Source organism: Parasphingorhabdus sp. SCSIO 66989 (genome assembly GCF_032852305.1).
Taxonomy (GTDB): Bacteria; Pseudomonadota; Alphaproteobacteria; order Sphingomonadales; family Sphingomonadaceae; genus Alterisphingorhabdus; species Alterisphingorhabdus coralli.
Genome location: NZ_CP136594.1, coordinates 2,155,056 through 2,382,516 on the forward strand (window position 1 = coordinate 2,155,056; position 227,461 = coordinate 2,382,516).

At 56.5% G+C, this 227,461-nt stretch carries 224 protein-coding genes, 3 tRNA genes, 1 other RNA gene and 2 riboswitches (1 of these 230 running past the window's edge); of the genes, 81 read left to right on the top strand and 147 right to left on the bottom strand.

Going from position 1 to position 227,461, the window contains the following annotated elements:
* Positions 1–160: 160 nt before the first annotated feature.
* The gene (locus RB602_RS10025) at positions 161–820 is read right to left on the bottom strand and encodes a DUF938 domain-containing protein (RefSeq protein WP_317080424.1); all 660 of its coding nucleotides are present in this window, start codon (positions 818–820) and stop codon (positions 161–163) included.
* Between the two features lie 85 nt (positions 821–905).
* On the opposite strand from RB602_RS10025, the gene RB602_RS10030 reads away from it, so the two are divergent.
* On the top strand, positions 906–1,382 hold the full coding sequence (locus tag RB602_RS10030) for a methyltransferase family protein (RefSeq protein WP_317080425.1): 477 nt from the start codon (positions 906–908) through the stop codon (positions 1,380–1,382).
* Here the strand turns inward: RB602_RS10030 and RB602_RS10035 are convergent.
* The 15 genes from RB602_RS10035 to RB602_RS10105 all read right to left on the bottom strand — a co-directional run bounded on the left by RB602_RS10035 (position 1,379) and on the right by RB602_RS10105 (position 14,570).
* Entirely contained in the window at positions 1,379–2,386 is a 1,008-nt protein-coding gene (locus RB602_RS10035) for a bile acid:sodium symporter family protein (protein ID WP_317080426.1), read from the bottom strand. The two genes, RB602_RS10030 and RB602_RS10035, sit on opposite strands and share 4 nt — an antisense overlap.
* Complete coding sequence (gcvPB, locus tag RB602_RS10040) at positions 2,383–3,957, bottom strand: aminomethyl-transferring glycine dehydrogenase subunit GcvPB (RefSeq protein ID WP_317080427.1); 1,575 nt, start codon at positions 3,955–3,957, stop codon at positions 2,383–2,385. The genes RB602_RS10035 and gcvPB overlap by 4 nt, the downstream gene beginning before the upstream one ends.
* The gene (gene gcvPA, locus RB602_RS10045) at positions 3,954–5,324 is read right to left on the bottom strand and encodes an aminomethyl-transferring glycine dehydrogenase subunit GcvPA (protein WP_317080428.1); all 1,371 of its coding nucleotides are present in this window, start codon (positions 5,322–5,324) and stop codon (positions 3,954–3,956) included. The genes gcvPB and gcvPA overlap by 4 nt, the downstream gene beginning before the upstream one ends.
* A gap of 19 nt (positions 5,325–5,343) precedes the next feature.
* Complete coding sequence (locus RB602_RS10050) at positions 5,344–5,763, bottom strand: hypothetical protein (protein WP_317080430.1); 420 nt, start codon at positions 5,761–5,763, stop codon at positions 5,344–5,346.
* Positions 5,763–6,134 (bottom strand): glycine cleavage system protein GcvH, encoded by a 372-nt coding sequence (gcvH, locus tag RB602_RS10055; RefSeq protein WP_317080431.1) that lies wholly within the window; start codon positions 6,132–6,134, stop codon positions 5,763–5,765. Before gcvH ends, RB602_RS10050 begins: the two co-directional genes overlap by 1 nt.
* The gene (gene gcvT, locus RB602_RS10060; RefSeq protein ID WP_317080432.1) at positions 6,134–7,267 is read right to left on the bottom strand and encodes a glycine cleavage system aminomethyltransferase GcvT; all 1,134 of its coding nucleotides are present in this window, start codon (positions 7,265–7,267) and stop codon (positions 6,134–6,136) included. Before gcvT ends, gcvH begins: the two co-directional genes overlap by 1 nt.
* A gap of 56 nt (positions 7,268–7,323) precedes the next feature.
* Positions 7,324–7,448: riboswitch (glycine riboswitch) on the bottom strand.
* A gap of 7 nt (positions 7,449–7,455) precedes the next feature.
* A riboswitch (glycine riboswitch) is annotated at positions 7,456–7,558 on the bottom strand.
* 78 nt (positions 7,559–7,636) lie between these two features.
* Complete coding sequence (locus tag RB602_RS10065; protein ID WP_317080433.1) at positions 7,637–8,338, bottom strand: NAD(P)H-binding protein; 702 nt, start codon at positions 8,336–8,338, stop codon at positions 7,637–7,639.
* Positions 8,331–9,497, bottom strand: coding sequence for a deoxyguanosinetriphosphate triphosphohydrolase (locus RB602_RS10070; protein ID WP_317080434.1), 1,167 nt, complete (start codon positions 9,495–9,497; stop codon positions 8,331–8,333). The genes RB602_RS10065 and RB602_RS10070 overlap by 8 nt, the downstream gene beginning before the upstream one ends.
* Positions 9,498–9,551: 54 nt before the next feature.
* On the bottom strand, positions 9,552–10,247 hold the full coding sequence (locus RB602_RS10075; RefSeq protein ID WP_317080435.1) for an aspartate/glutamate racemase family protein: 696 nt from the start codon (positions 10,245–10,247) through the stop codon (positions 9,552–9,554).
* Positions 10,248–10,274: 27 nt separating this feature from the next.
* Entirely contained in the window at positions 10,275–11,729 is a 1,455-nt protein-coding gene (locus RB602_RS10080; RefSeq protein WP_317080436.1) for an NAD(P)(+) transhydrogenase (Re/Si-specific) subunit beta, read from the bottom strand.
* 3 nt (positions 11,730–11,732) lie between these two features.
* Complete coding sequence (locus tag RB602_RS10085) at positions 11,733–12,014, bottom strand: NAD(P) transhydrogenase subunit alpha part 2 (protein WP_317080437.1); 282 nt, start codon at positions 12,012–12,014, stop codon at positions 11,733–11,735.
* A gap of 171 nt (positions 12,015–12,185) precedes the next feature.
* Positions 12,186–12,770 carry a fasciclin domain-containing protein gene (locus RB602_RS10090; protein WP_317080438.1) on the bottom strand — a complete coding sequence of 195 codons (585 nt, stop codon included), beginning with the start codon at positions 12,768–12,770 and terminating at the stop codon, positions 12,186–12,188.
* A gap of 218 nt (positions 12,771–12,988) precedes the next feature.
* Complete coding sequence (locus RB602_RS10095) at positions 12,989–13,234, bottom strand: hypothetical protein (RefSeq protein WP_317080439.1); 246 nt, start codon at positions 13,232–13,234, stop codon at positions 12,989–12,991.
* Between the two features lie 47 nt (positions 13,235–13,281).
* Positions 13,282–14,430 (bottom strand): Re/Si-specific NAD(P)(+) transhydrogenase subunit alpha, encoded by a 1,149-nt coding sequence (locus tag RB602_RS10100; protein ID WP_317080440.1) that lies wholly within the window; start codon positions 14,428–14,430, stop codon positions 13,282–13,284.
* Positions 14,431–14,435: 5 nt separating this feature from the next.
* Entirely contained in the window at positions 14,436–14,570 is a 135-nt protein-coding gene (locus tag RB602_RS10105; RefSeq protein WP_317080441.1) for an aa3-type cytochrome c oxidase subunit IV, read from the bottom strand.
* 255 nt (positions 14,571–14,825) lie between these two features.
* Between RB602_RS10105 and RB602_RS10110 the strand changes: the two genes are divergently transcribed.
* A complete protein-coding gene (locus RB602_RS10110) occupies positions 14,826–16,244 on the top strand; it encodes a sigma-54-dependent transcriptional regulator (protein ID WP_317080442.1) in 1,419 nt (472 codons plus the stop codon).
* Here RB602_RS10110 and folP read toward each other — a convergent pair.
* The 3 genes from folP to rnhB all read right to left on the bottom strand — a co-directional run bounded on the left by folP (position 16,241) and on the right by rnhB (position 19,288).
* Positions 16,241–17,335: a dihydropteroate synthase gene (gene folP / locus RB602_RS10115; RefSeq protein ID WP_317080443.1), complete on the bottom strand. Its 1,095-nt coding sequence runs from the start codon at positions 17,333–17,335 to the stop codon at positions 16,241–16,243. The two genes, RB602_RS10110 and folP, sit on opposite strands and share 4 nt — an antisense overlap.
* Positions 17,336–17,347: 12 nt before the next feature.
* A complete protein-coding gene (locus RB602_RS10120) occupies positions 17,348–18,496 on the bottom strand; it encodes a site-specific DNA-methyltransferase (RefSeq protein WP_317080444.1) in 1,149 nt (382 codons plus the stop codon).
* A gap of 219 nt (positions 18,497–18,715) precedes the next feature.
* The gene (gene rnhB, locus RB602_RS10125; protein ID WP_317080445.1) at positions 18,716–19,288 is read right to left on the bottom strand and encodes a ribonuclease HII; all 573 of its coding nucleotides are present in this window, start codon (positions 19,286–19,288) and stop codon (positions 18,716–18,718) included.
* A 119-nt stretch (positions 19,289–19,407) separates the two neighbouring features.
* Here rnhB and RB602_RS10130 point away from each other — a divergent pair, with 119 nt between their 5' ends.
* Entirely contained in the window at positions 19,408–20,595 is a 1,188-nt protein-coding gene (locus RB602_RS10130) for a PQQ-dependent sugar dehydrogenase (RefSeq protein ID WP_317080447.1), read from the top strand.
* Here RB602_RS10130 and RB602_RS10135 read toward each other — a convergent pair.
* On the bottom strand, positions 20,592–21,299 hold the full coding sequence (locus tag RB602_RS10135; protein ID WP_317080448.1) for an extensin-like domain-containing protein: 708 nt from the start codon (positions 21,297–21,299) through the stop codon (positions 20,592–20,594). The genes RB602_RS10130 and RB602_RS10135 overlap by 4 nt on opposite strands.
* Positions 21,300–21,340: 41 nt before the next feature.
* Positions 21,341–22,150: a DUF1499 domain-containing protein gene (locus tag RB602_RS10140; RefSeq protein WP_317080449.1), complete on the bottom strand. Its 810-nt coding sequence runs from the start codon at positions 22,148–22,150 to the stop codon at positions 21,341–21,343.
* 140 nt (positions 22,151–22,290) lie between these two features.
* Here RB602_RS10140 and RB602_RS10145 point away from each other — a divergent pair, with 140 nt between their 5' ends.
* From RB602_RS10145 to RB602_RS10165, 5 genes are all read left to right on the top strand, one after another.
* Entirely contained in the window at positions 22,291–23,532 is a 1,242-nt protein-coding gene (locus tag RB602_RS10145) for an MFS transporter (RefSeq protein ID WP_317080450.1), read from the top strand.
* 48 nt (positions 23,533–23,580) lie between these two features.
* Entirely contained in the window at positions 23,581–24,102 is a 522-nt protein-coding gene (locus RB602_RS10150) for a GNAT family N-acetyltransferase (RefSeq protein WP_317080451.1), read from the top strand.
* A 201-nt stretch (positions 24,103–24,303) separates the two neighbouring features.
* Positions 24,304–24,891: a DUF1285 domain-containing protein gene (locus RB602_RS10155; protein WP_317080452.1), complete on the top strand. Its 588-nt coding sequence runs from the start codon at positions 24,304–24,306 to the stop codon at positions 24,889–24,891.
* Positions 24,891–25,535: a CoA pyrophosphatase gene (locus tag RB602_RS10160; RefSeq protein WP_317080453.1), complete on the top strand. Its 645-nt coding sequence runs from the start codon at positions 24,891–24,893 to the stop codon at positions 25,533–25,535. The genes RB602_RS10155 and RB602_RS10160 overlap by 1 nt, the downstream gene beginning before the upstream one ends.
* On the top strand, positions 25,528–26,748 hold the full coding sequence (locus RB602_RS10165; RefSeq protein ID WP_317080454.1) for a CCA tRNA nucleotidyltransferase: 1,221 nt from the start codon (positions 25,528–25,530) through the stop codon (positions 26,746–26,748). Before RB602_RS10160 ends, RB602_RS10165 begins: the two co-directional genes overlap by 8 nt.
* A 14-nt stretch (positions 26,749–26,762) precedes the next feature.
* Here the strand turns inward: RB602_RS10165 and RB602_RS10170 are convergent, their stop codons facing one another.
* On the bottom strand, positions 26,763–28,421 hold the full coding sequence (locus tag RB602_RS10170; RefSeq protein WP_317080455.1) for a putative bifunctional diguanylate cyclase/phosphodiesterase: 1,659 nt from the start codon (positions 28,419–28,421) through the stop codon (positions 26,763–26,765).
* A 143-nt stretch (positions 28,422–28,564) separates the two neighbouring features.
* Entirely contained in the window at positions 28,565–30,829 is a 2,265-nt protein-coding gene (parC, locus tag RB602_RS10175; protein WP_317080456.1) for a DNA topoisomerase IV subunit A, read from the bottom strand.
* Positions 30,830–31,012: 183 nt separating this feature from the next.
* Here parC and purC point away from each other — a divergent pair, with 183 nt between their 5' ends.
* Together purC and RB602_RS10185 are read left to right on the top strand one after the other, a co-directional pair.
* Positions 31,013–31,792, top strand: coding sequence for a phosphoribosylaminoimidazolesuccinocarboxamide synthase (purC, locus tag RB602_RS10180; protein WP_317080457.1), 780 nt, complete (start codon positions 31,013–31,015; stop codon positions 31,790–31,792).
* A 113-nt stretch (positions 31,793–31,905) separates the two neighbouring features.
* Positions 31,906–34,800: a M16 family metallopeptidase gene (locus RB602_RS10185; RefSeq protein ID WP_317080458.1), complete on the top strand. Its 2,895-nt coding sequence runs from the start codon at positions 31,906–31,908 to the stop codon at positions 34,798–34,800.
* Between the two features lie 19 nt (positions 34,801–34,819).
* On the opposite strand, the gene RB602_RS10190 is transcribed toward RB602_RS10185, so the two are convergent.
* Positions 34,820–34,972 carry a hypothetical protein gene (locus RB602_RS10190; protein WP_317080459.1) on the bottom strand — a complete coding sequence of 51 codons (153 nt, stop codon included), beginning with the start codon at positions 34,970–34,972 and terminating at the stop codon, positions 34,820–34,822.
* Between the two features lie 193 nt (positions 34,973–35,165).
* On the opposite strand from RB602_RS10190, the gene purS reads away from it, so the two are divergent.
* Positions 35,166–35,417: a phosphoribosylformylglycinamidine synthase subunit PurS gene (purS, locus tag RB602_RS10195; RefSeq protein ID WP_317080460.1), complete on the top strand. Its 252-nt coding sequence runs from the start codon at positions 35,166–35,168 to the stop codon at positions 35,415–35,417.
* Positions 35,414–36,088, top strand: coding sequence for a phosphoribosylformylglycinamidine synthase subunit PurQ (purQ, locus tag RB602_RS10200; protein ID WP_317080461.1), 675 nt, complete (start codon positions 35,414–35,416; stop codon positions 36,086–36,088). Before purS ends, purQ begins: the two co-directional genes overlap by 4 nt.
* 9 nt (positions 36,089–36,097) lie before the next feature.
* Here purQ and RB602_RS10205 read toward each other — a convergent pair whose 3' ends face one another.
* The 4 genes from RB602_RS10205 to glmU form a co-directional block, all read right to left on the bottom strand.
* Positions 36,098–38,455, bottom strand: coding sequence for a putative bifunctional diguanylate cyclase/phosphodiesterase (locus tag RB602_RS10205; protein ID WP_317080462.1), 2,358 nt, complete (start codon positions 38,453–38,455; stop codon positions 36,098–36,100).
* A 91-nt stretch (positions 38,456–38,546) separates the two neighbouring features.
* Complete coding sequence (locus RB602_RS10210; protein ID WP_317080463.1) at positions 38,547–38,942, bottom strand: GFA family protein; 396 nt, start codon at positions 38,940–38,942, stop codon at positions 38,547–38,549.
* The gene (gene glmS / locus RB602_RS10215; RefSeq protein ID WP_317080465.1) at positions 38,939–40,762 is read right to left on the bottom strand and encodes a glutamine--fructose-6-phosphate transaminase (isomerizing); all 1,824 of its coding nucleotides are present in this window, start codon (positions 40,760–40,762) and stop codon (positions 38,939–38,941) included. The genes RB602_RS10210 and glmS overlap by 4 nt, the downstream gene beginning before the upstream one ends.
* A 17-nt stretch (positions 40,763–40,779) precedes the next feature.
* Complete coding sequence (gene glmU / locus RB602_RS10220; protein ID WP_317080466.1) at positions 40,780–42,159, bottom strand: bifunctional UDP-N-acetylglucosamine diphosphorylase/glucosamine-1-phosphate N-acetyltransferase GlmU; 1,380 nt, start codon at positions 42,157–42,159, stop codon at positions 40,780–40,782.
* Between the two features lie 124 nt (positions 42,160–42,283).
* On the opposite strand from glmU, the gene RB602_RS10225 reads away from it, so the two are divergent.
* Entirely contained in the window at positions 42,284–42,958 is a 675-nt protein-coding gene (locus tag RB602_RS10225; protein WP_317080467.1) for an HAD-IA family hydrolase, read from the top strand.
* Here the strand turns inward: RB602_RS10225 and RB602_RS10230 are convergent.
* The 4 genes from RB602_RS10230 to RB602_RS10245 are packed head-to-tail and all read right to left on the bottom strand — an operon-like array spanning position 42,950 to position 45,619.
* Positions 42,950–43,987 carry a nucleotidyltransferase domain-containing protein gene (locus tag RB602_RS10230; protein ID WP_317080468.1) on the bottom strand — a complete coding sequence of 346 codons (1,038 nt, stop codon included), beginning with the start codon at positions 43,985–43,987 and terminating at the stop codon, positions 42,950–42,952. The two genes, RB602_RS10225 and RB602_RS10230, sit on opposite strands and share 9 nt — an antisense overlap.
* Positions 43,984–44,850 (bottom strand): HprK-related kinase A, encoded by an 867-nt coding sequence (locus tag RB602_RS10235; RefSeq protein ID WP_317080469.1) that lies wholly within the window; start codon positions 44,848–44,850, stop codon positions 43,984–43,986. The genes RB602_RS10230 and RB602_RS10235 overlap by 4 nt, the downstream gene beginning before the upstream one ends.
* Positions 44,840–45,205: an HPr-rel-A system PqqD family peptide chaperone gene (locus tag RB602_RS10240; protein WP_317080470.1), complete on the bottom strand. Its 366-nt coding sequence runs from the start codon at positions 45,203–45,205 to the stop codon at positions 44,840–44,842. The genes RB602_RS10235 and RB602_RS10240 overlap by 11 nt, the downstream gene beginning before the upstream one ends.
* A gap of 6 nt (positions 45,206–45,211) precedes the next feature.
* Complete coding sequence (locus tag RB602_RS10245; RefSeq protein WP_317080471.1) at positions 45,212–45,619, bottom strand: hypothetical protein; 408 nt, start codon at positions 45,617–45,619, stop codon at positions 45,212–45,214.
* A 162-nt stretch (positions 45,620–45,781) separates the two neighbouring features.
* Here RB602_RS10245 and RB602_RS10250 point away from each other — a divergent pair, with 162 nt between their 5' ends.
* The 8 genes from RB602_RS10250 (at position 45,782) to RB602_RS10285 (ending at position 54,519) form a co-directional block, all read left to right on the top strand.
* Positions 45,782–47,089, top strand: coding sequence for an ATP-binding protein (locus RB602_RS10250; protein WP_317080472.1), 1,308 nt, complete (start codon positions 45,782–45,784; stop codon positions 47,087–47,089).
* Between the two features lie 182 nt (positions 47,090–47,271).
* Complete coding sequence (locus tag RB602_RS10255; RefSeq protein ID WP_317080473.1) at positions 47,272–48,315, top strand: substrate-binding domain-containing protein; 1,044 nt, start codon at positions 47,272–47,274, stop codon at positions 48,313–48,315.
* 79 nt (positions 48,316–48,394) lie between these two features.
* On the top strand, positions 48,395–49,771 hold the full coding sequence (gene pstC, locus RB602_RS10260) for a phosphate ABC transporter permease subunit PstC (protein WP_317080474.1): 1,377 nt from the start codon (positions 48,395–48,397) through the stop codon (positions 49,769–49,771).
* Positions 49,764–51,053 carry a phosphate ABC transporter permease PstA gene (pstA, locus tag RB602_RS10265; protein WP_317080475.1) on the top strand — a complete coding sequence of 430 codons (1,290 nt, stop codon included), beginning with the start codon at positions 49,764–49,766 and terminating at the stop codon, positions 51,051–51,053. Before pstC ends, pstA begins: the two co-directional genes overlap by 8 nt.
* A gap of 9 nt (positions 51,054–51,062) precedes the next feature.
* Positions 51,063–51,857 carry a phosphate ABC transporter ATP-binding protein PstB gene (pstB, locus tag RB602_RS10270; RefSeq protein WP_317080476.1) on the top strand — a complete coding sequence of 265 codons (795 nt, stop codon included), beginning with the start codon at positions 51,063–51,065 and terminating at the stop codon, positions 51,855–51,857.
* A 15-nt stretch (positions 51,858–51,872) separates the two neighbouring features.
* Positions 51,873–52,580 (top strand): phosphate signaling complex protein PhoU, encoded by a 708-nt coding sequence (gene phoU / locus RB602_RS10275; RefSeq protein ID WP_317080477.1) that lies wholly within the window; start codon positions 51,873–51,875, stop codon positions 52,578–52,580.
* Positions 52,581–52,593: 13 nt separating this feature from the next.
* Positions 52,594–53,292 carry a phosphate regulon transcriptional regulator PhoB gene (gene phoB, locus RB602_RS10280; RefSeq protein ID WP_317080478.1) on the top strand — a complete coding sequence of 233 codons (699 nt, stop codon included), beginning with the start codon at positions 52,594–52,596 and terminating at the stop codon, positions 53,290–53,292.
* 327 nt (positions 53,293–53,619) lie between these two features.
* Positions 53,620–54,519: an SDR family NAD(P)-dependent oxidoreductase gene (locus RB602_RS10285; protein ID WP_317080479.1), complete on the top strand. Its 900-nt coding sequence runs from the start codon at positions 53,620–53,622 to the stop codon at positions 54,517–54,519.
* A 168-nt stretch (positions 54,520–54,687) separates the two neighbouring features.
* Here RB602_RS10285 and RB602_RS10290 read toward each other — a convergent pair whose 3' ends face one another.
* From RB602_RS10290 to RB602_RS10315, 6 genes are all read right to left on the bottom strand, one after another.
* Positions 54,688–55,056, bottom strand: a complete 369-nt coding sequence (locus RB602_RS10290; protein ID WP_317080480.1) for a DUF2794 domain-containing protein — start codon at positions 55,054–55,056, stop codon at positions 54,688–54,690.
* Positions 55,057–55,075: 19 nt separating this feature from the next.
* Positions 55,076–55,849 (bottom strand): serine O-acetyltransferase EpsC, encoded by a 774-nt coding sequence (gene epsC, locus RB602_RS10295; RefSeq protein WP_317080481.1) that lies wholly within the window; start codon positions 55,847–55,849, stop codon positions 55,076–55,078.
* Positions 55,850–55,947: 98 nt separating this feature from the next.
* Entirely contained in the window at positions 55,948–57,435 is a 1,488-nt protein-coding gene (locus RB602_RS10300) for a Ppx/GppA phosphatase family protein (protein WP_317080482.1), read from the bottom strand.
* A gap of 11 nt (positions 57,436–57,446) precedes the next feature.
* Entirely contained in the window at positions 57,447–59,597 is a 2,151-nt protein-coding gene (locus tag RB602_RS10305; protein ID WP_317084490.1) for an RNA degradosome polyphosphate kinase, read from the bottom strand.
* 5 nt (positions 59,598–59,602) lie between these two features.
* Positions 59,603–60,229, bottom strand: a complete 627-nt coding sequence (locus RB602_RS10310) for an HdaA/DnaA family protein (RefSeq protein WP_317080483.1) — start codon at positions 60,227–60,229, stop codon at positions 59,603–59,605.
* Positions 60,230–60,242: 13 nt separating this feature from the next.
* The gene (locus RB602_RS10315; RefSeq protein ID WP_317080484.1) at positions 60,243–61,460 is read right to left on the bottom strand and encodes a heavy-metal-associated domain-containing protein; all 1,218 of its coding nucleotides are present in this window, start codon (positions 61,458–61,460) and stop codon (positions 60,243–60,245) included.
* Between the two features lie 110 nt (positions 61,461–61,570).
* Here RB602_RS10315 and purM point away from each other — a divergent pair, with 110 nt between their 5' ends.
* Genes purM through RB602_RS10335 form a run of 4 tightly spaced genes read left to right on the top strand, consistent with a single transcriptional unit; the run spans position 61,571 to position 64,238 of the window.
* Complete coding sequence (purM, locus tag RB602_RS10320) at positions 61,571–62,719, top strand: phosphoribosylformylglycinamidine cyclo-ligase (protein WP_317080485.1); 1,149 nt, start codon at positions 61,571–61,573, stop codon at positions 62,717–62,719.
* A complete protein-coding gene (gene purN / locus RB602_RS10325; protein ID WP_317080486.1) occupies positions 62,712–63,674 on the top strand; it encodes a phosphoribosylglycinamide formyltransferase in 963 nt (320 codons plus the stop codon). Before purM ends, purN begins: the two co-directional genes overlap by 8 nt.
* A 25-nt stretch (positions 63,675–63,699) precedes the next feature.
* Positions 63,700–63,939, top strand: coding sequence for a type II toxin-antitoxin system CcdA family antitoxin (locus RB602_RS10330; RefSeq protein WP_317080487.1), 240 nt, complete (start codon positions 63,700–63,702; stop codon positions 63,937–63,939).
* Positions 63,939–64,238: a CcdB family protein gene (locus RB602_RS10335; protein ID WP_317080488.1), complete on the top strand. Its 300-nt coding sequence runs from the start codon at positions 63,939–63,941 to the stop codon at positions 64,236–64,238. The genes RB602_RS10330 and RB602_RS10335 overlap by 1 nt, the downstream gene beginning before the upstream one ends.
* Positions 64,239–64,302: 64 nt before the next feature.
* Here RB602_RS10335 and ndk read toward each other — a convergent pair whose 3' ends face one another.
* From ndk to RB602_RS10355, 4 genes are all read right to left on the bottom strand, one after another.
* Complete coding sequence (gene ndk, locus RB602_RS10340; RefSeq protein WP_317080490.1) at positions 64,303–64,725, bottom strand: nucleoside-diphosphate kinase; 423 nt, start codon at positions 64,723–64,725, stop codon at positions 64,303–64,305.
* Between the two features lie 104 nt (positions 64,726–64,829).
* The gene (locus tag RB602_RS10345; RefSeq protein WP_317080491.1) at positions 64,830–65,339 is read right to left on the bottom strand and encodes a hypothetical protein; all 510 of its coding nucleotides are present in this window, start codon (positions 65,337–65,339) and stop codon (positions 64,830–64,832) included.
* Between the two features lie 103 nt (positions 65,340–65,442).
* Entirely contained in the window at positions 65,443–65,892 is a 450-nt protein-coding gene (locus tag RB602_RS10350) for a DNA polymerase III subunit chi (RefSeq protein ID WP_317080492.1), read from the bottom strand.
* A gap of 218 nt (positions 65,893–66,110) precedes the next feature.
* Positions 66,111–67,580: a leucyl aminopeptidase gene (locus RB602_RS10355; RefSeq protein ID WP_317080493.1), complete on the bottom strand. Its 1,470-nt coding sequence runs from the start codon at positions 67,578–67,580 to the stop codon at positions 66,111–66,113.
* 285 nt (positions 67,581–67,865) lie between these two features.
* Here RB602_RS10355 and RB602_RS10360 point away from each other — a divergent pair, with 285 nt between their 5' ends.
* The 4 genes from RB602_RS10360 to rsmA all read left to right on the top strand — a co-directional run bounded on the left by RB602_RS10360 (position 67,866) and on the right by rsmA (position 73,450).
* The gene (locus tag RB602_RS10360; RefSeq protein WP_317080494.1) at positions 67,866–70,097 is read left to right on the top strand and encodes an LPS-assembly protein LptD; all 2,232 of its coding nucleotides are present in this window, start codon (positions 67,866–67,868) and stop codon (positions 70,095–70,097) included.
* Positions 70,098–70,255: 158 nt separating this feature from the next.
* A complete protein-coding gene (locus RB602_RS10365; protein ID WP_406568418.1) occupies positions 70,256–71,620 on the top strand; it encodes a peptidylprolyl isomerase in 1,365 nt (454 codons plus the stop codon).
* Between the two features lie 8 nt (positions 71,621–71,628).
* Positions 71,629–72,627, top strand: coding sequence for a 4-hydroxythreonine-4-phosphate dehydrogenase PdxA (gene pdxA / locus RB602_RS10370; protein WP_317080495.1), 999 nt, complete (start codon positions 71,629–71,631; stop codon positions 72,625–72,627).
* Positions 72,617–73,450 carry a 16S rRNA (adenine(1518)-N(6)/adenine(1519)-N(6))-dimethyltransferase RsmA gene (rsmA, locus tag RB602_RS10375; RefSeq protein WP_317080496.1) on the top strand — a complete coding sequence of 278 codons (834 nt, stop codon included), beginning with the start codon at positions 72,617–72,619 and terminating at the stop codon, positions 73,448–73,450. Before pdxA ends, rsmA begins: the two co-directional genes overlap by 11 nt.
* Before the next feature lie 220 nt (positions 73,451–73,670).
* Here rsmA and RB602_RS10380 read toward each other — a convergent pair whose 3' ends face one another.
* Entirely contained in the window at positions 73,671–75,770 is a 2,100-nt protein-coding gene (locus RB602_RS10380) for a malate synthase G (protein WP_317080497.1), read from the bottom strand.
* Positions 75,771–76,021: 251 nt separating this feature from the next.
* On the opposite strand from RB602_RS10380, the gene RB602_RS10385 reads away from it, so the two are divergent.
* The 3 genes from RB602_RS10385 (at position 76,022) to RB602_RS10395 (ending at position 78,817) form a co-directional block, all read left to right on the top strand.
* Positions 76,022–77,047 (top strand): arginine N-succinyltransferase, encoded by a 1,026-nt coding sequence (locus RB602_RS10385; RefSeq protein ID WP_317080498.1) that lies wholly within the window; start codon positions 76,022–76,024, stop codon positions 77,045–77,047.
* A 176-nt stretch (positions 77,048–77,223) separates the two neighbouring features.
* The gene (locus tag RB602_RS10390) at positions 77,224–78,495 is read left to right on the top strand and encodes an N-succinylarginine dihydrolase (RefSeq protein WP_317080499.1); all 1,272 of its coding nucleotides are present in this window, start codon (positions 77,224–77,226) and stop codon (positions 78,493–78,495) included.
* 67 nt (positions 78,496–78,562) lie between these two features.
* Positions 78,563–78,817 carry a hypothetical protein gene (locus tag RB602_RS10395; protein WP_317080500.1) on the top strand — a complete coding sequence of 85 codons (255 nt, stop codon included), beginning with the start codon at positions 78,563–78,565 and terminating at the stop codon, positions 78,815–78,817.
* A 58-nt stretch (positions 78,818–78,875) separates the two neighbouring features.
* On the opposite strand, the gene ssrA is transcribed toward RB602_RS10395, so the two are convergent.
* Positions 78,876–79,218: a transfer-messenger RNA gene (ssrA, locus tag RB602_RS10400) on the bottom strand.
* Between the two features lie 57 nt (positions 79,219–79,275).
* Positions 79,276–79,716: a large conductance mechanosensitive channel protein MscL gene (mscL, locus tag RB602_RS10405; RefSeq protein WP_317080501.1), complete on the bottom strand. Its 441-nt coding sequence runs from the start codon at positions 79,714–79,716 to the stop codon at positions 79,276–79,278.
* A gap of 164 nt (positions 79,717–79,880) precedes the next feature.
* Here mscL and RB602_RS10410 point away from each other — a divergent pair, with 164 nt between their 5' ends.
* The 4 genes from RB602_RS10410 to RB602_RS10425 all read left to right on the top strand — a co-directional run bounded on the left by RB602_RS10410 (position 79,881) and on the right by RB602_RS10425 (position 82,714).
* On the top strand, positions 79,881–80,462 hold the full coding sequence (locus RB602_RS10410; RefSeq protein ID WP_317080502.1) for a LemA family protein: 582 nt from the start codon (positions 79,881–79,883) through the stop codon (positions 80,460–80,462).
* Positions 80,463–80,525: 63 nt separating this feature from the next.
* Positions 80,526–81,293: a TPM domain-containing protein gene (locus RB602_RS10415; RefSeq protein ID WP_317080503.1), complete on the top strand. Its 768-nt coding sequence runs from the start codon at positions 80,526–80,528 to the stop codon at positions 81,291–81,293.
* Positions 81,293–81,976 (top strand): TPM domain-containing protein, encoded by a 684-nt coding sequence (locus RB602_RS10420; RefSeq protein ID WP_317080504.1) that lies wholly within the window; start codon positions 81,293–81,295, stop codon positions 81,974–81,976. The genes RB602_RS10415 and RB602_RS10420 overlap by 1 nt, the downstream gene beginning before the upstream one ends.
* A 204-nt stretch (positions 81,977–82,180) precedes the next feature.
* Positions 82,181–82,714 (top strand): NUDIX hydrolase, encoded by a 534-nt coding sequence (locus tag RB602_RS10425; protein ID WP_317080505.1) that lies wholly within the window; start codon positions 82,181–82,183, stop codon positions 82,712–82,714.
* Between the two features lie 241 nt (positions 82,715–82,955).
* Here RB602_RS10425 and RB602_RS10430 read toward each other — a convergent pair whose 3' ends face one another.
* Genes RB602_RS10430 through RB602_RS10440 form a run of 3 tightly spaced genes read right to left on the bottom strand, consistent with a single transcriptional unit; the run spans position 82,956 to position 86,780 of the window.
* A complete protein-coding gene (locus tag RB602_RS10430) occupies positions 82,956–83,234 on the bottom strand; it encodes an ETC complex I subunit (RefSeq protein ID WP_317080506.1) in 279 nt (92 codons plus the stop codon).
* A 57-nt stretch (positions 83,235–83,291) separates the two neighbouring features.
* A complete protein-coding gene (gene hrpB, locus RB602_RS10435; RefSeq protein WP_317080507.1) occupies positions 83,292–85,760 on the bottom strand; it encodes an ATP-dependent helicase HrpB in 2,469 nt (822 codons plus the stop codon).
* A 6-nt stretch (positions 85,761–85,766) separates the two neighbouring features.
* Positions 85,767–86,780 carry a polyprenyl synthetase family protein gene (locus RB602_RS10440; RefSeq protein WP_317080508.1) on the bottom strand — a complete coding sequence of 338 codons (1,014 nt, stop codon included), beginning with the start codon at positions 86,778–86,780 and terminating at the stop codon, positions 85,767–85,769.
* Between the two features lie 86 nt (positions 86,781–86,866).
* Here RB602_RS10440 and RB602_RS10445 point away from each other — a divergent pair, with 86 nt between their 5' ends.
* A complete protein-coding gene (locus RB602_RS10445) occupies positions 86,867–87,160 on the top strand; it encodes a chorismate mutase (RefSeq protein ID WP_317080509.1) in 294 nt (97 codons plus the stop codon).
* A gap of 2 nt (positions 87,161–87,162) precedes the next feature.
* Here the strand turns inward: RB602_RS10445 and RB602_RS10450 are convergent, their stop codons facing one another.
* The 4 genes from RB602_RS10450 to RB602_RS10465 all read right to left on the bottom strand — a co-directional run bounded on the left by RB602_RS10450 (position 87,163) and on the right by RB602_RS10465 (position 91,527).
* Complete coding sequence (locus tag RB602_RS10450; RefSeq protein WP_317080510.1) at positions 87,163–88,545, bottom strand: S41 family peptidase; 1,383 nt, start codon at positions 88,543–88,545, stop codon at positions 87,163–87,165.
* Positions 88,546–88,867: 322 nt separating this feature from the next.
* A complete protein-coding gene (locus RB602_RS10455) occupies positions 88,868–90,286 on the bottom strand; it encodes a sensor histidine kinase (RefSeq protein ID WP_406568419.1) in 1,419 nt (472 codons plus the stop codon).
* A gap of 151 nt (positions 90,287–90,437) precedes the next feature.
* On the bottom strand, positions 90,438–91,112 hold the full coding sequence (locus RB602_RS10460) for a response regulator transcription factor (RefSeq protein ID WP_317080512.1): 675 nt from the start codon (positions 91,110–91,112) through the stop codon (positions 90,438–90,440).
* Positions 91,113–91,218: 106 nt separating this feature from the next.
* Entirely contained in the window at positions 91,219–91,527 is a 309-nt protein-coding gene (locus tag RB602_RS10465; RefSeq protein ID WP_317080513.1) for a hypothetical protein, read from the bottom strand.
* A 138-nt stretch (positions 91,528–91,665) separates the two neighbouring features.
* On the opposite strand from RB602_RS10465, the gene RB602_RS10470 reads away from it, so the two are divergent.
* The gene (locus RB602_RS10470) at positions 91,666–93,480 is read left to right on the top strand and encodes an ABC-F family ATP-binding cassette domain-containing protein (protein ID WP_317080514.1); all 1,815 of its coding nucleotides are present in this window, start codon (positions 91,666–91,668) and stop codon (positions 93,478–93,480) included.
* A 209-nt stretch (positions 93,481–93,689) separates the two neighbouring features.
* On the opposite strand, the gene RB602_RS10475 is transcribed toward RB602_RS10470, so the two are convergent.
* Positions 93,690–94,157, bottom strand: a complete 468-nt coding sequence (locus RB602_RS10475; protein ID WP_317080515.1) for a DUF6456 domain-containing protein — start codon at positions 94,155–94,157, stop codon at positions 93,690–93,692.
* Between the two features lie 92 nt (positions 94,158–94,249).
* Here RB602_RS10475 and RB602_RS10480 point away from each other — a divergent pair, with 92 nt between their 5' ends.
* Both RB602_RS10480 and RB602_RS10485 read left to right on the top strand, forming a co-directional pair.
* Complete coding sequence (locus tag RB602_RS10480) at positions 94,250–94,813, top strand: helix-turn-helix domain-containing protein (RefSeq protein ID WP_317080516.1); 564 nt, start codon at positions 94,250–94,252, stop codon at positions 94,811–94,813.
* A gap of 14 nt (positions 94,814–94,827) precedes the next feature.
* Positions 94,828–96,000 (top strand): glycosyltransferase, encoded by a 1,173-nt coding sequence (locus RB602_RS10485; RefSeq protein WP_317080517.1) that lies wholly within the window; start codon positions 94,828–94,830, stop codon positions 95,998–96,000.
* Between the two features lie 214 nt (positions 96,001–96,214).
* Here the strand turns inward: RB602_RS10485 and RB602_RS10490 are convergent, their stop codons facing one another.
* The 4 genes from RB602_RS10490 to yajC form a co-directional block, all read right to left on the bottom strand.
* Positions 96,215–96,595, bottom strand: a complete 381-nt coding sequence (locus RB602_RS10490) for an Mth938-like domain-containing protein (RefSeq protein WP_317080518.1) — start codon at positions 96,593–96,595, stop codon at positions 96,215–96,217.
* A gap of 3 nt (positions 96,596–96,598) precedes the next feature.
* On the bottom strand, positions 96,599–97,597 hold the full coding sequence (gene secF / locus RB602_RS10495) for a protein translocase subunit SecF (RefSeq protein WP_317080519.1): 999 nt from the start codon (positions 97,595–97,597) through the stop codon (positions 96,599–96,601).
* A gap of 16 nt (positions 97,598–97,613) precedes the next feature.
* Positions 97,614–99,224, bottom strand: a complete 1,611-nt coding sequence (gene secD, locus RB602_RS10500) for a protein translocase subunit SecD (protein WP_317080520.1) — start codon at positions 99,222–99,224, stop codon at positions 97,614–97,616.
* A gap of 62 nt (positions 99,225–99,286) precedes the next feature.
* Positions 99,287–99,616 (bottom strand): preprotein translocase subunit YajC, encoded by a 330-nt coding sequence (gene yajC / locus RB602_RS10505; RefSeq protein WP_317080521.1) that lies wholly within the window; start codon positions 99,614–99,616, stop codon positions 99,287–99,289.
* A gap of 247 nt (positions 99,617–99,863) precedes the next feature.
* Between yajC and RB602_RS10510 the strand changes: the two genes are divergently transcribed.
* The 10 genes from RB602_RS10510 to RB602_RS10555 all read left to right on the top strand — a co-directional run bounded on the left by RB602_RS10510 (position 99,864) and on the right by RB602_RS10555 (position 110,359).
* A tRNA-Pro gene (locus RB602_RS10510) sits at positions 99,864–99,940 on the top strand.
* Between the two features lie 216 nt (positions 99,941–100,156).
* A complete protein-coding gene (locus RB602_RS10515) occupies positions 100,157–100,684 on the top strand; it encodes a glycoside hydrolase family 108 protein (protein WP_317084494.1) in 528 nt (175 codons plus the stop codon).
* Between the two features lie 57 nt (positions 100,685–100,741).
* The gene (locus RB602_RS10520) at positions 100,742–101,155 is read left to right on the top strand and encodes a holin family protein (RefSeq protein ID WP_317080522.1); all 414 of its coding nucleotides are present in this window, start codon (positions 100,742–100,744) and stop codon (positions 101,153–101,155) included.
* Between the two features lie 146 nt (positions 101,156–101,301).
* Positions 101,302–101,574 carry a hypothetical protein gene (locus RB602_RS10525; protein WP_317080523.1) on the top strand — a complete coding sequence of 91 codons (273 nt, stop codon included), beginning with the start codon at positions 101,302–101,304 and terminating at the stop codon, positions 101,572–101,574.
* Positions 101,575–101,709: 135 nt separating this feature from the next.
* On the top strand, positions 101,710–102,318 hold the full coding sequence (locus RB602_RS10530) for a DUF6969 family protein (RefSeq protein ID WP_317080524.1): 609 nt from the start codon (positions 101,710–101,712) through the stop codon (positions 102,316–102,318).
* A gap of 322 nt (positions 102,319–102,640) precedes the next feature.
* Positions 102,641–104,431, top strand: a complete 1,791-nt coding sequence (locus RB602_RS10535; protein WP_317080525.1) for a PHA/PHB synthase family protein — start codon at positions 102,641–102,643, stop codon at positions 104,429–104,431.
* Between the two features lie 46 nt (positions 104,432–104,477).
* Positions 104,478–107,195, top strand: a complete 2,718-nt coding sequence (locus RB602_RS10540) for a cation-transporting P-type ATPase (RefSeq protein ID WP_317080526.1) — start codon at positions 104,478–104,480, stop codon at positions 107,193–107,195.
* On the top strand, positions 107,176–107,940 hold the full coding sequence (fabI, locus tag RB602_RS10545; RefSeq protein WP_317080527.1) for an enoyl-ACP reductase FabI: 765 nt from the start codon (positions 107,176–107,178) through the stop codon (positions 107,938–107,940). The genes RB602_RS10540 and fabI overlap by 20 nt, the downstream gene beginning before the upstream one ends.
* 6 nt (positions 107,941–107,946) lie before the next feature.
* Positions 107,947–109,341 carry a bifunctional enoyl-CoA hydratase/phosphate acetyltransferase gene (locus RB602_RS10550; protein ID WP_317080528.1) on the top strand — a complete coding sequence of 465 codons (1,395 nt, stop codon included), beginning with the start codon at positions 107,947–107,949 and terminating at the stop codon, positions 109,339–109,341.
* Positions 109,334–110,359: an acetate/propionate family kinase gene (locus tag RB602_RS10555; RefSeq protein WP_317080529.1), complete on the top strand. Its 1,026-nt coding sequence runs from the start codon at positions 109,334–109,336 to the stop codon at positions 110,357–110,359. Before RB602_RS10550 ends, RB602_RS10555 begins: the two co-directional genes overlap by 8 nt.
* Positions 110,360–110,379: 20 nt before the next feature.
* Here RB602_RS10555 and RB602_RS10560 read toward each other — a convergent pair.
* Positions 110,380–110,456: transfer RNA gene (locus tag RB602_RS10560), tRNA-Arg, on the bottom strand.
* Positions 110,457–110,611: 155 nt separating this feature from the next.
* Here RB602_RS10560 and RB602_RS10565 point away from each other — a divergent pair.
* The gene (locus RB602_RS10565) at positions 110,612–112,459 is read left to right on the top strand and encodes a creatininase family protein (RefSeq protein WP_317080530.1); all 1,848 of its coding nucleotides are present in this window, start codon (positions 110,612–110,614) and stop codon (positions 112,457–112,459) included.
* Here RB602_RS10565 and RB602_RS10570 read toward each other — a convergent pair.
* The 5 genes from RB602_RS10570 to RB602_RS10590 form a co-directional block, all read right to left on the bottom strand.
* A protein-coding gene (locus RB602_RS10570; protein ID WP_317080531.1) for an IS630 family transposase occupies positions 112,431–113,373 on the bottom strand; the annotation gives its coding sequence in 2 pieces (ribosomal slippage) (positions 112,431–113,036 and positions 113,038–113,373; 942 coding nt in all). The genes RB602_RS10565 and RB602_RS10570 overlap by 29 nt on opposite strands.
* A gap of 158 nt (positions 113,374–113,531) precedes the next feature.
* Entirely contained in the window at positions 113,532–114,095 is a 564-nt protein-coding gene (locus tag RB602_RS10575; RefSeq protein WP_317080532.1) for a DUF1178 family protein, read from the bottom strand.
* Positions 114,092–114,916 (bottom strand): carbon-nitrogen hydrolase family protein, encoded by an 825-nt coding sequence (locus RB602_RS10580; RefSeq protein ID WP_317084496.1) that lies wholly within the window; start codon positions 114,914–114,916, stop codon positions 114,092–114,094. The genes RB602_RS10575 and RB602_RS10580 overlap by 4 nt, the downstream gene beginning before the upstream one ends.
* An 18-nt stretch (positions 114,917–114,934) precedes the next feature.
* Positions 114,935–115,192 (bottom strand): glutaredoxin 3, encoded by a 258-nt coding sequence (gene grxC, locus RB602_RS10585; protein ID WP_317080533.1) that lies wholly within the window; start codon positions 115,190–115,192, stop codon positions 114,935–114,937.
* Positions 115,193–115,267: 75 nt separating this feature from the next.
* Positions 115,268–115,999 carry a ComF family protein gene (locus RB602_RS10590; protein ID WP_317080534.1) on the bottom strand — a complete coding sequence of 244 codons (732 nt, stop codon included), beginning with the start codon at positions 115,997–115,999 and terminating at the stop codon, positions 115,268–115,270.
* A gap of 69 nt (positions 116,000–116,068) precedes the next feature.
* Here RB602_RS10590 and RB602_RS10595 point away from each other — a divergent pair, with 69 nt between their 5' ends.
* Positions 116,069–116,935: a class I SAM-dependent methyltransferase gene (locus RB602_RS10595; protein WP_317080535.1), complete on the top strand. Its 867-nt coding sequence runs from the start codon at positions 116,069–116,071 to the stop codon at positions 116,933–116,935.
* Between the two features lie 12 nt (positions 116,936–116,947).
* On the opposite strand, the gene RB602_RS10600 is transcribed toward RB602_RS10595, so the two are convergent.
* From RB602_RS10600 to RB602_RS10610, 3 genes are read right to left on the bottom strand one after another with little or no spacing between them, the layout of a single operon-like run.
* Positions 116,948–118,282, bottom strand: coding sequence for an SPOR domain-containing protein (locus tag RB602_RS10600; protein ID WP_317080536.1), 1,335 nt, complete (start codon positions 118,280–118,282; stop codon positions 116,948–116,950).
* 13 nt (positions 118,283–118,295) lie between these two features.
* Positions 118,296–118,961 (bottom strand): hypothetical protein, encoded by a 666-nt coding sequence (locus RB602_RS10605; RefSeq protein WP_317080537.1) that lies wholly within the window; start codon positions 118,959–118,961, stop codon positions 118,296–118,298.
* Positions 118,962–118,974: 13 nt separating this feature from the next.
* Positions 118,975–119,700: an AAA family ATPase gene (locus RB602_RS10610; RefSeq protein ID WP_317080538.1), complete on the bottom strand. Its 726-nt coding sequence runs from the start codon at positions 119,698–119,700 to the stop codon at positions 118,975–118,977.
* 301 nt (positions 119,701–120,001) lie between these two features.
* On the opposite strand from RB602_RS10610, the gene RB602_RS10615 reads away from it, so the two are divergent.
* Positions 120,002–121,063, top strand: coding sequence for an SPOR domain-containing protein (locus tag RB602_RS10615; protein ID WP_317080539.1), 1,062 nt, complete (start codon positions 120,002–120,004; stop codon positions 121,061–121,063).
* 6 nt (positions 121,064–121,069) lie between these two features.
* Here the strand turns inward: RB602_RS10615 and serB are convergent, their stop codons facing one another.
* Positions 121,070–121,975 carry a phosphoserine phosphatase SerB gene (gene serB, locus RB602_RS10620; RefSeq protein WP_317080540.1) on the bottom strand — a complete coding sequence of 302 codons (906 nt, stop codon included), beginning with the start codon at positions 121,973–121,975 and terminating at the stop codon, positions 121,070–121,072.
* Between serB and miaA the strand changes: the two genes are divergently transcribed.
* From miaA to RB602_RS10650, 6 genes are all read left to right on the top strand, one after another.
* A complete protein-coding gene (gene miaA / locus RB602_RS10625) occupies positions 121,968–122,939 on the top strand; it encodes a tRNA (adenosine(37)-N6)-dimethylallyltransferase MiaA (protein WP_317080542.1) in 972 nt (323 codons plus the stop codon). The genes serB and miaA overlap by 8 nt on opposite strands.
* Positions 122,940–123,037: 98 nt before the next feature.
* Positions 123,038–124,789: an acetolactate synthase 3 large subunit gene (locus RB602_RS10630; RefSeq protein WP_317080544.1), complete on the top strand. Its 1,752-nt coding sequence runs from the start codon at positions 123,038–123,040 to the stop codon at positions 124,787–124,789.
* A complete protein-coding gene (ilvN, locus tag RB602_RS10635; protein WP_317080546.1) occupies positions 124,789–125,304 on the top strand; it encodes an acetolactate synthase small subunit in 516 nt (171 codons plus the stop codon). Before RB602_RS10630 ends, ilvN begins: the two co-directional genes overlap by 1 nt.
* 32 nt (positions 125,305–125,336) lie before the next feature.
* Positions 125,337–125,672 (top strand): hypothetical protein, encoded by a 336-nt coding sequence (locus RB602_RS10640; protein WP_317080547.1) that lies wholly within the window; start codon positions 125,337–125,339, stop codon positions 125,670–125,672.
* A gap of 29 nt (positions 125,673–125,701) precedes the next feature.
* Complete coding sequence (ilvC, locus tag RB602_RS10645; protein WP_317080548.1) at positions 125,702–126,736, top strand: ketol-acid reductoisomerase; 1,035 nt, start codon at positions 125,702–125,704, stop codon at positions 126,734–126,736.
* A 272-nt stretch (positions 126,737–127,008) separates the two neighbouring features.
* Positions 127,009–127,635, top strand: a complete 627-nt coding sequence (locus tag RB602_RS10650; protein WP_317080549.1) for a YceI family protein — start codon at positions 127,009–127,011, stop codon at positions 127,633–127,635.
* 71 nt (positions 127,636–127,706) lie between these two features.
* Here RB602_RS10650 and RB602_RS10655 read toward each other — a convergent pair whose 3' ends face one another.
* Complete coding sequence (locus RB602_RS10655) at positions 127,707–128,255, bottom strand: YHS domain-containing (seleno)protein (protein ID WP_317080551.1); 549 nt, start codon at positions 128,253–128,255, stop codon at positions 127,707–127,709.
* Positions 128,256–128,560: 305 nt separating this feature from the next.
* Here RB602_RS10655 and leuA point away from each other — a divergent pair, with 305 nt between their 5' ends.
* Entirely contained in the window at positions 128,561–130,216 is a 1,656-nt protein-coding gene (leuA, locus tag RB602_RS10660; protein ID WP_317080552.1) for a 2-isopropylmalate synthase, read from the top strand.
* Positions 130,217–130,525: 309 nt separating this feature from the next.
* Positions 130,526–131,521, top strand: a complete 996-nt coding sequence (locus tag RB602_RS10665; RefSeq protein WP_317080554.1) for an NAD(P)H-dependent flavin oxidoreductase — start codon at positions 130,526–130,528, stop codon at positions 131,519–131,521.
* Between the two features lie 202 nt (positions 131,522–131,723).
* Here RB602_RS10665 and RB602_RS10670 read toward each other — a convergent pair whose 3' ends face one another.
* The 13 genes from RB602_RS10670 to gspI form a co-directional block, all read right to left on the bottom strand.
* Complete coding sequence (locus tag RB602_RS10670; protein WP_317084498.1) at positions 131,724–133,607, bottom strand: potassium transporter Kup; 1,884 nt, start codon at positions 133,605–133,607, stop codon at positions 131,724–131,726.
* A 358-nt stretch (positions 133,608–133,965) separates the two neighbouring features.
* The gene (locus RB602_RS10675; RefSeq protein ID WP_317080556.1) at positions 133,966–134,646 is read right to left on the bottom strand and encodes a tetratricopeptide repeat protein; all 681 of its coding nucleotides are present in this window, start codon (positions 134,644–134,646) and stop codon (positions 133,966–133,968) included.
* Positions 134,646–135,062: a cytochrome c-type biogenesis protein gene (locus tag RB602_RS10680; protein WP_406568420.1), complete on the bottom strand. Its 417-nt coding sequence runs from the start codon at positions 135,060–135,062 to the stop codon at positions 134,646–134,648. Before RB602_RS10680 ends, RB602_RS10675 begins: the two co-directional genes overlap by 1 nt.
* Entirely contained in the window at positions 135,062–135,628 is a 567-nt protein-coding gene (locus tag RB602_RS10685) for a DsbE family thiol:disulfide interchange protein (RefSeq protein WP_317080558.1), read from the bottom strand. Before RB602_RS10685 ends, RB602_RS10680 begins: the two co-directional genes overlap by 1 nt.
* The gene (locus RB602_RS10690) at positions 135,625–137,595 is read right to left on the bottom strand and encodes a heme lyase CcmF/NrfE family subunit (RefSeq protein ID WP_317080560.1); all 1,971 of its coding nucleotides are present in this window, start codon (positions 137,593–137,595) and stop codon (positions 135,625–135,627) included. Before RB602_RS10690 ends, RB602_RS10685 begins: the two co-directional genes overlap by 4 nt.
* On the bottom strand, positions 137,592–138,053 hold the full coding sequence (ccmE, locus tag RB602_RS10695; protein WP_317080562.1) for a cytochrome c maturation protein CcmE: 462 nt from the start codon (positions 138,051–138,053) through the stop codon (positions 137,592–137,594). The genes RB602_RS10690 and ccmE overlap by 4 nt, the downstream gene beginning before the upstream one ends.
* Positions 138,050–138,178: a hypothetical protein gene (locus tag RB602_RS10700; protein WP_317080563.1), complete on the bottom strand. Its 129-nt coding sequence runs from the start codon at positions 138,176–138,178 to the stop codon at positions 138,050–138,052. The genes ccmE and RB602_RS10700 overlap by 4 nt, the downstream gene beginning before the upstream one ends.
* Positions 138,175–138,906, bottom strand: coding sequence for a heme ABC transporter permease CcmC (gene ccmC, locus RB602_RS10705; RefSeq protein WP_317080564.1), 732 nt, complete (start codon positions 138,904–138,906; stop codon positions 138,175–138,177). The genes RB602_RS10700 and ccmC overlap by 4 nt, the downstream gene beginning before the upstream one ends.
* Positions 138,907–139,171: 265 nt before the next feature.
* On the bottom strand, positions 139,172–140,239 hold the full coding sequence (locus RB602_RS10710) for a Glu/Leu/Phe/Val family dehydrogenase (protein WP_317080565.1): 1,068 nt from the start codon (positions 140,237–140,239) through the stop codon (positions 139,172–139,174).
* Between the two features lie 100 nt (positions 140,240–140,339).
* Positions 140,340–140,416: transfer RNA gene (locus RB602_RS10715), tRNA-His, on the bottom strand.
* 159 nt (positions 140,417–140,575) lie between these two features.
* A complete protein-coding gene (gene gspK / locus RB602_RS10720; RefSeq protein ID WP_317080567.1) occupies positions 140,576–141,565 on the bottom strand; it encodes a type II secretion system minor pseudopilin GspK in 990 nt (329 codons plus the stop codon).
* A complete protein-coding gene (gene gspJ / locus RB602_RS10725) occupies positions 141,562–142,296 on the bottom strand; it encodes a type II secretion system minor pseudopilin GspJ (RefSeq protein ID WP_317080568.1) in 735 nt (244 codons plus the stop codon). The genes gspK and gspJ overlap by 4 nt, the downstream gene beginning before the upstream one ends.
* Positions 142,293–142,724 (bottom strand): type II secretion system minor pseudopilin GspI, encoded by a 432-nt coding sequence (gene gspI, locus RB602_RS10730; RefSeq protein ID WP_317080569.1) that lies wholly within the window; start codon positions 142,722–142,724, stop codon positions 142,293–142,295. Before gspI ends, gspJ begins: the two co-directional genes overlap by 4 nt.
* 121 nt (positions 142,725–142,845) lie before the next feature.
* On the opposite strand from gspI, the gene RB602_RS10735 reads away from it, so the two are divergent.
* The 5 genes from RB602_RS10735 to RB602_RS10755 are packed head-to-tail and all read left to right on the top strand — an operon-like array spanning position 142,846 to position 147,157.
* Positions 142,846–143,502, top strand: coding sequence for a prolyl hydroxylase family protein (locus tag RB602_RS10735; protein ID WP_317080570.1), 657 nt, complete (start codon positions 142,846–142,848; stop codon positions 143,500–143,502).
* Positions 143,503–143,521: 19 nt separating this feature from the next.
* Complete coding sequence (locus RB602_RS10740) at positions 143,522–144,751, top strand: NRAMP family divalent metal transporter (protein ID WP_317084502.1); 1,230 nt, start codon at positions 143,522–143,524, stop codon at positions 144,749–144,751.
* A gap of 15 nt (positions 144,752–144,766) precedes the next feature.
* Complete coding sequence (gene pxpA, locus RB602_RS10745; protein WP_317080571.1) at positions 144,767–145,528, top strand: 5-oxoprolinase subunit PxpA; 762 nt, start codon at positions 144,767–144,769, stop codon at positions 145,526–145,528.
* Positions 145,525–146,202 carry a carboxyltransferase domain-containing protein gene (locus tag RB602_RS10750; protein WP_317080573.1) on the top strand — a complete coding sequence of 226 codons (678 nt, stop codon included), beginning with the start codon at positions 145,525–145,527 and terminating at the stop codon, positions 146,200–146,202. The genes pxpA and RB602_RS10750 overlap by 4 nt, the downstream gene beginning before the upstream one ends.
* Positions 146,195–147,157, top strand: a complete 963-nt coding sequence (locus RB602_RS10755) for a 5-oxoprolinase subunit C family protein (protein ID WP_317080574.1) — start codon at positions 146,195–146,197, stop codon at positions 147,155–147,157. The genes RB602_RS10750 and RB602_RS10755 overlap by 8 nt, the downstream gene beginning before the upstream one ends.
* Before the next feature lie 36 nt (positions 147,158–147,193).
* On the opposite strand, the gene rpmE is transcribed toward RB602_RS10755, so the two are convergent.
* The 12 genes from rpmE to rpsB all read right to left on the bottom strand — a co-directional run bounded on the left by rpmE (position 147,194) and on the right by rpsB (position 158,938).
* On the bottom strand, positions 147,194–147,424 hold the full coding sequence (gene rpmE, locus RB602_RS10760) for a 50S ribosomal protein L31 (RefSeq protein WP_317080575.1): 231 nt from the start codon (positions 147,422–147,424) through the stop codon (positions 147,194–147,196).
* 110 nt (positions 147,425–147,534) lie between these two features.
* Positions 147,535–147,993 carry a 3-hydroxyacyl-ACP dehydratase FabZ gene (gene fabZ, locus RB602_RS10765; protein WP_317080576.1) on the bottom strand — a complete coding sequence of 153 codons (459 nt, stop codon included), beginning with the start codon at positions 147,991–147,993 and terminating at the stop codon, positions 147,535–147,537.
* 35 nt (positions 147,994–148,028) lie between these two features.
* Positions 148,029–148,721, bottom strand: coding sequence for an OmpH family outer membrane protein (locus RB602_RS10770; protein ID WP_317080577.1), 693 nt, complete (start codon positions 148,719–148,721; stop codon positions 148,029–148,031).
* Entirely contained in the window at positions 148,721–151,384 is a 2,664-nt protein-coding gene (bamA, locus tag RB602_RS10775) for an outer membrane protein assembly factor BamA (protein WP_317084504.1), read from the bottom strand. The genes RB602_RS10770 and bamA overlap by 1 nt, the downstream gene beginning before the upstream one ends.
* Before the next feature lie 156 nt (positions 151,385–151,540).
* Complete coding sequence (gene rseP / locus RB602_RS10780) at positions 151,541–152,650, bottom strand: RIP metalloprotease RseP (protein WP_317080578.1); 1,110 nt, start codon at positions 152,648–152,650, stop codon at positions 151,541–151,543.
* Positions 152,651–152,718: 68 nt separating this feature from the next.
* A complete protein-coding gene (locus RB602_RS10785; RefSeq protein WP_317080579.1) occupies positions 152,719–153,885 on the bottom strand; it encodes a 1-deoxy-D-xylulose-5-phosphate reductoisomerase in 1,167 nt (388 codons plus the stop codon).
* Positions 153,882–154,607 carry a phosphatidate cytidylyltransferase gene (locus tag RB602_RS10790; RefSeq protein WP_317080580.1) on the bottom strand — a complete coding sequence of 242 codons (726 nt, stop codon included), beginning with the start codon at positions 154,605–154,607 and terminating at the stop codon, positions 153,882–153,884. Before RB602_RS10790 ends, RB602_RS10785 begins: the two co-directional genes overlap by 4 nt.
* Positions 154,582–155,250: a polyprenyl diphosphate synthase gene (uppS, locus tag RB602_RS10795; protein WP_317084506.1), complete on the bottom strand. Its 669-nt coding sequence runs from the start codon at positions 155,248–155,250 to the stop codon at positions 154,582–154,584. Before uppS ends, RB602_RS10790 begins: the two co-directional genes overlap by 26 nt.
* 176 nt (positions 155,251–155,426) lie before the next feature.
* Positions 155,427–155,984, bottom strand: a complete 558-nt coding sequence (frr, locus tag RB602_RS10800; RefSeq protein WP_317080581.1) for a ribosome recycling factor — start codon at positions 155,982–155,984, stop codon at positions 155,427–155,429.
* A 55-nt stretch (positions 155,985–156,039) separates the two neighbouring features.
* Positions 156,040–156,753, bottom strand: coding sequence for a UMP kinase (pyrH, locus tag RB602_RS10805; RefSeq protein WP_317080582.1), 714 nt, complete (start codon positions 156,751–156,753; stop codon positions 156,040–156,042).
* Between the two features lie 253 nt (positions 156,754–157,006).
* Positions 157,007–157,933, bottom strand: coding sequence for a translation elongation factor Ts (gene tsf / locus RB602_RS10810; protein WP_317084508.1), 927 nt, complete (start codon positions 157,931–157,933; stop codon positions 157,007–157,009).
* A gap of 150 nt (positions 157,934–158,083) precedes the next feature.
* Positions 158,084–158,938, bottom strand: coding sequence for a 30S ribosomal protein S2 (gene rpsB / locus RB602_RS10815; protein ID WP_317080583.1), 855 nt, complete (start codon positions 158,936–158,938; stop codon positions 158,084–158,086).
* 469 nt (positions 158,939–159,407) lie between these two features.
* On the opposite strand from rpsB, the gene RB602_RS10820 reads away from it, so the two are divergent.
* Positions 159,408–159,698 (top strand): hypothetical protein, encoded by a 291-nt coding sequence (locus RB602_RS10820; RefSeq protein WP_317080584.1) that lies wholly within the window; start codon positions 159,408–159,410, stop codon positions 159,696–159,698.
* On the opposite strand, the gene RB602_RS10825 is transcribed toward RB602_RS10820, so the two are convergent.
* Complete coding sequence (locus RB602_RS10825) at positions 159,680–160,522, bottom strand: CDP-alcohol phosphatidyltransferase family protein (RefSeq protein WP_317080585.1); 843 nt, start codon at positions 160,520–160,522, stop codon at positions 159,680–159,682. The two genes, RB602_RS10820 and RB602_RS10825, sit on opposite strands and share 19 nt — an antisense overlap.
* Before the next feature lie 16 nt (positions 160,523–160,538).
* Positions 160,539–161,273: a phosphatidylserine decarboxylase gene (locus tag RB602_RS10830; protein WP_317080586.1), complete on the bottom strand. Its 735-nt coding sequence runs from the start codon at positions 161,271–161,273 to the stop codon at positions 160,539–160,541.
* 181 nt (positions 161,274–161,454) lie between these two features.
* Between RB602_RS10830 and RB602_RS10835 the strand changes: the two genes are divergently transcribed.
* Entirely contained in the window at positions 161,455–162,675 is a 1,221-nt protein-coding gene (locus RB602_RS10835) for an NADP-dependent isocitrate dehydrogenase (protein WP_317080587.1), read from the top strand.
* 200 nt (positions 162,676–162,875) lie between these two features.
* Positions 162,876–164,666 (top strand): cation:proton antiporter domain-containing protein, encoded by a 1,791-nt coding sequence (locus RB602_RS10840; protein ID WP_317080588.1) that lies wholly within the window; start codon positions 162,876–162,878, stop codon positions 164,664–164,666.
* Positions 164,667–165,110: 444 nt separating this feature from the next.
* On the opposite strand, the gene rimK is transcribed toward RB602_RS10840, so the two are convergent.
* From rimK to rpsL, 31 genes are all read right to left on the bottom strand, one after another.
* The gene (gene rimK, locus RB602_RS10845; protein WP_317080589.1) at positions 165,111–166,016 is read right to left on the bottom strand and encodes a 30S ribosomal protein S6--L-glutamate ligase; all 906 of its coding nucleotides are present in this window, start codon (positions 166,014–166,016) and stop codon (positions 165,111–165,113) included.
* Positions 166,013–166,480 (bottom strand): ATP-dependent zinc protease family protein, encoded by a 468-nt coding sequence (locus tag RB602_RS10850; RefSeq protein ID WP_317080590.1) that lies wholly within the window; start codon positions 166,478–166,480, stop codon positions 166,013–166,015. Before RB602_RS10850 ends, rimK begins: the two co-directional genes overlap by 4 nt.
* A 76-nt stretch (positions 166,481–166,556) precedes the next feature.
* Positions 166,557–167,912, bottom strand: a complete 1,356-nt coding sequence (gene gdhA, locus RB602_RS10855) for an NADP-specific glutamate dehydrogenase (protein WP_317080591.1) — start codon at positions 167,910–167,912, stop codon at positions 166,557–166,559.
* A 158-nt stretch (positions 167,913–168,070) separates the two neighbouring features.
* Positions 168,071–168,718, bottom strand: a complete 648-nt coding sequence (locus RB602_RS10860; protein WP_317080592.1) for a hypothetical protein — start codon at positions 168,716–168,718, stop codon at positions 168,071–168,073.
* 49 nt (positions 168,719–168,767) lie between these two features.
* Complete coding sequence (locus tag RB602_RS10865; RefSeq protein WP_317080593.1) at positions 168,768–169,415, bottom strand: adenylate kinase; 648 nt, start codon at positions 169,413–169,415, stop codon at positions 168,768–168,770.
* 57 nt (positions 169,416–169,472) lie between these two features.
* A complete protein-coding gene (gene secY, locus RB602_RS10870; RefSeq protein WP_317080594.1) occupies positions 169,473–170,840 on the bottom strand; it encodes a preprotein translocase subunit SecY in 1,368 nt (455 codons plus the stop codon).
* A 211-nt stretch (positions 170,841–171,051) separates the two neighbouring features.
* Positions 171,052–171,534 carry a 50S ribosomal protein L15 gene (gene rplO, locus RB602_RS10875; protein WP_317080595.1) on the bottom strand — a complete coding sequence of 161 codons (483 nt, stop codon included), beginning with the start codon at positions 171,532–171,534 and terminating at the stop codon, positions 171,052–171,054.
* A 208-nt stretch (positions 171,535–171,742) separates the two neighbouring features.
* Positions 171,743–171,928 (bottom strand): 50S ribosomal protein L30, encoded by a 186-nt coding sequence (gene rpmD, locus RB602_RS10880; protein WP_317080596.1) that lies wholly within the window; start codon positions 171,926–171,928, stop codon positions 171,743–171,745.
* A gap of 7 nt (positions 171,929–171,935) precedes the next feature.
* Positions 171,936–172,697: a 30S ribosomal protein S5 gene (gene rpsE, locus RB602_RS10885; protein WP_317080597.1), complete on the bottom strand. Its 762-nt coding sequence runs from the start codon at positions 172,695–172,697 to the stop codon at positions 171,936–171,938.
* A 3-nt stretch (positions 172,698–172,700) separates the two neighbouring features.
* Positions 172,701–173,051, bottom strand: a complete 351-nt coding sequence (rplR, locus tag RB602_RS10890) for a 50S ribosomal protein L18 (RefSeq protein ID WP_317080598.1) — start codon at positions 173,049–173,051, stop codon at positions 172,701–172,703.
* 3 nt (positions 173,052–173,054) lie between these two features.
* Positions 173,055–173,588, bottom strand: coding sequence for a 50S ribosomal protein L6 (gene rplF, locus RB602_RS10895; protein ID WP_317080599.1), 534 nt, complete (start codon positions 173,586–173,588; stop codon positions 173,055–173,057).
* A gap of 2 nt (positions 173,589–173,590) precedes the next feature.
* Complete coding sequence (gene rpsH, locus RB602_RS10900) at positions 173,591–173,986, bottom strand: 30S ribosomal protein S8 (protein ID WP_317080600.1); 396 nt, start codon at positions 173,984–173,986, stop codon at positions 173,591–173,593.
* An 11-nt stretch (positions 173,987–173,997) separates the two neighbouring features.
* Positions 173,998–174,303, bottom strand: coding sequence for a 30S ribosomal protein S14 (gene rpsN, locus RB602_RS10905; protein ID WP_317080601.1), 306 nt, complete (start codon positions 174,301–174,303; stop codon positions 173,998–174,000).
* A 53-nt stretch (positions 174,304–174,356) separates the two neighbouring features.
* The gene (gene rplE, locus RB602_RS10910; RefSeq protein WP_317080602.1) at positions 174,357–174,932 is read right to left on the bottom strand and encodes a 50S ribosomal protein L5; all 576 of its coding nucleotides are present in this window, start codon (positions 174,930–174,932) and stop codon (positions 174,357–174,359) included.
* Entirely contained in the window at positions 174,925–175,245 is a 321-nt protein-coding gene (gene rplX, locus RB602_RS10915) for a 50S ribosomal protein L24 (RefSeq protein WP_317080603.1), read from the bottom strand. Before rplX ends, rplE begins: the two co-directional genes overlap by 8 nt.
* Positions 175,246–175,247: 2 nt before the next feature.
* Complete coding sequence (rplN, locus tag RB602_RS10920) at positions 175,248–175,616, bottom strand: 50S ribosomal protein L14 (RefSeq protein WP_317080604.1); 369 nt, start codon at positions 175,614–175,616, stop codon at positions 175,248–175,250.
* A 61-nt stretch (positions 175,617–175,677) separates the two neighbouring features.
* Complete coding sequence (gene rpsQ, locus RB602_RS10925; RefSeq protein ID WP_317080605.1) at positions 175,678–175,947, bottom strand: 30S ribosomal protein S17; 270 nt, start codon at positions 175,945–175,947, stop codon at positions 175,678–175,680.
* Positions 175,948–175,959: 12 nt separating this feature from the next.
* A complete protein-coding gene (rpmC, locus tag RB602_RS10930) occupies positions 175,960–176,169 on the bottom strand; it encodes a 50S ribosomal protein L29 (protein WP_317080606.1) in 210 nt (69 codons plus the stop codon).
* A gap of 6 nt (positions 176,170–176,175) precedes the next feature.
* On the bottom strand, positions 176,176–176,607 hold the full coding sequence (gene rplP / locus RB602_RS10935; protein ID WP_317080607.1) for a 50S ribosomal protein L16: 432 nt from the start codon (positions 176,605–176,607) through the stop codon (positions 176,176–176,178).
* 33 nt (positions 176,608–176,640) lie between these two features.
* On the bottom strand, positions 176,641–177,336 hold the full coding sequence (gene rpsC / locus RB602_RS10940; protein ID WP_317080608.1) for a 30S ribosomal protein S3: 696 nt from the start codon (positions 177,334–177,336) through the stop codon (positions 176,641–176,643).
* Positions 177,337–177,339: 3 nt separating this feature from the next.
* Entirely contained in the window at positions 177,340–177,723 is a 384-nt protein-coding gene (rplV, locus tag RB602_RS10945) for a 50S ribosomal protein L22 (RefSeq protein WP_317080609.1), read from the bottom strand.
* Positions 177,723–177,998: a 30S ribosomal protein S19 gene (gene rpsS / locus RB602_RS10950; RefSeq protein WP_317080610.1), complete on the bottom strand. Its 276-nt coding sequence runs from the start codon at positions 177,996–177,998 to the stop codon at positions 177,723–177,725. Before rpsS ends, rplV begins: the two co-directional genes overlap by 1 nt.
* A 3-nt stretch (positions 177,999–178,001) precedes the next feature.
* Positions 178,002–178,838: a 50S ribosomal protein L2 gene (gene rplB / locus RB602_RS10955; RefSeq protein ID WP_317080611.1), complete on the bottom strand. Its 837-nt coding sequence runs from the start codon at positions 178,836–178,838 to the stop codon at positions 178,002–178,004.
* Positions 178,839–178,857: 19 nt separating this feature from the next.
* Positions 178,858–179,166, bottom strand: coding sequence for a 50S ribosomal protein L23 (locus RB602_RS10960; protein ID WP_317080612.1), 309 nt, complete (start codon positions 179,164–179,166; stop codon positions 178,858–178,860).
* Positions 179,159–179,797 (bottom strand): 50S ribosomal protein L4, encoded by a 639-nt coding sequence (gene rplD, locus RB602_RS10965; RefSeq protein WP_317080613.1) that lies wholly within the window; start codon positions 179,795–179,797, stop codon positions 179,159–179,161. Before rplD ends, RB602_RS10960 begins: the two co-directional genes overlap by 8 nt.
* A 6-nt stretch (positions 179,798–179,803) precedes the next feature.
* Positions 179,804–180,595, bottom strand: a complete 792-nt coding sequence (gene rplC / locus RB602_RS10970) for a 50S ribosomal protein L3 (RefSeq protein ID WP_317080614.1) — start codon at positions 180,593–180,595, stop codon at positions 179,804–179,806.
* Between the two features lie 247 nt (positions 180,596–180,842).
* Positions 180,843–181,154 (bottom strand): 30S ribosomal protein S10, encoded by a 312-nt coding sequence (rpsJ, locus tag RB602_RS10975; RefSeq protein WP_222989363.1) that lies wholly within the window; start codon positions 181,152–181,154, stop codon positions 180,843–180,845.
* Positions 181,155–181,384: 230 nt separating this feature from the next.
* Positions 181,385–182,575, bottom strand: coding sequence for an elongation factor Tu (gene tuf / locus RB602_RS10980; RefSeq protein WP_317080615.1), 1,191 nt, complete (start codon positions 182,573–182,575; stop codon positions 181,385–181,387).
* Between the two features lie 155 nt (positions 182,576–182,730).
* A complete protein-coding gene (gene fusA, locus RB602_RS10985) occupies positions 182,731–184,824 on the bottom strand; it encodes an elongation factor G (RefSeq protein ID WP_317080616.1) in 2,094 nt (697 codons plus the stop codon).
* A 124-nt stretch (positions 184,825–184,948) separates the two neighbouring features.
* A complete protein-coding gene (gene rpsG / locus RB602_RS10990) occupies positions 184,949–185,419 on the bottom strand; it encodes a 30S ribosomal protein S7 (RefSeq protein WP_317080617.1) in 471 nt (156 codons plus the stop codon).
* A 28-nt stretch (positions 185,420–185,447) separates the two neighbouring features.
* Positions 185,448–185,819, bottom strand: a complete 372-nt coding sequence (gene rpsL, locus RB602_RS10995) for a 30S ribosomal protein S12 (protein WP_317080618.1) — start codon at positions 185,817–185,819, stop codon at positions 185,448–185,450.
* 404 nt (positions 185,820–186,223) lie between these two features.
* Here rpsL and RB602_RS11000 point away from each other — a divergent pair, with 404 nt between their 5' ends.
* The 3 genes from RB602_RS11000 (at position 186,224) to RB602_RS11010 (ending at position 190,524) form a co-directional block, all read left to right on the top strand.
* Complete coding sequence (locus RB602_RS11000) at positions 186,224–188,611, top strand: TonB-dependent receptor (RefSeq protein WP_317080619.1); 2,388 nt, start codon at positions 186,224–186,226, stop codon at positions 188,609–188,611.
* A 139-nt stretch (positions 188,612–188,750) separates the two neighbouring features.
* Positions 188,751–189,905, top strand: a complete 1,155-nt coding sequence (locus tag RB602_RS11005; RefSeq protein ID WP_317080620.1) for an acyl-CoA dehydrogenase family protein — start codon at positions 188,751–188,753, stop codon at positions 189,903–189,905.
* 184 nt (positions 189,906–190,089) lie between these two features.
* Positions 190,090–190,524: an acyl-CoA thioesterase gene (locus RB602_RS11010; protein WP_317080621.1), complete on the top strand. Its 435-nt coding sequence runs from the start codon at positions 190,090–190,092 to the stop codon at positions 190,522–190,524.
* Between the two features lie 195 nt (positions 190,525–190,719).
* On the opposite strand, the gene RB602_RS11015 is transcribed toward RB602_RS11010, so the two are convergent.
* From RB602_RS11015 to lepA, 7 genes are all read right to left on the bottom strand, one after another.
* Positions 190,720–191,745 carry an adenosine deaminase gene (locus RB602_RS11015; protein WP_317080622.1) on the bottom strand — a complete coding sequence of 342 codons (1,026 nt, stop codon included), beginning with the start codon at positions 191,743–191,745 and terminating at the stop codon, positions 190,720–190,722.
* Positions 191,745–192,326, bottom strand: a complete 582-nt coding sequence (locus tag RB602_RS11020) for a phosphoribosyltransferase (RefSeq protein ID WP_317080623.1) — start codon at positions 192,324–192,326, stop codon at positions 191,745–191,747. Before RB602_RS11020 ends, RB602_RS11015 begins: the two co-directional genes overlap by 1 nt.
* Before the next feature lie 4 nt (positions 192,327–192,330).
* Positions 192,331–193,113: a crotonase/enoyl-CoA hydratase family protein gene (locus RB602_RS11025; protein WP_317080624.1), complete on the bottom strand. Its 783-nt coding sequence runs from the start codon at positions 193,111–193,113 to the stop codon at positions 192,331–192,333.
* A gap of 15 nt (positions 193,114–193,128) precedes the next feature.
* Positions 193,129–193,752: a 2-hydroxychromene-2-carboxylate isomerase gene (locus RB602_RS11030; protein ID WP_317080625.1), complete on the bottom strand. Its 624-nt coding sequence runs from the start codon at positions 193,750–193,752 to the stop codon at positions 193,129–193,131.
* A gap of 99 nt (positions 193,753–193,851) precedes the next feature.
* Positions 193,852–194,544, bottom strand: a complete 693-nt coding sequence (locus RB602_RS11035) for a glutathione binding-like protein (protein ID WP_317084510.1) — start codon at positions 194,542–194,544, stop codon at positions 193,852–193,854.
* Positions 194,537–195,253 (bottom strand): winged helix-turn-helix transcriptional regulator, encoded by a 717-nt coding sequence (locus RB602_RS11040; protein ID WP_317080626.1) that lies wholly within the window; start codon positions 195,251–195,253, stop codon positions 194,537–194,539. Before RB602_RS11040 ends, RB602_RS11035 begins: the two co-directional genes overlap by 8 nt.
* A gap of 112 nt (positions 195,254–195,365) precedes the next feature.
* Positions 195,366–197,171: a translation elongation factor 4 gene (lepA, locus tag RB602_RS11045; protein ID WP_317080627.1), complete on the bottom strand. Its 1,806-nt coding sequence runs from the start codon at positions 197,169–197,171 to the stop codon at positions 195,366–195,368.
* A gap of 193 nt (positions 197,172–197,364) precedes the next feature.
* Between lepA and RB602_RS11050 the strand changes: the two genes are divergently transcribed.
* The 4 genes from RB602_RS11050 to RB602_RS11065 all read left to right on the top strand — a co-directional run bounded on the left by RB602_RS11050 (position 197,365) and on the right by RB602_RS11065 (position 203,477).
* Positions 197,365–199,392, top strand: a complete 2,028-nt coding sequence (locus RB602_RS11050; protein WP_317080628.1) for a GMC family oxidoreductase N-terminal domain-containing protein — start codon at positions 197,365–197,367, stop codon at positions 199,390–199,392.
* A gap of 108 nt (positions 199,393–199,500) precedes the next feature.
* Entirely contained in the window at positions 199,501–200,592 is a 1,092-nt protein-coding gene (locus RB602_RS11055) for a beta-propeller fold lactonase family protein (RefSeq protein ID WP_317080629.1), read from the top strand.
* Positions 200,593–200,668: 76 nt separating this feature from the next.
* Positions 200,669–202,393, top strand: coding sequence for a PHA/PHB synthase family protein (locus RB602_RS11060; protein WP_317080630.1), 1,725 nt, complete (start codon positions 200,669–200,671; stop codon positions 202,391–202,393).
* 226 nt (positions 202,394–202,619) lie between these two features.
* On the top strand, positions 202,620–203,477 hold the full coding sequence (locus tag RB602_RS11065) for an alpha/beta fold hydrolase (RefSeq protein WP_317080631.1): 858 nt from the start codon (positions 202,620–202,622) through the stop codon (positions 203,475–203,477).
* 187 nt (positions 203,478–203,664) lie between these two features.
* On the opposite strand, the gene RB602_RS11070 is transcribed toward RB602_RS11065, so the two are convergent.
* Positions 203,665–204,618, bottom strand: coding sequence for a glycerophosphodiester phosphodiesterase family protein (locus RB602_RS11070; protein WP_317080632.1), 954 nt, complete (start codon positions 204,616–204,618; stop codon positions 203,665–203,667).
* Positions 204,619–205,134: 516 nt separating this feature from the next.
* Positions 205,135–206,037 carry an alpha/beta fold hydrolase gene (locus RB602_RS11075; RefSeq protein WP_317080633.1) on the bottom strand — a complete coding sequence of 301 codons (903 nt, stop codon included), beginning with the start codon at positions 206,035–206,037 and terminating at the stop codon, positions 205,135–205,137.
* A gap of 67 nt (positions 206,038–206,104) precedes the next feature.
* Here RB602_RS11075 and RB602_RS11080 point away from each other — a divergent pair, with 67 nt between their 5' ends.
* Both RB602_RS11080 and RB602_RS11085 read left to right on the top strand, forming a co-directional pair.
* Complete coding sequence (locus tag RB602_RS11080; RefSeq protein WP_317080634.1) at positions 206,105–207,850, top strand: N-acyl-D-amino-acid deacylase family protein; 1,746 nt, start codon at positions 206,105–206,107, stop codon at positions 207,848–207,850.
* Between the two features lie 5 nt (positions 207,851–207,855).
* Complete coding sequence (locus tag RB602_RS11085) at positions 207,856–208,848, top strand: glutathione S-transferase N-terminal domain-containing protein (protein WP_317080635.1); 993 nt, start codon at positions 207,856–207,858, stop codon at positions 208,846–208,848.
* Between the two features lie 23 nt (positions 208,849–208,871).
* Here RB602_RS11085 and RB602_RS11090 read toward each other — a convergent pair whose 3' ends face one another.
* From RB602_RS11090 to serS, 8 genes are all read right to left on the bottom strand, one after another.
* The gene (locus tag RB602_RS11090; protein WP_317080636.1) at positions 208,872–210,455 is read right to left on the bottom strand and encodes a PepSY domain-containing protein; all 1,584 of its coding nucleotides are present in this window, start codon (positions 210,453–210,455) and stop codon (positions 208,872–208,874) included.
* A 15-nt stretch (positions 210,456–210,470) separates the two neighbouring features.
* Positions 210,471–212,600, bottom strand: a complete 2,130-nt coding sequence (locus RB602_RS11095) for a TonB-dependent receptor family protein (protein ID WP_317080637.1) — start codon at positions 212,598–212,600, stop codon at positions 210,471–210,473.
* Positions 212,601–212,696: 96 nt separating this feature from the next.
* Positions 212,697–213,122 (bottom strand): hypothetical protein, encoded by a 426-nt coding sequence (locus tag RB602_RS11100; RefSeq protein ID WP_317080638.1) that lies wholly within the window; start codon positions 213,120–213,122, stop codon positions 212,697–212,699.
* A gap of 192 nt (positions 213,123–213,314) precedes the next feature.
* The gene (dnaN, locus tag RB602_RS11105; RefSeq protein WP_317084512.1) at positions 213,315–214,433 is read right to left on the bottom strand and encodes a DNA polymerase III subunit beta; all 1,119 of its coding nucleotides are present in this window, start codon (positions 214,431–214,433) and stop codon (positions 213,315–213,317) included.
* 451 nt (positions 214,434–214,884) lie between these two features.
* Positions 214,885–215,931, bottom strand: a complete 1,047-nt coding sequence (locus tag RB602_RS11110; RefSeq protein ID WP_317080639.1) for a potassium channel family protein — start codon at positions 215,929–215,931, stop codon at positions 214,885–214,887.
* Positions 215,931–217,025 (bottom strand): LysM peptidoglycan-binding domain-containing M23 family metallopeptidase, encoded by a 1,095-nt coding sequence (locus RB602_RS11115; RefSeq protein ID WP_317080641.1) that lies wholly within the window; start codon positions 217,023–217,025, stop codon positions 215,931–215,933. Before RB602_RS11115 ends, RB602_RS11110 begins: the two co-directional genes overlap by 1 nt.
* A gap of 98 nt (positions 217,026–217,123) precedes the next feature.
* Positions 217,124–217,924 (bottom strand): 5'/3'-nucleotidase SurE, encoded by an 801-nt coding sequence (surE, locus tag RB602_RS11120; RefSeq protein ID WP_317080642.1) that lies wholly within the window; start codon positions 217,922–217,924, stop codon positions 217,124–217,126.
* 13 nt (positions 217,925–217,937) lie between these two features.
* On the bottom strand, positions 217,938–219,218 hold the full coding sequence (gene serS, locus RB602_RS11125; protein ID WP_317080643.1) for a serine--tRNA ligase: 1,281 nt from the start codon (positions 219,216–219,218) through the stop codon (positions 217,938–217,940).
* Positions 219,219–219,490: 272 nt separating this feature from the next.
* On the opposite strand from serS, the gene RB602_RS11130 reads away from it, so the two are divergent.
* The 3 genes from RB602_RS11130 (at position 219,491) to RB602_RS11140 (ending at position 222,511) form a co-directional block, all read left to right on the top strand.
* Positions 219,491–221,056 carry a ribosomal eL19 family protein gene (locus RB602_RS11130; RefSeq protein ID WP_317080644.1) on the top strand — a complete coding sequence of 522 codons (1,566 nt, stop codon included), beginning with the start codon at positions 219,491–219,493 and terminating at the stop codon, positions 221,054–221,056.
* A 363-nt stretch (positions 221,057–221,419) separates the two neighbouring features.
* Complete coding sequence (gene dksA / locus RB602_RS11135) at positions 221,420–221,881, top strand: RNA polymerase-binding protein DksA (RefSeq protein ID WP_317080645.1); 462 nt, start codon at positions 221,420–221,422, stop codon at positions 221,879–221,881.
* A gap of 216 nt (positions 221,882–222,097) precedes the next feature.
* Complete coding sequence (locus RB602_RS11140) at positions 222,098–222,511, top strand: PilZ domain-containing protein (protein ID WP_317080646.1); 414 nt, start codon at positions 222,098–222,100, stop codon at positions 222,509–222,511.
* Positions 222,512–222,556: 45 nt separating this feature from the next.
* On the opposite strand, the gene RB602_RS11145 is transcribed toward RB602_RS11140, so the two are convergent.
* The 4 genes from RB602_RS11145 to RB602_RS11160 form a co-directional block, all read right to left on the bottom strand.
* On the bottom strand, positions 222,557–223,780 hold the full coding sequence (locus RB602_RS11145; RefSeq protein WP_317080647.1) for a CaiB/BaiF CoA transferase family protein: 1,224 nt from the start codon (positions 223,778–223,780) through the stop codon (positions 222,557–222,559).
* 594 nt (positions 223,781–224,374) lie between these two features.
* Positions 224,375–225,247, bottom strand: a complete 873-nt coding sequence (gene panB / locus RB602_RS11150) for a 3-methyl-2-oxobutanoate hydroxymethyltransferase (protein ID WP_317080648.1) — start codon at positions 225,245–225,247, stop codon at positions 224,375–224,377.
* 17 nt (positions 225,248–225,264) lie between these two features.
* Complete coding sequence (locus RB602_RS11155) at positions 225,265–226,266, bottom strand: glycerophosphodiester phosphodiesterase (protein ID WP_317084514.1); 1,002 nt, start codon at positions 226,264–226,266, stop codon at positions 225,265–225,267.
* A gap of 137 nt (positions 226,267–226,403) precedes the next feature.
* Positions 226,404–227,461, bottom strand: partial view of a sodium-dependent transporter gene (locus RB602_RS11160; protein WP_317080649.1) — the 3' portion only. The gene runs 412 nt beyond the window's last position; only the last 1,058 of its 1,470 coding nucleotides appear in the window; its start codon lies beyond the right edge, outside the window — the gene reads right to left on this strand; the stop codon is at positions 226,404–226,406.

A 227,461-nucleotide genomic window follows, 5' to 3' on the forward strand; every position in this document is an offset into this window, starting at 1 on the left:
GGTTGCACTTTGGTGCATTATCGTTTTTGCGGCACTATGCGCTGTTTACGCCTTGCCGGTAATTAATGCTGATAGTTGCCCGAAAGGGATGCAACACGCAATGATTGACCGGGCCAGATAGATTTTTTTAATGATTCTTGTGGCCGGAGAAGGCTCGCAACTATGCACTTACGCGACGGAACATCAAAGATAGGTTGTTCGCTGGCATTACTGTTACCATTGGTTCGGCAAAGCCTTGCTTCGTAGCGATGCATGACACATCTTCCAGCGCGCGAATGCCCCAGCTTTGGTCTCGACTGCGCAAATTCTGGTCGAAAGCGATATTGCTCGGTGCGGTTCCGACATTGGCTTGTAAGAATGGACCATATACAAACAGCAGCCCGTTCCGCCCGAGCCATTGCGCACTACATTTGAACAGCGCTTCTGTCGCTTCCCATGGGCTGATATGCAGCAGATTGGCGCACAGGATCGCATCAAAACTCGTCACGTCGAAGAGCCCTGCTGCATCACTATCCAGTAAATCCAAATGAACCGGCGGGCTGACATTCTCACCCTGTCCGCTTTCGGCTGTCCATGCCGCAATGGATCGCAACGCATCTGATGAAACATCACTGGGCTGCCAGGTGATATCGGGACGCCGGGCGGCAAAATGGGTGACATGTTGGCCACTGCCGCTGGCGATCTCCAGAACACGCGCGTTGTGCGGCAGTAATGGCAAAAGTATGTCGGCAATCACTTGCTTGTTGCGTTCCGCTGCAGCCGAGAATTTGCGATCTTCCGGGCCTGCCTCGCTCGCTATCCAGGGGGTCGAATCTGCCATTGTGGTTCCTATTCTAACACTATGGCTGGCCTTACCCAGCGATCATTCCTAGAGTAGCGCAATTGCAACCAAGAAAGACAGTCTGTTGGTAGAAAAAGCGAAAAAAGACGGGCCCAATGTGCGCTTTCCGCCGCCGCTGGTGTATCTTGGGTTTATCCTTTTGGGGCGTATCCTTGATACGCTGCTTCCCCTGCCTTCTATCGTGCCACAGGCCGAGTTTGAATGGATTGGCGTAGCCCTGATCGCCATCGGCATTGCAATTGTTATAGTGTCCATGGGTCTGTTCAGCAAGGCGGGGGAAAACCCGGAACCCTGGACTGCAACGGAGGTTATCATCGCACGCGGACCCTATCGCCACAGCCGCAACCCGATGTATCTCGCCATGGCTATGATCATGCTCGGCTTTGCCTTTTGGCAGGACAGCGCGGGAACGCTATTCTTTCTGCCCTTCGCGGTGCTGGCGATTGACCGTTTCGTCATCCGTGCCGAGGAGGAATATCTTGCACGGCGTTTTGGCAAGGGCTTTCTGGATTATCAGAAGAAAGTGCGGCGCTGGCTTTAGCGCTTAGTCCTCTTTGTTGTTGTACTCCGACGCCAAATAGCCGCCAGCAGACTACCCATAACTACATGATAGACCGATGATATCGCGCTTGGAACGGGAGCGAGAGCGGCCTGCATTGGTGCAGCAAATTGCGCAGCAAAAGCGGGGGTTGATGCCAGAGACGAACCAAGGCCGCTATTCTGCATCCCCACTTCAATACTGATGGTCCGTCGTTCCGCAAAACCCTGACCGAGCAGTGCGGTCAGAACATAGCCGAGGCCAAAGCCGAAGACGTGGAGCAACAGCACCGCAAGCATCAAAACCCCGAAATGCTCTTCTATGAGCGGTTTGGATGCGGCGATAATGCCGGCGACGATAATCACCACTACCAGCGCCGAAACCAGCGGCGACACTGTCGAGACCCGATCCGCCGCGCGGGGGAAAAGTTGCTTGAGCACGACACCGGCAACCACAGGGATCAACACGATTGAGACCATATTCACAAACAGGTTCCAGCGATCAATCGCGACAAACTTGTCCGCCAGCCAGCCTGTGAGCAGCGGCGTGGCGATGATCGCCACCAATGTTGAGGCCATGGTCATCGTCACCGACAGCGCAAGATTGGCACGGGCGAGATAAGCGACAACATTTGACGCCGTGCCGCCTGGGCAGCAGGAAACAAGGATCAACCCGACGGCCAGACCGGGTTCGAGTGCGAACACTGTGGCAAGAGTCACACCAGCAATCGGCATAATCGTGAATTGCAACACTACTCCCGTGGCGACGCAGCGCGGGATTTGCGCGACGCGCTGGAAATCCTGCAGCGTAAGCGTCAGCCCCATGCCCAGCATGATGATGCCGAGCAGAACGCTGATCAGCGGCTGACCAAAAGGCTGAAAACGGCCATCAACCACCCAGAGGAAATGTGCAGGGACAAACCACGCCCAAAGCGTACCGAGCACCGTCCACAATGCGAACAGATTGGTCGCGCCTTGTACCAGACGCGACACGATGCTTCCTGTCACTCCGCGGCTTCAGCTTGTGGTTCCGGATCGCTCCAGACCAGCACCGGTTTGCGCGCGGCCTGTGTCTCGTCGAGGCGCTTGAGTGGTGCATGATGTGGTGCGGATTTCAGGCTCTCATCGCCCGCAATCGCGCGCTCTGCGACGGCACGGAAGGCGAGAATAAACTGGTCGAGCGCCGCCTTGCTCTCGGTCTCGGTCGGCTCGACCAGCATAGCGCCATGCACCACCAGCGGGAAGAACACGGTCATCGGGTGGAAGCCCTCGTCGATCAGGCCTTTGGCGAGGTCGAGAGTGGAAAAGCCCTCGGCAAAATTATCATCCGAGAACAATGCCTCATGCATACATGGTCCAGCCCCGGCAAAAGGCGCGTCGATCAGATCTTCCATCGCGCGCAGCACATAATTGGCATTGAGCACGGCATCCTCAGCCACCTGACGCAGGCCATCAGCACCGTGGCTGAGCATATAGGTCAGCGCCCGGGTGAACATGCCCATCTGGCCATGAAACGCCACCATGCGGCCAAAGCTCTGGTCATGATGCTCCTGCGCGGTCTCTTCCTCGATAATATGCAGCAGGCCATCATCGCCTTCTTCCACAAAAGGCAGCGGCGCAAAAGGTGCCAATGCTTCGGAGAACACGACTGGGCCTGAGCCAGGACCGCCGCCGCCATGCGGGGTAGAGAAGGTTTTGTGCAGATTGATATGCATCGCATCAACACCGAGATCGCCCGGGCGCACCCGACCGACAATGGCATTGAAATTCGCGCCGTCGCAATAAACAAAGCCGCCTGCTTCATGAACTGCATCGGAGATCGCTTTCATATCGCGCTCAAACAGGCCGCAGGTATTGGGGTTAGTGATCATCACACCCGCGACATCCGGGCCGAGGCGTGCTTTCAGCGCTTCCAGATCGACCCTGCCCTCTTCGGTCGCGGGGATATCCTCGACCTTATAGCCAGCAAAGGCCGCTGTCGCAGGATTAGTGCCATGCGCGCTGGTAGGTACAAGGATCACCTCACGCGCATCGCCGCGCGCTTCGAGTGCAGAACGGATAGCGAGAACACCGCACAGCTCACCATGGGCGCCTGCTTTGGGGGACATGGAAACGGCTGGCATATTGGTCAGCTTTTTGAGCCACTCCCCCAGCTCATGGATAACCCGAAGCGCACCCTGCACACTATGGATCGGTTGCAGCGGGTGGATATCGGCAAAACCCGGCATCCGCGCGACTTTCTCGTTAAGCCGCGGATTATGCTTCATGGTGCAGGAGCCGAGCGGGAACAGTCCCAGATCAATAGCATAATTCTGCCGCGACAGCCGGGTATAGTGCCGCACTGTCTCGCCTTCAGCGAGGCCGGGCAATCCGATAACCGTATCGCGCTCCAGACCGCCAAGACGGCTTTTCACTTCCGGTGCATCGGGAATATCGACACCGGTGCGATCATAGGCGCCGCTTTCAAAGATCAGCGGCTCTTTCAGCATCAACGCGCGGTTGCCAGTGGCGGTTGACGGGGCGCTGTCTGTTGCGGAGCCTTGCGGGGTGGTCTGACGACCGACACTATTCATGCTCATGCCGCAATCTCCTTCAGCGCCTGCTCCAGCCCGGCGGCTAAAGCCTCGATATCTTCGTCGGTGGTGGTTTCGGTCACCGCGACCACCAGACCATCAGCAAGCTCTTCAGCATCGGGATATAGTCTGCCGAGCGACACCCCGCCCAATATGCCGCGATCTGCCAATGTGCGAATAATATCGCGGGCATCGCGGCCCAGATGCACCGTGAACTCATTGAAAAAGCGGTCATTGACCAGCGACACGCCGTCAATCTGCTCAAGCCGTTCAGCAGTCTTGACCGCCATCGCGTGATTGACAGCAGCCAGTCGACGCAATCCGGCCTCACCCAGCAACGTCATATGGACGCTGAACGCCAATGCGCACAGGCCGCTATTGGTGCAGATATTGGATGTCGCCTTTTCACGGCGGATATGCTGCTCGCGCGTCGAGAGCGTTAGCACATAGCCACGCTCGCCATCGGCATCGACGGTTTCGCCACACAGCCTTCCCGGCATCTGGCGCACATATTTCTGTTTGCAGCCGAACAGGCCAACATATGGACCGCCAAACTGCAGACCGACACCGATGGACTGCCCTTCGCCAACAACAATATCCGCGCCCATTTCGCCTGGGCTCTTGATCGCGCCCAGTGCCACCGGCTCGGTGACAACCGCGATCAACAGCGCTTTATGCTCTGCAGCGCGCTCGGCAAGGCGGGTCATATCGTCAATGCGGCCCAAAATATCGGGATATTGTACCACGATACAGCTGGTATCGCTGTCAATCTGGTCGATCAGCGCATCATAGTCAGTCGCGCCGGAGAAATCGGGATGGCTGACGCGCAGATCATCCTTGGTAAAGCGCGCCATGGTCTGACAGACCGAGACATAATGCGGGTGCAGCCCCGAAGAGAGCAGCGCCTTGCCGCGCCGGGTGATACGCCGCGCCATAACAATCGCCTCCCAGCAGGCGGTCGAGCCGTCATACATGCTGGCATTGGCAACATCGCAACCGAAAAGCCGCGCCACCTGAGTCTGGAACTCGAACAGCATCTGCAGCGTGCCCTGAGCGATTTCGGGTTGATAGGGGGTATAAGCGGTAAGAAACTCGCCGCGCTGAATGATATGATCAACACTCGCCGGAACATGATGGCGATAAGCCCCCGCCCCCAGGAAGAAAGGCGCATTGCCGGCGACGCTGTTTTCTGACGCCAGCTTGGCCATATGCCGTTCCACCGCCAATTCGCTAGCATGGTTCGGCAGATCATGGATCGGCCCGTCCAGCACCGCGGCATCGGGGACATCGACAAACAGATCATTGATGCTCGAAGCACCGACCCGTGCGAGCATTTTGGTTCGGTCATTTTCGGTAAGAGGTAGATAGCGCATTGCAAAAAATCCCGGATTATCAAATCTCAGCTATAGAATGGGGTACGATGTCAGGCACTCTATCTGTGCAAACATAAAACATACCACGACAGGTAGCGTCGATTTTCCCCTTGATGGCGACGCGTTGAAACTGGAACGGTGCTGCACGATGGTCAAAACTTTTGTTTGCTCCAATGCTTAAACGGCGGTCCATTGCCTCCAACCATTGGTCGGACTCCCAATCGCCATATGCCACGGTCTCAGCATCATCTTTTGAGATGTATAGCGCGCAATCATATCCCGCACAGTGACCAAGCCAACCGTGCACTTCGACCGTCTGGCCATCGAGTTGGTGTATCCTCTCAATGGCTTCCTGAACTGAAATGGGTCCATCAGGCGGCACCTGCGTGCAACCAAACAGCACCAGAGAAGCAACGCAAGAAGCCATTGCTCGTAGCATTACAAACTCTCGACAAACGCTTTGTATCCCGCCTCATCCATCAGGCCTTCGAGCTCGGACGGATCAGAAAGCGTCAGTTTGAAAAACCAGCCATCACCTTCCGGATCGCTGTTCACCAGCGCCGGGTCGTCAGCCAGAGCGGCATTGCCCTCGGTCACGGTTCCGGAAACGGGTGCATAGACATCGCTGGCGGCTTTGACGGACTCAACGACGGCCGCGTCATCGCCCTTGCCCACCTCCTTGTCGGCTTCAGGCACCTCGACAAAGACGACATCGCCCAGCTGCTCCTGGGCATAATCGGTGATGCCGACAGTGGCGGTGTCGCCATCGACTTCGATCCATTCATGCTCATCGGTGAAATAACGGCTCATCAGGATTTTCCTTTCCGGCGATATCCATTGGGAACAAAGGGCATTTTGCTAACGATAATCGGCACCCGCTTGCCGCGCACTTCGGCTTCGAGCTGGGTGCCGAGTGCGGCATAATCAGCGGCGACAAAGCCCATGGCAATCGGCGCGCCAATGGTAGGCGCGAAACCGCCCGAGGTGATGACGCCAATCTCAGCATCACCCGCAAAGATAGGCGCACCCTCGCGTACGGGCATGCGGCCTTCTACAGTAAAGCCAACACGTTTTTTGTCGGGGCCATTTTCCAGCGCCGCCAAGATTCTCTCCGCACCATGAAAACCGCCCTCTTCGCGGCGCGCTTTGGAGATGGCGAATGTCAGATTGCCCTGCACAGGGTCAATTGCGGAATCGAGATCATGGCCATAAAGCGGCAATCCCGCCTCAAGCCGTAGGGAGTCGCGTGCGCCCAGTCCTATCGGCTTGACCTCAGGCTGTTCACACAGAGCATCGGCAAGTGCGGTCACATGCTCGGCAGGCACGGAAATCTCAAAACCATCTTCACCGGTATAGCCCGACCGGCTGATACCCAGCGGTACCTCGCCCCAAAGACAGGGCGCGGCATCCATAAAATAAAGATCATCTGGGCCCGACCAGCCTATTTCCAGACCGGCAATATCAAGTCGCGCCAGCGCTTCTGCTGCCTTTGGTCCCTGTAAAGCCAGCAGCGCTTGGTCTTCCATATGCACCAGCTCAATACTCTCGGGCAGCTGCGCGCGCATATAGGCGATATCCTGATGCTTCACCGCGCCATTGACGACGATATAGAGATGCTGCCCGCTATTGGTGATCATCATATCGTCAAGAATGCCGCCATCCTCGGCCAACAACAGCGAATAGCGCATCTTGCCGGGCTTCAATGCCGAGATATCGCCGGGCACAATCCGCTCCAGCGCCTCGGCAGCGCTCTCACCTTTCAGCTGTAGCTGGCCCATATGCGATACATCGAACAGACCGGCATTTTCACGGGTCCATTGGTGCTCGGCCATAATGCCTTCATATTGAATCGGCATCGAATAGCCCGCAAAAGGCACCATGCGCGCGCCTTTATCGCGATGCCATGCATCAAGCGGCAATGTCTGTGTTGCTTCATCACTCATCAGGTCAGCCTTCCGCATTACAGGTGCATATCAGCCAGCGATAAACTCGCATGCCGATAGCCCCCTCTGTCACGGAACCTGAGAGTTTTCGAACGGCGTGCTTTATGTCACTGCCATTCCTTACCCCTTCGGTGGCCCACCTTCGCTAAAGCTTCGGCGCGCGCTTTCCAGAGTACTCATATTTTCACAGCGCCATAACGGTCCCACAGCCTGAGAGTTTCCGGGGCGGTTGCTCCTTCGGCGGCCGGGCTGGACTCTCCATCCATTCCGACACTCTCCCGTTGCGACGCATCGACCTTTTCGGAGCCGATTCGAGCGCAAAAACTGTGGCGGATGGTCAAGAGGCTGTCAATTGGCGAGCCGAACGTCTTACCCGGTTTTTGCTGTCATTTGAGCAGCCAGTGCCAATAGCGAGTCATTATGATGCACATGGCGGTCAGAATCGTGCGCATCATCCTCATTACCAAGGGCTAATTGAGCGATAGCACGGGCAACATCGGCGCTGTCTATCGAGCCATAACGAGACCAGCCTCGCGGCAGCAGGCTATCCGTGATCGGCGCTAGCGCAAGCATCAGACCTTCGACAATTCTCGGGTCATCGACACGCTCGCCACGCAAAAGACCCGGACGGACTATATCAAGCCGGTCAAAGCCCAAAGCAGTCACAGACTCTTCCACCTCGCCTTTGGTTTGTTGATAGAGATTAGGGGATCTGGCACTGGCCCCGACCGCTGTAACTATAATCGCATGACCTGCTCCAGCAGCATGGGCTGCGGCTGCGCAGTCGAGCACAAGTTGATAGTCCACCGCACGAAAAGCGGCCTTGTTGCCACCGGCCTTTTTCAGCGTAATACCCAAGGCAGAGACAAAAACATGTGGCTTCCACTCGGCAATGGCTTCGGGCCATGCAGATGGATCGGCGACTTGATAGTCTGAAGGCATATCATTATCGCCGCGACGCACCAGCGCATGCACCGCAATATCATCGCGATCCGCGAGTAATGGGGAAATCTGGCGACCGACCAGACCGGTCGCGCCGACAATCAGGACGCGTTTTTTGGAATCAGACATTGCGCAGCCCCTTAGGGACCGGGCCAATATTCTCGGCATAGCGGTTTATCGCATAGCGGTCGGTCATTCCGGCGATAAAGTCTATGATTCTGCGGCCGGTCTGGATATCATCCTCGCTTGCTTCAGGTCGCCAGTCCTCGGGCAATCGCATGGGATCAGCACGATAATAGAGCGCCAACTCAGCAATAATATCGTGCGCGCAATCTGCTGCCGCCTGCTGATCAGGGTGAAGGTAGAGATTGGCATACATAAAGCGCTTCAGCTCGCGCTCTTGTACGGTCATGGCATCGGAAAAGCCACCGATAGTCAGACCGGCTTTACGCACATTATCAGCGCTGGCGATATTGTGTTTTGCAATACGATCCTTGGTCGCCGCGATAACATCATTGACCATCAGGCCGATCTGGCTGCGCACCATCTCACGCAGCAATGCCGCGTCGCCAGCATCGGGATAGGTGCTGCGAATATCTGCCCACAGCTCGGCCAGAAACGGCAGTTCCATAAGCTGCTCACGACCAAGAAACCCAGCGCGGATACCATCATCGATGTCGTGATTGTCATAGGCGATGTCATCCGCAATTGCAGCAATTTGCGCCTCCAGCGAGGCATGGCTACCAAGTTCAAGCGACAGCGCAGCATCACATTCCACCATCGACCAACCCGGTTCTGTCAATGGCCCGTTATGCTTGGCTAGACCTTCCATCACTTCCCAACTGAGATTCAGCCCTGGCCTATCGGGATAGGGCGAGTCCAACTGCATCAATGTCCGCAATGTCTGCGCATTATGATCAAAGCCGCCGCAATCGGCCATGACATCATTGAGCGCCCGCTCCCCCGCATGGCCAAAGGGTGGGTGGCCGATATCATGCGCCAAACATAGGGCTTCAGTGAGGTCTTCATTCAACCCCAGAGCGCGAGCAATGGCGCGGCCAATCTGGGCAACCTCCAGACTGTGTGTCAGTCGAACCCGGTAATGGTCACCATCGGGCGCGATAAAGACCTGTGTTTTATGGCGCAGACGGCGGAAGGAAATCGAGTGGATGACTCGGTCACGATCGCGCTGAAACGCATCACGCGGCCCGCGAACCGCGCTGTCTTTTTCCGGATGTAGGCGGCCCCGGCTCTGCGCAGGATCGGAAGCATAGAAAGCGCGGGTCATGCAATCGGCCTGTTATCGGGAATCATCGGAAGACTGGTCCGATTATAACCGTAATCAGCCCTCACCCAATATCCATTCGACCGCCGCATCGGCATGGATTTTCGTGCCGTCATAGATCGGCAGCACATTGGCCTTGGTGTTGACGATCATCTCCAACTCGGTGCAGCCCAGTACAACTGCCTCGACATCTTCCTTCTCGATATTGGTCAGGAAGGTCTTGAGCGTGCGCTCGGCATCGCGCGTGGCCTGACCCAGCATCAGCTCTTCGTAAATGATCCGGTCCAGTTCCTCGACCCGCTCCATATTGGGCGGGATCAGCTTGATACCGTGGCGCACCAGTCGCTGACGGTAAAAGCCCTCTGTCATGACATTGCGTGTGCCGATCAGAGCCGCCCGCTTGATGCCATCGGCCTGCATCTTCTCACCGACACAATCGGCGATATGAATGATCGGCAAGGACACCGCATCGGCGACATCATCATAGACTTTGTGCATCGAATTGGCGCAGATCAATATGGCGGTCGCACCGACCTGCTCAAGCCGCTTGGCAGATTCTGACAGTATCTTGCTGGCATGTCGCCATTGTTCAGGCGTATCGAGCCGTGACAGATCGCAAAAATTATGGCTTTCCATAACAATCGGACCGCTGCACATGCCGCCAGCGCGTTTCTGCACCGCCATATTGATATGGCGATAGTAGATTTCGGTAGAAGCCCAGCTCATACCGCCAATCAGGCCAATTTTGCGCATTACGCGATCCCTTCTTGGGCCCTGACCCTAGTCCAGCGCCTTAACGATTTCCTCGACCATCTTCTTGGCATCGGAAAGCAGCATCATCGTCTGATCCATATAGAACACATCGTTATCGACACCGGCATAACCAACGCCGCCCATGGAGCGCTTGATGAAGAAGACCTGCTTGGCCTTGTCCACATCGAACACGGGCATGCCATAGATGGGCGAAGATTTGTCGGTCTTCGCCGCCGGGTTCACCACGTCATTCGCGCCGATGATGAAGGCAACATCGGCCTGGGCGAATTCGCTGTTGATATCCTCCAGCTCAAACACCTCATCATAAGGTACGTTCGCTTCTGCGAGGAGTACGTTCATATGACCCGGCATACGGCCCGCCACCGGGTGAATCGCATATTTGACCTCAACATCCTTTTCTTTGAGCGCGTCAGCCATTTCCCGCAATATGTGCTGCGCCTGTGCTACCGCCATGCCATAGCCTGGGATGATGATAACCTTTTCCGCCTGTTCGAGCATAAACGCCGCATCATCGGCACTACCCTGCTTATAAGGCCGCTGCTCGCGCGGTGCGCCATCGGCTCCCGCGCTGTCATCTGCGCCAAAGCCACCGGCAATTACCGAGATGAAGCTGCGGTTCATCGCGCGGCACATGATATAGGACAGAATTGCGCCTGACGAACCCACCAGCGCACCGGTAATAATCATTGCGGTATTGCCGAGCGTAAAGCCCATGGCAGCCGCAGCCCAGCCCGAATAGCTGTTGAGCATCGACACCACCACCGGCATATCTGCACCACCGATCGGGATGATCAGCAGGAAGCCGATAATGAAAGCGAGTACCGTGATCCAGACGATCAACATGCCTTCTCCAGCGCCACCAGCGCCAGACACGGCATAGGTACCGATCAATACGAGGATTGCCGCCAGCGTGCCAAGATTGATCACGTGCCTCGCAGGCAAAAGGATCGGCGAGCCGCTCATACGGCCTGAGAGCTTGAGGAAGGCGATTACAGAACCGGAGAAAGTGATTGCACCGATAGCGATACCGAGGCCGAGCTCAATGCGGCTGACCATCAGAATCTGACCTTCCGCATCGACAATGCCAAAGCTCGCCGGGTCCAGCCATGCGGCGAGCCCGACAACAACAGCGGCAAGACCCACCAGCGAGTGGAAGCCAGCAACAAGCTCGGGCATGGAAGTCATCGCAATGCGACGGGCAATGACAAAACCAATGGCGCCACCAATAGCAATGGCGATGGCAATCTCATACCATGTGGCGAGGTTATGGGTGATCAGCGTTGTGCCAACTGCAATCACCATGCCGATAATGCCATTGCGGTTGCCCGCGCGACTGGTCGCAGGACTGGATAGCCCGCGCAGTGCCAGAATGAAGAATACGCCCGAAACCAGATAGGCGAGTGCAACCCATGGATTGACCGAGCCGCCATCAGCACCGGCGGCGAGAATGGAGAAGGTCATCGCTTACTTCTCCTTCTTCTTGTACATGGCGAGCATACGCTCGGTAACGGCGAAGCCGCCGAAAATATTGATGCTGGCCAGAACCACCCCGAACAGGCCTAAATATTTGGCAATCTGGCTTCCCGCTTCAGCCGAAGCAATCAGCGCGCCGACGATAATCACCGAAGAAATCGCATTGGTCACAGCCATCAGCGGCGTATGCAGCGCCGGGGTGACTGACCAGACGACATAATAGCCGACGAAGCACGCCAGCACGAAAATCGACAAAACCGATATAAAATCCATGAGCTATCCCTGATTAGCGGTCATCTGAATGCCGAACGGCGCGATGTTTCTCTTTCTTTTGCAAATATCTTGATGCGTGTCGAGCATCAGTCGCATGATATAAAAAGAAACGCCGGGGAAACTGTGCCCGGCGTTTCAAGATCGAATGGTTTTCTGCAACAAATGATGCGTTTAAGGTACAACGACGCCGTTAATGGCGTGGATGATACCGTTTGACTGTTCCAGATCAGCCTTGGTCACAAAAGCGTTGCCGTTTGTACCGGTCAGCTTGACCTGATCGGCTTCGATGGTTGCCGTAAGTTCGGTTCCTTCCACAGTTTTGATCTTGACGCTACCGCCACCGGCTTCGATCATCGCAATCAGCTCTGCCGATGTGATCTTACCCGGGACCACATGATAGGTAAGGATGCGCGTAAGGATTGCCTTGTTTCCTGGCTGTTTCAAGCCATCAACCGCGCCTTCGGGGAAAACGCCAAAAGCATCATTGGTCGGCGCGAAGACGGTGAACGGACCGGTGCTGGACAGCGTCTCAACCAGTTCAGCCGCCTGAACCAGGCCGACAAGCGTACTGAAATCTTCAGAACCGACGGCCGCGTCAACAATATGCGGTGATGGCGCAGGAACGAGCGCGGGGGCTGGTGCTTCGGTGGGAGCCGCAGCTTGTGCAGCGGCTGGGGCTTCAGATTCTTGGGCAAAGGCAGCACCAGCAGTCATCAGCGCAGCAACAGTCAGTCCGGTCAAACTCGTCTTAAACATGTAACATAGTCTCCATAATGTTATGCAAATTGCGTCACAAAGACGCATGAATGAACCAAAAGGTTCATAATCGGCTCAAAAAAGCCGAATTTCTGGATTTTAGGGATGAATATCTTTCTCGATGAGCGCTTAAGCGCCTGTGCGACCTGCTTTACTATCGTTTACGCAGGTAAAGCGTATCTGTCATGAATATGCAATGAAGGATATCGGCGAAAAATTCAGAAGTCTAATCGATCGATCGACGACTGACTATCATCTACGACCAGATTGTCAGATTCAGGATCGACAAAGTTGCATTCAGCTATTTGCTGCACTTCATTTCCATCAATCCGGCTGGTGAACTGCAGAGAGACATCTGGTCCGCCGGACTGCCAGTTAGAGCTGCTCCAACTATATGTGCCTGGCGCTTCAATCCTGCTTTTGACCCATTCTTCGCAGACCTTGGGACCGTCAACGCCCAGCATCTCGCAAGCCGCCAAGAAAACACAGGCCAGAACTATGACTATAGATCTCACCCCAGCAACCGCTCATGCACCACTTTACCATCATGCGTCACGCGGATGCCCTGCACAATCTCATCATCATCCGGGAATATCGGCTTAGCGTCTTCCTTGTCCCAAAAGGCCGAGAAGAAATTAAAGATATTGCGGGCAAACAGCGCTGAAGCATCGGATGCCAGGGCAGAAGTGATATTGCGCGCACCGATAATGGTGACGCCATGTTTAACAACGGTCTCACCGGCAACGGCGCCATCAACATTGCCACCCTGCTCTGCGGCCAGATCGACTATGACGCTGCCTGGACGCATAGTCGCAAGCTGTTCGTCAGAGATCAGCTTTGGTGCGGGACGTCCTGGAATAAGGGCGGTGGTGATAACAATGTCCTGTTTGGCGATATGGCTGGAGACCAACTCTGCCTGCGCTTTCTTATACTCGTCGGACATTTCGGTGGCGTATCCGCCAGCGCCCTCACCCTCAATGCCTTCAACATCTTCAACAAAGATCGCTTTGGCGCCCAGGCTTTCAATCTGCTCTTTGGTGGCGCTGCGGACATCGGTGGCGCTGACCTGTGCACCTAGACGCCGCGCAGTGGCGATGGCTTGCAGCCCGGCCACGCCAACACCCATAACAAAGCACTTCGCCGCAGAAACGGTGCCAGCCGCGGTCATCATCATCGGGAAGGCACGACCATAATGGGTCGAAGCGAGAAGAACCGCGCGATAACCGGCCAGATTTGATTGCGAGGACAAAATGTCCATCGACTGTGCGCGGGTAATGCGCGGCATGAATTCCAGCGCAAGGCTATGAGCGCCAGTTTCTGCGTAGGCATCAATACGTTCACGCTTGCCAAAGGGATCAAGCGCCGCAGCCAGAGTCACGCCTTGCTTTGCACCCTTTAGTTCTTTGGGATCAATACCTTGGATGCCGATAATGATATCAGCTTTTGCAATGGCATCCTTGCGATCTGTGATGGTCGCACCGGCTTCGGCATAATCATCATCACCAAAAGCGGCGCTATCACCAGCGCCTTTTTCGACCAAACAGTGCGCCCCCAGTCCGGTAAACTTCTTCACCGTTTCAGGTGTCGCCGCGACGCGATTTTCATGCTCAGCCGTTTCTGCAAGAACGGCTATAATCTGCTGCGTTGTCTGGTCCGCCATGGTGATCAGCTGGCGATGAGCATAACGACAAATATGGTCACAATCGCCGAGACGATGGTGCCCCATTTCACAAAGCTGGTGAAACCTTCATAGGTTTTGTTGGCGAATTCCATATCGTTACCAGATGTCATATCGGGCATATCCTTGTTCTTATCTGAGCAATATTGCTGTTGGAAACACGCGGTCGCGCGTACCATTTGTACCTTGCTTAGCGCGAAGCGGCGGCGCGCTCAAGCACCAGCATGCTTTGTTTCCAAGAAAATCGCCATTCTACAGGCCCCTACAATGCAGCGTGCAAATGGACAGAAGATGGTGGCTCCTTTAACGTCCTGTTTACCAGTTTCTCTTATAGTCTGTGCCTAATTGGGACAGAAACGAGAAAGAGGCGGGCAATCATGGCAGAGGATGAAACACGTCTGCTGATGCTGATCGATGACGAACCGGCGCAATGTCGCTTGGTCGCCGCTTTGGCCAGCAAGGCCGGGTGGCGCACCATATTTGCCCGTGATTCGGAAACCGCGATTGCGATGCTCGGCACGCAACAGGGAATGATGCTGGATGCGATCATTCTCGACCAATGGGTGCCGGGGGACGAAGCAGCAGAACTGATCGCCGAGCTCAAATCACGTCGCCCGGCCCTTCCCATTCTTATGCTGACGACCAGCACATCGCCGCTGCTTGCTGTCGAGGCGATGCGCGCCGGCGCAACCGATTATCTCATCAAACCGCTGGCACCGGATCGGCTGATCGCCGCGCTCAATGCCGCCAGCGAGCGGCAGGATCGCGACGATGAACTTCAGCCCTTGACCGAAAAGATCAGCTCACCGCTCAACTTTGACGAAATGATCGGCAGCGCTCCGGCGTTTCGCGCGGCGCTGGCGGTTGCTGCCAAGGCGGCACGCGGACAGGGTCATGTGATGATCGAAGGCGAAACCGGCGTTGGCAAGGAGATGTTCGCCCGCGCTGTGCATGCAACGTCGCCGCGCGCCAAAATGCCTTTGCGCTTGATGAATATCGGTAGCACCCCGGCAAATCAGATGGAATCGCTGCTCTTCGGGCATGAACAAGGCGCCTTTCCCGGCGCATTCGATCGCCAGATCGGCCATATCCAGCGCGCCGAAAACGGCACATTGGTGATTGACGAGATCGACCGCATGCCAGCGGAGATACAGGATAAGCTGCTGCAAACGCTTACCACGGGTGAGATACAACCGGTTGGAAGCAATCACAGCCTGCGCATCGATACACGCTATATTTTTTGCAGCGACCGTCCAATTGCGGAGATGGTCAAAGCAGGCGACTTTAGTGCAGAATTGCACGAGCTGATAAGCCAACAACGTATCTGTATCCCGCCCTTGCGCGATCGCAATGGTGATATCGCGTCTCTGGCACGGCATTTTCTTTCACGGATTGCCGATCAGCCGGGCATGCGGCCATTGGGTATTACTCAGGATGCGCTGGCCTTGCTTGCCGCCTATCACTGGCCGGGCAATGTCCGGCAATTGCAAACAACATTGTTCCGCGCTGCCATATTTGCCGACGGGGATGCGCTAACTACAGCCGAGCTGCCGCATCTGGCACATATGATGCTGGACGTCGAAAGCCCGGCTTTGGCGACACATGAGGGCATTGGTGTTACGCTCTATGCCAATGATGGCAATTTGCGGCCATTGGAAGCCATTGAAGCTGACGTCATTCGCCTTGCCATCGGCCATTATCGAGGCAAGATGACCGAAGTGGCGCGTCGTCTCGGCATTGGCCGCTCAACGCTGTATCGCAAACTCTCGGAGCTGGGTATCGACAACGCGGCCTAAAAGCTGGTCAGCGCAGAATCGCGCAGTCCGCGCCACACACGCATCGCTTGCAAGGTTTCCGGTACATCATGCACCCGCAGGATATGCGTGCCACTGTTCATGGCGTGCAGTGCCAGCGCGAGTGACCCGGGGAGACGTTGATCGGTCGGCTCTTCATTGGACAGTGCGCCAATCATCCGTTTGCGACTGGCGCCAACGAGCAAAGGCTGACCCAAAGCGTGGAACAGCGGCAGCGCATTGAGCAGCGCCAGATTATCGCCAAGCGATTTGCCAAAACCCAAGCCCGGATCAATGATGATCTTCTCACGCTTAACGCCTGCGGCCGCAACCGCGTCAATGCGCTCTGCCAGCCAATCAAAGACATCGCGCACAACATCCGAATAGCCCTTATCATTTTCATGCGGATCATCGCCTTGTGATGGCGCATGCATCAGGACCACAGGACAGTCCGCCTTCAATATCACCTCTATCGAGCGATGGTCATAGAGCAGCGCGGAGATATCGTTCACCAAAGCGGCGCCTGCAGCAAGTGCAGCCTCCATTACTGCGGCGTTGCGTGTGTCTATGGAGATTATAGTGCCTGATGCGACGAGTTGCTGCACCACAGGTTCAATGCGCGCAATCTCATCCCCTTCCCATACAGTCTGCGCGTTGGGCCGGGTTGATTCACCGCCGATATCGACCATCGCGGCACCATGCGAAGTCATCGCAAAACCAGCATCGACCGCCTGATGCGGTGTATCGTGCTCTCCGCCATCGGAAAAACTGTCGGGAGTGACGTTGAGTATGCCCATAATCTGCGGCTGATCAAAGCGCAGAGTGCGCTGTTGTAGTGCAATCGGAGCATGGGCTTCTTGCAAATTGGCGTATTGCCGCTGCACCTGCTCGCGCGCGGCTTTGGGGACGTCTGCCAAAGTATCGTTGTTAAACGTATCCGCTACAATGACCGCGCGATACGCCAGCGTATCGCCATCCCAGCAATCCAATCGAAGCATATTCGCCCAGACCATCGAGCCGCCAAGGCGAATAGCACTGCCCTCAACCGCTTGTGGGCTTTGCGCCAGCGCTACTGGATGAAGATAGGCGCGCATCAAGGATTCCGATCAGGGTTCGGTCGCGAGAATATAGGTCTGGCGCTGGGTATCGATAGGCTGCATGCCCTTTTCCGGGTCATCAATATGCCAGAAAGTCCAGCCATTGCAGCTCGGCGCATCCTGCATAGTCGCGCCAATTTTGTGAATCGAACCCTGCTTGCCTTCACAGACCAGCGACCCATCGGCCTGCACCGTCGCCGCCCAGCGGCGCTTGCGATCATGCAGAACTGTACCCGGCGCGACATAGCCGGTGCTCACCAATGTTCCGAATGCGACACGTGGCGCGCTGCGCGGAGATTGCATCGTCTTGAGGGCGGATTCATCAAGCGGAAGTGCGTCGGATATACGCTGTTCGGCAACCTCGATATAGGTCTCATCGCGCTCACAGCCGATCCAATCACGCCCCAGACGCCGCGCAACGGCGCCGGTGGTGCCAGTACCAAAGAACGGGTCAAGCACAACATCACCTTTATTGGTCGAGGCCAGCAATACGCGATAGAGCAACGCTTCCGGTTTCTGTGTCGGATGCGCCTTTTTGCCATTGCGCTTCAGCCGCTCGGAACCGCCGCAAATCGGCAGCACCCAGTCAGAGCGCATCTGCAGTTCGTCATTCAGTGTCTTCATTGCGCGATAGTTGAAAGTGTATTTCGACTTCTCGCCATGCGAGGCCCAGATCATCGTCTCATGCGCATTGGTAAAACGCGTGCCGCGGAAATTGGGCATCGGATTGGCCTTGCGCCAGACAATATCGTTGAGGATCCAATAGCCCAGATCCTGCAGCACTGCGCCGACGCGAAAGATATTGTGATAGCTGCCAATTACCCAGAGCGAGCCATCAGGCTTGAGTACACGGCGCGCCTCTGTCAGCCAGGCACGGGTAAACTCATCATAAGCGCGGAAGGTGTCAAACTTGTCCCAGTCATTATCAACCGCATCAACAACCGAGCCTTCGGGCCGGGTAAGATCGCCACCCAGTTGCAGATTATAGGGCGGATCGGCGAACACCATATCGACAGACGCATCGGGCAGACCGCGCATCGCCTCGATACAATCGCCGCGCAAAATCGTATTGAGCGGCAGCGCAGGCGCTTTTGCCTTTGCCTTTGCAGCCGGACGCTTTTTTGCATTAATTCTCTCTTCCGAGCGTGTCAGAGCCATATTTCTCACCCTTTTGGCTTGTAGGGAAACGACCCTGAGTCCAGTCGGTTCCGCGGTCAAGCAGCGAGTTGGCAACACTTCTTTCAGAAAATGGTTAACGCTTTGAGAACACAATGAGTCCAAATCAGTATATGGAGTCTTCCGCCGCTTTACGGACTCAAGACCTAGTGGTGTGCCCCAAAGGACTCACCTGACAAAAAACATGGCTTTATTGCAGTTTCAAGACGCGAGAACGCGTGCAACGGGAGCAAAACTGCGCCTGTGCTGGGCCGTAGCACCATATTTCTCCAACGCGATCATATGCTCTTTGGTGCCATAGCCCTTATTGTGTCGCCAGCCATAGAGATCAGCTTCGCCCGCCAGTTCGGCCATTAACCGGTCGCGATGCTCCTTGGCGATGATCGAAGCGGCGGAGATGGCCGGGTCGCTGGCATCGCCGCCAATAATCGCTTCGGCCTCATAGTGCCATATGGGCAGACGATTGCCATCGACATGCACACGATTAAAGCCCGCGTTGATTGCATCCACAGCACGAATCATCGCCTGCATTGTCGCCTGCAATATGTTGATGCGGTCAATCTCTTCAGCCTGGACAACACCGATACCGAATGCGCAATGCGCCCTTATCTGTGATTCCAGCTCCGCTCGTCGCTTGGCTGTGAGTTTCTTGCTGTCCGCCAGACCGGTAATACCGTGATTTTCAGGTAGTATGACCGCTGCCGCTACTACCGGCCCGGCCAATGGCCCGCGCCCGGCTTCATCCACGCCGCATATGATCGGTATGTCTTGCATAAGGCCATCTAGGAAAGCCTGAAGCTTCACCGCCACATTCTTTGCAGAGTTTTCCCCAAAGCATTGCAAAGGGCGCTGAAAAAGAGGACATTAGGCCCATGATTACCGGAGATTCCCTTATGCCTCGCCTTACCCTCTCCATCGCCCTTCCGCTTGCCCTGATCGCCTGCAATTCCAGCAGCGACGCCCAAGCGGAAAACAGTGCAGAAAACAGCGAGCCCAAATATGTTACCGGCGGGGCATCGGAAGAATGGCCTTTTCTCGCTGAGGAAGTTGCCATGTTCAACGAGCCTTGGGCCATGACCTTTATGGATGATGGCACTATGCTCGTCACCGAAAAGCCGGGCAAACTCTATCTCGTCACTAAGAGCGGTGAAAAAAGTGAAGTCGCTGGCGTTCCAGAAGTCGATTATGGCGGTCAGGGTGGCTTGGGCGATATCGTGCTGGCACCCGATTTTGCCGAAAGCAGCATGATCTATCTCAGTTGGGTTGAAAGCGGCGGCGACGATACCCGTGGCGCAGTGGTCGGGCGCGCAAAGCTGGCCATGCCCGAAAAGGGCAGCGACAGCGCACCGCGACTGGAAGACATGGAAATCATCTGGAAGCAATTCCCCAAAGTGACCGGGCGTGGCCATTATTCGCATCGCATCGCCTTTTGCCCCGATGGTGACCATTTGTTTATCGGCTCGGGCGAACGGCAGAAATTTGATCCGTCGCAGGATATGCAGGCCAATCTCGGCAAGATTGTCCGCCTCTACCCCGATGGCCGCGTGCCGGAGGATAACCCGTTTTTTGATCAGGGCGGCGTGACCGCACAAATCTGGTCGCTGGGCCATCGCAATATTCTCGGCCTCGCCTTTGATGCTGAGGGGCGGCTGTGGAACCAGGAAATGGGCCCGCGTCATGGCGATGAACTCAACTTGGTGCAGCGCGGCAAGAATTACGGTTATCCCATCGTTTCCAATGGCGATCATTATAGCGGTGAGGAAATCCCTGACCATGATACGCGGCCCGAATTTGAAGCACCGGTGACCTATTGGGTCCCCGCTATCTCACCGGCAGGTTTGGGTTTTTATGATGGCGATATGTTCCCGGAGTGGAAAGGCAGCGCCTTTATCGGCGGACTGTCGAGCGAGGCGCTAGTGCGTGTCAGTTTTGACGGCACGAAAGCCGAGGAGGCCGAACGCTTCGAAATGGGAGCACGTATCCGCGAGGCTGAACAGGGACCGGATGGCCATTTATGGGTGCTTGAGGATGAGCGCCGTGGATCGGGCGGTCGGTTGCTAAGGCTTAGTCCGAAGCCTTAACGACACAGGCTGGGCATGAACATCCCGCGATCAGCCAAATCGAGGTGAAAATGGTTAGCATGAGCCGCGTTATAGTCGGGCGACAATGTTGTGGTGAAGATATCGCAAGCACCATCGCGCACATCACGCAAAAATGCCGCTTTATCCGCCTCGCCATCCCAATCTTCCAAGACACTTACAGCCACGCCATTACTAAGGGTAAATCCAGCAATATCAAGCGCGTCAGCAGTGGAGTGCTGGCTCCATTTATCTGAGTTTGCTCCATTGATGCGGCGGCAATTATAGCTGCCAATATGGGTTATGGCGATGACGTACACATCGGCACCAAAATGCTTCGCCGCCGCCTGCTGCACGACATGCTCTTCCCATAACACTAACCCTGAAACCATCGGACAGGACGGCGCAACGCCATCAGGGGTGTAGCGAATGGCAAGGGCCTCAGAAACGTCCGGGCGGACAGCATCAGAGACGAGACAAGGTCCCTCTCCCTTTGTCTCCATCGGCGTGTAGCTTATGCCGACCCCATCGAGCTCCGCAAAACACAGTTCCTTCGCCGCGCCGAGCTTCGCAAGCTTGGCGGGAGTGAAGAGACCTACCTGATCAGCCAAGGAAAAATCGGTCCAGGGGAAATCCTGAGGGTACTGCTTAAACCGTTCGCGTAGAAAAATGGCCGCAAGCAGCAGCATCAAAAGCAGCACAGCCACCCGCACCCAGCGCCCTTTAGCGCGGCGTCTCCTGGCCATATTCAGCTACCCAGCCTATCCTTAAGTTGCGCCGAGAAGGTGCGGATACGCTTGGCATTAACGCCAATATCGCTCAGGCCAAAGCGGGACACCGAACGAATATCGACAATGCTGCCCTCTCCGCTCGCATCGGGTATCGCGCGCACCACCACATCATCCTTGAACTTGAGCAGGGCAACCGTGTCGGTGGCCTCTAGCCGACCATTTTCGGTATCGGCAGTTGCCACCTTCCATTCATTGGCAATCGCTATTTCCTCTGCTTCTTCAATCACTTCAGCAACAGGCTTATCAAAGCGCAAAGTCTCAATATCGGGATAGCCTTCGCGATGCATCACCTGCCAGCGTTCAAAGGCGTCCAGCCCGGCATATTCGGGATCACCGCGCCCGGGAATATCGGCATAATTGTCCTGCCTCAGGCTCAGGGTCACATATTGCGGCGGGTTTTCCAGATCGGTCGAGATATCATGGATCATCGGCAGCGAAGACGCCTTGGCGATATGATAGCCGATATAACCGACATACCCGCCAGACAGGATAAGTGCGAGGACCGTCACCAGAACGATCCGGCCACCCTTGCGGCGATAATAGACCAGAATCAGCAGCGCCAATATCAGGGTAATCAGGCCAAGAAAGAACGTCCCGGTCAAAGCCTGCATGCCAACATCAAGGCTCCACCAGCGCTCACCCGCGCCAATAGCGCCCAATAGCGCTCCGCCAACCGTCAATATCCCCAGCACCAAAGATGTGCGCGCGAGCCAGATTGACCAGTGCCGCGCGGTTTCACGCGCTTCACTATCCGCATCGATAGCCATAAAATGAAAATTCCCTCATCACGGCATCCTAATGCCTCTCACTGCGTTGTTCTATCAAAGCCCAAAGGGGTCGACAACCATATGGGTTATCCGCCAATAGCGATAACCACCTCAACTATTTGAAAGAAACCGGCCACATCATGCTCAGCGAAGGAGACAAAACCCGCGCCAAACGCTTTGTTATGTTTACGGTTTTTGTCTACGCGCTGGGATTTGGTATCATCATTCCTGTGTTGCCCAGCTTTATAATGATGCTGGAAGATATTGATCTGGCTCGTGCAACTTTTCTTGGCGGGCTGATTGCATCATCCTATGCCCTGTTCCAGTTCCTGATGGGGCCGCTGATCGGCAATCTCAGCGATCGTTTTGGCCGCCGCCCGGTGTTCATGCTTTCGCTTATCGGCTTTGCGATTGATTATCTGCTGATGGGTTTTGCGCCAAATGTGATCTGGCTTTTTGTCGGCCGTTCCATTGCCGGCGGTCTGGGCGCGATATTCGGGCCGGCAAACAGCGCCATGGCGGATATGCTAAGCGAAGATGAGCGCGCGAAAGGTTTTGGCCTGATTGGTGCAGCCTTTGGCATCGGTTTCGTACTGGGGCCGGCGATTGGCGGCCTGATCGCCAATTATGACCCTCGCCTGCCCTTCTTCCTCGCAGCCGGATTAGCAGGCGTCGCCTTTGTCTATGGTTTCTTCGCCTTTCCCGAGACACTCCCCGAGAGCAAACGCCGCCCTTTCGATCTCAAACGTGCCAATCCGGTTGGTGCCCTGAGAGCACTCGGCAAAGTCCCCGCCATTCATCGCCTCGCAGCGGTCTATCTGCTGTGGTTGACCGCCACCAATATCTACCCTGCGACCTGGAGCTATTTTGCCCGGGCGCAATATGGCTGGGATAACGCCTTTGTCGGCTATTCGCTGGCGATTGTCGGTATCTCCATGGCGATGTTCCAGACGCTGGTTATCGGCCGTTCGGTCAAGCGCTTTGGCGAACGACGCACCGCGCTGATTGCCATTTCCTGCGCGATTATTGGCTTTACCTTCAATATGCTCAATCCCATTGGCTGGGCGACATTGCTGGTCTGTTTCCTGATCGGGGTACAGGCTATGGCCCTGCCCTCTATCAACGCGATGATGTCGCGGCGGGTTTCCGAATCCATGCAGGGCGAGCTGCAGGGCTTTAACGGCAGCCTGTCGGCGCTCGCGGCGCTGATTGCGCCCCTGCTCTATAACTCGGTTTTGACCTACGCCATCGCGCCAGAGAGCAGCATCTACTTCCCCGGCGCGCCTTTTGCTATCGCAATTGCCATTGCCGCTTTAACGCTTGTCATCATTGCCTCGGTCGAAACTCGCGCCCAGCCGGGTGTTGCTCGACAAAGCATCTGATCCTCCCTATGCACCCGTGCTTTGTTGCGAAGGAAGCATAGACATCGCATGACTGCGCTTTATCCCCTTGCCCAGGTGCCGCCGGAATTGGTCGAGGCGCTCCTTGATCGCGTGTTCGGCGAGGACCGTCACAACCGCACAGCATATAGAGTGCGTGCCGGTTCTGCGCAGCTTGATGCCCTCTCCTTCGCCGCACTCGATGATAATGATTATCTTGTTGGGTCCATCCAATGCTGGCCGGTTAAGCTGAGCGCGGACAATGGCGATGAATTTCCGATGATCATGGTCGGCCCGGTTGCGGTTGATCCGGAACATCAGAATATCGGTATTGGCCGCGCGCTGATGACCGCGATGATGGAAGCCATGTCCGCCAATGCTCCGCTCCCCTTGGTGATGATCGGTGACCCGGAATATTATGGCCGCCACTTCGCCTTCAGCGCCAAGCGAACACAGCAATGGCAATTACCCGGCCCATTTGAGCGCGAACGGCTTCTGATCAAGACGATCAAAGGCCTGAAACTGCCCGAAGCGGCAACGCTTGGCCCGTGGTTACACCCTGCAAAAACTTAGAAGATTGCAGTTCAACATCTCCCTTCCTCTTCAGAGGAGGGGCAGTGAGACTTAGGGCCGAAAGGCCCTTAGTCGCAGCGGGGTGGTGTAGCGGCAAGCGCCGCGCTTTGTAATTCCACCACCCCAACCCCTCCTCTGAAGAGGAGGGGCTTTTCACACACCCTATTGCCGCATGCAGCTATTTCCCGTTACATCGCTTCCATGCCCTATACGCCTCCTCCGAATATCCAATCGCTCGACTTGAAAGCCTTGTCTCAGCTGGTTTCCGACCAAAGCCGCCCGCCGGTGGAGAAATGGCAACCCGAAGCCGAGAGCGACAGCTATATGCGGATTGACCGCAATGGCCGCTGGTATCATCGTGGAGATGAGATCAAACGTCCGGCCATGGTGCGGCTTTTCTCTACCATATTGCGCCGCGAAGAAGATGGTCGTTTCGCGCTGGTCACGCCTTACGAGAAGCAGCATATTGCAGTTGAAGACGCACCTTTTCTGGCCGTTGAGCTATCGGCGCAGCACAATGATGGAAGCTATTCGCTGACATTCCGGCTCAACACCGACGAGCTGGTGATCGCCGGCAAAGACAATCCGCTGCGCATGGAAGGGCCGGATAATGATCCGCGCTTCTATCTGACTGTCCGGCCCGGTCTCGAAGCGCTGCTATCGCGCACCGCCCATTATGATCTGGTCAATCTGCTGCTCGATCAAAGCGAGAATGCACCCGATTATCGCCTCGACTATGGCGGCGCGGAGCTGGAACTGCACCTTGCCGATACGGAAGACGCCGCCTGATGAGTATCGACACCTTGCGGCTGCGGCTGGAAGCGGCCCTGAAAAGCAGCGCCAATAAGCAGGTTCCCGATGAATTTCGCGACGAGCGCTATTTCGGCACACCGGAGCGCGGCTATGTCGATGCAGCAGTGCTGATCCCGATTACCCGGCGCGAGGAACCCGGCCTGATCCTGACCCAACGCCCCGACACCATGCGCAGCCATGCTGGACAGGTGGCTTTTCCCGGCGGCAAGGTTGATCCTGAAGATGAAGATGCCATTGCTGCGGCACTGCGCGAGGCTGACGAAGAACTGGCAATACCTGCCGATGCCGTAGAAGTGATTGGCACAGGCGAATGCTATTACAGCGCGAGCGGCTTCTCGATTACAACGGTGCTGGCCTTTCTACCGCCAGATTTGCCGTTAAAAGCCAATCCTGACGAGGTGGCTGACTGGTTTGAGATGCCGTTTGAGGAGGCCATCCACCTCGACCTCTACGATCGCAAAACGGTCAACTGGCAGGGCCATGAACGAGGCTATTATGAGCTGATGTGGCAGGATCGGCGTATCTGGGGTGTCACTGCGGGCATTTTGGCCAATTTGTCGCGGCAGATTGCCGATGTGGACCCTATCTCGGCAATAGAGACCAAGCTCGGCAATGGCTGAAAAACCGGTATATCTTGATCCCGTCTGGCCATGGCCTGGACGCGAGGACGTGTGGGAATTCTGTGCCCTTCTCGATGGCGATGCCGCCCCTGGATCAAAAGCGCGACTGGTTGGCGGCGCGGTGCGTGATGCCTTATTGGGTGTGGCAGCGAGCGATATCGATATCGCTACCACCCACCTGCCCGAACAGGTGCAAGAGATCGCTAAGGCAGCGGGCATCAAAACCATACCCACCGGCATCGATCATGGCACCGTCACCGCGTCGCTGGAGAGCGGTCCAGTAGAAGTCACCACATTGCGCCGTGATGTCAGCACCGATGGCCGCCGCGCGACCGTCGCATTCTCTGATGACTGGCGCGAAGATGCGGCGCGGCGCGATTTCACCTTTAACGCGCTTTATACCGAAGCGGAAACCGGCAAGGTGCACGACTATTTTGGCGGTATGGACGACCTTAAGGCAGGTCGTCTGGTCTTTATCGGCAATGCCAGCGACCGCATCAAAGAGGATTACCTAAGAATATTGCGCCTATTCCGCTTCTATGCGCGCTTTGGGGGCGAGCCGCTGGATCCAGACCTGTTAGACCTGTGCCGGGAAATGGGGCCGTCACTGAAGGGACTATCGCGCGAACGGATATCCAGCGAGTTGCTGCGCTTGCTGGTGGCCGATGCACCCCTCGAAGCCATGCAGGCGATGGCGCAGGCGGACCTCTGGCAACACATTCTACCAGAAATGTCCGTTGGCGGATTTGCTCTCTTCCAAAGGCTACTAAACCGCGCCTCAGAGCATGGCGTCACGGCACATGGCATGACCCGGCTTGCCGCCTTGCTGCCATTGGAACGTAAGACGATGGATCGGGTAGCGGCGAGATTGCGGCTATCCAATGCTGATCGCGACAAGCTCAGGCAACTCACTGCCCTTTCTCAAGAGGATTGGTCATCTTTCAAAAAGCTTAGCTATCGTTTTGGCTGCAATGGCGTGATGCAGGCGGCTTTGCTGATTGGCGATGATGAGAATTATGAATCTGTCATCGCCGGACTGCGCAACTGGATCCCTCCTAAATTCCCTATTGCTGGTCGCGATTTACTGGCGCTGGGCCTCGCATCCGGACCCGAAGTCGGCAAAACTCTGAGGGCGTTGGAGGAACGCTGGATTGCTCTGGATTTTCCTGAAACAGATGACCCGGAAGCCTTTATTCGCGCAAACTTGCCATAGTCCGCCGCGCAATCTCAAGCGCGCCGCTGCAGAAAGAACTCTAATGCATCAGCGGCGCTCATCGGGCGCGAATAGTAATAACCCTGACCATGAGAGCAGCCCAAGGCCGCAAGTGTATTGGCAAGCTCAACGGTTTCAATACCTTCTGCCGTCGTTTTCATCCCCAGTGCATTGGCGAGTGACAGAACAGCGCGCACAATTGAGACGCTGTCGCGGTCTTGCATCATCCCGGTAACAAAGCTGCGATCGATCTTCAAAATATCGATGGGCAGTTTTTGCAGAAAGGCAAGATTGGAATAGCCAGTACCGAAATCGTCCATGGCGAGGCAGGTATCAAGCGCTTTGAGCGCATGCATTGCTCTGGCCGAGCGATCAGGGTCGCTTAAAATCGCGCTTTCGGTCAATTCGAGCGTAAGACGATTACCAGCGATACCCGATTCTTCCAGCACCTCGCGGACCGATTGCGCAACATCATCCCGGGCAAACTGAACCGCAGAAAGGTTGATATTCATGCCAATGGGCAATGTCTGGCCAGTAATTTCATCCCAGTCTTTAAGGCATTTGACCGCCCTTGAGAGGGCCCAGCGTCCGAGCGGCACGATCAAACCACACTCTTCCGCCACCGGGATAAAATCCGCAGGATCAATCGGCCCGCGTTCCGGATGGTTCCAGCGGGCCAAGGCCTCAAACCCAACCACAGCGCCATCACCCAGGTCAATCAGCGGTTGATATGCAACCGACAAGCCATCATTCTCGATCGCATGGCGCAGATCGGTCTCCAGGCTGAAACGTAAGCGGAAACTTTCGAGCACCTCCTTGCGATAAAGCTCGACCTTGTTGCTGCGCTTGGCCTGTTTCAACGCAATCTGGGCCTGGCGAATGGTATCTGAAGGATCGCATTCGTCTGCTCGGCCAATGCCAATGCCAATCGCCGCATCCATATTCACCTGAAGTCCCGAAAGCGCGTAAGGTGCGTCGAACACCGACTGCAAGCGCTCGCAAATTGCTTCAAGGTCAGACGAACCCTCCGCAAGCCGGGCAAAAATCGCGAATTCGTTACCGCCGATGCGTCCCAGCAAGTCCCCTGAACGCAGACTATTCTTCAATCTGCTGGCCACGGTTACGATTAATTCATCACCCACTATCGCGCCGGCATATTCGTTGATTTGGCTGAAACGGCTGAGATCAATAGCAATGATAGCAAAGCGTTTACTCTCGTGCCCGCAGTCAGCTTGATCATTGCCTTTGGCTGATAAAATGGCATCCACTGCCTCTTCAAATCCGGTGCGATTATGCAGTCCGGTTAGACTGTCGGATAGCATCTCGCGATGCAGATTGCGCTGATTCTGTATTTCAGCAGTGCGATCAATAAAGCTGAGCAGATAGGCATTATTTTGCGCATCGTCGAACCCATTCAGCGGTGCCGCACTGATATCAATGTCACGCGGGTCGACAGGGTCAAGCCTGCGCCAGCGCTCGGATACCGCCACCTCGCCAGCTTCCAGCAAGGAAAGAAAGCGGTCAAGGCGGGAATCATCAATGATCAACTTAGGCAGATTACTGTAGCTATGCAGCCGATCCTGCAGATCTACAAAGCGCTCATTGCGGGCCAGACAGGCAAAACCGGCGCCATCGCGCCTGATAATCACAGCCGCGATCGGTAGCGATGCCACGAGGCCCGCTAGTCGATCGTCAACAGAACAGGTTGCGTCTATGGGCTTAGCCAAAGGGGGGCATGCTCGCTGCATTTCCCCGCGGCTAAAGCATAAGCGTAAAGATATATTGAAGCCCTTGCGATCAAGCGCTTAGCGGCAATTCAATCATCAAACCGGTTTTTGCGCGGAAATCCGGTTGGTGGCAATCGCCCGGCGGCACCGCGAGCAACCTTCCACAAGCCGATGTCGGTCTCGGTACGCCGGCGGCCGGTTTCACCGCCCATTGTCCAACTTAGGCCTTCTTCAAAACTGAAAGCCAAGGCATCTGAGAGACCGCCATCCTTGTAACGCTGTAATTGGACCCCCTGGCCTCTGCCCATGGTCGGCAGATCAACCAAGGCGAAGATAACAAGCTTGCGGTTCTCGCCAATAACGGCGACGCTGTCGGCATTCTCTGGAATAGCCCGAGCGACTGCTAAGCGGCTATCGCCCTTAAGGTTGACCACCTGACGGCCTTTTCGCGTTTCCGAGGTCAGTTCTGACATCTTCGCCTGAAAACCCCGGCCATTATTGGCGGCGAGCAGTATATGGCCGCTATCCGATGCCGGGAGAAGTTGCACAATGCGTGCGTCGGCATCAATATCAACCATGGAGCGCACCGGTTCCCCAAACCCCCGCGCGCCGGGCAATTTGTCCGCGCCCAGCGTGTAGAAGCGGCCATCATCCGCCACCAGCAACAACCGATCCGTCGATTGTGCATGCAGCGAAAAGGCCGGGCCGTCGCCTTCTTTGAACTTGGTAATGTCCTTAGCGGACAGGTCCGCATGGCCCTTCATCGCCTTGATCCAACCACGGTTGGAAAGGATCACCGTCACCGGCTCACGCTCGATCATTGCTTCCAGCGGAATTTCACGCGCTGGTGCGGCTTCTTCCAGACTGGTGCGCCGTTTGCCTAGCTCTGTGTCGAGTCCATAGTCCTTCTGTAATTCTTTCAGATCATTTCGGATGCGCGTGGTTTGACGCTGCTTGCTACCAAGTAGTTTTTCGAGATCATCGCGCTCTTTCTCGAGGGCATCGCCCTCGCGCCGCAGCTCCATTTCCTCCAACTTGCGCAAGCTGCGCAGCCGCATATTGAGGATCGCCTCCGCCTGCCGCTCGCTGAGGTCAAACTCCTCCATCATCACCGGGCGCGGTTCATCCTCGGTGCGGATAATCTCGATTACGCGGTCGAGGTTGAGAAAGGCGATAATATAGCCGGACAGCAGTTCCAGCCGGTCATTGATCTTGCCAAGCCGATACTCGCTGCGGCGGCGAAGAACGATAAATAGATGATCGAGCCAATGGCCTAGCAACTCGCCCAGCCCCATCACCGAAGGCGTGCGCTCGGCATCAAGCACATTCATATTGAGCGAGAAGCGGTTTTCCAGATCACTCAAGCGGAAAAGGCTGTCCATCAAGACTTCCGGATCGACGGTGCGGCTCTTCGGTTCCAGCACGATACGCAACTGCTCGTCCGATTCATCTCGAACATCAGCCAAGATCGGCAGTTTCTTATCAAGGATCAGAGTGGCGATTTGTTCAATCAGCTTGGACTTGGGCACCTGATAAGGAATTTCAGTAACCACCGCAGCCCATTGGCCACGTCCGAGATCCTCTTTATGCCAGCGCGCACGGACCCGCATCGAACCACGTCCAGTGCGATAGACTTCAGAAATGCTCTCTTTGCTATCGGGCAAAATGCCACCGGTCGGGAAGTCGGGGCCGTGGAATACTTCCATTAGCTGCTCATGCTCGACCTTGCGGTTTTCCAGCACCAGAAGCGCCGCATCGACAATTTCCGAAACATTATGCGATGGAATCGAGGTCGCCATCCCGACCGCAATCCCACTGGCACCGTTGGCGAGCAGATTGGGGAAATAGCCGGGCAATATCTCCGGCTCTTCATCCTCGCCATTATAGGTCGGGATAAAGTCAACTGTGCCGGCATTCAGACCATCCATCAGACGGATGGCGGTCGGGGTTAGCCGCGCCTCGGTGTAACGATAAGCAGCGGCATTATCGCCATCAATATTGCCGAAATTGCCCTGCCCGTCGACCAGCGGGTAACGCAACGCAAAATCCTGCGCCAGGCGCACCATGGCATCATAGACCGCCTGATCACCATGTGGGTGATATTTACCGACAACATCGCCTACAACACGGGCGCATTTTTTAAATCCACTATTGGGATCGAGCTTCAACTGGCGCATGGCCCATAACAGACGGCGGTGAACCGGCTTGAGACCATCACGCAGATCGGGCAGCGAGCGCGCGGTAATCGTCGAAAGCGCATAGACCAGATACCGCTCGGACAGCGCTTCATCAAAAGAGGTTGGTATCAGATTGGATTCCGGGTTGTCTTCCCCCGGCGCGTCGGTACTGCTCATGGATTAGGCGACTAGCAGTCTCCCCAATTATTGGCGAGCGGGACGGCTGAAAATCTGTGGATTGCATTTACCCGCTGCCTAGGGCTGCTCGATTGCAGCCACAACTTTAATTGCACCGCTTTAGTTGATCCTCTATAGCGCTCGATCTGTTTATTCCCTCTTGCGACAGGGTCAGGAACGATCATGACACGCCGCCGCCAAATCTATGAAGGCAAAGCCAAAATCCTGTATGAAGGCCCCGAACCGGGCACTATCATCCAGTATTTCAAGGACGATGCCACCGCCTTTAACGCCCAGAAAAAGGGTACGATCAACGGCAAGGGTGTGATCAATAACCGTATCAGCGAATATGTTTTCACCCGGCTGGCGCATATCGGCATCCCAACGCACTTTATCCGCCGCCTCAATATGCGTGAGCAGCTAGTACGGCAGGTCGAGATTGTCCCGATCGAGGTCATTGTCCGCAATGTCGCCGCCGGTTCCATCTGCAAGCGACTGGGTCTGGAAGAAGGCCAGCCGCTGCCCCATACGCTGATCGAATATTGCTATAAGGATGATGACCTCGGTGATCCGCTGATTGCCGAGGAGCATATCGCCTGTTTCGGCTGGGCCAGTCAGGAGGAGATGCAGGATATCTCGTCCATGGCAATCCGCATCAATGATTTTATGTCCGGCTTGTTTGCCGGGATCGGTATCCGCCTGATCGACTTCAAGCTCGAATTTGGCCGGCTCTATGATGGCGATTTCTCGCGGATCATCCTTGCCGATGAAATCAGTCCCGATGGCTGCCGCTTATGGGATCTGGCGACAAATGAGAAACTCGACAAAGACCGCTTCCGGCGTGATCTGGGTGGTGAGGTTGAAGCCTATCAGGAAGTGGCTCGCCGCCTTGGTCTGTTGCAGGAAAATGCTGAGAATGAAGTGCTGGATTTTGACAGCCACCGCAAGAAGCGCGGAAAATAGATATTCGCGCTATTGATCAATAGCCAATGTTGCAGCATGTTGCGCAGCAATATGCCATTCATTCTGCCCCCTGCATGCTCTAGCGCGCTATGAGCCTACCCGCTTTTCTTTCTATGCGCGTCAGACAATATCTGCTGGCGCTGTGCCTAATCTTGCTACCGCTGGCGGCGCAAGCAGAACCGGCACAACAAAATGCTGCGCAATATGAAGAAGCAGTTCGCAGTGCCTGGGGCTTTGATAAAAGCGATCTGGAACCCGATCCGGCGGTGCGTTTCGGGGTGTTGGAAAATGGCATGCGCTATGCCATCCGCCATAACGAATATCCCGAGGATACCGCATCAATACAACTGGTATTCGATGTCGGCTCGCTTGCTGAAACCGATGATGAACGCGGCGCGGCGCATTTTGTCGAGCATATGGCGTTCAATGGCAGCACCAATGTACCCGAAGGCGAAATGGTCAAGATATTGGAGCGCTTTGGCCTCGCCTTTGGCGCGGATACCAATGCCTATACGTCTTTTGATCGCACCGCCTATACGCTGGAGCTGCCCAATACGTCAGAAGAGCTAATCGACACTGCTCTGTTTCTGCTGCGTGAGACCGCAAGCGAAATCAGCTTCACCCCTGGCGCCGTAGATCGCGAGCGCGGCGTAGTACTGGCTGAGATGCGCACGCGCGATAGCTATGGGCTACGCAGCTTCATAGATGAGGCGGCTTTTCTGCTGCCGGATACCAAAATCGCGCGACGATTGCCCACCGGCACCCAAAAGGTTGTCGGCGGAATAACTGCGGAAGAGCTGAAGCAGTTTTACCAGCGCTACTATACACCGGCGCGCGCCATGCTGGTAATAGTGGGTAATGTCGATATCGATGCGCTCACCACCAAAGTAGAAAACAGTTTTGGCGACTGGCGTCCCCAAAAAGGCGAAGCAGCCATCGTAGATTATGGCAGCGTTGCTTTAGACCGACCGGGTGCGTCCGGTGCCTTTATCGACCCGGCCATAGGCGAAGCCGCAGCGATTGTCGCATTTGGTTCCAATCGAGAGATACCCGATACACTGCAAACTCGCCGCGAGGCACTGCTGCGCAGCATTGGCTACCGCATAATCACGCGCCGGATAGGCCGCGCAATCCGCAGTGGGGATGCGCCATTCCTCAGTGCCAGCTTTGACAGCACCGAAGTTTTCGATCGCGCCTATAAGACACAATTGACCGTTTCCGCGCGCGACGGTCAACTTCCCGAAGCCGTGGCGGCGGCGGAGAAGATCATCCGTCAAGCGTTGCAATATGGCTTTACCCAGCAGGAAACCGAAGAACAGGTCGCCAATTATCGCAATGCCATACGCAATGCGGTAAAGGGTGCCGAGACCCGCCGCAACGAGACGTTAGCCGAGCAGATTGTCGATGCCACTTACTATAAGCGGCTTGTGACCTCTCCTGAAGCGAGGCAGGCACGGTTTGAGCGGGTCGCACAGGATATTACCCCCGAACTCGTGCTGGAAGCGCTCAAAAGCGATCTGATCGATCTTGCTGATCCATTAATCCATATCACAGCCAAAAGCGGCGGTAACGCTTATGCGGAAGATGTCCGCTCCGCCTATCTGGCAAGTCGCCAACTAGCCGTCGCTCCACCAGAGCAAGGTGCCAATCAGCAATTTGCCTATACCTATTTTGGTCGAGAGGGAGAGATTGTCAGCGACTCAATAATAGAGGACCTGGGCATTCGCACCGTCCGGTTTAGCAATAATGTGCGGTTGAACATCAAGCCTACACAGTATGAGAAGGACAGAGTTCGCATCTCCTTGCGTATCGACGGCGGCGAATTGGTGAATACGATCGATAACCCGCATGGTACTGCGTTGCTGCGCGTGTTCAGCAATGGCGGTCTTGAAGCCCACTCGCTTGATGATCTGCTCACTATCTTGGCGGGCAAGTCGGTCTCGTTTAACTTCGATGCAGGCGCGGATTACTTTGGCAGCTATGTCACGACAACGACCGAAAACACCCTGTTACAGTTTCAGATTCTTGCTGCCTATCTCACTGCCCCCGGCTATCGCGACAGCGCGGTTGAAAGGTATCGCAAAGGCTTTGACAATTATTATGCCCGCATCGAAGCCACGCCCGATGCAGCGCTGGGAACACATATTGGCGAGATTATCTCTGATGGAGACCCGCGGTTCACTTTGGCGCCACAGGATGAACTGGAAGCGCTGGATTTTAATGACCTGCGCCAGATTGTCAGTGAGCCCTTTACCCGCGCGCCACTGGAAATTGGCGTTGTCGGCGATATTGACCCGGATGTGATTATTGCCGACGTAGCGAAGACCTTCGGCGCGCTGCCGGCGCGCGAAAGCAATAGCAGAGAATATGCCGATCAACGCCAACGCAGTTTCACCGCTAACCGGTCCACTCGCTATATCGCCCATGATGGCGAGCCGCATCAGGCTATATTGCGCTACTACTGGCCCACCGCAGATGATTCCGATTTTGCGTCGACAATCCGCTCGTCACTTCTCGCCAAAGTGCTGCAATTGCGTCTGACCGATATCTTGCGCGAGGAATTGGGCTCCAGCTACTCGCCCAGTGCCTCGTCATTCATGTCTTCAGTCTATGATGACTTTGGTTATCTTACATTCGGCAGCGCAGTGGACTTTAACGATCGCGCCAAAGTGCGCGAAACCATGCGCGATATTGTGGCAGAGATCATTGCTTCTCCCGCTACCGAAGACGAGCTGCTGCGCGCGCGCAAACCGATATTGGAACGGCTGAAACAGCGCGAAACCAGCAACAGTTCTTGGATCGCCATCGTTGATGAAGCGCAGACCGACAAGGAAGCCTTGCAGCGTTACCGGATATTGCCTGAGGTTATTGCGCAGGTGACTGTCGATGATCTGCAACAAGAAGCCCGCAAATGGTTGTCGCAGGAACCGCTGGTCGTCGAGGTTATACATCGGCAGGAATATGCCCGTATCATCGGAACCTCACCTGCCGCGACCGACGCGGACTAGAGTGAGGGGGGAAAGCCGCTCAACCGCGGGTGCGATAACCGCTGATAATACCGAAGATAAACGAGAGAAACAGCGCCAATTGCACTTTTCCATCCGGATCGCGCCAACCGATTACCTCATGCCCCAAGGCAAACATGGCGATAAACATGATTATGGCCAGACCTGCGCTCATCGCTACAACCCCTTATTGTTATGCGACCAGTATATGCACGATATTGTATGTTTGGCTGGTTAAGAGATCGTTATCATGTTCATCTCTGTTAACGATCCCTTGCAGAGCAGAGCGGTCAAGGCTAGCGCATCGGATAGCAATTATAACCTTTTGCCATGCTGCCGCAGCTTCCGTTAAGAAAGAGGTCAGAGCAATGAAAATCCGAGTTCATGTGACACTCAAGCCCGGTGTTCTTGATCCGCAAGGGCGCGCGACACATCACACGCTGGAAAATATGGGCTTTGATGGCATCGAAGATGTTCGTTGCGGGCGGATGATCGATCTTGAGGTCGCGCCGACCGTTACCGATGAGCAAATCTGCGATATGTGCCGCAAATTGCTGGCAAATACGGTGATCGAGAATTTTGAAATCGTTCGCCTTGATGCAGAAACCGAAGCAGCATGAAAACCGCCGTCATCCGATTCCCGGGATCTAATTGTGATCGCGATATTCAGGTCGCTTTGCGGCAATTGACCGGACACGAGCCAACCATCATCTGGCACAGCGAAACCACCATCAGCGATGACATTGATTTTATCGCGATACCGGGCGGCTTTTCTTATGGCGACTATCTTCGTTCAGGCGCATTGGCCGGGCGCTCGGCAATTATGAAGGACATTGTCCGTGCCGCCGAGCGGGGCGTGCCGATCATCGGCATCTGCAACGGCTTTCAGATTCTTACTGAAACGCGCCTTTTGCCGGGTGCATTGATACGCAATAGCGGGCTTGATTTTGTCTGCCGCAATGTCTTGCTCACAGCCAATCCGTCTGCATCACCGATGTTGGCCGCATTGAGCGCGCAGACCAGTTATTCCATCCCGGTTGCGCATCATGATGGCAATTACTTCGCCGATGATGAGACGCTCGATATGCTTGAAGGCGAAGGCAAAATCGCCTTTCGCTATCAGGACAATCCCAATGGATCGATGCGCAATATTGCCGGCGTGGTGAATGCCCGCGGCAATGTTCTGGGCATGATGCCGCATCCCGAACGTGCGGTTGATCCGGCCTGCGGCGGGACTCATGGTGCAACACTCCTCAACTCCATGCTGAACGCCGTGATGGCAACTGCATGACCTTAAGCTCTAGGCGCTTTTCCGCTGCTGTAGTGTAAAGAGCTGAGACGCCTCATCGGCAGGCATTGGACGGCCATAATAATAGCCCTGTATCTTCTTGCAGCCTAAATCTGTTAACCGGCGCGCCTCGGCTTCATCCTCCACGCCTTCTGCCGTCGTGGACATGCCCAGGCTATCCGCCAACGCGACCACGGCACGGACAATAGCCAAACTTTCGGGAACATCGCGTGCAGCGCCCTGCACGAAACTGCGGTCAATTTTGATATTGGTGAAGCGGGTTTTCCGAAGATAGCCAAGTGAGGAATAGCCGGTACCAAAATCATCGAGAGACAAACCAACACCGAGCGACAAAATCTTGTCGAGAACATCAATCGCCATAGTGCCTTCATGCAGGAAGATACTCTCGGTCACTTCAATATCCAGTCGCTGTGGTGGCAATCCCGATGACGACAATGCCTCAATCAATATTGTCATAAAATTGGGATCACTAAGCTGTCCAGCGGAGACATTGACTGAGAGCTTGGTATCAACCGGCCAGTTCATTGCCTCCTTACAGGCGTTTTCCAGAACCCACCGGCCTATAGGGACAATCAGCCTGGCATCTTCCGCCAAGGGGATGAATTTGGCGGGCGAGACATGTCCCAATTCAGGGTTATGCCAGCGTAACAACACCTCAAAGCCGCAGATTTCTTCTCTTTCGGCGCGCACAATTGGCTGGAAATTCAAGGTGAACTCGTCATTCGCTAACGCCTTGCGAAGAGCAATCTCCATAATGCGGCGCTCTTCTGCATGCATGTGCAGCTTGGGCTCATAGCCATGATGCTTGTTGCCACCTTCATCTTTAGATCGGTAAAGTGCTAGATCGGCATTTCGGACCAACATCTCCACCGTACGACCATCCCGCGGAGCGATAGCGGAGCCGATGCTGGCGCCGACAAACACGGTATGCTGGTCCACTTCATAGGGCCCCGATAACGCTTCAATGATCTTCTGGGAGAGATTCTGAATGTAACTGGTATCGGGAACCTCTTTGATCAGCACCGCGAATTCGTCGCCGCCGAGACGACCGCACATCTCATTCTTGGTCATTAGCGCGTTGAGACGCTGTGATACCTGTGCCAGCAAACGGTCACCAACAAGGTGGCCCAGCGTGTCATTCACCGTTTTGAAGCGATCAAGGTCAATCATCAAGAACGCGCTGCGTTGACGCCATTTCTCTGAATCCCGCATCGCCTTGTCGGTTGCTTCGGTAATGTGCAGCCTGTTCGGCAGCCCAGTCAGGGTGTCATAACGGGCCATATGGGCAATTTTCTCCGCCGACTCCCGCTGCTCGGTAACGTCGGAACCAACGCCCCGGAACCCTAGAAAAACGCCGTTATCATCCAGTTTTGGCGATGCTGACAACTCCCACCAACGGATCTTTTCGCCAATGTGCACTCGCACCATAAGGTTGCTAAAACTCTCTCTTCGTTTCAGCTTCTCTGCAAGATCATGTAGGCTGGAGTGGAATTTGCCCGTTTCCCATGATGTGCCAGCAATCAGTTCCAGAAGAGAGTGGCCCTCAACCTCATCAACGGTGCGGCCCAGCGCATAGGCAAAGCGCGGACTTACGTGACTTACACGCCGCGAAGGATCAATCTGCCAGAGCCAATCAGCGCCGCTCTCCTCAAACTCGCGCAGCAGAAGGCTAACCACTTCTGACTTTTCATTCAGTCCATGGACAGAGAGGCGGTAACTCAGATAATCGCGAGCTGTTTCCAGGCAGGCAGCAATCAGAATGAACATTAGGCATATTGCCGCTGAAGCCATCACAAACTGGTTGGTGAGAATAAAGGAAAAAGTGCTGGCAACGCCAACGATCATCGCAAACAATACCGCACCCAATGGCATGGTAGACAGGATCATAGAGGAACCGACCATCAAAGCAGCGATGATCGTCCAGGTCGCACTATGCTGATCCACGGTGCCATATTGGCTGAACAGCAGGATAGGAACCGACCAAGACAAGCCGGATATGACGCCTCCGGCGGCAATGCCTTTGGCTGCGCCACTGCTAATTTCAAAGTTATTGCGACCACCTTTGCGCTGCCGGGCACGCGTAACCAGCGCATTGCCGATAATCGCAAGCAAGCTACCAACCACCCAGGAGGCGAGAAGCGCCATCGGAACCGCAAGATAATGGATTTGTGCAACGAGTATGATCCCGAGCACATTGGCGATAACACGCATAAAACCAATATGGGAGAAGCGTTCAAACTGAATCGCACGTATCTTATCCCAGTCAAAACCTTCTGGTTTCGACAGGCCCAAAATGCCCAATAAGGGCAATGGCTTTCCATCCTCAGGTGTTAACAGCGTTTCAGTCACCCAAGGGTCTTAGCTAAACTATGTTATCGAAAAGTAAGCGGATGTGAAAAAACCGGCAGCCGAGGCTTCGCTTCCCTCATGAGCGATATTGTCAGTCCAAGGCCTCGGCCGCCTGCTCCCAATTGGCGCCGTCAAAAAGCCGATGCTCAGGGCTAAGGAGCTCTGGGTTATCTAGACAGCCATAATGCACGCTCCAGCAATCAGGATGGGAACGCGGCTGATAGAAGCTCTTGATGCCGCACACACGACAAAACAGATGCTCCGCAGCACCAGTGCCGAAACGATAGCTGGTCAGGGCATCCGCACCCGATAACAGCGTGAAGTCCGCGTGAGGTACGATCAGATGCAGATAACCGGTGCGGCGGCAAATCGAGCAATTACAGTCGAGTAGGACGGGTTCCCGCTCCACATTTGCAGAGAAGCGCACGGCACCACAGTGACAGCCACCTTCGACGGTTACAGTCTCTGATGTACCCGGCTGACTCATTCTACGGTTACAGATTTTGCAAGATTACGCGGTTGGTCCACATCGGTCCCCTTGGTCACCGCGACATGATAGGCCAGCAATTGCACCGGCACCGCATAGACCATCGGGGCAATCAGCGGATGCACCGCGGGAACCTCAATCGTCGCCATCACGCCGTGCGAGGCCGCGTCCAGTCCTTTGCGATCAGAGATCAAGACAATCTTGCCGCCGCGTGCCTGTACTTCCTGCATGTTGGAGACGGTCTTTTCAAATAACGGCCCTGATGGCGCGAGAACAATCACCGGCACCAGATCGTCAATCAGCGCAATGGGCCCGTGTTTCATCTCGCCAGCAGCATAGCCTTCAGCGTGAATATAGCTGATTTCCTTGAGTTTCAGAGCCCCTTCCAGCGCCATCGGAAAATCGGGACCACGGCCCAGATACAGCACATCGCGGGCCGGGGCGATCAATGGCGCCATCTTCTCAATCTCTCCATCGAACGACAAAGCCGCGTTCAACGCAGCCGGTGCTTCGGTGAGATGCTCGACGATCTCCTGCTCTTCTTCGGCTGTCAGCTCGCCCTTGGCACGCGCCAGATTTGTCGCCAGCGCAGCGAGAACCGCCAACTGGCAGGTAAAGGCTTTGGTAGAAGCGACGCCAATTTCCGGCCCGGCATGAGTGGGAAGCAGCAGATCAGCCTCACGAGCCATGGAACTGGTTGGCACGTTCACAACAGCGCCAATAATCTGCCCCGCTTCGCGGGCATAGCGCAGCGCGGCCAGCGTATCGGCGGTCTCGCCCGACTGGCTGATAAACAGCGCGAGGCCGCCCTCTTCCATCACTGGCTGGCGATAGCGAAATTCCGACGCAACATCGAGATCGACCGGAACACGGGCGAACTGCTCAAACCAGTATTTCGCGACCATACCGGCATAATAGCTGGTACCGCAGGCGACGATGGTAACGCGGCGAATTTCCGAGAGATCAAACTCGATATCCGGCAGCGCGACCTTGCCTTCCAGCGGCCGCACATAGCTTTGCAGCGTCTGGGCTACGACCACGGGCTGCTCATAAATCTCTTTGAGCATGAAGTGGCGATAATTGCCTTTCTCGATCGACTGAACGGTTGCGCCGGAATTGACGATTTCGCGCTCGACTGGCTCGTTTTCGCGATCATAAATCTCAACTGACGCGCGACGGATAACTGCCCAGTCGCCCTCTTCCAGATAGGTGATGCGCTGCGTCATCGGGGCCAAAGCGACGGCATCGGAACCGATATAATTCTCACCCTCGCCATAGCCAATCGCCAGAGGCGAGCCCTGTCTTGCGGCGATCAGCAGATCGGGGTCACTGCGGAACATAGCTGCCAGACCAAAGGCACCAACAAGCCGCGGCAGTATCTTGGCGACCGCGTCTTTGGGGGACGTACTATTTTCGACTTCGCGCGCGATTAGGTGCGCCACTACCTCGGTATCGGTCTGGCTGGTAAACTCACGACCCTCAGCCTGCAATTCCTCGCGCAGATCGCGGAAATTTTCTATAATGCCATTATGTACGATCACCACATCGCCAACGATATGCGGGTGGGCATTGTCTTCGGTCGCTGCGCCATGGGTGGCCCAGCGGGTATGGGCGATACCGGAGCTTCCAGCGAGTGGTTCATTGTGCAACCGCTCTGCCAGATTGACCAGCTTGCCTTGCGCCCGGCGGCGTTCCAGCTGGCCGTCAACGATGGTGCACAGACCGGCACTGTCATAGCCACGATATTCCAGGCGTTTCAGACCATCAACCAGACGGTCAGCGACATCATCCGTGCCCAAAATCCCGATAATTCCGCACATAGGCGATCCTTTTAGCCCTATTGTTTCTTTTTCGTCATGGCAGCACGGAAACGCGCGGCCCATCCGGTTTTCTCTTTGGTTTCGGCGCGAACCAATGCCAATGCATCAGCCGGAACATCCTGTGTCACCGTCGCGCCGGCACCGACAATCGCGCCATCGCCGATAGTCACCGGTGCGACCAATGCACTGTTGGAGCCGATAAATGCGCCTTTGCCAATTTCGGTGCGATATTTGAAGAAACCATCATAATTGCAGGTGATGGTGCCAGCGCCGATATTCGCGCCCGCACCGACCGAGGCATCGCCGATATAGCTCAAATGATTTGCCTTTGCGCCTTCGCCCAGCACCGCTTTCTTCATCTCGACGAAATTGCCGACCTTTGCTTTTTCGCGCAATTCTGCGCCGGGACGCAACCGAGCATAGGGGCCAATCTGGCAATTCGCGCCAATATCCGCGCCCTCAATATGGCTGAAGCTGTGGATTTCTGTGCCGCTGGCGATACGAACACCCGGGCCGAAGACCACATGCGGTGCGACGGTCACATCAGGCTCAATCGCCGTGTCATGGGCGAAGAAAACCGTTTCGGGGGCAATCAAGGTCACTCCAGCGGCCATCATTTCGGCACGCTTGCGCTGCTGCCATTGCGCTTCGACCTGTGCGAGTTCGGCGCGGCTGTTTACGCCTTCCACTTCCCAATGATCGCACTCGATCACCCGGCAGCTGCGACCTTCCACGAGCGCTATGGTGACCAGATCAGGAAGATAATATTCGCCCGAAGCATTCTCATTGCCGACTTTGGAAAGCAGTGAGAACATATCCGCAGAACGCGCCATAAGCAGGCCACTATTACACAGATTGACGTCCTTTTCGGCGTCAGTAGCGTCCTTATATTCGACCATTTTGGCAATCCGGCCGTCATCATTGGCGATTACCCGGCCATAGGCCTTGGCGTCCTCAGGACGGAAACCCAACACAACCGCAGCGGGCATAGCACTATTGGCATCCGCTTTATGCAATGCTTGGCGCATCGCATTGACGGTATCACCACTGACCATCGGAACATCACCAAAACAGGCGAGCACATCGCCGTCAAAACCATCCAGCAGAGGTTCAGCCTGCAACACCGCATGACCAGTGCCCAATTGCTCCTCCTGAACCGCAATATCGGCACCGCGTTCGTGTGCTATCGGTTCGACCTGTTCACGGCTTTTGCCAACCACAACAATCTTGCGCATTTCAGCGCCTTCAGAGATCGCATCCAGACTGTCGAGCAGATGCAGAAGCATCGGCTTGCCCGCTATCGGGTGCAGTACCTTGTGCAGCGAGGAGCGCATCCGTGTGCCCTGCCCCGCCGCCAGAATGATCGCCGCCAATGGCCGCCCATTCAGATCGCTCATGCTACCCTCTTCATAATCATGCGAAATAGGCTGGTCATGCTGAACAGCCCGTGACAGAAATCTTCGCCGCGTCTTTGCCATGTTGTTGTTGCATATGCCAGTCCCATTGGCTCTAAGCGGCGCTATGCCAGAAATATCTTTCCAAATCGTCGCCTTTGATCTTGACGGTACGTTGCTCGATACCAGCCCCGAACTGACAGCAGCGGTCAATCACACGCTTGCCATTGCCGGATGCCCGCCATTGGCGATTGATGATGTCAAACCCATGGTCGGCCTTGGTGCGAAACACATGTTGACCGAAGGACTGACCAAGGCCGGGATTGATGACCCTGAAGCGACCAAGAAATATCTGCCCGAACTGCTCAATTATTATGGCAAGAATCTCGGCAGCGGATCACCGCCCTATCCAGGCCTGCTCAAGGTGATGGATACGCTAGACGATATGGGCATCGCCATGGCGGTGGTGACCAACAAATTTGAGCGTTTTGCCGAGACGCTCCTGACCCGCATCAATATGCGCGATCGCTTCGCCGCTGTTATTGGCGGTGATACCATGGGCAAAGGCAAGGCCAAGCCGCATCGCGCCCCGATTGACGAGATGATCAAACGCAGCGGCGGCGGCAAGGCGATCTTTATCGGCGACAGTATCTATGACGTCATGGCGGCGCATAATGCCGGAATACCGGCCATCGCCGTACGTTTCGGCTTTCTGCACCAGCCAGTGGATGAACTGGGGGCGGATGCAATCCTTGATCATTATGATGATCTACTGGGCCTGTTGGCGGAGATGTCAGATTGACCTTTCAGCATCAGCGCCCTTGCGCCATTTGATCCATAAATGCCGCGCCAGCATAAAAGGCGGCATTCGCAGCCAGTGCGAGCGAATATAGATCGCAAAGCGCAGCGGCGGATGCGTCTCCTGCCCCCAACCATTGCGCGCCAATAGCCGACGGCGAAACAGCGCCTCACGCCAGCTCCATTTCGCACCCCAGTCTTGCGGCCATGCGGTGCCATAAAGGTCATGCGCCAGCCGCAATGTACCGCGAATAGCAGGCCATAAGTCATGGCTTTGTGCACGCTCTCTTAACTCGCCAAAACTTCGTTCTGATGTGCAAAATTCACTCACCAGCAGATGAAAATCCCACAAATTCCGCAAACCACCCGCCATATCGCCATCAGCTAGGAAATGCGCGGCGCAATGACAGAGCATATCATGGGGATCGAGAACCTTGAGGCCATCACCAATGTCGTCGGCGCGTTCAATCATCGCCTCGGCGTCCGGCCTCGGCTTTGCGGTTAGCGGCAATATGGTGTGATGCACGTCGATCATACCATCGCGATCCCTGTGGATCAGCGGCGGCAGTTCGTGCATCCATTGGCGATAATAGGCCTGATCATAAGGGTCTTCCTTGACCCATTCCCAGCCATTTTCGAGCAACGCCGCCTCGACGTGATCGAGCCGGTCACGCGGCACCAAAATATCGAGATCGCCAATGTGTCGCCCTTTTGCGGCATCAAGGCCGCTGGAGAGATAGGCCGCGCCTTTGAGCAATATCGGCGGGATGCCTAGCGGCGCGAGTGCGGTAACGGCGCATTGCGCCTCCCATCGTGCCTTTTGCTGGATTGCCGCGCATTCGGTCCGCGCATCAGCAAAGATTTGCGCTACAGCCTCCGGCACAATCTTGCCTTTCAGCCGCTCTGCCAATGTTGCCAATAACAGTTCGGCGCGGGCCACGCAGAGGATATCGGTCCATTGATTGCCGGATATCTCTGAGGCTTTCGTCGGGTTCCGCAGCAGCGTCACAAGCTGTTCAACAGGCCGGGTCATGCGACACGCGCCCATAAGGCTTCGACCAGTTCCAGCGCCTCATCATTGGTCTCAAAGTCAATCGCATGCGCCGGAACCCGCTGCACCAGATTGACCAGCGCTGAAAAGCCCGCCTCGCCCAGCGCGACATAGTTGGTCGAAGCCTGGGTCAACCTGACAAAATTCTCGGTTGGCGGCACAGTATCCGTGGCCCGCGGATAACCAAAACTGGGATAAAGCAGCAAGGCGGGCATTGCCGTCTCGCCCATGGCGGCAATAGCGCTTTCGGGTGGCTGTAAATGGCGGATCGCGCCCTTTGGCGTATCAGTCAGCAGCGGCCCGAAACGGGCATCATCGCCAACAAAATCACGCGCGACATCAATAGCGCTGTTCTTCAGACTAATCGCACGCGGAAAGCCTTGAATATCGCCGCTGTCGAGATCAACCAGCGCAAATTCATCGCCCAAAAAACGCCAGCCATGTTCCGCCAACAGCGCCGATAGCGTCGATTTGCCAGAGCCGGATTCACCGGTCATCAACAGCACCTTGCCATCGCGCTCGACCGCGCTGGCATGGAGCAACAAATGCCGCCGCCAGCCTAGCGCCATTTGCAGGTTCATCGCCATTTCTGCTGCCAGCAACCCTTGTGTCAGCGGCAATGGGCTGGCATCGGGGAGCATATAATCGCCCGATAGCCGGACCGATGGCCGGAACCAGCGGCGATAGAAACGCTGTGCTTCCAGCCTAATGGTAAAATCGGCAATCGCATCATCGCAATCAGGATAAGGCTGATACAGCGCCTTAAGCTGTTCTATCGGCTGCGCCCAATCGGAACCGATACGGAATATCGCCGGGCCGACGTGGATGCGGCACTCATAGCGCATCTTTATCGCCTTGTTCCCGGACTTCACGCCGCACAAAGCCCAAAGCAACCATTTCATCCAGCCGTGCCGTCAGCCGCGTCAGATCATCTTCATTTTCAGCCTCAGGCTCGTCATCTTCGGGCTGCAGATCATATTGCGCGTTAAGCGCGGTCATGACCTGCTCTGCGGTTTCCGCGCCTTGCAGCATCGCATCTATGATCTGCGGCACCGGCTCGATCAGCACATGCGTCTGCCCCGATGGCCGGTGATACAGCACCTGCATCTCGTCCAGTGTTTTACGCCGCCACTGGTCGGCGGGATCAAGAATATAGCGGTCAGTCAGAAACGTCTCATCCAAAAGCGGGGCTTTCGCCATACCCGTTTAGCCTAAACGCCGCCCCTGAATCGAGGCATAACAAGTAAAACCGCTCTGCCCCGGGCGCAGGCGGCGGATCAGATCGCGATAGGCGCGCGGTCCGCGCACACGGCCGCGGCGGACATCCTCGCCCTTGAACGTGCGCGGTGGCAGCAAAGTGGCCCCTTCGGTCTTGCGATCAACGATGTTGCCATAGGCATCGACATAAATCGGTCCCTGCTCCTTGGCAGGCACGGTGATTTCACAGGTCAATACAGAACTGGCGGTCTGCGCCAGCGCGGGCCGAACGCTGACAATCGCCGAGGTCGCGACTGCACCAAGGACAAGCGCGCGCCGACTTTGGCGGAACGCGTCCCCCTGGCTATCCTTATCCACAGCGCTCTCGGCTGCATCATCGACTTTGCGATCAGTCATAATGGCCCCAAATTACATCCATATCCGTCCTATTACGCCGAAGCATAAAAATCGAGTAAAACCATTCAAATCGGTGTAGTCTGTGCAGGAACGGGACAGGCCGTGTCATAATTGCTAATCAAACTAGGGTTACAGTTGGACATGGCTCAGCAGGACTCATCTATGAGAGACTTTTTCAGCCCAGAGATACGCCCGTTGCGGCTGTTCCTTGCGGCAATGATCATCGTGCTGGCGCCGGTCTTGGGCCTCTACATAGATGGCCCGGTAGAACGCAGCGCGATCATAATTGCCGCCGGACTGGTGGCTCTGGCTATCGGACTGGACCAGAAAACTCCGGCGGTGCGCAGCGTAGAAGCTGCCTCACCGATTCTAGAGAGCGATCAGGCCGAGTGGCACGAGCTACCCGAATTGCGGTCGCTGATTGAGGGCATTCCTGATCCCATGCTTATCCTATCGGGCATGACTGTCATCGCCTCCAATGCCGCGGCCAAGGCGATGCTGGGCAATGAGATTGATAATGAAGACGTGCGGCTGGTTATCCGGCACCCCAGCGCCACTGACGCCATTGTGCGCCAGCGCGAGGAGCCATTGCATCGCCCGATTGAGTTGATCGGCATTGGCAGTCGCGACCAGAGGTGGGAACTCAATCTGCGCAGCGTTGGCGATGGCGATTATTGCATCCTCTATCTTTGGGATCGCTCGAGCAGCTATGCGGTGGAAAAGATGCGGACCGATTTTGTCGCCAATGTAAGCCATGAGCTGCGTACACCGCTTTCCTCAATCATCGGCTTTATCGAGACATTGGCCGACAAGGAAGCAGGCGGCGACAAAAAGACTCGCAAGCGCTTCCTCAAGGTGATGGCAGGTGAAGCGCATCGGATGCAGCAGTTGATATCCGATCTGATATCGCTGTCACGGATTGAGGCCGAGAAGTTCAAACCTCCCGAGAATCTGGTCGATATGGCGGACCTGCTGGATGAGGTGAAAGTGATTTTTGATGATCGCTATGATCGCAATATCATTCTCGATATTGACCCCAGCGTGCGCACCGTGCGTGGTGATCGTTCACAATTGTCGCAGATGATCCAGAATCTGGTGTCCAACAGTATCAAATATGGCCGCCCTGAAACGCCGATCATGATAAGGCTAAAGCCCAGCCGCACTGGCAGTATGGCACGTCTGGCTGTCATTGATGAAGGCGACGGAATTGACCCCAAGCATCTGCCGCGTCTGACCGAACGTTTTTATCGTGTCGATTCTGGTCGTTCGCGCCAGATTGGCGGAACGGGTCTTGGCCTTTCTATCGTGAAGCATATTGTCGAACGTCACGGCGGGCGGCTGGAAATCAACAGCACCGTTGGCAAGGGCACCAATATCACCATTTCACTCCCCGCTGCGCGCATAGAGGTCGAAGACAGCGATGGTGATGACAGCAATACCGAGCCTGAAGCACAGTCTGCCTTCTCATAAACTGCTCATCAGAGTCATGGTTTTGGCGGATACAACAAGCGCGGAAGGTGCGCTGTCATCAAACTGTAACGATATTGTCATTCTTGATAAACTGCGCCTGCGTAAGGCGCGGCCTATCGGATTGGCAAATCCTCATAAAAATCCGTCTATCCAGACAGAATCGTTCGCACAGGATCATCAATATGCGCGCCATTTCCCTTATCGGTCTATCAGCTTTGCTGTCCCTTGGCGCCTGTCAGGATCCTGCGAATCTGGTCCCCGATACCAGCCGTGATGAGGTGCGTATTGTCGGGTCATCAACTGTCTTTCCCTTTGCCAAAATTGTATCGGATTCGTTTCAGAGCATTGGTGAGCACCCTTCCCCGATTCTCGAATCCACCGGCACCGGCGGCGGCATCCAGCTTTTTTGTGACGGTATCGGCGCCTCTACCCCGGATATCGTCAATGCCTCGCGCCGGATGAAAGCCTCCGAATTGGCGCGCTGCGCCGAAAATGGCGTGGAAGAAGTTGTCGAGTTCAAGGTCGGCGTCGATGGCCTCGCCCTTGCGCAATCGACCGAGGGCATGGCGATGAATCTCACCGTGCCGCAAATCTATCAGGCGCTGGCCGCGCGGCCCTTTGGCAAGGATGCACGCCCTGAAACATGGGCAGAGATTGATCCGTCGCTGCCCGATATTCCGATCAAGGTTTATGGCCCGCCCAAAACATCAGGCACACGTGATTCCTTTGAGGAACTGATCATGGAGGTCGGCTGCGCAAGCGACCCGGCGATGGAAGCGCTGAAGGACTCCGATGAAGACGCGTTCAAGAAAGTCTGCACCGATGTCCGCACCGATGGTGCCTATATCAACACCGGTGAGAATGATAATCTGATCGTCCAGAAAATCACCGGCGACCCCAATGCCGTCGGCATTTTCAGCTATAGCTATCTTGATGAGAATGCCGAGGCAGTGCGCGGCGTGACGATCAATGGCGTTACCCCGGAATATGACAGCATCGCAACCGGCGACTATCCCGGTGCGCGTCCGCTCTATCTTTATGTCAAAAAGCGGCATGTAAATGTGATACCGGGGCTGAAGGATTATCTCGCCGAGTTTATTGCGCTGGCTATCCCCAACAGCCCGCTGGCCGATGCCGGCATGATTGCATTGCCGGAAGATCAGCGTACCGACCTTTCCGACCGCCTCGAATCGCTGCCAGCAATCAAGGCGGCGGATCTTGGATAAGCGTCAGCGTTTGTCGGGCGTAAGCGATGTTTTTGTATCTGCCGCATCAATGGCGACAGGATTAGGGGGCTAAACAGCAATGGCGGGATTCGCCTTTCTCTTTCTGATTGTCGGGCTCGGCGTTCTGGGCTGGCTGTTTGGCCGGGCCAAGGCCAATCGCTTTGTGCTCGCCGGCAAGTCGAGTTTCAACTCGCTGCCCAACTATCATGGCTGGTACGTCGCGCTCTGGGCAATGGTTCCGGTGATCATCTTTGCCTCCATCTGGATCAGCGTTTCTCCGGCCCTCACCACCAATATGGTGTTAGCCGATCCGGCGGCGGCGAGCCTCCCCGAAGACCCTTTTGCCCGTGCCTCGGTCCTGTCGGAAGCGCGTGCGCTGTCGCGCGACGCTTCATCGCAAAGCTTTAATCCCGAAGCGGCAACACTGGCACCGATATATGCCTCGGCTGAAAACTATTATCAGATGATCGGCATCGCGGCGGCATTGTTGCTCGGTTTTGCAGGTGCGGCCTATGCCTTTCTGAAAGTACGCCCCGATTTCCGCGCCCGCAGCCAGGTCGAGCGGGTGGTGCTGATGGTGCTGCTGATCGCCTCGCTGATCGCGATCCTAGTAACCATTGGCATCGTTGCATCATTAGTCTTTGAGACCATACGCTTCTTTACAATGGTCTCGCCTTTAGACTTTCTCTTTGGGCTAGAGTGGAATCCTAAACCGGACCCTGATGGTCAAGATCACACCGGCTTTGGCGCATTGCCGCTGTTCTGGGGGACGATCTTTATTGGCGCGATTATCGCCATGATCGTGGCCATCCCTTTCGGCCTGATGAGCGCAGTCTATCTCACCCAATATGCCCCAGCCAGCCTGCGCAGCTGGATGAAACCGATATTGGAAATCCTCGCAGGTGTCCCGACAGTGGTCTATGGCTATTTTGCTGCCTTAACAGTTGCTCCTGCCATACTACAATTTGCCAATAGCATGGGTATTGAAAATGCGTCTATCGAGTCCGCCCTCGCAGCCGGTCTGGTAATGGGCGTGATGATTATTCCTTTTGTCTCTTCCATGGCGGATGACAGCATTGCCGCCGTTCCCAACGCCATGCGTGACGGTTCACTTGCCATGGGCGCAACGCCCAGCGAGACGATCAAGAAAGTGCTGATCCCAGCGGCTCTCCCCGGCGTTGTCGGCGGCGTATTGCTCGCGGTCAGTCGTGCCATTGGCGAAACGATGATCGTGGTGATGGCCGCAGGCCTAGCCGCCAATATGACAGCCAATCCGTTCCAGAGCGTCACCACGGTGACGGTGCAGATCGTGCAGTTACTTACTGGAGACACAGATTTTGAAGGCCCGATGACGCTTGCCGCTTTTGCTCTGGGTCTGGCGCTGTTCTTTGTTACGCTGTTGCTCAATCTGGTCGCCTTGCAGATCGTGAAGAGATATCGGGAAAGCTATGAGTGAAACCGCCGCCATGCCCGCCTCAACGCCCTCTGGCCATAAGGTGCAAACCGACTGGAAGAGCGAAGCCATGCGCAAGCGCGTGGCCAAGCGTTACGCCGCCGAGAAACGGTTTAAAGCGATTGGCCTTTTGGCGATTATATTGTCGTCACTGTTCCTCGCCTTCTTGCTGTTCGTTATGGTCAGCAACGGGGCCAAGGGCTTTCAGCGTACCGAGATCGCCCTGCCTATCGATTTTGCCACGCTGTCCGGCGGTGCTTCGCCGGAGAGCCTTGAAGGCAACGGCCAGAATGCCGCCCTCGCCTCGCTGGATATTCGCGGCATCACCAATGCGGCGATTGAGAGCAATTATGGCGAGGATGGCCGCAAGATTTTTGCCCGCAATGCCTGGGTCGAAGTGCGCGAGCAGCTTCGCGATGATCCGCAGCTTATCACCCAAAATGCGACATTATGGCTATCCGCAACCAGCGCTTTTGACCGCATAAATAAGGGCGATGACAATGCTGATCTGCAGCCGATCTTTGAACGTGTCAAAGACGAAGGCAATGTTCGCACTGTGTTCAACACTCTCTTCCTGGCCAATTCGGATGGGGTCGATCCGGCACTGGTCGGCATTTGGGGTGCACTCAAAGGCTCGCTAATGACGATGTTCATTACAATTGTTTTGGCCTTCCCCATTGGTGTGTTTTCAGCCATCTACCTCGAAGAATATGCCCCGCAAAATCGTTGGACAGACCTGATTGAAGTTTCGATCAACAATCTTGCGGCCGTCCCTTCGATCATCTTCGGGCTGCTCGGTCTGGTGGTGTTTCTGACATGGATTGACCTGCCGCGCTCCTCGGCATTGGTTGGTGGCCTCACTTTGGCGCTAATGACCTTCCCGGTGATTGTTATCGCTGCTCGAAATGCAGTAAAGTCGGTACCTCCGTCTATCCGTGAGGCAGCGCTTGGTATCGGTGCAAGCAAGGTTCAGGTGATTTTCCACCATGTCCTGCCGCTCGCCATACCCGGTATTTTGACCGGCACGATCATTGGCATGGCGCGCGCGCTGGGCGAAACCGCACCACTGCTGATGATCGGTATGCGCGCGTTCACGGCTACGCCACCTGGCGATTTTTTAGATCCTACAACTGTTTTGCCAGTGCAGATCTATTTGTGGTCAGATGAAGTAAATAAAGGATTTGTCGAGAAAACCTCCGCTGCAATCATTATATTGCTGCTATTCCTGCTGACGATGAATGCTGTGGCGATCTGGCTGCGCAACCGCTTTGAAACACGATGGTGACCTGAAGACATGAACACACATGCTACCGATATGACCGCCACCACCACGCCAATGAAAATGGCGACCCGTGATGTCCATGTCTTTTATGGCAAGAAGGAAGCGATTAAGGGCGTCGATATTGATATCGATATGGACAATGTGACCGCGTTTATCGGTCCGTCAGGCTGTGGCAAATCAACCTTTCTGCGCACGCTCAACCGGATGAACGATACCATCCCGTCAGCGCGGGTTACCGGTACCATCACGCTGGATGGCGAAGACATCTATGACAGCGCCATGGACGTCGTGCAGCTGCGCGCCCGGGTTGGCATGGTTTTTCAGAAGCCCAATCCCTTCCCCAAGTCGATCTATGACAATATCGCCTATGGCCCGCGTATTCATGGGCTCGCCACCGACAAGGCCGAACTTGATCGCATCGTCGAAAAATCGCTGCAACGCGCTGGTCTATGGGCCGAGGTCAAGGACCGGCTCGGCGATAGCGGCACCGCGCTTTCCGGCGGTCAGCAGCAGCGTCTCTGCATCGCCCGCGCCATTGCGGTTGACCCCGAAGTCATCCTGATGGACGAACCCTGTTCAGCGCTGGACCCGATCGCCACTGCCAAGATTGAAGAACTGATTCACGAACTGCGCGGCAAATATGCTATCGTCATCGTGACGCACAATATGCAACAAGCCGCGCGCGTATCGCAGCGCACGGCATTCTTCCATCTCGGCGATATGGTCGAATATGGTGAAACGTCGGAACTGTTTACCAACCCCAAGGAAGAGAAAACCCGCGATTATATTACCGGTCGCTACGGATAATATGGCTCTACGCTAATGACGCCCAATAGTACCAAACATACGGTCAAGGCCTTTGATACCGACATGGTCGAGCTGCGCGGACTGGTCGCGGATGTTGGCGGGCGTGCGGAAAAGGCGGTTATCGATGCGATGACAGCGCTGGAGCGCAATGACCAGAGCATGGCCAGCGCGGTGATCGTCAAGGACAAGGATATTGACGAACTGGAGCGTGAAATTGACCGCATGGTGGTGCAGATTATGGCCCTGCGCGCGCCGATGGCCGATGACTTGCGGGTGCTGATTGCGACGCTCAAGATCTCCAGCAAAATCGAACGTATCGGCGATTATGCCAAGAATATCGCCAAGCGGGTGCCGCTCATCGATCCGGATGACTGGATGGAAGCGGCTGACGCGCTGGTGCCGATGTCACAGGCGGCGATCGAGCTGGTTGATGATGCGATGAATTCTTATGCCCGCCGTGATGCCGATCTGGCGATCCAGGTGTGCAAGCGCGACAAGATGGTCGATGACTTTTACAGCGCCATTTTCCGCGGCCTGATCGACCATATGATCGCGGTTCCCGGCCAGGTGAATGCCGGTGTCCACCTCATGTTTATCGCCAAGAATCTCGAGCGTATTGGTGACCATGCGACCAATATTGCCGAGATGGTCTATTTTTCAATTACCGGCGATAATCTGATAGAGCGCGATCGTGGCAATGATCCGCTCGATATGAACGATTGAAGAGGGAAGAGAGATGTCAAAGCCCCATATTCTCCTGGTTGAAGACGATATGGCACTGGCGGAATTGATCTCCTGGCATTTCGAGAAGCAGGGTTTTCGCATCAGCCAGACACCCGATGGTGAAGAGGCTTTGCTGATCGTCAGCGAGCAGCAGCCCGATATCGTCGTCCTCGACTGGATGATCGACAATCTCTCGGGCATTGAGGTTTGTCGCCGCTTGCGCCGCAATAATGACACCGCGAACATCCCGATCATCATGATGTCGGCGCGCGGCGAGGAAGAGGACCGGGTGCGCGGCCTTGATATCGGTGCCGATGATTATCTCACCAAGCCGTTCAGTCCGCGCGAGCTGATCGCCCGTGTCAACGCCGTGCTGCGGCGTATGCGTCCAGCACTGGCGGGTGGCACCCTGACCTATGCCAATATCGAGATGGATACCGTCGGCTATAAGGTCAAACGCGGCGGCAAGACTATACCTCTCGGTCCCACCGAATTCCGCCTGTTGCGCCATTTTCTTGAGCATCCCGGCTGGGTGTTCTCGCGCGAGCGCTTGCTCGATGCGGTCTGGGGCAATGAAAGCGATATCGAAATCCGCACCATTGACGTGCATATTCGCCGCCTGCGCAAGGCGATCAATGCCAATGGCGAGGCCGATATCATCCGCACCGTGCGTTCCGCCGGCTATGCGCTGGATGCCGAGGCTGTTGCCTAGACACCAAATCCTCCCCGTTTACGGGGAGGGGGACCGTCAAAGACGGTGGAGGGGCACCCGCCACTTGCGCTCCGCAAGCGGATATTCAATTGAATTTCACACAAAGGCACAAAGAAACGAAGAGCTCGCATCAAGAGTGAACGCCTTTGTGCCTTCGTGTCTTTGTGCGAGTCAAATTACAACACAGCATAAGCATTAAGCCTGCCGTAACGGCACCTCCTCTCCCGAAGTAAAAGACGCAATTGCGCGGTTGACAAAGGCTCGGACGCGTTGGAAACCCGCGTCATAAATTTCAGAACACAACCCAATTTTTCGAGGAGCCTTATCATGACCATCAGTTTTGCCGATCGCGTTGCCATTGTTACCGGAGCAGGCGGTGGCCTGGGCCGCGCCTATGCGCTGGAACTCGCGCGCCGTGGCGCCAAGGTTGTGGTCAATGACCTGGGCGGCGCGCGTGATGGCACCGGCACTTCCGATGCTGCTGCGATTGTCGTCGAGGAAATCGAGAAAGAAGGCGGCGAGGCGATGGCCAATGGCGGCTCCGTCACCGAATATGCGCAGATGGAAGAAATGGTCGCCAAGGCCAAGGAAAAATGGGGCGGCGTCCATATCCTGATCAATAATGCTGGCGTACTGCGCGACAAGAGCTTCGCCAAGATGGAGCCGAAAGACTTTTCCTTTGTCGTCGATGTGCACCTCAATGGATCGGGCAATGCCACCAAGGCGGTATGGGAAACGATGCGCGAGCAAAATTATGGCCGCATCCTGATGACCGCCTCTTCAACCGGTCTCTACGGTAATTTCGGCCAGGCCAATTATGGCGCGGCTAAGCTCGGCCTCGCGGGTCTCACCAAGACGCTCTATCTCGAAGGCGCAAAGTACAACATCAAGGTCAATACGCTGGCCCCGGTCGCCGGAACCCGCATGACCGAAGACATTTTCCCGCCTGAAGCCTTCAAAGCCTTCACCCCGGAAAATGTCGCGCCTGCTGCGCTTTATCTGGTGTCGGAAGATGCGCCCACCAATATGATCATCGGCGCAGGTGCCGGTGCCTATCACGCCGCCTATGTCACCATGACACCGGGCGTTGCGCTGCCTGAAAACGAGCGCACAGTGGAAGGCGTCGCTGCGGTATTCGACAAAATCACCGATCGCACCGGCGAGATTGTCCCGCAATCGGGTTCAGAGCAGTCCATGGCGATTATGAAAGCGCTACAGGGCGAGTGACGATTTCCTCCCCTCCTCTTCAGAGGAGGGGCAGTGAGACTTAATGAGCGCAGCGAATTTAGTCGCAGCGGGGTGGTGCCGCAACAAGTGAAGAATTCGCTGACTCGAGCTCGGCTTCGCCTCGCCACCACCCCAACCCCTCCTCTGAAGAGGAGGGGCTTTCTGTTTCTACTCCTCCACGACCTTGATCAACCGCCGCTCCACTGGCGCGAGCACATTGCTAAGGTCATGCCCACGCTTGAGCACCTGCCCGGCCTCGCCACGCAGCAACCATTGGCCCTGTCTGCGCTGTTGCGCGGGGCATTTCTCGATGCGGATTTCCGGCCGTTGTGAGGCATGGCGAAAGGCAGCGAAAATCGCGGTGTCGCGACCGAACTCAATGGCATAATCACGCCACTGTCCCGCAGCGACCATACGGCCATAGATATTGAGAATAGCGTTCAGCTCTTCGCGATGGAACACCGTCTGATGCGGCTGTTTGCCCGAAAGCGGGAGAACCGCGATATTGGAATGCGAACCGTTATGCGATGCTGTCATTCAGAACTACCAGCGCACATCAGGCCGATTTCTGATCCGAGCCAGTCTCAGGAGATTCGTCAAACAGATCCCCTTCAGCCTGACAGGGCGCTTCGGCGACTTCGGGCAATGCGCGCTTATTTTTGCCTTTGACATCGCGCTGATCCATCAGCTGTGCCAAACGTTTTTGCAGCTGCTCGATCTCGCATTGCAGGATTTCCAGCTTCTGCGTCGCCGGATCATAGACCTCGCTGCACGGCGTGCCATAGGGCATAAAATCTTTCTGATAGTCATCGGCGTCAACCGGCACCTGCCGCGCCCGGACGCCCACCATAGTTGCACCTTCAGGCACATCCTTGGTCACCACTGCATTGGCACCGACACGCGCCCTCGCGCCAACGGTGATCGGACCCAATATCTGCGCGCCCGAGCCAAGAATGGCACCGTCAGCGATGGTTGGGTGACGCTTGCCGCCCTGGCCATTGGTCGGATTGGTACCGCCGAGTGTCACGCATTGATAAATGGTCACATCATCGCCAATTTCCGCCGTCTCGCCAATCACGGTAAAGCCATGATCAATAAACAGATTTTTGCCGATGGTCGCGCCGGGATGGATATCAATCGCGGTCAGCATGCGGCCAATATGATTGATCAACCGGGCGAGGAAGAACAGATTGCCGCGGAACAGCCAGTGCGAAATGCGATAAAATCCGACCGCCCAAAGCCCGGGATAGGTCAAGATTTCCCATCTGGAACGCGGCGCAGGATCGCGCGAGGCGATGGATTCAAGATACTCATTCAGAGCGCGAAACATAAAACGCCCCTCCATTGGCAACGGGTCAAAGCCCTGACACTTCTGTGAATAATAGATACGGCATCCGAAGATTACCACTATTTTACAACAATTCCTTGTCAGGCAGCTGAATGGTCAACGCCCAAATAGGCTGAAAGTTTCGCCAAGCGACGCTCAACCCCCTCACCAATCAGGCTATCTTCCTCGCCGGCAACAATGATCGAAAGCCCCTTATCATCGCGCTGTAAATGGCTGTTCTGCAACAGATTATCATGACCGCCGCTAAAGCGTTGCCCCAAACGGATCGCTAGCCCCCAACCCGCGGCGCGCTCCAGCGCTTCAATGCTGCACAGCCGCTCGTCAGCGGTAAACGCTTCGACACCACCACCAAAATTGGTGAACAGGGCCTGGGCCAGCATCGCCCTGCCCGCGCCATCAACGCCAACCCAATTGCCATGCAGCGCGATCTCTAATGCTCGCTCCGAGCGGAAATCGGGATTGGCCTGCCAGCCAATATCGGCGAGATGGCAAGCAGCGAGAAACAGGCGCGCTTCTTCGTCAGAAAGATCAGGAAAGGCAGGCTTGAGCCAGTCAAACAGCTTTTGCCCATCCTGCCCGAAACGCGACTGGTAACGGCCAAAACGCCGGGTGGAATCGAGCAGAGGATCGACCGTCCGTATGTCCTCTGGCATGGCGCTGTAGATCAGCCCTTCGCGCAAGCCATAAGCCGACACAATGATATGCGCCGGTTGTAAAACCTCACAGGCGGCCTGCAGCATCTGCGCCGCCGTCCCCAGATTGGCGATGCGTGATGAGGCCAGACGCGGCACGGCGCGCAGGTCATCGCGCGAGCTGTCCAATATACGCTTGGTTAGCGGCGCAATGCGCTCGACCGGAATCGCATAATTGTGAAACACCGGCAGCGGATAGCCCTGATCGAACATATCGACACGCGCCAGCGCCCGCCACGAACCGCCGACAATATAGAGCGCGCGGCCCTTGCAGCGCCCGGCCCAATCGGCATCGGTAACCAGATCGCCAACATGTCGGCTCAGCGCTTTCTGGCCTTTCTCGCTGATAGCCTTGCTGCGCAACACGCCAATGGGCAGTGACAGGCTATCATCGATGCGATGATCATTCACCTCGGCCAGTTCGAGACTGCCCCCACCCAGATCGCCGACAATGCCATCGGCATCGGGAATTGCTGATAGCACGCCATAGGCGGCCATTTGTGCCTCTTCCGCGCCGCTCAGCACCCGGACATCAAAGCCCAGCGCCGTAACTTCGGCGGCAAAGTCCGCGCCGTTACTGGCATCGCGCACCGCAGCGGTAGCCACGCAGATCGTCTCATTCACATCCCATCCGGCAATTAGCTCGCGAAACCGCTTGATCGCCCGCAAAGCCCGCTCAACGCCCTCGGGCGCCAGCTTGCCGGTGTCATTAATCTCGCTGCCTAGCCCGGCCATAACCTTTTCATTGAAGATCAGCGCCGGATTGCGGCGCGGTCCAGCAAATACCACGAGGCGGATGGAGTTGGAGCCAATATCGATCACCGCAACACTATGGCTGCGGACGACCTTGGGCTTTCTTTTGGCGCGAAACAGCAATCGTCAGACCTTTAACTCTGTCGCCTTACCGGCTGTCTCAGCGTCAGATCAGGCACCTCATCGCTGTTCTTTAGCGCAGCCCCACGACCGGAGAGCGACGGGTTGGTCATAAAATAATGGTGCAGATTGAAAGGCTTATCACTTGGCTCGACGCGGATATATTCGCCCTCGGCATTCAATTCCCAGCTTTGCTCATTGTCGAGCAGATTGGCGAGCATCACCTGTTCGAGCACCTGTTCGTGCACCGTCGGGTTCTCAATCGGCAGCATATATTCCACCCGCCGGTCAAAATTGCGCGGCATCCAGTCGGCTGAGCTGATGAAGACCTGTGCATCATCATTGGGCAGATAGTCCCCGCTGCCAAAGGCCCAGATACGGCTATGCTCGAGGAATCGGCCAATCACCGATTTAACCCGAATATTGTCCGACATGCCCGGCACCTGCGGCTTCAGACAGCAAATTCCGCGAATGATGAGGTCAATCTGCACCCCGGCATTGCTTGCAGTGTAGAGCTTCTCGATAATCGCCGGATCGACCAGCGAGTTCATCTTGGCCCATATTGCGCCGGGTTTGCCTTTGCGCACATGTTCAATCTCGACATCGATCAATTCCATCAGTCGATTGCGCATATCGCGCGGCGACATGGTGAGCAGTTCCAACTGCTTGGGTTCGACATAGCCGGTGATATAGTTGAATAGCTGCGCCGCATCGCGCCCGGCGCGCGGATCGGCAGTGAAGAAGCTCAAATCGGTATAAATCTTGGCGGTGATCGGGTGATAATTGCCGGTGCCAAAGTGGCAATAGGTCTTATAACCCTCGGGTTCGCGGCGCACGACCATCGAAATTTTGGCATGCGTCTTCCACTCGATAAAGCCATAGACGACCTGCACACCGGCGCGCTCCAGAGCGCTGGCCCAGAGCAGATTCTGCTCCTCATCAAAACGCGCTTTGAGCTCGACAACCGCCGTGACCGATTTACCCGCTTCTGCCGCATCAATCAGCGCCCGGATAACCGCAGACTGTTTGCCGGCGCGATAAAGCGTCTGCTTGATCGCAATAACATCGGGATCACGCGCCGCCTGTTGCAGAAAGGCAATCACCACCTCAAAGCTCTCATAAGGGTGGTGGATAACAATATCCTTGCTGCGGATCGCCGCGAAGCAGTCGCCTCCATGCTCACGAATCCGCTCGGGAAAACGCGGCGTATAGGCCGTAAATTTAAGGTCAGGCCGATCCTCATCGACAATCTCTGACAGACCGCCAATGTCTATTATGCCGCTGACAACCGACTTTAGCGCACCGTCAGGCAGAAGTTGCTCTTCCAGCAAACCGATGGTTTCCGCATCAAGGTCAGATGAAATCTCCAGTCGGATCACCTGTCCCCGGCGGCGACGCTTGATCGCGCTGCGGAAATAGCGGACAAGGTCTTCTGCCTCTTCCTCGACCTCGATATCGCTATCGCGGATGATACGGAACAGACCCGAATTCAGCACCTTATATCCGGGAAACAAGGTATCTGCGAAACCGCGCAAAACCTCTTCCAGCGCGACATAGATCGCATCTTTACCAGGGATACGAATAAAGCCTGACATGGTCGGCGGCAGCATGATGAGCTCGCGCACATGATGCTTGTCGACTGCTCGCTGCAGATCAAAGATCAGACTGAGACCCTTGTTCGGGATGAACGGAAAAGGGTGCGCCGGGTCGAGCGCCTGGGGCGTCAGCACCGGAAAAATCTGATCAAGAAAATGCTCGCGCAGCCATTTGATATTATCCGGCTCCAGATCGGCCACGGTCTTGATAGCAATACCCTGATCGACCAGCATGGTTTGCAGCTCGGCCCATACACGCTGTTGACCCTCAGATAGTTCCGCGGTCTTAGCTTCTATTTCCGTCAACTGCTGCACCGGAGTACGGCCATCTACCGAGCGCTGCTCAACCCCCTGCTCCACCTGCCCCACCAGACCGGCAACGCGGACCATGTAAAACTCATCGAGGTTGTTGCCCGAGATGGAGAGGAAACGCAGCCTCTCCAGTAAAGGGTGCGCCGGATTTTGCGCCTCGGCCAACACCCGCTCGTTAAAGCCGAGCCAGCTTAGCTCGCGATTGTTAAACCGCTCGGAACTGATGAAACTGTCTTCACTCTCTTCGCCAGCCAACATCGCCATCATGCTGCTCCTGCCTGATCGGAATCGTCGTCATCATGATCATTAGTGCGCCCAAACAGATCCCGCATCATTGCCATGGTAACAGGCTTGCGCTGCTCAAGCGTTATTCGGTCCAACTCCGTTACCAGATCAGAGACGGCCTGGTAACTGCGTTCGCATCTTGCAGCGGCATATTCCGCCAGTCGCGGCGTAATATCCATCCCGCGCATCCTACCCAGCTTCTCAAATAGCGCGCTAATCATCGCCGCATCGGGCTGGCCGATAATGATATGCTGGGACGCGGCAAGGCGCGATTTGAGATCCGGTAAGGCGATGGCATCCAGCGCAACCGTATCGGGAAAGATGATCAGGATCGGCCGTGATTCCTGCTGCGCCTGATTCCATTTGTGGAATATTTCTGCGGGCTCAATCAGGTGCGCATCATCTACCAATATGCCTTTAGAATCCCGTGCAAAAACCTGCCCCATGCTGGTCTTGCCCGAAGCCTGTGAGCCGAACAGCACCGCGCCCTTATACGGCCAATGCGCCCAGTTTTTCAGCTGGTGAGCAACCTCGGCATTGGCCTCGGTCACCAGATAGTCGGTGCTGGATGGCCGCGATGTCAGGGGCAAGGCGATCTGGCTCATCACCACGCAGCCCTTATCGCGATATCCGTAGAGTGTTTCCGGATTGCTGCACCCGCCATCCGCGCGCTTCAAGCCCCGCACGCAACTGCGCCGCATCGCCGTTAAACTGCACCGACATGACCGATGTGCCACCCAATGCCAGGCTGGAGGTGCTGGCGCTGCTGACGCCCGCTACGCCACGTACTGCCGATTCTGCAGCATTCACCGCAGCGGCATCAGGGCTGGAATATTGCACCGAGAAGCTGTTGACCGTCGCGACCGGATCGGGCGCAGCGGGTTCATCTATAACCGGACCGCTATCCTCAAATTCCTCTTCGAGTTCTTCCAATTCGTCCTCAAGCGGGTCTTCCTCAACACTGTCGATAATCAGCGAGGTGTCAGGTCGCAGCGCACCGCGAGAAAGCGCCGCCACGAACAGAGAGTCCATGCGCTCAACCCCTTCGCGCATCATCTCATCCAAGCCATCGCTATTGTCGGCGCGCAGCTCAAAACTGCCCAATTTGCGACGATCAGGGCCGAAGAAAGCAGTGAAATAGCCTTTGACCGGCCCGCCGGGATATTGCCGCTCCAATCGCACAACCGGGATCAACACATCAGCTGCGCCAAATTGGTCAAGGATCAGCCGCCACCAATTGCGATCGCGCCGTCCCGTCTGCCCCGCTGTCAACAACAGCGAATCGCTGCCCGCACCGCTGGGGCGGACATAATCGATGGAACTTTCCGATGTGCGGAATGTTGCCCAGGCGCGTTGCCAGGGGGTGCGATATTCAAACACCTGTTCGCTGCCGCCGCTGATCATCACCGGTACGAGCAGCATGGGTGCCGAGCGTACCCGGGCGCTGCTTACTCCGAGGATCGAGCCGGCACGGGCACGATCGAACATGATCCCCAGCGTCGCGATATAACGGCGCGGACCAATCTGCTCGCGCTCAACCACAATACCCGACACGATGGAATTGAGCGCCGAATCGCTTAGCCCGGGCGCACTTCCGCCACGATTGGATTGTTTCCACAAGGCCTGCCAGCCTTTACGCTGCGCCTCGCGCCACCCCTTTTGGCGGGCATCTGCCGCATTGTTGCCGGTCACGTTGACGGTAATGCCGCCAACTTCAAAATCACCGCTGCTATTGATCGGAGCAATGCCGCGCTCGGCATCAATCTGGGTCAGGCCAAGGCTGTTCCAGCCGAACAGAGCGAGAAGTCCCAGCAACCCGAACGCCAGCAAAGCCATATGGGATCGTGATAATGTCATTGTTGCGCAGTTCCGGCTTAGTCCGACCCATCCGCAGCCAAGCGGAATATAATGGAAATCATCATGCGAAAGCGTTAGGCGCTGAAAGCATGAACAGCAATAGCAATCCGGATCAAATCCCCGCGGAAAAAACGCCTTCGGGTCAGAGCAAGCCCGATCAGTACAGCTATGCCGATGCCGGCGTGTCAATTGCCGATGGCAATGCTTTGGTCAAAGCGATTGCGCCACTGGCAAAGGCCACTGCGCGGCCCGGAGCGGATTCCGATCTGGGTGGCTTTGGCGGCCTGTTTGATCTCAAAGCCGCAGGCTTTACCGATCCGATACTGGTCGCGGCCAATGATGGCGTTGGCACCAAGGTCAAGCTGGCGATCAGCCACGACCGCCATGATGGCATCGGCCAGGATCTGGTGGCGATGTGCGTTAATGACCTGATTGTGCAAGGCGCGGAACCGCTGTTCTTCCTCGATTATTTTGCCTCGGCCAAGCTGGACAATGCGGTGGCAGAGCGGGTGGTGGCGAGCATCGCCGGTGCCTGCAAACTTGCCGGATGCGCGCTGATCGGTGGCGAAACGGCGGAAATGCCGGGGATGTACCAGCCGGGTGACTATGATCTTGCGGGTTTCTGCGTCGGCGCAGCAGAGCGCGGTGCTCTGATTGACGGCTCCGCGATAGCCCCCGGCGATGTGATTCTGGGGCTGGAATCGTCTGGTGTCCATTCCAACGGCTTTTCGCTGGTGCGCAGACTCGCCGAGGATAAGGGTTGGAAACTCACCCGCCCTGCGCTTTTTGATCATGAGCAACTGTTGATCGATGCCCTGATGGCACCAACCCGCATTTATGTCGCTGCACTTTTGCCGCTGCTGCGCGCTGGCCAGATCAAGGGTCTGGCGCATATTACCGGCGGCGGATTGCTGGAGAACATCCCGCGTGTTTTGCCCGATGGCTGTCATGCGAAGATCGATGCAACCAGTTGGAGCCAGCCGCGGCTAATGGCTTTCCTGCAGGCCGAGGGGAATATCGAACCGGAAGAAATGGCACACACATTCAACTGCGGCATCGGCATGGCGGTGATTGTTGCCCCGGATCAGGCGGAGGAGATTTCCGAGCAGCTAAGCGCGTCGGGCGAAACTGTGCATGATATTGGTCGCATCGACGCGGGCGAAAAAGGTTGCACCGTTTCCGGACCAGCCGGATGCTGGGCGGCGCGAGATGATTGGACGGCAACGCATAATGGCTAAAGCGCGCTTGGCTATCATGATCTCGGGTGTCGGCACCAATATGGCCGCGCTGCTTTATGCCTCACGCGATCCTGATTGCCCCTATGAGGTAGTGCTGGTTGCCAGCAATAATCCTGATGCGCAGGGCTTGAAATTGGCTGAAGCAGAAGGCGTCGCTACCTTTAGTCATGCGCATAAAGGCTTGTCGCGCGAAGAACATGATACGACCATGCACGCAGCGCTCACCGAAGCGAAGGCCGATTATGTCGCTCTGGCAGGCTATATGCGGATTTTAAGCGATGAGTTCGTCAGCAAATGGGCCGAGCGGATGGTCAATATCCATCCCTCGCTTTTGCCCAAATATAAGGGCCTCGACACCCATCAGCGCGCAATTGATGCGGGTGACAGCCATGGCGGCTGTTCGGTGCATCTGGTGACGCCGGAACTGGATGACGGCCCGGTGCTGGACCAGACGCCGGTGGCGATCCTGCCCGATGATGACGTGCATAGCCTGACTGAGCGGGTAAAAATCGCGGAATATCAGCTATACGCCCGCACCCTTTCAGACTATATCGCACGCGAAAATGACCCGGACTGGATACAGCAAAAGGTCGACGGCATTGCGCTCTCTTTGCCCAGCACCCATGCCCGCGAAAGCCATGGCGCGCCCGGATGGCGCGTCGGCAGCGAGAAATCGGGCAAGTTTTTCGCCTATCTCTCAGTCAATCATCATGGCGAGGACCGCGTTGCCCTGTTGGTCAAATGCAGCGGCCCCGACGAGATGATGACGCTGATCGACCAGGAACCCGAAATCTACCACAAGCCCGCCTATTATGGCGCTTCAGGCTGGATAGGCTATCGCCTTGATCGCCAAGGCGTCGACTGGGACCATGTCCGCCAATGGCTGGAACGCAGCTGGCGCAGCGTCGCACCGAAAAGCCTCACCAAGCTGATGGATGCAGCGGAGGAGTTTTGACAACTCGAGGTAATGCGCATATATTATGCGCATGAAACATTCAACGCCGCGCAAAGCCACCAATATAACGCTCGATCCAGTAGCTGTGGATGAAGCGAAGCAACTCGGAATCAACGTGTCGCAGGCTTGTGAGAATGGATTGCGCTCAGAAATCGCAAAAGCCAAAGGGGAGCAGTGGTTAGAAGAAAACCGCGAGGCAATTGATGCATTTAACGAGTGGATTGCTGAAAACGGACTGCCTTTGGAAGAGCATCGCCAATTCTAATGGCGCGCTTTGACGTCTATGAACTGCGCTCCAGCGGTACCATGGTCGTCAACTACCAATCTGACCTGCTTGACCACTACGCAACCCGTTTCATTATACCATTGCTGCCGCCAACAAATTCGAGAAGGCCGACACCGAGACTCAACCCTGTATTCAAGGTGCAGGATAAAGACCTTGTTTTTTATCCTCAATTGGCAGCGACTGTTCGGGCATCGGAGTTAGCTACTCCGATAGACTCATTGGCCGAGCACCATACTGAAATCATTGACGCCATCGATATGCTCATCAGTGGCTTCTAACGTCGCATAAAAAAGCCGCCGGATCGCTCTGGCGGCTTTTCTGAAATCATATCTGGCTTAATGCTTAGCCAACAATCTCGTCTGCGCTGAAGAAGAAATCGATCTCGATCTTCGCGTTTTCGTCGCTGTCTGAGCCATGTACCGAATTGGCTTCGATGCTCTCGGCGAATTCCTTGCGGATGGTGCCTTCGGCAGCATCTGCCGGGTTGGTGGCGCCCATGATGTCGCGGTTGCGCTTCACGGCATCTTCACCTTCCAGAACCTGCACCACAACCGGGCCGCTGGTCATAAAGTCGCACAGTTCACCGTAAAACGGGCGTTCCTTGTGCACGGCATAAAAGCCTTCCGCCTGATCGCGGGTCATGTGGATGCGCTTGGAAGCGACGACGCGCAGACCAGCCTCTTCCAGCTTCTGGGTAACCGCACCGGTAAGGTTGCGGCGGGTGGCATCAGGCTTGATGATCGAGAATGTACGGGTAACGGCCATGGGGGAGAACTCCTGCAAATTAACGGCATATTATGTTTGGCGCGCCTTTAGCTGCGCTATAGCCGCCTTGCAAGGGCGATTGTCTCGCAATGGCCGATAGCCTGTTATTCCGTGATATTGGCGGTCAGATTCACCGTGGTTTTGCCGCTGCCATCAGGCGACGCGACAACCCGCAATTGCTCTTTTTCGCCGCGCTTGGCAGAAAGGATGCTGGCTTTATCCATCGAACCGCTCTGGGTCACAGAAAACCCTGCCGATTCTGCTTCCGCACGATAGGTGCCCATCATGTCATCGGCGGACTGGCTGGTGGTATAAATCACCGTATGGGACGCCATATGCCCCTCATCTTCCATCTTCATATTGGTCATGACTTCGGCATCGGATGCGAGCTTCAGCCCATAGGGTGTATCCTCGGTATTATCATTATCCGTCTTGGCGGTGAAGCTGCCCCCCTTGGTCTCGACATTGAGACTGAGATCGCCACTATCACTGTTGACAGTCATTTCGGCATCGCCATCGCGCAGGGTGATTTCATCGCCACTGCTGCCTTCACCGCCACCGCCGCCACAGGCCGTTACCAACAATGCGCTGCTCAAAATGGCCAGTCTCTTCATGCTTCCGCTCCATAGATGCTGATAGGTTTTGCATAGGCATAAGCGCAATTGTGCTTGCGCGCCACAATCTCGCTGATAATTTACATTGGATAAGGGCGAGGCCTTACCCCTGCTCCACCCAGCGGCGACCATCCTGTTTCCAATAATGCCGGGTGACACCTTCCCTGTCTTTCAGCGACTTCCATGCAGAACGCGCGGCATCGATATGACCGGGTTCAAAGGGGAAGAATATCCGCTCAAACTGATCGCAATGGTCGCGCCACTGACCATCGGCAATGGCGAGGAAGCCGGCCTTGTTCGGCGGCATGTCGCCATCAGCAAGGGCGCGCATCAGCAAGATCGGCTGATCGGCTTCCTGCTCTTCTCCGGCAACGCCATGCGCCAGAAAACTCTCTGGCTTTCTGGTCCAAAGCGCTTCGGAGATCGCATCGATCAGCAACGCATCATCGGCAAGGATGGCCATGCGCTTGTCACCCGCCAGCGTCCGCTCAGCCAGATCGGGCAACAGATGCGCGACGGGATCGCGGGTCAGTTGGTAGAAATCGACCCGCATCCCTAGATTAGCTTGTCAGGCTGTAAGTCTGTCACTTGCCGTATTCCTACCATATCCAACCCCGCGCGAGCGGCAAACATGCCTTTAGTGCACACAAAGCCACTAAGACACAAAAAGCCAAGCCAGTTAAAGCAGCGTCTTAGTGCCTTTTTGGCTTTGTGTGCACTAATACAGCCTTGCTCCCGCTTGCGCGGGATATGAGAGAATAACCAGACCGTCTATTTCTGCTCGAAATTCTCGGCGACCAGTCGGTCAAGCAGACGCACGCCATAGCCGGTCGCGCCCTTGTCCCAGACGGCACCCGGCTTGTCGGCCCAAGCCATACCGGCGATATCCAGATGCGCCCATTTGACGCCATCTTGAATAAAGCGCTGCAGGAATTGCGCGGCAGTAATCGAACCGGCACCGCGCGGCCCAACATTTTTGATATCGGCAATCGGGGAGTCAATCAGCTTGTCATAAGGCTTGCCGAGCGGGAAGCGCCAGACCTGGTCACCCGAAGCGTCCGCTGCGCCATTGAGCATATCGACCAGCCCGTCATCATTGCTGAACATGCCGCAATATTCATGGCCGAGCGAAATAATGATCGCACCGGTCAGCGTTGCAAGGTCAATGACATATTCCGGCTTGTAGGTTTCCTGGCACCAGTGCAGCGCATCGCACAACACCAACCGACCCTCGGCATCGGTGTTGATCACTTCGATGGTCTGGCCTGACATGCTGGTGACGACATCGCCCGGGCGCTGGGCATTGCCATCGGGCATATTTTCTACCAGCCCGCAAATGCCGATAACATGCGCCTTGGCCTTGCGCCCAGCGAGCGCCTTCATCGCACCGGCAACCGCACCGGCACCGCCCATATCCCATTTCATATCTTCCATACCGGCAGCAGGCTTGATCGAAATGCCACCTGTATCAAAGGTCACGCCTTTGCCGACAAAAGCGACCGGTGTCTTATCCGCACCATCAGTGCCATCCCAACGCATCGCCAATATGCGTGCCGGACGTGTTGATCCCTGCGCCACGCCCAAAAGCGCGCCCATGCCGAGTTCTTTCATCTCGGCATCGTCAAGCACACGGATTTCCACGCCCAACTCTTTCAGATGCTCGCAACGCTCAACAAAGCTCTCAGGGTAAAGCACATTGGCCGGTTGTGCGACCAACTCACGGGTGAGGAAAACGCCCTCGGCTATCGCCTTGGCCTGTTCCCAATGGCTTTCAGTGCCCTCAGCCGCGTCCGAAACAGTGAGCGTTTCCAAAGTTGGTTTGGCATCCGCCGCCATGGTGGTACGATAGCGGTCAAAGCGCCAGCTACGCAGCAATATACCAGTCAGCAGGCTGGAGGTGTTTTCAGCCGACAGCGATGATGGCGATGCTGCCAGATCGATATGCGCCGCCGTCACCCCGGAGGTGAGATAGCGTGCGGTGAGCGCCGCACCGGCTTTCTCCAGATCGCGCGCGCCAGCGGTCTTGTCGCCGATACCGATCAGAACAACGCGCAGCGGCGCGCCATCGCCCGCAACAAAAGTCTCAAAAACATCGCCTGCGCGGCCGCGGAAGCGTGCGCCGCGTGCGGCCTCCACCACATGGCCATCCACCGGAAGTGATGCCGTCTTCAGATCATCCGATCCCACGCAATAGCAACGCAGGGCGTCTGCGGAATGACTATCGGAAAAACTGATCTGCATGGGGATACTCCTGAAAATGGATTTTGAACCGAAGAGCGCTGAGCGCTTCGCCAGTCATATAGAAATGCAATGCCCCGGCTTAAAGCGTCTTCATGCATCAGGGTCAATCATTGGATCATATTTCCGGGGAAGTTCGTCTTTCTCACTTTGCCTTTTGCCGCCTTTGTGCAAAAGACCGGCGCAGAAGAGGTGAACCCATTGTCCGGGACGAGACGCAAGAAACATCGCTGTCGCGCCGATTATGCGCGTTTGCGGAGTGCATATTGGTGCGCGGGCACGAGTCTGTTGGCCTGGTCTGCCCTGATTCTGCCTGCAACTGCTGCAGCACAGGAAATAGCGGAGCAACAGACCAATGCTGAAGCAGGATTGCCGGAAGAGACGAGTGAGCAAAGCTCTCCTGAAGCGTCTGATAATGAGCGCGAGGTCGAGTTCTCTGCCGATACCATAAGCTATGACAGCGAAGCCGATGTGGTGACCGCCAGCGGTGACGTCATAATGCGCCGCAAGGGGCAGTTGTTGCGCGCCGAAACGATTATCTGGGATCGCAAAAGCGGTGCGGTTACCGCCGATGGCAATGTCCGTATCATCGATGAACAGGGCGCGGTGCTCTATGGCGACAACATTACCCTGACCGAAGACGTGCGCGAAGGCGTGATCCAGAATATCCTGCTGGTGCTGGATGAAGGCGGCCGCATCGTCGCCAATCAGGGCCAGCGTGACGGCAGCGAGATCATCCTCAACGAAGCCGCCTATACCGCCTGCGCTGTGCAGGACAGTGAAGGCTGCCCGAAATCGCCGAGCTGGCAGATCAAGGCTGTCCGCGTCGCCTATGATGAGGAAGACAAGACGGTCAGATATGAAGGGGCCCGGCTTGAGCTTTTTGGCCTGCCGCTTATCCCGCTCCCCGGTTTCAGCCATCCGATTGACGAGCGCAATCGCTCCGGCCTGCTCGTCCCCAATGGCCGGATCAGCCAGGCCAATGGCCTTGAGTATAGCCAGCCCTATTATTTTGCCCTTGCGCCCAATCGCGATCTGACGGTCACGCCCTACGTCTTTTCCGATGTGTTGCCGATGCTGCAAACCGAGTATCGCGCGCTGACCGAACGAGGCGCCTATCAGCTGACCGGCTATGCCACCGCCAGCTCGCGTATCCCGGTGGGTTCGCGCGAACCGCTGTCATCCGAAGAGGATTTTCGCGGCTATTTTGATGGCGTTGGCAATTTTCAGCTTGATGAGAACTGGAATATATCCTCCTCGATCCGGGTAGCGACAGACCGTACCTTTTTACGCCGCTATGATATCAGCCGTGACGACCGGCTGCGCTCGACTTTTCGCGCTGAACGTATCGACAGTGACAGCTATTTCTCGTTGCAAGGATGGGCGACGCAGACTCTGCGCGTTGATGACCCGCAGGGACAGGTTCCCATCGCCCTGCCGATTGTCGATTTTCGTCAGCGTATGGACGATCCGGTTGCTGGCGGCCAGTTTGAGTTTCGGGTCAATTCCCTCGCTATTGCGCGAACCGAAGGACAGGATACGCAGCGCGCCTTTGCATCGGCACAATGGGATTTGCGCCGGGTGACGCCTGGCGGACAGCTGGTCACCCTGACCGCTTATGGCCGTGGTGATGTCTATAACAGCGATGAGAATGCGCTGACGCAGACACTCGTCTATCGTGGTACCGAGGGCTTTCAGGCGCGCGCGATCGGCTCTGTCGCAGCGGATTTTCAATGGCCCTTTGTCGGCAAAGCCTTTGGCGGCACACAGACGCTGACGCCGCGTGTGCAACTGGTTGCCACCACACCGGGGCAGAATGACGATATCCCCAATGAGGATGCCCGCGCGATTGAGCTGGAGGCGAGCAACCTGTTTGCGCTTAACCGCCTGCCCGGTTTTGACCGGGTCGAGGATGGTTTGCGCGTCGTTTATGGCCTCGACTGGAATCTGCAGCGCCCCGGTCTCAGAATAGACGCCAATATCGGCCAGAGCTATCGCTTCAACAACAAGAGCGATGTTATCCCGGAAGGCACCGGCCTTGCTGAGCAGACCTCGGACATTACCGGTCGCACCGATGTGCGCTTTCGCGATATCGTGAAGTTCAGTCACCGCTATCGGCTCGACAAGGGCAATTTGTCGCTGCGCCGCAACGAGATTGACGCCACAATAGGTTCACGACGCACCTATTTTCAGGTCGGTTATCTGCGCCTGAACCGCGATATCGGCGAGGAAATCGAGGATTTGCAGGATCGCGAGGAGCTGCGTGTCGCTGGTCGTGTGCAGCTTGATCAATATTGGTCAGTCTTTGGCTCTGGCATTTTCGATCTGACGGACGCGCAGGAAGACCCAACCAACTTTTCTGACGGGTTTGAACCGCTGCGCACCCGTCTCGGCATTGCCTATGATGATGACTGTATCTCGCTCGGACTGACCTGGCGGCGCGATTTTGTCAGTATCGGCGATGCCCCGCGCGGCGACAGCTTCCTGCTGCGTTTCCGATTGCGCAACCTTGGAATTTGATTGGCTTGTGTCGTCAACCGACTTGGCATTGTCTACGCTATTGTCTATTCAGCCTCCCAATTCTACTCAGCGTATATTCAGCCAGTTATGGCTAGCCATTGAGGACATGGCATTTTTGAATGCAAGCATTCCCCTTTTTTAACACTGTAAAGATGACGATGAATCAACCAATCAAGGCATTTAGAAAGACACTGAAGGGCTTAGCTGCCGGAATGACCTTCGCCCTGCTCACGGCTACAGCTTTGGCCCAGACAGTCAATGATAGCGAAGTCCCGTCGACTGAGCTCAATCTGCCCGAAAAACTAACAGTTTTTGGTAGTAATGACCCAAATATGCGGCGGGCAACGGCTATCGTTAACGGGGAGATTATTACCGGTACTGATATTGATCAGCGGCTAGCGTTAATCGTCGCCGCAAGCGGCGGCAAAACCCCCAGCGATGAACAACTCAAGAGCTTGAGGCTGGAGGTCCTTCGTAACCTGATCGACGAAACACTTCAGATTCAGGAAGCCGCAGCGAATGACATTGTGATACAGCAAGCGGATATAAACCGAACCTATCAAAGCGTAGCTCAAGGAAACTTCCGTATTGACCCGGCTGAGATGGATGGTTTTCTCCGCAAGAACGGATCATCACCTTACAGCCTGAAGCGTCAAATCATGGGCGAGCTTGCTTGGCAACGGTTGTTAGGGCGCAATGTGCAGCCATTTATCAATGTCTCGGAAGAAGAGGTTCAGTCGATTCTGAAAAGACTTGAAGCTGACAAAGGTACGGAGGAGTACCGCCTGGGCGAGATTTATCTTTCAGCAACACCGAACAACGCGAATGAGATTTTTCAAAATGGCCGCAGAATCATGCAGCAATTGCAGCAGGGGGGAAGTTTTGCCGCCTATGCTCGACAATGGTCCGAGGCTACCACGGCGGCTAGCGGCGGCGATCTGGGCTGGGTCAAATTGCAGTTTCTACCCAATGAGCTAGCCGAAGCCGCTCGCACCATGTCGGTCGGTCAGCTTGCGGGCCCAATTGAGATTCCAGGCGGGTTTTCTATCGTTTATCTGATCGACAAGCGCCAGATCCTAAGCGCGGATCCACGCGATGCCAGACTTAGCCTTAAGCAACTTGCCATTCAGTTTCCGCAAGGAATAGACGAAGGCGATGCCACTAATCGAGCAGCGGCATTTGCTAATGCGGCAAAAGCGATACGAGGTTGTGGCGATGCGGAACGCGCAGCACAACAAGTCGGTGCCACAATTGTCGACAATGACAATGTACGAGTCCGTGATCTTCCTGGTCCTTTGCAACAAACACTACTTAACCTCTCAGTTGGCGAGGCGACTCCGCCATTTGGTTCAGTTAAGGATGGCGTTCGGGTTCTGGTGCTTTGCGGACGTGACGATCCCAAGGTCGCAACTGGTCCTTCAGCCGACGAAATGATGCGGACCATTGAGGACGAGCGGGTAAATAAACGCGCACAGATTTATCTGCGCGATCTGCGCCGTGATGCCGTGATTGAGTATAACTGACCGGGTTTATGACACCAGCCGTTTACGCAATATCATCAGGCGATCCGGCTGGCATCGGGCCGGAAATCATTGGTAAAAGCTGGCTGGCGCGCAAAGAGCATCAGTTGGCACCCTTTTTTGCCATCGGTTGCAGCTGCGCCTTTGAAAGCCTGCCCAACCTTCTGGTCGAGCGTATCTCCAATCCAGAAGAAGCCACCGCATGCTTTGACCGCGCTCTGCCGGTGCTCAACGTACAGGATTGCAGCGAGGTTGTTGCCGGACAGCCCGATACAACCGGTGCGCAATGTGCTTTGCAGGCGTTGGAGCTTGGTGTCGGTCTGGCACGCACCAATGGCGTGGCGGGTATCATCACCGGGCCGGTTTCTAAGGATCAGCTACAGAAAGTAGGCTTTACCCATCCGGGTCAGACCGAATTTATCGCCGAACGCTGCGGGGTGGCCAAAGAGAATGCCGTGATGATGCTGGCCGGGCCGAGCCTCAGGGTGGTGCCCATCACGGTGCATATTCCTGTATCCGAAGTCCCATCGCGATTGACAGCGGAACTGATCAAAGCTCGTGCACGGACGGCTGCCAAGGGCATGCACCGCAATTTTGGTCTTGAGAATCCACGTATTGCTGTTGCCGGGCTCAATCCGCATGCTGGAGAGAATGGCCGACTTGGCAATGAGGAACAGGATATCATTGCTCCCGCCATCGCCGAACTGAGAGAAGAAGGACTGAACATTGTCGGGCCATTGTCGGCCGACACCATGTTCCATGCGGCAGCCAGAGAGAATTACGACGTTGCGCTCTGCCAATATCATGATCAGGCGCTGATCCCCATCAAGGCGCTGCATTTTGATGATGGCGTCAATATGACGCTTGGCCTGCCGATCATCCGTACCTCGCCAGACCATGGCACCGCCTTCAATATTGCCGGGCAAGGCATTGCCAACCCAACGTCCATGATCGCTGCAATCAAAATGGCGATGACAGCGCGCCATCATCGCGATCTGTATGGCGAGTAGCGCAGACCCCGCACTCCCGCCGATCAGAGAGGTCATTGCGCGCCACGGGCTGTCGGCCAGCAAGGCGCTGGGTCAGAATTTCCTGCTTGATGAGCAATTGCTGGACAGGATCGCCGCCATACCCGGCGATCTGGCCGATGCGCATGTGATTGAAATTGGTCCCGGTCCGGGTGGTCTGACGCGTGCCTTGCTGCGCACTGGAGCTCGGGTAACCGCTGTGGAACGGGATTCGCGCTGTCTTCCGGCATTGGCGGAGCTATCCGACTCCTTTGCCGGTCGGCTTACTGTAATAGAGGGCGATGCCACCGCCCTGCCCCTCGATCAGTTGAGCGATGGTCCCTGTCATATCGTTGCCAATCTGCCCTATAATGTCGGCACGGCGCTGCTGGTTGACTGGCTATCGGGCGAAGACTGGCCGCCACTCTGGCAAACACTGACATTGATGTTTCAGCGCGAAGTCGCAGAGCGGATCGTCGCCCAGCCGAACACCGGTGCCTATGGACGCCTAGCGGTTCTGGCCCAGTGGAGAAGTACTGCTAAACTGGCGATGAAAGTGCATCGCAGTGCGTTCACACCACCGCCAAAGGTGATGTCGGCAGTAGTGCATGTCATTCCCGATGAAGCCCCCAACGGCGTGCGTTCTGATATCATCCAAAGCCTCACCGCCGCAGCTTTTGGTCAACGCCGCAAGATGCTGCGGCAAAGCTTGAAATCGGTCCCTGGCGCGCTGGAAGCGCTGGAGGTATGCGATATTAATCCGATGCGGCGTGCTGAAACGCTCAGTGTGCTGGATTTTGTCCGACTTGCGAGAGAACTGCCTTAACTTCCCCGTCAGCCCCGCCCTTCGACTGCCTGCAAGGCAGGCGCTCAGGATAAACTCGGCTTCGCCGAGGCGGGGCTTAGACTTTTTTTGATTCACGCGGAGACGCGAAGGCGCGGAGAAGGTTGTGCTCGGTGCCAAATCTCCGCGCCTTCGCGTCTCCGCGTGAAAATATCTGGCTTAAGGAAAGCCTTGTCCCCGCCTTCGCGGGGACGACTTTAGGTTAAGATTGCGCCTTATATTCGCGCCGATAGTGGTGCAGCAATGGCTCGGTATAGCCACTTGGCTGCTGCGTACCCTTGAAAATCAGATCACGCGCGGCGCTAAAGGCCGGAGCATCTTCATTGCCGATAAGCGGCTGATAGGCCGGATCACCCGCATTTTGCGCATCGACCTTTGCCGCCATGCGCAGCAGCGCAGCATCGACTTGCTCGGCAGTACAAATGCCGTGGTGCAGCCAGTTTGCGATATGTTGCGAGGAGATGCGCAGCGTCGCGCGGTCTTCCATCAGGCCGACATCATGAATATCGGGCACTTTGGAACAACCCACGCCCTGATCAATCCAGCGCACGACATAGCCCAATATCCCTTGCGCATTATTGTCCAGCTCGGCGGTAATCTCTTCTTCCGACCAGCGCGCATTTTCGGCCAATGGCACAGTCAGCAGTGCGTCCAGCTCCGGCACTGGCTCGCTAACCACTTCCTGCTGCCGCGCGAACACGTCGACCCGGTGATAATGGATGGCATGCAGCGTCGCCGCCGTCGGGCTTGGCACCCAGGCGGTATTGGCGCCGGTCTTGGGATGGCCGATCTTCTGCTCCATCATATCTGCCATCATATCCGGTACGGCCCACATGCCCTTGCCGATCTGCGCCCGGCCTGACAGGCCGTGCTTCAGGCCGATGGCGACATTGCGCTTTTCATAAGCGTCGATCCACCGCGATTGCTTCATATCCGCCTTGCGCACCATCGCGCCGGCTTGCATTGCGGTGTGGATTTCATCGCCGGTGCGGTCGAGAAAGCCGGTATTGATAAAGGCGATCCGCCCGCGCACCGCATGGATACAGGCGGCGAGATTGGCCGATGTCCGGCGCTCCTCATCCATCACGCCGACTTTGATCGTATGGCGCGCCAGCCCCAGCCCGTCCTCAACCGCGTCGAACAGCCGATTGGTAAAGCCACATTCCTTGGGCCCGTGCATTTTCGGCTTCACAATATAGACCGAGCCAGTGCGGCTATTGCGCTGCGGGCCTAGGCCCTTAAGGTCATGGCAGGCAATAGTGGTGGTAAACCAGGCGTCCAATATGCCCTCAGGCGCCTCACTGCCATCGGGCAACAGCACCGCCGGATTGGTCATCAAATGGCCGACATTACGCACAAACAGCGTGCTGCGACCCGGCAGGGTAAAACTATTGCCCTGCAAGTCGGTAAAGCTCTTGTCGCCCGCCAAGGTACGGGTCATCTCCTTGCCGCCCTTGGCAAAGGTGGCGGTCAGATCGCCGCGCATCAGGCCGAGCCAGTTACGATAACCGGTGAGCTTGTCCTCACCATCAACCGCCGCGACCGAGTCTTCCATATCAATGATGGTGCTGATCGCCGCTTCCATGATGACATCGGCAATACCTGCCGGGTCATCACGGCCGATATAATGCTCGCGGTCAATCACCACGATCAGATGCAGGCCATTGTGACGGATCAGCAGCGACTCACCATCGTGCCCGACCAGTTCGGCGGGACCGGCCAGATCAACATCGCCGCCAGTCCAGTCGCTCCAGCTCCCGTTCTTCAGCGGCGCAATCTCGTCGAGCAGCGCCCGCGCTTTGGCGATCACTGCAGCACCACGTTCGGCATCATAGCCACCCGGTCTGGCGGACGGTGCGTCCAGCGCATCAGTGCCATAGAGCGCGTCATAAAGGCTGCCCCAACGCGCATTGGCGGCGTTGATCACGAACCGATCATTCAGCGCCGGAACCACCAGTTGCGGCCCGGCCATGGTCGCGATTTCGGGATCGACATTGTCGGTGGAAACGGTGAAGGCTTCCGGCTCGTCTACCAGATAGCCGATGTCCTTGAGAAAAGCGGTATAGGCCCCCTGCTCCGGTTGCCCGGGCTGCTGTTTGTGCCATTCACTAATCGCGTTCTGGATGCGGCTACGCTCGGCTAGCAATTCGGCATTTTCCGGAGCGAATCGGGCAAGCAGATCGGCCAGACCTGTCCAATACGCATCGGCCTGTACGCCCAGCGGCGGCAGCACCTCTTCCTCAAAAAAGCGGACAAGCCCGGAGTAAATCTGCAGGCCTGCACGTTCGCTATGGTTAGTCATTTCTATGCTCCCGATTCTTGGCTTCTGCCGCCCTATTGGCAGCCACAAAGCACTATTCATATATGGATCCGGGGAGGAAAAGCGGCCCTCCCTATGACGCAAGCGAAGCGGCTTGTAAACGTCCACTGTCATGGCTGGCGACATGGTGATTTAGGCGCTAAAGGATCGGTCATGACAACAATGATCCTTCTTGCCGCTACGGAACCGGCAACGCCGAACTATGACGTATATCTGCCCAAGCGAGGCGGGTTATGAGCTTTCGTATTCGCGCGGCGCGGCTCGATGATCTGCAGGCGCTTTATGAAATGGCGAAATTGACCGGCGGGGGCTTTACCAATCTGCCCGCCGATCGCCCGTCGCTAAAGGCCAAGCTGGAGCAGTCGGATACCGCCTTTGCCCGCACTGTCGACGAGCTAGACGATGAGCGCTTTGTCATGGTGCTGGAGAATATCGACACCAAACAGGTGCGCGGCACCTGCCAGCTGTTCACCAAGGTGGGTCAGCAATGGCCATTTTACTCCTATCGGATGAGCACGCTCACCCAATATAGTGATGAGCTGGACCGGACATTTCGTGCTGAAATGCTTAGCTTGGTCACCGATCTTGAAGGATCGTCCGAAGTTGGCGGGCTGTTCCTTCACCCCAATGAACGCGCAGGTGGGCTTGGGCTGTTGCTGGCGCGCAGTCGTTATCTGTTTATCGCCCAGCACCGCGCGCGCTTTGCCGATCAGGTGCTGGCGGAACTGCGCGGCATTATTGATGATGCGGGCGATTCCCCTTTTTGGGATGGCATTGGCGGGAAATTCTTCGGCATGAGTTTTGATGAAGCCGACATGTTCAACGCGCTGCACGGCAATCAGTTTATCGCTGATCTGATGCCGAAAAACCCGATTTACACCGCCATGCTCGACGAGGATGCGCGCAATGTTATCGGTCGGCCGCATGTCAGCGGACGGGCGGCAATGCGGATGCTGGAGAATGAAGGTTTTGTCTTTGAAAACTATGTCGATATTTTTGACGGTGGCCCGACCATGGTAGCGCGCACCGACAATGTGAAGTCGATTGCAGGCGCTGAACGCGCCAAGCTGATCGACCGGCTCGACGACAGCACCGCCGAAACCGCGCATAAAGCATTGATAGCCACCGGAAAGCTGCGTGACTTCCGCTGCGCTTACGCCATGGTCGCAAAAACCGATGATGGCGTGATGCTCGATGATGACGCGATTGATACGCTGGATATTGAGAGCGGTGCAGAGCTGCTGATGATTGGAAGGTAAAGCACAAAAGCCCCTCCTCTTCAGAGGAGGGGTTGGGGTGGTGGACACTAAACAAGCAAAGCGCTTGTGGCAGCACCACCCCGCTGCGACTAACCGCCTTCGCTAACGCTACGGCGCTAAGTCTCACTGCCCCTCCTCTGAAGAGGAGGGGAGATAGCAACTGAGAAAGCAAACCCATGCCACTCACTGAAATCAATTTTGACGGCATTATCGGCCCGACGCACAATTATGCTGGCCTGAGCCCGGGCAATCTTGCCTCAGCCAATAATGCCGGTGCCGTCTCACGCCCGCGAGATGCGGCGCTGCAAGGCATTGCCAAGATGCAGGCTAATCTTGATCTTGGTCTGGCGCAGGGCTTTTTCATGCCCCTGCCCCGTCCCGATCATGGCTGGCTGGAATCGCTGGCGACCGAATATGCCAGTGCCGATCCGCATATCCGCGCTGCCGCGCTTTCCGCCTCATCGATGTGGGCTGCCAATGCCGCCACCGTCAGCCCGGCCCCCGACAGCGCAGACCAGCGCTGCCATCTTAGCGTCGCCAACCTGGTGACCATGCCGCATCGCAGCCATGAATGGCCTGATACGCTGGCGCAGCTGCGTCTGGCCTTTGCCGATGAGCAGCATTTTGCGGTGCATGGTCCAGTGCCTGCGCCCTATGGTGATGAGGGCGCGGCCAATCATATGCGGCTTTGTCCAGGGCATGGTGAGGCTGGCGTGGAGGTGTTTGTCTATGGCCGTTCCGGCGGCGCCTTCCCTGCGCGCCAGCATGAAGAAGCCAGTCGCGCCATTGCCCGCAAACATGGGCTCGATCCCGCCAAGACGCTGTTTATCGAGCAATCTCCGACCGCCATAGCCGCAGGCGCCTTCCACAATGATGTGGTCGCGGTGGCAAATGAGAATGTGCTGTTCACCCATGAACAGGCCTTTGCCGATCGCGAAGGCGCTTATACGGCTATGCGCGAACTCTGCCCCTGGGTCGAGATTGTTGAGGTTCCTGCAGCCTACGTCTCGTTGGCGGATGCTATTCGCAGCTATCTGTTTAACGCCCAGTTGGTAACTCTGCCCGACGATGCCGGAATGGCACTGGTCCTGCCCACCGAGGCGCAGGAGACCACCGCGGTGTGGAGCTGGCTGGAACAGATGATCGCAGGCAATGGCCCGATCCGAAAGCTGATCCCTGTCGATGTGCGTCAGTCCATGGCCAATGGCGGCGGCCCGGCCTGTTTGCGCCTCCGCGTTGTTGCTGATCCTGAAACGGTGGACAGCCGCTTTATCGCAACGCCCGATAAGCTGAAGACCATCGCAGCAGTGATCGAACAGCATTGGCCGGAAGAGATTGCCAGCGATGCTATCGGATCTAACCAATTGATTGAGCAGGTGACGCTGGCACGAGCGAAGTTACTGGAAGCCACAGGGTTGCACGAACTGCTTGCCAGCAGCGGCGACTGACACTGTCGGCATAGCTTACAATTTACCAAATGCTAACCATCATAAGTCCTGCATTTCTGCCATTGGCATGATGATTGCACTCATATGTATCATGCTGAAAAAACTGCGCCGCCTGTTCATCATCAAGACCAAATTTGAAGCCTATCTGATTATCTATGCGCTTTCGCTTGGCGCGGTGGAGCGTGGTTCCAAATATCTTGAACAATTCCCCGGTACTGGGGGCTGGCTGCTGTTTCTATGCTGCACCGGTGCGGTATTTATGGCGGGCGCAAAGATCATCGACGCGATTGATTACAAGCGCGCTTACGGTCCGGAAGACTAAACTTTCTGAGGAGAGATAGAGGTGAGGCGCTTCTGTTGCCCGGCGCGCCTCGGGCCGCTGGAATCCCTTCTGTTGCCCGGTGGGTCCAACCGCGCAAATTACTTTCTAATCTCTAGCCGTTAGGCCGCATGATTAGGCAGCAAGTGCGAGTGCTTCGTTATCGTTTGCACTTATTGGTTTTGAGCCTTTAACGGGTTACTCAGCCCGAACGAAAACACCGCTTTTCAACACACGTCGATCCTGGTTCGGCCCCGTCAGAAACCCCGAAATACGGGATATCTGGTGGAGCCGCCGGGTACTGCCCCCGGGTCCGCTGCATCTATTGCACGCTGCACTTTATCGTTATAGTCCGCCGAAACGAACGCTATCCATATAGCGCAAAATTTCTGAATGAAAAGTGACGGATCGCGCAATCCGGCGTTTTGAAGCCAGAATGCGCCGCCATAGTATCCCGCAAACTATTGTTTCTTAAGCTCTTCAAGAATCTGCTCGAGCAATTCCTTTTCGCTCGGGCCTTCCGGCTCTGCTGCGGCTTCTTCTTCCTTCTTCGCTGCCTCAATCATCTTGTTCGCCTGACGCACCATCAGGAAGACGACAAAGGCGAGGATCAAAAAGTTGATAATCACCGTGATAAACTGGCCATAGCCGAGCAGCGGCACGCCCGCCTCTTTCAACTCGGCAAAGCTGGTCATCGAGCCCGTATAATCCGCCGGAACCGGGCCGAGCAGGATAAAGTTGTTGGCGAAGTCCGCACCACCAAAGATCGCGCCGACCACCGGCATGATAATATCCTCGGTCAAAGACGTGGTAATCGTTGCAAATGCACCGCCGATAATCACCGCGACCGCCAAATCGATCACATTGCCACGGGTGATAAAATCCTTGAACTCGCCAAACATTGCTGTCTCCTTTTGCGCTAGGGTTTCTAGTCCGCGAGAAACAAATGTCGAGAGCCTGCAGAGCATTTTTGCGTCCATCAAGGACGTGAATTGCAATTGAAACCGCGCTGTGTTGCACCTATATAACGCTTAGACGTGCAAAAGCACATGAGAAGGGAACCTCTATGCGACTCTGGAAATATCTGGCGCTTGTCGCCGCGACCATTACGCTGTCCGCCTGCGGCATTAACAGCGTGCCTACCGCCGAAGAAGAAGCCAAAGCAAAATGGGCCGATGTACAATCCGCCTATCAGCGGCGCTCTGATCTGATCCCCAATCTGGTCAACACGGTAAAGGCGGCTGCCGAATCCGAATCCGACATTTTGACCGAAGTGACCGAGGCACGCGCGAAAGCGACCTCGATTCAGGTCAATGCCAATGATCTGACAGATGCCAGCAAGATCGGCGAATTCGCCGCTGCGCAGGAGCAGCTGGGTTCGGGTCTGGGTCGTCTGCTTGCTTCATTTGAAGCCTATCCGCAGATCCAGTCCAACGCCAATTTCCGCGATCTGCAAAGCCAGTTGGAAGGCACGGAGAACCGCATCAATATCGCCCGGCGCGATTATAATGAGGCGGTTCGCCAATATAACACTACGATCCGTACCTTCCCGGATGCGATTGGTGCCAAACTGATCCATGGCGCAGAGCCTATGGCACCGTTTGAAGCTACTGCCGGTTCGGAAACTGCACCGACAGTAGAATTCTGATAAGTGTATAATAAAGTCAGATACTTAGCATATTTGTTCGCACTGCTCATAGGTGTGAACTTTGTGAACTTAGCCCAGGCGCAGGATTTCCCTGTGCTGACGGGCCGTGTCGTCGATCAGGCTGATCTGCTGAATCCGGGGCAGGAAAGAGCCCTTACTGATGAGCTGGAGGCGCTGGAGGCCAATTCCACTCGCCAGCTTGTTGTCGCCACAGTCGACAGTCTGCAGGGTTATCCGATTGAGGATTATGGCTATCAACTGGGCCGTGAATGGGGCATTGGTCAGGCCGCCAATGGTGACGCGGAAAAAGACAATGGCGTCATCCTGCTGGTTGCACCCAATGAGCGCAAAGTGCGGATTGAGGTTGGCTATGGTCTTGAGCCGATCATGACTGACGCTCTGGCCAGTCGCATCATAAACGATCATATACTGCCCCGCTTTCGTGAAGGCTATTATCCGGCGGGGATTATCACCGGCACGCAGGTGCTGGTGGAGCAACTCAGTCTGCCCGATGACGAGGCGCGCGCAATCGCAGCTAGAGCTGAAAGTTCAGGCCGCAAACGCAATCGCTCTGGCAATTCGGGTATGCTCATCTTCTGGCTGTTTATCCTTCTCGTCTTTGTTGTCCCGATGTTCTTCTCCAGCAGACGCAAAGGGCGGCGTTATCGCGGTCGCGGCGATGCTGGCCCAATCATCATCTGGGGCGGCGGCGGAGGCGGCTGGGGCGGCGGTTCCTCGGGCGGTGGCTTTGGCGGAGGCGGCTTTGGTGGCGGTGGCTTCGGCGGTGGAGGCGGCGGCTTTGGCGGCGGCGGCGCATCGGGAGGCTGGTAATGGCAAACACCCCACAAATGACGCCGCACGACCATGAGCTAGTGACGCAAGCGGTAGGCGATGCCGAACGCACCACCGATGGCGAGATCGTCACCATCGTCACGCAAATGTCAGACGATTATAAAGATGTGCGGCTGCACTGGGCGATTGGCACGCTGTTTCTGTTTCTGTCCAGCCTGGCGATCTTCCCCAGCTTCTGGGTCGATGCCAGCGCGCTGTTCGCCAGTGGCTGGAAAACCAGTTACAGCACAGCGCAATATATGAGCCTGCTATTGGGCGCGAGTCTGGTGGTGTTTATCCTTGCCTATGCCGCATTTTCCTGGATGCCGTTACGCATCGCACTGGCGCCCAAATCGGTCAAGGAACAGCGCGTGCGCGATCATGCGATTGAGTATTTCAAGGTCGGTGCCGAACGCCGCACCATGGCGCTGACCGGCATATTGATTTATCTTTCCATGGCAGAACACCGCGCCGAGATTGTCGCCGATGATGCCATCGCGACCAAGGTGGACCCGGAAGTCTGGGGCGATGCCATGGCGGCGCTGATTGCCGAGGTGAAGCAAGGCGAACCGGGCAAAGGCATGGCGGCAGCGGTAGAGAAAGTGGGTATTGTCCTCGCAGAGCATTTCCCCAAAACCGATGCCAACCCCAATGAGCTGCCGGATCGGTTGATTGAATTGTGAATCCTCCCCCTTGGGGGAGGGGGACCAGCGAAGCTGGTGGAGGGGCACAGGCAGCCAGCTACAAGCTTTCCGAAAGTAATTCGAACGCTCTTAAGAATGGATCGCACTCTTCCCCAAGCTTGTTATCATACCGACAGTGCCCCTCCCCCATCCTAAGGATGGGTCCCCTCCCCGTCCCGGAGAGGATATGTAGAAAGCCATCAAATGACCGATCATCATGACCATGAGGCGCCCGAAGAAGTGATGTGGCAAGGCCGATTTATCACCACAAAGCGCAAGGGCCGCTGGGAATATGTCGGCCGTGCACGCGGCATCGAGGCGGGTGTGATCCTCGCACTGGTGGACGATTATGTACTGCTGGTGGAGCAATATCGCGTGCCTTTGGGCGCGAATTGTCTGGAGCTGCCAGCTGGCCTGATCGGCGATGAGGATGCCAATGAAGCGCCGATAGAAGCCGCCGCCCGCGAACTGGAGGAAGAGACCGGCTACCGCGCTGGAATGATCGAGGATATGGGCCGTTTCTATTCCTCACCCGGTATGGTGAGCGAGAGCTACCACCTGTTCCGTGCGACAGACTGTGTGCGTATTTCTGATGGTGGCGGAGTTGGTGGCGAGGAGATCATCGTGCATCGGGTGCCTTTGCGCGAGATCAGTGTTTTTGTAGACAAGAAGCGCGCCGAAGGCTGCGCCATGGATGGCAAGCTGTTGATGATTATGGGCGCGGAGATGATGGGATGACATTAGCCCCTCCTCTTCAGAGGAGGGATTGGGGTGGTGGTGAGGCGAAGCCGAGCTCGCGTTAACGAATTCTTCTCGTGCCGCCGCACCACCCCGCTGCGACTAACCCCTTCGCTTCGCTCAGGGCTAAGTCTCACTACCCCTCCTCTGAAGAGGAGGGGAGATTATTTCTAAGCTTCGCGCTCTTGATAATCTTCGCGGCCTTCGCGAGAAACTGAACCAAGCGAAAAGCTCTTAAAACTCAACCAAAATTGTCCGAATAAGCCTGTATTTTCAAACTGCGCCGCGGTGTCTGCACCACGCGCGCATCAATGCCATATTTCTCGGCATAGGCCTTGGCCGCCTCGCAATCAGGGAATGTCAGGCGCAATTGCTGGCGGGTATCGCCCGAGCCAGCCCAGCCAGTGAGCGGATCGGGCTTTTTCGCCTCAGCAGGCTCAAACTCCAAAATCCACTGATCGGTCAAAGCGCGGCCGGATTGCATGGCGTTTTTGGGGTTTTGATAGATACGTGCGGCCATGGTTGCTTCCTGATATTAGCGATTGCGCCAGCGCTTTGCCGCATGGCTGTCAGGCGGTCAAGAGCGGCGTTGGGCATTCTTCGTCTTGAGGCTGGCCATAGCAGAAACCGGGTTTTCCGGCCAGACATGCTTAGGATAGCGCCCTTTCATATCGCGCCGGACATCGGCCCAGCTACCGGACCAGAATGCAGGGAGATCACGCGTTGTCTGCACTACCCGTCCTGCAGGCGATGTCAGATGCAACACCAGATCAATCGGCGGCTGCCCGATGCGCGGATGCTCTGCCAGACCATAAAGCGTCTGCACCCGCAAGGTGACGCTCGGCCCGGCTTCCGTAGCATAGTCAATCGCATGCGTGCTGCCTGCAGGGCTGGTGAAATGGGTCGGGGCTTTGGCATCGATACTCTGCTGGCTGTCCCAATCGAGCAGGCCGCGCAGGGCATTGGCCAACCGGCCACCGTCCAGATCGGCCAAACGCTTACGACCTTGCAGCGCGGGCAATAGCCATTGCTCCAGAGTGTTCAGCAGATTGTCCTCGGATAAAGCCTCCACCCTGCAATAAGCAGCACGCTGACGCAGCGACTGGGCTGCTTCAGGCCATGGCAGCGCGTCGAGACCGGTATCGGAAATATGCTGCAACAAGGCCTGTGCCACAGCGTCCGGGTCCGGCTTAGCTATCGGCGTGCTGGCAAGCCGGATCGCGCCGAGGCGGCGTTCATGCCGCGCCTCTACCCGATCAGCCTCCCCATTATAACTGAGATGATCCGCTTCTATAATCTGGCCAGCGCACCAATGCAGCACCTCATCCTCGCTCAGCGCCATAGCCGAGCTGATCCGCGCTGATGCGGCCTCGCCTTGCGCATGGCCAACGACCAGCCAGTCAGCAACGCGCAGCGACGAATCCGCATCCAGCCGATAGCGACGACCGCCCGCAGAACGCCAATATTCGCCGTCACCATCCTGTCGCTTGGCCAGCCGGTCGGGATAGGCCTGTGCCAACCAGATGGCGGCAGGCGCTTCGGAGAGATCGACACCGCCGCTTTGCTTTTCGGGTGCTTCGGCTTCTGCCAGTTTTGCCCAACGCGCCGCCAGTTTGCGCGCATTCTGGCTGCGCTTGTCCGATGCGTTACCAAAGCGGCCAAGGCGCTGCTCGATATCCATGCTGTCACCGCCGAGCCCGCGCTCCTGCAGCAGCAGCGCGATGCGCGCCGCTGTCTCGGCTTTCCCATTCTGCACTGCGATTATCAGCATATGTGCCAATGGTGGCGGCAGGGGTAGCGCCGCCATGGCGCGACCATGCGGCGTTATCGCGCCTTCGTCATCAATCGCACCAAAGTCTTGCAAAGCCTTGGTCGCGACCGCCAGCGCCGCATCGGGTGGCGGGTCGAGCCATGGCAAAGCCCTAGCATCCCGCGTGCCCCATAATGCGCATTGCAGCACCAGAGGCATCAGATCACTATCCATGATTTCCGGCGCGTCATAGGCGGGGAAACCCTTTGTCGCCGCCTCTTCCCAGGCACGATAGACGATGCCCGGAGCCTGCCGCCCTGCCCGCCCCGCACGCTGCGCCACAGACGCCTGACTGGCGCGTTCGGTCACCAGCCGCGTATCGCCCGATTTCAGATCAAAATGCGCCTTGCGCGCCATGCCACTGTCGATCACCACGCGCACGCCATCAATGGTAAGGCTGGTCTCGGCGATATTGGTCGCCAGGATCAGCTTGCGTCGTCCATCTGTATCGGGGCGGATTGAGCGTCGCTGCTCGCCACTCGACAGCCCTCCATGCAGCGGCACGATTGCGATGCGATCATCCACCATGTCCGTCAGACGTCGCTCAGTGGCGCGAATATCCCCTATGCTGGGTAGAAAGCAGAGGATATCGCCCTCGGTCTCTTCCAGCGCTTGCATCGCAAGCTTCGCCATGCTGGGAGCTAGAGGCTGTCGGCTGTCACGCCCCAAATGATGATAGGTCAGTGGATAGCTGCGGCCCTCACTGGAAATCACCGGCGCATCCCCCATCAGCGTGGCAAAGCGGTCGCCATCAACCGTTGCCGACATTGCCACCAGCCGCACACCCGGCCGCAGCGCCGCCTGCGCCTCCAATGCCAATGCCAGTCCGAAATCACTATTGAGGCTGCGCTCATGCACCTCATCAAACAGCACCGCCGCCACTTCGGGGAGATCAGGCTGGCGCTGTATCTGCTGCAGGAAGATCCCTTCGGTCATCACCACAATCTGCGTTTTGTCGCTGGTGCGGCTGTCCATCCGGGTCATATAGCCATAGGTTCCGCCAACAGCCTCACCCGCCAGCTCAGCCATACGCTCCGCTGCCGCCCGTGCTGCCACCCGGCGTGGAGAAAGCAGATAGATTTTGCCGTTCAACCAATCCTGCTTCAGCAACTCCGGCGCTACAGCCGTCGTCTTACCCGCACCCGGCGGCGCGATTAAAACTGCATTGGGCGCCTTTTCCAGCACCATCATCAACTTAGGTAGAACAACCGCAATCGGCAGGGTTTGACCGGACATTACGCCCTAATAAGCACGCGAAATGGCGAAGGCCACTGTCTCGGTCATCGCCGCTTTGGCATCGGCCGCGTGGAAACCGGCAATCGCGTCAATCGCCCGCTGGCCATAAAGCCGCGCACGCTCGATCGTATCATCCACTGCGCCATTTTCGCGCATCAGGCGGATGGCATAGGCCAGATCCTCATCGCTACTGCGATGCCCGGCAATCGCATCTTCCCAGAATTTGCGTTCCTCGGCATTGCCGCGCGCATAGGAGAGGATGATCGGCAGCGTCACCTTGCCTTCGCGGAAATCATCACCGACGCCTTTACCCATCGTCTCAGAGTCCGATGTATAATCAATCGCATCGTCGATCAGCTGGAAAGCAATCCCAAGATTGCGGCCGTATGAATCTAGCGCCAATTCGGTCGCCTCATCGCGCTCTGCCACTACGGCGGAGATACGACAGGCCGCCGCGAACAGCGCGGCCGTTTTCGCGCCGATTATTGACAGATAACGCTCCTCATCGGTCTCAATCCGACGCTGCGCCGTCAATTGATCTACCTCACCCTCGGCAATGACCGCCGAGGCATTGGAGAGGATGCGCAGCACTTTAAGCGAGCCATCCTCAACCATGAGCTCGAACGACCGGCTGAAAAGAAAATCGCCAACCAGCACCGTCGCCGGATTGCCAAAAATCAGATTCGCCGCGGTCTTGCCCCGCCGCATATCGGAGCCATCAACCACATCATCGTGCAGCAAAGTCGCGGTATGGATAAACTCCACCGCCGCAGCCAGCTTGTGATGCCGGGTTCCAGGATAGTCGAGCAGCTTGGCGCTCGCCAGCGTCAGCATAGGCCGCATCCGCTTGCCGCCGCCAGCGATGAGATGGCCCGCAAGTTCGGGAATCAGGGGGATTTCCGACTGCATCCGATCAAGAATGATGCTGTTCACCGCATTCATATCCTGCGCCACCAGCGACATGATCGGGTTGAGCGACGGCGGGGTATCGCGATTGAGAGGATGCACGGTAGCAGTCATGCAAAGGGATTTGGCAATTGGCTGGCCATATGGCAAGCCCTAAGCCTATTATGTTGCTCCAAACCGGATAGCACAGGAATCGGACCATGGCAGAAGACCCCATTCTCTCCGCCTATCGGCAAAGCATCGACAATATCGATGCTGCGCTGGTGTTTATGCTGGCCGAGCGCTTCAAGATCACCAAGGCCGTGGGCGAACACAAGGCAAAATCTGCCCTTGCTCCCGCAGACCCTGACCGCGAGGCCAAACAGATTGCCCGGCTAAAACAACTCGCTACCGACGCCGATCTTGATCCGGAATTTTCGGCGAAATTCCTGCGATTTATTATCGACGAGGTGATCCGCCACCATGAGCAGTTGCGCGATGGGGTTGGCGGCTGACTTCAGGATAAAACCCCAGTTAAAAACGCCGCATCGCTTTCACCCTTAGCCTGGAGAATATCCGGGACCACAGGTCCGACATGTGTATCACCATTGGGCCTTAAGAATTCACGTGTCGCAATATAGGCGTTGAAACCGGTTGTCGGCAATCGCGTCGGCATCATATTGCCCGTCTGATTGGCAAAGCCGCCGGTAGGCGTGCCGATAAGTTTGGCAATGCCATGATCCTGCATCGCGGTCGCGAACAGTATGGATGCCGAATAGCTCAGTTCATCTATCCAGACATAGCTTTGCCCATTGAATCGCTGGTCAGACGAAACAGGCTCTATCTGCTCTTCATCCATATCGAATTCGCGCAGGGTTCCCGGCTCGCCATACCATCCGAAGATACCATTATTATCTTCATTCAGCTTTTCCCGTGCCCGGGACACTTGGGTAACCGGTTTGTCGATCAGGTGACGGATAATATATGCGCCAGCATCGCTCTGGCCGCCGGTATTGTTGCGAATATCGATCACCAGCTTGTCTGCGCCGCGCTTATTTAGCTCGGCAAAGCAATCGGCGATTTGTTTTTCAAAAAGCGTCGGGTCGTCATCGACATCAAAAGTCGGCACGCGCAACAAGGCAGTGCCCGCCACGGGCCAGCTAATTGTGGGGGCATAGCGGGTCTTGGCATCATCCGCCTCCCAATGTTCACCCGACTTCCACTTGATCTGGCGCGTAGTATTACCCTCACGCAAGACGATTGAGAACCGATCGCGCCAACCAAGCACACAATCAAGCCACTGCGGCAGTAGCAAGGAAAGAATATAGCCGCGCAATATCTCGGTCTCGCCGTGACTATAGGGCTTGATCCGTTCCAGTATCTGGGATGCATCAACACCGTTTATCGCAAGAATCTCGGTTCCGCTTTTGAGCGGGGGATATTCACCGTCTTCATGTGTCCAGCTACTGCGCAGTGAGAAGCTGCCGTTCGCCTTCACATCAACACCGAAAGGGAATTGCTTATCGATGTCATCATAGGGACCGCCGCCAGTCAGTGATGGCATCAACAGGGTATGGGCATCGCGGAAATAGGGATTCATCTTGCCAAATGCACGGAACGCATCCTGCCGACTGAGAGGCTCGGTAATAGAGGCAGCAACAGCCTGAAACGCGGTTTCGGTCGCATCATCCAAGTGGCTGTGTCCATGCCAACGCGGGTGCCGTTGCAGCAACGCCTGCTGCCATATTTTCAGGTCATTTTGCAACGCTTCAGGTGCAAATGGACCGGGTGCCAAAGGCGGCTCGCTGGTCATCAGAAAACCGACACCAGCAGTACCTGAAACTGCAGCAACAACACCACCGCCTATCAACGCCTTGCGGCGTGTCAGCACGATACTCATGCCCGCACCAGTTCGTTATTGCTGGGCAGCTCAGCAGCGAGCGTATCACTAATCATTAAGGAACACCTTTCATGTCGAGGGAGCGCGGAACCACCCCGAATCATTATCGAAAATCGATGTTATCGATAATCAATGTATTATTGATAATCAATAATCTATTTATTGAGGATCAATGCGGGGTTGAGTCCAACTTATGATGTCTGAAAGTTGCGCGATCGCCTTATGCCCCGGCACAAAACAAGGTCACAAAAATGGGGCATTGAAATCGCAGAAAGGGGTGGTCGCTATCGCCGCGAAAAAGAGCCCGCAGAACTGAAGGACATTATCCCGCCAGCGGCAATCGCAACCTCACCAACAGCCCGCCAAGGTCTTCGCTTTCCTCAAGCATGACCGTGCCTTCGTAAATCTCAACCACATCGCGGACAATCGCCAAGCCCAATCCGGTGCCGGGCTTGCCGGTGTCGAGTCTCGCCCCACGGTCGAAGATCTGCTCGCGTTGTTCGGGCGGGATGCCCATGCCGTCATCCTCGACCCATATTTCGGCCATAGGCTTTTCGTCTGCATTGGCTGAGCTATCTTTGTTGTCGACTCCAACGGTAACGAAGACGCTACCGCCGCCATATTTGGCAGCATTTTCAATCACATTGCCGAGAATTTCATCCAAATCCTGTCGTTCGACGGTTACGTCGATATCGCGCTTGCCATCGACATCAAAACGCACATGGCTGTAGAGCCGGGTCACGGCACGTTCCACCGCTTCTACGCTCTGCCAGACATTCGCACGGCTATGAGCATGACCGCGGCGACCTACAGCGCGCGCACGGGCGAGATGGTGGTCAACCTGACGCCGCATCACCCTCGCCTCACGGATCACCGTGTCGGAAAGGTCATCGGCCTGTGCGGTGGCTGCGTTCATCACCACCGTGAGAGGGGTTTTCAGCGCATGGGCGAGATTGCCGGCATGGCGGCGCGCCTCCTCGGCCTGGGTTTCATTGTGCTCAAGCAGCGCGTTAAGCTCGTCCACCATCGGTATTACCTCGCGTGGCAGGCTATCGGTGACGCGATCCTGTTGGCCGGTGCGCATGGCATAAATCGCCTGCCGCACCCGGCGTAGTGGCCATAGGCCGTAAAACGTCTGCAGTGTCGCCAGAATGATAAGACCAAGACCGAGAACCACGAAGCTCCAGAAAATGGTGCGCCGAACATCGGCAAGTTGCTCATCCAGTTCATTACGGCTCTGCGCCACCATAAACCACCAGCGGGTGTCGGAATCGGGCAGATAGATACCGCGTTCGATAACGCGCAATACGCCGTCATTGCGGGGTTGGATCGATACCGAGACATCATTGCGGTCCGGTGCATCGACCGCAACATCGCCCACAGCCTCTTCCAATTGGATGATCTTTGTGGTGTCGTAGATATACGCGGCTTCGGCGCTTTCATTAGCGCGCGGTTTGAGGCTCCGATCCCATAAAGAGCGCGAGGGAAAATCCTGATGGCCCTCGCCGCTTATCTGCCAATAGAGACCGCTATCGGGTTCCAGAAAGCGTTGGTCACCAAGCGGGCGATTGAACAGCACTTCGCCATCCGGCCCGATCTCGGCCGAGGTAATCATCGCGTTCAGCACATATTCGAGCTGCTCGTCAAAATTGCTGGTGATGGTGTTGGTGAGAATCCGGTCAAGGATCAGTCCGCCGCCAAAAAGCAGCACCAGAATCCACGCCGCTGCAATGCTGATCATGCGGCGATTGAGCGAGCCAGTATGCTGCGCCGCTACAGCCTGCTTTTTTGCGGCTTCGGTCCCAGATGTTGCTCCAGTCTGATCGGCAGATGACGCAGAGGCATTTGCCTCGCTCCCCTGCCGTGCCAATCCGAAATCATCTGGATCCCGATCAGCCATCGCGTTCTTCAGGGTCTTCGAGGCTATAGCCAAGACCGCGAATAGTGGTGATCACGTCGCTGCCCAGCTTTTTGCGGATGCGGGTGACAAACACCTCGATGGTATTGGAATCGCGGTCAAAATCCTGATCGTAAATATGCTCGATCAGCTCGGTACGTGACACGACCTTGCCCTTATGGTGCATCAGATAGGAGAGCAGCTTATATTCCTGTGCCGTCAGCTTTACCGGCTCGCCCGACAAGGTGACTTTGCCCGACCGGGTATCAAGCCGCACTTCGCCTGCGGTCAGCTCAGAGCTGGCATTGCCCGAAGCACGGCGGATCAGCGCCCGCAGCCGCGCGATAAGCTCTTCGGTCTGAAACGGTTTGGCGAGATAGTCATCGGCGCCGGCATCCAGGCCCGCGACCTTGTCCGACCAGCTATCACGCGCGGTCAAAACCAGCACCGGGAAAGTCCGGCCTTCACGCCGCCACATGCCAAGCACGGTCAGCCCGTCAATCTCCGGCAGGCCAAGATCGAGGATCACCGCATCATAATTCTCGGTAGAACCAAGGAAATGGCCATCCTCGCCATCGGTGGATAGATCAACGGCATAGCCGGACCCTTCCAGCGTGGATTTAAGCTGTTGGCCCAGCGTTGGTTCATCCTCGACGATTAATAGCCGCATGTTCTTCTCCCTGTTTCGGGCATGGTGTGAATTGCTTTATGAATGGGGAAGCCATTTTCCATGGATGAGGTCAAGTATTTTGGCCGGGAAATATGGTTCGCGTGGATTAACGCCGACGCAGGATACGGCCGCTTTGTCCGTCAACATCGACAAAGATGACATGATTGTCCTGGATGAATTTCAGCCGGTAAATGCGGGTCTGCGGATCATATTCCGGGCCGAGATAGGTCATGCCGCGCATCTTGGGCAGCACCTGTGCCTCTATTTCTTTCAGGGACTTAACCCGGCCATCGAGCATCTGCACCCGCGCTTCTTCACTCGCGCCACGCGGTTTTGCCTGGGCATCAGGCACGGCCAGAGCCGATAGCAGAACAAGGCCGAAAGGAACGGCAAAGAAACGGACAATAGTCTTCATAATCCGACCCGAATAGAATTACGCTATTGAATAGGATGTGAATGGCTATGGCATGATCACCAGCGACGCAAGCCTGTTAAGCCTGTTTGATCAATGCCCGCTTGTGCGATCTGGGCCAAAGCCTTATGCGACCAGCCCATGGCAACACCTCCCATCCTCTCTTATGAAGGGCTCGGCCTGATACAGTGCAGCGGCTGGCTGTTTCAGGATATTGACCTGCATATCGGCCCGCGCGACCGGCTGGCGCTGATCGGGCGCAATGGTGCGGGCAAGACAACGCTGCTGCGGCTGATTGCCGACCAGATTGAATCGGATCGCGGCAAGCGCACCATTGTGCCCGGCACCAATGTGGTGATGCTGGCGCAAGATCCCGATTTCTCCGATCATGCGCGGTTGATTGACTTTGCGGTGCATGGCGCCAATGGCCCGGCAGAGCATGACGTGCAGGCGATTGCGGATCAGCTAGGTATCGATCTCATGCGACCTTCGGCGAGCGCCAGCGGCGGCGAAAAACGCCGTGCCGCCATCTGCCGGGCATTGGCGCAGGAGCCGGACCTGTTGCTGCTTGATGAACCGACCAACCATCTCGATCTCGGCGCGATTGACTGGCTGGAGGACTGGCTATCGCGCTATAACGGTGCGTTTATCGCCATCTCGCATGACCGGACCTTTCTCACCCGTCTCACCAAGCAAACCTTGTGGCTTGATCGCGGGTCACTGCGGCGCAAGGAGATCGGCTTTGGCGGCTATGATGCTTGGATGGAAAAGGTCTATGCCGAAGAGGCGCGTGCGGCGGAAAAGATGGATGCCAAGCTGAAGATTGAGGCGCATTGGCTGGAACGCGGAGTTACAGCGCGACGCAAACGCAATCAGGGGCGGCTGGAAAAGCTCTATGAAATGCGTGCCCAGCGCGCCGCTATGCTCGGCCCCAGCGGCAAGGCGAAGCTTGCCGTGGTCAGCGATGATGTGCGCACCAAATCGGTAATTGTCGCCGAGGATATTTCCAAGTCGTTCGGAGAAGGCGCAGAAAAGCACACTATAATCCGCAATTTCAGCCTGCGCATCCAGCGCGGCGACAGGATTGGCGTGGTCGGCCATAATGGCGCAGGCAAGACGACATTGCTGAAGCTGCTCACCGGCGATCTTCAGCCCGATAGCGGCAGCGTAACCCATGCGAAAACGCTGGATGGGGTGATTATTGACCAGCAACGCAGCCTGATGGCGCCGGACAAGCGGGTGCGCGATGTGCTGGCCGAAGGTGGCGACTGGATTGATGTGCGCGGCATACGCAAACATGTTCAGGGCTATCTCAAAGAATTTCTCTTCGATCCGGGTATTGTAGACACCAAGGTCGGCATATTGTCCGGCGGTGAGCGCTCGCGGCTGTTGCTGGCGCGCGAATTTGCCCGAGCCTCCAATCTGCTGGTGCTTGATGAGCCAACTAACGACCTTGATCTGGAAACGCTCGATCTGCTGCAGGAGGTTATCGCCGATTATGATGGCACGGTTTTGATCGTCAGTCACGATCGCGATTTTCTCGACAAGACAGTGACGGTTACGCTGGGGCTGGATGGCTCAGGCGCGGTCGATATTATCGCTGGCGGCTATGCCGATTGGGAAGCCAAACGGCGCGAGACCAAAAAGCAAAAACCGGCGGCGAAGAGCAAAGAGACTGCAGCCAAAACAGCGCTCAAACCCGCCGCGACCAAGACCAAGCTCAGCTATAAGGATCAGCGCGATTATGATCGCCTGCCCGACCATATTGCGATGCTGGAAAGCGAAATGGCGGAGATTGAGGCACAACTGGCCGACCCTGATTTGTATAGTAAGGATGCGGATAAATTTGCGGCTTTGACGGCTAGTCTCGACGGGAAACGTACTGAGAAAGAAGCTTCGGAGGAACGCTGGTTACTGTTGGCGGAAGAGGTCGAAGCCATGGCGGCGCAAGGTTAGTTTACGCAATATGGCCGTTGAGACTCAGAACTTCGTCGGCCCCGCGCAGGCGGGGCCTGGGCTTTGACTCGCGCAAAGGCGCAAAGACGCTAAGGGGTTGCGCCAAGTGCTTCATCTTCTTCGCGTCTTTGCGCCTTTGCGCGAGAATCAATAACGGCCTCAGCTCCGCTTGCGCGGGGGTAAAAAATACAACAAGCAGTATTCTAAAACTACTCCCCAGCTATCCGATAATAATCAGCGACCCGGTCCAGCGCCATGCGCAGAACCAGCTTGCCTGAACGCGCAGGCCAGCCCAAATCTTTCTCGACGGTGGGAATGGACTCACAAGCGCACACTACCCGCCAGCACAGATCGTTCATATCACGCCCCGCCGCTGCCAGTGCTTCCTCAAAACGCCGCCGCGCCGCCATGGCATATTCGCTTGGTTCAAGATGCTCGGCAGGTCCGCGACGCTGGCCGCTATCGATCATCGCGGACCAGTTCATCGTCGTCATGCCATCAAATTGCGCCCGCTCCCAATCATTGCGTAGCGCTTCCCCCGCATCAAATTGGCGGCGGCTCAAATGGCCGCGCGCATAGAGCCAGGAAACTGGGGATTCGGCGAGATTGACACCCGGCTTGGGCTGTGCCGGAGAAGAAGCACTGTGTTTAGTTCTGCGCTGTTTGGTTTTGGCCATAAGAGTCTCCAGTCAGGTTCGTCATGGATTCTCTATTGCCATTTGCGGTTCGCTGTAGGACAGCAGAAAAGACCGCAATCAATGGACATGCCATGCAGAATTATATTCGCGCCATTCGTAAGGAACAGGGTCTGACGCTCGCCGATCTCGCCGAGCGCTGCGACCCGCCGACTACGGCTCAGACCATTGGCAGGCTCGAAACGGGAGTGCGCACGCTTTCGCTGGGTTGGCTGGAGCGTATTGCCGCAGCACTTGATGTTGACAGCGATACCTTGCTGGCGCGGCAGAATGATCCCGTCGCTGATCTGGTCGCCATCATTGATGGCGAAGGCGCCCGAACCCCCTCACGACTGGAAGCGATCGCCCCTGCCCGTCTCAGCGAAGGACAGTTGGTGATGCGTATGGATATCTCGATTGGCGAGTATCGTGCCGGGGATCAGCTCTGGCTCGATCGGCTCGACAAAGACGCTTTTGCCAATGCCCTGAACCGCGATGTCCTCTGCCCGCGGCCCGCTGGACGGTTTATCTTCGGCCGTTTGCTTGCTCTGGAAGAGGATAAGATGCAGATTTTGCCTTTGGTTGCCAATGCGCGGCAGCAGATTATCAATGCCCCCGAATGGCTGGGTGTCGCCACCCATTTGTCCCGCACACTCTGACAGCGGGGGCGGAGATGCGCATCCTCACCCTGGCAACGCTTTACCCCAATCCGTCAAAGCCCAATTTCGGCATATTCGTCGCGCGCCAGACCGAGAAGCTGGCGAGCTTGCCGGACATCGATGTGACCGTGATCAACCCGGTCAGCCTGCCCCCCTTTCCGCTCAGCCGATTGCAGCGCTTTCGCTACGCAGCCCAGCTTTCGGGCGATAGCGGCGCTCCCGCAGACAAAGGCGGACCGCCGGTGCATCGGATCGCGTTTCAGTCCATGCCCGGAATGGCGGCGCGCAATAATGCGGCATCGATTGCGCGCGCGGTTATCCCGCTGGCGAAGAAGCTCCATGCCCGACAGCCCTTTGACCTGATTGATGCCGAGTTCTTCTATCCCGATGGTCCGGCAACGGCCTTGCTCGCAAAGGAATTAGGCATACCCTACACGATCAAGGCGCGCGGGGCGGATGTGCATTATTGGGGTGCACAACCGGCCAGTTTGAAGCAGATGCTGCCTGCGGCGGATGGCGCAGCGGCTTTACTGGCAGTGTCCGAAGCGCTGGCCCAGGATATGGCGGCATTGGGCATGGAACGCGACAAAATCCATGTGCACTATACCGGCTGTGATCAGGAGCGGTTCCGCCCTGATGCCGAGCATAGCATTGCCCCGCCCTTCGCGGATGGCACGCCCTATGCCATCACTGTCGGCGCGCTGATCCCACGCAAAAACCCGCATCTGATTATTGAAGCGCTCAAAGCGGTCCCGGGCCTGCACCATATCTTCGCCGGTGATGGCGAAGAACGCGAACGGTTGGAGAAACAGGCCGTTGATTTGGGGCTTGCCGAGCGGGTGCATTTTCTTGGGTCCGTGGCGCATGATGCTCTGCCCGGACTGCTCGCCGACGCAAAGATGCTGGTGCTGCCGTCGCAATCGGAAGGTCTGGCCAATGCCTGGGTTGAGGCTCTCGCCTGTGGCACACCGATTGTGATTAGCGAGGCCGGTGGAGCCAGAGAGTTGGTGCGCGATCCTTTGGCCGGGCGGATCGTCAATCAGACACCGGAGGCTATTGCTGCGGCTATGCAAGAGTTGTTGGCTCAGCCAAGTGACCCGGAAGCGGTGCGCAAGACAGTCGCAAAGTTCACATGGGAGCGAAATGCGGAAGAGCTGCGCGCTATCTTTGCCAGTGCTATCGGATGACGGAAAGTGTCAGGAAAACTGGACAAAGGTTACGAAAGTTGCGCTCGCGAGCCGCAGAAATGCGACCTATCCAACAATCGCCACAGCCATTGCCGTGACGCCTATTGGTATAGCCTGCTTGCCATCCTGTAGGAAACAGCTTTGATGTCTAGGGCAAGGACAGTAAGAAGCCAGCCCAACCCGCCCACAGAGCCATCTATACCATTGAAATACATTATGAATTTAACGCATAAAGCGCCGCACTGATCCAGCGTTCTTCAGCGCGCATCAGGCCCCAGGTTTTGGCGGCGGCGCGGCTGTCCATCACTTCCAGCCCGATATTGCGTGCCTCCAATGCGCGGCGCAGAGCAGCAGGCGGATGGATGAGCGTAGGACCGGAGCCTAACAACAGAAATTCCGGTGCCGGGTCGAGCAAAAGCGCCTTGTCCAATGCCGACTCGTCCAGCGACTCCAGCGCAGGCGGCTGCCAGTCAAAGGCGTTATCCGGCCATAGCACCAGGCCGCCAGGGACAATCCGATCTGCAACGCGAAAGCCCGATGGACCGATCGCACTGATCAGTGGCCCGGATATATCCTCACGGCGGATCTCAACCATGAATCAGGGCTCTGCGCCGTCATAGCCTTCGGCGAGACGCCGCTGCGCCTTTTCGCTGTCAGATTCGACCGGTACAAAGCTGTCCGGGCCGACACCGAGCCAGATCAGCACCGGCGAGGCGATATAGATGGACGAATAGGTGCCGATAATAACGCCGAACAGCATCGCCGCGCTAAAGCCGAAGATCACATCCGGGCCAAGCAGCACCAGCGACACCAGCACGATAATCATGGTCAGGCTGGTGCTGACTGTACGCGCCAGCGTTTCGTTGATCGACAGATCGAGCAGATTGCTGATCTCCATCTTGCGATATTTGCGCAAATTCTCGCGGATACGGTCATCGATAACAATGGTGTCGTTGAGCGAATAGCCGATAATGGTCAGCAAGGCGGCAATGATATTGAGGTTAAACTCCAACTGCGTCAGCGCGAAGAAACCGAAGGTCAGCGCAACATCATGGAACAGCGCAAACAGAGCACCGACACCAAATTGCCACTCAAAGCGGAACCAGATATAGATCGAGATGGCGATCAGCGCGAAGACCAGCGAGTAGACGCCAGTACTGAGCAATTCCTCCGATACCTTGCCCGAAACCGCGTCGACCCCATCAATGCGCACGCCCTGTTCGGCAAAGCGCTCCTCAATCATATTGGATACCGCGACAGTCGCGCTATCGGCTTCCTGCAGCTCATCGCCACCCTCGGCATTGAGGCGCATGCGGATGGCGACCTCATTGGGTTCGCCAAAGCGTTGGATATTGGCATCGCCGAGATTGAGTGCGGCAATGCTCTCGCGCAGCTCAACAATTGGAGCTTCCTCGACCTTCTCAAAGGTGACGCGGAATTGCTGGCCACCGACAAAGTCGACACCAAAGTTCAGGCCGCGCGTCATCACCAGAGCAATGGATGCAATGATCAGCAACACGCTGAAACCGACAGCCACATTGCGCAGCTTGAGAAAGCCGATATTGGTTTTTTCAGGAACCAGTTTAAGCAGTTTCATGTCTCCGGTCCCTTCCCTAAATCCGCAGCTCTTTGGGCCGGGCGCGGCGCAGCCAGCCAGCGACAAACATGCGGGTGATGAACACGGCGGTGAAGATCGAGGTGATGATGCCGACGATCAGAACGATGGCAAAGCCCTTAATCGGACCGGAGCCAAACAAGAACAGCAGCACCCCGGCAATTACATTGGTGATGTTCGCATCATAAATCGCGCGCGAGGCTTCTTTATAGCCGACCTCAATCGCCTGAATGATACGGCGGCCATTGCGCCGTTCCTCACCGATGCGTTCATTAATCAGCACATTGGCGTCCACTGCGGAACCGACGGTAAGGATAAACCCGGCAATACCCGGCAGCGTCAGCGTCGCGTTAAGCACCGCCATAATGCCCAGGATCAGGAACAGGTTAAGGATCAGCGCGATATTGGCATAAACCCCGAAACGGCCATACACAAGGATCATATAGAGCAGCACAAAGGCAGTGCCGATAAGGCCTGCAATAACCCCTGCGCGAATAGATTCGGCACCCAGATCCGCACCCACGGTGCGTTCTTCCACCACTTTTAGTTCGACCGGTAGCGCGCCGGAACGAAGCTGTATAGCCAACTGGTTCGCGCTTTCCACGGTAAAGCTGCCCGAAATCTGGGCAGAACCGCCAAGGATCGGTTCATTAAAGCTCGGCGCAGAAATCACTTCGTCATCAAGAATTATGGCAAAACGCTGGCCGGTATTCTCGGTACTGAGTTTGGCAAATTTCTGACCGCCCTCGCTGTCAAACTGAATATTCACCACCGGTTCGCTGGGATTTTCAGGGTTAAAGCTCTGCTGCGCCCCGGTCAGCCGGTCGCCTTTGATACCACCAAGACGGCGCACAGCGAGAATGGGCTGGCCATAGGCTTCGCCATCGGGAAAAGGATAGACCTCACTGCCAATACGCGCCCGTCCCGCAAGCGTCTCATTGGGGTCCGCCTGGGTATCCACCAGCTTGAATTCCAGCTTGGCGGTCTTGCCGAGCAGCTCTTTCAATTCATCCGGATCTTGCAAGCCAGGCACCTGCACCACGATCCGCTCCGCACCCTGACGGATGATCGTCGGTTCGCGCGTACCCAGTTCGTCTATACGGCGGCGGACAACCTCAATCGCCGAGTTCATCGCATCCTCGACCGCCTGATCCAGGCCGGCACCCGTAGGCGTCAGGACAAAGCGCGTGGTATCGCGCACCTCAATATCCCAGTCACGCTGACCGGTCAGGCCCGCACCGTTGGTCAGCGGCAGGATTGCCTCGCGTGCGGCGTCCACCTGGGTAGCATCCCGGACCATGAAAGACAGCACGCCATCATTGCGAGAAATCTCGCCGATACGAACCTGCGGATTGGCATTGGCCAAAGCATTACGCACCGACTCTTCCATATTTTCAATCTGCAGCCCGACGACCTCATTGGGATCAGCCTCAAGCAGGATATGGCTACCCCCGGCAAGATCGAGGCCGAGATTGACCGTCTCTTTGGGCAGAAAATCCGGCCAATAGTCGGTCACGCTCTTGGGCAACAGGCTGGGCAGCGACATGAACACGCCGATCACCAGGATCAGCGTTAGGGAAATGGTTTTCCATCGCGGAAAATCGAGCATTGTTTCAGTCTTTCAATCGCGACAATCAGAGCGAAGCGAGGGACAGCGGCATGTCCGACAGATCAGTCATTGGCTGCCTTGCCACCGGGAGGGACGATATCGCCAAGTGTTGACTTCACAGCCTTGACCTTGGTGCCACCGCCCAGATCTAGCTCGACATAGTCATCATCGACCTTGGTCACCTTGCCCATCAGGCCGCCACCGGTCACCACCTGATCGCCGCGCTTTACGCCGGCAATCTTGTCCTGATGGTCCTTCATCCGCTTTTGCTGCGGGCGGATCAGCAGAAAATAGAAAATGATGAAGATGGCCACCAGCGGCAAAACGCTGATCCATGCCGGTGCTCCGGCACCGGGCGCTGCGGCCAATGTGGTGAAGATGATGCTGTCCATAGCCTAGTTGCTTCTTTGTATCTGTGCCGGGCCGATACCCGACGGAAATTCGGATTTTGCTGATATATGGGGCAGCGCTCTCACCACAAGGGCAAGGCGATATATCTCCCCTATCAGAATAATCCGGCGCGCGTATCAGCAATTGGCGCATCTGGCAATGTATCTTGGTCATCTGTCACCGCGCCATGAGGACTGCGAAGGATGCTTGCCAAATGCGCTGGCCACTCTTATACGCGCTCACCTCGGTCGGGACGTAGCGCAGCCTGGTAGCGCATCACACTGGGGGTGTGGGGGTCGGAGGTTCGAATCCTCTCGTCCCGACCAGAGACTTTCCGCACCATAGCTGACCAGATCGGCATCACACGCCGTTGTTGTGCTTTGGCTATATAATCATGCCTTAAACAAAGCATTTTCCTACAGTTATCCAAATAGGTTATTTCTCCTCTATCGCGATATAAGGAGAAAACCATGCTCTGCAGCCAAGCGCCGCTGGAAATAAAGTCGAGACACGTATCCCACACCCCCGACACCGTCACCAAAATGATCGATGCAGTGATCGCCCGTGAAGGCGGTTATAGCAACCATCCCGCAGATCGCGGCGGAGAAACACGCTGGGGTATCACCAAAGGCGTGGCGCGCCAGCATGGTTATCAGGGCGCCATGCGTTTGCTTCCCCGCGAACAGGCGGTTGATATCTACACACGCATTTACTGGCTGCGGCCGCGACTGGATGACGTAGCCAAGCGCGCGCCCGCTTTGGCGGCGGAACTGTTCGACATTGCTGTCAATATGGGGGCCGGCATCGCTATCGGCTTTCTGCAGCGCGCCTTAAACGCGCTTAACCGCGGCGGCCGGGATTATGGCGATATTGCAGTAGACCGAGTCATCGGTCCCAAAACGCTGGCAGCGCTGGAATATTTCCTGTCGCATCGCGGCCAAAAGGCGGAATCGGTGCTGCTGCGCGCCGTCGATTCGCTACAAGGCGCGCGCTATATTTCTCTGGCAGAGTCTCGCCCGGCCAATGAAGCCTTTCTCTATGGTTGGCTGGCGCATCGCACCCGGCCCTGACCTGAGACGCCTCTGCCGACACCATTTGAACGCAACCCCCAGCCATAGGACAGCCCCATGTCACTTGCCGAAGCCATTATCTCGCCACTCGCAAAACTCATCGACAAGATCATCCCCGATCCACAAGCGCGCGACAGAGCCAAGCTAGAACTGCTCAAGCTGCAGGGCAGCCAGGAATTACAGGAAGTGGAAACGCGAATCGCTGCCATCATGGCAGAGGCAAAATCGACCGATCCATGGACTAGCAGAGCCCGCCCCAGCTTCCTTTACGTGATGTATGTGATGATTTTATGGGCCATTCCCATGGGCCTTATCGCCAGTGTCCGCCCCGAAACCGCCCATGCCATCGCCAATGGCATGAACGCCTATCTGGCAGGCATTCCCGAACCACTTTATGCCCTGTTTGGCACGGGTTATCTGGGATATACCGTCGCACGCCAATGGGGCATCAACCGCGCCACCAAGCTCTGAACGGATCATGAACTCCAACGCCTTCTCTATACCGCACTGCAAAAAAATCTTTCGGTAATGCGAAAAATTCTTGCAACAAGCGCAAGCCTGCTCGTAAAAAGCCCATTCTTGTTTCAAGAATTTTACAACCTGAAGGGGAAATAGGAATGAACAATCTGGGTAAGATGCTCGCCATCGCTGGTGGTCTGGCTCTCGCAACTGCATGTACACCGGAAGAAGCTGGTGATGCTGTGGAAGCAACCGGCTGTGCCGCTGTTGACGGCGCTGAAGCTGTAGGTTGTGCTGCTGCTGACGGTGCCGAAGCTGTTGGCTGCGCCGCTTGTGCCGCTGCTGACACCGTAACCGGCGAATGCGGTGCTGAAGGCGAATGTGCCGCTGAAGGCGAGTGCGCTGCTGAAGGCGAGTGCGCTGCTGAATAATTTCAGCCCGGATTGCTTGCGCTAGTCTGCGCAAACAATTTGACGCAAATCAAGGACGGTCAACTGTCCGCCATTATCCTCTGGCTCTACCGCTGATGACTGTATAGTTATCAGCAGCGAGATACAGGAAAGATAATGAGCGAAGCAGTTGACCGTCTTTTTGCATTAACCGGGAAGATTGTTGAGGAGGGTGTCTCTCTCATCCCCCGCGTCATCCCGTCGGATAAACCCTTTGTGCAATATCGCCACTATCCCAAGGGCGATTGCATCGCGCCGGGCAACAAATCGCGCTGGTTCTATCACGCCCATAAACCGGAAGAACGCGAAGAAGGCGAGCATGGCCATTTCCATATGTTCCTGCCGCTCGACATGTTCAAAGGCGTGGAGCCACTGCACAAGCCGGAGCGCAAAAAGAACAAAAAGGGGCGCTATCCGGCAAAGGTGGTTCATTTCGCCGCCTTGGGCTTCAGCCTGGATGGCACCCCGCTCTACTGGTTCACCACCAACTATTGGGTGACCACCGAATATATGATGCCCGCGGACGCCATCGCCAAGCGGCTGAAAAACTACAATATGCAGAATGCCCCCGGTGATCCGCTGGTCAATGACTGGCTGACCGCGGCGGTCGAGGTGTTTCACGATCCGATTATCGACCTGCTGCATGAGCGCGACAAGGTTCTTGTTGATGGTAACTACACAGACAAGAGCACAGAGATTACATCGCGGATGGATTTTGATCTTTAAGCGACACACAAAATGTCTGTCATAAGCGGCTCTGAGCAATAGATGCAGCCCTGGCCCAGCCTTTGACGAGTCCTGGTCATTGAGAAGATCGCTTCAAAGCGCTCAGCGTTTAATGACGCAAACGCCGCATCGAGCAAACTGCAAATAAATATCAAAAGCATTTTGTTGCGGGTGCGAACATTGTTATGTTTGCAGCGCACAAAATACTGATTCTCTCAATATGTAACACCGTATTTCCAATATGATTTCCTAGTACGGCCATCCGGCCGGCCACAGTAAGCATTTGATTTAGGTTGTTTTTCCCCTGCATTGAGGAGAAGTTATGTCCGGTTCAGATGGTTCTTTGGTGCGTAACAAGGAAGGACGGGCGGACAATGGCCCGGAACCTGACCTGCAACCAGCAGGAGAAACGGCCTATCCGATAGACCGGATTTTGCAGGCTAATCTGTCCAAGTTTACCGGCGGTGTCTCCCCCATTACCATGTCGATGGCCTTTTTTGACTGGGCCGGGCATTTGGCGCTGTCGCCATCCAAGCTGATGGAGTTTCAGCAGGAAGCGGCCAAAAGCGCCATTGCCAGGAGCGTAGCGCTCAGGGAATCAGGCGCGGATCAGGAAAAAGAGCGACACAAGTCGAAAGACCGCCGTTTCAAGGATCCTGCATGGCAGAAATGGCCCTATAGTTTTTATGCCGAGAGTTTCCTGCGCGCCAGCGAGGAGCTGGAAAATGCGACACAGGATATTCGCGGCGTATCGGAGCACCATGAGAATATCGTCAATTTCATGGGGCGGCAGATGCTCGACCTGTTTTCGCCTGCCAATTACCCATGGAGCAACCCCAAGGTTGTCAACAAGGCGATAGAGAGCCGGGGCCAGAATTTTATTCAAGGTACCCAGAACTTTATCGCCGATTATATCCAGTTGTTTTCCGATCAGACCGGGTTGCCCAAGGAAGATTTCCAGGTGGGACAAAGCGTTGCCTGTACGCCGGGCAAGGTCATCTTCCGCAATCGGCTAATCGAGCTGATCCAATATGCACCACAGAGTGACACGGTGCAGGCCGAGCCGATACTGATCGTGCCCGCCTGGATCATGAAATATTATATTCTCGATCTGTCACCGCACAATTCTCTGGTCGATTATCTGGTGAAGCAAGGACATACGGTCTTCATCATATCCTGGAAGAATCCGGGCGCAGATGACCGTGATCTGGCATTTGAGGATTATCTCAATCTGGGCGTATTGGAGGCGGTCAAGGCAGTGCAGGCGATTGTGCCGGACCAGAAGATCAACGCGGCCGGCTATTGCCTCGGTGGCACATTGCTGATGATGGCGGCGGCCTATCTCGAACGGCAGCAGAATAGCGCGTTCAACACCCTGTCACTGTTCGCGGCACAGGCCGATTTTGAAGAGGCCGGCGAGTTAATGCTGTTTGTCGATGACAGCCAGCTGGCCTTTCTCGAAGACGTGATGTGGACCCAGGGCTATCTCGACAAAAGCCAGATGGCGGGCGCGTTCAGCCTGCTCCGCTCCAATGATCTGATCTGGTCGAAAATGGTTAATGAGTATCTGCTCGGCAAGCGCGATCAGCCAAATGACCTGATGGCATGGAACGCAGATGCGACCCGGATGCCTTATAAAATGCACTCGGAATATCTGCACAGCCTCTATCTCAACAATGATCTGTCAGAGGGCCGCTTCAAGGTGAATGGCCAGACCATCACGCTCACCGATACCGAACAGGATATTTTCGCGGTGGGAACGGTGAAGGACCATGTCGCGCCATGGCAATCGGTCTATAAGCTGCATCTCTATACCGATACCCAGGTCACATTCGTGCTGACCACCGGTGGTCATAATGCCGGGATTATCTCCGAGCCGGGCCGCAAGAACCGCAGCTATCAGGTCGCGGTACACAATCCTGAATCGACCTATCTCGCACCAGAGAAATGGCAGGAACAAAGCCCGTCAAAACAGGGCTCATGGTGGCCGGAATGGATGGATTGGCTGCAGGCGCGTTCGCAAAAGCCGAAAACGAAGCCGCCAGAGATTGGCGATGGTCGGGATTATCGCGTCCTTTGCGATGCCCCCGGGACATATGTCTTTGAATCATAGGATTATTTGACGAGACACAACACACTGAGGCGATGGGAGTTCTGATATGACCAAGATGCTCAATACCCAGATATGCCACACCCAGAAAACCGAAGAGATATTGGAGGCGCTTGAGGTCAATTCCCAGGGCCTCACCAGCGAAGAGGCGGAGAAACGGCTCGAGCATTTTGGCCTGAACCGCCTGCCAGAGGCGGCCAAGCGCGGACCGATTATGCGCTTCCTGATGCAGTTCAACAGCATCTTGATCTATGTGCTGCTTGGTGCGGCCGCGATTACCGCCTTTCTCGACCATTGGATCGATAGCGCTGTCATTCTGGCGGTGGTCATCGTCAATGCGGTTATCGGCTTTATTCAGGAGGGTAAGGCCGAAGAAGCGATGGATGCGATCCGCAATATGCTCGCCCCCCATGCCAATGTGATGCGCGATGGGCAGCGCCAGAGTATCGAAGGGGACAGGCTGGTTCCGGGCGATGTCGTGTTGCTCGAAGCCGGTGATAAGGTGCCCGCTGATCTGCGCCTGTTGCAGGCCAATACCATGCAGGTTCAGGAAGCGATCCTTACCGGTGAATCGGTACCGGTGGAAAAGGATATTGCCCCGGTTCGACAGGATGCGGCGCTGGGCGACCGCGCCTGTATGGCCTTTAGCGGAACCATTGTGACCTCAGGCCAGGCCAGAGGCGTGGTTACCGGCACTGGCGCGGAAACCGAGATCGGCAAGATCAGTGGCATGCTTTCCAAAGTCGAAACGCTGGTCACGCCGCTGGTAAAGCAGACCAACCGCTTCGCCGAATATCTGACCATCTTCATATTGACCGTTTCCGGGCTCATCCTGCTCTCGGGCTGGTATTTCCAGACCATGCCTTTTACCGAGCTTTTCATGGCGGTGGTCGGCCTGTCGGTCGCGGCCATCCCTGAGGGTCTGCCCGCCGTTCTCACCATCACCCTCGCCGTGGGTGTGCAGGCGATGGCAGAGCGCAATGCGATTATCCGCCGCCTGCCCGCTATTGAGACGCTGGGTTCGGTCTCGGTGATCTGCACCGACAAGACCGGCACATTGACCCGCAATGAGATGATGGTGGCCTCGGTTCTCACCGCGGGCGGCGTCATGCAGGTTGATGGCGAAGGCTATGCGCCACAAGGGACGATAAGCAGCGATGGTGATGTAGCACAGCTACACGATCTCGCACTCGCAGCAGCACTCTGCAATGATGCAGCGATCCGCGAAGAGGATGGCCAATGGCGTATCGAGGGCGACCCGATGGAGGCGGCGCTGCTCAGCTTTGCCGGCAAGACCGGGTTGGACTGGGAGCAAGAACAGCACCAACGCGAACGGCGGGACATTCTGCCCTTTGACTCCACCACTCGTTACATGGCGACGCTCAATACAGGCAGCGGCGATCATCAGGCCTGCATCTTCGTCAAAGGCGCACCCGAGCGCATATTGGGCATGTGTACTGAGCAACGCGATGCCAATGGCGAGAATGTGCCTATCGATCCCGACTATTGGCAGGAACAGGCCGAACATATTGCCAGCCAGGGCCAGCGCCTGCTTGCCTTTGCGCTGAAACCTGTCGGCGCAGACCATAGGGGTTTGCAGCTATCCGATATTGAGCAAGGGCTGATATTGCTCGGCATGACCGGCATGATCGACCCACCACGCCCTGAGGCGGTGGCGGCAATTGCGGACTGCTATCATGCCGGAATTGCGGTCAAAATGATCACCGGCGATCATGCCGGGACAGCGGCAGCGATTGGCAAGCAAATCGGCCTCAAAAATGCCGACCGGGTGCTGACCGGTGCTGATCTCGACGCCATGGATGACATCGCGCTGACCGATGCGATACTGGAAACTGATATCTTTGCGCGCACCAGCCCGGAGCATAAATTGCGCCTGGTGATGGCGCTGCAATCGCATGGGCTTTCGGTGGCGATGACCGGCGACGGGGTCAATGATGCCCCTGCCCTGAAACGCGCCGATGCCGGCATTGCCATGGGTCAGAAAGGCAGCGAGGCAACCAAAGAGGCCGCCGATCTGGTGCTCGCCGATGACAATTTCGCCTCGATTGCCGCCGCAGTGCGCGAAGGCCGCACGGTGTATGACAATATCAAAAAAGTGATCGCCTGGACGCTGCCGACCAATGGTGGCGAGGCGATGACGGTTTTGCTGGCGCTGATGCTGGGCCTGATGCTGCCGATCACGCCGGTGCAGATTTTGTGGATCAATCTGGTCACCGCGGTCACGCTAGGAATTGCCCTGGCCTTTGAACCTACCGAGGAACGCACCATGCTGCGCCCGCCCCGCGCCAAGGATGAACCGCTGCTCAGCGGCGAATTACTCTGGGGCATTTTGGTGGTGTCGCTGGTGTTCCTCGCTGGTGTCTTTGGCATCTATAAATATGCCATTTTGCAGGGCTATTCCATCGGTGTCGCCCGGACCATGGCGATGAACACTCTCGTGGTGATGGAAATCTTCCACCTGTTCTTCGTGCGCAATCTCTATGGCACTTCCATCACCTGGGATGCGATGAAAGGTACGAAGGTCATCTGGCTGGCAATCACCATTGTCACCCTCGGCCAGTTTGCGGTTACCTATCTGCCGTTCCTGCAAAAGATTTTCCAGACCGAGGATGTGCCATTTGATTATGGCGTGCTGATTGTCGCTATCGGCGTTGCCAGCTTCATCCTGATCGAGATCGAAAAACAGGTCCGCTTGCGCTTTTTCCGCCAGAAAGAAATGGATAAGAATGCTGCCATTACAGGGTAAGAAGGGCATCATATTGGGCATTGCCAATGACCAATCGCTTGCCTGGGGATGCGCAAAGGCCTTTCATGATCAGGGTGCGGAACTGGCGCTGAGCTATTTCAACGGCAAGGCCAAGCCGCATGTCGCACCGCTGGCCGAGAAGGTCGAGGCACCGATATTCCTGCCGCTAGATGTCACCGACCAAGAGCAATGGGATACCTTCTTTGCCGCGATAGAGCAGCAATGGGGCGAGATCGATTTCGCGCTGCATTCGGTGGTGTTCGCCCCAAAAGAGGATCTGCATGGCCGTGTCGTTGATTGCAGCAGCCAGGGCTTCCTTCAGGCGATGGATATCTCCTGCCATTCCTTCATCCGCATGGCAAAAGCCTGCGAACCGCTGATGACGCGTGGTGGCAGCATTCTTGCCATGAGCTATTATGGCGCGCAGCGGGTGATTGAGAATTACAATATGATGGGACCGGTCAAGTCCGCTTTGGAGGCCAGTGTGCGGCAAATGGCGGACGAGCTTGGCGAGAGCCATATCCGGGTCAATGCGCTGTCTGCAGGACCGATAGAAACCCGCGCCGCCTCTGGCCTGAGCGGCTTTGATAAGCTGATGGAGCAAGCCGCAGCCAAGGCACCGTTGCACCAGCTGACGACGATCGACGATGTCGGCGCGGTTGCGGCTTTTCTGGTTTCTGATGCGGCGCGGCACATTACCGGGCAGATACAATTTGTTGATTGCGGCTATAACATCATTGGATGAGCGATAATGAACCTGATTGAAAACAAGACCTATGACGAACTGCAGGTTGGCGATACCGCCAGCCTGTCACGCACGCTGACAATGCAGGATATCCAGATTTTTGCGGTGATGTCCGGCGATGTTAATCCGGCGCATCTCGACAAGGAATATGCCGAACATTCCCGCTTTCGCGAGATTATCGCCCATGGCATGTGGGGCGGATCGCTGATCTCCACCCTGATCGGCACAAAGCTGCCCGGCCCCGGCACAATCTATCTGTCGCAAACGCTGAAGTTCAAGCACCCCCTGGGCTTGGGCGATGTGCTGGATATCAAGGTCACGGTCAAAGAGAAGCTGGCGAAAAACCGGGTGACGCTCGAATGCATCTGCAAGGATCAGGACGACAATATCATCATCTCCGGTGAGGCCGTGGTTCTGGCGCCGGGCGAGAAAATCCGGCGTGAACAGGTCAAGCTGCCGATCATCGCGCTGAAAGAAGAGGAAAGCGACCGCTATCAGCAGTTGATTGCGCTGACCGATAATCTGAAACCGCTAAAAACCGCCGTGGTGCACCCGGTAGAAGAGAATTCACTCGGCGGCGCGCTGGAGGCAGCCAAGGATGGTCTGATCGAACCGATACTGGTCGGCCCACAAAGCAAGATCGAAGCAGCAGCGGAACAGCTCGGCGAGGATATCTCCGGCTATACCATCATCGCCACCAAACACAGCCATGAAGCTGCCGAACGCGCCGTAGAATTGGTCCATGAAGGGCAGGCCGAAGCGTTGATGAAAGGCAAGCTGCACACCGATGAGCTGATGCACCCGATTGTCGACAAGGCAAAAGGCCTGCGCACCGGACGGCGGATGAGCCATATTTTTGCCCTCGACGCGCCCAGCTATCACAAGCCGCTCTTCCTCACCGATGCGGCGCTCAATATCCGGCCCAGCCTCAGCGTCAAAAAGGACATTGTACAGAATGCGATAGACCTGTTCCGATCGCTGACCAACCGCACCCCCAAAGTGGCGCTGTTATCAGCGGTCGAAACCGTGAACGAGAATATCCCCTCGACCCTGGATGCGACGGCTCTTTGCAAAATGGCCGAGCGCGGACAGATTGTCGGCGCCATGGTCGACGGCCCGCTGGCGATGGACAATGCCATCTCCAAGGCCGCTGCCGAAGCCAAAGGCATTGTCAGCCAGGTCGCAGGAGACGCCGACATATTGGTCGTGCCCGATATCGAATCCGGCAATATCCTGTACAAGCAGATGCGCTTTCTCTCGGGTGTTGATGGCGCTGGTATCGTGCTCGGCGCACGCGTCCCTGTCATTCTGACCAGCCGCGCCAGCGGACCACAAAGCCGCAAGGCATCCTGCGCACTGGCGCTGATCTCCTATCGCGCCCAAGAGGATGGAAATGGCTGATCCGGTTGCAAAGCGCTTGCTGGTCCTCAATGCCGGTTCATCGACGCTCAAATATGCCTTTTATGTTGCCGATACCCTGGCCTGTCTCAAGCGAGAAAAGCTCGACATCACCGATGGCGATTATCTCGGCGCAATAGAGACAATTCTGGGCAATGCCGAAAACCTTGCTGCAGTCGGCCACCGCGTGGTGCATGGCGGTGAGGAATTTCATGATCCGGTCCTTGTCACCCAGGACATTTATCACAAGCTGGAAGCGCTGATCCCGCTGGCGCCGCTGCATCAGCCGCATAATCTGAAAGCCATCGATACCGTTATCCAAGCCTATCCCGATCTGCCGCAAATTGCCTGTTTCGACACCGCTTTTCACCGCAGCCAGCCAAGAGTGAACCAGCTTTATGCCTTGCCGAGCGATCTCAGCGAACAGGGTATCATCCGCTATGGCTTTCACGGCCTGTCCTATGAATATATCGCCTCGATACTGCCCGAGCATAGCGACAAGGCCGACGGCAAGGTGATTGTGCTGCACCTCGGCAGCGGCGCCAGCGCCTGTGCCATGCTGAACCGGCAGAGCGTCTCTTCCACCATGGGTTTTACCGCGCTGGAAGGCCTGATGATGTCCACCCGCTGCGGCACGATCGACCCGGGAGTGATCCTTTATCTGCAACAGGAAAAGGGCATGCCGCTCGCCGATATCGAGGCACTGCTCTATAAGCAATCCGGACTGCTCGGCGTTTCCGGGATAAGTGCGGATAGCCGCGATCTTGTCGGCCATGCTGACCCCAAAGCGCAAATGGCGATTGACCTGTTCTGCCATTATGCCGTGCGCGCAATCGGACAGCTTGCCGCTGAACTCCAGGGCCTAGATGTACTGGTCTTCACCGCCGGCATCGGCGAAAACCAGCCGGAGATACGCGATAGAATAACCCAGGCGGTCAGCTGGCTAAACCCCGAAATCCATGTCATTCCTACCAATGAAGAATATATCATCGCCGCGCATAGCAAGGCGGTTATTGAATAGCGTCTTTTTATTCATCAAGGTGGTGACCCCGGCGTGATTCGAACACGCGGCCTATTGATTAGGAATCAATTGCTCTATCCTGCTGAGCTACGGGGCCACGGGCCAACTGTTAGCCGCGCCCACCAAATGCTTCAATGACCATATTTATGAAGGGCGACTTTACTGGGTGAAGCGCAGATGTGCTGGACTTAACCCTTTCGAGAGAAAACTATTATACCACCTAGCTGGGTTTGAGCTGAGTTGTGCGTATATATGTTCGTTGAATCGATCTTCGCTGATGCGACAGCGCATCTAAACGGTATAGTGGATCCGCAATCGCGGATTTGGGCGCTCTATTTGATCGGTTCTTTGATGCTGGCTTTTGTCGGCTATGGGCATCTGAAACGCAGCGGCCATCTGGCCAAGCCGGGACAAGACCATCCTGGGTTTCTGCGCTATGTTTTCGACAGAGACATCTGGCTGCATGCTTCGACCAGGCAAGACCTGTTTTACTTCCTGGCGAATGGCCTGATTTACTATGGCCTGATCAGTCAGTTTCTGATCGGCAGCTATGGCTTGTCGATGGTCTTCTATAATGGCCTTGTGAGCACATTTGGTGCCTTGGATCAGCCGGTGATCAGCTCGGGATGGAGCGTATTGGTTTACAGCCTCGCTTTCCTGATGGCGGTCGATTTCGGGGCCTTCATCACCCATTGGGCCCAGCACAAAATCCCGCTATTATGGCAATTCCATCAGGTCCATCATTCGGCCGAGCGGCTTACGCCTTTGACGCTCTTTCGGATGCATCCGATCAATCTGGCCTTTGCCGCCTTTGTTGTCACCTTGCTCAGCGCTATCGCCTATGCGGGAGTGTTCTACCTTAGCGGGCAAGCCCCTCGCGCGCTTATGGTGCTTGGAGTGAACGTCTTTCTCTTCGCGTTCAACCTATTGGGCTATAATCTGCGCCATAGCCAAATCTGGCTCGATTATCCGGCGTGGCTAAGCAGGCTATTTGTCAGTCCAGCCCAGCACCAAATTCATCACAGTTCGGACCCAAAGCACTTTGATCGTAATCTCGGTCTTGTGTTCTCCATCTGGGATCAACTCTTTGGCACATATTATCGCGCCAAAAGCTATGAGCGCCTTAGCTTCGGTTTAAGCCGCACCGAGCCCAATCCGTTCAAAACAGTTGCCGCACTCTATTGGCAGCCGTTCGCCGATGCTGCTCGCCTCATTGTTCGGTTCTTTGATACAGGTCGTCGCAAAGTCATTTTTGCGCTGATCATGTTTATCGCAGTCGTCTCTTACGGCCAGTTATTCATGAACAGCAATCACGCAGCTCTTGCCGCGTCGAACCAAACTGCGCTGCCAAGCCTGCGTCTGGCTGATCTGACCTGGACGGAGGTTCAAAGCGCGATCGATCAAGGCTATGACACGGTGCTGGTCCCGACAGCAGGCATTGAGCAAAATGGCCCGCATGTTGTCTTGGGCAAACATCATATCGTCATCGGCCATAATAGTGTTCAGATCGCTGATCAGCTCGGGCGCACCTTGGTATTACCCGTCATCGATTATGTACCGGAAGGCGATGTTGGCGATATGCCGAGTGGTCACATGCAGTTTGCCGGCACCATCAGCGTGCCTGAACCCGTATTTGAGGAGATTCTCGAAGCCGCTGCGCGCAGCATGCGCACGCACGGATTTAAGAACATCTTCTTCATCGGCGATAGTGGCGGCAATCAGCAAGCGCAGGCGAGAGTTGCCGAGCGACTGCAAGCAGAGTGGAAGGCCGAGGATATGCTGGTCGCCCATATTGGCGACTATTACATCGCCAATGGGCAATTCGATGCGCTCTTGTCCCAAGGCTATACCAGCGAACAGATTGGCACACATGCTGGCATACGCGATACTTCGGAGGTACTTTTTCTCGAAGCGCAAGCTGTTCGGAGACAACCACTCTTGGCTCCCAAGAATCGCCCCAATGGGGTTATCGGCGACCCTTCGCTGGCCAGTGCGGAAATCGGCGAAAAGATGACCAAATTGAAAGTCGACGCGGCGGTTAGGCAAATCAAACAGCTAGACTCTTTTTCATTTAGATTGAAGCATATCCTGAGTTTCTGAGATAGTTGGCGCATTCTTGCGGAGAGAAGGTATCGAGCAGTTTCCCGATGCGCTGCCATGTTGCTTCGACGGATCGCTCTTTGGCTTTACGCAACAGGGTTTTCAGCTTGGCAAAGGCCTGTTCGATAGGGTTGAGGTCTGGACTGTAGGGTGGGAGGAAGAACAGTCTGGCACCTACACTGCGGATTGCCCTGCGCACGGCCTGTCCCTTGTGGCTACCCAGATTGTCCATGATGACGATGTCACCAGGTGAGAGTGTAGGCACAAGGAACTGCTCGACATAAGCAGTAAAGAGTTGGCCGTTAATTGGCCCGTCAATGACGCATGGCGCATCGATGCGATCATGGCGCAGAGCGGCAAGGAATGTCAGTGTACGCCAACTGCCGAAGGGCGCACGAGGGATCAGCTTGCTGCCGCGCGGTGCCCAGCCGCGTAGCGGTGTCATGTTGGTCTTGGTCCAGGTCTCGTCGATGAAGACGAGGCGCTTGGGATCAAGTCGGCCTTGATATTTCTTCCATTGTGCCCGCCGCCGCGCCACTTTTGGCCGCAGTTGCTCGATGGCGAAGAGACTTTTTTTTGAAGCTGAGACCGGCCGAACGAACCATCCGCCAAACCGAAGCCGGGCTGGTGACGATGCCGCGCTCGGACAGTTCTGCCGTCAGTTGGTAAAGGGTCAGATCAGGCTGAGCCTGCAACCGCTCGATGATAAACGACCGGTGCGGCTCAAGCTGACGCTTGCGATAACCACCCATGCGCCGGGCAGCAGCGCTACCCTCCCGGCGACGGCGCTGTGACCACTTCACCACACTGGCCACACTCACACCAAACAAATCAGCAACCTCTCGGCAGCTGCGTCCCGAAACCACCGCAGCAGCTGCGCGCTCTCGTAGATCGTCAGAATAAGCTCGTGCCATAACTGCTGGCCTCCTTGCCCAGCCAGCAGCTTGAATCACAAATATCGAAAAAAGGGAATCCCCAGATTCAATCTAAATGAAAAAGACTCTAATGGCGCGAGAAGAGTCTCGCTCAAGCCTTGGTCGGAAAGAACCTTAAGGCATTACCGAGCACAATCTCAGTTCTGCTTTTCCGGCGGCTGCACCGGGAATGGCAGCGGCATCAGTTCGACGCCCTCTTCCAGAAGTTCCTCGGTCTCTTTGGGGCTGGCCTCGCCATGGATGTGTTCCTTATCGGCCTCGCCATAATGCATGGCACGGACCTGATCGGCGAAATCGCGACCAACCCATGTGGATTGTTCCAGAGCCTTTGACTGGGCTTTGGCCAGCGAGGTCAGCAGTTGCTTGATTTCTGCCGGTGCGGGGCCTTCACCATTTGCAACGACAGGTGCCTTGGGCGCTTCGGTTTCCGCTGGCACAGACCCAGGAGATGCTGGCTTCGCTGTCGCTGGAACTGCAGGGGCCGCTGGCTGCGATGCCTCATCCTCGGCGGGAGTAGCAGCCGCCAACTGATTGCCCTTGCGGCCAACATTGGGCGCCATCACTGCCTTGGAGACCTCTGAATTGCCACATATCGGACAGACGAGCAGGCCGCGCTCCTGTTGCCCGTCATAGTCTTCAGACGAACCAAACCAGCCTTCAAACACATGGCCATGTTTGCATTGGAGATCAAAAACTATCATGCGCCCATCCCTTTGCCGATGTTGCGCGCATTGGCAAGGGCCGGGAGTTTTTCGCGGACAGCAGCGATGCGGCTCATATCCAGATCAACCAGCGCCAGACCGGGCTGGTCATCCATCTCCAGCAGCACCTCACCCCATGGATCGACAACCATCGAATGGCCATAGGTGGAGCGGCCATCTTCATGGCTGCCGCATTGCGCTGCGGCGACCACAAAGGCTTGCGCTTCAATCGCACGGGCACGCACCAAAACCGACCAATGCGCCTTGCCGGTAGGTACGGTGAAGGCAGCCGGAATCGTAATGATATCGGGCTGGCGCAGAGCCAGCGCGCGATAGAGTTCCGGGAATCGGATATCATAGCAGATGGTAAGGCCGAGCAATCCTGCGGGTGTTTCGGCTGTAACGACCTCTTCCCCCGCGCCATAGACGGCGGACTCACGCCAATCATCGCCATTGCCGAGGGTCACATCGAACAGATGAATCTTGTCATAGCGTGCCTGCATCTGGCCCTTATCATCGATCAGCAGCGACCGATTGCGCCATTTTCCGTCCACGTGCAGCACCGGATGCGAGCCCAGCGCCAGCCAAATGCCATGCTGGGCCGCTGACCGTTGCATCTCGCTGATAAACGCGCTGTCCTTTTCGGCAACGATATCCGGTGTCGCACGACTGCGTTTGCGGTCAAGCAGGCCCGACATTTCCGGAGTGAACACCATGCCCGCTCCACCGGATGCTGCCTCTTGCAGTGCATCATCAATGGTCTTGGCATTGGCGCGCCAGTCAATGCCGCTGGTCATCTGCAGAACAGCAATGCGATGCATGGCGCTCATCGAAGGCATTTACGCGGCGAGCAGCGGGTCCAGCTTGCCAGAAGCTTCCAGCTCGGCAAGATCATCCGATCCGCCAATATGGTGATCATCAATGAATATCTGCGGCACGGTGGTCCGACCATTGGCGCGCTGGATCATTTCCTCGCGCTTGGGGCCTCCCATTGAGATTTCATATTCTTCAAAGCTCGCGCCCTTCTCTTGCAGCAATGCTTTGGCACGCGCGCAATAGGGGCAGGTGAATTTGGTATAGATTTCAACTTTAGGCATGGTTTTCAGCTTTCCTGTGTTTGCAGACCAAATGGGGCGCATAGGCGGAAAAAGCAAGCCGCCAGCGCAAGAGCTCTATGTCTCACCCGTTGCCAGCACACGCGCCCAACAGGCAATCACAACCCTGTTCGCGCCCGCACCTTTGAGCAAACGGACACAGCTATTGGCGGTGGCTCCGGTGGTGTAGACATCATCGACGAGCAAGATAGTCCGTCCGCTGACTATCCTCTTCGCATCATCGCTTACAGCAAAGGCACCGCTCACCGCCTTGGCGCGTTCACGCGCGCGCATCTGTTTCAGCGGCGGCGTTGGCTTGACCCGCATCAGCAGATCATCGCGCATTTCCATCCCGGTGAGTTTGGCCAACGCCCGGCCAATTAACTGTGCCTGGTTAAAGCCACGCCGCCATATCCGCCAGCGGTGCAGCGGAACCGGGATGATCAATGTATCATCGGGCATGTCAGATATGCGGCTATCGAGAAAATGCGCGATAAAACTGGCCAATCCAATCCGTCCGGCATGTTTCAACCGCAGCACAATCGGGCGCGAGAATTCATCATAGACCACCACCGCCCGTATCCCGTCATGGATAGGCGGGGTCTGTATACAGGAAGCGCATATCAGCTCCTCCCCTGCCGCTTCATCGCCCATAGGCTTGCCGCAGCTTTTACATTGCGGCGCACTGATAAAATTGAGCTTGGACCAGCTGGACGGGCTGAAGCTATTGGTATCACTCACCATCTCGCCCGATAAGGGACAGCGCGGTGGCAGCAGCAGATCAAGGCCGGGCCTGACAAAGCGCATCATGGCGGAGTCTTGCGGATCAACGGCCATAGCCTCTTGTCGCGCCAATCTTCTCGCGGCACAAGGCCCGGCATGACTCAAGATGGTCCCAAAGACATTTTCGATACGCACCGTCAAAGCCTGCATCGCGCCCGTGCGCATACGATCCGGACCCGTGACCCAAAGGCGGATATTGTCTCTGAACTGATGGCTGAGGAAATTATCGCTCGACTGGAATGGGTTACACGTGATTTCAGAGAAGCATTGATAATTGGCAATGCGCCGAAATCGCTTCTCGATGCCTTAGCTGATCGCGATATTGCAGCAACTCTTTGCGATATCGTGCCTGTGGATGGCACAGACCCGGTGAAACTGGACCGTTGGGATATCCTGCCAGAGACTATCGGCAGGCCCGATCTGGTAATCAGCCTTGGTATATTGGATGCGGTGAATGACCTGCCAGGTCTGTTGATCCAGATACGCCGCGCGCTGAAGCCTGATGGGCTATTCCTCGGCGCGATGCTCGGGGCAGGCAGCATGTCCCGGCTTAAAGCCGCCATGATAGCTGCAGATGAGGCCAAAGCGACCCCGCATATCCATCCGCAAATTGATGTTCGCGCAGCCGGCAACTTACTCAGCCGTTGCGGCTTCACCATGCCGGTGACCGACAGCGACAGCATGCGATTGCGCTATTCGGATATGATGGGACTGGTGCGCGATATCCGCGCCTTTGGCGGCACCAATGCTCTGGCCGGAGCGCTCTATCCCGTCAGCAAATCAGGGCTGATCGCCGCGTTCCGCAACTTCGCAAATCAAGCCGATGATGATGGCAAGACAGCAGAACAGCTGGAATTTATCTGGATAAGCGGCTGGGCCCCCTCCCCCGATCAACCCAAGCCCGCACGGCGCGGCAGCGCAACCGCCTCATTAGCAGATGCGCTACGCAAAAAGCCTGAATAGAACGCTAGTGATTTAGCGCGATGCGAAGCGGGTTCCGGCAATGGATTTGCCCGCCTTGCGGACAATGCAGCTGCCGCCGCTCGCTTTGATACCATTGCACATTGCAATGGCGGACTGGCGATTACCAAGACCGGCAGCCGATACGCGATGCAACTTGCGGCCGCGCGAGGTGACCGGCGTCCGCACATGATCAAAGCCGCGCAATTCGCGATATTTGCCAGAAAAGACTGACCATGCCCGCTCAGCATTTGCCTGTGACGAGAATGCACCAAGCTGCACGATATAGCTGCCTTCGCGCACGCTACCGGAATTGGCCGCGCGAAAGGCTGCGCGCGCCGGAGCAGGCTTTGCGACGGCTTTGGGTGCAGGTGTCGCTTTCGCAGGTTTTGCAGCAGGAATTTCAATCGACTCAACCTGCTTGACCCGAATAGGCTTTTCCGGAGCAGCAATCAGCGGAACAGGAGCCGCAGCGGCCAGTTGCACTGGCGCTTGCGGGACCGCGACGCTTGGCGCAGACTCGGCCTCGAACTCTGGTTTTTCCGGAGCTTTCTCAAGCTTCTCCGCTTCGGCTTTGGCCTCCGCCTGCATGACCGTATCGGTCAGGGCAACCGCCATTTCATTTTCCGTCTGCGGTGCGAGGGCGAGTTGCGCAGGCTGGCCATCATCCGCCTGATAGGCCTTTACGCCCAAAAGAGCAGCGACGCGCATCTGCGCCAGATCAGGTCGTGCGGTGCGGGCCCATTCAAGGATGCGTGCATTGGCCTGTTCAGGCGAGACGTCCTGGCTGGCGAGCAGTTTCGCTTCGCTCCAGCGGCCATCCAACGCGTAGCTATAAGCGAGGTTCTGACGCACTTTGGGCGAATTGACGCCATTGCGCACTAGGTCTTCAAGCAAACGCACGCCCTGTTTCACATCCCCTGCCAGAGCCATCGCCAGACCATAATCGCTTGCCGGTATGGCATCGCGATGATCGGCCAGCAGATTTCGCGCCGTGACTGATTTGTCATTGGCGACATAGGCCAGTGCGAGACTGATCACAGTGCGGGCGCTTGTATCACCCAGTTCCAGCGCGTCCTCAAATGTCTTTTCAGCCGACATGAAGCGACCGGCGGCCAGATAGGATTGCGCCAGCACAGAACGCGCTGCAACTTCTCGCGGTCCCACTCTCACGGCTTCTTCTGCCCGGGCAATCGCATCCAGCGTATCGCCCTTTTCAAGCGCTTTTTCCGCCTTCGCGGTCAATGATTGCGGACGGGCCGACTGGCTCCCGCTGGCGCAACTGGCCAGGCTGGCTCCCATGATCAAAGAGGAAACCGCGATTTTCCATACAGATTTGCGTGTCATCATCGTAACCCCTGTCTCAAACTGTCTTTTTCGGTCCGGGAATCTGCCCGGCCAGCGCATCAATTTCGGGTAAGGCATCGAGCATTTGGTCAAGCGCCTGAGTCACCAGTTGCTGCGCCGACTGATTCTGCACCGCACAGGCCAGCCGCAGCCGCAAATGGCGTTCGGCATCGAGGCGCAAGGTGAAGGCAGCGCGCTTGGTGCGGGCCTTTGGTTCCGTTTTGCCTGTTTTGTGGCTTTCCAAGGCTGTGTCGCCAATGTCAGCTTTGACTGGCTTGCTGTCAGACTTGGCCGTCACCGGTTTGGTCGACAGGATAGCGTCGATATCGCGCGCAGGCGCATCGCCGCCGGTTTCCTCGACAGGCTCTTCAGCTTTCGTCTGGTCCTGCAGGCTACGATTCAGCTCTTCCTGCTGCTTAATCACCTCGGGAATGGCTCCGGCAAGCGGATTGCTCTTCGGCTCCTTCGCAGTGCTTTCACCAGATGGGTCTATCGATTCAGGCTCTGCGGGCTGCGGCGGATCGACATCATAGCCCATATCGTTCCAGCCAAGATCTTCGTGCATCACCTTCTCAACAGGATCAGGTGCAAAGTTGATCTGGCGGCGCATCGCAGGGCGCGCCGCACCTTTGCGGGCCAACAGGCCTGATGAAAGAGAGGCCAATGGTTTGGGATCACCCATGATTATCGCCTCCTCAGGAACCAGCTACTCGACGGCCAAAACCACCCATGGGGCGCGGTGCACCAGGCATCGGCGCGACATGGGTCGCAGCCGGTGCGCTGAAAACCGTTCGGCGGAAATTCTTTTCGAGGCGGTCTGAAATATAGGTCCACAAGGCCGTTATCTCGGCGGCAGACTTGCCGTTTGGGTCAACCTCCATCACCGTGCGGCCATCGATCATCGAGGCGGCAAAATCGGTGCGGTGGTGCAAGGTGGTCGGCGCGACGGTGCCATGTTGTGATAGCGCGACGGCGGCCTCAGAAGTGATTTTTGCTTTGGGCGTCGCTGCGTTGACGACGAATACGAGCGGCTTGCCAGCACGCTCGCATAAATCGACTGTTGCGCCGACTGCACGCAGATCATGCGGACTTGGGCGCGTCGGAACGACAATCAGCTCGGCAACTGAGATAACGCTTTGGATCGCCATGGTAATCGCAGGCGGCGTATCAATCACCGCCAGTTTGAAACCCTGCTGGCGCAATACAGCCAGATCAGAAGCCAAGCGTGCCACAGTCGTTTGGGCAAAGGCCGGGTACTCCGCTTCGCGCTCATTCCACCAGTCAGCCAATGAGCCTTGCGGGTCAATATCGATAAGGACAACGGGACCCGCACCAGAAAGCTGGGCCTGAACAGCCAAATGGCCGGACAATGTGGTTTTGCCCGATCCACCCTTTTGCGATGCCAATGCCAGAACGCGCACGTTGATCCCCTTGGTTCCTTAACTTCTCCAAAGGGTTTCGCAGAACAGACCTAATTTTGAGTTAACACCGTCGATAGAACGGCGTCGCTGCGCCAAATCCCCTATCGTCAACGCTTTCCTAATATATTATTAGCTAAAGACATTGCCGATCTGGTTGCAGGGTTTTGCCCTTCGCAATGAAGATTTGCCGTCAAAAGGATATCATCGCGTTAACCGCAAAGTTGGGGCGAAGAGGAGTTACAAAATGCGATCCACCGACAAGAGAGTCCGTGCTTTTGGTGCCCTTTTTATCGCCACACTAATGACCACCTCCTCTCCGGCTCTGGCCGATGTGAAAACTGGAGTCGAGGCATGGGAAAAAGGCGATTTCAGCACCGCGGTAAATGAGTGGCGGCAGCCCGCGCTCGATGGCGACCCGGATGCGCAGTTCAACCTTGGTCAGGCCTATAAGCTGGGCCGGGGCGTCCCTATGGACCTAACGGTGGCGGCGGACTGGTTTCGCAAGGCAGCAGAGCAAAACCACATTAAAGCAGCCGACAATTATGGCTTGATCCTGTTCCAGAATAACCAGCGGCAGGAAGCGATTCCATGGCTGCAGCAATCGGCCAAACGTGGAGAGCCGCGGGCACAATATCTGATGGGTACAGCCCATTTTAACGGCAATCTGGTGGAGAAAGACTGGGTTCGAGCCTATGCGCTGATGACCCGGGCTTCGTCTTCGGGCCTGCCTCAGGCATCGAAGAACCTGTCGGCCATGGACCAGTATCTCTCACTGGAACAACGGCAACAGGGTATTACGCTGGCCGGACAGTTGGAGCAGGAAGCAACACGCGAACGTCAGCGGCAACTGGCCGCTGCAACGCTTCCCCCGGACAGCAATCCTCCCGCGACGCCTGCGCCGATACGCACACCGCCAGCAGCACCACGAGCTATTCCCTCCACTCAATTACCGCCATCGACTGTGGCAATGCCTGCGCCGCAGAAAGTGGCCGCAACTGTTGATCCGACCACGATCGATCCCAGAACAGCCGGCGCGGATTTCGCAGGAGGATCGACGGCAGCGCCGATGACTCAAGCTGTTGCTGCTGCACCGGTTACCAGTGCGCGTTCTGCGCCGCCAACAGCCCGAACCGGTAATTGGCGAGTACAATTGGGGGCATTCAGCACCCAAGCCAAAGCGCAGGCATTGTGGAATAATCTGGAACGCCGCAATACAGCGCTGACGAGCCTGCAGCCCTATCTGGTGAATGCCGGAAATGTGACCCGCCTTCAAGTCGGCCCCTTTGCCAGCCGCAATGACGCCAACCGCCTGTGCAACAGCCTGAAAGCCAATGGGCAAGACTGTTTCAGCGTTCGGAAGTAGGCCAGCCTAATCTTGCCACTTGGTGCGCGGGATGCCGAGCGCGTAAAGCGCTGCGGTGAGACCATTGTGCCGAATGGCAAAATCAGCCACCTCATAGGCAATAGGCTTGGCGCAATAGGCGGCGCTAAAACCCGCGGCGTTGAGCATGGGAATATCATTGGCACCATCGCCCAAGGCCATGGTCTGCTCCGTTGCGAGATTTAGCAGCCCGCGCTCGCGTTCCAGCACATGCGCCTTCATCGCAGCATCGACCATCGGACCGGATACGGTTCCCAGCAAATGGCCATCCTCGACATCCAGCCGATTGGCCACCACGCCCTGAAAGCCGATTTCCGCCGCTATGGGGTCGGCGAAGTGATGGAAGCCACCGGATACCAGCACCGTATCCGCCCCCAATTTGCGCATCGTCCGTACCAATGTCCGCGCGCCGGGATTGGGAGAAACGCGTTCGGCAAGACATTCGGCGATCACATGTTCAGGCAGGCCTTTGAGTAACGCAACACGCTCTTTGAGCGATGCGGCAAAGTCGAGTTCGCCCTGCATAGCGCGCTCGGTAATCGCGGTGACCTCATCGCGCACCCCGGCGAAATCGGCGAGCTCATCGATACATTCCTGTCCGATCATGGTGCTGTCCATGTCCGAAAGCATCAGCTTGGGTATCGGTGCATCGGCGGGGCGAATGGCAAAATCGATTCTGTCGCTAAGTGGCTCCAGGGCCTTGCGCACATCCCTTAAGTTCACAGAGTTCACACCTGTGAGCCCTATGCGCGCCACCTGATCAGGCTCCAGCCATGAGGGCTCTCCGGCGCTGTATCCGGCACTTTCCAACAGGCTTAGGGCTTCTCCAACATCCAACACCGATCCGGGGGATGGCGTGTCGGCATTTGCTGCTATGAGCGTGACTATGAGCATCAAAGAATCCTCTCTGGCGAGCGACAAACCACCCGTTGCGCTTATTGCCGGACCAACCGCCAGCGGCAAGAGCGGAATGGCGGTGGCGTTGGCGCAGAGGCTGAAAAATGACGGCCGGGATGCTGTGGTTATCAATGCCGATGCCAGTCAGGTCTATCGCGATTTGGCCGTCCTTTCGGCACGACCTGATGCAGATGAAATGGCAGGCATAGAGCATCGGCTCTTTGGCTATCGTGATGGCGCAGAACCTTTTTCGGCTGCCGATTGGGCCGCAGATGCGCGCGCTGAAATCGCTGCCACGCACCAAGCCGACACCATCCCGATACTGGTCGGTGGCACCGGCATGTATCTGCGTACATTGCTGGATGGCATCGCGCCTGTTCCTGATATCGCTGCAGATGTGCGGAAAGAAGTGCGCGACCTGACAACGGAGCAGGCTTGGGCAGCGCTCGAAATAGAAGACTCTGTCGCAGCCCGCGAACTGCATCCCAATGATACCAGCCGTATCCAGCGCGCTCTGGAAGTAGCACGCCAGACAGGCCGAAGCATTACCGATTGGCGCAAGGAGAAGGCTGGCGGCATAAGCGACAATATTTCGCTCGTGCCGCTTATCCTATTACCACCACGGGATTGGCTCTATGCCCGATGCGATCAGCGCTTTATCGCGATGCTGGATCAGGGCGCTATCGCGGAAGTCGAAGCGCTCGTCGCCCGCGAATTGCCCGATACCCTGCCTGTTATGCGCGCCATTGGTGTACCACAAATCGCCGCATGGCTAGCGGGCGAGATTGATCACGAATCCATGATTGCCAATGGCCAGATGGAAACGCGGCGCTATGCCAAACGGCAATATACCTGGTTCAGCAACCAATCGGATAGCGCATGGCCGCGTCATGAAGGCACAATAAATGTCGAAAATAGAGATAAATTAGTAACAAAATTATACGATATGTTGTTGACATAACATTTTGTGATTCATATTACGCCGCGGTTGCTGCACGGCAGCATCGTGTTTACCGACAGATTCGTTTTTCTCATGTCATGATAGAAGAGGTTGGAACAGTGGCCGAAAAAACCGGCGCGGAAATCTTGGTGGAAGCTCTTGTCGATCAGGGTGTCGAAGTGATTTTCGGCTATCCCGGCGGCGCGGTGCTACCCATCTATGATGCCATTTTTCAGCATAACAAGCTGCGCCATATTCTTGTCCGCCATGAACAGGGCGCGGCCCATGCCGCGGAAGGCTATGCCCGTGCCACCGGAAAACCCGGCGTGGTTCTTGTCACCTCCGGCCCCGGTGCGACCAACACCATTACCGGCATCGCCGATGCGTTTATGGATTCAATCCCGATGGTGGTCATCACCGGACAGGTTCCGACCACGCTGATCGGTACCGACGCCTTTCAGGAAGCCGATACGGTCGGCCTGACCCGCCACTGCACCAAGCATAATTTTCTGGTGAAAGACCCGGCCAAGCTCGGTGCAAAACTGCATGAGGCATTTTATATCGCCACCAGCGGTCGCCCCGGCCCGGTGGTCGTGGATATCCCGAAAAATGTGCAGGTTGCCAGCGCCGAGTCCGATGCCAAGCCGGTCACCCAGCACAAGACCTATCGCCCCGCCCATGCGCCCGACCCGCAAGATGTCGATGCGACGCTCGACCTGCTCAAAAAAGCCAAGTCGCCGATCCTCTATACCGGCGGCGGCATTATCAATAGCGGCCCGGAAGCGAGCGAGCAGCTGCGTCGTCTCGCCAAGCTGACCGGTGCGCCGGTGACATCGACATTAATGGGTCTTGGTGCATATCCGGCTTCAGAGAAGCAATGGCTAGGCATGTTGGGCATGCACGGCACCTATGAGGCCAATCTGGCGATGAACCGCGCCGATCTGATTCTCTGCCTCGGCGCGCGTTTTGATGATCGGGTGACCGGAAGGTTAGATGCCTTTTCGCCCAACTCGACCAAGGTCCATGTCGATATCGACCGCTCCTCCATCAACAAAAATGTCCGCGTCGACCTTCCGGTGGTTGCCGATGTTGGCGCGTTTATGGAGGCGCTCGCGGACCGCTGGGATTCAGAGAATTGCGTGCCGCAAGATTACAGCGAATGGTGGTCGCGCATCAAAGGCTGGCGTGCCCGTGAGTCCCTGTCCTACCCGGAAGACGATAGCGACGTGATCATGCCCCAACGCGCCATTGCGCAGCTTTATGCAGCAGCCAAAGCGCATGATGCCATCATCACCACCGAAGTTGGCCAACACCAGATGTGGGCAGCGCAGCATTATCATTTTGAAGGGCCGAATAAATGGCTCACCAGTGGCGGCTTAGGCACCATGGGCTATGGCCTGCCCGCCGCCATCGGTGCGCAACTGGCCTTCCCTGATGCGCTGGTGATCGACGTCGCTGGCGAAGCCTCAATCCAGATGAATATTCAGGAGCTGGCGACGGCGACCCAGTATAAGCTGCCGGTCAAAATCTTCATCCTCAACAATGAATATATGGGCATGGTGCGCCAATGGCAGCAGCTCAACCATGGCAGCCGATATTCGGAAAGCTATTCCGATGCCCTGCCCGATTTCGTTGCGCTGGCTGAAGCCTATGGCTGGACCGGTATCCGCATCGAAACGCGCGATGAGTTGGATGATGGTATTGCCCGTATGATCGAAACCGATGGCCCGGTCATGGTCGATTGCCGCGTCGCCAAACTGGCCAATTGCTTCCCGATGATCCCATCCGGCGCAGCACATACCGAAATCCTGCTGCACAGCGATGATGATGTGACCGGCGAGGCCGATGACGAGGCAAAGGCGCTGGTCTGATGTATATAGAAAAAGAGATCAAAGAACGGCATGTCCTGACCGTTATCGTCGACAATGAGGCGGGTATATTGGCGCGTATCGCGGGTATGTTCACCGCGCGCGGCTATAATATTGAGAGCCTGACCGTGGCGGATATCAGCGAAGATCATACGATCAGCCGTATCACCATTGTCACCAAGGGTCCGCCTGCGGTGATCGAGCAGATCATTGCCCAGCTTGATCGGCTGGTCCCGGTCCATAATGTTTCTGACCTCACTGAACGTGGCCCGCATGTGCAGCGCGAGCTTGCACTGGTCAAGGTCGCGGGCGTTGGCGATCATCGTATCGAGGCACTGCGTCTGGCCGATGTCTATCGCGCCCGCGTTGTTGATGCGACGACGGAGAGCTTTGTCTTCGAGATCACCGGCGGCCCGAGTAAGATCGGGACTTTTATTGACCTTATGCGGCAGGTCGGACTGGTCGAGGTTGGTCGCACCGGCGTCGTCGCCATTGCCCGCGGTTCGACTGCCTCATGACCGCGATATTGCTGTCCGCTTCAGGCGCATTGATGGTGCTGCTTGCGCTCTTTCATTCGCTGGCTGGTCACAGGGTGCTGCTCGGACCAGTGCTGGCGGAGCAGCACGGCATGCTGCGCGACGATACTAATCGCGCCATCATGCTGTTTGCCTGGCACTCGACCAGTTTCATCATCCTGCTGGTTGCGGCCTATCTGTTTCTGGTCGCAGCCGATGCAGTGATGGTTTACCCGCCGCTGATCACATTGATCGGCATGACTTTTTTCGGCCTGGCAATCTTCCATGCGCTCGCAACCAAGCGGCGTCATCCGGGCTGGATCATACTTTCTGCCATCGCCTTTACCGCGATTGGTGCCCTGCTTTTTTGAGACAATCGAGACAATAAGGAACCCACATCATGCAAGTTTATTATGATTCCGATGCCGAGATGGAACTGATCCGCGAGAAGAAGGTCGCGGTTGTTGGCTATGGCAGCCAGGGCCATGCCCATGCGCAAAATCTGCGCGACAGCGGCGTGAAGCAGGTAGCGATTGCGCTGCGTGAAGGCTCGGCTACCCGCAAAAAGGCCGAAGATGCTGGCTTTGAGGTGATGACCAATGCGGAAGCGGCGGCCTGGGCAGATGTTATCATGATGCTGGCACCAGACGAGCATCAGGCGAAAATCTATAATGAAGAACTAGCCGCGCATATGCAGCCCGGTTCCGCCCTGGCCTTCGCCCATGGCCTGAATGTGCATTTCGGCCTGATCGAAGCGCGGCCTGATGTTGACGTTATCATGATCGCACCCAAAGGCCCGGGCCATACGGTGCGCTCTGAATATGAGCGTGGCGGCGGCGTCCCCTGCCTGATCGCGGTGGATCAGGAAAGCAGCCAGCATGCGGGTAATGGCTATGCCAAGGCACTCGCCATTTCCTATGCCGCCGCTCTCGGCGGTGGTCGCTCGGGCATTATCGAGACCAATTTCAAAGAAGAGTGCGAAACCGATCTCTTCGGCGAACAGGCAGTGCTCTGCGGTGGTGTCAGCAATCTGGTGATGGCCGGTTTTGAAACGCTGGTCGATGCCGGATATGCCCCGGAAATGGCCTATTTTGAGTGTCTGCACGAGGTCAAGCTGATCGTCGATCTGATGTATGAAGGCGGCATCGCCAATATGCGCTATTCGATCAGCAACACCGCTGAATATGGTGATTATCAGACCGGCCCACGCATCATCACCGACGAAACCCGTGCCGAGATGAAGCGCGTGCTCGACGATATCCAGTCAGGCCGTTTCGTGAAGAACTTCATGCTCGATAATGCCGTCGGCAACCCCGAGATGAAGGCGGCACGCAAGCAACAGGCCGAGCATCCGATTGAGGAAACCGGCGAGAAGCTCCGCGCAATGATGCCATGGATTGGCGCCAACAAGCTGGTCGACAAAGCGAAGAACTAAAACATCCTCCCCCTCGGGGGAGGGGAACCAGCATAGCTGGTGGAGGGGCACAGGCCGCATATTCCGGTATTGGCTCTAACGGTCAGATATCTGATCAGACCGTGCATAAAATCAGATTTTGGAACATGCCGATGGTGCCCCTCTACCGCCTTGGGCGGTCCTCCTCCCCGTTTACGGGGAGGATGATCTAGACAGATTAGCTGGCAAATGCCGCTACGCGCTCCTATGTTACACGGGTTGATAATTCCAACCTGAATAGGAGTCGTGCCCCCATGAAAAAAGCGCTTATCCTTGCCTCACTAATTGTTGCCACACCGTTGATCGCCCAGTCCGCGCCACAGGTGCCGGGCGCTGTTGATGCCAGCCGCGTCACCGGCGGCACCTATGCCACTGACCCCGGCCATACGCTAATCGGCTGGCGCGTCAGCCATTTTGGCTTCAACGACTATTTCGGCATTTTCGGTGATGCCACTGGCACGCTGACCATGACGCCGGACAATCTCACCGGAGCCAAGGTGGATATCACTATCCCTGTCGCCAAGGTCACAACCGCAAGCGAAGGCCTGACAGAGCATCTGCTGCGCCCCGGCAAAGATGGCGGCCCCGCCGACTTTTTCGGTCCTGAGCCTAGTGATGCCCGTTTCGTGTCAACCGAGGTTGCCGTTGATGGTACAACAGCCAAGATCACCGGAGACCTGACGCTAAATGGTGTCACCAAGCCGGTCACGCTGGACACGACATTCACCGGTGCAGGCACCCATCCCTTCAACCAGAAAGAGACCGTGGGCTTTGAAGCCACCACCACGCTCAAGCGCAGCGATTTTGGTATTAATTATGCCATTCCGTTTGTCAGTGACGAGGTTGAGCTGGATATTTCGGTCGCATTTGAGAAGCAGTAACCTGCTGCCACTGTGAAACAAAAAAAGGGGTGCTGCCATTCGGCAACGCCCCTTTTTGCGCTTAACTTGGCTTACGCCTTGTAATGCTCGCTGGCATCATGGGTCGGATAGTTTTCATCACCCTGTTTGATGAACTCATCCTTTTTCGGCTCCCAACGCTTCTGAACATCTTCGTTAAAGTTCAGATAGAGCGTGCCATCGACAATCTCGTAAACATTCGGATCACCCGGTGCGAGTGCGTTATTGGCACCGATAGCCCAGGCACAATAGCCGCCATAGGCCGGGACATATTTGGCAGGGTCAGCCGCGAAAGTGCTGGCATTGTCTTCACTGGCAAAGCGATAGTCATAGCCCTGATATTTGACGGTGAATTCTTCGCTGCCTTCCACCGGAACACCGTCACCGACAAAATAGGACACCGCATCATAGCCGGACAGCGCCAGCGTATCGCCTTGATTTTCGGTGAAGACGGGGCCGCTTGGTGTACCGCCAAGATCGGTCACCGTGCTTTCCGCCGCAGCGACGGTTTCGCTGCCGGTTTCCGCCGGTGCTTCAGCAGCGCCACCACAAGCGGCAAGGGCAAGGCTGGCAACAGCCGCGAACAAAATTGATTTACGCATGATCATAACTCCTTGATGTGTTCTGTCATGGAACTGTTCGGGCGTCGTTGCGCTTGCGTTACACTCTGGCGATAAAAAATTTCACTGATGGCCCTTTTCATCTTGCAACTGCGGACAGAGTCGGTCACCGTACCCACATGAAACAGCGCGATCTGCTGCTTATTCCACGACTTCGACGCCCTTGGGCGTAACTGTCGTCGCGCGCTTTGGCCCGGCGTCACACGCTCAAGGGCTTATTTACCGCATCATGATAACCCGTTCGCAAAGCGTAATGCAGCGCGCATAATGAGCAGATACTTCGCACCATGTTGAAAGACCCCTCCCAAAAATACCGTCCCTTCCCGACGATTGACTTGCCCGACAGGCAATGGCCGAGCCGCCAGATAACCAAAGCGCCGCGCTGGCTTTCGACCGATATGCGTGATGGCAATCAGGCGCTTATCGATCCAATGAATGCCGAGAAGAAGCAGCGCTATTTTGATCTGCTGGTGCAGATCGGGCTGAAAGAGATTGAGGTTGGTTTCCCTTCTGCGGGCGAGACCGAGTTTTCCTTTATTCGCGGGCTGGTCGATAGCGGCAGCATCCCGGAAGATGTGACAGTGCAGGTGCTGACCCAGTCGCGGCGTGATCTTATCGAACGCAGCTTTGAAAGCCTTGCCGGGGTGCATCGCGCGATCGTCCATCTCTACAATGCTGTCTCGCCCGCCTGGCGCGAGATCGTGTTCGGGCTGGATCAGGCCGGCGTGCGCGATATTGCGGTTCAGGGTGCGCAGATCCTGATCGAACAGGCAGCGCGATACCCCGAAACCGATTGGCGATTTGAATATTCGCCCGAGACCTTCTCCACCGCAGAACTCGATTTCTCGCTGGAAGTCTGCGAAGCGGTGATCGAAGTCATCCAGCCAACACCCGAGAAACCGCTGATCCTCAACCTGCCCGCCACGGTTGAGGCCGCGACGCCCAATATCTATGCCGACCAGATTGAATGGTTTTGCAAGCATATCTCCCGCCGCGACAGCGTGATTATCAGCCTGCATCCGCATAATGATCGCGGTTCGGGTATCGCGGCGGCGGAGCTTGGTCTGATGGCCGGTGCCGACCGGATTGAGGGCTGTCTATTCGGCAATGGCGAACGCACCGGCAATGTCGATCTGGTGACGCTGGCGCTTAATATGTACACCCAGGGCGTCGATCCGGGGCTGGATTTCTCGGACATGGACGCAATCGTCAAAACCGCCGAGCATTGCAACCAGTTGCCCGTTCCGGCGCGCCATCCTTATGCCGGTGAGCTGGTGTTTACCGCCTTTTCCGGCAGTCACCAGGATGCGATCAAGAAAGGCTTCTCCGATCAGGAAAAGCGCAATGATCCGCATTGGCGCGTGCCCTACCTCCCGATTGACCCGGCAGATCTGGGCCGCGATTATGAGGCGGTGATCCGCGTCAATTCGCAAAGCGGCAAAGGCGGTGTCGCCTGGGTGCTGCAGCAGGATTATGGCCTGCGCCTGCCGAAAAAGCTGCAAGCGCATTTCAGCCGCGCGGTGCAGAAGCTGGCCGACGATCTGGGTCGCGAACTGCGCACGGATGATATCTGGCAGTGCTTCAAAACGCATTATCACCTCAATGGCGAGAGCGCGTGGCGGCTGGGCGACTATAAGGAGCAACGCACCGGCAATGACTATATGCTCACCGGCACGGTTATCAGCCCCAAAGGCGATATCACAATCAGCGGACGCGGCAATGGCCTGATCTCGAGCGCAGTCCACGCGCTGTCTGAAGCGCTGGAGCATGAGATCGATATTATCGACTATCGCGAACACGCTATAGGCCACGGTGCGGATGCGAAGGCAGCGGCCTATGTCGAGGTTCTGATTGATGACCAGCGGCATTTTGGCGTGGGTATCAATGCCGATGTTGCCACAGCATCTCTGGAGGCGCTGTTGAGTGCGTTGAATTCGGCGTAATCATCCTCCCCGGAACGGGGAGGGGGACCAGCCATAGCCCGAAGGGCGGCGGCTGGTGGAGGGGCACCCTCGGCATAGTGCAAAGCTATAGAAAAATCATGAGCTTCACCTTGTGCGAGGCCATAGACATGCACCATCGCATCATGCTGCCTGTGCCCCTCCACCATCCTTCGGATGGTTCCCCTCCCCCAAGGGGGAGGATTTAACCGCGCGCTTAAATCAAATTGACCGCACCAGTCAGTACGCTATTAGTGACCCAAACATAGCCTATTCTGGCCTTACAACATAATCGCATATCGGAGAGACCCCATGGCCCTGCCCCCGCTTTTTGACAATCTGCGCCTTCCCATCATTGGTTCGCCACTGTTTATCGTGTCCGGCCCCGAGCTGGTGATCGCCCAGTGTAAGGCAGGCATTGTCGGCTCTTTCCCGGCGCTTAACGCACGGCCGCAAAGCCTGCTCGACGAGTGGCTGCACCAGATTACCGAAGAACTGGCCGCGCATAACCGTGATAACCCTGATCGTCCCGCCGCGCCCTATGCGGTCAATCAGATCGTCCATAAATCCAATGATCGCCTCGATCAGGATATGGCAACCTGCGCCAAATGGCAGGTGCCGATGGTGATTACCTCGCTCGGCGCCATCGAGGATTTGAACAAGGCGGTGCACAGCTGGGGCGGCATCACTATGCACGATGTCATCAATGATCGCTTTGCCCGCAAGGCCATCGATAAAGGCGCAGATGGCCTGATTCCGGTGGCGGCAGGCGCTGGCGGCCATGCCGGCACCACCTCGCCTTTCGGCCTGATGCAGGAAATCCGTGAATGGTTTGAAGGGCCCGTCGCGCTTTCCGGTTCCATCGGCACCGGTGCCTCTGTCCTCGGCTGTCAAGCCATGGGCGCGGACCTGGGCTATATCGGCTCGGCCTTTATCGCGACCAAGGAAGCCAATGCCAATCAGGGCTATAAGGAAGGCATTGTTGAAGGCCGCGCTTCGGACATTGTCTATTCCAACCTGTTCACCGGCGTGCACGGCAACTATCTGCGCCAGTCAATCGAAAATGCGGGCATGGACCCGGATAACCTGCCTGATGGCGACTATAGCACGATGAATTTCGGCTCGGGTGGCAATACCGACAAAAAGGCGTGGAAAGACATCTGGGGCAGCGGTCAGGGTATCGGCGCGGTCAAGGAAGTGTTGAGCGTTGCCGATATGGTTGATCGGCTGGAGCGCGAATATCTTGAGGCCCGGTCGCGCCTAGATGGTATTGTGCGTGAAGGCTGGAAGAACCTGGAAACGGTTTAAAAACATCCTCCCCCTTGGGGGAGGGGGACCAGCGAAGCCGGTGGAGGGGCACCCTCGGCATAATCCAAACTACGCAGAAAGAAGCATTCTGCCTCTCCCAATCGCCAATAAAGATAACACCATCAGATCAGGCGGCTTGTGCCCCTCCACCAGCCGCCGCCCTTCGGGCTATGGCTGGTCCCCCTCCCCGTGCCGGGGAGGATTAAATCTCTACCTGGCTGCCCAGTTCCACCACCCGGTTCGTCGGCAGGCGGAAAAAGTCCATCGGCCCCGCAGAGTTGCGCAGCATCCAGGCAAATATCTTTTCGCGCCAGATTGCCATTTTCGGCTTTTCTGACGCCAGCAGCGTCTGGCGTGACAGGAAGAAGCTGGTGTGCATCATATCAAATGGCAGGCCGCACTGCTTCACCTGTTTAAGCGCCTTGGGGATATCGGTTTTCTGCATAAAGCCGAAATGCAGGATCAGGCGATAAAAGCCATTGCCCAAATCATCGACTTCGCACCGCTCGGAGGGCTCGATAAACGGCACCTGTTCGATATTTACTGTCAGCACCACGACCCGCTCATGGATCACCTTGTTATGCTTCATATTGTGCAGCAGCGCCGGGGGAACACCAGCGGAACTGGATGCCATAAAAATTGCCGTGCCCGGCACCTTAGCGGCGCTGTTCATCGCGGATTTAGCGAAGATTTCGAGCGGTAGTGCGCCATCATCCATATTCTCGCGCATCACCTTGCGGCCGCGCGACCAGGTGGTGAGCATGGTGAAAGCGATCGCGCCCACCATAAGCGGGAACCAGCCGCCATCTGGCACTTTGGTGAGGTTGGCGGCGAAATAGGAAAAGTCGACGATAAAGAAGATCGCCAGCATCGGCACCGCATACCAGGCGCGCCATTTCCATACGGCGATAACCAGCACCGCAAGCAAGCAGGTATCAATGGTCATCGCGCCAGTCACGGCAATACCATAGGCCGAGGCAAGGTTGGACGAGTTACCAAAGGTCAGAACAAGGATGATCACCGCGCCCATCAGCATCCAGTTGATCACGGGAATATATATCTGCCCGGCCTCTGAAGCGCTGGTATGCTTGATCGACAGTCGTGGGACGAAGCCCAGCTGGATGGCCTGATGCGTGATCGAGAACGCGCCCGATATTACCGCTTGACTGGCGATAAAGGTGGCTACTGTCGCGAGCAGCACCAGCGGCAAGCGAAGAAATTCCGGCGCCAGCAGGAAGAACGGATTCTGAATCACTTCCGCCGCTTCCGGGCCGCTCAGCCGGTCGATCATCGCCGCTTGCCCGAAATAGTTGAGCAACAGCGCCGGCATGACAAAGCCGAACCAGGACAGCCGCATCGGGCCGCGACCGAAATGGCCGATATCGGCGTAAAGCGCCGCTGAACCGGTCACTGCCAGCACCACCGAGCCCAGCGCCAGAAACGCCTGCCAGCCATCGGCTATAAAGAATTGCACCGCATACCAGGGGTTAAGCGCCAGCAATATACCGGGGTTCTGCGAAATCTGGATCGCGCCCAACGTGGCGATAACCGAGAAATAGACGATCATGACCGGCGCAAATAGAGCGCCGATCTTGGCGGTACCACGCGACTGCAAAACGAACAGGAATACCAGCAGCGCCAGCGCAATCGGGATAACCAGAGGCGTCAGGTCGGAATTGACCACCGTCAGGCCCTCAACCGCCGAGAGCACCGAAATAGCGGGCGTAATCATGCTGTCGCCATAGAACAGCGCGGTGGCGAACACGCCGAGCAGGATCAGCAAAGCCCCATAGCGGCTGCCGCTGACGCTGCGCGAAATCAGCGCGACAAGTGCCAGTGAACCACCCTGCCCTTTGTTATCGGCGCGCATCAGGATCGTGACATATTGGATCGCCACCACCAGCGTCATCGACCAGAAAATCAGGCTAACCACGCCAAAGACGTGCAGCTTGTCCAGCGCAAGCTGGTGCGCACCAACAAATGTCTCACGAAAAGCATAAAGCGGGCTTGTGCCGATATCGCCAAAGACAATACCGATCGCCCCCAGCGCGAGCTTCCACGTCGCACCGTGCTGATCCGGCTGCATATGCCGGGCCGAAAAATCGGCCTTAACTTTGGAAGCCATAAGCCATTGTCATTGCGTATCAGGGTCTATGGTAAGCGCTTGGGCTTGCCCGTCCCATAATCTCCAGATTAGCGACTCGCTTGGGAATCTGAAACAGGTGCGCGGAACTATCACTTGCCATGGTGCAGTGCAACAACCCTTAAGCGGAGGTGAATGGATCGATTCTCCCCTCCTCTTCAGAGGAGGGGCAGTGAGACTTAGGGCCGAGAGGCCCTTAGTCGCAGCGGGGTGGTGCAGCGGCACGAGCAGAATTCGCTGGCGAGAGCTCGCCTTCGCCTCGCCACCACCCCAACCCCTCCTCTGAAGAGGAGGGGCTAACCTATTCGCTCCGCGTCTCCGCGTCTCCGCGTGAATCATCAGCATCAGGCGCTATGGGCACCCCACCAATCATACTATCCAGCCGCGCCAGCCTCGTTTCAAGATCGGCCTTCCACGGCGCGTCTTCGGGCGAACGGTCATAGAGCTCTTTCCAAAGCACCCGCGCTTCCTCCAACTGACCACTTTGCGCCAGCGAAAGCCCCATGAAGAAAGGCGGGCCGGGATGATCCGGCGCGATATCCGCGGCGCGCTGATAAGCGAATTGCGATGCCGGGGTCAGCAGGCCATCGCTATGGCCAACCAGCGCATTGGCCAGCGCCAGCCACAAATCGGCATTATCAGGATGCTCCTTCACCGCATTGCGCAGCACCGTTGCCGCAGCCGTGAATTTGCCCTGTCGGCTTTGCGCATCGGCAAGGATCAGCCATTGCTGCGCATCGCCGAAACGCTCACCCATAGTGCTGCGGGTCTTGATCAAGGCTTCATCGGCTTCGGCCACATCCTCGCGCGGGGCTTTGGTGGCGCTTTCCAGTGAGGGCTGTCCCTGCCAGACATAGCCTGCGATGCCGAGAAACAGGGCCGCCGCCAAAAGCTGCATACCTGCCATGGGTGGGCGCGCGATAACATAGACCGCAATCAGAGCGAGCAGCCCAATTATGCCGATAAACAGCAGAGGAGCCATTAGTCTGCCGCCTCGCTATCGCCGGTAAAGCGCCGCCTTGCGAGAAACAGCCCCAACAGCAGGAACAGGATCGGAGCGACCCATAAGGGCCAGGTGACCGCGTTCAACTGTGGCGCATAGGACACCCAATCGCCATAGCGCTCGACCATCCAGGCGCGAATGGCTTCGGGCGACTCTCCAGCAGCAATACGTGTGCGCACCTGATGCCGCATATCGCCCGCCATGGGCGCATCGGAATCGGCTATCGACTGGCTCTGACATTTCAGGCAGCGCAGGCTTTCCATTAGCGCCTTGGCCTCAGCCTCCTGAGCCGGGTTATCGAGCTGTTTGTAAGCATAAGGTGCAGGGGGCAGGCTATCCTGCGCATTGGCCATGGGGGCCAGAAATAATGCTGCGAGGAGGAACAGAAACCTTATCACCGTCCCGCCTCTTCCAGCTTTTCGAGGATCAGCGGCACCGCTTCGGGACGAATTTCCCCGATATGCTGGTGCACAATTTTGCCCTCGCCATCGATAACGAAGGTCTCCGGCACGCCCGACGAACCCAGGCTGAGTTGCACGGCGCTTATATCATCAGCGCCAATACGTGTATACGGATTGCCATTGCGCGCCAGAAAGGCCTGTACATCATCAGGGCGATCACGAATGGCGATGCCATGGATAGTCACCCCCGATTTGGCCAGCTGATCCAATTGCGGAGCCTCGACGATACAAGGCAGGCACCAACTGGCAAACACATTGAGCAGCTTGGGCTTGCCATCGGCAAAATCTGCCTGTTTGAGGCCAGCGCTGCCCTCAATCGCGGGCGGCAGATCGAATTCGGGCAGGCTCTGGCCGACCAGCTTCGATGGTATCACCCGGTCGCTCGGATTGGCGAGGCTGAACGCGGCAATCACGATCAGCAGCACGAACAGCCCCAGCGGCAGCCAGATCAGCCAGCCACGCGATTTGGCCGCGGGTTCTTGAGTCTGTGCCTCACTCATGCCGGAACGGTTTGCCCTGTCGGTTCAGAGGCTTGCTCGACCTTGCGGATGGGCCGTGTGCGTCTGAGCTGGAACAGTCGGCCGATCAGCGCCAACAGCCCGCCAAAGCCGATCATGATCCCGCCATACCAGATCAGCGGCACAAAGGGCTTCCACCATAGCCGCAATTGCCAGCGGCCATCGGGCGCGCGCTCGCCGAGAACCGCGTAAAGCTGGCCATCCCAGCGGGTCAGCAGCGCGGCCTCGCTGGTATTGGTTGGGGGTGAAGAGAACATGCGTGCCTGCGGTGCCAATTCTATCGCTTCGCCCTCGCCGCGCTGCGCCGAAAGACGGGCTTCTAAGGCCGTCCAGTTGCGTCCAGCGACTGGCTCCACCGCAAGCAGGGTTATTGTCCAATCGGCGACCTGATGGCTCTCGCCCGGTGCCGAGGCCACCAGTGTTTCCTTGGTAAAAGCGGATTCCGAGGCCATGCCCGCCATGGTGACCGCAACGCCGAGATGCGCCACTACCATGCCCCATATCGGCAGAGACGCGCGATTGGTTTTGCTGCGGAATAGAGGCATTACGCTCGCAACTGCCAATGTCGCGGCAAGAGCAAGCCCCAGTGTCGGTAATATCCCGGCTCCAGAGCCAAAGATTACCACCAGCAGCAAGGCCACAGCCCCTGCCAGCAGCGGCGCTGCGGCTGCAGCAGTCAATTGCGCCTTGTCGCTTTTGCGCCAGCGCAGCATCGGGCCGACGGCCATGATCAGGACCATGGGAATGAAAAAGATCGCCGAGGCCGGATTAAAATAAGGCGGGCCGATGGAGACCTTGGTGCCGCTGGCTTCGGTAACCAGTGGATAGAGCGTGCCCATGAGCACAATTGCCAATATGCCCATCAGTAAGAGGTTATTGGCGACGAGAGCGGCCTCGCGGCTGAGAAACTGGAATTTTGCGCCTTCCTGCACCGTGCTCGCGCGCAGGCCGAATAGCGCCAGCGCGCCGCCAATATAGATGGCGAGCAAAACCAGGATAAAACTCCCGCGTTCAGGATCAACGGCAAAAGCGTGCACACTGGTGAGAACCCCGGAGCGCACAAGGAACGTGCCGACCATGGACATGGAAAAGGCGACCACGGCCAGCATCACCGTCCACGCCTTGAGCGCGCCGCGATTTGCGAGAACGGTGACCGAATGCAGCAGTGCCGTCGCCGCCAGCCATGGCATTAGCGAGGCATTTTCCACCGGGTCCCAGAACCACCAGCCGCCCCAGCCCAATTCATAATAGGCCCAATAGCTGCCTGCGGTAATGCCCAATGTCAGGAATATCCACGCCCCCAGCACCCATGGTCGCATCGCGCGGGCAAAGGTGGGGCCGACTTCACGGGTTACCAAAGCACCCACAGCGAAGGAGAAGGCAATGGAAAGCCCGACATAGCCAAAATAGAGCGTCGGCGGGTGGAAGGCCAGGCCGGGGTCTTGCAATAGCGGGTTGAGCCCTGCCCCTTCTGGCGGCGTTGGCACCAGCCGCTCAAACGGGTTGGAGGAGAGCAGCAGAAAGGCATAAAAGCCAATGCTGACAAAGGCCTGCGCCGCGAGTGTCGCAATCATCATTGCCTGGCTGATGCGGCGTTCCAGCATCGCCACAAGCGCGCCGGAGACCGCCATTACGGTCACCCAAAGCAGCATCGAGCCCTCATGATTGCCCCATGCCCCGGCGAGCTTGTAGAGCCAGGGTTTGAGCGAATGGCTGTTGGTCGCTACCAGCTTGACCGAGAGATCAGTAACCCAGAATATCTGGATCAGGCAGAGAAAAGACAGCGCCACCATCACGCCCTGTATCACCGCAATCGGACGAAGCGTCGCGGCGAAAGCGCTGGCACTGGCGGACTCGCGGTCGCGCAAGATCATAATACCCAGCCCCAGCTGCATCACCGACAGAGCAGCGGCAAACCATAACAGGCCAAGGCCGATTTCCGCGATCATTCGCGCACGGCTCCGGCCGCAGTGCTGGCGGCAATCGCTTCCTTGTCGAGGCCTTCCAGTTCTACTGGCATATAGTTCTCATCATGCTTGGCGAGCAGATTATCGGCAACAAAGCTGAGCCCATCGGCGGCGAGACGTCCTTCGGCGACCACGCCCGAGCCTTCGACAAACAGGTCCGGGGTTATGCCGGTATAGGTGACCGGTATGGTCGCTTTGCCATCGCCGACGATGAAATTGACCGTTATCCCATCAGCGGCGGTCTGGATTGATCCCTGCTGTACCATTCCGCCCAGCCGAATGGCCTGATCAGGCCCGACGCCTGCACCAGCAAGCTCTGATGGCGTATAGAAATAGGAGGCCTGCTCACGCAGTGCATAGCCGGCAAGGAACACCGCCACCAATATGATGCCCACGGCGCTCAATATCAGCACCAGCCTTTGATGTTTGGCCTGAATCATTTCCGTTTCAGCTCCTCAAGCCGTTTTTCCGCCCGGCGCTGCGCCAACAGACACCAGGTGATTATCCCGGCGCTGCCACCTATGCCGAGAATATAGACCGCAATCACAAAAGGCCACTGGTTCACGCCATGGCCTTTCGCCGCATCCGCGCTTCAATCCTGATCTCGGCCAGCATCTGGCGCATCCGCAACAGGATCAGCGCACCGAAAATCAGGCTGAACCCCAAAACCGAAATGCCCAATGGCCAGAGAAAAGCCGCATCAATAGCAGATTTGCCGACAGAGATGCTGGCGGGTTGATGTAGGCTGTTCCACCATTCGACCGAGCGGTTAACGATCGGCACGCTGATCGCGCCCACCATACCAAAAATCGCGGCGATGCGCGCGGTGCCAGTACGACCAGCGGCAGCTTCTTTCTGCGCCTCGGCAGCGATGGCCATATAGCCGAGATAGAGCAGGAACAACACCAGCATAGAGGTCAGGCGACCGTCCCATACCCACCAGGTGCCCCAGGTTGGGCGCGCCCAGATCGCGCCGGTAATCAGACAGATCAGTGCAAAAAACGCGCCGGGCAGAGCCGAAGCGCGCGCGGCAATGCCGGCGAGCGGGTGCCGCCAGACCAGTTCGACCAGACTGGCAATCGCAATACTGGTCCAACCCGCCATGCCCAGCCAGGCGGCGGGCACATGGATATACATGATGCGTACAGTCTCACCCATCAGCCGGTCAGCGGGCGTGGCAAATAGCCCCATCCACAGCGCAATCGCTACAAGCGCTATGCCCGAAACCAGCAAAGCCGGGGTCAGCGGCTTGGCTATCGACAGAAAGCGATTGGGGTTGGCGAAACCATGCATTGCTGATCCTCTGCCATGAGCGTAAAATAGTCTCAAGCGCTATTAGCCGCTTTTTCTGCGGTTAATGTGGCGAGCGTCACTCTCCCAATCAAGAAGTGACGCGCAATAAGCCCCTCCTCTTCAGAGGAGGGGTTGGGGTGGTGGCGTTCCTCAAGCACAGCGCAAGTGGTGATCCCCCACCCCGCTGCGACTAAACCTCGCTACGCTCGGTAAGTCTCACTGCCCCTCCCCTGAAGGAGGAGGGGAGAATTACACTCTACTAGCTTCAAGCCCGCCCGATACGCTTTTGCGCCATGGCATCGGCGACATTGGCGGCGGGCATATCGCGCTCGGCGCTTTCCTGCCAGATCGCTTTCAGACGTTCGGGAATACGCCCGACCCGCTCCATCACCTGTTCTCGTGAGCAAGGTTCGCCATCGCGCTGCGCAAGATATTCCAGCGCGACGCTGATGATACCGCCAGCATTGATGACATAATCGGGCGCATAGACAATGCCCTGTCTATGCAGCAATTGCGCATGCTCAGCCTTGGCGAGCTGGTTATTGGCACCACCAGCGATAATCTTTGGCTTCAGCCCCGGAATGGTCTTTTCGTCCAGTATCGCGCCCAGCGCATTGGGGCTGAAGACATCGGCATCAACGCCCATAATCGCATCGCTGGCGACATGCTCGGCACCCAGTTCCTCAGCCAGTGCTGCGGCGCGATCATTATTAACATCGGCCAGCACCAGCTTGGCACCATCGGCTGTCAGCAACCGCGCCAGGCCACTGCCGACGCTGCCCACACCCTGTATGGCAATACGCACATCGCGCACGCTATCGGTTTTGAGGCCCTCGGCGACCGCGGCCTTGACGCCAAGATAAACACCATGGGAGGTAAACGGCCCAGGATCACCGCCAGCGCTAGAGGCATCGCTGACCGGCAGGCCGGACACATAGCGGGTCCGCTGCGACACCGCGACCATATCGGCATCGGTAATACCGACATCTTCTGCGGTCACATAACGCCCGCCCAAGCCCTCAATCGCATCGCCAAAAGCGGCCAGCATCTCAGGTGTCTTGGTGCCGTTCTCATCGGCAAGGATAACCGCCTTGCCGCCGCCCATAGGCAGCCCGGCCATGGCGTTCTTGTAACTCATCCCGCGCGACAGGCGCAGAGCGTCGGTCACGGCATGTTCGCGGTGTGCATAATGCCAGAAACGGGTGCCGCCCGCGCCGGGGCCCAGAGCGGTAGAATGCAAGGCAATAATCGCGCTCAGCCCGGAAATGCGGTCATGCACAAAATGCACCACCTCATGATCGTCAAAATCCGGCAAATCCCAAACTGACGTCACAGGCTGCCCCCTTGCTGATTCCCAATTGCGTCATTCGGCACGGAACCGGTGACAGCGCGTTGTAATTCCGCACACCAACTTGGCTTTAACTCGGGGAAAATGGGGCGATCGAGGGGTCTCGAACCCCCGACCTCCGGTACCACAAACCGGCGCTCTAACCAACTGAGCTACGATCGCCATATCCCCGGCACTAAACCCTTGGTCCGCGCGGTAAATCGCTCTTTAGGGGCCGGTTTTAACCAGCGTCAAGCGGGGATTCGCTGAAGATGCGTTTCTTACCAATATTGCCCGATAGTGGAAGCGATATTTTCATAAGCCTCCGTAAAGACGAAATAATCAATCCCCATCCCAGACGCGCCAAACCACGCGCGGCGGATCAAGCCGACCATCGACCAGAGCACGCTCTTTGAGCAAGGCGTCACCGATGGTCACTCTGGTTTCCAGCGCATACCAGCGGGTATCCAGCACCGCCTGCTGTTGCACGTCGGAACTGATCTCATTCTGCCCAGATTCCACCGTCTGCCAGAAGTTGAATACGCTGGAGAAACCCTGTGGTGGGCGCGTTGCCAATATCTCGCGCACGCGGCTCACTGGATATTCGGGCGGCAACAGCATCGCGATCAGCGGAAACTGATCCTGCCGCAGCTGGTTGATATTGAGCTCGGACATTTCGGCAGCAGGTAAGGCGCAGAGCCAGGGCCGCAGCCGGTCAAACAGCACCTCATCCATACCGCGTATCGCACGCAGCTCGCCAATATCGTAAATAAGCTGTCCACCGGTGCGATGGGGTTCATCCTCGCGCAGATAAAAGCCGTCCTCGCCGCCGCCGGGGTTCTCCTGTTGGTCGCTATCAATCCAGTCGGCAATCGCCGCCGCCAGGGATTCCGCCTGACGCTGATCGATCTGCACCACATTGGCCAGTCGGGCAAATTGCTCCATCGCCGCCGGATTGCTTGCCAGACGGCCCTGCTGGCCGGTTACAAGCGAGTTGATATTGAAGCAGGTCGCACCATCACGCACCGTGATTTGCGCCGCACCGCGCTCAAACGGCAATTGCTGCTGAATGCCGTCTGGTGCGATACCAATTGGCGGCAACCGACCATTTTGCAGATTGAGATTGGCAATCTCCTGCAATACCAGCGACTCAATCCCGATCGCCTGCCAGCGTGCGGTCTCGCGGTCTGCGCCATTGACCGCCAACCGCGTTGCCAATGTCGAGCGCTCAAGCATCAAAGCCGCAATCACTGACAGCACCGACACCAGCAGCAGCACCGTCATCAGAGCAGCCCCGCGCTCGCTTTTAGGGAAGGAGATACGGCGGCTCATCGGCGGTACCCTGTGCCCACCGGTGTCATGATCCGCAGCGGCGCTTGCCCCTGACGGGTAATCGTCATTTCCATCGCCAGCGGTTGCTCAAGGATGTTTTCCGTGCGCCAGTCATCCTGCCACTGGCCAGTGACCAGCCGATAGCGCATGGTGATATCCTCGACATCATCGAAAATCACCGTCTCGCGCCCCGCCTCGCTGCCATCAACATGGGCAAAGGCAAAGCGGCTGAGCCGATTGTCCTCAAAACGATATTCGATCCGCTGGATATCGCTGCTCCCGGCAGCATCGCCCTCACCCAATATCTGCACGCCACCGCGCACCAGGCCTGCAAGCACCTCATCCTCGGCATGAAAGGCAGGCAGCGGATTGCCGCGCGCATCGCGCGCCGGGCGCTGCAGCGCCTGCGCCATATCCTGCCGCAAGATTGTCGTGAAACGGCGCAGAGTTGAGATCTCGGCAGACTTTTGACGCGCAGCATTTTCGCTATCGGCACTGATAGTCAGCAGCGCCAGCGCCGCACTGGACAGCAGCGCGAAGATAAACAGCGAGATCATAACCTCGATCAGGGTGAAGCCGTTAGCTTTACCACTATTTGCCGGGATTTGCCCCCGCCCTTCCCCGTTCGTGTCGAGCGTAGTCGAGACACAGCTCTCCACTGGCACCGGCCTCTCGACTTCGCTCGAGGCGAACGGAGATAGCAGATCAGCGAGAAGAGCTCTCACGCTCATATCTGCGGCGCCTGTTGCTGTTGCAGCTGGTCAAGCGGCGGTTGCAGCACTTCCGGGCTGCGGATCACTTCGAGCGTATAACCATTGCCGACAGGTCCACCCTCACCATTGCGCACGGTAATCCGCACGCGCAGCAACAGGCCTTCCGCCTCGGGGGTGACGGTCTGGTTCCAGACAAAATTGCGCCCGGCATTCTCCACCTCGCCTTCCTCATCGCCAATGCTGGGCGGCTGCGGCGTGGTGAGAATCTCGGTGGCGAGATTCTGCGCCACCAGCTCCTGCATCAGCCGGTCATCCAGCGTCGCCGTCTGCGTCACGGTAAAGCTGGTCAGCCGGATCAGCGCCAGCGCCGCCAGCCCGAAAATCGCCAGCGCGATCATCATCTCCAACAGAGTAAAACCCTGCTGGCGCGCATCCGTTCGACGCATAACTGTTCGACATGTAGGCAAAAAGGCGAAAAAGCGGAGCATAGGCGTGTCTATAGTTTGCTTGGCTACATATAGCGAGCGCCCACTTTGCTTTCGCGGCAATATCGCTAAAAGAACGGGCATGACCAAGACTCAGCCTGAGCTTATTGTCGGTGTAAATCAGGGCGATGCCGCGGCACTTGCGGCCAATCCTGCAGTGCAGAAGGTTCCGAACCCCAAGCTCGAACTGTTTATTTACAAGAACTTCCTTGATGCAGAGAGCTGTGCGCATCTTATCAAGCTGATCGATATTGATCGTCGTCCGTCGACCATCGCCGACCCAAATGGCGACGATTATTTCCGTACCAGTGAGACATGCGATCTCAACCATGACGACCCGGTGGTCGCGGCGCTGGATAAGCAGCTATCCGAGCTTTCGGGTATAGAGCAGAAATATGGCGAAACTCTCCAAGGGCAACGCTATGAAGTCGGGCAGGAATTCAAAGCGCATACCGATTATTTTGAACCACAGGGACAGGATTATGACCGCTATTGCTCGGTCGCCGGGCAGCGGACATGGACCTTCACTGTCTATCTCAACGATGTCGATGCAGGCGGTGCCACCCGCTTTAAGGCGATCAAAAAAACGGTGCAACCGGAGACGGGCAAGCTGCTTGGCTGGAACAACCGCCGCCCGGATGGCAGCGTCAACCCTTCAACCATCCATCACGGCATGAAGGTGCGCAAGGGGCTGAAATATATCATCACCAAATGGTATCGCGAAAAGCCATGGGGCTGATGCGCCTGTTGTGAGCAAAATGCCGCGCTATCGCCCGGGGCCGGCGCTGCTGGTGACCGCCGCCTTTATCGGTCCCGGTACCGTGACCACCGCCAGCATTGCCGGGGCCAGCTATGGCTTTGCGCTGGTCTGGGCATTGGTCTTTGCCACCATCGCGACAATAGTCTTGCAGAATATGGCTGGAACGGTCGGCATGACGCGCCGTCAGGGGCTGGCTGAAGCGATGCTGGGCATAGCAGGCGGCCAAGCGGGACGGATTGCAATTGCGGCATTGCTGCTAGTGGCGCTCGGCATTGGTAATGCCGCTTATGAAGCAGGAAATATTGGCGGTGCCGTCATCGGGCTTCAGCTTGTTCTGAGTGAGAATGCACCAAGCAAGACAGTCTCGATCCTGCTGGTCGCCCTGCTCTCTGTTGCTGCACTGCTTGCGCCCAATCGTCAGATACTCACCACGATCCTGACCGCTTTGGTTTTGGTGATGAGTCTGGCCTTTCTCGCAACCGCATTGATGGGTGGCATCGACCTGCCGGCCATGGCGCAAGGGTTACTGCCAACCATTCCCGATGGCACAACACTCAGTGCTATTGCGCTAATTGGCACCACCATCGTGCCTTATAACTTGTTCCTGCACGCATCATTGGCGCGGCAACGCTGGAACGAAGCTGACGCCCATTCTCTTGGTGAAATGCGCACCGACACCATAAGCGCCGTAGGATTGGGCGGACTGGTCTCCATCGCCATTCTCTCCACGGCAGCGACCCACATGTTTGCCAATGGCATGGCTATCGAAAGCCCCGCCGATATGGCGCGGCAAATTGGCCCCTTAGCCGGTTCCTATGCGCCCTATTTGCTCGGCATCGGCTTATTTGCTGCAGGCCTGACCTCAGCCATCACCGCACCGCTGGCCACCGGCATCATTCTTGCAGAAATTGCGGATAGCTTGTTGCCCCGAACCATCGCCAAATCCGCAATCGAGAAGATTGTCGCGATAGTGATCGTGCTTATCGGCGCAGCGGTTGCCATCAGCGGAACCTCACTCATAGCGATAATTATTACCGCACAGGCCGCCAATGGCCTGTTGCTACCGCTAGTGGCGATCATGCTCTATCGCTTGCGCTATCATCATAACGAAATCGAAATTATCGTGGCGGATAATAGACTTGTAAAACTTGCCGGACTGGCAGTTATTGCGATAACGTTGCTGTTGGGGGGCAGGCTGGTTGCATCCAGCCTCGGATTTTTAGGATGATGATTGGCGATGCGCATGGGCAGTATCGACCTCAATGCCGATCTTGGCGAAGCGGATGATCCTGGCGATCTGGAAGCCGACCGTGCGATGATGCCGGTTATTTCCAGCTGCAACATCGCCTGTGGCGGCCATATCGGCAATAGCGAGACGATGCGGGCAACGCTGCAACTGGCGCGCGACCATGGCGTCGCGGCGGGTGCCCATCCCTCTTATCCTGATCGCGCCAATTTTGGCCGACAGACAATGGATATAACGCTGCCGGAGCTGTTGCAAAGCCTGACCAGCCAAGTCTGCAGCCTGATCGATATGGGCCAGCAATTCGGCATTGGCCTGACGCATATCAAACCGCATGGCGCGCTCTATAATGATCTGGCGCGCGATAAAACGCTGGCACAACCAGTCGCTGCATCTCTTGCCGAAAATTTCCCCGGACTGGCGATTATCGGGCTGGCCAATGGTGCTATGCAAGCCGCCGTGGAGAAAGTGGGAAGCCGCTATATTGGCGAAGCGTTTGTTGATCGTCGCTATCTTGACAATGGCCATTTGCAGCCGCGTACTGAGCCGGGTTCAGTGCTGACCGATAGGGCCGAACAGGCCGAACAAGCGGTGGATATTGCACTACATAATCACGCCAACAGCGCCAGTGGCAAGCGTATTTCTATCCAAGCACAGACATTGTGCATGCATGGCGATACCGAAGGCGCTGCTGAAAATGCGGCGCATATCCGCCGGTCGCTCGAAACCCAATCGATCCAGATAGAAAGCTGGGCTGCATGAGCTATGCAACTCCCGGCCAGCTGATCAGTGGCGAGGACTGGCTCGCAATACCGTTGGAGGACTGGCAAGCCATGGCGATGCTGCAGCAGATGGCACAGGACCAATCGCTGTGGGAGGCTGTTGTTGCTGGAGAGACGCTGCTGACACTGCGCTATGATCCAGCCAAGGTGACAGCTCGCGAGGCACATAGCAGCGCGATCAGTCTGCTCCATAGCGCTAAGAAAAGTGTATCTTCTGGCGAATATGAAGCGTCACAGCAGCACCATCTGCTGCCACTCGTTGTAAACGCAGAAACCGCGCCGGAATGGGAAATGGTGGCCGAGCAACTGGGGATGAGCGCATCGCAACTCCCACAATGGCTGGAGCAAAGGGTATATCGCGTATCGCTAACCGGGTTTCAGCCGGGCTTTGCCTATCTTCAAGACATAAGTGCCGGTAATTTGCCCGAAATACCCCGTCTCGCATCACCACGGATTGCCGTGCACGCCGGAAGCCTGGGTTTTCGTGGGGCCAAGGCTTGTCTTTATGCCCATAAGGGCCCCGGCGGCTGGCCAATTATCGGTCGCTCCAATACGCCGCTTTTCCGTCCCGATAATCGCAAAGCGCCGGCGCTGCTCTCCATTGGTGATACCGTCTCATTCGAGATCCTCGACAGCGAGCATAACCATGTCTGATGCGGCTCTGGTTATTGATCAGCCGGGCCTGGCAATGTCGATACAGGGCCGCCCCTGGCGTAATATGCGTCATCAAGGCGTTCCCCTCGCGGGACCAGCCGACCCGATAGCCTGTGCCATAGCCAATTGGCTGGCCGGGAATCCTGCAGGCAGCCCCGCACTGGAATGGGCCGTATCGCGCTTCAGCGGCCATGCGACAACAGACATGGTGGTTGGAGTTGCTGGCGCGGCTGGCAATGTTGTTGTCAATGCCAAGCTGCAGGACAGCCGAAAGTCCATACGTCTTGCAGCAGGTGATCATTTCAGCATCAGCCCGTCGCGGCATGGTGCGAGGCTCTATCTGGGTGTAGCGGGCGGGTTCGCTGTAGACACTATTCTCGGCGCAACATCCACATATGCCGCGGCTGGCCTGGGTACCGCAGCAGATTGGCCGATGGAACATGGGGACAGTTTGCCACTGCGCACATCTGCCAAACCCGTAGCTGACCGCATATTGCCACAAAAAGCCCGCCAGAGTTGTCCTGCCAGCTATGTCTTGCGCTATGTCACTGCTGATGCAGCATCAGATAGAAGCGACAATGCGTCGCCCGCATCTTCCTGGCTCGTCACCTCACGCTTTGATCGTGCAGCGGTGCAACTAAGGCCAGAACCTCCTGAAAACATGAAACATTTTGGGCAAAGCACATCCGGTACTATGCCCAGCAACGCCGTTTTCACCGGTACTATTCAGCTACCGCCCGATGGGGAACCTTTGTTGATGGGTGTCGATAGCCGCACTACCGGCGGCTATACCATAGCAGGTCAGATTATCCGTGCTGACAGGCACTTATTGGGTCAGTTGCGCAGCGGCGACAAGGTCGAGCTAATCGCCACTAGCGCTGAGAAAGCGCGCGAAATATACGCCGAAAAGCTGGAGCTCTGGCGACGCTATCTGCCTGATCTCAGACTGGATTGAGGTAAACAGGCGCGCGCAATGGTGCGCCTGACCCGCTTATTTTTTCTTGAGCGAAAGGCCACCGAAACGCTTGTTGAAGCGTGCAACCTGACCGCCTTGATCCATCAGGCGCTGATTGCCACCGGTCCATGCCGGGTGCGAGGTCGGGTCGATATCCAGTTGCAGGGTATCGCCTTCCTTGCCCCAGGTGGAACGGGTCTGAAACTGGGTGCCATCCGTCATCTGGACAGTGATCATGTGATAATCGGGATGAATGTCTTTTTTCATGTCTCTTGTCTCCATGCCGCACTGGTTACCGACCAGCACAGTCTTGCGGGAAAGCGCCGCGCTTAACGGCTGCATCGCGAAATAGCAAGCGAAATTGGAAGTGCTTCAGCTTATGCTGGCGGATCAGCAATCATCGCAGTGAACGACACTTCACAAGCCGTCTTGTCACCGATTTTTGCCTCACCACTAAATTTGCAAACACGCGGACGTTTCTGCTCAAATTTGACATGCAGATCGAGCAAACAACCCGGCTCCACAGGCGCGCGGAATTTCGCGCCGTCAATCGCCATAAAGTAAACCAGCTTGCCGCTGTCGGCGAGGCCGAGTGTTTCCACCGCCAAGACCCCCGCCGCCTGCGCCAGCGCCTCGACAATCAAAACACCCGGCATAATCGGACGGCCCGGGAAATGGCCCTGGAAAAATGGTTCGTTGATTGTCACCGCTTTAACCGCATGAATTGACTCATCCAAAGTCAGTGTTTCGACGCGATCTACCAGCAACATCGGATAACGATGCGGGATCGCCGCCATGACCTTATTAATGTCATAGTTGCCTGACGTATCAGTCATGACGATCCCCCTTATCCTAAACAGATATGAGCGACTTAGCGACCGGTGGGCTGCTGTGTCGTGGTTTGTTGCTGCTGCTGTTGCTGCGCCGCGCGTTGCTGAAGTGCTGAGATAACCAGTATCTGCTGCACCCGCTGATGCAACTGCTGCCCTTGGCGGGATGGTTGCCAATCAGCAGGGACAGCAGTGCTGACTGCCGGCAGACGTGTGTTGAGAGCATTCACAATATCATTGGTTACGTCGGCTGCTGGCGGTGCATAAACGAAGGCTTCAGGTGTCAAAATAACAGTGATATTCTTGTCTGAGACGACCTGTTGCTGGGCAGCAGTGAACTGCTGTGTGATCTGCTCAAGCGCATAAATCTGTGCCAAAGCAATAGGCGCACTGAGAGAATCAATCTCGCGTTGAATTGAATTGATTTGTTGAAGCACCGGATTGTTTGCGCTTTGTGCTGCTGCCGCTTCCTGGTCACTAACTTCGCCATTACCGTCAGTATCCAACTGCTTGCCTAGCTCCTGTGCTTGTTGACGCTTTTGCTGAAGTGTCTGGATCTGTGAGGCATAGGTGGTTTCGATCTGCTGGTAAGCCGTGCCGCGGGCCTGGCTGGCAGCAATAGCCGTTGCCGGATCGGTCGTCGCAATACCGTTTACTTGCGCGATGGCAGGTGTCGCAGCCACTGCTGCTGAAGTCAGCAAAGCAGAAGCCAGAAGTTTTGTCATATGTTTCATCAGAATTGGGTCCCTACGTTAAATGTAATCAGTCGTGTATCGTCACCTACCTGCGATCTCACGTCATAGGCAAAGTCGATACGGAAAGGTCCAAAAGGCGAATTCCAGTTCACGCCGATACCGGCTGTAATCCTTGGAGAAATTGAGTCGCCTAAAAAGAGTTCCTGAAACGCAAGATCAGGGGTGTTTGGATTACCATTTGCGTCGACTGCGTCAAACGTCTCAATAATGTTGCCTTCATCATTTACGGTCAAATAGACCGGCTGTAATTCGCCAGTGTCCGATTGAATCGTGCGTTGAGGAGATTGCAGAATTGGTTGCACCACATCAAACACAGAGCCCACATCAACGAACAGAGAAGGCCTCAAACCTAATTCCTGCGCGCCAGAACCAAGCGGAATCTCAAGCTCTGCACGAGCAAAATAGTAGCTGCGCCCGCCAAGCGCATCATCCTGGAAGTTTCGCCGATTGGTCAGATTGGGAGTCAAGACAACGCTGCCATCGTCGGCGATGCTCCGATCAAGGCCTGAAGGGAAAACACGAATAACACGCGGACCGACGCCACGAATATCAAAACCACGAAATTGCGGTTGTCCCAGGAAGAAGCGGTCAATCAGGCGGACATCATCAATGCCATCAGCTTCTGAACCACGGTTCTCAAAGGGCTGAATATGGCCACCCTCAGCCTGAAGCGAGAAAATAAACCCACCGCCGACATTCCAGAACTTCCCAGCGTTGATACGGGTCCGCAAGAATCTGACTGATCCGCCTAAACCGGCAAAATCCTGGCTAATTGTGAAATTCTGACCGCGTGTCGGACGAATACGATTGTTACGGTCATCATAGATAAGCGAATATCCAATAGACGACGTCGTGCGGCTGCCAAGCGCGTCGCAAAGGAAGAAACCCGCTTGAACCGGATTACATTCGGTATCACCGTCACCGTCAATATCCGAGAAAAACTGAGACTCATCGACCGATACTTCATCAACCGCCAAACGATAATTGAGCAGCAAAGACAGAAACTCGTTCAACGGCGCGCCTACCCTGATTGTGCCACCAGTAGTTAACTGCTCAAACAAGGTATTGTTCTGGTTATTGAAGTTAAAGCTGTTCAGGTCGCGCCGGAAAATATCAGCACCGACCGAGATATTGCGATCGAACAGATAGGGTTCGGTAAAGCTGAGTTGAACACTGTTACGGAACTGCGAATAGTCAACTGCCAGTCCCAGCGTTTGCCCTTTGCCGCGGAAATTGCGTTGGCGGATTGATGCCTGGAGAATAAAATTCTCAATACTCGAGATGCCAGCAGAAAGCTGCAGTTCTCCAGTCGGTCGTTCCTGGACATTGGCTTCCAAGATAATCCGGTCGGCCTGCGATCCTTCCTTCTGATCTACTTCAAGGTTTTCCTGGAAGAAGCCAAGCGAGTTAATCCGGTTAGCTGAACGACGAACCTGGAAACTGTTAAAGGCATCGCCTTCGGTCAAGCGGAATTCGCGCCGAACAACCTTGTCCTGTGTCAAGGTGTTGCCATTAATATCAACCCGCTCAATGTACACACGATCGGTATCGGCAAGCAGGAAATTGATGTTCATCGTCAGCGATTCTTTATCGCGACGGAATTGCGGGCGCACATCGGCAAACGCATAGCCGAAAAGACCAGCTGTTTCGCTAATCTGCTCGACTGTATCCTCAACCAGCTTGGCGTTATACGGGTCGCCGCTCTTCATGCGCAGGCGGTTCTGCAGTGTCTCGCCGTCAAATTCGCGCAGTTCACTCTCAACCGTGACATCGCCGAAATTATAGCGTTCGCCTTCCTCCACCACATAGGTAATGATGAAATCACGCTTGTCGGGCGTAAGCTCCGCCACTGCAGAGACGACCCGGAAATCGGCATAGCCTTCGGTCAGATAAAACTGGCGCAATTTCTGCTGGTCAAAGGCCAGCTTGTCCGGGTCATAGGTGTCGGCAGAACTGAAGAACCGGAAAAAGCGCGATTGCTTGGTGACCATTTCGCTGCGCAACTGACCATCGGAGAATATCTCGTTTCCGATGATATTGATCTGCTGTACTTTTGACCGCGGCCCCTCATTGATCTCAAAGACAACATCGACGCGGTTCTGGTCCTGCTGCACCATCTTGGGCTCGACCGTCGCCGCAAAACGGCCTTGGCGTTTATACAGCTCGATGATCCGTGCAACATCGGCACGAACTTTGGTGCGGGTGAATATCTGTCTGGGTGACAGTCGGATTTCCGGAAGGATTTTTTCGTCCTTCAGGCGCTTGTTACCTTCCAGAATGACCCGATTGATGACCGGGTTTTCCTGAACCGTGATGACCACCGCGCCCTGATTGTTGCGGATGGAAACATCTCCAAACAACTCGGTGGCAAACAGATCTTTCAGCGCCTGGTCAGCCGCCTGCTGACTATAACGCTGGCCGACACGCAATTTCATATAAGAGCGGATCGTATCCGGCTCGAGCCGCTGTGACCCATTCACCGTGATTGAGCGGATAATCTCGCGTCCAGCAGCGGGAGCGGGTGCGGGTACGGGCGTCGGTTGCACCGCTTCTTCGGCAGGCGTTGCGCTATCCTGCGCATGTGCCGCCGAAGGAACACCTGCCAATATGGTTGTCGCCAGCAATGTCGACGCCAGAACCATTTTATGGCTATTGGCACCATGGCCAGACAATGTCTGGTCAAGCGATCTACGTGAATTCACCAAATTAACCCCAATAATCCCACTTGCCCTGTTTGAGCGTTACATCTCTGCAGGCGGCCCTCTCGCCAGCCCCTCTGCATCAACCCCACCAATGTTTCAACCCAAGAGCCGAAAAGATAACAAGTCATTCACCGTTACAACCACCATAAACAACAGCACAAAGGACAGGCCAAAGCGATAGGCCCATTCGGTTGCATTCGGCCCGAGAGGCCGACGACGCACAGCTTCAATCGCATAGAACAGCAAATGGCCGCCATCGAGCATCGGGATTGGCAGGAGGTTAATGAACCCCAAGTTAATTGAGATCAAAGCCACCAGATTGATGAAATTTGTCGGACCGGCTGCCAGTTGCTCACCCGACACCTGTCCGATTTTGAGGACACCGCCCATTTCCTTGATGGAACGTGTGCCAGTAATGATCTGGCCCAATGTGGTAACCATGAGCTTCACGACATTGATGGTCTTCTCGACGCCATAGCCCGGTGCCTCAATCAGCGAGACCGGTTCAATGATCTGCTTCGGGGGTGCGATGCCCAAAAGGCCATAGGGGCTTTTGTTGCCAAAACGATCTTCTGCATAGGCGGTGCCCAGTTCGATCTGCTTTTCCAATTGCACACCATCGCGCTCAATTAACAGGGTCGCCGCAGCGCCGGGCCAAGGCATGACATGCTGACGAATATCCTCAAAATAGCTTATGTCCTCGCCGTTAATCGCAAGAATGCGATCGCCCTCTTCCAACTGATATTCCGCAGCAGCAGTGCCCGGCTCAACATTTTCCACCAGCGGTGGCGTGACCACATTACCGTAAATCAGCGCAAAACCAGCAAAGATCAGAATGGCGAACAGGAAGTTCACCGCAGGGCCGGCGAAAACGATCGCTGCGCGCTGCAACAATGTTTTGGACTGAAAAGTCTGATTGCGCTCGGCTTCCGACAGATCGCTCATATCCGCATCGGGCTGACTGGCTGGGTTCATATCACCGGCAAATTGCACATATCCGCCCAACGGGATCATCGAGACTTTCCAGCGGGTACCGCTTTTGTCATTCCATCCGAAAATTTCGCGTCCAAAGCCGATGGAAAAGACATCGGCCTTCACCCCGCACCAACGCCCGACCAGATAATGCCCCATCTCGTGGATAAAAACGAGCGGCCCCAAAAGCAGCAGAAATGCGCCTACAGAAAATAAGAAACTCGGATTTTCCATTTAGGGGTTCAGCCTTTTCAAAAATCGCATAAGCAAAAAGATGGAATGAAGTGCAACTGGCGCAAAATTTAGGCAGCAATAAGGTCAGTCCGTGCCGTAGCGGCCTTACGCGCCTCGCTGTCTATTGCCAGCACATCCTCTATGCTCGCCGGTGCTGCGCAGTCTAGGCTTTGCTGCACCTCATCCACAACCCGGGTAATGTCGAGAAAACCGATCTTGCGATCAAGAAACGCGGCGACCGCAATCTCATTCGCGGCATTGAGCATCGCAGGCCGCGCACCGCCAGCGGAAATTGCCGCGCGCGCCATTGCCGTTGCCGGGAAAGTCTCTTCATCGGGTGCCATAAAGTCTAGCTGGCCGATGGTGGCAAGATCGAGCGGAGCGCAATCTGTTTCCATCCGCTGCGGCCATGCAAGAGCGCTGGCAATCGGGATGCGCATATCGGGTGAACCCAGTTGTGCGATGGTCGAGCGGTCATGATATTCGACCATCGAGTGAATGACCGATTGGGGATGAACAAGTATCTCGATGTTATCGAGGCCCACCGGAAAAAGATAATGCGCTTCAATCAGTTCCAGGCCTTTGTTCATCATCGTTGCGGAGTCGACGCTGATCTTTGCACCCATATCCCAATTGGGATGCGCTACCGCCTGTTCAGGTGTCACCGATTGCAATTCATCGCGGGTGCGTCCGCGGAAAGGGCCACCGCTGGCGGTCAGGGTGATCTTGCGGACATCGTCTATACTGCTGCCGGCAAGGCTCTGAAAAATAGCATTATGCTCCGAATCGACCGGAAGGAGATGTGCGCCGCTCTTACCTGCAACATCGGTCATTAATGCGCCGGCAGAGACCAGAGATTCCTTGTTGGCCAGGCCAACGCACTTGCCGCGTTTCAGCGCAGCCATCGTAGGCGCAAGACCGGCGCAACCAACAATCGCTGCCATCGTCCAGTCAACTTCGCGATCTGCAGCGGACACCAGTGCGCCCTCTCCTGCCGCCACTTCGACTTGCGAACCCGCTAGCGCAGATTGCAGATCGCCCAGCTTGCTCTCATCGGCGACAACCGCGAGCTCGGCGCCAAACTCCTTTGCCAGCGCAGCCAATTGGTCGACATCACGATGCGCCGTCAGGACCTCGACGCGATAGGCATCGCGGTTGCTGCGAACCAGATCGAGCGTCGATGTGCCGACCGAGCCGGTTGCGCCGAAAATCGAAATAGTGCGTGCGCTGCTCACGATGCAAAATAACTCCAGATAAAGGTAATGTGCGTGAGGCCGATCACGAAGAAAACCGCCAACATGCCGTCAACCCGGTCAAAAACGCCGCCATGGCCGGGGATCAATGTGCCGCTGTCCTTCACCCCTGCCCGGCGCTTCATCCAGCTTTCAAACAGATCGCCCATTTGCGCTACTATCGCCATCAACGGACCACTGATCAGCGCGATGCGTAAAGACTGGCCATCGGTCAGGATATTATATCCGGTCCAGACAATCGTCGCCGCAATCATTGCGCCAATTAGACCGGCCCAAGTCTTGTTCGGGCTGATCCGTGGCGCGAGTTTAGCGCCGCCAATGGCTCGTCCGGCAAAATAGGCACCAACATCGGTGGCTATCACCACGCAGATCAGCATCAGCGCCTCCAGACCGCTTTCCTCTTTCAGCCGGAAAAAGGCCAAAGCTATCGCCGCCAGTCCGACATAGAAAATGCCAAACGCCATCCAGCGAAAACGCGCGCTGCCCGATTGTGCGAACTTATCGACCAGCGACCAGTATTCGACCAGCACAACGCCAGCGACCAGTGCGCACAACATCCAGAAGAGCAAGCCGCCCGCCCATAAGGCCAGTCCGGCAACGGCGACCATAACGATACCGGACAGCGCACGGACGCCGAGATCAGACGTCTTCTTTGTCGCAATACCCTCCTGCACAGTCTTACCGTCCACCAAATCTGCGGTCACGGCTGCGGAAGTCTTCCAATGCTTCGCGCAGATGCTCGGGGGTGAAATCAGGCCAGAGCGTGTCGGTGAAATATAGCTCGGCATAGGCCGATTGCCACAACAGGAAGTTGGAAAGGCGCCGCTCGCCCGAGGTGCGGATGATCAGGTCAAGCGGCGGTAATGCGGCCGTGTCCAAGGCTTCGCCGATATGCTCAACTGCAATTGCTTCGGCATCCACCTCACCATTGGCGACCTTTGCCGCCACGGTACGCGCCGCGCGGACAATCTCGTCTTGCCCGCCATAGTTGAGCGCCACCGCTAAAGAGGTGCCATCATTATCTTTGGTGCGCGTGAGTACGTCCTCAATCATTTCCACAATATCGGGGGCCAACGCACGATAATTGCCGATGACATGCAGCCGCACATTATTGCTGACAAATTCGTCAATATCGTTGCGGATATAGTGGCGCAGTAGCCCCATCAGGTCGCTGACTTCTTCCTCGGAACGCTTCCAGTTCTCCGAAGAAAAGGCATAAAGCGTCATCGCTTCCAGGCCGAGATCACGCGCGGCGCGCACTGTTTTGCGCACTGCCTCGACACCAGCACGATGCCCCATGGCGCGCGGCAAATGGCGCTTTTTGGCCCAGCGGCCATTGCCATCCATGATGATCGCGGCATGGCGTACACCGTAGTCCTGCCCCGACTGCCCTTCGGCATGGGCTGCCTTTTGCTGGTGCGTCGGCTCGGCTATTCTGACACTGCTGTCCAAGGCAGACCCGCCATGATGCGTATCATGGTTTTCCGGGCGGCTTTCGTCGCGACTATGTCCGCGACGATCGGTCACTGGGAGAGGATTTCTTTCTCTTTGTCGCTGGCGGCTTCATCGGCCTGGGCGATCATGCTGTCGGTCAGCTTCTGGACTTCATCTTCAAGCCGCTTACGCTCATCCTCACTGATTTCTTTTTTGTTTTCATCAGCTTTCAACGCATCCATGCCATCGCGTCTTACATTGCGAATGGCGATACGCGCCTTTTCAGCATATTGTCCAGCGAGCTTGGCGAGTTCCTTGCGTCGCTCTTCGGTAAGGTCCGGGATAGGCAGGCGGATCACTTGACCGTCAGCAATCGGGTTAAGCCCCAGACCAGCCGCACGAATAGCCTTTTCCACCGGCGTCATATTGCCCTTGTCCCACACCTGCACACTCAGCATACGCGGCTCTGGCACGCTGACGGTAGCCACCTGATTGAGTGGCATATTGGCGCCATAAACCTCTACCTGCACCGGATCGAGCAGCGCGACATTGGCACGGCCTGTCCGCAGACCGGACAGATCGCCTTTCAGCGCTTCAACGGCCCCATTCATGCGGCGCTCCAGATCAGCCTTGTCATATTTTGCCATATCGTTCGCTTTCTCAAATCATTCTTGTATGTGCGGCCGTTATTCGACGCCAGATTTATTCGACAACTGTCGCTACACCTTCGCCCGCCATCACCTTGGCCAGATTGCCCTGATCACGGATCGAGAAGACAACAATGGGTATGCCATTATCACGGCACAGCGCAACCGCACTGGCATCCATGACGCGCAAATCCTTGGCCAGAACATCGCTATAGGATACGCTGTCATAGCGTATTGCATCGGGATTGGTCTTGGGATCGCTGTCATACACACCATCGACACTGGTGCCCTTCAGCAGCGCATCGCACTGCATCTCCGCCGCACGCAAGGCGGCGCCGCTATCGGTGGTAAAGAATGGACTGCCCACACCAGCAGCGAAAATCACGATGCGACCTCTTTCCAGATGCCGCAGCGCACGGCGACGGATAACCGGCTCACATACCTGATCCATCTGGATGGCTGATTGCACACGGGTATCCACACCTAGCTGCTCCAGCGCGTTTTGCATCGCCAGCGCGTTCATCACGGTAGCCAGCATGCCCATATAATCGGCCTGCGCCCTGTCCATACCCTTGGCCGCGCCCGCCATGCCCCGGAAAATATTGCCGCCGCCAATGACAAGACAGATTTCATGACCGGCTTCTTTGGCTGCCTTCACTTCCAGCGCCATGCGCTGCACCGTTTCCGGATCAATGCCGAAATTGCCATCCCCCATCAGGGCTTCGCCCGAGAGTTTCAGCAGGATACGGTTGAAGCGCTTCTGGGTCATATGGGACTTTCTGGACCTGAATGAATGAGCGGCAGGTTTTGACTTCCATAGTCAGTGGCCACGCCCCTGCCAAGCGATTGATTGCAATATAGTCGTTTCTCGCGAAGGCCGCGAAGAGGCGAAGAGCGCGAAGGCTATAAAAAAGCCCTCTCCCCTTCAGGGGAGAGGGTTGGGAGAGGGGGCGTTCCGCAAGCGCTGCGTCTAGCTTACAGCCCCCTCCCTTAATCCCTCCCCTGAAGGGGAGGGAGACATTTTAGTTGCCCGCAGCAGCGGCTACTTCTGCGGCGAAATCGCTTTCTTCTTTCTCGATGCCTTCACCGAGCTGGTAGCGGACATAATCGACCAGTTCGATCGAGCCACCGGCTTCCTTGGCCGCAGCAGCGACGACGTCAGCGATCGGCGTCTTGTTGTCCATCACGAAGAGCTGGCTCAGAAGCGCATTTTCCTTGGCGAACTTCTTGACTGCACCTTCGACCATCTTCTCGACAATATTGTCCGGCTTGCCGGACTCAGCGGCCTTGTCGCGAGCAACAGCGCGCTCGCGCTCGAGAACTTCCTGATCGAGATCATCCGCAGTCAGCGCCAGCGGGAAGGCGGCAGCAATGTGCATCGCCAACTGGCGACCCAGCTCTTCCATCTTGTCGGTCGGCGCATCACCCTGCAGCGCAACCAGCACGCCGATCTTGCCGAGCATCGGGGCAACAGCATTGTGGATATAGGGAACAACAACGCCCTGGCTTACCGACACCATCTTGGCGCGGCGCAGCGACTGGTTCTCGCCAATGGTGGCGATGTTGTTGGTAAGCTTTTCCTCAACCGTGCCGCCGCCGGGATAGTCCAAGCCCTTGAGCGCATCCATGTCGGTTTCGCCATGTTCGAGCGCCAGACCGGTCACGGTGCGAACAAAATCCTGAAACTGCTCATTCTTGGCAACAAAGTCGGTCTCGCTGTTTACCTCAACTGCAACACCTTTGGTACCGTCGACAGCAACGCCAACCAGGCCTTCCGCCGCGGTACGGCTGGATTTCTTCTGCGCTGCAGCAAGACCCTTGGCACGCAGAAAATCAACGGCAGCCTCAATGTCGCCATTGGTTTCGGCCAGCGCCTTTTTGCAGTCCATCATGCCAGCGCCAGTGCGCTCACGCAGTTCTTTTACGGCAGCAGCGGTAATCGCCATGATCTATATCCTTCAGATTGTGTCATGCGGCCCAGATGGACCGTGAGATATGTTGCACTAAGAGAGTGCCCGCGCCTTAGCGGGCAACTATTGCAGTTTCGCGTAATGCGAGGCCGGAGCGGTGCGCAAAACACTCGCTCCGGTTTTGATCGCTTATTCAGCTTTGGCTGCTTCAGCTTCGGCCGGGGCTTCTGCTGCAGGCTCAGCTTCGGCTGGAGCCGCCTCAGCAGGTGCCGCTTCGGCTTCAGGTGCAGGCTCGGCAACGATCGCTTCAGCAGCCGGTTCAGCCGCTGCGCCCAGATCTTCGCCGCTGGCTGCCGCGGCATTGGCACCGCCCTGACTGGCCGCTGCCGCAATCGCATCGCAGTAAAGACGCACGGCACGGCTGGCATCATCATTGGCCGGAACCGGGAATGCGATATTCGTCGGATCGGTATTGGTGTCGAGGATTGCAATCACCGGAATGCCCAAAACATTGGCTTCCTTGATCGCCAGATCTTCCTTGTTCGCGTCAATCACGAACATGACATCGGGAATACCGCCCATATCGCGGATACCACCGAGTGACAGCTCCAGCTTGTCGCGCTCGCGGGTGAGCTGCAGGACTTCTTTCTTGGTGAAGCCCGAGGTGTCGCCGCCCAGCTGCTCTTCCAGCGACTTCAGACGCTTGATCGAGTTGGAAATGGTTTTCCAGTTGGTCAGCATGCCGCCGAGCCAGCGATGGTTGACGAAGTGCTGGCCGCAGGAACGGGCTGCTTCAGCAATAGGTTGCTGCGCCTGACGCTTAGTGCCAACGAACAGCACCTTGCCGCCTGCCTTGACGGTGGACGACACAAATTCAAGCGAGCGCGCGAAAAGCGGCACGGTCTGAGACAGGTCGATAATGTGGATGCCGTTGCGGGAGCCGAAAATATATGGCTTCATCCGCGGGTTCCAACGGTGGGTCTGGTGACCGAAATGGGCACCGGCTTCAATCAATTGCTGCATGGTGACGGTAGTATCCGCCATAAGTCTTCTCCTTCCGGTTGAACCTCTGATGTGCGGGTGACCGAACAGCTCGGCACCGGAATATGTTGCACATCATGTGGAATAGCCGCGCCCTTAAGCGCCTTTTACGGGAAAATCCAGCATTTTTTTGCGGCAAAATCCTCCCCATTCATGGGGAGGGGAACCGCCGAAGGTGGTGGAGGGGGCGAGCCGCTGCGCGCAGCGCAAGTGGATGTCCCCCTCCGTCAGCGCTACGCGCTGCCACCTCCCCGTGAACGGGAGGATCAATGGCAAACTTAAAGGACAAATCATTTAGCCCTTGACGAAGAGAACATGATGTGAACAATAGAGAACATTAATTGAACATAGTGATTCGTAACGTTTTACCGAATGTCACGAATTACTAGCAACAAGGGCCCTTAACCACAGGCTGTGGATAAACTGGAACAGATAATGCCCCAAGGCATCAGGAAGCGGACGGGATAGAGATATGGCAGGTTTTTTGATTGCAACATTTTTTACCGGATCACTGATTTTCGCGGCCTATGCTGTAATAGCAAGCTGGGCTGAACATGGTGCGGCGGTAAAGCGCACTTTAGCTGGCAATGATATTATGCCGCGCCCTGCCAATATATCGGTGCGCCATTATGCCCAACCTGTTGTGGCGCCGCTTGCCCCTGCCCTTAACGGTGAGGCAAATACTATCATCCCGGTCAATTTTCGCGATTATGCCACCATCGCCAATGACCCGCGGATGGATATTTATTCCGAAGCCGCCTGATCGATAGGTTCTTGGTCTTTTGTGGCCTGCCGTCTTTTCGCCTTGGCATAGCTTATGATGCCAAATGGGATGAGGCCAATATAGAATATGCTGATCCCGGTCAGTGTCCACCAAGGGGCTGTAATCGCCGCAGCGCCAACCAAGCCGACAAGCGCGATCGCTTCCAGCCTGATATTCCGCCGCAGCCGCAATGACGACCAACTGAACGTCGCAACATTTGAGATCATCAGAAACGCAATTAGGACTACCCAAGGGCCAACAATCCAGGTCTCGCGAAAAAGCGGATCATCGGTGATGAGCCAGAGATAAACCGGCAGAAATGCCAGACCTGCCCCTGCCGGGGACGGCACACCTGTGAGAAAGCCCGCTGATTTATGCGGCTGCTCATCAACATCAATCTGCGCGTTGAATCGCGCAAGTCGCAAGGCGCATCCTACAGCAATGGTCAAGGCAATGATCCAGCCAAATTTGGGCAAATCCTGTAAAGACCAGAGATAGAGCACCAGCGCAGGCGCGACACCAAAAGCAATAGAATCGCTCAGCGAATCCAGTTCGGCACCGAAACGGCTCTGCGCATTCATTAGCCGCGCGATACGGCCATCCATGCCATCGAGAACGCCCGCAACAACAATGGCTCCCACGGCCATCGCCCATTGCTCGGCGAAAGCAAAACGGATTGCGGTAAGGCCAAAGCACATGGCCAGCACCGTAACGCCATTGGGCACAACCGCGCGCAGGGACAAGCCACGCCGCCGCTGGAGCAGACGCAAGCGACGATCGCGCAAACGCGTCGACAATCGATCCGCAGGAGGTTTTTTCGCCATTAGCGCGATGCTGGCATTATTGACTGATGCCCGTCAACTGCGGTGCAGCGGCAATCTCGGCCATTACCGTTTCACCGGCAACTGTCCGCTGGCCTTTGACGACGCGCGGCAAGGTGCCCTTCGGCAGATAGATGTCTACACGGCTGCCGAAACGAATTAGCCCCACGCGCTGGCCAATGGCGACAACGTCACCATCCTTGACAAACGGTACAATCCGCCGCGCCACAAGCCCGGCAATCTGGGTAAAGCCGACACGCATCCCGTCATCACGCTCAATCAGGAAATGCTGCCGCTCATTATCCTCGCTCGCCTTGTCGAGATCGGCATTGAGAAACTTGCCCGGAATATAGACCACCCGCTTCACCGTGCCGCCAATCGGTGCACGATTAATATGGACATCAAACACACTCATAAAGATAGAGACACGCACCAGCGGGTCGTCCCCCAATCCATCCGGCCCGGCGATTTCGGCTGGCGGCACAACCTCCTGAATCAGGGTAATCAGACCATCAGCCGGGGCAGTGATGAGCTGCGGGTGATCAATCGTCACCCGCTTGGGATCACGGAAAAACGCCGCCACCCAAACGGTAATGCCAACCATCGGCCAAGCCAGGATATTCCAGCCCAAAAGAAAGAAGCCAAGAGCAATAGCTCCGGCAATAACCGCAAATTTGCGCCCTTCCGGATGCACGGGAGGGAAACGCCACTCGGTAAGACCATTGCCGCGATTATCGAGAATTTCATTTGCCATGGCTGCGCCATAATCACTGTTTCATGCGGTTACAACAGTCATTGATCCGCCTTATTGCAACCGATACGCAAATTCCACGCAGCGACAGTTGATAAATGGCGCGGCTTTGCTAAGAGGCGGGCACACGTCACATCCCCTCCCTAAAGACCCCTTTTAGGCTCTATTTTCAGGAAAGACACACATGGCAAAGATCAAGGTGAAAAACCCCGTCGTTGAAATTGACGGCGATGAAATGACGCGCATCATCTGGCAGTGGATCCGTGAACGCCTGATCGAGCCTTATCTCGATATCGACCTGAAATATTATGATTTGTCCGTCGAAAAGCGCGACGAGACCAATGACCGCATCACCGTGGATGCAGCCAATGCCATTCGCGAGCATGGCGTCGGCGTCAAATGCGCCACCATCACCCCGGATGAGGCGCGAGTTGAGGAATTTGACCTGAAAAAAATGTGGAAGTCGCCCAATGGCACGATCCGCAATATTCTCGGCGGCGTGGTGTTCCGCGAACCGATCGTCATCGACAATGTGCCGCGCCTGGTTCCTGGCTGGACTGATCCGATCGTTGTCGGTCGTCACGCTTTTGGTGACCAGTATAAAGCCACCGATTTCCGCGTGCCCGGCCCCGGCAAGCTGCGTCTGGTGTTTGAAGGTGAAGACGGCACCAATATTGATGAGGAAGTGTTTCAGTTCCCGTCATCGGGCGTCGCCATGGCGATGTATAATCTCGATGACTCGATCCGCGACTTTGCCCGCGCTTCGATGAACTACGGCCTTAATCGCGAATGGCCGGTCTATCTCTCGACCAAGAACACGATAATGAAAGCCTATGATGGCCGCTTCAAGGATCTCTTTGAGGAAGTTTTCGAGAGTGAATTCAAGGAACAGTTTGACAAAGCTGGCATCGAGTATCAGCACCGACTGATCGACGACATGGTCGCCTCGGCGCTGAAATGGAATGGCAAGTTCGTCTGGGCCTGTAAGAATTATGACGGCGATGTGCAGTCCGACACTGTGGCGCAGGGCTTTGGTTCACTCGGCCTGATGACCTCGGTACTTATGACGCCCGATGGCAAGACTGTGGAAGCCGAAGCGGCACATGGCACCGTCACCCGCCACTATCGGATGCACCAGCAGGGCAAGGCGACCTCGACCAACCCGATTGCGTCGATCTTCGCCTGGACCCGCGGCCTGATGTATCGCGGCAAGTTTGACGAGACCCCCGATGTGGTCCGCTTTGCCGAAACCCTTGAGCGCGTCTGCATTGAGACGGTGGAAAATGGCGATATGACCAAGGACCTCGCCATCCTGATCGGCCCCGATCAAAATTGGATGACGACAGGCCAGTTCTTCGAGGCGATTGTCCAGAATCTCGAGAAGGAAATGGGCAACTGGCAATAAGCCAATAGCCCTCTCACCTTCAGGGGAGAGGGAAGAGCCGCGAAGCGGCGAAGGGAGAGGGGGCGTTCCATAAGCGCTGCACAAGTTTACATCCCCCTCCCTTAATCCCTCCCCTGAAGGGGAGGGAGACATTATCTTTCTCCGCCCGCGCCCATACTTAAACATTTCACAAAATTGCACATTTGGGGCAAAACACTGCCATGGCAGGTGAATTGCAAATTGAAGGCATGTCCGAAGCGCTGGTTATTCTCGGCGCTGCGGGCATCGTTATTCCCGCCTTTGCCCGCTTTCGCATCACCCCGATTATCGGTTTCATCCTAGTCGGGATACTGGTCGGGCCATCAGGCTTGGGGAGCCTGACCGACGACTATCGCTGGCTCAGTTATGTCACTATTTCCGATACCGAACCGATTGCGCCCTTCGCCGAATTCGGCATCATATTACTGCTCTTCTCGATCGGGTTGGAGCTGTCTTTCAAGCGGCTCTGGGCGTTGCGCAAGCTGGTCTTTGGCGTGGGTGCGGCCGAACTGGTAATATCCGGCCTGCTGATCGCCATCGCGCTTAACCTCATCACGGCACAAAACTGGCAAGGTGCATTAGGCTTAGGTCTTGCCCTCGCCCTCTCCTCCACGGCTCTGGTTTTGCCCATGTCAGGCACCAGCTCGCCTGTGGGCAAGGCGGCGCTGGCGATGTTGCTGTTTGAGGATGTCGCGATTGTGCCGATCATCTTCCTGCTCGGCGCGATTGCGCCACAGGCTGCGGCGGATGGCGATGGCTGGACAGGCTTGGTCAATGTCCTGCTGGTCGGCACTTTCGTGATCATCGGCATGATGCTGCTCGGGCGGCTGCTTCTGCCGCAACTCTTCGCTCAGGCCGCGCGCACCAAGAGCCCCGAACTGTTTCTTGCGGCCAGCCTGTTGGTGGTGATTGTCGCCAGCCTTGCCACCGGTTCCATAGGTCTTTCCCCGATTGTCGGCGCGCTCTTGGCGGGGCTGCTGATCGCCGAAACCGAATATGTCGGTGAAGTCGAGGTCATAACCGCGCCGTTTAAAGGGCTCGCACTGGGCGTCTTCCTGATCACCGTGGGCATGAGCATCGACCTCAGGGTGATAGCGGAAAACTGGGACAGCCTGCTCTTTGCCGTGTGCGGTGTCGTACTGATCAAGGCAATGGTCACAGGATTGCTGCTTCGCTTTGCCGGTGCCGCCAGAGGCACGGCGACCGAAGCAGGCGTATTAATGGCCAGTCCGTCGGAAACCACATTGATCGTCCTCGCCGCTGCAGCAACGGCCAAGTTGATCAACCCCGAAACCGCGCAATTCTGGCAGATTGTCACCGCCATCGGCCTTACCATCACACCGCTATTGGCACGGCTTGGGCATGATATTGCCCGCCGGGTCGAACTGGCCACCAGCGAGGAGCCTGAGGCACAGGAAGGCAAAACTGCCGATCGCTCGGTGATTTTCGGCTTTGGTCGCGTCGGCGTCATGGTCGCCGACATGCTCGACAAGCATGAGCAGCCCTATATCGCCATCGACTCCAATATTGATATGGTAGCGCGTGGTCGGCGTAACGGCTATGATATTCTGTACGGTGATGTCTCACGCCCAGAGATTATTGACCGCTTGCAGCTCGGCCACGCACGCGCGCTGATTATCACGATGGATGAACCGGTACTGGCTGCGCGCATCGTCAAACGGGTACGCGGCTGGGTCCCAGAACTAACGATCATCGCCCGTGCACGTGACACCGATAATGCTGCCGAACTCTATCGTGCCGGGGCCAGTGTAGCGGTGCCGGAGACGCTGGAAAGCTCGCTGCAGATATCAGAGGCTGCACTGGTCGACCTCGGCATTGGCATGGGGCCAGTCCTCGCCTCCATCCACGAAAAACGCGATGAAATGCGTGACAAGATTATGGATGATGGCGAACTGGAAGAGAAACCCTTGCTGAAATCCACCACCCATCCAGCACGCCCCTATTCGCGCTGAACTTTTTTTGATCCCGTTCGCCTCGAGCATATTTTTGGTAAGCTGAAAATTTACTAAGGTCATCGCTATACGTGCTTTCGTCGGCCCCGCGCAGGCGGGGCCAGGGCTATAGAGTCGATTTCAGTCATGTTGAATCGTCATTGCGAGGAGCGAAGCGACGCGGCAATCCAGAGCAAGCGCGGGTTACCCTGGATTGCTTCGCTACGCTCGCAATGACGTGTTTCAATCTAAATGAAAAAGAGTCTAGTTTCACGCAAAGACGCAAAGACACGAAGATGTAGCGCAAATCAGAACCTTCTTTGCGCCTTCGCGTCTTTGCGTGAGTCAAAAAGAAAGCCTTGGCCCCGCCTGCGCGGGGCCGACGAGACAATGGCACTGTAAATAGAACAGAGATTCAGCGGATTTGATAGGTCCTCGCCCTAGATAGAAACCTACTAATGCAAACTATCCCCTGCCCTTGGTCTTGGTTCGGCCCGGTTTCGCCGTGGCCTCGATGAACTGGATAATCTTTCCGGCAATATCTTTCCCGGTGGCATGTTCGATACCTTCCAGCCCCGGCGAACTGTTTACCTCCATAATCACCGGGCCATGATTGGAACGCAGGATATCAACCCCTGCGACATTCAGTCCCATCACCTTGGCCGCACGCACGGCAGTGGAACGTTCTTCCGGGGTGATCTTTATCGGCTTGGCAGAGCCGCCGCGATGCAGATTGGAGCGGAAATCGCCTGCAGCCCCGGTGCGCATCATCGACGCCGCCACCTTGCCTCCAACCACCAATATGCGCAGGTCACTCGAACCCGCCTCTTTAATGAATTCCTGCACCAGGATGTTCACATTGGCGCCGCGGAATGCCTCGATCACCGATTTCGCCGATTTGTCGGTTTCCGCCAGAACCACGCCAATACCCTGTGTGCCCTCAGTCAGCTTGATCACAACCGGCGCACCCCCAACAATTTTCAACACCTCCTCGGTCTTTTTCGGATCATGCGCGAACGCCGTCACCGGCAGGCCAAGGCCATATTTGGCGAAAATCTGCATCGAGCGCAGCTTGTCCCGGCTGCGGCCAATAGCGACACTTTCATTGAGCGGCCAGACCCCCATCATCTCAAACTGGCGCAGCACGGCGAGGCCATATTGGGTGATGGAAGCGCCGATACGCGGAATCACCGCCTCAAAACCCGTCATGGGCTGGCCATCATAAAGGATGCTCGGCCGATGTGATGTGATGTTCATCGTGCAGCGCAGCGTATTGAGAATGTGTAGCTCATGCCCGCGTTGGTCGGCGGCTTCTACCAGACGCTGGTGCGAATAGAGATTGGGGTTTCGCGCCAGCATGGCGATTTTCATCGATCACTCTCCTCCGGCGGGCCCAGCATATAGCGTTTGCGGCAATTCACCAGAAACCCGCGGCGCAGCGCCCTGCGACCGATCAAAATGGGAAAGGTCATGCGGCCGCGATTCGCCAGTGTGAGATGCCCCAGCCAGTGGAGCTTACCAAGCTGCATGGTCGTTTCTATGACATAGCGAAATTCGCTCTGGCCATTGGAGCTTCTGACCTTGCGCATGGCATGTACCGGCGCGCGATAGCGTTTGGCGCGCTCGCCCTTATGCGCGCGAAACCAGAATTCGACATGCGGTTCGCCGTCCACCTCGACTGGCCTGATCCGGGTGGCATGGATCGAGGATGTCGCTGCACCGCTGTCAATCTTGGCTTTGATCCGCTCAAGACCGAGACCCGGCAGATCAACGCATTCGCACCAGCCAATATCCTGCGGCTTTTTCAGCTTTTTGCGCAGTTTGCGAGTTTTCATTAGGCAGCGCTAACATCGGCCCAGTGCACAAGCAAAGCGATAATCTCCCCTCCTCTTCAGAGGAGGGGCTTTATGGTTATACCACCCCATAAGCCAGCATCGCGTCGGCAACCTTTTTGAAGCCTGCGATATTGGCGCCTTTAACATAGTCGACATAGCCATCACCCTGATCGCCATATTCGACGCATTTGGCGTGGATGCCTTCCATCAACTCATTCAGCATCTGCCCCAGTCGTTCATGGTTCCAGCTAATGCGCTCGGCATTCTGACTCATCTCCAGACCGGAAACGGCGACGCCACCGGCATTGGCCGCTTTACCCGGGCCGTAGAGGATTTTTGCATCATGAAAGACGCGCACACCCTCGAGTGTCGTCGGCATATTCGCGCCTTCGGAAACCGCCCGTATGCCATTGTCGACCATTGTTTTGGCTTCGTCACCGCTGAGTTCATTCTGGGTTGCACATGGAAGCGCCAAATCCGCCTCCACGCCCCAGGGCCGTTCACCCTCATGATAACTCGCGCCGGAAAACTCCTCGGCATATTCACTGATCCGGCCGCGTTTGACGGTTTTGAGATGTTTCACCCAATCAATCTTTTCCTGATCAATCCCTTCGGGATCATGGATAAAGCCGCCACTATCAGAAAGGGTCAGCACCTTCCCTCCAAGCTGGGTTACCCTTTCGGCAGCATGGGTGGCGACATTGCCCGAACCGGAGATGATCACGGTTCTGCCCTCAACATCTTCCCCGGCATGGTTGAGCATATCCTGCAGAAAATACACCGCGCCATAGCCGGTGGCTTCAGGCCGCATTTGCGAGCCGCCATATTCTACGCCCTTGCCAGTCAGGACGCCCTCCCAGCGATTGGTGATCCGCTTATACTGGCCAAACATATAGCCAATTTCACGCGCACCAACCCCAATATCACCCGCAGGCACGTCCGTATCCGGGCCGATATGGCGATAAAGTTCGGTCATAAAGGACTGGCAGAAGCGCATCACCTCGCTGTCCGATTTGCCGCGCGGATTGAAATTTGCACCGCCCTTGCCACCGCCCATAGGAAGGCCGGTAAGCGAGTTCTTGAAGGTCTGCTCAAAGGCGAGGAATTTCAGAACGCTTTCGGTCACCGATGGGTGAAAACGGATGCCGCCCTTATAGGGGCCGATGGCATTGTTGTTTTGCACCCGCCAGCCACGCTGAACGCGGATATTGTGATTGTCATCTTCCCAGCAGACACGGAATGACACCACACGATCCGGTTCGGCAATACGCCGCAATATCTGCGCTTCGTGATATTCTTCCTTGTCGTCGATAAAGTCGAAAATATCCTGCGCAACTTCCTGCACAGCCTGAATAAATTCGGTCTGGCCCGGATTGCGCTTCTGCACACCGGCCATAAAAGTTTCGAGATCTACGTGATCGGATACTGCCATGGTCTGCCCCTCCTGCAAAATGCATGGTTTTGAGCGACCCTGATTTTGATACCTCTAAGCGAGTCGTCATGCTGTGACTCGCTGCACTATGCGGAAGATTAGCGTGTTTCGGTTAAATGGCTAGTATGGATTCGCCACTCGCACTTCGGCAAGTGCGACTATTCAGAATCGTCCGATGCTGGCGCTTCATCCTCGTCATCGGCGTCATCGGAAGTTTCATCCTCAGGAGAGGCTGCTTCCTCTTCACCATCACTCTCCGGCGCATCGACCACTGGTCCCAATGCCATAGAAAAACGTGACGCCTGTTCACCGATCACGCTATCCACCGCACCTGCGATAACGTCCTGCGGCAGGCGCATATAGCCGCCGACGACATATTCGAATTTCACTTTGGTTCCGGCATCGGTTGGGGCGAGAGTAACGGTCAAGGTGCCGTCCACCGCCTCGGATTGCAGCGGGCCCAATGCGCCTGTCATGCGCAGCATCTTGCCCGGTTGGATAAAGACAATGCGCATATGCTCGACGCTGCCGCGCAGGCCATCGGGTTCGTCTGCCGGGATCTGCTCGCAGAAACAGCCGGATGCCTGGCTGCCCATATAGAAATTAGACGCATCGCCGGTCCAGCTATGCTCTGCTGACCACCATTTATCCGGTGTGCGCAGCATCGCAAATGTCTCGTCGGGATCAGTCGAGACCTCGACCTCATGAGCAGTTACAAAGCCGAAAGCCTCAACGCTCTCTGGCTCGGCATAGGCTGGAAAGCCGGTTGCAGCAGCGATGGCCGCGATCAAAATGGCAAAACGCATGGGACTCCCCTCCCTGTCTCTTTATGCGGAGAGCCTAGGAAGTCGCGGCTCAGCTGTCGAGGACTTTGGCGATGGAGGCGCTGACGCTGTCCATATCAGCCATGCCATCGACCCGGCTGACAATGCCGCGCTCTTCATAGATCGGCAGAATCGGCGCGGTCTTGGCGCGATATTCTTCCATGCGGGTGCGCACGGTTTCTTCATTGTCATCGGGGCGGCGCTTGAATTCGGTGCTGCCGCAGCGATCACACACGCCCTCTACTTTGGGCAGCTTGTGCCGATCATGATAGCCCGCGCCACAATTTGCACAGGTGAAGCGGCCGGTGATACGATCGATCAGAGCGTCAACATCGACTTCCAACTCGACAACATGGTGCAGCGCGCGGCCGCGTTCTTCGAGAATCTCATCAAGCGAATGCGCCTGTGCGGCAGTACGCGGATAGCCGTCAAAGATAACGCCGGTGTCAGCATCCAGCGCATCGAGCGCATCGCCGATTAGCGCCGAGACAATATCGTCCGACACAAGTTCACCTGCATCCATAACCGCTTTGGCCTTCAGACCAACCGGCGTTTGCGCCTTCACCGCGGCGCGCAGCATATCGCCTGTCGACAATTGCACCATGCCGCGCTGTTCAACCAGCTTATGTGCCTGCGTACCCTTGCCTGCGCCCGGAGGCCCCAAAAGGATGATATTCACTTACCCTACCCCTATTTTGTGCAGCGATTATCAGTTTGGACGATCTGCAATTCTAACCTAGCGCAGTCGGCCTTTCAGTTTCGCCTTTTTAATCAGGTCGCCATATTGGTGCGCCAGCAAGTGGCTCTGGATCTGGGTCACGGTATCAACCGTCACATTCACCACAATGAGCAAGCTGGTGCCGCCCAGGAAGAAGAGCGGTATGCCAGTCTGCGCGATGACATATTCTGGCAGCACACAGACAAAGGCGAGATAGGCGGCACCGACCACGGTGATGCGCGTCAGCACATAATCGAGATAGGTGGCGGTGTTCTTGCCCGGACGGATGCCGGGGATGAAACCGCCATTGCGCTTGAGGTTATCTGCTGTCTCTTCCGGATTGAACACCACGGCGGTGTAGAAGAAGCAGAAGAAGATAATGCCGACGGCATAAAGCGTCATATAGACCGGCTGGCCATGTTGCAGCGTCGAGTTGAGCGTCTGCAGCACCGAACCCCAGGTTGTGCTGGTATCGACATTGTTACCGGCAAATTGGCTGATCGTCAGCGGCAGCAGCAGCAGCGATGACGCAAAGATCGGCGGGATCACACCAGCGGTGTTGACCTTGAGCGGCAGGTGCGAACGGTCCGCCTGCATGCCGCCACGCTGTTGCGCGCGTTTGGGATATTGGATCAGCACCCGGCGCTGAGCCCGCTCCATAAAGCAGATGAAGACGATCAGACCGACAATCATCACGATGATGCCAATGATCAGACCGGCAGAGATGGTACCTTCGCGGCCCTGTTGGAACATTTGCGACACAAATGTCGGCATCTGCGCGACAATACCGGCCATAATGATCAGCGAGATGCCGTTACCAATGCCGCGGCTGGTGATCTGTTCACCCAGCCACATCAGGAACATGGTGCCACCAACCAGCGAAATCACCGCGCCGATACGGAAGGTCAAGCCGGGATCAACCACGGCTTGCACACCGCTGGCAGAGGCAAAGGTCTCAAGTCCCGCAGCGATAAAATAGCCCTGCACCGCACACAGGCCCACAGTGCCATAGCGGGTATATTGGTTGAGCTTTTTGCGTCCGCTCTCGCCTTCCTTCTTGATCGCAGCGAGTGTCGGCGACAGGGCTGCCGCCAGCTGGACCACGATAGAGGCGGTGATGTACGGCATAACGCCGAGCGCGATCAGGCTCATGCGCTCGAGCGAACCGCCGGAAAAGGTGTTGAAGATATCCAGCACACCGCCCTGGGTTTGCGTCGCGAGCTGCGCCAATGCTGTCGGGTTGACACCCGGAAGCGGCACATAGCTGAGCAGGCGGAAAATCACCAAAGCGCCGATGGTGAACCAGATACGGTTGCGCAATTCGGTCGCTTGCGAGAATTTTGCCAGACTGAAAGAGCTGGCGATATTATCGGCACGTGTTGCCATGTTTCAAAACACCTTACAGATTACAGCTACACCCGATTGCATCGGTAAAAAGCTGATCATCATCAATTCGCTTCGCTTCTAGCCGCCCTGCCCCGAACTGTCGAGTTATCAGAGCCTCAAACCAAGGTTATTCACACCTCTATCGGCCAGAAAAGCAAAACCCCGCAACGCCATATCGGCATGCGGGGTCTGCTTGACAAGTCTTGATCGATTACTCGGCTTTGGCTTCAGGCTTGGCCGCGAGGATTTCCACATTGCCGCCGGCTTTTTCTACCGCAGCAACAGCCGCCTTGGATGCACCAGCGACAGCGAAACTCGCCTTAGTCTTCAGCTCACCCTTGGCCAGCAGACGCACGCCGTCCTTGCCACCGCGAGCCAGGCCAGCGGCCTTGAGTGCAGCATGATCGATCGTGCCTTTGGCATCGAGCTTCTTGGCGTCGATGAACTTCTGGATCATACCCAGATTGACTTCGGCAAAATCCTTGCCGAACGGATTATTGAAGCCACGCTTCGGCAAGCGCATGTGAAGCGGCATCTGGCCGCCTTCGAAGCCCTTGATTGCGACACCCGAACGGCTCTTCTGACCCTTTTGGCCACGACCACCGGTCTTGCCCTTGCCCGAACCGATACCGCGCCCGATGCGCATACGGCCTTTACGGGCACCTTCATTATCTTTGATTTCGTTCAGTTTCATTTTCTTGCACTCGCTTTATGCTTGGCCCGGAAAACCGGGGATTTCGCGCTAAAAATCTCTCCCTTTACGGGAGAGATACGAAGACTTACCGCCGAAGCCTTGGCGTAGGCGGTTAGTCGAAGTTGAGAGGGTCTTTCCCTCTCCAAGCTTTGCTAGTCGCTTCGCGACAAGCGTCGCTATCCTCTCCCGTAAAGGGAGAGGAATGTAATTATTCTACAATCTCAACCATGTGGCTGACGCTCTTGATCATGCCGCGCACGGAAGGGGTGTCTTCCAGCTCGACTGTCTTGTGCATCTTGTTGAGACCGAGACCGATCAGCGTCTTGCGCTGAACGTCCGGGCGGCGGATTGGCGAACCAGTCTGGCGCACCTTGATGGTTTTCTTAGCAGCCATTGCTCAATCACTCCGTAATTGCTTCAGCGTCAACCTTTGCTTCGGCTGCGCTGGCGCCGCCACGGCTCAGAAGGTCAGCAACCTTCTTGCCACGACGCTGTGCCACGGATTTGGGGCTGGTCTGGTCGCCCAGAGCCTCAAAGGTGGCGCGGATCATGTTATAGGGGTTGGAGGTGCCGACCGACTTGGTCACCACATCGGAAACGCCCAGGCTTTCAAACACGGCACGCATCGGGCCACCGGCAATGATACCGGTACCCGGAGGTGCGGTGCGAACGGTGACCTTGCCAGCACCGAAACGGCCCTTGCCGTCATGGTGCAGCGTGCGGCCTTCTTTCAGAGCCACACGGATCATCTTCTTCTTGGCAGCAGCGGTTGCCTTGGAGATCGCCTCAGGAACCTCGCGTGCTTTACCATGGCCGAAACCAACACGGCCCGAACCGTCACCGACGACGACCAGAGCAGCGAAACCGAAGCGCTTACCACCCTTAACCGTCTTGGAAACGCGGTTGATATGGACCAGCTTCTCGATCAGATCGTCGCCCTTGTCCTCATCGCGATTGCGACGGTCATTGCGACGACCACGGCCACCACCGCGTCCACCGCGGCCGTCACCGCGCGCATTACGGCCACCGCGCTTGTTTTCAGCAGGTGCAGCTTCCTGTGCAGCCTGTTCCGCAGGAGCAGCTTCAGCAGCAGGAGCCGCTTCGGTTGCCGGAGCGTCGTTGGTGTTTTCGACGGTTTCGTCTTTTTTTACTTCATCAGCCATCGCTTAAAACTCCAGTCCGCCTTCACGGGCAGCGTCAGCAAGCGCCTTTACCCGGCCATGATAGAGAAAACCGCCACGATCAAACACAACGGTGGTGACGCCCGCCTTTTTGGCAGCAGCGGCAATATCCTTGCCGACTTTGGCTGCGGCTTCACAGGTTGCGCCCGCATCCTTGCTGCCCTTGGTCAGCGAAGAGGCCGAAGCAACGGTCTTGCCCGCAGCATCGTCAATGATCTGGGCATAGATATGCCGACCGGTGCGGTGCACCGAGAGGCGCGCGCGGCCAGCGGCCTGTTTGCGCAGAGCGGTACGCACACGCTGGCGCCGCTTTTCGAATAGAGAAAGTTTCGCCATGGCTTACTTCTTCTTCCCTTCCTTGCGGAAAATATATTCGCCCTGATATTTGATACCCTTGCCCTTATAAGGCTCGGGCTTGCGCCAGCGGCGGATTTCTGCGGCCACCTGGCCGACTTTCTGTTTGTCCATGCCGGAGATCTCGACCGTGGTCTGATCCGGCGTCTTGATGTCGATGCCCTCAGGGATCGCAAAATCAACATCATGGCTGAAGCCGAGCTGCATGTTGAGCGTCTTGCCCTGCACCTTGGCACGATAGCCAACGCCGTTGATTTCCAGCGTCTTGGAGAAGCCTTCGGTCACACCGGTGACCAGGTTCTGAACCAGCGTGCGCTGCATGCCCCAAAATGCGCGGGCCTGCTTGCCGTTATTCGCTGGCTTCACGGCTACGCCGTCATCACCAATGCTATATTCAATCTGGTCCGAGAGCGGCAGCGTCAGCTCGCCCTTGGGGCCTTTGACCGACAGAATGCCATCAGCGATATTGGCGCTGACGCCTGCCGGAATGGCCACTGCCTTTTTACCAATACGGCTCATGATCAGAATACCTCCGCCAGAACCTCGCCACCGACATTCTGCTCGCGCGCTTCCGCGTCGGAGAGAACACCCTTGGGCGTGGATACGATGGTGATGCCCAGACCGTTGCGTACACGGGGCAGTTCCTGCGAACCGCTGTAAACCCGGCGACCCGGCTTGGACACGCGCGCCAGCGACTTGATCGCAGGCTCGCCCTCAAAATATTTCAGCTCGATACGCAGGCCCTTATGCTGGCCCAGCGCTTCCTCTGCATAGCCGCGAATATAGCCTTCGCGCTGCAGCACATCGAGAACACGGGCACGCAGCTTGGAAGACGGCGAGACAACGCTGTCCTTCTTGGCCTGCTGACCGTTGCGAATACGGGTGAGCATATCACCCAAAGGATCGGTAAATGCCATGATGCAAATCCTTACCAGCTGGACTTCGTTACGCCGGGGATCAGGCCCTTATTGGCCAGATCGCGCAGCTCGATACGGCACAGGCCGAACTTGCGATAATAACCGCGCGGACGACCGGTGGTGTTGCACCGGTTGCGAACGCGTGTCGGGTTACCATTGCGCGGAATTTCCGCCATCTTCAGGCGGGCCATCAGACGCTCGGTTTCGTCGAGCGAAGTGTCGGCCGCAATCGCCTTCAGCTTGGCATAGCGGTTGGCATATTTCTTCACCATCCGCTTGCGCTTCTCGTTTTTGTTAATCGAACTCAGTTTCGCCATGACTTAAGTTCACCTTTCTTGAGTAAAACTCTGGTGAAACAGCCGCTGCCCTATCAGGCCGCTTGCTGTTCCTCTTCTTGCGGGAACGGGAAGCCGAAGAGACGCAGCAATTCGCGGGCCTCATCGTCCGTCTTCGCAGTTGTGGTTACAATGATGTCCATGCCGCGAACGGTATCGATGGCATCATAGCTGATTTCCGGGAACACGATCTGCTCCTTCAGGCCCATGGCGTAGTTGCCACGGCCGTCAAAGCTCTTCGGGTTCAGTCCGCGAAAGTCACGAATGCGCGGCATTGCGATGGTGACGAAGCGATCAAGAAACTCATACATGCGTTCCTTGCGCAAAGTCACCTTGCAGCCGATCGGCATACCTTCGCGCAGCTTGAAGCCGGCGATGGATTTCTTTGCCTTTGTGATCACCGGCTTCTGACCGGAAATCAGTTCCATTTCAGCGGCAGCCGTTGCGACTTTCTTCTTGTCCTGGCTGGCTTCACCAACACCCATGTTGATCACGACCTTTTCGATACGTGGCACTTCCATCGGATTGGCATAGTTGAACTTTTCCTGCATCGCCTTGACGACCACATCGTCGTAACGCTGGCGCATGCGTGGCGTATACTTATCAGCCATCGATCGTCTCCCCGGACTTCACGGCCACACGGACCTTCTTGCCGTCCTTTTCTTCGATGCGAACGCGGGTTGGCTTGCCGCTCTTGGGATCGGCAACAGCAACCTTGGAAATCGCCATCGGTGCTTCATAGCGGTCAATACCACCCTGCGGGTTCTGCTGGGTCGGCTTGCGGTGACGCGCGATCATGTTGACGCCGGACACTACAACCTTGCCTTCCTTCGGCATTACCTGGGTGACGCTGCCGGTCTTGCCCTTGTCCTTGCCGGACAGGACGACGACATCATCGCCTTTTTTGATCTTTGCCATACCCATGGTCAGAGTACCTCCGGCGCGAGTGAAATGATTTTCATGTGCTTCTTGGCACGCAGCTCACGAACCACGGGGCCAAAAATACGCGTGCCGATCGGCTCGTCACTTTTGTTGACGAGCACAGCGGCATTGCTGTCAAAGCGGATGACGGTGCCGTCTGCACGACGAACGTCCTTGGCGGTGCGCACGATGACGGCACGGTGCACGTCACCCTTTTTCACCTTGCCGCGCGGTGCTGCTTCCTTCACCGAAACGACGATGATGTCACCGACGCTGGCAAAACGGCGCTTCGAGCCGCCGAGCACCTTAATGCACTGCACACGCTTGGCGCCGCTATTGTCCGCGACCTCAAGATTAGACTGCATCTGGATCATTGATCCGGTTCCTTCTTGTCTGGCTTGCCAGAACCTGTCTGGCAGTTCCTAAAAACGAAAATCAGGCGTTATCCTGTACGGCGATGTCCGGGGTTCCACCCACACGGTCGAGCACCTTCCAGGTCTTCAGCTTGGAAATCGGCCGTGTTTCCTCAATGCGGACAACCTCGCCCGCCTTGAAGGTGTTTTCCTCATCATGCGCGTGGTATTTTTTGGAGAGGCGGATGATCTTCCCGTACAGCGGGTGCTTCACCTTGCGCTCAACCTTTACCACGACGGTCTTGTCGGTCTTATCGGAGACCACCGTTCCTGTCAGAACACGTTTTGGCATAATATGTCTCCCTTAAGCCTGTGCTGCGCTGCGGGCGCGCTCGCCCTGAAGCGTTTTGATGCGCGCGATATTGCGACGCACGTCACGCATGCGCGACGGATTTTCCAGCTGGTTGGTCGCCGCCTGAAAGCGCAGGTTAAACGCTTCTTTTTTCAGCGCGGTCAGCTCATCAGCCAGCTGATCGTCGGTCTTGGTGCGCAGGTCTTCGAGTTGCTTGCTCATCTTAGCTTACCCTTCCAGGTGCGACGTGTCGCCGAGACGCGCCACGACCTTGGTCTTGATCGGCAGTTTCATGGCTGCACGCTCAAAAGCGACAGCGGCCAGCGGTCCGGGCACACCATCCAGTTCAAACAGGATGCGGCCAGGCTTTACCCGGGCGGCCCAATATTCGACCGAACCCTTACCTTTACCCTGACGGACTTCGGCAGGCTTTTTCGATACCGGCACATCAGGGAATACGCGAATCCATAGGCGTCCCTGACGCTTGATGTGACGCGTGATCGCACGACGCGCAGCTTCGATCTGGCGGGCGGTGATACGCTCGGGCTCCAGAGCCTTAAGGCCATAGGAACCAAAGTTCAGCGTGGTGCCGCCGGGAGCATTGCCCTTGATCTTGCCTTTAAAGGCCTTGCGGTATTTTGTTTTCTTCGGTTGCAGCATGATGCTTTATCCTAAAATCTAAACAGCCGTCGCTCAGCGCGCCGGACGCACACCGGAGGTCTGCGCCTCCATCATCAGACGATCCTGCGCCATCGGGTCATGGCCCAGAATTTCGCCTTTGAAGATCCAGACCTTGATGCCGATGATGCCATAAGCGGTCAGCGCTTCTGACTCGGCATAGTCAACATTGGCACGCAGTGTGTGCAGCGGCACACGGCCTTCACGATACCATTCTACGCGGGCGATTTCCGCACCGCCCAGACGACCACCACAGGTGATCTTGATACCCTCTGCGCCAAGACGCAGCGCCGACTGCACCGCGCGCTTCATCGCACGACGGAAAGCAACGCGACGGATCAGCTGGTCACCAATGCCCTGTGCAACGAGCTTCGCGTCAACTTCCGGCTTGCGGATTTCGACGATGTTCAGCTTCACTTCGCTGTCGGTCATGGTGCTGAGCTTCTTGGTCAGCTTCTCAATGTCCGCACCCTTCTTGCCGATGATAACACCGGGGCGGGCAGCATAGATGGACACGCGGCACAGCTTGGCCGGACGCTCGATCACCACCTTCGAGATCGCTGCCTGGGGCAGGTTCTTGATGATGTAGTTGCGGATCGTGATGTCTTCCTTGAGCAGTTGCGCATAGTCAGCACCTTCGGCATACCAGCGGCTGTCCCAGGTACGGTTGATCTGCAGACGCAGGCCTATCGGATTACTCTTCTGACCCATGGCTTACGCCTCCTCTTCATCATGCTCGCGCACAACGATGCGCAGGCGGCTGAATGGCTTCAAAATGCGGCTCGAACGACCACGCGCACGGGTTGTGAAGCGCTTCATGGTGATCGACTTGCCGACACTGGCTTCCGATACGACCAGCGCATCGACGTCCAGATTGTGGTTGTTCTCGGCATTGGCGATGGCCGAGGCCAGAACCTTGCGTGCATCAACCGCCATGGCTTTTTTCGAGAAAGAGAGGATGTTCATCGCCTCTTCCGCTTTCTTGCCACGGATCAGCTGCGCCACCAGATTCAGCTTCTGCGCCGAACCGCGAATGGAGTTGCCGACAGCAAGCGCTTCACGCTCGCCAACCCGGCGGGGTGCAGATTGCTTGCCCATTATTTCTTGCCCTTCTTGTCTGCGGCGTGGCCGTAGTAAGTGCGCGTTGGAGCGAACTCACCCAGCTTGTGGCCCACCATGTCTTCGTTCACGGAGACCGGAACGAATTTGTGGCCATTATAGACATTGAACGTCAGGCCAACGAACTGCGGCAATACGGTTGACCGGCGCGACCAGGTCTTGATCGGAGCGCGGCCGCCATTTTCCTGAGCTTCTTCGGCCTTTTTCAGCAGGCTAAGCTCGACAAATGGTCCTTTCCAGACGGAACGTGCCATGACTTACCTCTTCTTCTTCGCGTGACGCGACCGGATGATCATCTTGTCGGTCTGTTTGTTCTTGCGGGTACGAGCACCCTTGGTCGGCTTGCCCCATGGGGTCACCGGATGTCGGCCACCCGAGGTACGGCCCTCACCACCACCATGCGGGTGATCGACCGGGTTTTTTGCAACACCACGGGTCAGCGGACGACGGCCCTTCCAGCGGGTGCGGCCAGCCTTGGCAAAGGTCTGGTTGGCATTGTCCGGATTGGACACGGCGCCAACAGTGCCCATGCACTCGCCACGAATGTAACGCTGCTCACCCGAATTCAGGCGAACGATGACCATGCCGCGGTCACGACCGACCAGCTGCGCATAGGTACCGGCTGCGCGGGCGATCTGACCGCCCTTGCCCGGCTTCATCTCGATATTGTGGATGATGGTGCCAACCGGCATCTGGCTCAGCTTCATCGCATTGCCAGGCTTCACATCAACCTTTTCACCGGCGATGACAGTATCACCAACAGCCAGACGCTGCGGCGCGAGAATGTAAGCAAGCTCGCCATCCTCATATTTGATCAGCGCGATGAAAGCCGAACGGTTGGGGTCATATTCCAGACGCTCAACGGTTCCGGCAACGTCGAACTTGCGACGCTTGAAATCCACCTTGCGGTATTTCTGCTTGTGACCGCCGGCAATGCCGCGCGAGGTCACATGACCTTTGTTGTTGCGGCCACCGGTCTTGCGCTTGCCTTCGACCAGCGCCTTGACGGGAGACCCTTTCCAGAGGTCGCTCTTGTCGACGAGCACAAGGCCGCGACGGGCCGGGCTGGTCGGGTTATATGTCTTGAGTGCCATTTTTCCTGTCCGTCCTGTCTTATACGCCGGTGGTCACGTCGATGGACTGACCTTCGGCCAGTGTGACGATGGCTTTTTTGATGTCGGAGCGGCGATAAGGGCGACCGCGCCAGCGCTTGGACTTGCCCTTTTGCACGATGGTGTTCACGCCGGTCACTTTGACGTCGAACAGAGCTTCAACAGCCGCTTTGATCTCCGGCTTGGTTGCGCTGTTGGCAACCTTGAAGACCACAGCATTGTTTTCACTGAGCAGTGTCGACTTTTCCGTGATGTGCGGCGCAACGATCACGTCATAATGACGGGCATCGATATTTGCTTTTTTAGCCATTGAAACGCGCCTCCAGCTTTTCAACCGCTGCGCGCGTCAGCACCAGCGTATCGTGTTTCATGATGTCATAGACATTGGCACCCATGGCCGGCAGGCTGTTCAAGCCAACCAGATTGGACGATGCTTTCTGGAAGCCTTCGGCTACCGCATCACCGTCAATCACCAGAGCGGTCTTGCCCAGACCCAGCTTGTCGAGATTGCCCTTGAGCGCCTGCGTCTTGGCTTCTTTCAGCTCGAGACTGTCAACAACGATCAGATTGTCGTTCTTGGCCTTGTCTGACAGCGCCATTTTGAGGCCGAGAGCACGGATCTTCTTGTTCAGCGACTGCTCAAAGTCACGCTTGCGCGGACCATGGGCCTTACCACCGCCGATAAAGATCGGAGCACGACGGTCACCATGACGGGCGGTACCACCACCTTTTTGACGACCGAACTTCTTGCCGGTGCGGGCAACATCGGAACGCTCACGCGCAGCACGCGCGGTGCCACGGCGATTTTCCAGCTGCCAGGTGACGACGCGGTGCAGAATGTCTGCGCGCGGCTCGACACCGAAGACATCGTCATTCAGCTCGATATCGGCTTTCGCGCCGGTGGGCGCTTTGCCTTCCAGGGCTTTTACCTTGATCTTCATTGTGCCTTACCCTTCCTGGCCGTCAGTGGCTTCAGGAGCCGGTGCAGCCTCCGCAGGCGTATCCGCTGCCTCTGCTACTGTTTCTTCTGCCGGAGCCTCTTCAGCCGGAGCCGCTTCCTTGGCGACTTCGACAAGTGCTGCCGGATAAGGGGCATCATCAGGACGTGCGACCTTAACGGCATCACGAACCATGAGCCAGCCACCCTTGGAACCGGGGACCGAACCCTTGACGAAAATCAGACCACGGGTTTCGTCGGTGCGCACAACTTCCAGATTCTGCTGGGTGCGCTGACGGTCACCCATCTGACCGGCCATTTTCTTGTTCTTGAACACCTTACCCGGATCCTGACGGTTACCCGTCGAACCGTGCGAACGGTGAGAGAGCGAAACACCATGGGTGGCGCGCAGACCACCAAAGCCCCAACGCTTCATGGCACCGGCAAAACCCTTACCCTGGGTGTGGCCGGTAATGTCGACCAGCTGGCCAGCGACATAGTGGTTGGCGGAAAGCTCTGCACCTACGTCGAGAATGGCATCATCAGCGACGCGGAATTCCGCAACGCGCTGTTTGGGAGCAACTTCTGCCTTGGCGAAATGCTCACGCTGGGGCTTGTTGACGTTTTTCGGCTTAGCCGCGCCTGCACCCAGCTGCACCGCGACATAGCCGTCACGGTCAGAATTACGAACCGAAACAACCTGACAACCTTCCAGCGACAGCACGGTCACGGGAACGTGACGACCGTCATCCTGGAAAAGCCGTGTCATTCCGACTTTTTTTGCGATCACACCTGTGCGCATGATCAGTCTCCTTACAGAGGCCCATCACAAACGATGCGACGGGCGTGACAATATTTGGCTGATCCGAAAACCAACCGGCGATCATGGCCCTATATTTTATGAGTGCCCCGCCCGGGCCATGGCCGCACCCGAAAGATGCGGAAAAGACGGGGGACTCAGCCCGGCTTGCCATAAGGCTTCCGGCGGTATCCCAATTTCATGTCCAGCCAAGCTGAACCGCCCGGATCAGGAGCCGGGCATCACTGGCTTAGGCCAGCTTGATCTCTACGTTTACGCCAGCAGCGAGATCGAGCTTCATCAGCGCGTCGACCGTCTGCGGTGTCGGCTGAACGATATCGAGCAGCCTTTTATATGTGCGAACCTCAAATTGCTCACGCGACTTTTTGTCGATGTGCGGACCGCGGTTCACGGTAAATTTCTCAATGCGCGTCGGCAGTGGAATCGGACCACGGATGAGCGCGCCGGTGCGGCGTGCGGTATCCGCAATATCGCCTGTCGCCTGATCGAGAACGCGATGATCAAATGCCTTAAGGCGAATACGAATATTCTGTGTTTCCATAATTCCAACTACCGATGCGAAAGAGCCCACCTTCGTTGAAACTTCGGCGGGCAAGTCCGCTTCAGTCTCTCAAAAGGCACCAAAACTAAAATTGCTTAATCCGCCGAAGCTCCGGATGGAGCGAAGGAGGACCAAAAACAAACCGCCCTGTAAAACCCGATGGGAGAACAGGGCGGCCTGCTTAAATTTGTGTGCCGCGAATCAATCTTCGCAGCGGTGAAGCGCCTATATTACGCTTTGATGGTGCTGACAACCCCAGAACCAACAGTCCGGCCACCTTCGCGGATAGCGAAGCGCAGACCCTGGTCCATAGCGATCGGTGCGATCAGCTTCACGCCGATGGTGACATTGTCGCCAGGCATGACCATCTCGGTGCCATCGGGAAGGATAACTTCACCGGTGACGTCCGTGGTGCGGAAGTAGAACTGCGGACGATAGTTGGCGAAGAACGGCGTGTGACGGCCACCTTCGTCTTTCGACAGCACATAAACTTCTGCGTCGAATTCGGTGTGCGGGGTAACAGAACCCGGCTTACACAGAACCTGACCACGCTCAACTTCCTCACGGCCGATGCCGCGGATCAGAGCGCCGATATTGTCGCCAGCTTCACCGCGATCCAGCAGCTTGCGGAACATTTCAACACCGGTAACGGTGGTCTTCTGGGTTTCCTTGATGCCAACGATTTCAACTTCGTCGCCAACATTGATAACACCGGTTTCAACACGGCCGGTAACAACGGTACCACGACCAGAGATCGAGAACACGTCCTCAACCGGCATCAGGAAGTCCTGATCAACCGGACGATCCGGCTGCGGGATGAAGTCGTCAACGGCAGCCATCAGCTCAAGGATCTTTTCCTTGCCAATATTGTCGTCACGGCCTTCCAGAGCGGCCAGAGCCGAACCAGCGATGATAGGAATATCATCACCCGGGAAGTCATATTCGCTGAGCAGTTCACGAACTTCGAGCTCAACCAGCTCAAGCAGTTCTTCATCGTCAACCTGGTCAACCTTGTTGAGGAAGACAACCATCGCCGGAACGCCAACCTGACGAGCAAGCAGAATGTGCTCTTTGGTCTGCGGCATCGGGCCGTCAGCAGCGTTAACAACCAGGATAGCGCCGTCCATCTGCGCCGCACCGGTGATCATGTTCTTAACATAGTCAGCGTGACCCGGGCAGTCGACGTGCGCATAGTGGCGGTTGTCGGTTTCATACTCAACGTGTGCGGTCGAGATGGTGATGCCGCGCTCACGCTCTTCCGGTGCCTTGTCGATGTTAGCGAAGTCAACGGCTTCACCACCGCCTACTTCTGCCAGCACCTTGGTGATTGCTGCAGTCAATGTGGTCTTACCATGGTCAACGTGACCGATGGTGCCGACGTTCACGTGCGGTTTCGTCCGCTCAAACTTTGCTTTTGCCATTTTTTCCTACCTTCACAATTTACTATCACCGGATAGTCTGCGCGGCGCTTTGGCGAGACTATCCCAATCTGTCAACACCCAATGAATTGCTTATGCCGAACAAAAACGGCGAACCGGCAATTCAACAAGAGAGCGCCTGTATTAAAATCAGCCGATTAGGCCATCTTCGCCGTCAGTTCCTCGGCAACATTATTCGGCACTTCCTCATAGTGAGAGAATTGCATCGAATATTGCGCGCGGCCCTGGGTGAATGAACGCAGCTCATTCACATAGCCGAACATATTGGCCAGCGGGACCATGGCATCGACAATCTGCGCGTTGCCGCGCGTATCGGTGCCCTGAATCTGACCACGACGGGAATTAAGGTCACCGATCACGTCACCCAGATAATCTTCCGGGGTGGTGATCTCAACCTTCATGACCGGCTCAAGCAGCTTGATCTTCGATTTCTGCGCCGCTTCACGCATTGCAGCGCGACCGGCGATCTCAAAGGCCAGAGCCGAGGAGTCAACGTCATGATAGGCGCCGTCATAGAGGCGAATATCAAAGTCGATGATCGGGAAGCCGATAAGCGCGCCGGTTTCGGCGGTCTCGCGCATACCCTTTTCAACGGCCGGGATATATTCCTTGGGAATATTACCGCCCTTGATCTCGTCATTAAAGGTGATGCCACTGCCGCGCTCGCCCGGAGTAACCTCGAACTTGACGCGGGCAAACTGACCTGAACCACCCGACTGTTTCTTATGGGTGTAGTCAATGTCAGCCGGATTGGTCAGCGATTCACGATAAGCCACCTGCGGCGCACCGACATTCGCTTCCACCTTGAATTCGCGTTTCATACGGTCGACCAGAATGTCGAGGTGAAGCTCGCCCATGCCCTTGATGATCGTCTGACCCGATTCATGGTCAGTCGAAACACGGAAAGACGGATCCTCGGCAGCCAGGCGATTAAGGGCAATACCCATTTTCTCCTGGTCAGCCTTGGTCTTGGGCTCAACCGACAGCTCGATAACCGGCTCAGGGAATTCCATACGCTCCAGAATGACCGGATCGTTCGGTGCACACAGCGTGTCACCGGTGGTGGTTTCCTTCAGACCAGCAATAGCTACGATGTCGCCAGCATAAGCCTCTTCAATGTCTTCGCGGTTGTTCGAGTGCATCAGCAGCATACGGCCGATTTTCTCGCGCTTGTCCTTCACCGAGTTCAGAACCGAACCCTTGGTAAGCTTGCCCGAATAGATGCGGGCAAAGGTCAGCGAGCCGACAAATGGGTCGTTCATGATCTTGAACGCCAGCGCAGCGAACGGCGCTTCGTCGTCAGACGGACGCTCTACTTCTTCGTCGCTATCGGGCAGAACACCCTTAATCGCGGGAACGTCGAGCGGGCTCGGCATATAGTCGACAACAGCGTCGAGCAGCGGCTGGACACCCTTGTTCTTAAACGCGCTACCACACAGCACCGGAACAAATGCACGCTCCAGCGTACCCTTACGGATAAGACGCTTCAGCGTTGCAACGTCAGGCTCATTGCCTTCCAGATACGCTTCCATCACATCATCGTCCTGCTCAACCGCAGTTTCGATGAGCTGTTCACGATACTCCGCAGCCTTGTCAGCCAGATCAGCCGGGATATCGACATAGTCGAACTTCGCGCCCAGCGCTTCGTCCTGCCAGACAATACCGCGATTGTTGACGAGATCGACTACGCCCTTGAGGTCGCTCTCTGCACCGATGGGGAGATACAGAACCAGCGGCGTCGCGCCGAGGCGCTCAACGATGGAATCTACGCAATAATAGAAGTCAGCGCCGGTACGGTCGAGCTTGTTGATGAAGCACATCCGCGGAACGCCATATTTGTCAGCCTGACGCCATACAGTTTCAGACTGCGGCTCAACGCCGGCAACGCCATCAAAAACCGCTACCGCGCCGTCAAGCACACGCAGCGAACGCTCAACTTCAATGGTGAAGTCCACGTGACCCGGCGTGTCGATGATGTTGATGCGGTGCTCTGGGCCTTCGCCATCTTCGGCGCGCCAGAAAGTGGTCGTCGCAGCAGAGGTAATGGTAATACCCCGCTCCTGCTCCTGCTCCATCCAGTCCATGGTCGCAGCGCCATCATGCACTTCGCCGATCTTATACGACTTACCGGTATAATAGAGAATACGCTCGGTCGTGGTGGTCTTACCGGCATCAATGTGCGCCATAATGCCGATATTGCGGTATTTTTCCAAAGGATGGCTGCGGGCCATGGTCTTTACTCCAGGGGTATGCGCCTGAACCTCGGTTCAGACATGTCAAAATCGGGCGCGATATAGGCAAAGGGGCCAGTCTTGACCAGCCCCTTTGTCCCATAAAATCACCCGGTCAAAAAGCTTACCAGCGATAGTGCGAGAAGGCACGGTTGGCTTCCGCCATTTTGTGCGTGTCTTCGCGCTTCTTCACTGCATTGCCACGGTTGTTCGATGCATCCATCAGTTCACCCGACAGACGCGCCGCCATGGTGGTTTCGCTGCGGCCACGCGCAGCAGCAATCAGCCAGCGAATGGCGAGAGCCTGTGCACGCTCGGGACGAACCTCAACCGGAACCTGATAGGTCGCACCACCAACACGGCGGGAGCGCACCTCGATACCCGGCTTCACATTGTTCAGGGCATCGTGGAACAGCTGCAGCGGATCGGTCTTTGCCTTGGCTTCCACCGAGTCCAGCGCGCCATAAACGATACGCTCTGCAACCGACTTTTTGCCATCCAGCATCAGGTTGTTCATGAATTTGGAAAGAACCTGATCACCGAATTTGGGATCAGGAAGGATAACCCGCTTTTCGGGCCTACGACGACGTGCCATATTCTAATACTCCTCGAAAAAGCGTGTCTTATTTAGGACGCTTGGCGCCATATTTGGAACGCGACTGCTTACGGTCTTTCACGCCCTGGGTATCCAGAACGCCGCGCAGTACGTGATAGCGCACACCGGGAAGGTCGCGCACACGACCGCCACGGATCAGAACCACGCTGTGCTCCTGAAGGTTGTGGCCTTCGCCCGGAATATAGCTGATGACTTCACGGCTGTTGGTCAGGCGGACCTTGGCCACCTTACGCAGCGCCGAGTTCGGCTTTTTCGGAGTCGTTGTGTAGACACGGGTACAGACACCACGCTTTTGCGGGTTCTGATCCATGGCTGGCACTTTCGATTTCGCCTTTTGCGGCGTCCGGCCCTTGCGGACCAGCTGATTAATCGTTGGCATAAATGCTTCACCTTGTTATTCAAACGGTTACTCTGACAATGAGATACGTCGGACTGTCGCCAGTCCCGGCAGGAGGCTCCGCCTTTGGCCCTGCCCGCACCTCACATCATTGTGTGCCGATTTTCATGTTTTCGCAGGCATGCTGATAGTCAGCATTGCGGCGAAGCGCGGCCCTTAACCGGGAACGGCCGCGTGGTCAAGCGCTTTAGGGGACGCAAGTGACCATATTCTCTCGCAACTCTAGCAGATGTTACGCGACTGCGAAATAAATGCTGCGTCGCAGCATAATCGTAAGAAAAAATTTATCGCACCGTCACAGCAATCGCATCGCCCTGTTACATTTCCGCCCCAATAGCCTCCGAAATGGTCGCAATACAGCATAACTCCATTTCAGGGGAAACATCATGGCTTTGTTATCGCATGGCGCACTCGCAGTCGCCTTGGCTACCGCTCCTTCCATCTCAGCAGATGAGATCAACGGCTCGGATCAACCGGTTACGCCTCAGGCGCAGGGCAGCACCACCGAAGATGAACAAGCCGAAGACACTATCTATCAGGGCGATGTCATCATCGTCTCGGCGCAGAAACGCGAAGAGCGGATCACCGATGTGCCGCTGACCATCACCGCACTGGGCGCGGAAGACCTGGACCGCTTGGGCGCACAGGAGCTTGACGAAATCTCGCTCTATGTCCCCGGCCTGTTTATTCAGGAGCAGAGTGCCAATAACCCGGGCTTTGTTATCCGCGGCATCACCTCGGACAGCGGTAGCGCGCAACAGGGTCCGCGTGTCACCGTCTATTACAACGGCGTCGATATCTCGCGCTCGCGCGGCGTCTATCAGGACCTTTATGACATGGAGCGGATCGAGGTCATTAAAGGCCCGCAAGCCACTTTGTTCGGCACCGCCTCGACCATCGGTGCGGTCAGCCTTGTCTCCGCCAAGCCCGAGCCCGGCACCTCGGCATCCTTGCGCCTCGGCTATGGCAATTTTGATATGTTTCAGGCGCAGGGCCATCTGAACTTCGGCAATGACGAGATTGCCTTGCGTCTCGCCGGTGCCTTTCGCCGCCGCGATGGCTGGGTGCGCAATATTGCCGGTGATCCCAATGTGTCCAACCAGAACACATCCGGCATCGACCAGCCCGATCTCTATGCGCAGAACCAGTTGGGTGTCCGCGCCTCGCTGCGCTGGACGCCGATTGCCATTCCGCTAACTGTCGATCTGGTCGGCACCTATGACCGCCAGCGCAATTCGGGCACGCCCTTTGTCTCCGGCACCCTGCCCGCCACCGGCGGCAGTACCTCACCTTTTGATCCGGTGGAGCTTTCCGGCTCGCCCTTCTCGCGCGAAGTGCTGGGGCTGGAAGAATTGGGGCTGGAGCGTGACGTTTATGACATCAGCCTGACGGTCAATTACGAGATCAGCGACAGCCTGACCTACACCCAGATCACTGCCTATCGCGAATTTGACTCGCTGGAAGTCTTCGATGCCGATGGTTCGCCCGCCTTTTATCTTGAGTTCGCAGAAGACGCCGAAGGCTATCAGGTCAACCATGAGAGCCGTTTGAGCTATGATAGCGATATCTTCCGCGGCTTTGTCGGTATCAACTATTTCTACGAGAATGGCAGCCAGGCCGTGCCTTTCTCCACTGAAGAAGGCACCTATCTGCAATGCGCTGCCGGGCTGATCCCCGGCCTTCCCTGCGTCGCTCCGGATGGCACGGTAACTGCGGAACAGGCCACCGCCTTGCTCACACAAGGTGCAGCTAGCTTTATACCCTATGCCTCGACTTTCCAGAATCGCGGTATCAATGATGCTTTTTCGGTCTTCTTTGACGGCACCCTCACCCCGACAACGGCACTGGAGTTGACCGCCGGTGTTCGTTTCCTGTTTGAAGACCGTCAGAGCTTTTTCTCTGCGGTGCAACCCAATTCGGTCATCACCGGCGCGCCTCTGCTCCCGGCTGTCGATACCGGCGGTGAGGAATTTGAAGCCGATGATGAGTTTTTCTCGATCCTGCCGCGCTTTAATGCGCTGTATCGCTTCACCGACAACCTCAACGCCTATGCCACCGTCTCGCGCGGTCGTCGTTCGCCGGTTATCGATGTTACTTCGGCGGCAGGTCCCAACGGCCCTGTTGCTGCTATCGATAATCTCCCGGCGGAATTTGTTTGGAACTATGAAGGTGGTTTGAAATATGCGGACTCCCTGATCCAGGCGAGCGTCGGCGTTTTCTATCAGGAATATGAGAACTTCCAGGTCACCATTCAGGAGGAAGGCAGCGGCGACTTCATCACCGTCAATGCCGGCAATGCCAGCAGCATCGGCGTCGAGGCGGAACTGAGCATCAGCCCGACCGACTGGCTGACCATCTTCGGCAATGGCGCCTATATTGATTCCACCATTGATGATGAGCCTGAGAACGGCGTGTTCGCCAATAACCGCTTCCGTCTGCAATCGGAGTGGCAGCTTTCCGGCGGTTTCACCGTGGATTACGACATTAACGAGAGCACCCGCTTCTTCCTGGCGCCTAGCGTCACCTATCAGAGCGACCTGTTCTTCGAGCTGCCCAATAACCCCACAATCGCCGAGGACGGCTATACGCTGGTCAATTTGCGCGGCGGTGTCAGCTTTGATGATGGCCGCTATGAAATTGCCGGTTTCGCCCGCAACATCTTTGACGAGCAGTACCTCATCGACGGCGGCAATACCGGCGGCTCTTTCGGTATTCCAACCTTTATTCCAGGTGAGCCTGCCTTTTACGGGGTGCAGGTAACGGCGCGTTACTGAGCAATATTATCCTCAAATCCGGGAATTTAATCGGTCAATTAAATTCCCGGTTGACCTAAACGGAAAGGTGGACATAGAAGGCTGGTGAAGGCGGCATCATCCATGCCTGCCAAGCGATAACCAATAAAGGATGCCTGATATGTCTCTCGATGCCCTTTCCCGCACCGCCTATAATGAAGACCATGAGGCGTTTCGTTCAACTGTGCGCCGCTTCATGCAGGAAGAGGTTGCGCCTAATGCGGTGCAGTGGGACGAGGACAAGCTGGTCCCGAAAGAGCTTTGGCCCAAGGCGGGTGAGCTCGGCCTGCTCTGCCCCACCGTCCCGGAAGAATATGGCGGTCTCGGCCTAGACTTTGGCTATAACGCCATCGTCAATGAGGAAGCGGCTTATCATGGCGGGTCGCCGCTGGGTTTCTCGCTTCAGTCGGACATTGTGGTCAACTATATCGTGCAATATGGCAGTGAGGAGCAGAAGCAGAAATGGCTGCCGCGCCTTGTGTCCGGCGAGACGATCACGGCCATCGCCATGACTGAGCCGGGCACCGGCTCCGACCTGCAGGGCATCCGCACCACCGCCAAAAAGGACGGCAACCACTATGTCGTCAATGGCAGCAAAACCTACATCACCAATGGCCAGAATGCCGATCTGGTGCTGGTCTGCGCCAAGACCGACCCCGATGCCGATCCGGCATGGCAGGGCGTGTCGATCATTCTGGTCGAAAGCGACCGCGAAGGCTTTGAGCGTGGCCGCAATCTCGACAAGATCGGTCAGGACGCCGCTGATACCTCGGAATTATTCTTCAACGATGTCCGCGTACCGATGACCAACTGTCTCGGCGAAGAGGGCAAAGGCTTTATCTATCTGATGAGCGAATTGCCGCAAGAACGTCTGTCGATCGCCGTTTCGGCGCAGGCATCAGCACAGAAAGCCTATGATGACACCGTCGCCTTCGTCAAAGACCGCAAGGCTTTTGGCAAGCCGGTGTTCAATTTCCAGAATACCCGCTTCGTCCTCGCTGACCTCAAAACCAAGCTGCAGGTCGGATGGGCGCATCTCGACTGGGCATTGGCGCGGCACAACAAGAAAGAACTGACCCCCGAAGAAGGCGCAGCAGCCAAGCTGTGGCACACCGAGCTACAATGGGAAATGATGGATAAGTGCCTGCAACTGCATGGCGGTGCTGGCTATATGAACGAGTATCCCATCGCCCGCGCCTGGCGCGCCGCCCGCGTCACCCGCATCTTCGGCGGCACCAATGAGATCATGAAAGAGCTGATTGGCCGGTCGCTTTAAGGCTGCCATTCTCCCTCCCTTCAAGGGAGAGAGATACGAAGACTTGGGCGCGCAGCGCCTTAGTCGCAGTTGAGAGAGGGTGTGCCATTTCTCATACCCCCTCACCCTCATCCAATTCCGCCTAACGCCTGAAGGCGAAAGGCTCCATATCCTTCTCCCCTCAAGGGAGAAGGAGGAGAACCATATGCCCAAAGCCGAAAGCTGGCAGCTAACCCAAGCCAACTATCCCTTTTCACACTCCACCGAGACTCGCTTTGCCGATCTCGACGTGCTCGGGCATATCAACAATGTGAAAATGGCCGGGCTGTTCGAGCATGGTCGCGGGCTGTTCAACCATTCGCTGAAATCAGAACGGCGCAAGTCCGGGCAACGCTGGCTAATTGCGGCAGTTAGCATCAACTATGTCGCCGAGGCGTTTTTTCCCGAGCATATTACGATCACCAGCGGGATCAGCCGCATCGGCTCTTCAAGCTGGGATATCGCATCCGGCGCGTTTCAGGCGCATGGCTGTGTTGCTACCTGTATCACTACCATTGTGCTGACGGACAAAAATGGTCCGGTGCCCATAACTGACGAACTACGCGCCGAGTTTGAGAGCCTGCTGGTGAACCGGACTTAAACTGCGACCTCTCCCATTGACACTGCGAAGGCGGGGATCAGACTTCTTATTTTTAACTCACGCGGAGACGCGGAGGCGCGGAGAGACTTGCATAAAGTATCAAGTCCTCCGCGCCTCCGCGTCTCCGCGTGAACAAATTTAGCCCTGGCCCCGCCTTCGCGGGGCCGACGACATGGTTAGATTCGTGTGAGAATATTACGCAGCATATTCTGAAACCGCCGCCACATGCCGTTCCTTATCGACCTCATCCAAAAATGACCCGGTAAAGCTGTTCCTCGCCAATGTCAGCAGATGGTCGCGATCAAGGTTCAGCGCCTCGGTAACGGCACGAAAATTATCATTCACATAGCCGCCAAAATAGCTCGGATCATCGGCATTGACCGTCGCCTTTATACCATGGTCGAGCATTGTCTTGATCGGATGGTCGTGAATATCATCGATAACACAAAGCTTGAGATTGGAGAGCGGGCACACAGTCAGGCACATGCCCTCATCCGCCAGCCGCGTGATCAGTGTATCATCCTCCAGCGCACGGTTACCATGATCGATCCGGTCGACTTTCAGCAGGTCCAGCGCTTCATGGACATATTCGGGCGGGCCTTCTTCGCCGGCGTGCGCGACGACTTTTAAACCCAGCTCGCGACATTTGGCAAAGACGCGCTCAAATTTGCTGGGCGGATGGCCAACTTCAGAGGAGTCCAGTCCGACGCCATCAATCTTCCCAAGATACGGCATTGCTTCTTCCAGTGTAGCAAAGGCGTCTTCTTCCGACAGATGCCGCAAAAAGCACATGATCAGCCGATAGCTGATACCCAGATCGCGCTCACCATCGGCCAGTGCGCGGGTAATCCCGCTGATCACCGTCTCAAACGCGACGCCGCGCTCGGTATGGCCCTGGGGGTCAAAGAAAATCTCGACATGGCGCACATTGTCCGCCTTGGCGCGCTGCAGATAGGCCATGGTCAGGTCGTAAAAATCCTGTTCCTCGATCAATACGCCCATGCCCTGATAATAGATATCGAGAAAGTCCTGAAGATTGGAGAAATCATAGGCGACGCGAACCTCTTCGACCGAAGCGAACGGGATATCCACCTTGTTGCGCTGCGCCAGCGCGAACATCAGTTCCGGCTCTAATGAGCCCTCAATATGCAGATGCAATTCGGCCTTGGGCAGGCCAGCGATAAAAGCGTCGCGTTCTTCAGAAGAAGCAAATCCGGTCATTATGTGTCCTTCAGGATGATATCGGCATCGGCCTTGTGCGCCGCGATTTCGGCAGAGGTCAAGCCTATCAGTTCATGCGGGAAGATCAGCCATTCCTCGGTCTCGTGCACATAGAAATCGGGCACGAGATCAGTCTCGTTGCGCGAGGGCTTATAGTAGACCGTCGCCACCCGGGTCTCGCGCGGCATGTTGTAGCGACAGCGCTTGGAAAGCTCGGCAATCAGGGCTTCAATACTACGCCCGGTGTCGAACACATCGTCGATCAGCAGCAGCCGATCATCCGGCCCCAGCGTATCGATCAGATAGCCAAGCGCAAACACACGCACCCCTGCCCGCCTTTTGTCGATGCCCATATAGGAGGACGTGCGAATGGCGATATGATCGCTCTCCTGCCCGTGAAATTCCAACAGCTCCTGCACCGCAATGCCCACCGGCGCGCCGCCCCGCCAGATGCCCACCAGATGTGTCGGCGCAAAGCCGCTCTCCAATATCTGCATACCCAGCCGATAGGAGTCGCTGAGCAGCTGATCGGCAGAGATATAGATTTTGTCGTCGGGCGTGACCGAAGGGTTGGTGGCCATGGGATCAGTCGACAAAATTCGCGGCGCGCTTCTGCATAAACGCCATGACCGCCTCAACCTGATTGGGGGTGCGGCCGATTTTCTGTTGTTCCTCGGATTCCATCATCAGAATCTCATCCGCCGTCATATCGGGCAGTTTGTTTATCAACCGCTTCGATGCCTGCACCGCATCGGGGTTACGGCTCGCAATCTCTTTGGCCAGCGCCATCGCGTCTTCATGTGGGTTTTCTGAGAGATGCGTCACAAAACCCAGTTCCTTGCCCTCTTCGCCAGAGAAGATGCGGTTGGTATAGGTCAGCTCGCGCAACACATCATCGCGGACAAAGCTGCGCCATGTGGTGAAACTGCCCATATCGGGGATCAGGCCCCAGCGCATTTCCATGATCGACAGTTTGGCATCAGGGGTGACAAAGCGGATATCCGCCGCACTCGCCAATTGCAGGCCACCGCCGATACAGGCGCCATGCACCGCGGCGATCACCGGCGCGGCGATCTGGCGGAATTGCAGCACAACATGTTGATAGAGATTGGCATTGCCATGGGAGCGTTCGATCAAGCTGCTGGTGGTCGCCGGTTCGGTAAAGCTCGCCATATCGAGACCGGCGCAAAAGCCCTTGCCCTCGCCCGACAGCACCACTGCGCGGATGCCGTCCATCGCCGCCAGCGTATCGCCGACTTCGGCAATCGCTTCAAGCTGCGCCTTGTCCAGCGCATTGAGCTTGTCGGGCCGGTTGAAGCGGACATCGGCAATATGATCGGCAACGGAAATGGTGACGCGTTCTGACATTTTCGGGAATCCTCTTTATGATGCGCTGGCGACCCTAATCGCCCGTTCGACCAGCGGCAACTGGTCATTGCCAAAATACATATCATCGCCATTCACAAAGATGGTCGGCGAGCCATAGCCGCCGCGCTCGATCAGTTCCTCGGTGGTAGCGCGGAGTTTGTCTTTGACTGCCTGATCCTGTGTCTGGGCAATCAGCGCCGGGCCGTCCAGACCGCGATTGCTGGCAATGGCGCTGAGGACATTGGGATCGTCAAGATTGCGCTGATCCGGCCCGAAATAGGCATCAAAACAGCCCTTGGCAAAGCGATGCAGTGCCTGCTGATCGTCGGCCAAGGCGGTACAGGCGCGCATCGCATGCACCGAGCGCACCGGGTGCCAGGGTGACGGGAAATGCATCGGCACGCCCGCCAATGCAGCCCAGTCTTTCAGCGACTTGCCATAATGCCGCATCTTTGGCCCGGTCATATCCTCGCGGCTGGCATAGACCGCCTGATTGACCGCATTAAACACTCCACCAACGAGAATCGGTCGCCATGTTATCTCCGCGCCGGTGTCATCGAGTATCGGCTGGATATTGTGGAAGGCCAAGCAGGTCCATGGCGATGAAAGGTCGAAGAAAAACTCCAGTTTTGCGGTCATGTAATTATCCTCTCTTCCGTTCGTCTCGAGCGTAGTCGAGAGACCTGTGTTTCTGGCCTGATGTCTCGACTTCGCTCGACATGAACGGGTTATGCTTGCTCAATCCTTCAACCCAAATAAATGCTTCCGCGCCTCGGCATCTTCCTGAGGATTACGATTGAGCGCCTCGCGCCCCAAAGCCATGCCGCGCCGCAACTCCGGACGCTCTTTCAACGCATCATACCAACGCCGCACATTTGGAAAGTTGCCAGCCAGATCAATCCCCTGCCGCTTATAGGTCTGCACCCATGGGAAACACGCCATATCGGCAATCGAATAATCCGCGCCCGCAACATGTTCATTGTCTGCCAATTGCCGGTCCAGCACACCATAAAGCCGCTCGGTCTCGCGGCGGTATCGGTCAATCGCATAGGGAATTTTCTCCGGTGCATAGAGCGCGAAATGGCCATGCTGGCCGAGCATCGGCCCCAGCCCGCCCATTTGCCACATCAGCCACTGGATCACGCCATAACGGCCACCAGGATCGGTTGGCAAAAACTGGCCAGTCTTTTCGGCGAGATAGAGCAGGATCGCCCCGGTCTCGAAAATCGACAGCGGCCCTTCCCCGCTTTTTGGAGCATGATCGACCAATGCCGGGATACGGTTGTTCGGGCTGATCTTCAGAAAATCCGGCGCAAACTGCTCTCCGGTGCCGATATTCACCGGCTTCACGTTGTAGGCCAACCCGCACTCTTCAAGCATGATCGAGATTTTCCAGCCGTTCGGCGTCGGCGCGAAATAGAGGTCAAGCATGGATGACTCGGTTTCTGACATGATTTTGCTCTCCTATAGGCCCGCTTGATGCATGATCTCGCACCAAAGCATAGCCCTGCCCCTCCACGGTATGCAGTATCGGCGTGATAAAACCCTGTTGGAGCTTTTTGCGCAAGCGATAGATATGCACCGCCAGTGCATTGGTGCAAGGGTCAAAGCTCAGATTGAAGATCACCGCGTGCAGTTCCTGCTTGGGTACAGGGCGACCGTCAGCCTTTGCGAGATAAGCCAACAGCGCAAATTCCCGGCGCGTAACAGTTATGGCTATGTCCTCACGCCACAATCTCTGCTGCATGTGGTCGAAATGCAATGTGCCATATTGCGTTATGCTTTGGTGACTTGCGACCAATGTCTTGTAGAGGGCGAGTATCCGCTCGGCACGCGCCCGTGCTTCCAGACTGTCCATATCCGGCGGCAACACCTCATCGGCACCCGCACGCAACACACCAACGCGGTCTGCCGCCCGCGCGACATTCGCCACGATTATGGGACGGGGCCGCAGCTCTGCATCGCCTGCGCGCAGCCAATCAAAGGCGTGGCTGCATAGGCTTCCATCGAGAACCACGAGCCGCGCTTCGAGCGGTAATGGCTGCCGCCATTCCAAGTCTATCAGCTTGTCGCGAGATGCCAGATCACACAGCCATTGCGGCGCGCCGATACCTTCATCTGAAATCCAGCAATATGCCAAGCCATGCCCCTGCGTTACATGGCTTTACCTTCGATAACATCACTCAATTGGGAAGCCTATCACTTCCCTCACTACATCCATAATGGATGTAGTTTTGCGTTAGCTATGACGCTTAGTTATCATCCCCCATCTTCAATGCCGCGATAAACGCTTCTTGGGGGATGGCGACATTGCCGTATTCGCGCATCTTGGCTTTGCCTTTTTTCTGCTTTTCCAGCAGCTTCTTCTTGCGGCTGATATCGCCGCCATAGCATTTGGCGGTAACGTCCTTGCGCATCGCACTGATGGTTTCGCGGGCGATAACCTTGCCGCCAATTGCGGCCTGCACCGGAATTTTGAACAGGTGGCGCGGGATCAGGTCTTTCAGCCGCTCGCACATATGCCGCCCTCGTGCTTCTGCAGCATCGCGGTGAACAATCATACTCAGCGCATCAACCGGCTCTGAATTGACCAGCACATTCATCTTCACCAGATGGCCAGCGCGGAGGCCGATCTGCTCATAGTCAAAGCTGGCATAGCCGCGGCTGATCGATTTCAGGCGATCATAAAAGTCAAACACCACTTCATTGAGCGGCAGTTCATAGGTCACCTGCGCGCGGTCGCCGACATAGGTTAGGTTCTTCTGGATACCGCGCCGGTCCTGACAGAGTTTCAAAATGCTGCCGAGATATTCATCGGGGCAATAGATCACCGCCTCAATCCATGGCTCCTCAATCTCAGCGATCTTGACGACATCGGGCATATCGGCGGGATTGTGCAGATGGATTTCCTCGCCATCGGTCATGGTGACTTTATAGACCACCGACGGCGCGGTGGTAATCAGGTCAAGATCATATTCGCGGGTGAGGCGTTCCTGAATAATCTCCAGATGCAGCAGCCCGAGAAAGCCGCAGCGGAAGCCCTGCCCCAGCGCAGCGCTGGTTTCCATCTCAAAGGTGAAGCTGGCATCATTCAGCCGCAGCTTGGAGATGCTCTCGCGTAGTTTCTCGAAATCGGCAGCATCCACCGGGAACAGGCCGCAGAACACCACCGACTGGACTTCCTTAAAGCCCGGCAGCGGTTCGTCCGCACCGTTTTTCACCGTGGTGATGGTGTCACCGACAGCGGTCTGACTGACCTCTTTGATCTGCGCAGTGATAAAGCCGATTTCGCCCGGCCCCAGCTCTTCGAGATGCTCAATCTTGGGCCGCATACAGCCGACGCGATCGACCAGATGCTCGCTCCCGGCCTGCATAAATTTGATGCGCTCGCCTTTTTTGAGCATGCCATCCATCACCCGGACAAGGATGACCACGCCGAGATACGGATCATACCAGCTATCGACCAGCATCGCCTTGAGCGGCGCAGCGCGGTCGCCAGAGGGCGGCGGGATTTTGGTGACGATCTGCTCGAGAATATCCTGAATGCCAATGCCCGATTTGGCGCTGGCATGGACGGCTTCATCCGCAGGCAGGCCGATAATATCCTCAATCTCGGCCTTAACCCGTTCGGGGTCAGCGGCGGGCAAGTCGATCTTGTTGATCACCGGCAAAATCTCATGGTCATGCTCGATCGACTGATAGACATTGGCGAGAGTCTGCGCCTCAACCCCTTGCGCCGCGTCAACTACCAGCAATGCGCCCTCACACGCCGCGAGTGAACGCGACACCTCATAGGCAAAATCGACATGTCCCGGCGTGTCCATCAGCGACAATTCGTAGGTCTCACCATCCTGCGCGGTGTAATTCAGCCGCACCGTCTGCGCCTTGATGGTAATGCCGCGCTCCTTCTCGATATCCATATTGTCGAGCACCTGCGCCTCCATCTCACGCTCGGTAAGGCCGCCAGTATATTGGATCAGCCGATCCGCCAGCGTGGATTTGCCATGGTCGATATGCGCGATAATCGAGAAATTACGGATTTTGGATAGGTCGGTCATGTACGGTTTCTAGAACATTGTGACGGGCAGCATAGCCCTTTTCCCAGCAGCGGTTAGCAGCGTCAGCGCCATGTGTCAGCAGGAAAGGCATGCACCGCCCGCACAACCGCGATTTAAGCCCTTAATCAAACCGTTACACCATGTTAGACGTGGAAACAGATTCTCTTCGGGTCGCTACTGAGGAGATGTAGCGATGGCCAAAAAGCCTTTTAATGACGCCCAGGTGGAGATCTGGAAGAAGTTCACCGAGACGCTGTTTCATGGCACCCATATGGCCATCACCCCCCAGCAGGTTGTCGACAATCTGCAGGTGATGTTTGCCGAGATGCACGGGGATAAACCATGCGAAACCGGCCTTTCGCTTTATGTTATCTGGCTCGCGCTGGGCGGACCGTTTTTCCATTTTGCCAGCCCGACTGCACGCAAACGCAAATTTGAGAAAAAGCTACAGAACCGGCGGGTTGATCTGTTTCAGGATTTCGCCCGGATACGCGGGATTATCTATGCCGGTTATTATGGTCATTGGCTTGGCGGCGAGCATGGCAGTGAGGAAGACAACGCCGATAATCCGGTGCTGAAGAGTCTCGATTTCACCCTGCCAACCGCGCGACAACGTGCGGGCGCGCCACAAGACCCGCCGGTGGTGGAGGAAACGTCTGGCGATCTGCCGCCTTCCGTTTTCTTCGATAGCAGCACTGTGCCTGCTGAAGCCGAGGTGATTGTCATCGGATCAGGCGCAGGTGGTGCGGTGGCCGCGGCCAATCTGGCTGCAAGCGGTTATAAGGTACTGATTCTTGAGGCCGGTGAGCATTTCCCGGCCAGCCGGATCACCACCCATGAAAAAATCATGTCATCCAACCTTTATCGCGACGGCGCGATCCAGACGACACGCAACCGCGATATCATCGTGTTTCAGGGACAGGTTGTCGGTGGTTCGCCAGTCATCAATAACGGCATTGCGCTGCGGGCAGCCCCACATCATGTGCTTCACCCACAAGCCGAAAACGTGCTGGACATATGGGCGAGTCTTGGTGCGCCTGTAAGCAGAACAGATCTGGACACCAGCTATGACCGTGTTGAAACGCGCCTTGATATCAAGCCAATTGCCAAGCGTTTGGGCCGCAATAATGGTACCCATCTGATCCGCGCCTGGAATGCCTATAAGCCTACATCCAACGATGCGCTGGACCAGGATGCAGTGCTCGAATGGTTCAGCAAAAACTGGGGCGCCTATGGCACAGATCGGGCCTGTGTCTCGGCTGGCTATTGCAATACCGGCTGCCCCTATGGTCGAAAAAATGCGCCGCCCGAGACATGGCTTGCCGATGCCACCAAAGCCGCCACCCCGGCCTATATCGTGACCGAATGCGAGGCTGAGGAAATCCTCTGGGACGGTCGCAATGATGCAGGTGAACGGATCGCCAATGCCGTGGCGGTGAAATTCCGTGACGGCACCCGCAAAGCCATCCGCGCCACCAAAGGCGTGGTTGTCGCTGCTGGCACCATCGCCTCATCCAATATCCTCGATGCCAGCCGCATAAAGGGCACGGGTGAAGGCATATCGCTCAATATCGCCTGCCCTGTTCCGGCGCTTATGGAGAAGAGACAGAACGCCTGGGATGAGGACCAGATGGCGACTTATGTCGATCGCGGCGATTTTCTGATCGAAAGCCATTTCCAGCCGCCCATGAGTATGTCGACACTGGTCCCCGGCTGGTTTGAGGAACATTATCAGCGGATGCGCAACTATAGCAGGCTTGCCTCTGCCGGTGTGCTTTTTCCGGCGGACCGGCTCGGGGAGCTCAAAAACGGCAAGCTCGATTTTCATCTTGATGACCATACGCTCAACACGCTCAAGCGTGCATTGGCAACGCTGTCCAAAGTGCAACTCGCGGGCGGAGCGCTGGAAGTCTATCCAGCATTGCTGCGTGGACAGACGCTTTGGAAAGGCATGGACAATGATGCCGTTGATGCATTTTTTAGAGACAATATCAAAGAAGCCGATGACGTCGTGCTGTCCTCCAGCCATCCGCATGGCGGCAATGCAATCAACAGCGATCCCAAAAAGGGCGTGGTTGATCTCGACCAGAAAGTGCATGGCACAAGTAATGTCTATGTCACCGATGCCAGCGTGATGCCCAGCTGTATCCGCGTCAATGCGATGCTGACCACTATGGCGATGGCGGACCGGGTGACGCATGGAAAGCGGATCTTCGGCTGACATTTCGGCTGGCAGGGTTTTACCAAAAGCTGACGCGCGCGGCATGTTGTCGCAATCGCTACGGAGCGCTAACTGTGGCAAATAGTGTTCAAGATTTCGGAAAATGCCATGATCCGCAATGCCCTCCTCCAATGGCGCAATCTCCGTCTTATTATGCCTTTGCTGTTGGCACCTTTGCTGGCTGCATGCGGCGCGCAAGCGAACCAGCCGGATAGCCCCGCCCAAGCTGATGCATCGATAACCGGCACGCTGGTCGTCGGGAACAAAGGCGAAGATACGGTCAGCTTTGTTGATCTCGCCAGCGGAGAAGAGATCAAACGCGTCGAAACCGGCCCGCAACCGCATGAGGTGGCGATATCGCCCAATGGTCTTTTCGCCGCAGTTGCTGCTTATGGTGGTGAGACAATCGATATATTCTCAATAAACGATGTTAAAGTGCTCACCGGACGTCGGCTAGCGCGTATCGATCTTGTTCCGAATACACGACCTCATGGCGTCTTATGGCTTTCTGACAACCTCATCATGGCTACGACCGAAGGTTCAGATACCCTCACCACCATCACCTTTCATGATTGCAAATCCAACGAAGATTGTCCGGCATTCGTACACTCGGTTAGTGCCGTTCCCACCGAAAATGCAGGAAGCCATATGCTGGCGGCCAGCGCTGACGGCAGCATGGCCTATGTCGCCAATCTGCAATCCAAGAATGTCAGCGTCATCAATGTAACCGAGGGCAAACACATCAGCGATCTCGTAGCCGGCACCGAACCGGAAGGCATAGCGCTCAGCCCCGATGGCAAAGAGCTATGGGTATCGGCACGCGGCAGTGACGAAGTGTTCGTTTTTGACACCGAGACGCTTGAGCAAAAAGCCAAGATCGCATCGGGTCGCTTCCCGCTGCGCCTCGCCATTAGCCCCGATGGCAAATATGCGGTGACCTCCGATCTGGTCGATGGCGGCGTCAGTGTTTATGATACAGCCACAAAGGAACGGGTGCGCTCGATAACCGTTAGTGGTGAGCGCGAGGCGGCTCAGGTGACGGTAATCTTCTCACCCGATGGCAAGCGGCTCTATCTGGCGGAAACCGGACAGAACACGATCGCTGAGATAGACTTTGCCAGCGGCAAGCTGCTGCGTCGTTTCGCCGTAGGGGAAAAGGGCGACGGCCTGGGCATGAGCCCGATTGCAATCACACAGTAGCAATTCCGAGGGAATCGGATAAAGACCAACACATAGAACAGACAAGCGCAACAGCGCGACATAAAGGGAGAGAGATATGAGCGAACAGGCCACCCCCAATTCGGGTCCACGCACATTGGTAGACGAAGCGGCACAATCCACCACAGCGCTTGGCCCGTTAATGGGACTGGCACGCGAGGATTTTGTTGGCGCGATCAGCCTGTTGCTGCGCGAAACCGCCAGCGACCCGGCGCGCACCATGCGCCATGCCCAGGCTTTTTCCGAAGATGTGGTGAAAATTTTTACCGGCAAGTCAGAGCTTTCGCCGCATCCCAAGGACAAGCGCTTCATGGACCCGGCTTGGCAGTTCAACCCGTTCTTCAAGGCGGGCGCGCAATATTATCTTGCCGTTCAGAAGGGTATGCAGCGCTGGATTGAGGATCTGGAGCTCGACGCGCTGGAAAAAGACCGCGCCAATTTCATTACCAATATCATTATTGACTCTCTCGCCCCGACCAACACCCTGATCGGCAACCCGATGGCGCAGAAGCGGGCGATTGATTCAGGCGGCTTATCGCTGATCAAGGGCCTGAAAAATGCTTATGACGATATGGTCTATAATGATGGCATGGTCAGCCAGGTCGACAAAAAGCCGTTCGAGCTGGGCAAGAATGTCGCCACCTCCAAGGGCAATGTCGTCTATCGCAACGATATGATGGAGCTCATCCAGTACGCGCCGACCACCGAGAAGGTGTATGAGACGCCGCAGCTGACTATCCCGCCGCAGATCAACAAAATGTATATTAACGATCTCAGCCCGGAAAAATCGGTGGTCAAATGGCAAGTCGATAACGGCATCCAGACCTTCGTCATCAGCTGGCGCAACCCGGAAAAGGAACACGGCATCTGGGATATGGCCGACTATATCGCCTCGTGCAAAGAGGCGATTGACGTGATTTGCGAGATTACCGGCTCTGACAAAGTCAATGTCTCCGGCGGCTGTTCAGGTGGCCAGACATTGGCGATGCTGCTCTCCAAACTGGCCTCAGAGAAAGACACGCGTATCGGCGCGGTGACGCTGATGGTCTGTGTCCTCCATCCCAAGCAGAATGACATCGAGGCCGGATCGCTTATGAGCGAGAACAGCCTCGAACTCGCCAAGCAACGCGCCTCACGGCAGGGCGTAATCGAAGGGAATTCGCTGGCGCGCGGCTTCGCCTGGCTGCGTCCCAATGACCTGATCTGGAACTATGTCATCAACAATTATCTGATGGGTGAAGACCCGCCAGCGTTCGACGTGCTGTTCTGGAATGCCGATGCCACCAATCTCTCGGCCAGCCTGATGGGCGATTTCCTCAACATCTTTGAAACGCTCGCTTTCGTCAATCATGGCGAGGTGGAAATGGTCGATCACAAGGTTGACATCAGCAAGGTCGACAATGATCTGTTTATCCTTGGCGGCGTTACCGACCATATCACGCCATGGCGCGCCTGCTATCGCTCGACCCAGCTGTTCGGCTCAAAGAATATCGAATTTGTGCTGTCGCAATCAGGCCATATGCAGGCGATTCTCAACCCGCCGACCAACCCCAAGGCGAAATATTTCAAGACCAAGGGCAATACCCCCACCAAGCAGAAAAAACCGCCTGCCGACGTCGATAAATGGCTGTCAGGGACCGAAGAGGTCAAAGGCAGCTGGTGGCCCTATTGGATGGAATGGGTACAGGCACGCTCCGGCAAGGAGATTGCCGCGCCCACAACGCTGGGCAGCAAGGCCAATCCACCCAAAGAAGCGGCACCGGGGCTGTATGTGCTTGATTGATTAAGGATCGGCCTAGTTTACATTAAGTCGTCATTGCGAGGAGCGAAGCGACGCGGCAATCCAGAGCAGCGCGAGTGGTTCTGGATTGCTTCGCTACGCTCGCAATGACGCGCTCTTATCTAAACGGAAATAGACTTCAGATATCAAAAGCAGACTTCGACAAAACCGACCCAAGCGTGTATAGGAACCCAAAGTCAGTCCAACGGGACGCAATAACGGAACATTTATGGCAAAGATCAAAGACCCGATGCACGGTGCCGATGTCACCATGGAAACAGTGGACGGCAAGGAGTTACGGGTAGCACGCTGGCGCTTTGATGCGGGGCTGGATTTGCCGCCGCTGCTTTTCTTCAACGGCATTGGCGCCAATATGGAAGCCGTTGCCCCCTTTGCCGAAATGCTGACCGAGCGGCCGTTTATCACGCTGGATATGCCCGGCGTCGGTGGCTCGCCCGATACGCTGGTGCCCTATAATGCGGTGTGGATGTCGCGCATCGTCAACAATATTCTCAATGACTATGACGTTGGCGAAGCCGATGTCATGGGCGTCAGTTGGGGCGGCGCGATGGCGCAGCACTTCACGTTGCAGAACTCGGCCCGGGTGCGCAAACTGATCCTGGCGGCGACCACCGCAGGCATGTTCATGGTCCCGGGCAAGATGTCAGCATTGACCAAGATGGCCAATCCGCGCCGCTATATCGACCCGGACTATATGAACGAGAATTTTGCCACGCTTTATGGTGGTAATACCGATGGCAAGAAGGGGCATTCCAGCCGCCTGACGCCGCCCAGCCGGCTCGGCTATCTCTACCAGTTGCTCGCCTTTGCCGGATGGACCAGCGCGCCCTTCCTGCCGATGATGAACAAGGAAACGCTGATCATGATGGGTGGCGAGGACAATATCGTTCGCCCGATCAACGGTACTATTCTCGAAACGCTGATCCCCAACAGCAAAATGCACCTGATCGAGGATGGCGGCCATCTCTTCCTGCTGAGCCATCTCGACGAATGCCTGGAAGCGATCCGCCAGCATCTCGACGGCCCGCCACGGCATGAGAAGATGCCGACGGAGGAAGCGGCTTAGGCGCGCTTTGTTCTGACCTTCCGTTCGCCTCGAGCGAAGTCGAGAGGCCCTAGTAAGTGGAGAACGGTGTCTCGACTTCATTGCTTGGCAATGAAGTTTATCCTGAGCGCCTGCCTTGGCAGGCAGTCGAAGGGCTCGACACGAACGGTTTATTGCCGTTTACTTTTTGTGTGCCAACACAGCAGTCTTAATCTAACGACTCCCGACTCACTCCACATTGTCCCGCTTCGGGCAAACGCCCTGCGTCAGCAAGCGCCCGGGCCGCGGCGCGGGGGCGGTCGGTGGCGATGATATCAACGCCGCGTTCGCCCAATTCGGCATAGCGGGCATCAATGCCGAAGCGGTCGAGTTGTTTGTCTATCGAGCGTGACCCGCCCAGCGTGCCAAAAATGACCTCCACATCCGCCTTGTCCAACTCGGCATAGAGATTGGGGCGCGGCAGCCTTATACCAGTAAAGGCGACAATAGCCTCACGCGCTATGCCTGCAGCTTCGGCTTCTGCGAGTGCGCCGGGACGCTCTATCGAGAGCGAAATCAGCATCTCCGGCGCCAGATCATGCAGCTTCTTTGCAGCCGCTACTGAATAGGCAATCAGGATCACATTTTGCGCCATCTCCTCGGCGCGGATCATGGCGATCACATCTTCATAGGGTGCGGACCGCTTGAAATCGATCTGCATCACGGTGCGCCCTTTGGCCCAGCGCAATGCGTCCTGCAGCTTTGGCACGGCATAGGGCGTCACCCAGCCATCGGCATCCTTCAGCTTGAGCGCGGCTATGCTGGCCCAATCCTGCGCTGCAGCCTCGCCGTTGCCGGTGGTGGTGCGGTCCAGCGTGTCATCATGCATCAGGAACAAAACCCCGTCGCTGCTGGCCGCGACATCGACTTCCATAATTGCAGGTGTGGCGGCGAGCACTGCATCCATAGTTTCAATCGCATTTTCCGGCAGACCCGGAGACGGCCCGCCACGATGCGCCGAGATAAGCGTGCGTTCTTCGCCCTCAAGGCAGTCGAGGAAGGCGGACAGGTCTCCCTCAATCGACAAAGTCCAATGCCCCTGTGCCTGCGCCGCGACAGGAGACGATAGCGCAGGCAAAGCAAGCACGCAGACAATGGACAATGCAGAACGGGGAAAGGGCATGGTCTACTCCGAAGATGCTGAAAGAGGAGAAACGGGACTAGCCGTTGGAAAGTGTCAATTTGTCTTGACGAAGGTTACAAAAGTTGCGCTCAAAAACCGCTGAAATGCGTGGATGGTGTTGGATTTGTACTGGGATAGTCCATGGCCATTTGAAGTGGGTCTTCCAAGAAGGCAAATCTCATAGCCAAACAATCTTATCAGTAATGGGAGCTGAAGGACACAGTCACTTTATTAGGTTTAGGGTCAGGATCATTTACGTCTCTATATTGATTTTCGTCGGCCCCGCGCAGGCGGGGCCAGGGCTATATTTTCGCGCAAAGACACGAAGAGATCGTGCGTTACAAGAACTCTCTTTGCGCCTTCGCGTCTTTGCGTGAGTCAAAAAAAGCCTAGGCCCCGCCTGCGCGGGGCCGACAAGATAACCAGAATGCAATTGGAATAGAGATTCAGCGGATTCAGGTAGGTCCTGGCCCTACGCAAAAGACATATGGATGTTTGCGTCATGCGCCATGATAATCACCCCAGCCAATCGCGCACAATCGCATTGACCTTGTCCGGCGCTTCCTGCTGCACCCAGTGGGAGACATTGGGTAGGCGATGCAGCGTCAGATTGGGCACCCATTGATCGGTGTCATTGGTGCAACGAATATCAATCGCGGCATCCTCTTCACCCCAGACCATCAGCGTTGGTATCTCCACCCGGCCATCGCCGATCTCGCGAAAATCGGGGTAGCGCATCAGCGCGCGATAATAGTTGATCATCGGTGTCGCGGCTCCGGGCTTTGCCGCAGCGCGAGCATAGACATCCAACACATCATCGCTGAAATGCGTCTTGTCGATCGCCATATTGTAGAACACGTCACGAACCTTGGCCGCACCATTGCGGCTCAGACCCCATTCGGGCAGGCCGGGGATTTGGAAGAAAAAGATATACCAGCTCTTTTTGATCTGGTGCCAGTGCCTCAGCTCTCGTCGTGATGCCAAAGGATGCGGCACATTCATGATGATCAGCCGCTCCAAAGGCCGTATCTTTTTGATCGCAAAATGCCAGGCAACAATCGCGCCCCAGTCATGCGCCATCAACGTCACTTTCTTCGCGCCGCTGGCATCGATCAGCGCCGCCACATCCTGCACCAGCGTGTCCAGCCGATAGGGCTCAACGCCTTCGGGCTTGGACGACATGCCATAGCCGCGCATATTCGGTGCCCAAACGCGATAACCCATCTCCGCCAGCATCGGCATTTGATGCCGCCAGCTAAAATTGAGCTCTGGAAAACCATGCAGGCAGAGCATGAGATGCTCACTATCCGCCGACCCCGTCTCGGCCAGCTCAAAGCGCAGACCATTGGCCTCGATAAAGCGGATGGTGATGCCGCTGTCCGCCGCCGGTTGCCAACTGGTTGTAAAACTCTCGCCCATAGCCGCACCACCCTTTAATCGATCGCTTAATTCTGTTACTCCCAAAAGAAAACGCAGGAGAGAGTCAATGCATGATCTGATTATTCGTGGCGGCACCATTGTCGATGGTACCGGCGAGGCCGCTTATACCGCCGATATTGCGGTGGACGGCGACACCATCACCGCCATTGGTGATATTTCCGGCGAGGCGCGCGAGGAAATTGACGCGACCGGCCGGATCGTCACCCCCGGCTTTGTTGATATTCACACCCATTATGATGGTCAGGCGACATGGGACAGCGAAATGGCCCCCTCCAGCTGGCATGGCGTGACCACCGTAGTGATGGGCAATTGCGGCGTCGGCTTTGCCCCTGCCCTGCCCGACCGGCATGAATGGCTGATCGGCCTGATGGAAGGCGTTGAGGATATTCCCGGCACCGCGCTGGCCGAGGGCATGACCTGGAATTGGGAAACCTTCCCCGAATATATGGATGCGCTGGAAGCGATGCCGCGCACCGTCGATGTCGCTACCCATGTGCCGCATGGCGCGGTGCGCGCCTATGTGCTGGGTGACCGGGAGAAACCGGGGGCGATTCCCACCGATGAGGACGTTCAGCAGATGTCGAAGATTGTCGAGGATGGCCTGCGTGCCGGTGCGCTCGGCTTCTCGACCTCGCGCACGGTATTGCACCGCTCGGTCGATGGCGAGCTGGTCCCCGGTACCACCGCGACCAAGGAAGAGCTGATCGGCATTGGCCGCGCCATGGGCCGGGTTGGCCATGGCGTGTTCGAGATGGCCTCGGACTTGCGCTATGAATGGGATGAATTTGGCTGGATGGGCGATCTCAGCCGCGAAACCGGCCTGCCCGTCACCTTTGCCGCGCTGCAATCCATCGCCAAGGAAATGCCGCTGGAAGAGCAGATTCAACGCACCGGTGAAGAGAATGCCAAGGGCGCCAATATTGTCGCCCAGATTGCCCTGCGCGGCAATGGCATCATCATGTGCTGGCGCGGCACCGTTCATCCTTTCCTGTTCAAGCCGAGCTGGAAGGAGATTGAGGAGCTGGACTGGGAAGAGCAATATGCCCGCCTCAAAGACTCGGAATTCCGGGCAAAGCTGATCAGCGAAGAACCCGCCTACCCCGATGATGCCGGTGAGCTATTGCCGCTCATGATGATCGTCAGCAATGGCTGGATGGTGCAATATCAGATGGATGACGGCTTCAACTATGAGCCCACAGCAGAAGAAACCATCGCCGCACGCGCCGAAGCTGCCGGGGTCAGCGGGCCAGAATATGCCTATGATCTGCTGATGCAGAATGAAGGCGCGGGCATGATCTACTACCCGATCCTCAACTATGCCGATGGCAATTTGAACTTCCTGCATCCGCTGTTCCACCGCGACGATACGGTTAACTCGCTTTCCGATGGCGGCGCGCATTGCGGCACCATCTGCGATGCGGCATCGACGACCTTCTTCCTGGAGCATTGGGTGAAGAACCGTGAGGGTGATAAGGTCGAACTGGAGCATGCGATCAAGCGCCAGACAGCGGATACCGCGCGGCTCTATGGGCTGGAAGATCGCGGCGTGCTGAAGCCCGGCTATCTCGCCGATATCAATGTCATCGACCTTGATGCAATCAAGCTGGAGAAACCCTGGCTTGCCTTTGACCTTCCCGCTGGCGGCAAACGCCTGTTGCAAAAGGCCCAAGGCTATGACTGCACCATCAAATCGGGCCAGGTGACCTTCCGCAAGGGCGCGGTTACGGAAGCGCGTCCCGGCGGCCTGATCCGCGGCCCGCAATCGGTGGCGCAGCGGATCGCGGCGGAATAGCCTCTATGTACACACTCTACGGCGCGCTCGCCTCGCCCTATTCGATGAAACTCCGTGCCGTGCTGCGCTATCGCCGGATCGTGCATATCTGGCGGCACGGGGCAGAGGCGATGCAACTCGCCGGTACCAAGGTCAAAGCCCCGGTCATTCCGGTGATCCAATATCCGGATGGCAGCTATCATAATGACACCACGCCGGTGATCTATGACCTTGAGAGCCGCGAAGAAGGCCGTTCCATCATCCCGCCCGATCCGGCGCGCGCCTTTCTGGCACATCTGATTGAGGATTTTGCCGATGAATGGCTGACCAAGGCGATGTTCGGCTATCGCTGGCTGAAAGAGGTGGATCAAATCCAGATGAGTCGCTGGCTCGCCTTTGACTCGATGAAAGGTGGCGGGCGCGAAAACAGTGAGGCCTATGCCGAGCAGTTCCGCAACCGTCAGGTTGGCCGCATGGCGATTGTCGGCTGCACCGAAGAGAATTTCCCGCTGATCAGGGCGACAACCAATGCCGTGCTAGACGCGCTGGAAGCGCATGTCACCGATCAGCATTGCCTGTTTGGCACAAGGCCCTCGCTGGCAGAGTTTGGAATGTACGGACAGCTCTCGCAACTCGGCGTTGACCCTACTGCACAGACCATGATGCGCGCCGATTATCCCTATAGCATGCGCTGGCTGCTGCATATTGATGATATGTCCGGGGTCGAGGGCGAATGGGATGATGCCGATGCCGATTTGCGCCCGGTAGTTCATGCACTGCTGCAGCAGGTGGGCCGTGTCTATGCTCCCTTCCTGCTCGCCAATGCCGCCGCGCTGCAGAAGGGTGACACAACCTTCAGCATCACCGTCGATGGCATGGAATACAGTCAGGGTACGTTCAAATATCAGGCCAAATGCCTTGTCGATCTACGCACCCGTTATGCCGCATTGCAGGGAGATGATCGCGCCAAAGTGGATGCCGCTTTAGCGGATACCGGATGCATAGAGATGCTCTCCTAATAGCGCCTCGGCATCCTGAGCTGTCATCTGGCCCGATATAGCCTCCGCCTGATATCCATCCGCAGGCCGAGAAATGCGGTAAAGATCAGCAATGCAATCGCGAATAGTCCAACGACAACATTCAGACCCAGCCTGCCAATCGGGAACAGGAAGTTCCATTTGTGGATCATGCTGAAGACGAAGCGCTCGGGCTTCTCCCAATCGGCAACGCGGTCGACAAGGACACCTGAGCCTGTATCGACGAACAGCGTCGCATTGACCGGCTCGCCATAATCCACGCGCCAGACCGGCAGGCGTTTGTTGCGGAAATCATATTCATGGCCGAAGCGGGTCACCAGTTCGGCATTTTCCACTGCATCATCGGAGGCACCGGAAAAGCGATGGGCGATGGCAAGAGCGATTTCCTTGTCGCCATCGTCCACAACATCGCCGCTTTGGGCATCAAGATAGATGGCCGGGCCATCGGCTTTGAGACCGACAAAGCGTGCTTCGCGGATTTCGGCATCAGTTTCGGGTTCGGGCATCGCAGCGGGTGACTCAGCACCATGATCATGCGTCTCTTTGCCGCCGTCTGCGCTATGGTCATGCATGCCGCCGCCCATCGCACCTTTGGGTTGGGCCAAACCGATGCGATACAGTGCTTCACCCTCGCCGCCTTTAACCAGCGAGACCGAGGCAATATCGCGGCCATCGCTGAGCGCTGACCAGTCGCGTTCCACCGGCCAAGCGCCGCTGGTGAGATTAATCGGATCGCCCATAGTGAGATGGCTTTGCGGCGGCACCAGCGCTGACTGGACCAGATGGTAGATACCGCTGGCCGAGAACATCATTAGCGGCAAGGCCAGCACATAGCCCGCCACACGATGCCAGCCGCGACTGCCCGGTAGGCGCTTTTTACGGCGGATGGCGATCAGCATCATCACCCCGGTAATGGCCAGCGCCAACAGGCTGCCGACCATCAGCGTTATTACTGTTACGCGCAGCCATTCCATGCCCTCAGGCACCCAGGCCCAGGTGTGGAATAGCCGGAACACCGATTGCAGCACTTCCTTGGTGCCATTGTTGACCGCTGCCAGGCTGGAGGTCTCCGTGTGGACATAGGCGGTTAGGCCGTCATCCCCAGAAAATTCGAGCCGCCAGACCGGCAGCAACCGGTTGACCCAAGGATAGGACGTATCAAATTCGGTCTGAAATGTCGCTGAAGCAATTGGCGCATCAGTGCCGAGAAAATGCCGCGCCAGAAACTCGGCCTGTTGCCTGTCGCCTTGTTCTATTTCTGCGCCATCAGCCGGCTGGAAATAGCGCCGGTGCGCCATCGGGTCCTGCGTCACCTGCCACAGCGCCTTGCCATCAACCGCCGGAACGGTTTTCACTGCCACGGTCTCGGCAATGCCGTTGGCGGCCAAAGTTTCGGCAATAGGCTGGGCTTCGCTCAGCTCCACCTTGGCAACCGGCGGGCGGAATTGCACCTGTTGCGGCCCGAACAGCACCATAGTGATATGGCTCAGACCCGAAAGGCCCCAGAAAATCAGGCTTATCCCGCCAATCAAGGCGAGCCAGCTATGCTTGCTATGTGACCAGCGGGCGGTTTTGTTCTTCAGCGACATGACCAGTTTCCCCTGTTAAAACCGTGCCCGGATGCCGCCAAAAAAGGCGCGGCCCTGCCCCGGCGTATAGATGGCGGAATTTGTCAGCGACTGGTCTGCGACCGTGGAGAGGTTGGAGATAAACACCTCGTCAAAAACATTCTCGATCGAGCCGAACAGCTCCAGCTCGTCGGTCAATGTCACCCCGGCGGTGAGCTGCAATGTCTCATAGCCCGGAGCGCGCTCGGTGTTGGCAAAGTCCGCCCATGGCCCTTGCGGAATGAAGCGCAAAGTCGCCGAGAAATAATAATCATCAACCTGATCGAAACGCGCCTCGGCAATCAGGATATGGCGCGGCACACCGGCCAGCTGATTATCGCCATAGACCGCATCATCATCGAACACTAAATCGTTGAAGGTATAGGCCGCGCTCAACCGCAGTGATTGGCCGCGATTGGCCAGCCATTCCTTGGCCGGGAACACGTCCAGCCCGAATTCGATACCTTGGTGGATCGTCTTGTCGCCATTGACTGTTACCGTCTGAAATCCCTGGGTTCCCGGCACAGCCAGGTCGAGAAATTCATTCTCCAACTCGGCGCGATAGACCGCAATATCCCAGGAGAAGACGCCGCTCTGGCCACGCGTGCCGAGCTCAAACACGGTGCCGCGTTGCTCTTCCAGCGGATCAAAGGGGTTGGCGCCGCCCGCGGTCAGATCAGACAGGCTGGGCGGTTCAAAGCTGCGGCTGATATTGCCGAAAAACTGCACATCCTCACTGGCATCGAACAGCAAGCCAAGGCGCGGATTGAACTGCTCATATTCTTCGCGACCGGAAACGGTGTTCACAATCGCCTCGACATCGCGAATAGCACGCGCATATTGGCCACCGGCGATGATGTTGAAGTTATCGGTCAGGCCGAGATCAAGCTGGCCATAGGTGATCAGCATCTGCGAGTCCTGATCCGAACGGGATCGCAGCGTACCGCGTTCTCCGGACACATTTTCAAAGACCTCGGCATCATTGCTGCCAAAGGAATAGAGCGCGCCGAACTGCCAGCGGCTTTGTGCTGCGAGGAAACCCAGATCACCACTCATACGCAGCGAGCCGCCAATCTCATCTTCGCCCTGTACAATAATACCGGCAAAGCGGGTGATCGCATGGTCAAGCGAACGGCGCGAATACCATGCGCCGAGTTCAAGCTGGGCACCGCCCAAATCAATCGCGGTAAGGTTCGAGATACGATACACATCGAGATTGCGGTCCCAGTCATCGGCGACCGGGCCGGGATCGAGCACCGTCACCGGACCATCGGGGAAGAAAGGACCGATAGTGACGGGGCGTCCAGCGGCGGTCGGGTTGGCGAGTGCATCCTCCAGCCGCAGTGATCCCGCCAGTTCAAAATTATCGCTGAGCGCGGTCACATAAAAGCGCGTCTCGATATTATCGGATATCTGCCAGCCGAGATTGCCATGGCCATAAAGGCTGCGCACATCGCTATGTTCGCGATAGCCATCGCTGGTGAGGCCAGTGACGCCGACCCAATAGTCCATGCTGTCGCCCGCTCCGGAGAGCGAGGCATTGCCGCGAAAGGTCTCAAAGCTGCCACCTTCGGCACGCAGCGCAATTGGTGATCGCGCGGTGCGTCCGGTGGGGCTGACGATATTCACTGCACCGCCCAGCGATGCCGCGCCATAGCGTAGGCCATTGGCGCCCTTGAACACCTCAAGATAGCGGATGGTGAGCGGGTCAACTTCTTGAAACTCGGTATTGCCCGCAGCGCGGCTGATCGGCACGCCATCACGTAAGACCGTCAAACCGCGCCGTTCAAAGCTGGAATTGAGGCCCGATCCGCGGATGGAGATACGGCTTTCACGCTGGGCGCTGGTATCGGCAAAAACGCCGGGAGTCAGCTCAAGCGTATCGCCAATGCTCTGGGCAAAGGTGTCGGCAAAAACCTCATCCTCAACCAGCCCTATAGCGCCGGGAACACGCTTAAGTTCCTCGCGTGCTTCTTCCGCCGTTGTCGCGGTTGGTGAACCAGCCAGGCTGGCGGTGACGATAATCTCATTCTGGGTCTGCCCCACGCCTTGGGCATGGAGGACAGTTGCCGGACAGGCCAGCAGGGTGATGGCGACCAGCGGCCGCCCGAAATCGTAGATGGTCATTATGCAAGAATCTTTTCTCAGCTATCCGCAGCACCTGCCCTTGGGCAGATATGCGGACCTCATCATTGAGCTGACCCGGAGAAGGATCAGCGGCTTTTAGGAGAGGTGAGAAAAGAGAGGTGGCCCGGTAGAGGGCGGCAACAGCGTTTCAGAGAGAAACGCGCTGAGGTTTTTGCGGCCTGCACTGTGCAGCACCTTGGGGAAAATCGTTGTGAGATTGGGCCAGTCATCACCGATCAGTGCCAGCGCTCCAGCCCCAGCAAAGGCGCAATCGGGCATGGCCTCTTCATGGGTGTTGTCGTTATCGGGCGCATCGCTTTTCATCCGCCGTTCTAGCTCGGCGATTTTGGCATAGATCGGATCGTCTGCGGTGATGGTCGCTGTTGCGGCAGCGCCGGGCGAACAGATACTGATGACAAAGCCATTTTCACCCCAGCTCGGCATAAAACCAGCCGGTGCCAATGCCGAAACCAGCATTGCGAAGACTGCCAAACGGGCGAGGATGATATGGAGTAACGCCATGTTTATGGCGCGCGTCTAGCGAGGGGAAATGGCGATTGCAATTGGTAAAGTAAGATGTGACCTGAATTCTCCCCTCGCGTTTGCGGGAGGGGTCGGGGATGGGGCTGGAACAGGTAGACGAATTCGCTGGCGCGAGCGATGTTGAAGCATCGCCCCACCCCTAGCCCCTCCCGCAAGCGAGAGGGGAATTGGTTAAACCCGCATCGGCATCAGCACATAGAGCGCCGGAGACTTGTCATGCTCTTTGATCAGCGTCGGCGCGCTGGCATCGGCGAGGTGCAGGTCAACGCTATCGCCTTCAATTTGCGTAAGAATATCGGTGAGATATTTGGCGTTAAAGCCGATCTCCACCGTCTCGCTGCCATAGGATGCGGAGAGTTCTTCCGCCGCCGTGCCATTATCGGGCGAGGTAACCGACAGGGTGACCTTGTCATTATCCAGCGCCATTTTGACGGCACGGGTCTTTTCCTGGGCGATGGTGGCGACACGGTCGACGCTTTCACGCAGGCTACTCGGATCAAGCTTGAGCAGCTTGTCGTTCCCGGTCGGGATCACCCGATTGTAATCGGGGAATGTGCCGTCGATCAGCTTGGAGGTCAAAATGGTCGATTTGAGGGTAAATCTGATCTTGCTGGCGGACAAATCGATCAGCACATTGCTGTCGCCATTTTCATCAAGCAGCTTTTTCAGCTCGCCAACACATTTGCGCGGGATAATGACATCAGGCATCTTGGCCGCACCTTCCGGACGCGACAATGTATAGCGCGCCAAGCGGTGGCCATCGGTCGCGGCGGCTTTCAGAACCGGCTCATCCTCATCGGCGACATGCAGGAAAATGCCGTTGAGATAGTAGCGGGTTTCCTCGGTTGAAATCGCAAAGCTGGTCTTGTCTATCAGCGCGATCAATTCCGCCGCAGGCAGTTCAAAACTGGTCGGCAATTCGCCTTCGGCAATGATCGGGAAATCATCGCGCGGCAGGGTCGGCAGGTTAAAGCGGCTGCGCGAGGATTTGATCGCCATCTTTCCTTCGGCTGCATCGAGCGACACCTGACCACCTTCGGGCAGCTTGCGGACAATCTCGAACAGCGTATGCGCCGAGACCGTGATCGCACCCGGCGTTGAGACTTCGCTCGCCTGCACCGTTTCCACCACCTGCAAATCCAGATCCGTCGCCATCAGGCGCACACTGCCATCACTATTTGCCTCGATCAGGACATTGGAGAGAATGGGGATGGTATTGCGACGTTCCACGACCGATTGCACATGGCCAAGGCCTTTCAGCAAGGTGCTGCGTTCCAATGTGGCTTTCATCGCTCTTATTCCTTCTGGTGGATGATTATCCGGCTTGACAAATATCGTCACGGTATTCGGCTATGAGAATCCGTTTTATCTTCCTTAACAGCATGACCGCATGGGGCAAGAGACAGCCATGGCTGCAAGGGCCAGATCATGGCTAATTTGTGGAAAAACCCCAATTTGTTGGCGCTGTGCCGGGTCTAGGGTCAGGACTCATTAAGCACATGGTCGAGACTTGGTCAGAAAAGGCCAGATATAGGAGCGAATGAGGAGCATAGTGGTTCTATGAGACGATTGAGCGACGACGAGCTGGCCTTTTCTGACCAAGCCGCTGCGCGGTGGCGCACTGCGGGCGATCTGCTGCGTCGAGGCGATTGCAGGCAGAATAACTGCCTGCTGCACGCCTCTCCTTGCAGCTCATCCCGCAGCACGCCATCTCGATCCATGCGATTAATGGGTCCTGACCCTAGCCCTCAACTGTTTTTTTCGAGGCCCCATCACCCGGCATGATCTCGACAACCGTATCGCCCGGTATCAGCTTGGCCGCCTCTTCTTCCCAGAAGCCATAGGCCTTGCCATCGCGATAAATGCGTACCCCAAGTCCGCCGGAGCGGATATTGGCAAGTCCATAGCCCAGTTCCTCCTCGGCAACATCACGCTGGTTCAGCTTCACCCGGCCCGTGACCGAGGCCAGATCGCTGAGATAATCAGAGATATTGGCGCCATGGCATGAACTGGCAAGCAACAGGCCGGCAAAGCTGACCGGATTAATCACGGTTGAAGCACCGGCCTGACGCGCCAGCAATTCGTTATCAGCCGCACGCACCGAGACGCTGATCGGCACATGATGCGCCAAATGCCGCGCCGTGAGCACGATCAAGATACTGGTATCATCGCGTCCCGCCGATACCACCATGGACTTAGCCCGCGATATCTTGACGTCGAGCAATGTCTTATCCCGCGTCGCGTCGCCGCAAAGCACGGAGCAGCCCATTTGTTCGGCCTCGCTCAGCGCTTGCTCATCGGCATCGACGACTACGATTTCCTCTACCGGCGTGCCGCGCGCGATCAGCTCTTCCACTGCCTCGCGCCCGCTGGTGCCAAAGCCCGCCACGATGATATGGTCGTGCAAATTGCCCTGAATGATCTTCATACGCCAGACATCCCAAGTACGCTTGAAAACAAAGTTATACGCGGTGCCGACAAAAATCAGTACCACAAAAATCCGGATCGGCGTCACCAGCATCGCATCAAACAGCCGCGCCCTGTCGGTCACCGGCGCGATATCGCCATAGCCGGTGGTGGTGATCGAGATCATGGTGAAATAGATGACATCGATAAAGCTGACATCGCCATCATAATCATCACGCAGGCCTGCGCGGTCGAACCAATGCACCGCAATCGCCGCAGCGATCAGACCCAGAACCAGCCCAACGCGCCAGGTGATCGCGAGCCAGACCGGCATGCTCGATCGGCGGGTCAGCGTGTCATAGGATCGTCCGGGCCGTGCCATTATTGCGCACCCAGCTTGCCAAGCGGATCAACCGGTTTACGGTCGCGACGTAGCTCAAAGTGCAATTGAGGCCGTGTTGCCAAGCCTGTCTGTCCAGCGCGGCCCAACACCTGCCCAAGCTGTACAGTATCGCCACGCTGCACAGAAATCTGGCTGGCATTGCCATAGGCGGTGACCCAGCCGGAACCATGGTCGACCAGGATCAGATTGCCCAATGTCGGCACATCATCGCCGGTATAGGCAACGACGCCAGTGGCTGCCGCCCTGAACGGCGCACCCTGTGTCATGGCAATGGCAATGCCATCATTGACTTTGCCGCCACCCTGATCGCCAAAGCGCGAGATGACCTTGCCATTGGCCGGCCAGCGAAATTGCCCATTAAAGTTCTTGGGCGCGATGACCGGTTTTGGTGCCGAAGGTGCAGCCGTTGCAATCGTGGTGTTTTGGCCCGTCGCAGGCTGACCACCGGTCACGATATCATCGATATCGAGCGAGAAAGCCGCCGCGCGCTGCTCTAGTGCATCACTTTGTTGGGGCTGATCGACAGGAGCGGTCACCACCGCGCCACCGGGTAACTGCAGCCGCTGTCCGATGCGCAGGATAAACGGTTCCTCCAGATTGTTGCGCGCAACAATCTCCGACCAACGCACACCATAGGCGCGGGCAATGGCAATGCCCGTCTCGCCGCTGCTGACGACATGGAACAGGCCCGATGGCACCGTCAGCCGTTGGCCGGGATAGATGGTGAAAGGCGCTTCCAACCCATTGGCCATCGCCAAAGCCTCGGACCCTGCCCCAGTCTTATTGCCAATGGCGCGCAGCGTATCGCCCGATTGCACCACATAGCTGCCCCCGGTCACCGAGACAGCATTGCGCGAGACCGGACGTGCTTCCCAAACCGGTGGCGGTGGACTGGCACCGCGTATCGCCTCCATATCTGTTTCGAGCTGAGGCGTATTGGCGCTGCTGCCGGATACCCCATAATTGTCGCCGGCAGCATTAGGGATGCAGGCAGTGGGCAAGGCGGCAATAGCAATCAGCGAAAACAGCCTGCGCGCCGAAAAGCCTCGCGATGGATGCAATGAAACCGCCAAAATCATCGCGCCTGTCTAGCAGGATAGACGCAATGTTCCACTGTTTTTACATGCGCCATTAACCATGTTTACAAAGCGGCTTTTGGCAGTGTCGTCCTTCAGGGTTTCAGAGCACTTTCCGCGCTGAGACATTGGTCCAGCATTTCCAGCGATTCATAATGCGTCATGTCGAGATGCAGCGGGGAAACGCTGATATAGTTCTCGCCCACCGCTTCCAGATCGCTGCTATGTTCTGGCGTGGTTTCGGTCGGTGCGAGCCCGAACCAGTGATAATCAAAACCGCGCGGATCCTTGTTGGTGATAATCCGAACCCGGCCATAATCATGCCGCCCGAGCCCGACCGAACGCACGCCAGCGACCTGATCGGCAGCACAGGCGGGGAAGTTGACGTTGAGCAATGTCCGCGGCGGCATGGCGCGTTTTTCCAGCAGCAGCGCAATGAGCGGTTTCAACACCTTGACACCCCAATGCTCGGCGCTGGCAAAGGAGACGCTGTTGCCAGCCCCTTCGCGCGAATAGCATTGGCTGAGCGCGATTGACGGAACACCCGCCAGCGTGCCTTCCACCGCCGCTGAAACGGTGCCCGAATAGGACACATCCTCGGCCAGATTGCCGCCGCGATTAACGCCGGACAGGATCAGATCGGGCGGACTGTCCTTCATCAACTTGGCCACCGCCATCAGCACGCTGTCGGTCGGGGTGCCATCGACCGAATAATGCCGGTCGCCGTGACGCCGCACCCGCAACGGCCGCGACAGGGTGAGGGAATGCCCGGCGCCCGAATTTTCCTCTGACGGGGCGACAATCCAGATATCGTCCGAAAGCTGCTCGGCTATCGCCTGCAAAACGGTGAGGCCCGGCGCATAAACGCCATCATCATTGGTCAGCAAAATGCGCATGGGCAGTATGTCCTTATTGTGGTTCCAGCCTGGTCACACCGCCCATGTAAGGGTGGAGTATGTCGGGGATGAGAACACTGCCATCCGCCTGCTGATAGTTTTCGATAATCGCCACCAATGTCCGGCCAACGGCCAGGCCGGAGCCATTGAGCGTATGGACAAAGCGCGTACCCTTCTTCTCGCCTTCAGGGCGATAGCGCGCATTCATTCGCCGCGCCTGAAAATCACCAGTGTTCGAGCAGGAGCTGATCTCACGATAAGCCCCCTGCCCCGGCAGCCAGACCTCGAGATCATAGGTCTTGCGCGCTCCAAAGCCCATATCACCGGTGCACAGCAGCATCTTGCGATAGGGCAGATTGAGCGCCTGCAAGATACTCTCCGCCGCCTCGGTCATACGCTCATGCTCGGCGGCGCTGTCCTCGGGCTTGACGATGCTGACCAGCTCGCATTTCTCAAACTGGTGTTGGCGAATAAAGCCCCGTGTGTCACGTCCAGCTGAGCCTGCTTCAGAGCGAAAACACTGTGTCAGCGCCGTAAGTCTTATGGGTAAAGCGTCCTCGTCAATGATTTCGCCCATAACTGAAGCCGTCAGGCTTACCTCGGATGTCGGGATCAGCCAGCGATCATCGGTTGTGCGAAAACTGTCCTCGGCAAATTTGGGGAGCTTGTCGGTGCCGTACATCGCCTCATCGCGCACCAGCACCGGCGGGTTGCACTCGCTATAGCCATAATCCTGCGTCTGACGATCAATCATAAATTGACCCAGCGCACGGTGCAGCCGCGCCATGCCGCCGCGCAGGAAGGTGAAACGCGCACCGGAGAGTTTCGCGCCGGTTTCAAAATCCATGCCTAGAGCCGGCGCAAAATCGGCATGTTCTTGCGGCTCAAAAGCGAATGTCGGCTGCTCGCCCCAGTGGGCAAGCTCGACATTGTCTTTCTCATCCGCGCCCTCGGGGACATCATCAAATGGCAGGTTGGGAATGACGGCGAGCGTATCTTTCAGGCGTTCGGCAGTTTCGCGCTGCTTGTCCTCGACTTTCGGCATATCCTGTTTGATCTGCCCGACCTCGGCCTTGAGCGCTTCGGCAGCGTCCTTGTCGCCCTTGCCCATCGCCGCGCCAATAGCTTTGCTTGCCTCATTACGACGCGATTGCATCGCCTGCAGCTCGGTGGTTAGCGCGCGCTGTTCTTCATCCAGCGCCAAAATCGCCGCAGATTGCGGTTCCAGCCCGCGCCGTGCCAACGCGCTATCAAAGGTCTCAGGATTATCTCTTATCGTACGAATATCATGCATGCAGCGCGCTATGCATCGCCGCTATGACGAGCGCAAGACTCTGATCTCGCGCCGCGCGCATCACAGGCAAAAAAAGGGGCGGCTCTTTTCAGAGGCCGCCCTTAAGTCGAGGTTTCGCTTTACTGTGTGATCAAAGGCTATGCGAAACCTCAATGCTGTCTGCGCCCTTGGCTGCAAGGTAACGACGCCGGGCGACAAGCGCCGCGGCTGCTCCACCAAATAATAGCATCATTGGCGGTGCAGGAACAGGTGTGCCGCCGTTAGAGCCCCCATTGCTTCCCCCTGTGGAAGAACTGCTCGAGCTCGATGAAGACGATGACGAGCTTGAGCTGGAACTGCTCGATGACGATCCGCTGGAACCCGTGCTGCCGCCGCTGGAAGAGCTGCTTGAGCTAGACGAAGATGACGACGAACTGCTTGATGACGATGTGCCACCAAAGCTGGATGAACCGCCGGTAGAGGTTGCGCCAGAAGAAGTGCTCGAAGAACTGGAAGAGCTCGATGAGCTAGACGAACTAGAGGATGAAGAACCTCCACCAGTCGAAGTATCGCCGCCGGTTGAGGTGTCACCACCTGTAGAGCCACCGCTGCTCGATGAGGAGCTGGATGAACTCGACGATGACGAGCTGGATGACGAAGACGAACCCCCAGAACCACCGCTAGAGCCCGAGGAGCCGCTAGACCCAGATGAACCGCTCGAACCAGAAGACCCGCCGGAACCGCCTGAACCTCCATTCGAGCCGCCGCCACTCGAAGACGAGCTGGACGAAGATGACGAGCTTGAAGAACTTGACGAAGAAGAGCTCGACGAAGAACTGGAGCTGACACCGCCGGTCGAGGTCGAAACACCGCCAGTCGAAGTCGATGTCGAGACACCGCCGGTTGAAGTCGATACGCCACCGGTAGAGGTGGATGTCGAGACACCGCCAGTCGAGGTTGAAACGCCGCCAGTGGACGTTGAAACGCCTCCGGTTGAGGTGCTTACACCGCCTGTTGAGGTAGAGACCCCACCCGTGGACGTCGAGACGCCGCCGGTACTGGTGCTGACATTGCCAGAGCTGGTGCTGTTATCGATATCAATATCGATATTGATGCCGCCATTGCTGGTGCCATCACCGCCGGTGCTGGTACTTGTGCTGGTGCTGCCGCTCGACGTGTCGCCTCCCGATGTGCCTCCGGTTGTACCGCCGGAGGTAGAAGTGCTGGTCGTCGTGGAGACGTTCACCCCGCCGCCGCCTCCGCCGCCTCCACCGCCGAAAAAGCCGCCAAAGAAACCACCGCCAAAGCCGCCTATTGGGCCAAAGCCACCAAGACCGCCACCAACGACGACAGGGATACCACCTCCACCGCTAGGTGGCGGTACCTGTGGTGGAAGAACCGGTGGTGGCAAAATCGGTGGCGGCAAAGGAATTGGCGCGGACTGGCTTACGACTGTCACCACTGTAGGCTCGGCTGCTATTTCGGTCACGACCGGTCGACGAACCCGACGCTTGGTCCGAATCAGCTTGCCTTTGCGCATTCTGCGAGCGCGAGTCGCTTTGCGTGGCTTGGCGCGTTCTACAGCCTGTGCGGCGACTGTCTCGGCAACATATGTCTGGAAGCCTTTAGTCTGCGCAGTCGCAGGTGTATCCGCAACATGCATGGCACCGCCGCCTATCAGGGCACCGCCGCACGTGCATGCGCATAATTTTGCCAAAGCCATCTTTACAGACATAGTCCAAACTCTCTCGTTCGCGACTGCGGACTATGACCCTACTCGAAAATGGACCAATTCCGCAAATCCTAGATTTTCAGCCTGCAAGATGGCCAGAAAACCGCAGCAATCACAATCCCATTAACCGTTTTCTGGCTCACAAATTGCTAATTTTCAGTAGTTTTACCAACATATTTCCAAATATGTCCCGGAATGGAACTGCCTTTTATAGCTTTGTTAAGTCGATGCAGCCGTACCATGTCTTGGTGCATAAAATCCTGTCACACACTGTAATTTTTATAGATTACATCCAAAATGGTATCGAGGTCCATGACACGAAGCGTGGGTGAGTTGTCTGGTGTCGCTCACCTTCCCGGGCACCAACGCCTAATCGTTTTCAAGAAATCGCAAATGCAAGCGTATTGATACTTGTCGTTGATCGATAGCGTGGCTATAGGCCGCGCCAGCAAGCTATTGCACTTGCGACGGTCAGTAACGGGAGCAGTTAATGGTCACCACTACCGCTATGGACGATATTGATGTCCTGGCCAAAGCCCGCCGATCGCTGAGTCAAGACTATACGCCAGACGCTTCCGAAGACTATATGAGCGAACGCCAGCTCACCTATTTTCGTGATCTGCTAAACGCTTGGAAAAGAACGATTTTAGAGGCAGCTGAGGGGACGTTGCAACAATTGCAAAGCGGCCCGATCCGCGAGTCAGACCTTAATGATCGTGCCTCCAGCGAGACCGATTGGGGCATCGAACTGCGCACCCGTGACCGCCAGCGTAAACTCATCTCCAAGATTGATTCTGCACTGCGGCGGATTGAAGCGGGCGAATATGGCTATTGCGAGGTTACCGGTGAGCCTATTGGATTGGGCCGCCTGATCGCACGCCCGATTGCAACCATGACGGTAGATGCGCAGGAAGCGCATGAGCGGCGCGAAAAAATCTCGCGCGACAACTGACGCGCCAATCCAATTCAGCGAATGGCAAGTGCCGCGCTATCCCGAAACGGAATTTCCCTCACCTTCTTTTAACGCATTACGGCTATTGCCGACGCCAACCATAAAGAATTCGCGTCGGTAGAACCCTTAAAAATTTTACCATGCGCGGTAACACAATATCGACACTTTGCTGGCACATTGACCAAAGAATCAAATCAGGCCTACGGGAATCGCGCAATGGGAATTTGGGAAAAACTTCCTGAAAACAATGCTGATAGTCAGGATTCCGAGCGTGACAACCGTCACGAGCGGCGCGATGCGCTGTTTCTTTTGGCCAGAGTTTCTTTTGAGAACAGCGAGAAGACTATTGATGTCCGCGTGCGCAACCTGTCTGCGGGTGGGATGATGGCAGAAAGCAACGTCTATTGCGCACCAGGTGACATCGTTACCGTGACCATAATACATAGCGAGCCGATTGCCGGGCGTATCTCGTGGCAATCGGGCGGGCGATTCGGCGTTGCGTTTAACCACCCGATTGATCCGCAATCAGTGCGCGATCGCAAGACCGCAGCTATTCCCGAAAAGCCAAGCCATTTGCGGCTGATGGAGCAGAAGGCCGCGCGCAAAGCGAAACGTGTAAGGCGGATCTGAACTGAGCTGTATTCTGCTGACCAGTGGAGACGCTTGGGCCAGCCCCTAATCCTTGTCCAAGATAGCATTATCCTGCCCCATAGCAGGCGGCACCTCCCCCGCTCGCGCTGGGCTTACAGAAAAGCCAACCGGGTGCTGCATTGAGCGATATTCGCCCAAAACATCATCCTGACGCGATTCGAAGAAATTGACCGCTTCCAGATGAGGGTCAGCCAAGACATCCTCCATGCTGTTATAGCGCATCGCCGGAATTTGCTCTTCCGCCAAAATGATGACCCATTCATCCGTGGTTTTGGTCGAGGCGACTTCCTCAATAATCGCATAGAGCTCGCCGGTATTCTGTGTCCGCGCCTCATAGGTTGAAAAGCGTGGATCATCGAATACCCCGGGCCGACCGCCAATTTCAAAGAAGCGTTCCCATTGCGCGTCGATATAGGGCACGATCGCGATATAGCCGTCCTTGGTCGGATAGGGCCGCCGCCGCGGATTGACAGATCGGGTATAGGCGAGCTTCCCATTGCCGCTCGCAAAGGTCGCACCGTAGAGGTTTTCCACCATGTTGAAGAAAGTGAAACTCTCAAACATCGGTACCGATACGAATTGCCCTTCGCCTGTACGTTCACGATGGAACAGAGCCGCCAAAGTAGCGTAGGTGGCAAACAGGCCGACCGTCTTGTCAGCGATCAGCGAAGGCGCATAAGCCGGGTCACCCCCGGAGCGCTCTGCCTCCAAAGCGGCGAATCCAGACGCCGCCTGCACCAGATCGTCATAGGCTTGGCGTTTAGAATATGGGCCGCCCGCACCATAGCCCGCGCAATGGGTGTAAATAATGTCCGGTTTGATCGCGCGTACACCGTCATAATCCAGTCCGAGCCGTTTCATCCCGGCGAGCCGCACATTATGAAAGAATACATCGGCGTCTTTGAGCAAATTGGTAAGCTGCGCTTTGCCTTCATCGCTGCTCGCGTCAATGGTAACCGCTTTCTTGCCACGGTTTAGCGCCATATAGATGGGGCCGCGCTTGCCATCGGGCGAATAGCCCGCATAGCGCATCATATCGCCTGGTACCTTGCCACGATCAAATTCTACCTTGATGACCTCTGCGCCGAGATCGGCCATAATCATGGTGGCAAATGGGCCCATAACTACAGACGACATGTCAACGATACGGACACCGCTCAGCGGTCCACCAACGCCTCGTGGCTGGTCGCTTCCAGCTGCTGAACGCTGCTTCTCGGGTGCGCTGGATGAATCATGTGTGTCAGGCATATTCTCTCTGCTACTCTTATTTCTTTTCGTAAACGATGCTTACGCATCTCCATGGCAGACGCAAGAACCCTCAGTGTTTTCAACTGCCTTTGATAGATTTTACCGCTGAATCCCACATTTTGATAAGCGCGGCAGGTTAATCCATAATGGATATATATGTTATGATATATCATGGTTAACACTCTGTTTTGAATAGATTTACATCTGCAAAATCCTATGGTATGTCCATTTCGGATCAATTGGTTTTCGCTAAAAATCCAATTATCTTAAGCTCTTAGGGTCGCAAAAACTAGAATCGGCGAAGTCGGTTCCTGGGCGTGTCATGACGCCCAGAGAGAATAAGCTGAGGTATAATCAGATGCTCTATCTGTTCGAGTCAAACGAAAGAAAATTGCGCGACAAGTCAGAACTGCGGTCACTTTCACACAAATATGGCGATGATGTTGTAAGCACTCTGAAGCGGAGAGCACAGGACCGAAAACTAAGCCAACGAGATCGCAAGCACTGGCAGCGCTTGTACCGCAAGGCTAAAGCAAAAAGCGCAAGCCTTAGCGCTTTTGACAGAAGCAAAGTACAGCTTCGATAACAAGCTTATTAGCTTTTGGGCTGATAGGTCTGCGCCTCAGTCGGGAAACTCCGGTCGCTGACTTCAGCGGCATATTGCTTGACGGTTTCATCAATCGTTTCCGCCATAGTGCCGTAGGTTTTCACAAAGCGCGGCGTGCGTTCAAACAGGCCGAGCATATCCTCGGTGACCAACACTTGGCCGTCGCATTGTGCTGAGGCGCCAATGCCGATGGTGGGGGCGCCGACGGCCTTGGTAGCAGCAATGGCGATCGGCTCGACCACGCCTTCAATCACAATCGCAAAAACCCCAGCCTGATCGAGAGCTTTAGCATCACCGACAATCTTTTCAGCCTCGGCATCGGAACGCCCGCGTGCCGCATAACCGCCAAGAGCATTCACTGCCTGCGGAGTCAGGCCAACATGGCCGACGACAGGAATACCGCGCGCTGTCAGAAAGGCCACGGTCTCGGCCATGGCTTCACCACCTTCGAGCTTGACCGCAGCCGCGCCGGTTTCCTTGAGGATATGCGATGCGCTTTCAAATGCCTGCTGCGGCGAAGCTTCATAGCTGCCAAAGGGCATATCGATCACGACAACGCTGTGATAGCTGCCGCGCACCACCGCCGCGCCGTGGGCGCACATCATCTCCAGCGTTACCGGGACGGTGGATGGCAGGCCATAGATCACCTGCCCAAGCGAATCCCCAACCAGCAGCATATCGCAATGCGGATCGAGAATTTGAGCCATCCGCGCGGTATAGGCGGTGAGCATCACAATCGGCTTTTCGGTGGCACCATCCTTCTTGCGCCGCTGGATTGCGGGCGCTGTCAGTCGCTTCATCGGCTTTGGGGTCGGATTGGCACGGCTGGTGGAGGTGTCGAGGGTATAGGTGGTGGACATGGGAAAGCCTTTAAGAGTTAGTCTTCGATAAGGTCGATGGCCGCAACCGCTTCTGTCACATTATCGCTGAATACGCCATCGACACCGGCGGCAATAAAAGCCCGAACCTCGGCCTGAATATCGCCCCGGCCAACAGGGTCATCGCCACTCTTTAGCTGGTCGGGGAGAAAATAGTTCTCTCGCCGCATCGTCCAGGGATGGACCTTCAGCCCGACCGCATGGGCATCGGCGACAAGGCTGGTCGGTTGGGTCGCATTGCCATCGCGGTCGAGCGGAATCACCATCGTCTTTTGCGGCCCGATGCCATCGGCATAGCTGGCAATCTGCTTCAAACCTGCCGGTTTGACCATATCGGCATATTGCAACCCCTTGCCATCAACAGGGCCGCGCTGCTCGGCGACAAGCTGGATCAGCGGCAGATCGGTCATGCCATCAAGTCGCTTGAGATTCTCAACCTCGAAGCTCTGAATATAGACAGGCGCGTCGGCGCCGCGATATCCCGCTTTGTGCAGTTGCTTGACCAGCACCTCGTCAAAGGACAGCCCGATAGAGGCAAAATAGCTCGGGTGCTTGGTCTCGGGATAAATCCCGATTACCCGACCCATCTCGGCCTCTTTGGCGCGCACCAGCTGGATAATCTCCGCCAGTGTCGGAATGGTGTACAGGCCATCGAAACGGGCATTGTCCGGGCGCAACTGCGCCAGGCGTTCGCGGGTACGCAGGGTCTTCAGTTCGGCAAGGGTAAAGTCCTCGGTAAACCAGCCATTGACCTCTTCGCCGTCAATCAGCTTGCGCGTTCTCCGGTCGGCAAATTCGGGATGGTCGGCAACATCGGTGGTGCCGGAAATCTCATTCTCATGCCGCGCGACCAAAACCCCGTCCTTGGTCAGCACAAGATCAGGCTCGACAAAGTCCGCACCCTGATTGATCGCGCGTTCATAGCTGGCCAGCGTATGCTCCGGCCGCTCGCCCGATGCGCCGCGATGGGCAATGATGATTACCGGTCGCAATGGCTGCATGGTCTCACCTTCCCTTGCCTCGCTATCCGTGATGGTGATGACGCCAGCTACGGCACATATAGCCGCCAGACACATCTGAAACAGGAATTTCATCGCTGATCGTCTCCTTGCCGACGACGATGCTTAGGGCCAGGACCCTAGCCCTTGATAAGATTCGGGAACAGGCCAAAGAATAAGATGGCCGCAATAACCAATGGGCACAGCCAGGCGATCAGGAAGCGCCACAAAGCAAGTGTGCCACCGCTCAAGCCGTTCTGCGCGTTGATGATCCGCTTATCGGCAATCCAGCCGACAAAAATCGCAACCAGCAGTGCAGACACCGGCAGCATGATCTTGCCGGTAACGGTATCCAAAATGCTGAACAGTTCCAGCCCGTCGAAGATACCAAAGGGCAGCGGCTTAAAGTCTGCCAATGTGTTGAAAGAAAAGCTGGCAACGGCGCCAATAGCAAAGGCCATAAGTCCAAGCACAACCGCCGTCATGCTGCGGCTTATATTAAATTGCCGCGAGGCCCAGCTTACCGAGGCTTCAAGCAGCGCCACCGAGCTGGTCAAAGCGGCGAAGAACACCATAACAAAGAACAGCAAGCCAATCAGCGAGCCGCCCGGCATGGTCTGGAACGACACCGGCAAGGTGCTGAACATCAGACCCAGCCCCTGCGGCACCGGTTTCTCACCGCTCAGCACCTCCGCCAACAGGTCGGGCGTCATCGCGGCAAACACGATCGGGAAAATCGCCAGCCCTGCAATGATCGCCACCGAAGTATCGGCAGAGCCAATCATGCCCGACGTCTTGGCAAGGTCGGTGTCGGCAGAAGCATAAGCACCATAGGTGATCATCAAAGCCGAGCCCAATGACAGTGAGAACAACGCCTGCCCCAATGCCGACAGCATCACATTCGGATCGAGCAATCGCGACGGTTCAAACGAGAACAGAAAGCTTAGTGTCTCGGTAAAGGCGCCGGTCAGCATGGAATAGACGGTAATCGCCAGAAACAGCAGGAAGAAGGTTGGCATCAGCCACACCGCGACCTTCTCAATGCCGCCGGTCACGCCGCGCGCGACAACAAAAATGGTAATCGCCATAAACAGCGCATGCATAGCAACCATCATCTCGGCATTGCCATGCAGCGTGCCCAGCATGGAGGCGACATCTTCGCTATTCTGTCCGGCAAAGGCCCCTTGCGTCAAGGTGC

What these genes read in the sequence shown, in the direction of transcription:
- RB602_RS10025 (WP_317080424.1), bottom strand. Translation starts at nt 820, where the DNA reads ATGGCAGATTCGACCCCCTGGATAGCGAGCGAGGCAGGCCCGGAAGAT.
- gcvPB (WP_317080427.1), bottom strand. Translation starts at nt 3,957, where the DNA reads ATGAGCATGAATAGTGTCGGTCGTCAGACCACCCCGCAAGGCTCCGCA.
- gcvPA (WP_317080428.1), bottom strand. Translation starts at nt 5,324, where the DNA reads ATGCGCTATCTACCTCTTACCGAAAATGACCGAACCAAAATGCTCGCA.
- RB602_RS10050 (WP_317080430.1), bottom strand. Translation starts at nt 5,763, where the DNA reads ATGCTACGAGCAATGGCTTCTTGCGTTGCTTCTCTGGTGCTGTTTGGT.
- gcvH (WP_317080431.1), bottom strand. Translation starts at nt 6,134, where the DNA reads ATGAGCCGTTATTTCACCGATGAGCATGAATGGATCGAAGTCGATGGC.
- gcvT (WP_317080432.1), bottom strand. Translation starts at nt 7,267, where the DNA reads ATGAGTGATGAAGCAACACAGACATTGCCGCTTGATGCATGGCATCGC.
- RB602_RS10065 (WP_317080433.1), bottom strand. Translation starts at nt 8,338, where the DNA reads ATGTCTGATTCCAAAAAACGCGTCCTGATTGTCGGCGCGACCGGTCTG.
- RB602_RS10070 (WP_317080434.1), bottom strand. Translation starts at nt 9,497, where the DNA reads ATGACCCGCGCTTTCTATGCTTCCGATCCTGCGCAGAGCCGGGGCCGC.
- RB602_RS10075 (WP_317080435.1), bottom strand. Translation starts at nt 10,247, where the DNA reads ATGCGCAAAATTGGCCTGATTGGCGGTATGAGCTGGGCTTCTACCGAA.
- RB602_RS10080 (WP_317080436.1), bottom strand. Translation starts at nt 11,729, where the DNA reads ATGACCTTCTCCATTCTCGCCGCCGGTGCTGATGGCGGCTCGGTCAAT.
- RB602_RS10085 (WP_317080437.1), bottom strand. Translation starts at nt 12,014, where the DNA reads ATGGATTTTATATCGGTTTTGTCGATTTTCGTGCTGGCGTGCTTCGTC.
- RB602_RS10090 (WP_317080438.1), bottom strand. Translation starts at nt 12,770, where the DNA reads ATGTTTAAGACGAGTTTGACCGGACTGACTGTTGCTGCGCTGATGACT.
- RB602_RS10095 (WP_317080439.1), bottom strand. Translation starts at nt 13,234, where the DNA reads ATGCTGGGCGTTGACGGTCCCAAGGTCTGCGAAGAATGGGTCAAAAGC.
- RB602_RS10100 (WP_317080440.1), bottom strand. Translation starts at nt 14,430, where the DNA reads ATGGCGGACCAGACAACGCAGCAGATTATAGCCGTTCTTGCAGAAACG.
- RB602_RS10105 (WP_317080441.1), bottom strand. Translation starts at nt 14,570, where the DNA reads ATGCCCGATATGACATCTGGTAACGATATGGAATTCGCCAACAAAACC.
- RB602_RS10110 (WP_317080442.1), top strand. Translation starts at nt 14,826, where the DNA reads ATGGCAGAGGATGAAACACGTCTGCTGATGCTGATCGATGACGAACCG.
- folP (WP_317080443.1), bottom strand. Translation starts at nt 17,335, where the DNA reads ATGCGCGCCTATCTTCATCCAGTAGCGCTGGCGCAAAGCCCACAAGCG.
- RB602_RS10120 (WP_317080444.1), bottom strand. Translation starts at nt 18,496, where the DNA reads ATGGCTCTGACACGCTCGGAAGAGAGAATTAATGCAAAAAAGCGTCCG.
- rnhB (WP_317080445.1), bottom strand. Translation starts at nt 19,288, where the DNA reads ATGCAAGACATACCGATCATATGCGGCGTGGATGAAGCCGGGCGCGGG.
- RB602_RS10130 (WP_317080447.1), top strand. Translation starts at nt 19,408, where the DNA reads ATGCCTCGCCTTACCCTCTCCATCGCCCTTCCGCTTGCCCTGATCGCC.
- RB602_RS10140 (WP_317080449.1), bottom strand. Translation starts at nt 22,150, where the DNA reads ATGGCTATCGATGCGGATAGTGAAGCGCGTGAAACCGCGCGGCACTGG.
- RB602_RS10145 (WP_317080450.1), top strand. Translation starts at nt 22,291, where the DNA reads ATGCTCAGCGAAGGAGACAAAACCCGCGCCAAACGCTTTGTTATGTTT.
- RB602_RS10150 (WP_317080451.1), top strand. Translation starts at nt 23,581, where the DNA reads ATGACTGCGCTTTATCCCCTTGCCCAGGTGCCGCCGGAATTGGTCGAG.
- RB602_RS10155 (WP_317080452.1), top strand. Translation starts at nt 24,304, where the DNA reads ATGCCCTATACGCCTCCTCCGAATATCCAATCGCTCGACTTGAAAGCC.
- RB602_RS10160 (WP_317080453.1), top strand. Translation starts at nt 24,891, where the DNA reads ATGAGTATCGACACCTTGCGGCTGCGGCTGGAAGCGGCCCTGAAAAGC.
- RB602_RS10165 (WP_317080454.1), top strand. Translation starts at nt 25,528, where the DNA reads ATGGCTGAAAAACCGGTATATCTTGATCCCGTCTGGCCATGGCCTGGA.
- parC (WP_317080456.1), bottom strand. Translation starts at nt 30,829, where the DNA reads ATGAGCAGTACCGACGCGCCGGGGGAAGACAACCCGGAATCCAATCTG.
- purC (WP_317080457.1), top strand. Translation starts at nt 31,013, where the DNA reads ATGACACGCCGCCGCCAAATCTATGAAGGCAAAGCCAAAATCCTGTAT.
- RB602_RS10185 (WP_317080458.1), top strand. Translation starts at nt 31,906, where the DNA reads ATGCGCGTCAGACAATATCTGCTGGCGCTGTGCCTAATCTTGCTACCG.
- RB602_RS10190 (WP_317080459.1), bottom strand. Translation starts at nt 34,972, where the DNA reads ATGAGCGCAGGTCTGGCCATAATCATGTTTATCGCCATGTTTGCCTTG.
- purS (WP_317080460.1), top strand. Translation starts at nt 35,166, where the DNA reads ATGAAAATCCGAGTTCATGTGACACTCAAGCCCGGTGTTCTTGATCCG.
- purQ (WP_317080461.1), top strand. Translation starts at nt 35,414, where the DNA reads ATGAAAACCGCCGTCATCCGATTCCCGGGATCTAATTGTGATCGCGAT.
- RB602_RS10210 (WP_317080463.1), bottom strand. Translation starts at nt 38,942, where the DNA reads ATGAGTCAGCCGGGTACATCAGAGACTGTAACCGTCGAAGGTGGCTGT.
- glmS (WP_317080465.1), bottom strand. Translation starts at nt 40,762, where the DNA reads ATGTGCGGAATTATCGGGATTTTGGGCACGGATGATGTCGCTGACCGT.
- glmU (WP_317080466.1), bottom strand. Translation starts at nt 42,159, where the DNA reads ATGAGCGATCTGAATGGGCGGCCATTGGCGGCGATCATTCTGGCGGCG.
- RB602_RS10225 (WP_317080467.1), top strand. Translation starts at nt 42,284, where the DNA reads ATGCCAGAAATATCTTTCCAAATCGTCGCCTTTGATCTTGACGGTACG.
- RB602_RS10230 (WP_317080468.1), bottom strand. Translation starts at nt 43,987, where the DNA reads ATGACCCGGCCTGTTGAACAGCTTGTGACGCTGCTGCGGAACCCGACG.
- RB602_RS10235 (WP_317080469.1), bottom strand. Translation starts at nt 44,850, where the DNA reads ATGCGCTATGAGTGCCGCATCCACGTCGGCCCGGCGATATTCCGTATC.
- RB602_RS10240 (WP_317080470.1), bottom strand. Translation starts at nt 45,205, where the DNA reads ATGGCGAAAGCCCCGCTTTTGGATGAGACGTTTCTGACTGACCGCTAT.
- RB602_RS10245 (WP_317080471.1), bottom strand. Translation starts at nt 45,619, where the DNA reads ATGACTGATCGCAAAGTCGATGATGCAGCCGAGAGCGCTGTGGATAAG.
- RB602_RS10250 (WP_317080472.1), top strand. Translation starts at nt 45,782, where the DNA reads ATGAGAGACTTTTTCAGCCCAGAGATACGCCCGTTGCGGCTGTTCCTT.
- RB602_RS10255 (WP_317080473.1), top strand. Translation starts at nt 47,272, where the DNA reads ATGCGCGCCATTTCCCTTATCGGTCTATCAGCTTTGCTGTCCCTTGGC.
- pstC (WP_317080474.1), top strand. Translation starts at nt 48,395, where the DNA reads ATGGCGGGATTCGCCTTTCTCTTTCTGATTGTCGGGCTCGGCGTTCTG.
- pstA (WP_317080475.1), top strand. Translation starts at nt 49,764, where the DNA reads ATGAGTGAAACCGCCGCCATGCCCGCCTCAACGCCCTCTGGCCATAAG.
- pstB (WP_317080476.1), top strand. Translation starts at nt 51,063, where the DNA reads ATGAACACACATGCTACCGATATGACCGCCACCACCACGCCAATGAAA.
- phoU (WP_317080477.1), top strand. Translation starts at nt 51,873, where the DNA reads ATGACGCCCAATAGTACCAAACATACGGTCAAGGCCTTTGATACCGAC.
- phoB (WP_317080478.1), top strand. Translation starts at nt 52,594, where the DNA reads ATGTCAAAGCCCCATATTCTCCTGGTTGAAGACGATATGGCACTGGCG.
- RB602_RS10285 (WP_317080479.1), top strand. Translation starts at nt 53,620, where the DNA reads ATGACCATCAGTTTTGCCGATCGCGTTGCCATTGTTACCGGAGCAGGC.
- RB602_RS10290 (WP_317080480.1), bottom strand. Translation starts at nt 55,056, where the DNA reads ATGACAGCATCGCATAACGGTTCGCATTCCAATATCGCGGTTCTCCCG.
- epsC (WP_317080481.1), bottom strand. Translation starts at nt 55,849, where the DNA reads ATGTTTCGCGCTCTGAATGAGTATCTTGAATCCATCGCCTCGCGCGAT.
- RB602_RS10305 (WP_317084490.1), bottom strand. Translation starts at nt 59,597, where the DNA reads ATGTTGGCTGGCGAAGAGAGTGAAGACAGTTTCATCAGTTCCGAGCGG.
- RB602_RS10310 (WP_317080483.1), bottom strand. Translation starts at nt 60,229, where the DNA reads ATGAGCCAGATCGCCTTGCCCCTGACATCGCGGCCATCCAGCACCGAC.
- RB602_RS10315 (WP_317080484.1), bottom strand. Translation starts at nt 61,460, where the DNA reads ATGGCTTTGCTGGCGTTCGGGTTGCTGGGACTTCTCGCTCTGTTCGGC.
- purM (WP_317080485.1), top strand. Translation starts at nt 61,571, where the DNA reads ATGAACAGCAATAGCAATCCGGATCAAATCCCCGCGGAAAAAACGCCT.
- purN (WP_317080486.1), top strand. Translation starts at nt 62,712, where the DNA reads ATGGCTAAAGCGCGCTTGGCTATCATGATCTCGGGTGTCGGCACCAAT.
- RB602_RS10330 (WP_317080487.1), top strand. Translation starts at nt 63,700, where the DNA reads ATGCGCATGAAACATTCAACGCCGCGCAAAGCCACCAATATAACGCTC.
- RB602_RS10335 (WP_317080488.1), top strand. Translation starts at nt 63,939, where the DNA reads ATGGCGCGCTTTGACGTCTATGAACTGCGCTCCAGCGGTACCATGGTC.
- ndk (WP_317080490.1), bottom strand. Translation starts at nt 64,725, where the DNA reads ATGGCCGTTACCCGTACATTCTCGATCATCAAGCCTGATGCCACCCGC.
- RB602_RS10345 (WP_317080491.1), bottom strand. Translation starts at nt 65,339, where the DNA reads ATGAAGAGACTGGCCATTTTGAGCAGCGCATTGTTGGTAACGGCCTGT.
- RB602_RS10350 (WP_317080492.1), bottom strand. Translation starts at nt 65,892, where the DNA reads ATGCGGGTCGATTTCTACCAACTGACCCGCGATCCCGTCGCGCATCTG.
- RB602_RS10355 (WP_317080493.1), bottom strand. Translation starts at nt 67,580, where the DNA reads ATGCAGATCAGTTTTTCCGATAGTCATTCCGCAGACGCCCTGCGTTGC.
- RB602_RS10365 (WP_406568418.1), top strand. Translation starts at nt 70,256, where the DNA reads ATGAATCAACCAATCAAGGCATTTAGAAAGACACTGAAGGGCTTAGCT.
- pdxA (WP_317080495.1), top strand. Translation starts at nt 71,629, where the DNA reads ATGACACCAGCCGTTTACGCAATATCATCAGGCGATCCGGCTGGCATC.
- rsmA (WP_317080496.1), top strand. Translation starts at nt 72,617, where the DNA reads ATGGCGAGTAGCGCAGACCCCGCACTCCCGCCGATCAGAGAGGTCATT.
- RB602_RS10380 (WP_317080497.1), bottom strand. Translation starts at nt 75,770, where the DNA reads ATGACTAACCATAGCGAACGTGCAGGCCTGCAGATTTACTCCGGGCTT.
- RB602_RS10385 (WP_317080498.1), top strand. Translation starts at nt 76,022, where the DNA reads ATGAGCTTTCGTATTCGCGCGGCGCGGCTCGATGATCTGCAGGCGCTT.
- RB602_RS10390 (WP_317080499.1), top strand. Translation starts at nt 77,224, where the DNA reads ATGCCACTCACTGAAATCAATTTTGACGGCATTATCGGCCCGACGCAC.
- RB602_RS10395 (WP_317080500.1), top strand. Translation starts at nt 78,563, where the DNA reads ATGATGATTGCACTCATATGTATCATGCTGAAAAAACTGCGCCGCCTG.
- mscL (WP_317080501.1), bottom strand. Translation starts at nt 79,716, where the DNA reads ATGTTTGGCGAGTTCAAGGATTTTATCACCCGTGGCAATGTGATCGAT.
- RB602_RS10410 (WP_317080502.1), top strand. Translation starts at nt 79,881, where the DNA reads ATGCGACTCTGGAAATATCTGGCGCTTGTCGCCGCGACCATTACGCTG.
- RB602_RS10420 (WP_317080504.1), top strand. Translation starts at nt 81,293, where the DNA reads ATGGCAAACACCCCACAAATGACGCCGCACGACCATGAGCTAGTGACG.
- RB602_RS10425 (WP_317080505.1), top strand. Translation starts at nt 82,181, where the DNA reads ATGACCGATCATCATGACCATGAGGCGCCCGAAGAAGTGATGTGGCAA.
- RB602_RS10430 (WP_317080506.1), bottom strand. Translation starts at nt 83,234, where the DNA reads ATGGCCGCACGTATCTATCAAAACCCCAAAAACGCCATGCAATCCGGC.
- hrpB (WP_317080507.1), bottom strand. Translation starts at nt 85,760, where the DNA reads ATGTCCGGTCAAACCCTGCCGATTGCGGTTGTTCTACCTAAGTTGATG.
- RB602_RS10440 (WP_317080508.1), bottom strand. Translation starts at nt 86,780, where the DNA reads ATGACTGCTACCGTGCATCCTCTCAATCGCGATACCCCGCCGTCGCTC.
- RB602_RS10445 (WP_317080509.1), top strand. Translation starts at nt 86,867, where the DNA reads ATGGCAGAAGACCCCATTCTCTCCGCCTATCGGCAAAGCATCGACAAT.
- RB602_RS10450 (WP_317080510.1), bottom strand. Translation starts at nt 88,545, where the DNA reads ATGAGTATCGTGCTGACACGCCGCAAGGCGTTGATAGGCGGTGGTGTT.
- RB602_RS10455 (WP_406568419.1), bottom strand. Translation starts at nt 90,286, where the DNA reads ATGATCAGCATTGCAGCGGCGTGGATTCTGGTGCTGCTTTTTGGCGGC.
- RB602_RS10460 (WP_317080512.1), bottom strand. Translation starts at nt 91,112, where the DNA reads ATGCGGCTATTAATCGTCGAGGATGAACCAACGCTGGGCCAACAGCTT.
- RB602_RS10465 (WP_317080513.1), bottom strand. Translation starts at nt 91,527, where the DNA reads ATGAAGACTATTGTCCGTTTCTTTGCCGTTCCTTTCGGCCTTGTTCTG.
- RB602_RS10470 (WP_317080514.1), top strand. Translation starts at nt 91,666, where the DNA reads ATGGCAACACCTCCCATCCTCTCTTATGAAGGGCTCGGCCTGATACAG.
- RB602_RS10475 (WP_317080515.1), bottom strand. Translation starts at nt 94,157, where the DNA reads ATGGCCAAAACCAAACAGCGCAGAACTAAACACAGTGCTTCTTCTCCG.
- RB602_RS10480 (WP_317080516.1), top strand. Translation starts at nt 94,250, where the DNA reads ATGCAGAATTATATTCGCGCCATTCGTAAGGAACAGGGTCTGACGCTC.
- RB602_RS10485 (WP_317080517.1), top strand. Translation starts at nt 94,828, where the DNA reads ATGCGCATCCTCACCCTGGCAACGCTTTACCCCAATCCGTCAAAGCCC.
- RB602_RS10490 (WP_317080518.1), bottom strand. Translation starts at nt 96,595, where the DNA reads ATGGTTGAGATCCGCCGTGAGGATATATCCGGGCCACTGATCAGTGCG.
- secF (WP_317080519.1), bottom strand. Translation starts at nt 97,597, where the DNA reads ATGAAACTGCTTAAACTGGTTCCTGAAAAAACCAATATCGGCTTTCTC.
- secD (WP_317080520.1), bottom strand. Translation starts at nt 99,224, where the DNA reads ATGCTCGATTTTCCGCGATGGAAAACCATTTCCCTAACGCTGATCCTG.
- yajC (WP_317080521.1), bottom strand. Translation starts at nt 99,616, where the DNA reads ATGGACAGCATCATCTTCACCACATTGGCCGCAGCGCCCGGTGCCGGA.
- RB602_RS10515 (WP_317084494.1), top strand. Translation starts at nt 100,157, where the DNA reads ATGATCGATGCAGTGATCGCCCGTGAAGGCGGTTATAGCAACCATCCC.
- RB602_RS10520 (WP_317080522.1), top strand. Translation starts at nt 100,742, where the DNA reads ATGTCACTTGCCGAAGCCATTATCTCGCCACTCGCAAAACTCATCGAC.
- RB602_RS10525 (WP_317080523.1), top strand. Translation starts at nt 101,302, where the DNA reads ATGAACAATCTGGGTAAGATGCTCGCCATCGCTGGTGGTCTGGCTCTC.
- RB602_RS10530 (WP_317080524.1), top strand. Translation starts at nt 101,710, where the DNA reads ATGAGCGAAGCAGTTGACCGTCTTTTTGCATTAACCGGGAAGATTGTT.
- RB602_RS10535 (WP_317080525.1), top strand. Translation starts at nt 102,641, where the DNA reads ATGTCCGGTTCAGATGGTTCTTTGGTGCGTAACAAGGAAGGACGGGCG.
- RB602_RS10540 (WP_317080526.1), top strand. Translation starts at nt 104,478, where the DNA reads ATGACCAAGATGCTCAATACCCAGATATGCCACACCCAGAAAACCGAA.
- fabI (WP_317080527.1), top strand. Translation starts at nt 107,176, where the DNA reads ATGCTGCCATTACAGGGTAAGAAGGGCATCATATTGGGCATTGCCAAT.
- RB602_RS10550 (WP_317080528.1), top strand. Translation starts at nt 107,947, where the DNA reads ATGAACCTGATTGAAAACAAGACCTATGACGAACTGCAGGTTGGCGAT.
- RB602_RS10555 (WP_317080529.1), top strand. Translation starts at nt 109,334, where the DNA reads ATGGCTGATCCGGTTGCAAAGCGCTTGCTGGTCCTCAATGCCGGTTCA.
- RB602_RS10565 (WP_317080530.1), top strand. Translation starts at nt 110,612, where the DNA reads ATGTTCGTTGAATCGATCTTCGCTGATGCGACAGCGCATCTAAACGGT.
- RB602_RS10575 (WP_317080532.1), bottom strand. Translation starts at nt 114,095, where the DNA reads ATGATAGTTTTTGATCTCCAATGCAAACATGGCCATGTGTTTGAAGGC.
- RB602_RS10580 (WP_317084496.1), bottom strand. Translation starts at nt 114,916, where the DNA reads ATGCATCGCATTGCTGTTCTGCAGATGACCAGCGGCATTGACTGGCGC.
- grxC (WP_317080533.1), bottom strand. Translation starts at nt 115,192, where the DNA reads ATGCCTAAAGTTGAAATCTATACCAAATTCACCTGCCCCTATTGCGCG.
- RB602_RS10590 (WP_317080534.1), bottom strand. Translation starts at nt 115,999, where the DNA reads ATGATGCGCTTTGTCAGGCCCGGCCTTGATCTGCTGCTGCCACCGCGC.
- RB602_RS10595 (WP_317080535.1), top strand. Translation starts at nt 116,069, where the DNA reads ATGACTCAAGATGGTCCCAAAGACATTTTCGATACGCACCGTCAAAGC.
- RB602_RS10600 (WP_317080536.1), bottom strand. Translation starts at nt 118,282, where the DNA reads ATGATGACACGCAAATCTGTATGGAAAATCGCGGTTTCCTCTTTGATC.
- RB602_RS10605 (WP_317080537.1), bottom strand. Translation starts at nt 118,961, where the DNA reads ATGGGTGATCCCAAACCATTGGCCTCTCTTTCATCAGGCCTGTTGGCC.
- RB602_RS10615 (WP_317080539.1), top strand. Translation starts at nt 120,002, where the DNA reads ATGACCACCTCCTCTCCGGCTCTGGCCGATGTGAAAACTGGAGTCGAG.
- miaA (WP_317080542.1), top strand. Translation starts at nt 121,968, where the DNA reads ATGAGCATCAAAGAATCCTCTCTGGCGAGCGACAAACCACCCGTTGCG.
- serB (WP_317080540.1), bottom strand. Translation starts at nt 121,975, where the DNA reads ATGCTCATAGTCACGCTCATAGCAGCAAATGCCGACACGCCATCCCCC.
- ilvN (WP_317080546.1), top strand. Translation starts at nt 124,789, where the DNA reads ATGTATATAGAAAAAGAGATCAAAGAACGGCATGTCCTGACCGTTATC.
- RB602_RS10640 (WP_317080547.1), top strand. Translation starts at nt 125,337, where the DNA reads ATGGTGCTGCTTGCGCTCTTTCATTCGCTGGCTGGTCACAGGGTGCTG.
- ilvC (WP_317080548.1), top strand. Translation starts at nt 125,702, where the DNA reads ATGCAAGTTTATTATGATTCCGATGCCGAGATGGAACTGATCCGCGAG.
- RB602_RS10650 (WP_317080549.1), top strand. Translation starts at nt 127,009, where the DNA reads ATGAAAAAAGCGCTTATCCTTGCCTCACTAATTGTTGCCACACCGTTG.
- RB602_RS10655 (WP_317080551.1), bottom strand. Translation starts at nt 128,255, where the DNA reads ATGCGTAAATCAATTTTGTTCGCGGCTGTTGCCAGCCTTGCCCTTGCC.
- leuA (WP_317080552.1), top strand. Translation starts at nt 128,561, where the DNA reads ATGTTGAAAGACCCCTCCCAAAAATACCGTCCCTTCCCGACGATTGAC.
- RB602_RS10665 (WP_317080554.1), top strand. Translation starts at nt 130,526, where the DNA reads ATGGCCCTGCCCCCGCTTTTTGACAATCTGCGCCTTCCCATCATTGGT.
- RB602_RS10670 (WP_317084498.1), bottom strand. Translation starts at nt 133,607, where the DNA reads ATGCAGCCGGATCAGCACGGTGCGACGTGGAAGCTCGCGCTGGGGGCG.
- RB602_RS10675 (WP_317080556.1), bottom strand. Translation starts at nt 134,646, where the DNA reads ATGGCTCCTCTGCTGTTTATCGGCATAATTGGGCTGCTCGCTCTGATT.
- RB602_RS10685 (WP_317080558.1), bottom strand. Translation starts at nt 135,628, where the DNA reads ATGAGTGAGGCACAGACTCAAGAACCCGCGGCCAAATCGCGTGGCTGG.
- RB602_RS10690 (WP_317080560.1), bottom strand. Translation starts at nt 137,595, where the DNA reads ATGATCGCGGAAATCGGCCTTGGCCTGTTATGGTTTGCCGCTGCTCTG.
- ccmE (WP_317080562.1), bottom strand. Translation starts at nt 138,053, where the DNA reads ATGATTCAGGCCAAACATCAAAGGCTGGTGCTGATATTGAGCGCCGTG.
- ccmC (WP_317080564.1), bottom strand. Translation starts at nt 138,906, where the DNA reads ATGCATGGTTTCGCCAACCCCAATCGCTTTCTGTCGATAGCCAAGCCG.
- gspK (WP_317080567.1), bottom strand. Translation starts at nt 141,565, where the DNA reads ATGAGCCGCCGTATCTCCTTCCCTAAAAGCGAGCGCGGGGCTGCTCTG.
- gspJ (WP_317080568.1), bottom strand. Translation starts at nt 142,296, where the DNA reads ATGAGCGTGAGAGCTCTTCTCGCTGATCTGCTATCTCCGTTCGCCTCG.
- gspI (WP_317080569.1), bottom strand. Translation starts at nt 142,724, where the DNA reads ATGCGTCGAACGGATGCGCGCCAGCAGGGTTTTACTCTGTTGGAGATG.
- RB602_RS10735 (WP_317080570.1), top strand. Translation starts at nt 142,846, where the DNA reads ATGACCAAGACTCAGCCTGAGCTTATTGTCGGTGTAAATCAGGGCGAT.
- RB602_RS10740 (WP_317084502.1), top strand. Translation starts at nt 143,522, where the DNA reads ATGCCGCGCTATCGCCCGGGGCCGGCGCTGCTGGTGACCGCCGCCTTT.
- pxpA (WP_317080571.1), top strand. Translation starts at nt 144,767, where the DNA reads ATGGGCAGTATCGACCTCAATGCCGATCTTGGCGAAGCGGATGATCCT.
- RB602_RS10750 (WP_317080573.1), top strand. Translation starts at nt 145,525, where the DNA reads ATGAGCTATGCAACTCCCGGCCAGCTGATCAGTGGCGAGGACTGGCTC.
- RB602_RS10755 (WP_317080574.1), top strand. Translation starts at nt 146,195, where the DNA reads ATGTCTGATGCGGCTCTGGTTATTGATCAGCCGGGCCTGGCAATGTCG.
- rpmE (WP_317080575.1), bottom strand. Translation starts at nt 147,424, where the DNA reads ATGAAAAAAGACATTCATCCCGATTATCACATGATCACTGTCCAGATG.
- fabZ (WP_317080576.1), bottom strand. Translation starts at nt 147,993, where the DNA reads ATGACTGATACGTCAGGCAACTATGACATTAATAAGGTCATGGCGGCG.
- RB602_RS10770 (WP_317080577.1), bottom strand. Translation starts at nt 148,721, where the DNA reads ATGAAACATATGACAAAACTTCTGGCTTCTGCTTTGCTGACTTCAGCA.
- bamA (WP_317084504.1), bottom strand. Translation starts at nt 151,384, where the DNA reads ATGGTTCTGGCGTCGACATTGCTGGCGACAACCATATTGGCAGGTGTT.
- rseP (WP_317080578.1), bottom strand. Translation starts at nt 152,650, where the DNA reads ATGGAAAATCCGAGTTTCTTATTTTCTGTAGGCGCATTTCTGCTGCTT.
- uppS (WP_317084506.1), bottom strand. Translation starts at nt 155,250, where the DNA reads ATGGATGGCAATGGCCGCTGGGCCAAAAAGCGCCATTTGCCGCGCGCC.
- frr (WP_317080581.1), bottom strand. Translation starts at nt 155,984, where the DNA reads ATGGCAAAATATGACAAGGCTGATCTGGAGCGCCGCATGAATGGGGCC.
- pyrH (WP_317080582.1), bottom strand. Translation starts at nt 156,753, where the DNA reads ATGACCCAGAAGCGCTTCAACCGTATCCTGCTGAAACTCTCGGGCGAA.
- rpsB (WP_317080583.1), bottom strand. Translation starts at nt 158,938, where the DNA reads ATGGCGGATACTACCGTCACCATGCAGCAATTGATTGAAGCCGGTGCC.
- RB602_RS10820 (WP_317080584.1), top strand. Translation starts at nt 159,408, where the DNA reads ATGGCAGGTTTTTTGATTGCAACATTTTTTACCGGATCACTGATTTTC.
- RB602_RS10825 (WP_317080585.1), bottom strand. Translation starts at nt 160,522, where the DNA reads ATGGCGAAAAAACCTCCTGCGGATCGATTGTCGACGCGTTTGCGCGAT.
- RB602_RS10830 (WP_317080586.1), bottom strand. Translation starts at nt 161,273, where the DNA reads ATGGCAAATGAAATTCTCGATAATCGCGGCAATGGTCTTACCGAGTGG.
- RB602_RS10835 (WP_317080587.1), top strand. Translation starts at nt 161,455, where the DNA reads ATGGCAAAGATCAAGGTGAAAAACCCCGTCGTTGAAATTGACGGCGAT.
- RB602_RS10840 (WP_317080588.1), top strand. Translation starts at nt 162,876, where the DNA reads ATGGCAGGTGAATTGCAAATTGAAGGCATGTCCGAAGCGCTGGTTATT.
- rimK (WP_317080589.1), bottom strand. Translation starts at nt 166,016, where the DNA reads ATGAAAATCGCCATGCTGGCGCGAAACCCCAATCTCTATTCGCACCAG.
- RB602_RS10850 (WP_317080590.1), bottom strand. Translation starts at nt 166,480, where the DNA reads ATGAAAACTCGCAAACTGCGCAAAAAGCTGAAAAAGCCGCAGGATATT.
- gdhA (WP_317080591.1), bottom strand. Translation starts at nt 167,912, where the DNA reads ATGGCAGTATCCGATCACGTAGATCTCGAAACTTTTATGGCCGGTGTG.
- RB602_RS10860 (WP_317080592.1), bottom strand. Translation starts at nt 168,718, where the DNA reads ATGCGTTTTGCCATTTTGATCGCGGCCATCGCTGCTGCAACCGGCTTT.
- secY (WP_317080594.1), bottom strand. Translation starts at nt 170,840, where the DNA reads ATGGCAACACGTGCCGATAATATCGCCAGCTCTTTCAGTCTGGCAAAA.
- rplO (WP_317080595.1), bottom strand. Translation starts at nt 171,534, where the DNA reads ATGAAACTGAACGAAATCAAAGATAATGAAGGTGCCCGTAAAGGCCGT.
- rpmD (WP_317080596.1), bottom strand. Translation starts at nt 171,928, where the DNA reads ATGGCTGCTAAGAAAACCATCAAGGTGCGCCAGACTGGTTCGCCAATC.
- rpsE (WP_317080597.1), bottom strand. Translation starts at nt 172,697, where the DNA reads ATGGCTGATGAAGTAAAAAAAGACGAAACCGTCGAAAACACCAACGAC.
- rplR (WP_317080598.1), bottom strand. Translation starts at nt 173,051, where the DNA reads ATGGCGAAACTTTCTCTATTCGAAAAGCGGCGCCAGCGTGTGCGTACC.
- rplF (WP_317080599.1), bottom strand. Translation starts at nt 173,588, where the DNA reads ATGAGCCGTATTGGTAAAAAGGCAGTGGCCATTCCGGCAGGCGTCAGC.
- rpsH (WP_317080600.1), bottom strand. Translation starts at nt 173,986, where the DNA reads ATGGCATTTACCGATCCTTTGGGTGATATGCTCACCCGTATTCGCAAC.
- rpsN (WP_317080601.1), bottom strand. Translation starts at nt 174,303, where the DNA reads ATGGCGAAACTGAGTTCGATTAACAAAAACGAGAAGCGCAAGCGGATG.
- rplE (WP_317080602.1), bottom strand. Translation starts at nt 174,932, where the DNA reads ATGGCTGATAAGTATACGCCACGCATGCGCCAGCGTTACGACGATGTG.
- rplX (WP_317080603.1), bottom strand. Translation starts at nt 175,245, where the DNA reads ATGGGTATGGCAAAGATCAAAAAAGGCGATGATGTCGTCGTCCTGTCC.
- rplN (WP_317080604.1), bottom strand. Translation starts at nt 175,616, where the DNA reads ATGATCCAGATGCAGTCTAATCTTGAGGTCGCGGACAATAGCGGCGCC.
- rpsQ (WP_317080605.1), bottom strand. Translation starts at nt 175,947, where the DNA reads ATGCCAAAACGTGTTCTGACAGGAACGGTGGTCTCCGATAAGACCGAC.
- rpmC (WP_317080606.1), bottom strand. Translation starts at nt 176,169, where the DNA reads ATGAGCAAGCAACTCGAAGACCTGCGCACCAAGACCGACGATCAGCTG.
- rplP (WP_317080607.1), bottom strand. Translation starts at nt 176,607, where the DNA reads ATGCTGCAACCGAAGAAAACAAAATACCGCAAGGCCTTTAAAGGCAAG.
- rpsC (WP_317080608.1), bottom strand. Translation starts at nt 177,336, where the DNA reads ATGGGTCAGAAGAGTAATCCGATAGGCCTGCGTCTGCAGATCAACCGT.
- rplV (WP_317080609.1), bottom strand. Translation starts at nt 177,723, where the DNA reads ATGGGCAAGCAATCTGCACCCCGCCGGGTTGGCGAGCGTGAAGCGCTT.
- rpsS (WP_317080610.1), bottom strand. Translation starts at nt 177,998, where the DNA reads ATGGCACGTTCCGTCTGGAAAGGACCATTTGTCGAGCTTAGCCTGCTG.
- rplB (WP_317080611.1), bottom strand. Translation starts at nt 178,838, where the DNA reads ATGGCACTCAAGACATATAACCCGACCAGCCCGGCCCGTCGCGGCCTT.
- RB602_RS10960 (WP_317080612.1), bottom strand. Translation starts at nt 179,166, where the DNA reads ATGGCTAAAAAAGCAAATATCGATGCCCGTCATTATGACGTGATCGTT.
- rplD (WP_317080613.1), bottom strand. Translation starts at nt 179,797, where the DNA reads ATGAAGATCAAGGTAAAAGCCCTGGAAGGCAAAGCGCCCACCGGCGCG.
- rplC (WP_317080614.1), bottom strand. Translation starts at nt 180,595, where the DNA reads ATGCGCACAGGTGTGATCGCAAAAAAAGTCGGAATGACACGGCTTTTC.
- rpsJ (WP_222989363.1), bottom strand. Translation starts at nt 181,154, where the DNA reads ATGGAAACACAGAATATTCGTATTCGCCTTAAGGCATTTGATCATCGC.
- tuf (WP_317080615.1), bottom strand. Translation starts at nt 182,575, where the DNA reads ATGGCAAAAGCAAAGTTTGAGCGGACGAAACCGCACGTGAACGTCGGC.
- fusA (WP_317080616.1), bottom strand. Translation starts at nt 184,824, where the DNA reads ATGGCCCGCAGCCATCCTTTGGAAAAATACCGCAATATCGGCATTATG.
- rpsG (WP_317080617.1), bottom strand. Translation starts at nt 185,419, where the DNA reads ATGGCACGTCGTCGTAGGCCCGAAAAGCGGGTTATCCTTCCTGATCCC.
- rpsL (WP_317080618.1), bottom strand. Translation starts at nt 185,819, where the DNA reads ATGCCAACGATTAATCAGCTGGTCCGCAAGGGCCGGACGCCGCAAAAG.
- RB602_RS11000 (WP_317080619.1), top strand. Translation starts at nt 186,224, where the DNA reads ATGGCTTTGTTATCGCATGGCGCACTCGCAGTCGCCTTGGCTACCGCT.
- RB602_RS11005 (WP_317080620.1), top strand. Translation starts at nt 188,751, where the DNA reads ATGTCTCTCGATGCCCTTTCCCGCACCGCCTATAATGAAGACCATGAG.
- RB602_RS11010 (WP_317080621.1), top strand. Translation starts at nt 190,090, where the DNA reads ATGCCCAAAGCCGAAAGCTGGCAGCTAACCCAAGCCAACTATCCCTTT.
- RB602_RS11015 (WP_317080622.1), bottom strand. Translation starts at nt 191,745, where the DNA reads ATGACCGGATTTGCTTCTTCTGAAGAACGCGACGCTTTTATCGCTGGC.
- RB602_RS11020 (WP_317080623.1), bottom strand. Translation starts at nt 192,326, where the DNA reads ATGGCCACCAACCCTTCGGTCACGCCCGACGACAAAATCTATATCTCT.
- RB602_RS11025 (WP_317080624.1), bottom strand. Translation starts at nt 193,113, where the DNA reads ATGTCAGAACGCGTCACCATTTCCGTTGCCGATCATATTGCCGATGTC.
- RB602_RS11030 (WP_317080625.1), bottom strand. Translation starts at nt 193,752, where the DNA reads ATGACCGCAAAACTGGAGTTTTTCTTCGACCTTTCATCGCCATGGACC.
- RB602_RS11035 (WP_317084510.1), bottom strand. Translation starts at nt 194,544, where the DNA reads ATGCTTGACCTCTATTTCGCGCCGACGCCGAACGGCTGGAAAATCTCG.
- lepA (WP_317080627.1), bottom strand. Translation starts at nt 197,171, where the DNA reads ATGACCGACCTATCCAAAATCCGTAATTTCTCGATTATCGCGCATATC.
- RB602_RS11050 (WP_317080628.1), top strand. Translation starts at nt 197,365, where the DNA reads ATGGCCAAAAAGCCTTTTAATGACGCCCAGGTGGAGATCTGGAAGAAG.
- RB602_RS11055 (WP_317080629.1), top strand. Translation starts at nt 199,501, where the DNA reads ATGATCCGCAATGCCCTCCTCCAATGGCGCAATCTCCGTCTTATTATG.
- RB602_RS11060 (WP_317080630.1), top strand. Translation starts at nt 200,669, where the DNA reads ATGAGCGAACAGGCCACCCCCAATTCGGGTCCACGCACATTGGTAGAC.
- RB602_RS11065 (WP_317080631.1), top strand. Translation starts at nt 202,620, where the DNA reads ATGGCAAAGATCAAAGACCCGATGCACGGTGCCGATGTCACCATGGAA.
- RB602_RS11070 (WP_317080632.1), bottom strand. Translation starts at nt 204,618, where the DNA reads ATGCCCTTTCCCCGTTCTGCATTGTCCATTGTCTGCGTGCTTGCTTTG.
- RB602_RS11075 (WP_317080633.1), bottom strand. Translation starts at nt 206,037, where the DNA reads ATGGGCGAGAGTTTTACAACCAGTTGGCAACCGGCGGCGGACAGCGGC.
- RB602_RS11080 (WP_317080634.1), top strand. Translation starts at nt 206,105, where the DNA reads ATGCATGATCTGATTATTCGTGGCGGCACCATTGTCGATGGTACCGGC.
- RB602_RS11085 (WP_317080635.1), top strand. Translation starts at nt 207,856, where the DNA reads ATGTACACACTCTACGGCGCGCTCGCCTCGCCCTATTCGATGAAACTC.
- RB602_RS11090 (WP_317080636.1), bottom strand. Translation starts at nt 210,455, where the DNA reads ATGTCGCTGAAGAACAAAACCGCCCGCTGGTCACATAGCAAGCATAGC.
- RB602_RS11095 (WP_317080637.1), bottom strand. Translation starts at nt 212,600, where the DNA reads ATGACCATCTACGATTTCGGGCGGCCGCTGGTCGCCATCACCCTGCTG.
- RB602_RS11100 (WP_317080638.1), bottom strand. Translation starts at nt 213,122, where the DNA reads ATGGCGTTACTCCATATCATCCTCGCCCGTTTGGCAGTCTTCGCAATG.
- dnaN (WP_317084512.1), bottom strand. Translation starts at nt 214,433, where the DNA reads ATGAAAGCCACATTGGAACGCAGCACCTTGCTGAAAGGCCTTGGCCAT.
- RB602_RS11110 (WP_317080639.1), bottom strand. Translation starts at nt 215,931, where the DNA reads ATGGCACGGCCCGGACGATCCTATGACACGCTGACCCGCCGATCGAGC.
- surE (WP_317080642.1), bottom strand. Translation starts at nt 217,924, where the DNA reads ATGCGCATTTTGCTGACCAATGATGATGGCGTTTATGCGCCGGGCCTC.
- serS (WP_317080643.1), bottom strand. Translation starts at nt 219,218, where the DNA reads ATGCATGATATTCGTACGATAAGAGATAATCCTGAGACCTTTGATAGC.
- dksA (WP_317080645.1), top strand. Translation starts at nt 221,420, where the DNA reads ATGGTCACCACTACCGCTATGGACGATATTGATGTCCTGGCCAAAGCC.
- RB602_RS11140 (WP_317080646.1), top strand. Translation starts at nt 222,098, where the DNA reads ATGGGAATTTGGGAAAAACTTCCTGAAAACAATGCTGATAGTCAGGAT.
- RB602_RS11145 (WP_317080647.1), bottom strand. Translation starts at nt 223,780, where the DNA reads ATGCCTGACACACATGATTCATCCAGCGCACCCGAGAAGCAGCGTTCA.
- panB (WP_317080648.1), bottom strand. Translation starts at nt 225,247, where the DNA reads ATGTCCACCACCTATACCCTCGACACCTCCACCAGCCGTGCCAATCCG.
- RB602_RS11155 (WP_317084514.1), bottom strand. Translation starts at nt 226,266, where the DNA reads ATGCAGCCATTGCGACCGGTAATCATCATTGCCCATCGCGGCGCATCG.